The organism is Mucilaginibacter flavus, from assembly GCF_030409315.1.
In the GTDB taxonomy this organism is placed as follows: domain Bacteria; phylum Bacteroidota; class Bacteroidia; order Sphingobacteriales; family Sphingobacteriaceae; genus Mucilaginibacter; species Mucilaginibacter flavus.
In genome coordinates, this window is record NZ_JAUFPS010000097.1 from 1 (window position 1) to 213,112 (window position 213,112).

The 213,112-nt window shown below is 41.7% G+C and carries 186 protein-coding genes, 2 tRNA genes, 1 pseudogene and 1 riboswitch; of the genes and pseudogenes, 121 read left to right on the forward strand and 68 right to left on the reverse strand.

Features of this window, described 5'->3' with window-relative positions:
- Positions 1-683: 683 nt before the first annotated feature.
- Positions 684-3,188: a glycoside hydrolase family 9 protein gene (locus QWZ17_RS28670; RefSeq protein ID WP_290308796.1), complete on the forward strand. Its 2,505-nt coding sequence runs from the start codon at positions 684-686 to the stop codon at positions 3,186-3,188.
- Positions 3,189-3,295: 107 nt separating this feature from the next.
- A complete protein-coding gene (locus QWZ17_RS28675) occupies positions 3,296-4,810 on the forward strand; it encodes an AGE family epimerase/isomerase (RefSeq protein ID WP_290308797.1) in 1,515 nt (504 codons plus the stop codon).
- A 357-nt stretch (positions 4,811-5,167) separates the two neighbouring features.
- Here the strand turns inward: QWZ17_RS28675 and QWZ17_RS28680 are convergent, their stop codons facing one another.
- From QWZ17_RS28680 to QWZ17_RS28690, 3 genes are all read right to left on the reverse strand, one after another.
- Positions 5,168-8,383, reverse strand: a complete 3,216-nt coding sequence (locus QWZ17_RS28680) for an error-prone DNA polymerase (RefSeq protein WP_290308798.1) — start codon at positions 8,381-8,383, stop codon at positions 5,168-5,170.
- Positions 8,384-8,758: 375 nt separating this feature from the next.
- Positions 8,759-10,261, reverse strand: a complete 1,503-nt coding sequence (locus QWZ17_RS28685) for a Y-family DNA polymerase (RefSeq protein ID WP_290308799.1) — start codon at positions 10,259-10,261, stop codon at positions 8,759-8,761.
- A gap of 11 nt (positions 10,262-10,272) precedes the next feature.
- The gene (locus QWZ17_RS28690; protein ID WP_290308800.1) at positions 10,273-11,007 is read right to left on the reverse strand and encodes an ImuA family protein; all 735 of its coding nucleotides are present in this window, start codon (positions 11,005-11,007) and stop codon (positions 10,273-10,275) included.
- Positions 11,008-11,096: 89 nt separating this feature from the next.
- On the opposite strand from QWZ17_RS28690, the gene QWZ17_RS28695 reads away from it, so the two are divergent.
- A complete protein-coding gene (locus QWZ17_RS28695; RefSeq protein ID WP_290308801.1) occupies positions 11,097-11,369 on the forward strand; it encodes a hypothetical protein in 273 nt (90 codons plus the stop codon).
- 167 nt (positions 11,370-11,536) lie between these two features.
- Here QWZ17_RS28695 and QWZ17_RS28700 read toward each other — a convergent pair whose 3' ends face one another.
- Positions 11,537-12,763, reverse strand: coding sequence for a pyridoxal phosphate-dependent aminotransferase (locus QWZ17_RS28700; protein ID WP_290308802.1), 1,227 nt, complete (start codon positions 12,761-12,763; stop codon positions 11,537-11,539).
- 135 nt (positions 12,764-12,898) lie between these two features.
- A complete protein-coding gene (locus tag QWZ17_RS28705) occupies positions 12,899-13,297 on the reverse strand; it encodes a DUF1573 domain-containing protein (protein WP_290308803.1) in 399 nt (132 codons plus the stop codon).
- A gap of 136 nt (positions 13,298-13,433) precedes the next feature.
- On the opposite strand from QWZ17_RS28705, the gene QWZ17_RS28710 reads away from it, so the two are divergent.
- The 3 genes from QWZ17_RS28710 (at position 13,434) to QWZ17_RS28720 (ending at position 17,642) form a co-directional block, all read left to right on the forward strand.
- A complete protein-coding gene (locus QWZ17_RS28710; protein ID WP_290308804.1) occupies positions 13,434-15,866 on the forward strand; it encodes an alpha-ketoacid dehydrogenase subunit alpha/beta in 2,433 nt (810 codons plus the stop codon).
- A 188-nt stretch (positions 15,867-16,054) separates the two neighbouring features.
- Positions 16,055-16,636 carry a nitroreductase family protein gene (locus QWZ17_RS28715; RefSeq protein ID WP_290308805.1) on the forward strand — a complete coding sequence of 194 codons (582 nt, stop codon included), beginning with the start codon at positions 16,055-16,057 and terminating at the stop codon, positions 16,634-16,636.
- A gap of 220 nt (positions 16,637-16,856) precedes the next feature.
- Positions 16,857-17,642, forward strand: a complete 786-nt coding sequence (locus QWZ17_RS28720; protein ID WP_290308806.1) for a murein L,D-transpeptidase catalytic domain family protein — start codon at positions 16,857-16,859, stop codon at positions 17,640-17,642.
- Positions 17,643-17,698: 56 nt separating this feature from the next.
- On the opposite strand, the gene QWZ17_RS28725 is transcribed toward QWZ17_RS28720, so the two are convergent.
- Positions 17,699-19,240 (reverse strand): L,D-transpeptidase scaffold domain-containing protein, encoded by a 1,542-nt coding sequence (locus tag QWZ17_RS28725; protein ID WP_290308807.1) that lies wholly within the window; start codon positions 19,238-19,240, stop codon positions 17,699-17,701.
- Between the two features lie 131 nt (positions 19,241-19,371).
- Between QWZ17_RS28725 and QWZ17_RS28730 the strand changes: the two genes are divergently transcribed.
- Both QWZ17_RS28730 and QWZ17_RS28735 read left to right on the forward strand, forming a co-directional pair.
- Positions 19,372-20,379, forward strand: coding sequence for a glycosyl hydrolase (locus tag QWZ17_RS28730; protein WP_290308808.1), 1,008 nt, complete (start codon positions 19,372-19,374; stop codon positions 20,377-20,379).
- 2 nt (positions 20,380-20,381) lie between these two features.
- Positions 20,382-20,900, forward strand: coding sequence for a DinB family protein (locus tag QWZ17_RS28735; protein WP_290308809.1), 519 nt, complete (start codon positions 20,382-20,384; stop codon positions 20,898-20,900).
- Here the strand turns inward: QWZ17_RS28735 and QWZ17_RS28740 are convergent.
- The 9 genes from QWZ17_RS28740 to QWZ17_RS28780 form a co-directional block, all read right to left on the reverse strand.
- A complete protein-coding gene (locus QWZ17_RS28740; protein WP_290308810.1) occupies positions 20,897-22,135 on the reverse strand; it encodes an MDR family MFS transporter in 1,239 nt (412 codons plus the stop codon). The genes QWZ17_RS28735 and QWZ17_RS28740 overlap by 4 nt on opposite strands.
- 201 nt (positions 22,136-22,336) lie before the next feature.
- Positions 22,337-23,431 carry a chorismate synthase gene (gene aroC / locus QWZ17_RS28745; protein WP_290308811.1) on the reverse strand — a complete coding sequence of 365 codons (1,095 nt, stop codon included), beginning with the start codon at positions 23,429-23,431 and terminating at the stop codon, positions 22,337-22,339.
- A 144-nt stretch (positions 23,432-23,575) separates the two neighbouring features.
- Positions 23,576-24,880 (reverse strand): 3-phosphoshikimate 1-carboxyvinyltransferase, encoded by a 1,305-nt coding sequence (gene aroA, locus QWZ17_RS28750; RefSeq protein ID WP_290308812.1) that lies wholly within the window; start codon positions 24,878-24,880, stop codon positions 23,576-23,578.
- Positions 24,881-24,961: 81 nt separating this feature from the next.
- Positions 24,962-26,092, reverse strand: coding sequence for a chorismate mutase (locus QWZ17_RS28755; protein ID WP_290308813.1), 1,131 nt, complete (start codon positions 26,090-26,092; stop codon positions 24,962-24,964).
- A gap of 88 nt (positions 26,093-26,180) precedes the next feature.
- Positions 26,181-27,086 (reverse strand): prephenate dehydratase, encoded by a 906-nt coding sequence (locus QWZ17_RS28760; protein WP_290308814.1) that lies wholly within the window; start codon positions 27,084-27,086, stop codon positions 26,181-26,183.
- Positions 27,087-27,355: 269 nt separating this feature from the next.
- Positions 27,356-28,201, reverse strand: a complete 846-nt coding sequence (locus QWZ17_RS28765) for a PH domain-containing protein (RefSeq protein ID WP_290308815.1) — start codon at positions 28,199-28,201, stop codon at positions 27,356-27,358.
- A gap of 74 nt (positions 28,202-28,275) precedes the next feature.
- The gene (locus QWZ17_RS28770) at positions 28,276-29,199 is read right to left on the reverse strand and encodes a sterol desaturase family protein (RefSeq protein ID WP_290308816.1); all 924 of its coding nucleotides are present in this window, start codon (positions 29,197-29,199) and stop codon (positions 28,276-28,278) included.
- 1 nt (position 29,200) lies between these two features.
- A complete protein-coding gene (gene aroB / locus QWZ17_RS28775) occupies positions 29,201-30,259 on the reverse strand; it encodes a 3-dehydroquinate synthase (RefSeq protein ID WP_290308817.1) in 1,059 nt (352 codons plus the stop codon).
- A gap of 2 nt (positions 30,260-30,261) precedes the next feature.
- Positions 30,262-30,468 (reverse strand): RNA-binding S4 domain-containing protein, encoded by a 207-nt coding sequence (locus tag QWZ17_RS28780; protein ID WP_290308818.1) that lies wholly within the window; start codon positions 30,466-30,468, stop codon positions 30,262-30,264.
- Between the two features lie 58 nt (positions 30,469-30,526).
- Between QWZ17_RS28780 and QWZ17_RS28785 the strand changes: the two genes are divergently transcribed.
- The 4 genes from QWZ17_RS28785 to QWZ17_RS28800 all read left to right on the forward strand — a co-directional run bounded on the left by QWZ17_RS28785 (position 30,527) and on the right by QWZ17_RS28800 (position 34,686).
- Positions 30,527-31,732: a proline dehydrogenase family protein gene (locus QWZ17_RS28785; protein WP_290308819.1), complete on the forward strand. Its 1,206-nt coding sequence runs from the start codon at positions 30,527-30,529 to the stop codon at positions 31,730-31,732.
- 199 nt (positions 31,733-31,931) lie between these two features.
- The gene (locus QWZ17_RS28790) at positions 31,932-32,288 is read left to right on the forward strand and encodes a YciI family protein (RefSeq protein WP_290308820.1); all 357 of its coding nucleotides are present in this window, start codon (positions 31,932-31,934) and stop codon (positions 32,286-32,288) included.
- A 92-nt stretch (positions 32,289-32,380) separates the two neighbouring features.
- The gene (locus QWZ17_RS28795; protein ID WP_290308821.1) at positions 32,381-33,613 is read left to right on the forward strand and encodes an RNA polymerase sigma factor; all 1,233 of its coding nucleotides are present in this window, start codon (positions 32,381-32,383) and stop codon (positions 33,611-33,613) included.
- 185 nt (positions 33,614-33,798) lie between these two features.
- Positions 33,799-34,686: an OmpA/MotB family protein gene (locus QWZ17_RS28800; protein WP_290308822.1), complete on the forward strand. Its 888-nt coding sequence runs from the start codon at positions 33,799-33,801 to the stop codon at positions 34,684-34,686.
- A gap of 78 nt (positions 34,687-34,764) precedes the next feature.
- Here QWZ17_RS28800 and QWZ17_RS28805 read toward each other — a convergent pair whose 3' ends face one another.
- Together QWZ17_RS28805 and QWZ17_RS28810 are read right to left on the reverse strand one after the other, a co-directional pair.
- Complete coding sequence (locus QWZ17_RS28805) at positions 34,765-37,326, reverse strand: BamA/TamA family outer membrane protein (RefSeq protein ID WP_290308823.1); 2,562 nt, start codon at positions 37,324-37,326, stop codon at positions 34,765-34,767.
- Positions 37,327-37,641: 315 nt separating this feature from the next.
- Positions 37,642-37,905 (reverse strand): CHC2 zinc finger domain-containing protein, encoded by a 264-nt coding sequence (locus tag QWZ17_RS28810; protein ID WP_290308824.1) that lies wholly within the window; start codon positions 37,903-37,905, stop codon positions 37,642-37,644.
- Positions 37,906-38,076: 171 nt separating this feature from the next.
- Between QWZ17_RS28810 and QWZ17_RS28815 the strand changes: the two genes are divergently transcribed.
- A complete protein-coding gene (locus QWZ17_RS28815; RefSeq protein WP_290308825.1) occupies positions 38,077-38,706 on the forward strand; it encodes a C40 family peptidase in 630 nt (209 codons plus the stop codon).
- A 104-nt stretch (positions 38,707-38,810) separates the two neighbouring features.
- Complete coding sequence (locus QWZ17_RS28820; RefSeq protein WP_290308826.1) at positions 38,811-40,919, forward strand: AAA family ATPase; 2,109 nt, start codon at positions 38,811-38,813, stop codon at positions 40,917-40,919.
- Positions 40,920-40,925: 6 nt separating this feature from the next.
- On the opposite strand, the gene QWZ17_RS28825 is transcribed toward QWZ17_RS28820, so the two are convergent.
- The 13 genes from QWZ17_RS28825 to QWZ17_RS28885 form a co-directional block, all read right to left on the reverse strand.
- Positions 40,926-41,147, reverse strand: a complete 222-nt coding sequence (locus QWZ17_RS28825) for a DUF6965 family protein (RefSeq protein WP_290308827.1) — start codon at positions 41,145-41,147, stop codon at positions 40,926-40,928.
- Positions 41,148-41,706: 559 nt separating this feature from the next.
- The gene (locus QWZ17_RS28830) at positions 41,707-42,186 is read right to left on the reverse strand and encodes a MarR family winged helix-turn-helix transcriptional regulator (RefSeq protein ID WP_290308828.1); all 480 of its coding nucleotides are present in this window, start codon (positions 42,184-42,186) and stop codon (positions 41,707-41,709) included.
- 18 nt (positions 42,187-42,204) lie between these two features.
- Positions 42,205-45,483: an efflux RND transporter permease subunit gene (locus QWZ17_RS28835; RefSeq protein WP_290308829.1), complete on the reverse strand. Its 3,279-nt coding sequence runs from the start codon at positions 45,481-45,483 to the stop codon at positions 42,205-42,207.
- A 6-nt stretch (positions 45,484-45,489) separates the two neighbouring features.
- Positions 45,490-48,741 (reverse strand): efflux RND transporter permease subunit, encoded by a 3,252-nt coding sequence (locus tag QWZ17_RS28840; protein ID WP_290308830.1) that lies wholly within the window; start codon positions 48,739-48,741, stop codon positions 45,490-45,492.
- A gap of 45 nt (positions 48,742-48,786) precedes the next feature.
- Positions 48,787-49,968, reverse strand: coding sequence for an efflux RND transporter periplasmic adaptor subunit (locus QWZ17_RS28845; protein WP_290308831.1), 1,182 nt, complete (start codon positions 49,966-49,968; stop codon positions 48,787-48,789).
- Between the two features lie 18 nt (positions 49,969-49,986).
- Positions 49,987-51,450 (reverse strand): TolC family protein, encoded by a 1,464-nt coding sequence (locus QWZ17_RS28850; protein ID WP_290308832.1) that lies wholly within the window; start codon positions 51,448-51,450, stop codon positions 49,987-49,989.
- Positions 51,451-51,642: 192 nt separating this feature from the next.
- Positions 51,643-52,017, reverse strand: a complete 375-nt coding sequence (locus tag QWZ17_RS28855) for a hypothetical protein (protein WP_290308833.1) — start codon at positions 52,015-52,017, stop codon at positions 51,643-51,645.
- Positions 52,018-52,111: 94 nt separating this feature from the next.
- A complete protein-coding gene (locus QWZ17_RS28860) occupies positions 52,112-53,380 on the reverse strand; it encodes a cation:proton antiporter (protein WP_290308834.1) in 1,269 nt (422 codons plus the stop codon).
- A 13-nt stretch (positions 53,381-53,393) separates the two neighbouring features.
- On the reverse strand, positions 53,394-54,212 hold the full coding sequence (locus QWZ17_RS28865; protein ID WP_290308835.1) for a serine acetyltransferase domain-containing protein: 819 nt from the start codon (positions 54,210-54,212) through the stop codon (positions 53,394-53,396).
- A gap of 9 nt (positions 54,213-54,221) precedes the next feature.
- On the reverse strand, positions 54,222-56,150 hold the full coding sequence (locus QWZ17_RS28870) for a family 2A encapsulin nanocompartment cargo protein cysteine desulfurase (protein WP_290308836.1): 1,929 nt from the start codon (positions 56,148-56,150) through the stop codon (positions 54,222-54,224).
- Positions 56,134-57,054, reverse strand: coding sequence for a family 2A encapsulin nanocompartment shell protein (locus tag QWZ17_RS28875; protein WP_290308837.1), 921 nt, complete (start codon positions 57,052-57,054; stop codon positions 56,134-56,136). The genes QWZ17_RS28870 and QWZ17_RS28875 overlap by 17 nt, the downstream gene beginning before the upstream one ends.
- A gap of 312 nt (positions 57,055-57,366) precedes the next feature.
- Positions 57,367-58,173: a phytanoyl-CoA dioxygenase family protein gene (locus QWZ17_RS28880; RefSeq protein WP_290308838.1), complete on the reverse strand. Its 807-nt coding sequence runs from the start codon at positions 58,171-58,173 to the stop codon at positions 57,367-57,369.
- A gap of 260 nt (positions 58,174-58,433) precedes the next feature.
- Positions 58,434-59,225, reverse strand: coding sequence for an SDR family NAD(P)-dependent oxidoreductase (locus QWZ17_RS28885; RefSeq protein ID WP_290308839.1), 792 nt, complete (start codon positions 59,223-59,225; stop codon positions 58,434-58,436).
- 219 nt (positions 59,226-59,444) lie between these two features.
- Here QWZ17_RS28885 and QWZ17_RS28890 point away from each other — a divergent pair, with 219 nt between their 5' ends.
- The 13 genes from QWZ17_RS28890 to QWZ17_RS28950 all read left to right on the forward strand — a co-directional run bounded on the left by QWZ17_RS28890 (position 59,445) and on the right by QWZ17_RS28950 (position 76,160).
- Positions 59,445-60,623 (forward strand): hypothetical protein, encoded by a 1,179-nt coding sequence (locus QWZ17_RS28890; RefSeq protein WP_290308840.1) that lies wholly within the window; start codon positions 59,445-59,447, stop codon positions 60,621-60,623.
- 155 nt (positions 60,624-60,778) lie between these two features.
- Positions 60,779-61,225 carry a protein-disulfide reductase DsbD domain-containing protein gene (locus tag QWZ17_RS28895; protein ID WP_290308841.1) on the forward strand — a complete coding sequence of 149 codons (447 nt, stop codon included), beginning with the start codon at positions 60,779-60,781 and terminating at the stop codon, positions 61,223-61,225.
- A gap of 425 nt (positions 61,226-61,650) precedes the next feature.
- Positions 61,651-61,764, forward strand: a riboswitch (SAM riboswitch).
- A 218-nt stretch (positions 61,765-61,982) separates the two neighbouring features.
- A complete protein-coding gene (locus tag QWZ17_RS28900) occupies positions 61,983-63,296 on the forward strand; it encodes a peroxiredoxin family protein (RefSeq protein ID WP_290308842.1) in 1,314 nt (437 codons plus the stop codon).
- A gap of 31 nt (positions 63,297-63,327) precedes the next feature.
- Positions 63,328-64,656: a peroxiredoxin family protein gene (locus QWZ17_RS28905; protein ID WP_290308843.1), complete on the forward strand. Its 1,329-nt coding sequence runs from the start codon at positions 63,328-63,330 to the stop codon at positions 64,654-64,656.
- Positions 64,657-64,728: 72 nt separating this feature from the next.
- Entirely contained in the window at positions 64,729-65,406 is a 678-nt protein-coding gene (locus QWZ17_RS28910) for a YceI family protein (RefSeq protein WP_290308844.1), read from the forward strand.
- Between the two features lie 190 nt (positions 65,407-65,596).
- Positions 65,597-66,559: a cytochrome-c peroxidase gene (locus tag QWZ17_RS28915; RefSeq protein ID WP_290308845.1), complete on the forward strand. Its 963-nt coding sequence runs from the start codon at positions 65,597-65,599 to the stop codon at positions 66,557-66,559.
- Between the two features lie 104 nt (positions 66,560-66,663).
- Positions 66,664-69,429: a TonB-dependent receptor gene (locus tag QWZ17_RS28920; protein ID WP_290308846.1), complete on the forward strand. Its 2,766-nt coding sequence runs from the start codon at positions 66,664-66,666 to the stop codon at positions 69,427-69,429.
- An 11-nt stretch (positions 69,430-69,440) separates the two neighbouring features.
- On the forward strand, positions 69,441-70,283 hold the full coding sequence (locus tag QWZ17_RS28925; RefSeq protein WP_290308847.1) for a DUF4397 domain-containing protein: 843 nt from the start codon (positions 69,441-69,443) through the stop codon (positions 70,281-70,283).
- A gap of 101 nt (positions 70,284-70,384) precedes the next feature.
- Positions 70,385-71,125, forward strand: coding sequence for a superoxide dismutase (locus tag QWZ17_RS28930; RefSeq protein WP_290308848.1), 741 nt, complete (start codon positions 70,385-70,387; stop codon positions 71,123-71,125).
- Positions 71,125-72,468 carry a hypothetical protein gene (locus QWZ17_RS28935; RefSeq protein WP_290308849.1) on the forward strand — a complete coding sequence of 448 codons (1,344 nt, stop codon included), beginning with the start codon at positions 71,125-71,127 and terminating at the stop codon, positions 72,466-72,468. The genes QWZ17_RS28930 and QWZ17_RS28935 overlap by 1 nt, the downstream gene beginning before the upstream one ends.
- Before the next feature lie 1,038 nt (positions 72,469-73,506).
- On the forward strand, positions 73,507-74,010 hold the full coding sequence (locus QWZ17_RS28940) for an RICIN domain-containing protein (RefSeq protein ID WP_290308850.1): 504 nt from the start codon (positions 73,507-73,509) through the stop codon (positions 74,008-74,010).
- 91 nt (positions 74,011-74,101) lie between these two features.
- Positions 74,102-75,079 (forward strand): GlxA family transcriptional regulator, encoded by a 978-nt coding sequence (locus QWZ17_RS28945; protein WP_290308851.1) that lies wholly within the window; start codon positions 74,102-74,104, stop codon positions 75,077-75,079.
- Between the two features lie 127 nt (positions 75,080-75,206).
- Positions 75,207-76,160 carry a bifunctional helix-turn-helix transcriptional regulator/GNAT family N-acetyltransferase gene (locus tag QWZ17_RS28950; protein WP_290308852.1) on the forward strand — a complete coding sequence of 318 codons (954 nt, stop codon included), beginning with the start codon at positions 75,207-75,209 and terminating at the stop codon, positions 76,158-76,160.
- 56 nt (positions 76,161-76,216) lie between these two features.
- On the opposite strand, the gene QWZ17_RS28955 is transcribed toward QWZ17_RS28950, so the two are convergent.
- A complete protein-coding gene (locus QWZ17_RS28955) occupies positions 76,217-76,846 on the reverse strand; it encodes an HAD family hydrolase (RefSeq protein WP_290308853.1) in 630 nt (209 codons plus the stop codon).
- A gap of 64 nt (positions 76,847-76,910) precedes the next feature.
- Here QWZ17_RS28955 and QWZ17_RS28960 point away from each other — a divergent pair.
- The 4 genes from QWZ17_RS28960 to QWZ17_RS28975 all read left to right on the forward strand — a co-directional run bounded on the left by QWZ17_RS28960 (position 76,911) and on the right by QWZ17_RS28975 (position 80,816).
- Positions 76,911-76,984: transfer RNA gene (locus tag QWZ17_RS28960), tRNA-Ile, on the forward strand.
- 295 nt (positions 76,985-77,279) lie between these two features.
- Complete coding sequence (locus QWZ17_RS28965) at positions 77,280-78,512, forward strand: site-specific integrase (protein WP_290308854.1); 1,233 nt, start codon at positions 77,280-77,282, stop codon at positions 78,510-78,512.
- A gap of 279 nt (positions 78,513-78,791) precedes the next feature.
- On the forward strand, positions 78,792-79,619 hold the full coding sequence (locus QWZ17_RS28970; protein ID WP_290308855.1) for a DUF5677 domain-containing protein: 828 nt from the start codon (positions 78,792-78,794) through the stop codon (positions 79,617-79,619).
- 108 nt (positions 79,620-79,727) lie between these two features.
- Positions 79,728-80,816: a DUF3800 domain-containing protein gene (locus QWZ17_RS28975; protein ID WP_290308856.1), complete on the forward strand. Its 1,089-nt coding sequence runs from the start codon at positions 79,728-79,730 to the stop codon at positions 80,814-80,816.
- 34 nt (positions 80,817-80,850) lie between these two features.
- On the opposite strand, the gene QWZ17_RS28980 is transcribed toward QWZ17_RS28975, so the two are convergent.
- Together QWZ17_RS28980 and QWZ17_RS28985 are read right to left on the reverse strand one after the other, a co-directional pair.
- The gene (locus tag QWZ17_RS28980) at positions 80,851-83,976 is read right to left on the reverse strand and encodes a DEAD/DEAH box helicase (RefSeq protein WP_290308857.1); all 3,126 of its coding nucleotides are present in this window, start codon (positions 83,974-83,976) and stop codon (positions 80,851-80,853) included.
- A gap of 1 nt (position 83,977) precedes the next feature.
- On the reverse strand, positions 83,978-84,811 hold the full coding sequence (locus QWZ17_RS28985; protein ID WP_290308858.1) for a hypothetical protein: 834 nt from the start codon (positions 84,809-84,811) through the stop codon (positions 83,978-83,980).
- Positions 84,812-85,047: 236 nt separating this feature from the next.
- Between QWZ17_RS28985 and QWZ17_RS28990 the strand changes: the two genes are divergently transcribed.
- From QWZ17_RS28990 to QWZ17_RS29100, 23 genes are all read left to right on the forward strand, one after another.
- The gene (locus QWZ17_RS28990; RefSeq protein WP_290308859.1) at positions 85,048-85,377 is read left to right on the forward strand and encodes a helix-turn-helix domain-containing protein; all 330 of its coding nucleotides are present in this window, start codon (positions 85,048-85,050) and stop codon (positions 85,375-85,377) included.
- Positions 85,374-85,694, forward strand: a complete 321-nt coding sequence (locus QWZ17_RS28995; protein WP_290308860.1) for a hypothetical protein — start codon at positions 85,374-85,376, stop codon at positions 85,692-85,694. Before QWZ17_RS28990 ends, QWZ17_RS28995 begins: the two co-directional genes overlap by 4 nt.
- 424 nt (positions 85,695-86,118) lie before the next feature.
- A complete protein-coding gene (locus QWZ17_RS29000; protein WP_290308861.1) occupies positions 86,119-86,724 on the forward strand; it encodes an AAA family ATPase in 606 nt (201 codons plus the stop codon).
- A gap of 69 nt (positions 86,725-86,793) precedes the next feature.
- A complete protein-coding gene (locus QWZ17_RS29005) occupies positions 86,794-87,054 on the forward strand; it encodes a hypothetical protein (RefSeq protein WP_290308862.1) in 261 nt (86 codons plus the stop codon).
- A gap of 178 nt (positions 87,055-87,232) precedes the next feature.
- Entirely contained in the window at positions 87,233-87,655 is a 423-nt protein-coding gene (locus tag QWZ17_RS29010) for a plasmid mobilization protein (RefSeq protein ID WP_290308863.1), read from the forward strand.
- Complete coding sequence (locus tag QWZ17_RS29015; protein ID WP_290308864.1) at positions 87,610-88,866, forward strand: relaxase/mobilization nuclease domain-containing protein; 1,257 nt, start codon at positions 87,610-87,612, stop codon at positions 88,864-88,866. The genes QWZ17_RS29010 and QWZ17_RS29015 overlap by 46 nt, the downstream gene beginning before the upstream one ends.
- 11 nt (positions 88,867-88,877) lie before the next feature.
- The gene (gene mobC / locus QWZ17_RS29020) at positions 88,878-90,815 is read left to right on the forward strand and encodes a conjugal transfer protein MobC (protein ID WP_290308865.1); all 1,938 of its coding nucleotides are present in this window, start codon (positions 88,878-88,880) and stop codon (positions 90,813-90,815) included.
- 98 nt (positions 90,816-90,913) lie between these two features.
- Complete coding sequence (locus tag QWZ17_RS29025) at positions 90,914-91,147, forward strand: helix-turn-helix domain-containing protein (protein WP_022833085.1); 234 nt, start codon at positions 90,914-90,916, stop codon at positions 91,145-91,147.
- A gap of 139 nt (positions 91,148-91,286) precedes the next feature.
- Positions 91,287-92,156 (forward strand): RteC domain-containing protein, encoded by an 870-nt coding sequence (locus QWZ17_RS29030; protein WP_022833086.1) that lies wholly within the window; start codon positions 91,287-91,289, stop codon positions 92,154-92,156.
- A gap of 151 nt (positions 92,157-92,307) precedes the next feature.
- Complete coding sequence (locus tag QWZ17_RS29035; protein ID WP_290308866.1) at positions 92,308-92,838, forward strand: hypothetical protein; 531 nt, start codon at positions 92,308-92,310, stop codon at positions 92,836-92,838.
- 32 nt (positions 92,839-92,870) lie between these two features.
- Positions 92,871-93,209, forward strand: a complete 339-nt coding sequence (locus QWZ17_RS29040) for a DUF4134 domain-containing protein (protein ID WP_290308867.1) — start codon at positions 92,871-92,873, stop codon at positions 93,207-93,209.
- Between the two features lie 10 nt (positions 93,210-93,219).
- The gene (locus tag QWZ17_RS29045) at positions 93,220-93,534 is read left to right on the forward strand and encodes a DUF4133 domain-containing protein (RefSeq protein ID WP_290308868.1); all 315 of its coding nucleotides are present in this window, start codon (positions 93,220-93,222) and stop codon (positions 93,532-93,534) included.
- A 2-nt stretch (positions 93,535-93,536) separates the two neighbouring features.
- Entirely contained in the window at positions 93,537-96,026 is a 2,490-nt protein-coding gene (locus tag QWZ17_RS29050) for a TraG family conjugative transposon ATPase (protein ID WP_290308869.1), read from the forward strand.
- A gap of 16 nt (positions 96,027-96,042) precedes the next feature.
- On the forward strand, positions 96,043-96,417 hold the full coding sequence (locus tag QWZ17_RS29055; RefSeq protein ID WP_290308870.1) for a hypothetical protein: 375 nt from the start codon (positions 96,043-96,045) through the stop codon (positions 96,415-96,417).
- Positions 96,418-96,475: 58 nt separating this feature from the next.
- The gene (locus tag QWZ17_RS29060) at positions 96,476-97,159 is read left to right on the forward strand and encodes a conjugal transfer protein TraI (protein ID WP_290308871.1); all 684 of its coding nucleotides are present in this window, start codon (positions 96,476-96,478) and stop codon (positions 97,157-97,159) included.
- Positions 97,146-97,838 (forward strand): hypothetical protein, encoded by a 693-nt coding sequence (locus QWZ17_RS29065; RefSeq protein ID WP_290308872.1) that lies wholly within the window; start codon positions 97,146-97,148, stop codon positions 97,836-97,838. The genes QWZ17_RS29060 and QWZ17_RS29065 overlap by 14 nt, the downstream gene beginning before the upstream one ends.
- Positions 97,839-97,850: 12 nt before the next feature.
- Complete coding sequence (locus QWZ17_RS29070; RefSeq protein ID WP_290308873.1) at positions 97,851-98,498, forward strand: TerB family tellurite resistance protein; 648 nt, start codon at positions 97,851-97,853, stop codon at positions 98,496-98,498.
- A 10-nt stretch (positions 98,499-98,508) separates the two neighbouring features.
- Entirely contained in the window at positions 98,509-99,726 is a 1,218-nt protein-coding gene (gene traJ, locus QWZ17_RS29075) for a conjugative transposon protein TraJ (RefSeq protein WP_290308874.1), read from the forward strand.
- A 24-nt stretch (positions 99,727-99,750) separates the two neighbouring features.
- A complete protein-coding gene (gene traK / locus QWZ17_RS29080; RefSeq protein WP_290308875.1) occupies positions 99,751-100,365 on the forward strand; it encodes a conjugative transposon protein TraK in 615 nt (204 codons plus the stop codon).
- 5 nt (positions 100,366-100,370) lie between these two features.
- A complete protein-coding gene (locus tag QWZ17_RS29085; protein WP_290308876.1) occupies positions 100,371-100,700 on the forward strand; it encodes a hypothetical protein in 330 nt (109 codons plus the stop codon).
- 3 nt (positions 100,701-100,703) lie between these two features.
- On the forward strand, positions 100,704-101,981 hold the full coding sequence (gene traM, locus QWZ17_RS29090) for a conjugative transposon protein TraM (protein ID WP_290308877.1): 1,278 nt from the start codon (positions 100,704-100,706) through the stop codon (positions 101,979-101,981).
- 12 nt (positions 101,982-101,993) lie between these two features.
- Entirely contained in the window at positions 101,994-102,827 is an 834-nt protein-coding gene (locus tag QWZ17_RS29095) for a DUF4138 domain-containing protein (protein WP_290308878.1), read from the forward strand.
- Positions 102,828-102,860: 33 nt separating this feature from the next.
- Entirely contained in the window at positions 102,861-103,631 is a 771-nt protein-coding gene (locus QWZ17_RS29100) for a hypothetical protein (protein ID WP_290308879.1), read from the forward strand.
- A 39-nt stretch (positions 103,632-103,670) separates the two neighbouring features.
- Here QWZ17_RS29100 and QWZ17_RS29105 read toward each other — a convergent pair whose 3' ends face one another.
- The 3 genes from QWZ17_RS29105 to QWZ17_RS29115 all read right to left on the reverse strand — a co-directional run bounded on the left by QWZ17_RS29105 (position 103,671) and on the right by QWZ17_RS29115 (position 105,272).
- Positions 103,671-104,180 carry a Rieske (2Fe-2S) protein gene (locus tag QWZ17_RS29105; protein WP_290308880.1) on the reverse strand — a complete coding sequence of 170 codons (510 nt, stop codon included), beginning with the start codon at positions 104,178-104,180 and terminating at the stop codon, positions 103,671-103,673.
- Positions 104,180-104,962 carry an SOS response-associated peptidase gene (locus QWZ17_RS29110; RefSeq protein WP_290308881.1) on the reverse strand — a complete coding sequence of 261 codons (783 nt, stop codon included), beginning with the start codon at positions 104,960-104,962 and terminating at the stop codon, positions 104,180-104,182. The genes QWZ17_RS29105 and QWZ17_RS29110 overlap by 1 nt, the downstream gene beginning before the upstream one ends.
- A gap of 61 nt (positions 104,963-105,023) precedes the next feature.
- Positions 105,024-105,272, reverse strand: coding sequence for a hypothetical protein (locus QWZ17_RS29115; RefSeq protein ID WP_290308882.1), 249 nt, complete (start codon positions 105,270-105,272; stop codon positions 105,024-105,026).
- 288 nt (positions 105,273-105,560) lie between these two features.
- Between QWZ17_RS29115 and dinB the strand changes: the two genes are divergently transcribed.
- From dinB to ligD, 5 genes are all read left to right on the forward strand, one after another.
- Positions 105,561-106,718 carry a DNA polymerase IV gene (dinB, locus tag QWZ17_RS29120; RefSeq protein ID WP_290308883.1) on the forward strand — a complete coding sequence of 386 codons (1,158 nt, stop codon included), beginning with the start codon at positions 105,561-105,563 and terminating at the stop codon, positions 106,716-106,718.
- Positions 106,719-106,721: 3 nt separating this feature from the next.
- Entirely contained in the window at positions 106,722-109,664 is a 2,943-nt protein-coding gene (locus tag QWZ17_RS29125; protein WP_290308884.1) for a DNA polymerase III subunit alpha, read from the forward strand.
- Positions 109,665-109,668: 4 nt separating this feature from the next.
- The gene (locus QWZ17_RS29130) at positions 109,669-109,902 is read left to right on the forward strand and encodes a hypothetical protein (RefSeq protein ID WP_290308885.1); all 234 of its coding nucleotides are present in this window, start codon (positions 109,669-109,671) and stop codon (positions 109,900-109,902) included.
- 82 nt (positions 109,903-109,984) lie between these two features.
- Positions 109,985-110,158 (forward strand): hypothetical protein, encoded by a 174-nt coding sequence (locus tag QWZ17_RS29135; protein ID WP_290308886.1) that lies wholly within the window; start codon positions 109,985-109,987, stop codon positions 110,156-110,158.
- A 54-nt stretch (positions 110,159-110,212) separates the two neighbouring features.
- Complete coding sequence (gene ligD / locus QWZ17_RS29140) at positions 110,213-113,134, forward strand: DNA ligase D (protein ID WP_290308887.1); 2,922 nt, start codon at positions 110,213-110,215, stop codon at positions 113,132-113,134.
- 146 nt (positions 113,135-113,280) lie between these two features.
- Here ligD and QWZ17_RS29145 read toward each other — a convergent pair whose 3' ends face one another.
- Positions 113,281-113,892: a hypothetical protein gene (locus QWZ17_RS29145; protein ID WP_290308888.1), complete on the reverse strand. Its 612-nt coding sequence runs from the start codon at positions 113,890-113,892 to the stop codon at positions 113,281-113,283.
- Between the two features lie 80 nt (positions 113,893-113,972).
- Between QWZ17_RS29145 and QWZ17_RS29150 the strand changes: the two are divergent.
- Positions 113,973-114,995, forward strand: a pseudogene (locus QWZ17_RS29150) (IS481 family transposase); the annotation flags it as partial.
- A gap of 181 nt (positions 114,996-115,176) precedes the next feature.
- On the opposite strand, the gene QWZ17_RS29155 reads toward QWZ17_RS29150, so the two are convergent.
- The gene (locus QWZ17_RS29155; protein WP_290308889.1) at positions 115,177-115,299 is read right to left on the reverse strand and encodes a hypothetical protein; all 123 of its coding nucleotides are present in this window, start codon (positions 115,297-115,299) and stop codon (positions 115,177-115,179) included.
- A gap of 632 nt (positions 115,300-115,931) precedes the next feature.
- On the opposite strand from QWZ17_RS29155, the gene QWZ17_RS29160 reads away from it, so the two are divergent.
- From QWZ17_RS29160 to QWZ17_RS29175, 4 genes are all read left to right on the forward strand, one after another.
- Positions 115,932-116,582 (forward strand): hypothetical protein, encoded by a 651-nt coding sequence (locus QWZ17_RS29160; RefSeq protein WP_290308890.1) that lies wholly within the window; start codon positions 115,932-115,934, stop codon positions 116,580-116,582.
- Positions 116,583-116,659: 77 nt separating this feature from the next.
- Complete coding sequence (locus QWZ17_RS29165; protein WP_022833727.1) at positions 116,660-116,788, forward strand: hypothetical protein; 129 nt, start codon at positions 116,660-116,662, stop codon at positions 116,786-116,788.
- A 4-nt stretch (positions 116,789-116,792) separates the two neighbouring features.
- The gene (locus QWZ17_RS29170; RefSeq protein WP_290308891.1) at positions 116,793-116,960 is read left to right on the forward strand and encodes a hypothetical protein; all 168 of its coding nucleotides are present in this window, start codon (positions 116,793-116,795) and stop codon (positions 116,958-116,960) included.
- A 4-nt stretch (positions 116,961-116,964) separates the two neighbouring features.
- A complete protein-coding gene (locus tag QWZ17_RS29175) occupies positions 116,965-118,032 on the forward strand; it encodes a DUF932 domain-containing protein (protein WP_290308892.1) in 1,068 nt (355 codons plus the stop codon).
- Between the two features lie 127 nt (positions 118,033-118,159).
- On the opposite strand, the gene QWZ17_RS29180 is transcribed toward QWZ17_RS29175, so the two are convergent.
- Entirely contained in the window at positions 118,160-118,423 is a 264-nt protein-coding gene (locus tag QWZ17_RS29180) for a hypothetical protein (RefSeq protein WP_290308893.1), read from the reverse strand.
- Positions 118,424-118,904: 481 nt separating this feature from the next.
- Between QWZ17_RS29180 and QWZ17_RS29185 the strand changes: the two genes are divergently transcribed.
- The 8 genes from QWZ17_RS29185 to QWZ17_RS29220 all read left to right on the forward strand — a co-directional run bounded on the left by QWZ17_RS29185 (position 118,905) and on the right by QWZ17_RS29220 (position 129,213).
- Positions 118,905-119,219, forward strand: coding sequence for a DUF6660 family protein (locus tag QWZ17_RS29185; protein ID WP_290308894.1), 315 nt, complete (start codon positions 118,905-118,907; stop codon positions 119,217-119,219).
- A 78-nt stretch (positions 119,220-119,297) separates the two neighbouring features.
- Positions 119,298-123,674 carry a CusA/CzcA family heavy metal efflux RND transporter gene (locus tag QWZ17_RS29190; RefSeq protein ID WP_290308895.1) on the forward strand — a complete coding sequence of 1,459 codons (4,377 nt, stop codon included), beginning with the start codon at positions 119,298-119,300 and terminating at the stop codon, positions 123,672-123,674.
- 3 nt (positions 123,675-123,677) lie between these two features.
- On the forward strand, positions 123,678-124,874 hold the full coding sequence (locus QWZ17_RS29195) for an efflux RND transporter periplasmic adaptor subunit (protein ID WP_290308896.1): 1,197 nt from the start codon (positions 123,678-123,680) through the stop codon (positions 124,872-124,874).
- A gap of 2 nt (positions 124,875-124,876) precedes the next feature.
- Positions 124,877-125,290 (forward strand): Fur family transcriptional regulator, encoded by a 414-nt coding sequence (locus tag QWZ17_RS29200; protein WP_290308897.1) that lies wholly within the window; start codon positions 124,877-124,879, stop codon positions 125,288-125,290.
- A 49-nt stretch (positions 125,291-125,339) separates the two neighbouring features.
- Positions 125,340-125,516, forward strand: coding sequence for a hypothetical protein (locus tag QWZ17_RS29205; protein WP_290308898.1), 177 nt, complete (start codon positions 125,340-125,342; stop codon positions 125,514-125,516).
- A 17-nt stretch (positions 125,517-125,533) separates the two neighbouring features.
- Positions 125,534-127,567: a heavy metal translocating P-type ATPase gene (locus tag QWZ17_RS29210; RefSeq protein WP_290308899.1), complete on the forward strand. Its 2,034-nt coding sequence runs from the start codon at positions 125,534-125,536 to the stop codon at positions 127,565-127,567.
- A gap of 24 nt (positions 127,568-127,591) precedes the next feature.
- Complete coding sequence (locus QWZ17_RS29215; RefSeq protein WP_290308900.1) at positions 127,592-128,023, forward strand: RNA polymerase sigma factor; 432 nt, start codon at positions 127,592-127,594, stop codon at positions 128,021-128,023.
- Positions 128,024-128,163: 140 nt separating this feature from the next.
- The gene (locus QWZ17_RS29220) at positions 128,164-129,213 is read left to right on the forward strand and encodes a hypothetical protein (protein WP_290308901.1); all 1,050 of its coding nucleotides are present in this window, start codon (positions 128,164-128,166) and stop codon (positions 129,211-129,213) included.
- A 4-nt stretch (positions 129,214-129,217) separates the two neighbouring features.
- Here QWZ17_RS29220 and QWZ17_RS29225 read toward each other — a convergent pair whose 3' ends face one another.
- Entirely contained in the window at positions 129,218-129,937 is a 720-nt protein-coding gene (locus QWZ17_RS29225; protein WP_290308902.1) for a TylF/MycF/NovP-related O-methyltransferase, read from the reverse strand.
- A gap of 183 nt (positions 129,938-130,120) precedes the next feature.
- Between QWZ17_RS29225 and QWZ17_RS29230 the strand changes: the two genes are divergently transcribed.
- The 22 genes from QWZ17_RS29230 (at position 130,121) to QWZ17_RS29330 (ending at position 152,660) form a co-directional block, all read left to right on the forward strand.
- Positions 130,121-132,355, forward strand: a complete 2,235-nt coding sequence (locus tag QWZ17_RS29230) for a heavy metal translocating P-type ATPase (protein WP_290308903.1) — start codon at positions 130,121-130,123, stop codon at positions 132,353-132,355.
- Between the two features lie 17 nt (positions 132,356-132,372).
- Positions 132,373-132,585 (forward strand): heavy-metal-associated domain-containing protein, encoded by a 213-nt coding sequence (locus tag QWZ17_RS29235; RefSeq protein ID WP_290308904.1) that lies wholly within the window; start codon positions 132,373-132,375, stop codon positions 132,583-132,585.
- Between the two features lie 24 nt (positions 132,586-132,609).
- Positions 132,610-133,173, forward strand: a complete 564-nt coding sequence (locus tag QWZ17_RS29240) for a helix-turn-helix transcriptional regulator (RefSeq protein ID WP_290308905.1) — start codon at positions 132,610-132,612, stop codon at positions 133,171-133,173.
- A gap of 53 nt (positions 133,174-133,226) precedes the next feature.
- Entirely contained in the window at positions 133,227-133,679 is a 453-nt protein-coding gene (locus QWZ17_RS29245; RefSeq protein WP_290308906.1) for a DUF305 domain-containing protein, read from the forward strand.
- Positions 133,680-133,829: 150 nt separating this feature from the next.
- Positions 133,830-134,225 carry an HYC_CC_PP family protein gene (locus QWZ17_RS29760; protein WP_494337465.1) on the forward strand — a complete coding sequence of 132 codons (396 nt, stop codon included), beginning with the start codon at positions 133,830-133,832 and terminating at the stop codon, positions 134,223-134,225.
- A gap of 283 nt (positions 134,226-134,508) precedes the next feature.
- Positions 134,509-135,225: a class I SAM-dependent methyltransferase gene (locus tag QWZ17_RS29250; RefSeq protein ID WP_290308907.1), complete on the forward strand. Its 717-nt coding sequence runs from the start codon at positions 134,509-134,511 to the stop codon at positions 135,223-135,225.
- A 109-nt stretch (positions 135,226-135,334) separates the two neighbouring features.
- Positions 135,335-135,772, forward strand: a complete 438-nt coding sequence (locus tag QWZ17_RS29255) for a GNAT family N-acetyltransferase (RefSeq protein WP_290308908.1) — start codon at positions 135,335-135,337, stop codon at positions 135,770-135,772.
- A 142-nt stretch (positions 135,773-135,914) separates the two neighbouring features.
- Entirely contained in the window at positions 135,915-137,165 is a 1,251-nt protein-coding gene (locus QWZ17_RS29260; RefSeq protein ID WP_290308909.1) for a type II restriction enzyme NmeDI-related protein, read from the forward strand.
- A gap of 81 nt (positions 137,166-137,246) precedes the next feature.
- Positions 137,247-137,723: a hypothetical protein gene (locus tag QWZ17_RS29265; RefSeq protein ID WP_290308910.1), complete on the forward strand. Its 477-nt coding sequence runs from the start codon at positions 137,247-137,249 to the stop codon at positions 137,721-137,723.
- 73 nt (positions 137,724-137,796) lie between these two features.
- The gene (locus QWZ17_RS29270; protein WP_290308911.1) at positions 137,797-138,297 is read left to right on the forward strand and encodes a DUF3347 domain-containing protein; all 501 of its coding nucleotides are present in this window, start codon (positions 137,797-137,799) and stop codon (positions 138,295-138,297) included.
- Positions 138,298-138,373: 76 nt separating this feature from the next.
- On the forward strand, positions 138,374-138,970 hold the full coding sequence (locus QWZ17_RS29275; RefSeq protein ID WP_290308912.1) for a DUF3347 domain-containing protein: 597 nt from the start codon (positions 138,374-138,376) through the stop codon (positions 138,968-138,970).
- A gap of 5 nt (positions 138,971-138,975) precedes the next feature.
- Positions 138,976-139,443 carry a heme-binding domain-containing protein gene (locus QWZ17_RS29280; RefSeq protein WP_290308913.1) on the forward strand — a complete coding sequence of 156 codons (468 nt, stop codon included), beginning with the start codon at positions 138,976-138,978 and terminating at the stop codon, positions 139,441-139,443.
- A gap of 2 nt (positions 139,444-139,445) precedes the next feature.
- The gene (locus tag QWZ17_RS29285) at positions 139,446-142,100 is read left to right on the forward strand and encodes a multicopper oxidase domain-containing protein (RefSeq protein ID WP_290308914.1); all 2,655 of its coding nucleotides are present in this window, start codon (positions 139,446-139,448) and stop codon (positions 142,098-142,100) included.
- A 98-nt stretch (positions 142,101-142,198) separates the two neighbouring features.
- The gene (locus QWZ17_RS29290) at positions 142,199-144,196 is read left to right on the forward strand and encodes a copper-translocating P-type ATPase (protein ID WP_435404591.1); all 1,998 of its coding nucleotides are present in this window, start codon (positions 142,199-142,201) and stop codon (positions 144,194-144,196) included.
- A 126-nt stretch (positions 144,197-144,322) separates the two neighbouring features.
- Positions 144,323-144,652, forward strand: a complete 330-nt coding sequence (locus QWZ17_RS29295) for a hypothetical protein (RefSeq protein WP_290308916.1) — start codon at positions 144,323-144,325, stop codon at positions 144,650-144,652.
- Positions 144,653-145,000: 348 nt separating this feature from the next.
- Positions 145,001-145,384 carry an HYC_CC_PP family protein gene (locus QWZ17_RS29300; protein WP_290308917.1) on the forward strand — a complete coding sequence of 128 codons (384 nt, stop codon included), beginning with the start codon at positions 145,001-145,003 and terminating at the stop codon, positions 145,382-145,384.
- 124 nt (positions 145,385-145,508) lie between these two features.
- Positions 145,509-145,757 carry a heavy metal-binding domain-containing protein gene (locus QWZ17_RS29305; RefSeq protein ID WP_031267547.1) on the forward strand — a complete coding sequence of 83 codons (249 nt, stop codon included), beginning with the start codon at positions 145,509-145,511 and terminating at the stop codon, positions 145,755-145,757.
- Positions 145,758-145,815: 58 nt separating this feature from the next.
- Positions 145,816-147,090: an efflux RND transporter permease subunit gene (locus QWZ17_RS29310; RefSeq protein WP_290308918.1), complete on the forward strand. Its 1,275-nt coding sequence runs from the start codon at positions 145,816-145,818 to the stop codon at positions 147,088-147,090.
- Positions 147,087-148,979, forward strand: coding sequence for an efflux RND transporter permease subunit (locus QWZ17_RS29315; RefSeq protein WP_290308919.1), 1,893 nt, complete (start codon positions 147,087-147,089; stop codon positions 148,977-148,979). Before QWZ17_RS29310 ends, QWZ17_RS29315 begins: the two co-directional genes overlap by 4 nt.
- Before the next feature lie 4 nt (positions 148,980-148,983).
- Positions 148,984-150,213 (forward strand): TolC family protein, encoded by a 1,230-nt coding sequence (locus tag QWZ17_RS29320; RefSeq protein WP_290308920.1) that lies wholly within the window; start codon positions 148,984-148,986, stop codon positions 150,211-150,213.
- On the forward strand, positions 150,188-151,453 hold the full coding sequence (locus tag QWZ17_RS29325) for a heavy metal-binding domain-containing protein (RefSeq protein WP_290308921.1): 1,266 nt from the start codon (positions 150,188-150,190) through the stop codon (positions 151,451-151,453). Before QWZ17_RS29320 ends, QWZ17_RS29325 begins: the two co-directional genes overlap by 26 nt.
- Positions 151,446-152,660: an efflux RND transporter periplasmic adaptor subunit gene (locus QWZ17_RS29330; RefSeq protein WP_290308922.1), complete on the forward strand. Its 1,215-nt coding sequence runs from the start codon at positions 151,446-151,448 to the stop codon at positions 152,658-152,660. Before QWZ17_RS29325 ends, QWZ17_RS29330 begins: the two co-directional genes overlap by 8 nt.
- 6 nt (positions 152,661-152,666) lie before the next feature.
- On the opposite strand, the gene QWZ17_RS29335 is transcribed toward QWZ17_RS29330, so the two are convergent.
- From QWZ17_RS29335 to QWZ17_RS29370, 8 genes are all read right to left on the reverse strand, one after another.
- Entirely contained in the window at positions 152,667-153,329 is a 663-nt protein-coding gene (locus QWZ17_RS29335; RefSeq protein ID WP_290308923.1) for a metallophosphoesterase family protein, read from the reverse strand.
- A 1-nt stretch (position 153,330) separates the two neighbouring features.
- Positions 153,331-154,089: a metallophosphoesterase family protein gene (locus tag QWZ17_RS29340; protein ID WP_290308924.1), complete on the reverse strand. Its 759-nt coding sequence runs from the start codon at positions 154,087-154,089 to the stop codon at positions 153,331-153,333.
- A complete protein-coding gene (arsB, locus tag QWZ17_RS29345; protein WP_290308925.1) occupies positions 154,089-155,174 on the reverse strand; it encodes an ACR3 family arsenite efflux transporter in 1,086 nt (361 codons plus the stop codon). The genes QWZ17_RS29340 and arsB overlap by 1 nt, the downstream gene beginning before the upstream one ends.
- A 43-nt stretch (positions 155,175-155,217) precedes the next feature.
- Complete coding sequence (locus QWZ17_RS29350) at positions 155,218-155,844, reverse strand: hypothetical protein (RefSeq protein ID WP_290308926.1); 627 nt, start codon at positions 155,842-155,844, stop codon at positions 155,218-155,220.
- A 64-nt stretch (positions 155,845-155,908) separates the two neighbouring features.
- Positions 155,909-156,331 carry an arsenate reductase ArsC gene (locus QWZ17_RS29355; protein ID WP_290308927.1) on the reverse strand — a complete coding sequence of 141 codons (423 nt, stop codon included), beginning with the start codon at positions 156,329-156,331 and terminating at the stop codon, positions 155,909-155,911.
- Complete coding sequence (arsN2, locus tag QWZ17_RS29360; protein ID WP_290308928.1) at positions 156,328-156,756, reverse strand: arsenic resistance N-acetyltransferase ArsN2; 429 nt, start codon at positions 156,754-156,756, stop codon at positions 156,328-156,330. The genes QWZ17_RS29355 and arsN2 overlap by 4 nt, the downstream gene beginning before the upstream one ends.
- An 11-nt stretch (positions 156,757-156,767) precedes the next feature.
- A complete protein-coding gene (locus QWZ17_RS29365; RefSeq protein WP_290308929.1) occupies positions 156,768-157,337 on the reverse strand; it encodes a DUF6428 family protein in 570 nt (189 codons plus the stop codon).
- A gap of 54 nt (positions 157,338-157,391) precedes the next feature.
- Entirely contained in the window at positions 157,392-157,721 is a 330-nt protein-coding gene (locus tag QWZ17_RS29370; RefSeq protein WP_290308930.1) for an ArsR/SmtB family transcription factor, read from the reverse strand.
- A 99-nt stretch (positions 157,722-157,820) separates the two neighbouring features.
- Here QWZ17_RS29370 and QWZ17_RS29375 point away from each other — a divergent pair, with 99 nt between their 5' ends.
- From QWZ17_RS29375 to QWZ17_RS29390, 4 genes are read left to right on the forward strand one after another with little or no spacing between them, the layout of a single operon-like run.
- Positions 157,821-158,618, forward strand: coding sequence for a DUF547 domain-containing protein (locus QWZ17_RS29375; RefSeq protein ID WP_290308931.1), 798 nt, complete (start codon positions 157,821-157,823; stop codon positions 158,616-158,618).
- Positions 158,611-158,946: an arsenosugar biosynthesis-associated peroxidase-like protein gene (locus tag QWZ17_RS29380; protein ID WP_290308932.1), complete on the forward strand. Its 336-nt coding sequence runs from the start codon at positions 158,611-158,613 to the stop codon at positions 158,944-158,946. The genes QWZ17_RS29375 and QWZ17_RS29380 overlap by 8 nt, the downstream gene beginning before the upstream one ends.
- A complete protein-coding gene (gene arsS / locus QWZ17_RS29385; protein WP_290308933.1) occupies positions 158,946-159,995 on the forward strand; it encodes an arsenosugar biosynthesis radical SAM (seleno)protein ArsS in 1,050 nt (349 codons plus the stop codon). Before QWZ17_RS29380 ends, arsS begins: the two co-directional genes overlap by 1 nt.
- 2 nt (positions 159,996-159,997) lie before the next feature.
- The gene (locus tag QWZ17_RS29390; protein ID WP_290308934.1) at positions 159,998-160,609 is read left to right on the forward strand and encodes a TIGR04282 family arsenosugar biosynthesis glycosyltransferase; all 612 of its coding nucleotides are present in this window, start codon (positions 159,998-160,000) and stop codon (positions 160,607-160,609) included.
- On the opposite strand, the gene QWZ17_RS29395 is transcribed toward QWZ17_RS29390, so the two are convergent.
- Positions 160,606-161,298, reverse strand: a complete 693-nt coding sequence (locus tag QWZ17_RS29395) for a TIGR04283 family arsenosugar biosynthesis glycosyltransferase (protein ID WP_290308935.1) — start codon at positions 161,296-161,298, stop codon at positions 160,606-160,608. The genes QWZ17_RS29390 and QWZ17_RS29395 overlap by 4 nt on opposite strands.
- A gap of 56 nt (positions 161,299-161,354) precedes the next feature.
- On the opposite strand from QWZ17_RS29395, the gene QWZ17_RS29400 reads away from it, so the two are divergent.
- Positions 161,355-161,831, forward strand: coding sequence for a TlpA disulfide reductase family protein (locus tag QWZ17_RS29400; protein WP_290308936.1), 477 nt, complete (start codon positions 161,355-161,357; stop codon positions 161,829-161,831).
- Here the strand turns inward: QWZ17_RS29400 and QWZ17_RS29405 are convergent.
- On the reverse strand, positions 161,815-162,804 hold the full coding sequence (locus QWZ17_RS29405) for an NAD-dependent epimerase/dehydratase family protein (RefSeq protein WP_290308937.1): 990 nt from the start codon (positions 162,802-162,804) through the stop codon (positions 161,815-161,817). The genes QWZ17_RS29400 and QWZ17_RS29405 overlap by 17 nt on opposite strands.
- A gap of 12 nt (positions 162,805-162,816) precedes the next feature.
- A complete protein-coding gene (gene arsM / locus QWZ17_RS29410) occupies positions 162,817-163,788 on the reverse strand; it encodes an arsenosugar biosynthesis arsenite methyltransferase ArsM (protein WP_290308938.1) in 972 nt (323 codons plus the stop codon).
- A 206-nt stretch (positions 163,789-163,994) separates the two neighbouring features.
- Between arsM and QWZ17_RS29415 the strand changes: the two genes are divergently transcribed.
- The gene (locus QWZ17_RS29415; protein WP_290308939.1) at positions 163,995-164,696 is read left to right on the forward strand and encodes a sterol desaturase family protein; all 702 of its coding nucleotides are present in this window, start codon (positions 163,995-163,997) and stop codon (positions 164,694-164,696) included.
- A 134-nt stretch (positions 164,697-164,830) separates the two neighbouring features.
- Here the strand turns inward: QWZ17_RS29415 and QWZ17_RS29420 are convergent, their stop codons facing one another.
- The 3 genes from QWZ17_RS29420 to QWZ17_RS29430 all read right to left on the reverse strand — a co-directional run bounded on the left by QWZ17_RS29420 (position 164,831) and on the right by QWZ17_RS29430 (position 167,720).
- A complete protein-coding gene (locus tag QWZ17_RS29420; RefSeq protein ID WP_290308940.1) occupies positions 164,831-166,387 on the reverse strand; it encodes a recombinase family protein in 1,557 nt (518 codons plus the stop codon).
- Positions 166,384-166,545 (reverse strand): hypothetical protein, encoded by a 162-nt coding sequence (locus QWZ17_RS29425; RefSeq protein ID WP_290308941.1) that lies wholly within the window; start codon positions 166,543-166,545, stop codon positions 166,384-166,386. Before QWZ17_RS29425 ends, QWZ17_RS29420 begins: the two co-directional genes overlap by 4 nt.
- 602 nt (positions 166,546-167,147) lie before the next feature.
- Positions 167,148-167,720: a hypothetical protein gene (locus QWZ17_RS29430; RefSeq protein ID WP_290308942.1), complete on the reverse strand. Its 573-nt coding sequence runs from the start codon at positions 167,718-167,720 to the stop codon at positions 167,148-167,150.
- A 184-nt stretch (positions 167,721-167,904) separates the two neighbouring features.
- Here QWZ17_RS29430 and QWZ17_RS29435 point away from each other — a divergent pair, with 184 nt between their 5' ends.
- Positions 167,905-168,306 carry a helix-turn-helix transcriptional regulator gene (locus QWZ17_RS29435; RefSeq protein ID WP_290308943.1) on the forward strand — a complete coding sequence of 134 codons (402 nt, stop codon included), beginning with the start codon at positions 167,905-167,907 and terminating at the stop codon, positions 168,304-168,306.
- A 2-nt stretch (positions 168,307-168,308) separates the two neighbouring features.
- On the opposite strand, the gene QWZ17_RS29440 is transcribed toward QWZ17_RS29435, so the two are convergent.
- From QWZ17_RS29440 to QWZ17_RS29450, 3 genes are read right to left on the reverse strand one after another with little or no spacing between them, the layout of a single operon-like run.
- Positions 168,309-168,548 (reverse strand): hypothetical protein, encoded by a 240-nt coding sequence (locus tag QWZ17_RS29440; protein ID WP_290308944.1) that lies wholly within the window; start codon positions 168,546-168,548, stop codon positions 168,309-168,311.
- Between the two features lie 32 nt (positions 168,549-168,580).
- Positions 168,581-169,786 carry a relaxase/mobilization nuclease domain-containing protein gene (locus QWZ17_RS29445; RefSeq protein WP_290308945.1) on the reverse strand — a complete coding sequence of 402 codons (1,206 nt, stop codon included), beginning with the start codon at positions 169,784-169,786 and terminating at the stop codon, positions 168,581-168,583.
- Positions 169,761-170,120, reverse strand: a complete 360-nt coding sequence (locus tag QWZ17_RS29450) for a MobC family plasmid mobilization relaxosome protein (RefSeq protein WP_290308946.1) — start codon at positions 170,118-170,120, stop codon at positions 169,761-169,763. Before QWZ17_RS29450 ends, QWZ17_RS29445 begins: the two co-directional genes overlap by 26 nt.
- Positions 170,121-170,159: 39 nt before the next feature.
- Between QWZ17_RS29450 and QWZ17_RS29455 the strand changes: the two genes are divergently transcribed.
- The 9 genes from QWZ17_RS29455 to QWZ17_RS29495 all read left to right on the forward strand — a co-directional run bounded on the left by QWZ17_RS29455 (position 170,160) and on the right by QWZ17_RS29495 (position 185,965).
- Complete coding sequence (locus tag QWZ17_RS29455) at positions 170,160-170,303, forward strand: hypothetical protein (protein ID WP_290308947.1); 144 nt, start codon at positions 170,160-170,162, stop codon at positions 170,301-170,303.
- A 257-nt stretch (positions 170,304-170,560) separates the two neighbouring features.
- Complete coding sequence (locus QWZ17_RS29460; protein WP_290308948.1) at positions 170,561-175,015, forward strand: PDDEXK-like endonuclease domain-containing protein; 4,455 nt, start codon at positions 170,561-170,563, stop codon at positions 175,013-175,015.
- Between the two features lie 16 nt (positions 175,016-175,031).
- Positions 175,032-176,489, forward strand: a complete 1,458-nt coding sequence (locus QWZ17_RS29465; RefSeq protein WP_290308949.1) for a DarT ssDNA thymidine ADP-ribosyltransferase family protein — start codon at positions 175,032-175,034, stop codon at positions 176,487-176,489.
- Between the two features lies 1 nt (position 176,490).
- Positions 176,491-177,165: a DUF6939 family protein gene (locus QWZ17_RS29470; RefSeq protein ID WP_290308950.1), complete on the forward strand. Its 675-nt coding sequence runs from the start codon at positions 176,491-176,493 to the stop codon at positions 177,163-177,165.
- Between the two features lie 9 nt (positions 177,166-177,174).
- On the forward strand, positions 177,175-178,680 hold the full coding sequence (locus QWZ17_RS29475) for a hypothetical protein (protein WP_290308951.1): 1,506 nt from the start codon (positions 177,175-177,177) through the stop codon (positions 178,678-178,680).
- Positions 178,667-179,317, forward strand: coding sequence for a hypothetical protein (locus tag QWZ17_RS29480; RefSeq protein ID WP_290308952.1), 651 nt, complete (start codon positions 178,667-178,669; stop codon positions 179,315-179,317). Before QWZ17_RS29475 ends, QWZ17_RS29480 begins: the two co-directional genes overlap by 14 nt.
- 444 nt (positions 179,318-179,761) lie before the next feature.
- Positions 179,762-181,000, forward strand: a complete 1,239-nt coding sequence (locus QWZ17_RS29485) for a DUF6361 family protein (RefSeq protein WP_290308953.1) — start codon at positions 179,762-179,764, stop codon at positions 180,998-181,000.
- Positions 180,984-182,789 (forward strand): phospholipase D family protein, encoded by a 1,806-nt coding sequence (locus tag QWZ17_RS29490; RefSeq protein WP_290308954.1) that lies wholly within the window; start codon positions 180,984-180,986, stop codon positions 182,787-182,789. Before QWZ17_RS29485 ends, QWZ17_RS29490 begins: the two co-directional genes overlap by 17 nt.
- Entirely contained in the window at positions 182,786-185,965 is a 3,180-nt protein-coding gene (locus QWZ17_RS29495) for a DEAD/DEAH box-containing ATP-dependent helicase (RefSeq protein ID WP_290308955.1), read from the forward strand. The genes QWZ17_RS29490 and QWZ17_RS29495 overlap by 4 nt, the downstream gene beginning before the upstream one ends.
- Here QWZ17_RS29495 and QWZ17_RS29500 read toward each other — a convergent pair.
- The 5 genes from QWZ17_RS29500 to hscB all read right to left on the reverse strand — a co-directional run bounded on the left by QWZ17_RS29500 (position 185,937) and on the right by hscB (position 193,940).
- On the reverse strand, positions 185,937-186,173 hold the full coding sequence (locus QWZ17_RS29500; protein ID WP_290308956.1) for a PDDEXK family nuclease: 237 nt from the start codon (positions 186,171-186,173) through the stop codon (positions 185,937-185,939). The two genes, QWZ17_RS29495 and QWZ17_RS29500, sit on opposite strands and share 29 nt — an antisense overlap.
- A 580-nt stretch (positions 186,174-186,753) precedes the next feature.
- Positions 186,754-188,379: a hypothetical protein gene (locus QWZ17_RS29505; RefSeq protein WP_290308957.1), complete on the reverse strand. Its 1,626-nt coding sequence runs from the start codon at positions 188,377-188,379 to the stop codon at positions 186,754-186,756.
- 731 nt (positions 188,380-189,110) lie between these two features.
- Positions 189,111-192,224: an ABC transporter permease gene (locus tag QWZ17_RS29510; RefSeq protein WP_290308958.1), complete on the reverse strand. Its 3,114-nt coding sequence runs from the start codon at positions 192,222-192,224 to the stop codon at positions 189,111-189,113.
- 1,083 nt (positions 192,225-193,307) lie between these two features.
- Positions 193,308-193,387: transfer RNA gene (locus QWZ17_RS29515), tRNA-Leu, on the reverse strand.
- Positions 193,388-193,415: 28 nt separating this feature from the next.
- Complete coding sequence (gene hscB, locus QWZ17_RS29520; RefSeq protein WP_290308959.1) at positions 193,416-193,940, reverse strand: Fe-S protein assembly co-chaperone HscB; 525 nt, start codon at positions 193,938-193,940, stop codon at positions 193,416-193,418.
- A gap of 82 nt (positions 193,941-194,022) precedes the next feature.
- Between hscB and kdsA the strand changes: the two genes are divergently transcribed.
- The 5 genes from kdsA to QWZ17_RS29545 all read left to right on the forward strand — a co-directional run bounded on the left by kdsA (position 194,023) and on the right by QWZ17_RS29545 (position 199,638).
- Positions 194,023-194,799 carry a 3-deoxy-8-phosphooctulonate synthase gene (gene kdsA, locus QWZ17_RS29525; RefSeq protein WP_290308960.1) on the forward strand — a complete coding sequence of 259 codons (777 nt, stop codon included), beginning with the start codon at positions 194,023-194,025 and terminating at the stop codon, positions 194,797-194,799.
- A 105-nt stretch (positions 194,800-194,904) separates the two neighbouring features.
- Entirely contained in the window at positions 194,905-195,837 is a 933-nt protein-coding gene (locus QWZ17_RS29530; RefSeq protein WP_290308961.1) for a KpsF/GutQ family sugar-phosphate isomerase, read from the forward strand.
- Positions 195,838-195,898: 61 nt separating this feature from the next.
- The gene (locus QWZ17_RS29535) at positions 195,899-197,233 is read left to right on the forward strand and encodes a nucleotide sugar dehydrogenase (RefSeq protein ID WP_290308962.1); all 1,335 of its coding nucleotides are present in this window, start codon (positions 195,899-195,901) and stop codon (positions 197,231-197,233) included.
- Between the two features lie 202 nt (positions 197,234-197,435).
- The gene (locus QWZ17_RS29540) at positions 197,436-198,839 is read left to right on the forward strand and encodes an undecaprenyl-phosphate glucose phosphotransferase (protein WP_290308963.1); all 1,404 of its coding nucleotides are present in this window, start codon (positions 197,436-197,438) and stop codon (positions 198,837-198,839) included.
- 1 nt (position 198,840) lies between these two features.
- Entirely contained in the window at positions 198,841-199,638 is a 798-nt protein-coding gene (locus QWZ17_RS29545) for an ABC transporter substrate-binding protein (protein WP_290308964.1), read from the forward strand.
- Between the two features lie 77 nt (positions 199,639-199,715).
- On the opposite strand, the gene QWZ17_RS29550 is transcribed toward QWZ17_RS29545, so the two are convergent.
- A complete protein-coding gene (locus QWZ17_RS29550; protein ID WP_290308965.1) occupies positions 199,716-201,566 on the reverse strand; it encodes a CocE/NonD family hydrolase in 1,851 nt (616 codons plus the stop codon).
- A gap of 229 nt (positions 201,567-201,795) precedes the next feature.
- Here QWZ17_RS29550 and QWZ17_RS29555 point away from each other — a divergent pair, with 229 nt between their 5' ends.
- The 6 genes from QWZ17_RS29555 to QWZ17_RS29580 all read left to right on the forward strand — a co-directional run bounded on the left by QWZ17_RS29555 (position 201,796) and on the right by QWZ17_RS29580 (position 207,578).
- Positions 201,796-202,125, forward strand: a complete 330-nt coding sequence (locus QWZ17_RS29555; RefSeq protein WP_290308966.1) for a hypothetical protein — start codon at positions 201,796-201,798, stop codon at positions 202,123-202,125.
- A gap of 29 nt (positions 202,126-202,154) precedes the next feature.
- Positions 202,155-202,664, forward strand: coding sequence for a hypothetical protein (locus QWZ17_RS29560; RefSeq protein ID WP_290308967.1), 510 nt, complete (start codon positions 202,155-202,157; stop codon positions 202,662-202,664).
- Positions 202,665-202,832: 168 nt separating this feature from the next.
- A complete protein-coding gene (locus tag QWZ17_RS29565) occupies positions 202,833-204,188 on the forward strand; it encodes a Gfo/Idh/MocA family protein (RefSeq protein WP_290308976.1) in 1,356 nt (451 codons plus the stop codon).
- Positions 204,189-204,199: 11 nt separating this feature from the next.
- On the forward strand, positions 204,200-205,237 hold the full coding sequence (locus tag QWZ17_RS29570) for a DUF6807 domain-containing protein (protein WP_290308968.1): 1,038 nt from the start codon (positions 204,200-204,202) through the stop codon (positions 205,235-205,237).
- A gap of 80 nt (positions 205,238-205,317) precedes the next feature.
- Entirely contained in the window at positions 205,318-205,842 is a 525-nt protein-coding gene (locus QWZ17_RS29575; RefSeq protein ID WP_290308969.1) for a hypothetical protein, read from the forward strand.
- A gap of 146 nt (positions 205,843-205,988) precedes the next feature.
- Positions 205,989-207,578, forward strand: a complete 1,590-nt coding sequence (locus tag QWZ17_RS29580; protein ID WP_290308970.1) for an ABC-F family ATP-binding cassette domain-containing protein — start codon at positions 205,989-205,991, stop codon at positions 207,576-207,578.
- Positions 207,579-207,885: 307 nt separating this feature from the next.
- On the opposite strand, the gene QWZ17_RS29585 is transcribed toward QWZ17_RS29580, so the two are convergent.
- From QWZ17_RS29585 to QWZ17_RS29605, 5 genes are all read right to left on the reverse strand, one after another.
- Positions 207,886-208,647 carry a GIN domain-containing protein gene (locus tag QWZ17_RS29585; protein WP_290308971.1) on the reverse strand — a complete coding sequence of 254 codons (762 nt, stop codon included), beginning with the start codon at positions 208,645-208,647 and terminating at the stop codon, positions 207,886-207,888.
- A gap of 12 nt (positions 208,648-208,659) precedes the next feature.
- Entirely contained in the window at positions 208,660-209,028 is a 369-nt protein-coding gene (locus QWZ17_RS29590; RefSeq protein WP_290308972.1) for a GntR family transcriptional regulator, read from the reverse strand.
- A gap of 10 nt (positions 209,029-209,038) precedes the next feature.
- Positions 209,039-209,950: a hypothetical protein gene (locus tag QWZ17_RS29595; RefSeq protein WP_290308973.1), complete on the reverse strand. Its 912-nt coding sequence runs from the start codon at positions 209,948-209,950 to the stop codon at positions 209,039-209,041.
- A 7-nt stretch (positions 209,951-209,957) separates the two neighbouring features.
- Complete coding sequence (locus QWZ17_RS29600) at positions 209,958-210,791, reverse strand: ABC transporter ATP-binding protein (RefSeq protein ID WP_290308974.1); 834 nt, start codon at positions 210,789-210,791, stop codon at positions 209,958-209,960.
- A gap of 194 nt (positions 210,792-210,985) precedes the next feature.
- Entirely contained in the window at positions 210,986-212,860 is a 1,875-nt protein-coding gene (locus QWZ17_RS29605; protein ID WP_290308975.1) for a CocE/NonD family hydrolase, read from the reverse strand.
- Between the last annotated feature and the right edge of the window lie 252 nt (positions 212,861-213,112).

Here is a 213,112-nt window from a genome sequence, read left to right on the forward strand (position 1 = left end):
ACTGCGGTAAAACGTGGGAGAGTAGGTCGGTGCCAAATCTTATCGCAAAAGCCTTCATCTATCGATGAGGGCTTTTCGCGTTTGTATACCTATTCCTTCATCCCCTTGACTGGGTCAATAGTTCATTGGGCAACGTGGGGACATAGCTGGAAACCCTGCCTTGCTAACTGCAAACTGAATGCTGCAAACTACTCAACTCTTCATCTCCCGCAATATAACTACTTAATCATCTTTTTCCTGCCCAAATTCTGGGTTTAATACGCCTAAAATAAAGAAAGGGGGGATAATAAATCATGAACAACATCTTTTCCTTGCCTTGTAGAATAATTGTTAGACGTCTGCCCCGTATAAGCGATTCTCAGGGTGTCAAACTGACTATTTTATTGCTTTTTTTCAGCCTTAAATATGGAGAGGTTTTTTTGTATACTCTTCAAAATCTCCATCTTTTTGAAGTAAATGTGCGATAAATTGTCACAAAAGGAAGTGACGCCCCTTGTAGTGGGTAGTTCAATTTGCAAAACTACATATCCAAAAACTTCACTTTAACAGATCAGTATTGTTACACAATTAGCCAAAATGTATAACAAAATGGTAATATCTCATTATTTCTGCATTGCTATTACTTATATTTTTAGCCATTTAAAGAAGCGATCAATTACGCTGCCAGTTATAAACACTACCTGATGAAACTTAAATTCACTCTTATTCTATTGATAGGGTATTGCCTGTCAAATAGATTGGCCTATGCTCAAGTGTCCGGAAAACAAGATGGGATGGTGCTAAACACACAGGAATATCTTGAATATTATGGCGTAAATGTAATGTTGGCCCATGATTTTTATCCCGAAGGTCATCAGGGTGGTGTAGGTATTATTCAAAACGGGCAACGTGTTGCCACGAACGGTGATATCCGGCTGGAACCTACTCCGGGTCAGTGGTCGCCTATACCTAAAGTTGGCAAACGGATTGTTGATCGTTCAAAAGCTCAGGTCAGCGTAAGAATGGAGTATCCCAATCCCGAAATTGACCGTAAAGGCTTTAATCCGGTCATATATCCAGATCTTAAATTTGCCTATTCTATCAGGGTTCAACCTCAAGGTAAAGCATTTAAAATTATAGTCGACCTGGATAAACCATTGCCCGATGAATGGATAGGGAGAGTTGGTTTTAACATTGAGCTTTACCCGGGCATCCTATTCGGAAAGTCTTATTATATGGATAATAAGTTTGGCACTTTTATGCAGCAGTCAAGTGAACAAACCTATAAAGATAAAGATGGCGAAACCCAGGTAGTTCCTATCGCAAGCGGTAAAAGACTAACAATATCGCCAGAGTCGGACCTTCAGCGAATGACTATTGAAAATCTATCCTCAGGCGATCTTCAGCTATTAGATGGCCGGGCGAAGCACAATAATGGCTGGTTTGTGGTACGATCGTTAATAGCAAAAGGCGCTACGAAGAATGCTATCGAATGGTTGGTTACTCCCCACGCCGTTGAAGGCTGGCAATCATCGCCGGTAGTACAGGTATCGCAGGTAGGGTATCATCCGCTACAGCAAAAAATAGCGGTAATTGAATTAGATAAAAAGGATAAGAGAAGATTACCGGCGCTTCTGCAGCGCATTGACGAAAAAGGTGGTTTTGTTACCGAGCTCAAAACAATACCTACCGATTGGGGCGACTTTTTAAGATATCATTATTTGCAATTTGATTTTACTAAGATTACCCAGCCCGGTATGTATGTGGTACGCTATGGTAATTATCAAACAGAACCTTTTCAAATTAGCAGCGATGTATTTACCAAAGATGTTTGGCAACCTACGTTAGCTTACTTTTTGCCGGTACAAATGTGCCACATGCGCGTAAATGAAAAATATAGGGTATGGCATGGCCTGTGCCATATGGATGATGCGCGGATGGCGCCGACAGATTCAAACCATTTTGATGGATATATACAAGGGCATAGTACACTCAACAAATATCAACCCGGCGATAATGTGCCTTTGCTTAACCGTGGCGCATGGCATGACGCCGGTGATTTTGATCTCCGGGTAGAATCGCAGGCCGAAACTGTACATGGATTAACACTGGCCTACGAAGCGTTTGACGTAAAATATGATAATACCACAATAGATCAGGTTAATCATGTGGTAGAAATACAACAGCCTGATGGAAAGCCTGATATATTGCAGCAGATTGAACACGGGTTGTTGTCCATCACCGGGGGATACCAAGCCATGGGGCGTTTTTATAGAGGGATTATTGAACCTACAAAAAGGCAATATACCATATTGGGCGACGCGGCAAATATTACAGATAATACGCCTTTCATAACCAATAAAATAAATACAAATAGGGTATTAAACGTGCCGGCTCCCGCCGATGATAGGTGGGTATTTACCGAAGATAACCCGAGACGTTCTTTAGAAACAGCAGCTTCCCTGGCGGCAGCGAGCAGGGTAATGAAAGGTTATAACGATACGCTGGCCACGCAATGCCTGCAAATTGCAGAAGAAATCTGGAAAACCACGCCCGATCAAACTTTATCTCACCGTGTGGCTTTAGCTGTGGAATTGTTGATTACCACTAAAGGTAATACTTATGCGCAATACCTGGTAAATAATACCGGAGCTATTACCCGTGATATTGAAAGCACAGGTTGGTTAGTAAGCCGTACAATGGGGTTGATAAATGATAAGCCTTATCAACTGGCAATTACAGAAGCTGTTAAAAAGCTGTATACCAAGATAGAACAGCAGGGAGCTAAAACTCCTTATGGCGTACCTTATGAACCCAGTATTTGGGGAGCAGGATGGGGAATTCAAAACTTTGGCTACAGGCAATATTTTTTGTGCGACAATTTTCCTGCCATTTTTAAAGATACTTATATGCTGCACGCTATCGATTTTATTTTAGGCTGTCACCCGGGTTCAAATACCGCTTCGTTCGTTTCGGGTGTTGGCGCAAAGTCCATGACAACGGCCTATGGTTTTAACAGGGCGGATAGGTCATACATTCCCGGCGGCGTTACATCTGGTACGGCGCTCATTCGTCCCGATTTTCCTGAACTTTTAAACTGGCCCTATTTATGGCAGCAGGGCGAATATGTATTAGGCGGCGGTACGTCCGATTACCTTTTCCTGATATTGGCGGCAGATCATATCTTAAATAAAAAACACACTTTATAGATATGAAATATAGGTATATAATAGGTGTTTTAATACTTGTATTCGGTTTAAGCACGATTTTGTTCGCACAAGATAAACAGCAAGATAAATTAAAAATAGAAGTTGAAATGCGGAAATCTATGGTGAATCAATTGCTTAAGCCTTGGTACCCGCTATCTGTTGATCATGAATATGGTGGTTTTTTAAGCTCATTTTCTTATGATTTTAAACCGGTAGGTAACCAGGATAAAATGATTGTTACGCAAGCCAGACACATTTGGAGCAATAGTAAGGCAGCCGAAATGTTTCCTGGTGTAGATTATTATTTAAAAGATGCCCGCCATGGTTTTGAGTTTTTGAAAAATACAATGTGGGATAAACAGTATGGAGGCTTTTACACCTTTACAGACAGGCAGGGAAATGTGAAGGCCGGCAGCTTTGCACCTAAAGAGGCCTATGGTAATTCGTTTGCGATATACGGGCTTGCAACTTATTATGAGGCGTCTGGCGATACAAGTGCCTTAAACCTGGCAAAGCAATGTTTCTGGTGGTTGGAGAAGCACAGTCATGATAACGTTTATAAGGGCTATTTTCAACATATGCAACGCGATGGTACTCCAATTATGAGGGATGCTACTGTAAGTTCGACCGCCGAACTTGGTTACAAAGACCAAAATTCTTCCATTCATTTGCTGGAGTCGCTCACAGAATTATACAGCGTATGGCCAAATCCTTTGGTAAAAGAACGTTTAAATGAATTATTTTTATTGGTTAGGGATACTATTACTAATGAAAAAGGCAACCTTATACTTTTTTTTAAACCCGATTGGACGCCGGTATCTTATAAAGATTCAACAGAGGCAATTATCAAAAGACATCATGGGCTCGATCATGTTTCATTTGGGCATAATGTAGAAACCGCGTACCTGCTGTTGGAAGCTTCCGCGGTGCTTGGTATTGAAAATGATGCTACTACACTCCAGATTGGCAAAAAAATGGTAGACGATGCATTGGAAAATGGATGGGATAATAAGATTGGTGGTTTTTACGATGAGGGGTATTACTTTAAAGATAAACCGGGCATAACTATTATTGCCGATACCAAAAACTGGTGGGCACAGGCCGAAGGCCTAAACGCGCTACTCATGATGGCAGATCAATATCCGGATGATAGCCACAAATATTTTGATAAGTTTAAAATGTTGTGGCAGTATACCCAAACCTATTTAATTGATAGTGTACATGGCGACTGGTACCAGGGCGGGATAGATAAGCAACCTGGATATAAAATGGCTTTAAAAGGCCAAATATGGAAGGGGACGTACCATAATTTAAGGGCGCTAATGAACTGCATCGGACGTTTAAATCTTGATAAAACCGCACCATCTGTACCGCGGAATGTTAAAGTTGAAAAGACCGGCAAATCATCAAAATTGAGCTGGAAGGCATCAATAGATAACAAAAAAGTACTTGGCTATAACGTTTACAGCGATGGTAAAAAGGTTGGATTTACGCCACTTTGTTATTTTTTTATGGATGATACCCAGGCATTGAAAAATAATAGAATAACTGTTGGAGCTGTGGATTTTTCAGGCAACCTTTCAAAACAAAGTAAAACGGCATCCTTTACATTAACAAAATAAGTAAGGATAGTGGCATATCTTCGTTAATAGAAAAAGCTACCCGGTTAGGATAGCTTTTTGTTTAAATGATTTATTGATATGGATAGTAGTTGTTAAAACAACATCCATTGGTTATATATTACAAGGTATAGTTGCTTAATCGTCCATTCCTTCCCAGGTTCCGGTTTGGATACCTGTTGATATGATTGTTGTAAATATGGTAGTGTTCATGTTGTTGCTTTGTTAACTTTATTGATAAATCAGTTTGTTTAAAACTGCTTGGGATTTCATCGTCCTTAATATTGAAGACGATTGAGGATTGAAAACATTTTAAACTTTTTTCATTTTTTTTAATCGGGCAAAAATTGGTACTCAATCTTATTTGAAATTTCGCCCTTTGTGAAAGACCTCTTTAAGTTTACTTTCCTGTACCTGGCCTTTGTTTGATCCGTTGGGATAAGGTTTGCTCGTTTCGTCGCCACGGGACAAGGTCATAACCGGTTGATCGTCGTTGCCAACAGGGGTAAGGCCATGTAGCAATTTAGAGAGGTTAAAACACCGCCTGATGATCACGTGAATTACCTGTCCTTCAATTTGTAGCTTCCCTTCAACCATCAACAGGCGCGATTGGATAATCTCTTTGCGGTACTGGTCAAATATTTTTTCCCAGGCCACCAGGTTGCTAAAGCCGGTTTCGTCTTCAATAGTGATAAATAAGATGCCCTTAGCGGTACCAGGTCGTTGCCTTACGGTTACCAGGCCTGCTACTTTTACAAGGTCGCCATCTTTAAGATTGGTTAAGTTGGCTGTAGTAGTTACCCCCAGCATATTTAGTTGTTGCCTTACAAAACTTACCGGGTGCGCTTTGAGTGAAAGACCGGTTGCGGCATAATCCTGTATCACATGCTCTGCCGGAGTCATAAGCGGTAAATTCACCTGTGTTTCCATCGCGCTTTCTGATGGCTGGCCGGCAAATAGGCCAATAGGTTTATCATTAAGCGCAGGTACTTCCCATAAAGCTTCACGACGATTAAGGTTCATGGAACGAAAAGCGTCGGCATCGGTAAGTTTTTCAATGGCGGCCTGCGGTATGCCGGCATTGCTTAATTCACTGATGCTCTGGTAACCCTTACCACGCCTTGCAATTAAAGCCTGCATATCATCTTCATTTAATCCCTTTACCTGCCTAAAACCCAGGCGTACAGCGCAGTACTTGCCTACTTTTTCTTCTAAAGTGTTATGCCAAAAAGAATTATTTACATCCACGGGGCGTACTATAACACCATGCCTTTCTGCATCAATAACAATTTGCGCAGGCTGATAAAAACCCATGGGCTGGCTATTGAGCAATGCGGCCGCGAAAACATCGGGGTAATGGCATTTAAGCCAGGATGATATGTATACCAAATGCGCAAATGATGTTGCATGGCTTTCGGGGAAACCATAACTTCCAAAACCTTCTAATTGCTTAAAAATGCGGGCGGCAAAAGCTTCGGTGTACTTTCCATCTTTAGTCATTCCATGAATCAGCTTATCCCTGAAATTGCTTACCAAACCTTTGGCTTTAAAAGTAGCCATGCTGCGGCGTAACTGATCGGCCTCGGCATGTGTAAATCCCGCGGCCACAATAGCTATTTCCATAGCCTGCTCCTGAAATAAGGGAACACCTTTAGTTCGGCCAAGTATCTCCCTTAATTCCTCATGTGGATATTCTTCCTTTTCAATACCATCACGTCTGCGCAAATAGGGATGAACCATATCTCCCTGTATAGGCCCTGGCCTAACAATGGCCACTTCAATCACCAGATCATAAAACTCTCTTGGCTTTAAACGGGGCAGCATTGACATTTGGGCCCGGCTTTCTATCTGAAAAACGCCCAGGGTATCAGCATTACAGATCATATCATACACCACCGGATCTTCTGCGGGTACGGTGGCCAGCGTTAAAGGGTAATTGTGATGCTGTTCCATCAAATCAAATGCTTTGCGGATACAGGTAAGCATGCCTAATGCCAGTACATCTACTTTTAAAATGCCCAAAGCTTCTAAATCATCTTTATTCCATTCCAGTTGGGTGCGGTCTTCCATGCGGGCGTTCATTACCGGGCACAGGTCTGATAGTTTGCATTGCGTAATTACAAAACCACCAGTATGCTGGCCCAGCTGCCTGGGGAAACCAATCATCTGATCTGTTAACACCAACGTTTTATGCAGGTGCGGATCATCCGGGTTAAGGCCCTGGCCTATAATGCGTTCACGATCAAAAGCTTCATCGGTATAATCCCATATAACACCGGCAAGTCGTTTAATGGTGTCTTCCGATAGCCCCATGGCTTTACCTACGTCCCTGATAGCGCCTTTATGCCTTTCCTGGGTTACGGTGGCTACAATCGCCGCGTGTTCGCGCCCGTAAGTTTCATATATCCACTGGATAATTTCTTCCCGGCGCTCATGCTCAAAATCAACATCCACATCGGGCCATTCATCCCGGGCATCTGACATAAAGCGCGAAAACAGTAACCTGGATTGGGTAGGATCAACCGGAGTAATACCCAAACAAAAACAAACCGTGCAATTAGCCGCCGAACCACGCCCCTGGTGTAAAATGCCCAATTCCTCGGCTTTTTGGGTGTATTCGTAAATTCGTAAAAAATAAGGCGCAAGCTTTCTTTTCTTAAAAAAGTTAAGCTCAAATTGTATTTGTGCTCTTTGTTCTTCAGGTATTTCGCCAAATCTTTTTTTAGCGCCATCCCAGGTGTGTTGCGCCAGGTGCTCATCGGCGGTGCGCCCATCTGGGCTTATCCATTCGGGTTCAAGGTATTTGAGGGTATCTAAACAAAAATGGCAGGCATCGGCAATTTCCTGCGTGCGTTCAAGTACGCCGGCATATGGGCTAAATAAGCGCTCTAATTCATCTATTGGTTTTAGGTATCTTTCGGCATTGGCATGCAGGCGAAAACCGGCATTGTAAATGGTGCATTTTTCCCTCACACAGGTTTGTATATCCTGTAATTCCCGCCGGGCAGCCTCATGGTAATACACATCATTGGTGGCTACCATTGGCACATTTAGTTGCTGCAGCCTGTAAAACCTTTTGGTGTCGTCGCCGGCGTATGATCGGCTTGCGGCCAGGTAAAGGTTTGTACCCAACACGGTTTTATATTCTGTTACAGCGTTTTTAAAGTCGTCATCAAAATCAAAACGACTATTTAGTGCAGGCGGCGGAATAAGGATAAACTTAATATCCTGCCGGTGTTCAAATACATCGTGCTTGTATAATTCGCATTTGCCTTTTTCGGTACGGAGGTTTCCTTTAGATAGCAGGGCGCATAAGCGCCCCCACGCGGTTATATCTGTAGGATAAGCCAACAGGCTGGGGCCATCCAACAGATCAAGCCGGCAGGCCGGGATTATCTTTATGTTTTTGCCGCGGGCGGCTATATGCGCGCGTACTACCCCGGCAACACTGTTGCAATCAGTAATGGCTATTTTAGTATATCCTAATTCTTCAGCGCGCAATACCAGCTCCTCGGGATGCGACCCGCCCCGCATAAAGGTAAAATTGCTGGTAACCTGTAATTCCGCGTAGTACATAAATAATAACCTGCTTAAATTTCCTTCAAATTTTTATACCCTTATTGAGCACCTATACACCTGTTATTAAGTATCCATTAGGTATATACTTGTGACATATTGTGTTTCCCCAGGCATTTTCATGAACGCTGGCAACGACTCACCCGGTCTACGCTTCGCTGGACCACCCTCTCTCCGGCAAGCCGCAAAGAGGGTTGAGGAAAAAATAAGACCGAATCTTCCCACCCCCTCTATGCGACGCAGTCGGAGAGAGGGGAAGACGGGCGTAGCCTCGTCGGGGTGAGTCGTCTGCGCTGACCTATACATTGTTTTATTCTATAATGGTATTTATATAAATTCTTGATTTTTTAAATATTATCACTGTTCATTTAAGCGCTAAGCAAAATAACCATGTAAATACCAGGCCGATTCCGCATCGGTATAATGGCCCGACCGGAATAGCCAGTAACGCCGTCCTTCATTATCTTCAACCATATAATAATCCCGGTGCAGTCCATTATCAACCCACCATTCCCGTTCTATCCGTTCCGGGCCATCCGCTTTTTTTATATGGTGAACCATGCCTTTGTAGATAAATAACATTGGCGGGTAGTCGGGCAGCCTAAAAGTAACTTTAATCTTTTCGGGGCGGTTAAGTATTAATGACGGGCGTGGTCTGCCGGTGCGCCAGGTAGTTGCGGGTTTATCTTTTATGGATAATGCCGGTTTAATAGATTGCTCGGGCCAGTAACGCTCCTGGGGCAGATACCGCCGAATATTGCCTGCGCCAAGTTTATTAGCAAGTTTATCTAACAACTCGGTAAGGCCGGCATCTTCAAGACTGCAACCCTCAGGCGACCATAGTACTTCTTGCTCTGGTTCAACTTCTTCTACTTTTGGCGCTTCCATAGTAAAAAGTTCGATGCCTAAGCCGGGGGCAATGGTGGCTATTTTTAATTCAAACAGTTTAAAAAGATGCCCGGTATGATGTGTGGCTTTGTTGGTTCCAATATCTGCCTGTATAACCCGGCCATCTACCCGGTAGCATTTTAAAACAGCCGTACGGATGCCCATGCCCTCGCTTTGTAAACGTGCGCAAAGGTTTGCCAGTAAAGTTTTAATGGCAATTTCAATAGCGGTGGCCGTACGGATAGGCTCCAGGCAGGGAAGCCGTTCTGTATAGGGTTCAATGGGGCACAAAAGCTCAAGTGGCTCAAATTCATTGCCTAATGCCTGGTCAATACGCGTTAATAACTCCTGCCCAAAGCGCCTCCGTAATACAGACCGGGGCATATCTATAAAGTTTTTTATAGTGTAGAAGCCCAGTTTTTGCAGTCGCTCTAAAATAATAGCATCTAAACGTAAAGCGGCAGGAGGAAGGGAGAGCAACGCGTTTGCCTGCATGCCGGGGGCAATAATTGGTTTTATTTTGCCAAAGCGTGCTATGGCCCAGGCTGTTCCGGCGGTATCGGCCATGGCACCGCGTACATCATAACCTTTACTTCTTAAGCGGGTAACAATTTCTTTAAGGTAAGCATGCTCGCCACCCCATAAATGCACGCAGCCCGATACATCAAGTATAAGGCCATCGGGCATATCGGCAGCCACAAGCGGCGAGTAGCGTATGCACCATTCGCCAAGCGCTTTAATCAGCTTTGTTGCCTGGCCGGGAGTTTCTTCAATAATCTTTAATCCCGGCACAATAGCCTTCGCATCTGCCGCGGGCATACCCATTGTTACGCCTTGTATTTCAACCAGTAAATTGGTGGCGGTTACTACTACACGGTTGTGCACTGGGGTAGTCAGAATAAAAGGTAAGTCCTTTAATTCCGGCTGCCGTAGTGTTAACCAATCGGTAAGTAAATGCCTAAACCATAAAGAAACAAAGCGCTTATTCATCTTATATCACATTAGCCTGCCATCCGGTTATTATCCAATAAAGTTTCTGTTTGTTGTTCATCTACAGCTACAAAACCATCATCAAGCCATTGTAATTGCCAGCTGCCCGGGTTGCCATTACGTACCCGTAACAAATCCACTTGCCAGCACGGAAATCCAACTCCGGGCAATTCATCCTCAACCTGGCTTGGCAGGGGCGATACCTGCCAGCGGGCCACGCAGGTAGTAGTACCCAGCTTACGCGGGTCATTGCGCAGTAAAAAGCCGGTAACCTTGCTGCTTTCAACAGCCAACTGTAAACGGCGCGATTGCGCGAAGCTGATTTCTCTTATCTCGGCTATTACTGCCGCTACACCTTCGCATTTTAAGCCTTCTTCCATGGCCCATAGGGCGTCTTTTTCCTGTTGTACATCTATAAATATAACCTGGTGGGGCTGTACATTAAAGCCAATTAATGCCGGCGGAAAAAGCTTTCTTGAGGTGCTTATCCAAAGACATACACTGCCATGTTGCATTAAGCTGGCCAAAATACCAGCCAGCAGCCCCGCGGTTGCTGCCGATTGCTCTGGCGCCGGGCAAAGCATTTCATGGATGGTGCCGGTTGGAAAAACCCCATTAGGAAAAGCGTTTTCTAAGGGGCCAAGGCCGATACCTTTAGCCTTGCCCGCCGCCGGCGCGCTAAAGCCCTGCCATAGCAAAATATCCTTTTGCAGCCGGCTTATAATATCATTCTTGCTTGGGGACATGATCACTGATTTTTGAAGTGTAAAGTTATGCTAATATTTTTAGCATTTTATGTAAAAACTTACAAAATAATTTACACCTTTGTTTTATCATGATTAACAATACCTATCTGATCAAAGAAGCAAAGGCCTGGATTAAACGCAGAAACGGGCCTGATGAAGTAGTGCGGGTAATTCCCGATTTAAAGACTAATGAAGCTGTATTGAGTTATGAGCTGTACATCGCTTATGAAAATGATCCCGATTACCTTGGGCGCATTTTATTTGATGCAAAAGGTTACTGGATTTACGATGGAGAAGTGCTAACCATTGCCGAGCAGGAGCAACTGGCCCGGTTTATTATCAATTATGTTGAAACGTATTGAGTAAATTGAAGCTAAAAGCAGAATGCACAAAGCGTAAAGCTAATGTTTTGTTTATCAGTGTGGTATTTATATGATTTGTGGAATTAATTATTAGATTCTACGTAAATAATCCACAAAAAAAGCCTTCAATATAATTTGAAGGCTTATATAATATAAATTGGAAGTTTTTATTTGCCAATTGCAAGATGCTCACTGCTAACTGTGCGGCCGGGATAAACTTTTAAGGCTTCATCCAAGCAAACCATGGCGGCTTTCAAATCGTCATTGTTAAGTACGTAAGCCATGCGTACCTCATTATAACCTGCACCTGGTGTGCTGTAAAAACCGGTTGCAGGGGCCATCATCACGGTTTGGTTGTTATGGGTAAAGCTTTCCAGCATCCACTGGCAAAACTTATCGGCATTATCAATAGGTAGTTGTGCTACCACATAAAAGGCACCACCCGGGTTAGGGCAATAAACGCCGTCGATATTATTTAAAGCGTTTACCAATGTATCCCTGCGACTGGTGTATTCTTTATTTACAGCTTCAAAATATTTATCCGGTGTATCAACAGCGGCCTCTCCCGCAATTTGTTCAACCATGCCTGCGCTTAAACGGGCCTGGGCAAACTTCAACGCGGCCGAGATCAATTGCTTATTTTTGGTGATCATGCAGCCTAAGCGGGCACCGCAGGCGCTGTAACGTTTACTTACAGTATCCATCACTACTACATTATCATCCAATCCATCCAGGTGCATTGGTGAAATAAAGCTGCGGCCATCATAGCAAAACTCACGATAAGCTTCGTCCGAGAAAATGTACAGGTCGTATTTTAAAGCCAGTACCTTTAACGCGTCTAATTCTTCCTGCGAGTACAGGTAACCTGTTGGGTTATTGGGATTACAAATAATGATAGCCTTGGTTTTATCAGTGATCAGCTTTTCAAATTCACTGATAGGGGGCAAGGCAAACCCGTTATCTATGTACGATAATATAGGTTTTACCACAATATCGCTCTGGCTGGCAAAGCCGTTATAATTGGCATAAAACGGTTCGGGAATAATTACCTCATCGCCGGCATCAAGGGTGGCCATCATGGCTATGTTGATCGCTTCTGAACCGCCTGTAGTTACAATAATATTATCCGGAGTAATATTATAGCCCAGTTTGTTATAGTATTCTGTAAGCTTTTTACGATAGCTTAAAGTACCCTCGGATGGGGTGTAGGCCCAAACTTTAAAATCAATATTTTTAATGGCATTCAGCATGCCTTCGGGCGTTTCAATATCCGGCTGACCGATGTTTAAATGGTAAACTTTTTTGCCATCAAGCTTAGCCTTATCAGCATAAGGCGTTAATTTACGAATAGGAGATGCGGGCATGCGCTGCCCTTTTTGAGATATTTTTGGCATATGCAAAATTAGTAAAAAGATACTATTGATGTGTGCCATATGCCTGTAAACAAAAAAAGACCCGATGAGGGTCTTCCTTTATTTATTTTGTTCACTTTTTTTTCAAAAGTGAATTTTGGCTAATTACAGCTTTTTTTACTTGCTTGATGCGGGTTTAGCTATAACCTCGCCAATAATATTCAAATATTTTTCGGGCGTTACAGCGTTTGATTTAACAACAATAGTTTTGTTAAAAGCCGATGCAACAGCCGCGTTATAGGTAATTTTTATGGTGCCTTTATCGCCGCTTTTTACCGGTGTTTTGGTATAATCGGCAATGGTACAGCCGCATGTTGGCCTTACTTCTGTTAATATAAGTGGCTCTTTACCAATGTTTGTAAATTCAAAAACGGTGGTAACGGGGGTACCTTGTGGTACTTTACCAAAGTCGTGTTTTTCCTCGTTAAATTTAAACTCAGCCTTTTGGTTATCTTGTGCCGATGCAGTAAAGGCAAAGCCTAATATAACTGCGCAAATCATTAGTATCTTTTTCATATGCTATATTTGATTAACACAAATATAAAAGGTTTAATGTAATATCAAAACTATTGTCAAAACTCCATGTTTTAATTGTTACTATTCCAATAACAAAATAGAATTTTATACTTTTACCGTCTAAACAGAATTATATATGCCTGAAACTACAATGCGTGCTACCAGCAAATTTGATACGGCTGAGCTAAGTTTTGATGATTTCAAAAAGATTGTGATTGATGATTACCGTATTGGCTATGAAAGCAGGCAGGCCAGTATTATAGGTAGAAAAGAAGTGTTAACGGGCAAGGCCAAATTTGGCATTTTTGGCGACGGTAAAGAAGTTGCCCAACTGGCTATGGCTAAGGCTTTTCGCGCGGGTGATTGGCGTGCCGGTTACTACCGCGATCAAACCTTTATGTTTGCTACAGGCATGAGCAACCTGAAGGAATTTTTCGCGCAGTTATATGCCAACCCCGATGTGGAAAAAGACCCTTCATCGGCTGGCCGGCAAATGAATTGTCACTATGCTACACGCTTTGTTAATGCCGATGGCAGCTGGGTAAACCAGGCCGAAACGATGAACTGTTCGTCAGATATTTCGACCACGGGTGGTCATATGCCGCGCTTATTGGGCCTGGCTTACGCGTCAAAACTATACCGTCAGAATAAAGAATTAGAATATCTTAAACAATTTTCTGTTAATGGAAATGAGGTTGCCTTTGGTAGCATTGGCAATGGTGCCACATCCGAAGGTTTATTTTTTGAAGTATTTAACGCTGCCGGGGTATTACAGGTGCCAATGGCTATTTCTATATGGGACGATGCTTATGCCATCTCGGTACCGGCTAAGTTGCAAACTACCAAAGAGGATATCTCTGAAATACTGAAAGGCTTTCAGCGCGAAAACGGTTCAAACGGCTTTGAGATTTTTAAAGTTAAAGGCTGGGATTATATCGCTTTATGCGAAACTTACGCAAAAGCTATAGCGGTATGCCGTGAAGAGCATGTGCCTGTACTGATCCACGTTATTGAAATGACGCAGCCACAGGGGCATTCAACCTCCGGTTCGCACGAGCGTTACAAATCAAAAGATCGTTTAACCTGGGAGGATGAGCACGATTGCTTGCTTAAAATGCGCCAGTGGATGATATCATCGGCTATTGCTACCGAAGAGGAACTCACCGAGTTAGAAAATGAGGCCAGGAAATATGTACGTGATTGCCAGCGCGAAGCCGCTGCCGAACTGGTAACTATAGTAAATGCCGAATTGGAAGAAACGGCCACCATGATTGAGCAGTTTGCCGAAACCGTTTCTGTAAAAGATAAACTTATTGAAATAGCGACAGAACTGCGCAAAAGCTATGATGCAGGGCGTAAAGAAATTGTATCTGCAGTGAGGAAAACATTGTGGGCAACGGTAAAAGAGGATTCGACAGAAAGGCAAATGCTTGCCAACCTGCTTAAGGTTGAAAAGGACAAAGCCAACGTAAGGTATAACTCAAAATTATTTTCGGATACGCCACAATCACCTCTTTATGTGCCTGTTGTGCCGGTTAGTTATAGTGATGACGCACGTTCTATCAATGGTAGTGAAGTGCTAAACGCTTGCTTTGATGCCAATTTTGCCCGTGATAAAACCATTGTTGCCTTTGGCGAAGATTTGGGTGCCATAGGCGATGTAAACCAGGGATTTGCCGGCTTACAAGCCAAATATGGCGACATCAGGATTACCGACAGTGGCATCAGGGAAAGCGCCATTATAGGGCAGGGTATGGGCCTTGCAATGCGTGGGTTAAGACCTATAGCCGAGATCCAGTACCTTGATTACCTCATTTATGCCATGACCGTGATCAGCGATGACATTGGCAGTTTAAGCTACCGTACATTTGGCGGTCAAAAAGCACCTGTAATTATCCGTACCCGCGGACATAGGTTAGAAGGCATCTGGCACTCAGGATCACCATTGGGTATGATATTAGGATCGATGCGTGGCTTTCACATTTGCGTACCCCGCAACATGACCCAGGCCGCCGGTTTATATAATACCCTGCTGCGCGGCGATGAACCGGCATTGGTTATTGAAAGCCTTAACGGCTATCGCCTTAAAGAAAAGTTGCCTTCAAACGTAGGGGAGTTTACCATACCATTAGGCAAAGCCGAGATCATGACCGAAGGCTCTGATATTACAGTGGTATCCTATGGTTCAACCTTGCGTATTGTTCTTGAGGCTGCCGAAGAACTTAAAAATATGGGTATCAACGTAGAGGTTATTGACCCTCAAACTTTATATCCTTTTGATAAAGAACATGTTTGCAGTACTTCATTAAAGAAAACTAATAAGTTATTGGTAATTGATGAAGACGTACCAGGCGGTGCATCTGCCTACATTATTCAGCAAATTTTAGAGGAGCAAAAAGGCTACTATTCATTAGACGCCCAGCCACGTACGCTAACCGCAAAAGAGCACCGCCCACCTTACGGATCGGACGGGGATTACTTTAGCAAACCATCTTTTGATGATGTTGTTGAAGCGGTTTACGCTATTATGAGTGAAGCTAATCCTGCTAAGTTTCCTGCAATTTATTAGTATCAAGTAGTAAGTATCAAGTAGTAAGACAGCTACACTGGGCTGAGAAAAAATCTTACTACTTGATACTTCTTTTGAGTTTGCTACAGTAGTTATCTTGATTACAGCATCCTTAAAACTTGATATTTTTTCTTTGATCTGGTTGCAGCTGTCTTACTACTTGATACTTACTACTAAATACTAATTCTATGGATTCTACTACTTTCGCTACCATATCAAACATTATACAAACGCGTCGTACCATTAAACCCAATATGATGAACGGGCAAAAAGCGCCTAACAGTCATATAGCTGCTTTGCTTGAGCTTGCCGATTGGGCGCCTACGCATGGCTTTACAGAACCATGGCGCTTTGTAGTTTATGAAAACCCTGCCGAGTTTTGCCAGCAGCATGCCGATCTGTATAAGCAAAACACCAGCGCCGATGATTTTAACAATACTGTTTACAGTAACTTACAACACCAGGGCGATAAAGCATCGCACGTGGTCATTGCTATTATGCAGCGAGGCGATCTTCCTAAAATACCTGCCTTTGAAGAAATAGCCGCGGTTTCAACAGCTGTACAAAATATATTATTAGGTGCTACCGCCTTAAATATGGCCTCGTTCTGGAGTACAGGTGGCGCTATTTTAAAGCCGGGCATGAAAGAGTTTTTACAACTTCGCGAAGAAGACCAGGTAATGGGTGTACTATACCTTGGTTATGCAGATCAGCATCCCGAAGGGAAAAGAACAATTCCCCTCGAAACAAAAATTAAATGGGTTAAGTAATTTAACCCAAACCTTTTCTTTCCTCATAACGTATACGTCAGTATTAATTACTTTACTTGTAATAAATTATCATTTTAGTAAAAAATTAATTAAAATGATTGTTTTTTTAATAAAGAATTATACTTTTGTAATTGCCCGGTTCCTAATGCCAGGTAATTCCTAAATACCAAGCCTGTTACTGATTTTTATTAATTGATTAAAAATTAACTCAAAACAAAGTATGAGGAAATATTTTTGGTGTGTAACATTGTTGATCTTTTTTTTATCAGCAACTATACTAAGCTGGAGATCACCGGGTGTTAACAAATCAAATGGAGGGGTAAATTCAACCCTATCTGCTAAGGAACTATTTAACCAATACGTTAACAGTTTATACCAGGCTGCCGATTTACAAGGATCGGGTTTAGCTTTTGATGTATTTGAAAAAGCATTTACAGGCTACACCAATTTAAAGCTTAACCATCAACTACCACAAAACAGTGCTATTCTTACTGTTATTGATTATAACAAATCAAGCGCCGAAAAACGCATGTGGATCATCAACTTATTCAGCAAACAATTACTCCTAAACACCTGGGTAGCGCATGGCCAGGGGAGTGGAATGGAAATGGCAGACAAATTTTCTGACCGCAACGATTCGCACCAAAGCAGCCTTGGTTTTTACCTTACCGATGATGTGTACATGGGCAAACACGGCCGTTCATTACGTTTGGATGGTTTAGATGAAGGCTTTAACATCAGCGCCCGTATGCGCAGCATTGTTGTGCATGCTGCAAACTATGTTGGTCAGCGGGCCATAAATCAGCAGGGCCACGTCGGTCGTAGTTTTGGATGCCCGGCAGTGGCTCCCGAGGTTGCCGATTTTGTAATTAACACCATTCAGGGTAAATCGGTTATCTTTATTAATGGTAACGATGAACGCTATAACTCAAAATACCTTGACGAAACCGCACCGTTAAATATGATAGCTGCCGACTCTACCTCATTTGATATCGCTAAATTGTAAGTAAACACTTATCCAATTATAAACCTTGATGCCTGGCTTTTTAAAGCCGGGCATTTTTATTTACTCATATATTTTTGCAGGTGGGAGTAAAGCACAATATCCAATCCATAAACATCCGGGCGGTATTGGATCACTCCGTTTTCATCGGCCCAGCAGGTTACGTAGGTAATGTAGATAGGCGTTTTTTCGGGCAGCGAAATGCTTGTTGGCTCGGGGTTATCCTCACTCATGTCTTTTACTATGGTGTCAAAGTTCTCTCCTTCGCCAAAAAGGTTTTTTGCCAAAGCCTGCGGGTCGCCAAGGCGCACACAGCCGTGGCTTACAGCGCGCATGGCTTTCCTGAACGCGTATTTGGCAGGTGTATCATGCAGGTAAACGCTGCTTTTATTTTTAAACAGGAATTTGATTTTGCCTAAAGAATTGTCTTCACCTGGTCTTTGTTTAAAATCATAATCGTTATTTTCCTTGGTAACGCCCGACCAATCAATGGTTTCAGGGTTATCTATCTTATTACCATCTTTATAAACATCAATGTTTTTATTGGCAAGGTAGTAACGGTCATTAGCGGCCTCAACAATAATTTCTTTATTGGCTATGCTTTGTGGAATGTTCCAAACCGGGTTTACATCAACGCTATGGATAATGCTGTTTAACTGTGGGGTTTCCCGGGGGAAAGGGTTTTCCTCGCGGCAGGTATCATTAAAATTGCCCAGGCTATTTTGGTTTTCCATGTTACGGCCCTGGCCAACGCAAACCTTCATGTTCAATACCGATTTTCCGTCCTGTATTACATCAAGTTTAAAATCGGGGATGTTTACATACACGTACTTGGCTTCGTAGGGTTTATTTCGCCAGCGTAAACGCTCAAGGTTTACCAGCAGGTAACGATGAGTTTCTTCTTTAGACAAGCCCGGCAATGAATCGCCCTGGATAAAAATCTTTTGTAAGGTCAGGTATTGTGGACTTTTTGGCTGTATGCTATCTAAGTAAGTTTTGATATTGCCTACCGCGAATATGGCTTTCATAGATGTACTATCCGGGCGTTTAGTGGCCGTAAAGTACCTTGAGTAAAGCTTTTTGGGATTAACAACGCCAAATTGAAGGGCATTGCTATACCTGATTAAGGTACTGGCGGTAAGCAGCTCCAGCTTTGCTATGGCCAGGTATGACTCTTCGGGAGTTTTAAAAGCTTGTTTATTGTGAAATTGGGCTATCAAAACTTTAAGATCCTCTGGCCTGAATAGTTTAGGGTTTAAGCCATGCTCATCAGCTTTATTATAATAATCTGGTATAGCATCCAAATCGCCATTGGTTAAGTGCTGTAAGGTAAAAGTTGGCTGGTAATCATTTGCTTTGTAGTAAGCTTCAATTACACCCTCATTTAAAAGTGTTGGCCTTTCTGCGGCTAATTCTTTTTTAAAGGCCTGAGTATATAGTTCGGGGTCAAGATCCTTAAAAACTTTGTTCTGGGTTATTTTAAAAAGATCATCGGCAAGTTCGGAGTGCTTTTTTTTACAGCTTGAAAGGCAAATTACGGCAACGATAAATGATAAAAGTATTAGAGATAGCGAAGCTTTGTTTGTCGTGACGGAAGGCATAGTTATAAGGGTTCTGTTAAATATAGCTTAGTAATAGCAATAGCCATACCATAAAGGCTATAAGTTTTTAATTAAATTTGAAATCAGACAATTTATTATCATTATTGATTAAAATACCTGTAATTGCTACCATGAAAAAATGTTTATTCATCAGCGCACTTTTGTTAGTGCCTTTTTTTTCATTTTCACAAGGATTTAAACCTGTAAATAAAGACGCGTCGCCTGAAGCCGCAAAGGTACTATCCTTTTTGTATTCTATAAAAGGTAAACACATCTTATCTGGCCAGCAAAACTATAATAGCGATTTAAATACCTTTTCTGATAGTGCTAAAGCCATTACCGGGAAATACCCGGCCTTGTGGGGCTCTGATTTCATGCTATGGGGAGATAAGGACCTGGGCCAGAAATTAGTTTACGAGGCGCAAAAAAAATGGCGCGAAGGATACCTGGTTACCATTATGTGGCACCAGGGGAGGCCAACAGATAACCCGCCATATGACTGGAAAACAAGTATTCAGGGTAAATTAACCGATGCAGAATGGACCGAACTAACCACACCCAACACACCGCTTAATAAAAAGTGGCTTGCCGATATTGATAAGGAGGCTGTTTACCTGAAGCAACTACGCGACACGCACATCCCGGTATTATGGCGCCCTTACCACGAAATGAATGGTGTATGGTTTTGGTGGGGCGATAAAAAAGGTGAGAACGGAATTATAAAGCTTTGGAAGATGATGTATGACCGTTATACCAATTATCACCATTTAAATAACCTGATATGGGTATGGGGTGCTAATGGTTTAAGGGATATCCCCAAAGATGAAGCTTACGACTATAAACTGTACTACCCCGGTGCCGATTATGTAGACATTTTAGGAGCCGATGTATACCATTTTGACTACGAGCAAAAGGATTATAACGAATTACTACAGCTGGCTAATGGCAAATTAATTTGCCTTGGCGAAACAGGTGAGCTGCCTAAACCTGAAATACTGGCAGTACAACCCGAGTGGGCCTGGTTTATGGTGTGGACAAGCTGGCTGTGGACAGATAATACCCACGATAGGGTAAAAGAGGTTTACAGCCTGCCGCAAACCTTAAATCACGACGAGGTTAAAGCTATGCTTCAAAAATAATAATGGCCAAAGATAAACTACCCGAGGTGTGGCTTCGAGGCCCCTTAACCGGCATGCCGGCATTGTTACAGCCGGTGGCGCATGCCTTATTACAGGCCCGGGAAGAATTGAATGAATTAATGACCAGCTTCCCTGATGTATTGCTTTGGGAAAAGGTTGCAGGTATGGCTTCGGTTGGTTTTCATTTACAGCATTTAACGGGCGTACTTGACAGGCTTTTCACTTACGCCAAAGGCGAACAACTCAATGCTCGGCAGCTCGATTATCTTGCACAGGAAGGAAAAGTTAACGATGCACTAACTTCAAATTACCTTTTAAGCCAATTTAATTTACAGGTTGATGCAGCCTTACAACAACTGGAACAAACCGATAGTAATACACTTATACAGGTAAGGGAAGTAGGCAGGGGCAAGGTTCCATCTACAGTTATCGGGCTTTATGTTCATAGTGCCGAGCATACCATGCGGCATTTGGGGCAGCTATTGGTGACGGTAAAAGTGCTTAGCAGGCTATTGCATTAAAAAGCATCCTCTATGGTAAGTTCCTGTTTAGGCGAGTGCGTTAACTTTTTCATAATGTAATAGCCAATAGATACCAAAAAGCAAATGCTGCCTAAAACCCACCACAAGGTATCAAAGCCACCATATGCAACTATCCGGTTCCCGAAAGCGGGTGCGATAACCTGCGCGGCAGACCAGGACATGCCATAAAGTGCCGCGTATTCGCCCCGGTTGCGGTTATTGGTACGGCTTATCCAAAAAGCATTCATAAACGGCATAGCCACAATTTCGCCCAAGGTGATAAGTACTACTATCAGTATAGCTACCAGGCCACTATGGGGGAGGATGTTTAATAAAACAAAGCTTAATCCCGATAATATGATTCCTGTGCAGATATAGGTTAAGGGATTCCTTTTGCCTTCTAATTTATTGATAAGCACCATTTCTATAACTACAATCAACAGCCCGTTAAGTGCCAACAGGAAACCTATATAGCTTTCGTTTAAATGCCATTGAATTTTGTAAAACACAGGCTGCATAATAAAAAACTCAAAAAAGCAGACAGAGAAAAGCGTGTTTAACACAATGAATACCAGGTAAACTTTGTCTTTATAGGCAGATGATGTTGCAGTTACTACATCCTTTACTTTATTGATGGCGGTTTTTATTTTCGACCGCGGCATTAGCGTTAGTAAAAGCACAGCTGCAAAAATGTTGGTGCAGCCATCAACCCAAAAAAGAGAATGATAACTGTAAGAAGCAAGTAACCCGCCTAATCCACCACCGAAAGCCCAGCCTAAGTTTACAGCAAGGCGGTTTAACGAGTACGACCTGGTTTTATTACTATCATCACTGTAATGTGCTATAGCCGCGGAATTTGCAGGTCGGAAAGAGTCATTGCAAACGCTTAAAATAAAAGTACAGATGCTAAGGCTTAAAAATGTGTGCTGAAATCCTAAAATGATAAACAAGATGCCGCCAACCAATAAAGCACCTACCTGGATATCGTAAAAGCCAATCTTATCCGTAAGTTTGCCACCAATAAAGGCGCCAAAAAAAGAGCCTATCCCAAAGAAAGCCATGATCATACCCGATTGCACGATGGTAAAATGCAATACTTGTATGGCATAGATACTCATAAACGGAATCACCATAGTACCGCTTCGGTTAATGAGCATTACAATGCTCAAATACCAGCTGTTTTTGGATAAACCGCTATAGGCGTTTTGGTATGATTGGATAAGTGAAGATAGCATAGCTAAAACAAATATAGGTATTAGCAACCCATCTGCGGGTTAAAATACTATTAACATTAGCAAAATGTTATGAACAAGGGGAAGAGTGATATCGGTTAAGGTTGCCGAAAACGCGGAGCATCGGCATATGGCAGAGTCCAGATTTACGAAGTTTTTAAAACTTCGTAAATCTTTCGTCGTGTTTTGATTCTGCTAATAAGATTAATACAATCTCGAATTTCTATTCCTCAACCAATGATCGGCTAAAACAAGCGCAGCCATGGCTTCAACAATAGGCACAGCGCGTGGTACCACACAAGGGTCATGACGACCTTTGCCCGAAATTTCGGCGGCGTTACCCTCGCTATCAATGGTGGCTTGGTTTTTCATGATGGTGGCTACCGGTTTAAAGGCTACTTTAAACTCGATAGGCATGCCATTGCTGATGCCGCCTTGTATACCACCAGAAAAATTGGTAATCGTGCTCACATCGCCTAAATGCGATTTTACAAAGATGTCATTATGTTCCGAGCCGCGCATTTCGCTGCCCGAAAAGCCCGAACCAAATTCAAAACCATGTACAGCGTTAATGCTCAGCATGGCTTTGCCCAAATCGGCATGTAGTTTATCAAAAACGGGGTCTCCAAGGCCTACGGGACAGTTTTTTACATAACAGCTTACTTTGCCACCAACAGTATCGCCATCTTTACGTACGCCGTCAATAAATTCAATCATTTCTTCGGCAGTTGCAGGGTCGGCACAGCGAACGATGTTTTTTTCACGTTCGTCAATAAATTCCTGTACGTTTTTGATCTCTACATTAGGGGCATCTATTTTGCCAACACTGCTTACGTGCGCGGCAATTTCAATACCCTGGGTTTTTAGCAATAGTTTAGCTAAAGCACCGGCTGCTACGCGTGCCGCGGTTTCGCGGGCCGACGAACGGCCGCCACCACGGTGATCGCGGATACCGTATTTGGTTTGGTAGGTGTAATCGGCATGCGAGGGACGAAATACGCCCACGTTGTGACTATAGTCTTTTGAACGCTGATCTTCATTAGGGATCAGCATAGCGATAGGAGTGCCCGTTGTTTTACCTTCAAACGTACCCGATAGAATTTTTACCACATCACTTTCTTTACGTTGCGTGGTAATTTTTGATTGGCCAGGCTTACGCTTATCCAATTCGCCCTGGATATAATCCAAATCGACCTCTAACCCGGCGGGACAACCGTCAATTATTACGCCGATAGCCTCGCCATGCGATTCGCCAAAAGTTGTTATCCTGAATACTTGTCCGAATGAATTGCCTGCCATAATGGTAGATGTAAGATGTATTTTAAAACGTCATTGCGAGGTACGAAGCAATCCCCGCTGAGCATGTCCGCTCTGTAAGTAGGGGATTGCTTCGTGCCTCGCAATGACGGTGGTTATTATTTACTTTGCTTTCAGCCTTCGGCTTTAAGCTTTCTGCTCAACGGTAAAGCCTTGTTTTTCCAAATCCGTCCAAAACGCCGGGTATGATTTTTCAACTACGGGGCCATTTTCAAATTCCAGTTGTGGAACAATAAGTGCCAGCGGCGCAAAGGCCATAGCCATACGGTGATCATGATAGGTGTTGATGAACATGCTTTCGGGGATAAACTTTTCGCTGCAATCCAGTTTATAAACCTGGCCTTTTTCAATCAGTTTAACACCCATTTTGGCAAGTTCGGTTTGCAGGGCCAAAATACGATCGGTTTCCTTGATTTTTAGCGTTTCCAAACCTGTAAATGTAGCTTCGTGGCCCAGAGCTGCGCATACCACAATCACTGTTTGCGCCAAATCCGGACATTCCTTCATATCAAAAATCTTGCGGCTCAATGGCTTGGCTTCTTTCAACAAGTGCACACCACCATCTTTAAATTGCGATGTGATGCCAAAGTTGGCCATAATCTCGGTGATCGCGCTATCGCCTTGCAGGCTGTAAGCGGTTAAGCCTGTTAAAAATAATTCGGCCTCATCGGCAAGGGCGGCTATCGCGTACCAGTATGAAGCCGCGCTCCAATCTGGTTCAATGTATAATGATGTTGTAGCAAACTCCTGATTTGCAATCGCGATTACATTATCTGTCCACACATGCTTAATACCTGCCGTTTGTAACATAGCCAAAGTCATTTCCACGTATGGACGTGATGTTAACTCGCCATCAATATGTAATTCTAAACCTTGTGGTAAACGGGCAGCGATAAGCAATAAAGCCGTAATATACTGGCTGCTGATATCGCCCTTAATATTGATTTTACCGGTAAGCTGATCAAAATCACCTTTTAGTTTGATAGGGGGGTAGCCATCATTTTCCTCGTAATCAATATGTGCACCAAGCTGGCGTAAAGCATCAACTAATATACCTATTGGTCGTTCCTTCATCCGTTTGCTGCCGGTTAAAATAACTTCATCATCCTGTATAGCATAATAAGCTGTCAAAAAACGCATAGCCGTACCAGCCGGACCGATATCGATGGTGGTTAGTGGTGAGTGGTGAGTAGTGAGTGGTTTCGCTTCGCCAGCCAATACTTCTTGATTCTTGACTCTTGATTCTTGATTCTTCCTCAATATCCCCGCCAACAACACAGCGTCGGCAGCGTCAGAAACATTATCTACATGCACTTTGCCATCGCTCAGTGCCTCTATAATTAAGGCGCGATTACATTCACTTTTTGAGCCAGTGAGGTTAACCGTACCTTTTATTTGCTTGGTATTTTTACTTAGGATGATGTTTGGCATCGTATGGTTAGTCTTAAGTCAAAAGCCTAAAAAAGGATTGAACCGATTTTTGACTTTTGACTTTTGATTTTTGACTTAAAATTACGCGTGTGTAAGTTTTTCTGCTGATTGACCCTGACTTGCTGCTGCATTCATGATCTCGGTTTGCCTGCGGATTGATTCGCTGTGTAACAGCTCCAATAATTTCTCGGTAAACTCGCCGCCTAATTTTAAAGCTTTTGCATAGTTGGTGCGCTTTTGAAGGATTTCGTCCCAACGGCCAACTTGTAAAATGGTAATGTTGTTATCTTTTTTGTAGGTGCCAATTTTCTCGGCAATTTGCATACGCTCGGCAATTTTTTGGATAACCAGGTCGTCAATTTTATCAATCTGGTTACGTAGCTCAGCCAGTTTATCGTTTACTTCGGCGTTGCGGGTTTCTGGTTTACGTAAAGCCAGGTGATCAATAATGTCTGAAAGAGCGGCAGGAGTAACCTGTTGTTTAGCATCTGTCCAGGCTACGCTTGGATCGATGTGTGATTCGATCATTAAACCTTGCATATCCAGGTCTAATGCTTTTTGTGAAACGTAAGCGATCAAATCGCGGTTACCAGAAATGTGGCTTGGATCATTGATGATAGGTAACTCAGGCGCTAAGGTTTTAAGAGAGATAGCAACATCCCACATCGGTTCGTTACGGAAAGCAGATTTTTCGTAAGATGAGAAACCACGGTGAATAGCGGCTAATTTAGTGATACCTGCATTGTTGATACGCTCTAAAGCGCCAACCCATAAAGAAAGATCGGGGTTAACCGGATTTTTAACCATTACAGGCACGTCAACACCTTTTAAAGCATCAGCAATTTCCTGTACAGTGAACGGGTTAGCGGTTGAACGTGCACCAACCCATAAAATATCAACACCAGCTTTTAAAGCTTCTTCCACGTGTTTAGCGGTTGCAACTTCAACAGCGGTTGGCAAACCGGTTTCGGCTTTAGCGCGTTTTAACCACTCTAAACCAATGCTGCCAATGCCTTCAAATTCACCCGGACGCGTACGTGGTTTCCAGATACCTGCACGCAGGGCAGAAATTTTACCTGTTTGGGCTAATAAATGAGCGGTAGCTACTAATTGATCTTCAGTTTCGGCGCTGCAAGGGCCAGATATTACCAATGGTTCTTTACCGGTTTTAATCCAGGTATGTAGCGGCTGAATGTTTAAATTTAATTTCATTGTTTTATTATTTGTTCCGGCCTTTGTTGTTTTAACCGGGATGTTTTATGTTCTTGTTGATTAATTTTTTTTGTTGGATGTTTAACTTTTAAACGTTACGCCTGATGTTGATGTACCTGCGTACCCGTTCAACTTTGCGTGGTTTGGGAGCTGTTGATAAATCATCGTCGTGTCTTTCATATTCGCCAAGTATATTAAAGTTGTGGGTGTACTTCAGAATTTGCCTTATGGCGGCATCATAATGCTTTTGCTCGTCCCATTCAACATCTACATAAAAATTGTATTCGTTGCGTTTACCCAGGATAGGCATTGATTGAATTTTGCTCATGTTAAGGCCTTCATCGGCAAAAATATTGAGCACTTTGGCCAAGGCACCAACCTTGTTGCTCACCTGGAAACAAAGTGAAGCCTTGTTAACCGTTTTTTTCTCGATGTTATCATGATGCGTAAGAATCAGGAAACGGGTAAAGTTTCTTTTGTTTGATTCAATACGGCGTTCCAATACATCCAACCCATATAAGCTTGCCGCTAATGAATTGGCAATAGCTACGGTATCTGTTAACTGCTCATCCCTGATGCGTTTGGCGCAGGCGGCAGTATCACTGCTTTCCACAATTTTAAGGTGTGGGTATTCGTCAAAAAAATCAACACACTGGCGCAGGGCAATAGGATGCGAGGTTACATATTTAACATCCTCAAACTTTACACCCGGTAAAGCCATCAGGTGTAGTTGGATCGGCAGGTAAATTTCGCCCACTACCGGGAAACCGTAATCAAGCAATAGGGTGTAGTTTGGAAGGATGCTGCCGGCAATGCTGTTTTCAATAGCCATTACCACATAATCTGCTTCGCGGTTTTTTAAGCGTTCAAAAGTTTGCTTAAAAGAGTTGCACTCTATCATTTGCGCGTTTTCGCCAAAGTACCTTAACCCGGCCTCTTCGTGAAACGAAGCGCGGATACCTTGTATAGCAACTCTTGGTTTTTCTATTTTCATAACCCTGTTAAAGCAAAAAATCCCGGCTTTTTGGGCCGGGACTTTTTAGTTTCTTTATGTGTGTTTAGTACATATTAGTCCCGGCTCTTACTGGTAAAGTAAAAGTAGTAACCGTAAAAATATGCGCTGTTAAATTTCATTTGTTTTTTATTACGTTGTAAATGTACGGTAAAAAATGATTCTGTCAATAGAAAATTTTATTTTTTGTTAAATAAGATGGGCGAACCAAATTTAATATCGTTAAAATTGAATTTACTTACTTGAAATGCTTAATTACGGACGTCAATAACAGGTATGCCCAATTTTTTATTTAACTTGCCTAAAAATATATCTCCGGAAAGAAGTGTTCCTGATAAACTAATTACCTCGCCGTTTTTAAATACTATCTTATATTTATCAAACAAGCCACCCCGACTTCGTGAATTTTGATGATATAAAATCTGATAAATCTCCGCTTTTTCATAAATAAGAATGTGTTGGTCATCAATGCCATAGGAAAACTTGTCGCTGCCCTTTGATATTTGAAGGTATTGATGTCGCCCTTTCAAATTATTAATTACAAAGTATAAAATGGCGAGGCCGGATATAATTAAGAATACTATTGGAAAAACCTGGCGCCAGTCGTCAACTGTAATTTTAAAAAAAAGTACACTGAGGAATATCACGTACGCATATAAGGCAAATGAAACGGCCATTATATTCCAGGTTTTTAAGCGATATACAAATGGGTTAGTTATAAAATGTCCTTGGTTACCTATATTAAAAAAATGCTTTTCAAAAATTTTAATATCAAGGCTTTGAGTAAAAAAGTCACTCACTAAATTGTTGGCTGTAGCAATATCCGGGGCATGATATTCATATAAGTGATTACGCCTGTCAAGGTAGTAAACACAAAATTTGCCGCCGAAGTATAAGCCCAGTTTCAAATAGTTTAGGCCGTCATCGATAATAGTCACCGAAGGCCCTGTTAATTGTATATCCGTTAGTGGCCGCTCCAGATCCCAGGGGAAATCTTTGATAAGTTGAATGGTTTCTTCGAGATTGCGGGGCGCTTCGTCAGAAAATTCACCTTTTTCGTAAGTGTTGTGTTGGAGTTTAGATATAAGTTGGGGCATTGAATTGAGATGGTGATGAGTTTGCATTGCTTACCCATCAAATATAGCATCAATGATAATACGATTACAAACAGTTATGCGGTTTGCTTGTGTTCGGATAAAGATGTTGTTTGCTCCATTTCGTACTCCCTTTGCATCACCCTTGCCGTTTGCGTGCTGCCATCATGGCTCCATCCCGGAGGGTTTAACAAATATCCTACTTTGTTTTTGAAACCCGGTGCACGCTTTACATCGTGGATCAGCGCTTTCCATTCGTGGAAAAGGATATTTACAGGACCCATATCCTCCGGCTGTTTGGTGATGCCGTATTTTACAGGCTCGGGCAGATCCTCGTCTCTAAATGTTCCAAAAATTCTGTCCCAGATAATTAGCACCATGCCCATGTTTTTATCAAGATAGGGGATATTTGATGCATGGTGAACCCTGTGGTGTGCTGGAGTAACAAAGAGGAGTCCGTACCATTTTGGCAATGGGATTTTATACTGTGTATGTACCAGGTTGCCGTAAAATTGGGTAACCAGGTAAGCGTATAATATATCTAAGGCGTTAAAGCCCATTAATGCCAATGGCAAATAAAAGAATGTGCGATAAAAAGGCTCAAATACCGTAGACCTGAAACCCGTAGTAAAGTTAAAGTTCTCTGACGAGTGATGTGTTACATGCATAGCCCAAAACAGGCGGCAGTAATGCCCGGTATAGTGCAGCACCCAATACAAAAAATCCTGCGCTACAACCAGCACAAACCAATATAGCCAAACGTTATGGATTTGAAATAGACGGTATTGGTACGTAAAGCTTAAAACCAGGAAAGTACTTCCCTTAACTATCAGGTTGGTTACAATGGCAAGCGATGTTAGGTAGATATTGGTAAATGTATCGCGTGTTTTATAGTAATGCCTGTCTTCCCAATAGCTCAAAGCCATTTCAACAAGCGTTAAAACTACCAGCAGGCAAAGTATAATTACGGCACTTATTTCATTTTTATCTAACCCGTGCATTCTACAAATTAATGTAATACAATAAACTTTCGCAAAGTTCGGCTTCTGTGCAGTTATTATCAATATTGCATTGACCAATATTAGTCAGCAGGGTGCAATTTATGTTGCCGTTTTGGTTTTTCTTATCCTTTTTCATGATTTCAAGCAGGGTATCGAAATCAGATTGTTTGATGGTATAACGTGGATAAAGTTTATTAAGTGTGTCGGTTATTTCTTGCAGTTCCTGGGCAGGTAAGCCTGTTTTTTTATGAGCAAGGTATGATTCACAGATCATGCCGATGGCGATAGCTTCACCATGCGTTAAAGGATCTTTATCGTTGATCAATGAATTGGTTTCAACAGCATGGCCAATGGTGTGCCCAAAGTTAAGCGCCTTACGGATGCCTTTTTCATGCGGGTCTTCGATAGTGATCTTGTTTTTTATTTCAACAGAACGGTGAACCAGTTGGGCAGAAGGTACGCTAAGGTCACTCGCTTTTAACTGGTTCCAGTAAGCGGCATCCTGGATCAGGCCGTGTTTCAGCATTTCTGCCAGGCCAGAAAGGATTTGCCTTGGCGGCAGGGTTTGTAAAAAGCCAAGATCGATAAAAACAGCTTTAGGCTGCGTAAACGTACCGATTATGTTTTTGATGCTATTGATATCGATGCCGGTTTTGCCACCTACCGATGCATCAACCTGCGAAAGCAGGGTAGTGGGTACGTGTACAAAATCAATCCCGCGTTTAAAGGTAGATGCGGCAAAGCCTCCTAAATCGGTAATAACGCCACCACCTAAGTTAACAAGCAGGCTTTTGCGGTCGGCGCCAAAATCTATCAGCATTCGCCATACGCCAATACAAAAGTCAATGTCTTTGCTTTCTTCGCCGGCGTTCACCTCAATGATATCGAAATTATCAAGGTGCTCAACCTTGCTTTTCACAAGGGGCAGGCAATGTTCGGCAGTGTTATCGTCGGTTAAAATAAAAAAGCGGGAGTATTTGCCTTGCTCAATAAATTTTGCAAGTTCATCAATGCTGTTTTCAAAAATTACGGGGTAATTATCGCTCTGAATGGTATTCATAATTAAATAACCATGATTTTATTTCCTCTGAATTCAACCACGTCGCCCTTTTTAACCTTTAATCTTTTGCGGTAATCAACCTGGCCGTTATAAGTTACTTCTCCCTCTGTTACAACTATTTGCGCCTCGCCGCCGGTAGGTACAAGGCCAACCGCTTTTAGCAGTTGAATCATGGGGATATGGTCGCCGTTTAATTTAAATTCAATCATGGAGGGGCAAAAATAAACTATTCATGGAATAATGAGTTATCATTTTATAATTTTGCGCATGCTTTCTAACGAAACCAATAACAATTCCAAACACGCTAAGCCCTCTTTTGAAAATACAGAAATCGCTTTCCGTCATTCGTCCAATACCGATCTTAACCGCGCATACTGGTTATTCCGGATTATTAATGTAAACTTTTTGGTAAGGATTGGTCCGCCGGTAACCAACTTTGCCATCAAAATAGGCTTGCCTATTAAAAGCATCATCAAGGCCACTATATTTAAACACTTTTGCGGCGGTGAAACCATTGCCGAGTGTGATAACACCATAAAAAAACTGTACGGCGGTGGGGTAGGAACCATATTGGACTACTCCATTGAAGGAGAAGACGATGAAGCTGTTTTTGACAGCACTCGCGATGAAATTATCCGTACCGTTGTGCGGGCATCAAAAGATAAAGCGGTGCCACTAACTGTATTTAAAATTACAGGGGTAGGTAGGTTTGCTTTGCTGGAGAAGTTAGACGCCCGTTTGCCGCTTACACCCGAAGAAGAAAGCGAATGGCAACGTGTACAAAACCGTGTGTTGGCTATTTGCACTAAGGCGCATGACAGCAACGTGCCTGTAATGATAGATGCAGAAGAAAGCTGGATACAGGAAACCATTGATTTGTTGGCACTCACCATGATGACCCAGTTTAACACGCAAAAACCTATCGTTTACAACACTTACCAAATGTACAGGCATGATAAATTGGCATCGATATTAAATGACCATGAAATTGCCCAGAGCGAAGGCTTTATTTTAGGGGCAAAAATAGTACGTGGTGCCTACATGGAAAAAGAACGCAAACGCGCTATTGAAATGGGTTATAATTCGCCTATTCAGCCTGATAAAAAATCGACTGACTTAGATTATGACTCGGCATTGGATTATTGCACCAGTCATATTGAGCAGATAGCTTTTATAGCCGGTACGCATAATGAAGAAAGCTGTCGCTTATTAGCTGAACTGCTGGATACTAAAGGGATAGATCATAAACATCCGCATGTGTACTTTTCACAATTGCTGGGCATGAGCGATAACCTGAGTTTTAACCTTGCCGATGCGCAGTACAATGTGGCCAAATACGTGCCTTACGGTCCAATAAAGGCTGTGTTGCCGTACCTGTTCCGCCGTGCTCAGGAAAATACCGCTATTGCCGGCCAAATGAGCCGCGAGTTAAGCTTGATTGTAAAGGAACGGGAAAGAAGAAGCGGCAAATAGAATCAAGAATTAAGAGTCAGGAATCAAGACAGGAAATATGAAGGTCGTTGCTTAGCAATGGCCTTTTTTGTTTTTTGTGGGTTGATGAAAAAAGTTTTATGCTTTTGTCCAACGCCGCGCTTACCATTTGTTATTGGAGTATAATTCAATATATTTATTAACCCTGTTGCTTTTCGCAACTAATTAAAATCAAAACAAAATGAACGAGTACTTAGTAATTATGCGCCTGGATTTGATCACCAAGGATGTACAGCCCTCGCCAGAGCAAATGGAAGGCTACATGAAAATGTACCAGGATTGGGTAGGGGGCATAGCGGCTCAAAACAAATTTGTTGGCGGCACGGGTTTGGCCACTGAAGGCAAGGTTATTAAACCCAATAACGTGATCACCGATGGTCCTTTTGCCGAGGTGAAAGAATCGATAGCGGGTTTTATAACAATTAAAGCTAAGGATTTGGAAGAGGCAGTAAACCTGGCTAAAACCTGCCCTATATTGTACGGCGAAGGGAACAGCGTTGAAGTTAGGCAGATTAGTGGCCATCACATGGATAAATGATATTGTTGTAGCTAAACTGTTTTAGCAAATTAGCAAAATAATAATTGAATTTATTGTAGCTAAATTGGTTTAGCTTAGCTTTTGTAAATTGTATGAACCAGGGAGAGTTGATACCACACCTTTTCAGGACCGAGTACCGCAAAATTGTAGCGGTGCTTTGTAACCGTTTTGGGTTTGATGGGGTAGAAACCGCCGAGGATATCGCCAGCGAAACATTTTTAACAGCTTCACAAACCTGGGGTATTACCGGCGTTCCGCCAAATCCGATAGCCTGGTTGTACAGCGTGGCCAAAAATAAGGCACGCAACCATTTGCAGCGTTTAAATACGTTTAAAGCCAAAGTATCGCCACAGATTATAAACGACACAACTGATAGCTATGAAACAGAGATCGACCTATCGCCCCAAAACATAAATGACAGCCAGTTGCAAATGATGTTCACCATCTGCAATCCGGCTATTCCTGCCGAAGCGCAAATTGGTCTTTCTTTACGTATCCTTTGCGGTTTTGGTATCCAGGAAATTGCCGATGCCTTTTTGAGTAATAAGGAAACAATCAACAAGCGCTTGTTTAGGGCGAAGGAAAAGCTCAGGGAGTTGAAAGTTAAAATAGAATTACCTGGTCCCACAGCAATAGATGAACGCCTGGAACCGGTATTAGCCACTATTTATTTACTATTTAATGAGGGATATTATTCCGTAAGTCAGAACAACACACTCCGAAAAGAACTATGCCTTGAGGCCATGAGGTTGTGTACCATGCTTGTAGAGAACGCGCATACCAACAAGCCCCCGGTAAACGCTTTGCTTGCGCTGATGTGTTTTCACGCCTCACGATTTGATGCCCGGTATAGTGAAAACGGCGTGCAGATTTTATATGAAGAACAAGATGTTAACTTATGGAACGCCGATATGATTAGTAAAGGCGCATACTTTTTAAAGGCTGCAGCAACCGGTAATCAATTGTCAAAATATCATCTTGAGGCTGGCATAGCTTATTGGAATACCCGCAAAGAGGATACAAAGCAGAAATGGGAGGGTATTTTGCAGTTTTACAACAGTCTTTTGCAAATTGAATATTCGCCGGTAGCGGCTTTGAACCGTACTTACGCGCTTGCAAAAGTTAAAGGAAAAGCAGAGGCGATTGTAGAGGCCGAAAAATTGGAACTTAAGGATAATCACTTTTACTTTGCACTGCTTGGCGAATTGTACGCCGGGATCAATAATGAGATGGCCAGGCAACATTTGGAGAGAGCACTTGCCCTGGCCAAAACGCAAAATGATAAGCAGGCTATAAAAAAAAGAATAGACCGCTTATCTGCTTAGCTGTTTACCCGGAATCTTCAATCTTTTTTACTTTCCGTAACTATGTTTTTGTGTTGTTGATAACCTCTTTTTAGTCATATGAATAACATGAACTAAACAATTTAAACTTTTTAGATGCGTTGTTGTTGTAAGTACTATGTTGGTCATAAATTTATTATGATCTTTAATAAAAAATAGTCTATACCATGAAGATACTTCGTTTATTGCCACTGGTTGTAATAATAGCAGTGGTAACCCAGGGTTGCGTTAGCAACAAAAAGTACGCCGAATTACAAGGCAACTACACCCAGTTACAAAACAGCACGCAGGATTTAAGTGTTAAATACCAGCGCAGCGAACAAGCGCTTGCTGTAGCAAACGGCAGGATTGCCAGTCTTGATGAGCAAATTGCTGCCGCCAAAACAAACGCGCTTGGCTTACAGGATGCGTTGAACAAATGTTTGGCAGGTAATAACCAGGGTGGGGCAAACATTTCTAAATTAGTTGACGAGATTAACTCATCAAATAAATACATCCAATACCTGGTAAATACTAAAAACAAAAGCGATTCGCTTAATGTGGTGCTAACCAATAACCTCACCCGCTCGTTAAGTAAAGAAGACGCGCAGGGTGTGGATGTACAGGTACTTAAAGGTGTGGTGTATATTTCCTTATCTGATAATATGTTATATAAATCAGGTAGCTATGAAATTTCTGATAAAGCAGGCTCGGCCTTGTCAAAAATTGCTAAGATCATCACCGATTACTCTACCTATGATGTATTGATTGAAGGTAATACCGATAACGTGCCAATTAAACAAACCAACATCCGCAACAACTGGGATTTGAGTACTTTAAGGGCATCATCTGTAGTACAGGCATTGCAAAATACCTATAATGTTGATCCTAAGCGTTTAACCGCGGGCGGTCGTGGCGAATACAACCCAATTGCCGATAATGCCACACCAGCAGGCAAAAGCCAAAACAGGCGTACACAAATTATCATCACTCCAAAACTCGATCAGTTTATGGATTTAATTGGTAAAGCACCTGCACCGGGCGCAACTACGGCGCCAGCTGCTCCGGCTCAATAACAGTTTAACAGATTTATAATAAAAACGGCCCCGGCATTTTGCCGGGGCCGTTTTTATTAATGTGTGGAATTTGTATTGTTAAAATCTAAAATTTAAAGAGAAATAAGGATACCAACCTTCTTCCGAATGCCCTGCTAATAGCTGCACAACTGTTAAGCCTGCCGGTTCAAAATACAAACCACCGCCAACACCGTTGTGCCACTTGTCTGAGTTTTCTTCCTTAATCCATACCCGGCCGGTATCGTAAAAGCCCATCAGGCCCAGTTCGCCGGGGAGTATATAGCTTGATATATTGGTTAACCTGATGCGGGTTTCGAAGTTATTGTAAGCCATATGCTGGCCGGCAAACCTAAACTGCCTGTAACCTAATAAATTGCCTTCGCCACCTAAAAATAACGATTGGTAAAATGCAGATTTACCTGCGGTTACACCACCGCCAATCCTATCTGCTAAAACCACAGCGCTACCTAAGCTTTGGTAAACACCAAACTCGGGAATAACCTGCAGGTATGATTTTGAATTGTTATTTAAACCTGCATAGCCCTGTACTTTAACGTTTAGGTAAGTACCAGATGTTGGCAGCATTTTATTATTGCGCTTATCATTGATGAATACCGCTACAACACCGGCATGCACTTTGGCTTTATCTACCGTTAGGCTATCGTACGATTTAATGAGCGATGTGTTATTAATAAAGCGTCCCACATTATCTTCGGCATTATAGTGGTAGTATTGCAATGATGGCCCTATGCTAAAGCTGGTGCCTTTAGCACCTTTCCACCTAAAGGCAGGATCAAGCTGATAGGTATTAAAGCGCGTACGATAATAACGTACGTAATCGCCGCTTTTATCAAATTGGGTTTCGTTGCCGCGGCCAAAAAAGTTGATAGTATTATCAGGAGCTTTTATCACGGCGTTTATGGTAAAATCTGCCGGACCAAACGCATGAATCCACTCGCCGGTATAATTTAGGCTGAACGCCTTGGTTGAAAACGAATGGCTGATCAGCAACTGCTGCATATCATTATAAGGCAGCTTTCTGAAGCCATTTTGGTGTGTAAACCTAAAGCCCGCGCCAAATATAAAACCGTCATCTTTGTTAAGGCCCACATCAACCAAAGGCATCCAAACACTGATAGGATTAACGGGTAGATAGGCGGTGTTTGCACTATCCTTTGATAAGTGTACACTTACGTTTTGTTGATCACCGGTAACCTGTATATCATCACCACGATCATAAATAGCAACCTTGTTTTTGGATTTTACAATGTTGTACTCTTTATGGCCAAGGCTATCCACAAAACGTAGTTTGATAGGAGAGGACTGGTTATTTAATATCACCCTGTCGCTTCCTTCACCGGTGTAAATCCTGATCTCTTTGGTAATTGCAGGATCAAAATTGGCGTTGATGATAGTATCCTTAACGTTGCCGCTTTTGGTAATTTTGTTAATGGCTATGTTTAAACCATCGCCGGGAGCATCAGTTATGCTGATCTGCTCATTTTTATTACTGGTATGGATGTCAATTATCCGGTTGATGAAACGGTAATAATAATCCATCGCTGCCGGGATGTTAGCGCGCCTTTCTTTAAGCTGTTTAAAAAGTTCATCATGCCTTAGCTTATAAGCTGATGCCGGTAAACGTTTAAGACCTTGCTCTAACACATCATCTGTTTCAACAGCCACAAAATCATTTACAATTTTCATCCAGTCTTTGTAACTCATTCGTGCCGACGGATAACGGTCAAGGAAAACGGCGGTCCACAAAGAAAATCTCACATCGTTTATTTCGCCGCCATAGCCTTGTAAATAAGGAACAAGCCATTGGCTTGATGCAAGACTTGGCAACACACCCTGGTTAATGTAAAAAGCCTGGTCGCGGTCGCGTGGAACAGCGGTATAAACTTTTTTACCATCCTCTTTATCTTTGGTAAAACGCCAGTTATCATCATGTCTGTCCCAATCGCCAACCAGCAGGTCGAGGCAGCGTGCGGTTAACCAGGCATGGCTATCAAATGAATTATCGTTATCGTCATAAAGGTCCTGCATTACATCCTGCACATTTTTTGATTTGCCGGTTGGTTCCCGCTCCTCAAACAAACACACCTTGCCCGCAAACGTAGCGTTGTATTTACCCAGGTTTTTATCGCCCGATACTACACCTATAATGGGGCTAGCATGCGGCACGCCTGCTGCAATAGCCAACGGCGGCACTATAAGCGCCGAGAAGGGATGTTGCGCGCTCATGGCATCAAGCTCCCAATCGGCAGCGAAGGTTTGTCTTAGTTGCACAGGCAGGGTTTTAGATGGATCTTTCTCTACGCTTCGCAATACCCATTCTTTGCCGGTAGGGTCAATCATTCTTAAGGATGTGGTTTGAAAACCACCGCCCAATTGTTCGGGCGTAAGGCCCCCCTGTAGTTGAGAAATGCGCAGAACAGGAAGTTTGGTAAGGGTGCTCCACTCTTTACGGTAATTTTCACCAAATAACCAGCGGTGAATACCTGTTACTTTATCATACTGAGGATGCACCCGCACTTCAACACTGTCCTGGGGTATATAGCCGGCTATAGGACCGTCCTGTGCTTTGGCAGCTGCAGATAAAAGACCAATTGTTAAAACAAGTAAAGTTTTTTTCATGTGGTATAGGTTGATTATATGTAATATCAAATAGTTTTTTGCTTATACCATAATATAGCATAGGCTTTTCAAAATCAAGGCAATTTCGCAACACCCATTTGTGTATAAAGATAAAGGCTGCCTGCCATATATTTATATACCGTATACTAAACTTATGCCGTTTTGTATTTTGCAGTAAATCAGTTCTTTAAGCATTTGAGACTTTGATGTTATTTCGATATGTCGTTTTTTTTGGCAAAAAGACGATATATCGTCACCATTTTACGGTAGCGGGTAAATAGATTATAGGTAATTACAAGATGTAGAGCTGTAAAACTATGCCCTGGCAATTAACAACATTGCTTCCTCGCGCGATTTATTTTCAATAGCCATCACAAACTCTATTGGGCCGCCGCCCTTGCCGCAGCCAAAGCATTGAAACTGGTTTTTCTCTGGTGACACCATTAATGACGTAGCAAGATCTTTATGAAATGGGCAACGGCCTTTTAAGTTGCGGCGACTTTGCTCTAACAAAATATATTTGGAAACAATTTTAACAAGATCAACTTGCGCGGATAAAATATTCTGATCTGAAGACATGTTATTTTTATACTTTTTAACCCGCCCGGGCAGGAGGGGCGAAAATAATATATAGCTGGAGGCTATAAAATAGGAAATTGAAATTGTGGAAAACTATTAAACCCACACATAAAAGGCGTAATAATTTTACACAATAACTACAGTTAGAAAGTTTTTTTTGTATCATTACAAATGCGATTTTACACCGGGTGCTGCTCCCTGATGCTCATCTTATTTTCAATTGTTAATCCGGATAAAACCGTTGCTGCCCCAATTTTGGCAGCCAAGGTGAAGGCCGTAAACAAATCCAGGAAACATAAAGCTGCCGACAGTATCAGTATCCTAACCGGTGATACTTTACCAGAAGACCTCATCTCTTTTGCGCGTACGCTAACCGGTATTAATTACAGGTACGGCTCAACCAATCCGCTCAGGGGCTTTGATTGTTCGGGCTTTGTAAACTACGTTTTTAATCATTTTGACATTGCCGTTCCGCGCAGTTCCGGAGATTTTTTATCTGCCGGGCATGTGGTTGATTTGAAAGACGCCAAACCAGGCGACTTGATCTTATTTACCGGAACAGGTGGCGGTGGCCGTAAAAGGCATAAAAGACATTCGGGCGCGGTAGGTCATATCGGCATTATGATATCTTCTATTGATGAGGGCTTTAAATTTATTCATTCTACATCGGGCGCGGCAAACGGAGTTACCGAAACCGAATTAAATGATTATTATATGGGCCGGTTTGTGAAAATTATCCGCGTATTCTCCCAAAACGACGAGGCCGCTACTCCGGCAGCTGCCGATCTTTCCAGCTTATAATTTAAGGTTACAGGTTTTCAACAACGTAGGCGATGATGAAATTCATTCGCTAAATTTGGGCTGATTTCTGTTTTGGGCAGAGGTTTTATTAAAAAGGTAAGCGCATGGTGTTGGAGCCTATTCAGGAACTCATTATTAAATTTATTGAAAATACCAACAGGCCTATATTCCTTACGGGAAAGGCCGGTACCGGTAAAACTACTTTTCTTCGCTATATAAGATCAAACACCACTAAAAATCTGGCTGTTGTTGCGCCTACCGCTGTAGCTGCAATTAACGCGGGTGGGGTAACAATTCATTCGTTTTTCCAGGTACCTTTCGGTCCGCAGGCACCTGCCACAACCTCACAAGAACTAAATGACCTTGCCCCACGGCAAATTAGCCAGGAAAAAGATAAGGTTTTAAAATACCTTGATCTGCTCATTATTGATGAGATTAGTATGGTGCGTGCAGATACGCTGGATTATATTGATTCGGTACTGCGGCAGGCCAAAGGATCAAATCGGCCGTTTGGAGGAGTGCAGCTGTTAATGATAGGCGATCTTTTTCAATTGCCGCCCGTTTATGAAAAGGACTGGCCGGTATTAAGGAATTTTTATACTGGTCCGTATTTTTTTGACAGCCTCGCGTTTAAAAAGTTCCCGGTACTCACCTTTGAACTTACACAGGTATACCGCCAAAAAGACCCTGTATTTGTCGAAATTCTGAATAATATCAGGAATGGTTATGCCGCCAATGAACTTTTAAACAAGTTAAATGAGCGTTTTGATACCAACCTAAACGCCAATTGGTTAAAAGATTATGTAACACTATCTACCCACAACAGGTTGGTTAACGATATCAACCAGCAAAGGTTGGAGGAGTTAGCGGGTGATGCTTTTACTTTCAAAGCGGTGATTACCGGCGACTTTCCTAAAGAGGGCTATCCCGCCGAAGAGGAACTGATACTTAAAGTTGGTGCCCAGGTGATGTTTATTAAAAATGATAGCTCGGGCAAAAAACAATATTACAACGGTCGTACCGGCAGGATCACTACTATTGGTCCGGGAAGTATCCGCCTAAGCTTTTTGGATGATGGATCGGAGTTTGAGGTTGTGCCGGAGATTTGGCAAAATGTGAAGTACGCGCTGTCTGAAACGGATCAAAAAGTAAATGAAACTAATAACGGATCTTTCAGTCAATACCCGCTTAGGCTGGCCTGGGCCATTACCATTCACAAAAGCCAGGGTTTAACGTTTGAAAAGGCGGTAATTGATGTTGACGCCGCGTTTGCCTTCGGCCAAGCCTATGTGGCGCTGAGCCGGTGCCGTACATTGGAAGGGATGATCCTGAAATCGCCGGTACGGCCGGAGAATATCCGGACCGACCCCGAAATCATTCGCTTTATGCAAAATGCCGGTAATCAAATGCCTGATGAGCAACTGTTGCAAACAACCATTCATGATATTGAAGCAGAAGAGTTAGCCGATATCTTTGATTTTTCGATGCAGACGGGCGGCTGGAAACAGCTTAAACCCATTTTATTGGAAAAGGAAGCAAAAGATAGCCCGTTAAGCAACCAGGTACAGCAAACGGAAGTAGTTCTATTGCAGGAGATCAAAGCAATAGGAGATAGGTTTATCAGGAAGGAGTTATCTGCTTTACCTAAAGATGAGCCTATATGGAGCAATACCGCCTTTACAGCTAGGTTAAAAAACGCCGCCGCCTATTTTGTAGCAAAATTGAACATCTTCGCTACAGCGATTAACGGATTTTACACGGCCAAAAATCCAAATGATTTGCCGGCCGAATTTTATGACAGCCTTAATTATTTGATGGTTAATTTAAAGGCGAAGACTGCCGCTTTTATTCGTATGCCCATAGCATCGGCAACTGCTGATGTTTTATCGTCGGTTAAGGAAGCAGGCATCAGCTATAAACCAATTTATAAAAACTGGAATGCCAAAGAGTTGCCTAAAGAAAAGGAAATTGTAAATCCCGAGCTTTATAAACAGTTACTTAACTGGCGCAAGGAAACCAGCACGCAACGCAAAATATTGGAACATACGCTGGTATCAGAAAACATGCTCAGGGATATTACCGCGAAATTACCACGCACGTTAAACCAGCTTTCGCAGGTGAAAAGTTTTGGCGATGCAAAGGCAACAGATTTTGGCGATCAGATCCTGAAATTGATCAGAACTTACCTGGGTGAGGGCGATCTGTTTTCTTAAAGTGTTTTAGTAGCGCGGAATCTCGGGGCCGTTATAAGGATTTTCCAAAGCGTTTTTGATACGTAACAACTGGTGTTTGTGACGCCAGTTTTCTGGGTATAAATTCATATTGGTAAGCAATTGTTTAACCCGATCTGCAACGTTGAGTTGTGTTGTGGCACGGTCTAATCGCAGCTCGGCGGGTAATTGGGTGTTACTGAAATAATCGCTTAATTCCTCAAAAGTCATAGAGCAAAGTTAACAAACATTTTATTTTTCTCTTATAAATTCAAACGCCGTGTAGGGAAGATTTTAAAGATTTGCGTGGTAAAAGGTAGCTCCTACGGAGCAAAAAAAATGAAATATTTGTTCTACAAATAGGTAGCCGCCATGCGGCAATGTTGTTAAATTAAAGAATTTGAAATGCGCCGATAGGCGCAAAATATCGTTAGTAACGATAAACCCAAATGAAAAGCTTGCCGTTAGGTACGCAACATCGTCAGTTTCGTACCTAACGGCACGAAGGCTCGGGTACCTGTTCTTTTCTACCGACATTAAACCCCGATGGAGTTCTCTTAACTTAATGACATTGCGTTACCGGGCAATTTTTTGTTTTATCAAATATTCAATGCCGCATAGCGGCTACCCGTTTGTAGAAATAAATGAACCAGACGAGATGCCGCATCGCGGCTACCTGTTGTGTGCTCGTTGAAAGATCTCTCTTTATATGAAAATGATAAGAGTGCTTTTACTGAAACGCCCTGCCATTATTTGGCAAGGCGTTTTTGGCATTTAAACTATATCTTAGTTAACCGTTTTCTGAATCTCTTGCCCCATCGGTTTTTGAAACCTTTTTACCGCTCTTTTGCTTTGTTAAATTTTGCATCATGGCTTCGGCTACTTCTATGAAAACTGATAACTTTTCTTCGCTGATACCGGTGTTTGCCAGTTCGTTTACCTCTTTTACCTTTTTTTCAATGTAAGGAATGGTTTTAAGCGCGGTTGGCGATAACGAGATGAGGTGCTGTCGCCTGTCGTCGGGGTTAGTCCTTACCATCACTACCTGGTTTTCTTCCATCGAAAATATGATATGCGCTACCCGCGATTTATCGATATGCAGTAATGCGGCTAATTGATTTTGGGTGATTGGTTGTTTTTGTTTAGCCAGCATAAGTAACACTTCAAAATGGTGGTCTGCCTTTATAGAAGATAGCTCCCGGCTGATGTTACGGGTATAAAAATAATTGATCAACCTTAAATTTTGCGATAGCAGTTCTGTGTTCTTCATCTTTGTTTTGCTACAGTGTTAATTTGTTTGTCGTGATGCCTTGTATTCATCATGCTGTGCTTTTGCTTCTGCAATATCATATTCCAATTCAGGATCAATGTTTTGTGCTTCCACTTTTTTTGCTTTTTCCATCAGTTCTTCATGATGTTCCTGTAAGTAAGCAAGCTGTTTTTTACCGTACGAAAATCGGGTAAACAACACAAAAAGCACGGGCACAATAAATATGGAAATGGTAGATGAGGCAATCATTCCCCCTAAAACAGTTACGCCTATGGTGTTACGTGATTCGGCGCCTGCACCGGTGGCTAATACCAGCGGTAATACACCAAGGATAAACGCGAGTGATGTCATGATGATTGGCCGTAACCTTAGTCGTACGGCTTCTAAGGTCGATTTCACCAGCTCTTCGCCACGGTCGACCCTTATTTTGGCAAACTCCACAATAAGGATGGCATTTTTTGCCGAGAGACCTATCAGCGTAATTAAACCAATCTGCGCGTAAACATTATTGGTAATGGTTGGCACCACAGTAAGTGCCAGGATAGCACCAAAGGCGCTTATAGGCACCGCCAGCATCACCGAAAAGGGTACCGACCAGCTTTCATACAAAGCCGCCAGGAACAGGAATACGAACATGATAGAGAACATGAAAATGTAAACCGTAGTCGATCCCGCTTTTAACTCCTCGTAACTCAGTCCCGAAAACTCGTAAGTGTATCCGCGTGGTAATGATTTGGCGGCTAATTCCTTCAAAGCCTCAATGGCCTGTCCGCTGCTGTAGCCGGGTGGGATAGAACCGTCAACTTCGGCCGAACGGAAGATGTTAAAGTGAGTGATCAATGGCGCAGCCACAATAGGCTTGTAGCTAATCACCGCGCTTAAAGGCAGCATTTGCCCTGCTGAATTACGCACGTAATATTTATTCATGTTGGAGATCAGTGCCCGATAGGCAGTATCGGCCTGCACAACTACGTGATAGGTACGGTTATATAAGGTAAAGTTGTTTACAAACAAACTCCCCATATAAGCCTGCATGGTAGAGAAAACATCAGATATGTTGATGCCTAACTTCTCGCATTTCTCCCTATCGACATTCAACTGATAGCTTGGTGTATGCGCTGAAAAGTAACTGTAAGCACCTGCCGTAGCGGGATTGGCTTTCGCGGCGGCCACAAACTTTTTCACCACTTTTTCAAAGGTGTAAATATCATCGGTTGAGTTGCCCTGCTCAATTTGCATACTAAAACCGGCAGCCTGACCAATACCTCTGATTGGGGGCGGCTGGGCCACTACCACGTTGGCATTTTTAATACCTGCTTTGGCTATCTTTTGCTTGATAATATTCATTAATCCCGGTACACGTGTATCGGGTGTAGTACGGTCATCCCAGGGAGTGAGCATGCAAAACATGGACCCGTTATTAGAGTTGGCACCACCATTCAGGATATTAAAGCCCGATATAGCCGTATAATGCTGAATGCCCTTTGTGGAAGCCACAATTTTCATCAGCTTGTTCATTACGGTTACAGACTGGATGGTTGATGAAGCCTCCGGTAATTGGTAAGTTACATACAAGCGCCCGCCATCTTCTGCCGGCACAAACCCAGAGGGCTTTATTTTAAACAGCAGCACCGTACCTACACAAATACAAACCAACAAAATAACAATATACCGTGCGCCTTTAATGCTTTTGTGTACGCCGTTGGTATATTTAAAAGTTAGCCGTTCAAAAAAGCGGTTAAAGCCCCTGAAAAATCTATCGAGCCAGTTGGATTTATCGGTAACCGGCTTGGTTGGTTTTAGCAGTAAGGTACACAGCGCCGGCGTTAATGATAGCGCTATGAATGCCGAAAGCATAACCGAAATGGCAATGGTAATAGCAAACTGCTGGTACAAACGCCCAACTATCCCCGGAATAAAACCTACCGGCACAAACACCGATGCCAGGATCAATGCGATAGCGATCACCGGTGCCGAAATCTCCTTCATGGCATGATACGTAGCCTCTTTGGGCGACATGTGCTGCTCATCAATATAATGCTGCACCGCCTCAACAACAATAATAGCGTCATCCACCACAATACCTATCGCCAGTACAAAACCAAACATGGTTAAGGTATTAACAGTAAAGCCCAGCGGTATAAAGAAGATGAAAGTAGCCAATATGGATACCGGGATAGCCAAAATAGGGATAAGCGTTGATCGCCAGTTTTGCAGGAACAAAAACACCACTATAGCCACCAGTATTAAGGCCTTTATCAGTGTACCTATCACTTCCTGCATCGATACTTTGATAATGGTTACCGATTCAAAAGGTACCACATAGTCAACATCCTTAGGGAACGATTTTTTTAATTTGGCCAAAGCCGCATATACGTTCTCGGCAGTTTGCAAAGCATTACTTCCTGGCGATTGATAAATCTGGATGGTGGAGGCCCGGTTGCCATCAACAAAGGCATTGCTTGAGAAGGTAAACTTGCCTAATTCAACGCGGGCTACATCTTTCAGGTGCACCAACTCGCTGGTGCCGGGGATGCTTTTCACCACAATGTTTTCATAATCCTTCACCTTACTGATCATCCCGTTAACCAGTATACCCGTTTCATAGGTTTGATTGGCATCCTGCGGTGGCGCACCTACAGAGCCAGCGGCCACATAAACGTTTTGGGCATTAAGCGCGGCGGTAACATCGGCAGGTGTTAAACCATAGGATGCCATTTTATCGGGATTCATCCATATGCGCATACTGAAATTATCTGTACGCGCGCTTACATCGCCTACACCGGGTACACGCAATATGGCATCCTGTATAAACGTACTGGTGTAGTTATCTAAAAAGGTAATATTATGGCTGTGCTTTGGAGAGTAAATAGCCACCAGCATCAGCTGATCGGGATTACTGGCACGTACCGTTAAGCCCAATTTACTTACTACAGATGGCAGGAGCGGGGCGGCGATTCCCACACGGTTTTGTACGTTAAGCGCTGCTATATGCACATTGGTCCCTATTTTAAAAGTTACCCTGATGCCCATGCTGCCGCTATTGGTACTGGTGCTGGTCATGTATTCCATACCCGGCGTGCCGTTTACCTGTTCTTCAATAGGCGTGGCTATATTTTGCTCCACGGTTTGCGCGTCGGCACCCGTGTATGACCCGTTAACCGATACACTTGGCGGCGATATATTGGGGTATTGATCAACCGCGAGGTTAACCAAACAGATCACCCCGGCAATCATCAACACCAGCGATATTACGATGGCGGTTACGGGCCGCTTTATAAATGTATTTGAAATCATCCTTAATTAGCTTTTATGTAATGCACGGGATTTTTCAATCTCATATTCCAGTTCGGGGTCTATATTCTGGGCTTCTACTTTCTTGGCTTTCTCTGCCAGGTCGTTTTTGTGCGCTTGCAGATATTCCAGTTTTTCTTTACCGTACGAGAAGCGGGTGATAAGCACAAATAGCACAGGCACAATAAATATGGCCAGTGTAGATGCTGCTATCATACCACCCAAAACGGTAAAGCCTATGGTTCTGCGGGCTACAGCGCCGGCACCAGTGGCTAATACCAATGGCAATACGCCCAAAACAAAGGCAAGCGAAGTCATGATAATTGGCCGCAAACGGAGGCTTACCGCTTCTAATGTTGATTTAATGAGTTCCTCGCCCATATCAACCCTTACCTTGGCAAACTCCACAATCAGGATGGCGTTTTTAGCCGCCAGACCTATAAGCGTGATCAACCCTATTTGCGCGTAAACGTTATTGGTTAAGCTTGGTACCAGCACCAGCGCCAGGATAGCCCCCATGGCGCCTATCGGCACTGCCAACAGAACCGAAAATGGTACCGACCAACTTTCGTACAGCGCCGCCAGGAACAGGAACACAAAGGTGATAGAGAACATAAAAATGTAAATGGTTGTCGACCCAGCCTTGATCTCCTCATAACTCAGCCCCGAAAATTCATAATCGTAACCCTCGGGCAAAGTTTTTTTTGCCAGTTCCTGCATAGCGGCTATGGCCTCGCCACTGCTATGTCCTTCGGCTGCCGATCCATCAACTTCGGCCGTGCGGAAAATATTGAAATGAGATATCAGCGGCGGCGCATCAACAGGTTTATAATTCATCAATGTACCCAACGGCACCATATCGCCGGCCGAGTTGCGCACATAATATTTGTCCATATTGGCCACCACTTTACGGAAAGCCGTATCGGCCTGTACCACTACGTGGAAGGTGCGGTTGTAAGTAGTAAAATCATTAATGTATAAGCTACCCATATAAGCCTGGATAGTAGTAAACACATCGGCCACATTAACGCCCAGTTTTTCGCATTTTTCCCTGTCGACAGTTAAGCTATAGTTAGGCGTGTGCGAAGTGTAAAAAGTGAAGGCCTTGGAGATCACCGGATTTTTATTGGCGGCGGCCACAAACTTATCTACCACTTTTTGAAAGTCTTGGAGGTTATCTGTAGTGCTGCGCTGTTCAATTTGCAGGCTAAAGCCCACCGTTGTACCAATACCCGGTAAAGGGGAGGGTTGGATCACTTCCACATTGGCATCCCGGATTCCGGCATCGGCAATCCGTTTTTGCAGTTCGCCTATGATGCCGGGCACCTGTTCTGTTGTTTTGCCGCGCTCATCCCAGGGGGCAAGCTGACAATAAATGGTACCGTTATTGGAGTTACTTGCATTGGTTACCACGTTTAAGCCTGATAGCGCCGCATAATGCGCTACACCTGGTGTTGAGCCGATAACTTTCATTAGTTTCGACATCACCTCAACAGACCTTGCCGTAGAAGAGGCCGGCGGCAATTGAAACGTAACGTATAAATTGCCATCATCCTCTGAAGGGATAAAGCCCGACGGCTTATGCTGAAACAGGAAGAAGGTAGCTACGCAGATGCATAACAGTAGAATTACGATAAAGCGCGATGCCTTGATGCTCTTTTTTACACCCTCGGTATACCTGTCTGTTACCCTTTGAAACCAACTGTTGAATTTGAAAAACAGTTTGTTGATACCTTTAGCATCGGCATCAATGTGCGATGGTTTTAACAGTAGTGTACACAATGCCGGCGTTAACGATAAGGCGATAAATGCCGAAATAATTACCGATATGGCAATGGTGATGGCAAACTGCTGGTATAAACGTCCAACTATCCCCGGGATAAAGCCTACCGGCACAAACACCGCGGCTAAGATCAAAGCGATAGCGATAACCGGTGCTGATATATCTTTCATGGCCTGGTAAGTGGCCTCTTTGGCCGACATACCTTCATGATCGATATAGTGCTGTACCGCCTCTACCACAATAATGGCATCATCAACCACAATACCTATTGCCAGTACAAAACCAAACATGGTTAAGGTATTGATAGTAAAGCCCAATGGGATAAAAAAGCAAAACGTACCAAAGATGGATACCGGGATAGCCAGTACGGGAATTAGTGTAGATCGCCAGTTTTGCAGGAACAGGAACACTACAACAGCAACAAGTCCCAAGGTTTTTAATAAGGTACCTACCACATCTTCCATAGAAACTTTTACCACCGTAACCGATTCAAATGGTACACGGTACTGCACATCAGATGGAAAGTTGGTTTTCAATTTGGCCAAAGCCGCGTATACACCATTGGCAGTTTCTAAAGCGTTACTACCCGGTGCCTGGTAAATTTGCAGGTACGATGCTTTATGCCCGTCAACAAACGAGTTACTGGAAAAGGTAAATTTACCCAACTCAACCCTTGCCACATCTTTCAAATAAACCAATTGCCCGGTAGCCGGGATGGTTTTTACGATCACCTTTTCAAATTCAGACACCTTGCTTAACCTGCCATTCACCAGGATACCCAACTCGTAAGTTTGACTGGAAGCCTGCGGAGGCACACCGGCTGTACCAGCAGCAACCTGTACGTTTTGGGCGTTAAGGGCTGCGATAACATCAGATGGGGTTAGGCTGTAAGCCGCCATTTTATCGGGGTTCATCCAGATACGCATACTAAAATCATCCGTAAAGCGGTTAATGCTGCCTACGCCCGGAACCCGTAGCAAGGCATCCTGGATAAATATATTGGTGTAGTTATCTAAAAAAGTAATGTTATGCGTGCCTTTGGGCGCGTAAATGGCCACCATCATAAGCATACTTGGGTTTACCGCGCGAACAGTAAGGCCCAGCCTGCTTACAACAGCAGGCAATAGGGGGGTAGCAATACTCACCCTGTTTTGAACATCAAGGGCTGCAACATCTATATCCGTACCCATTTTAAAGGTTACGTTCATGCTCATTTGCCCGTTGTTGGTATTGTTGCTTTGCATGTATTCCATGCCCGGCGTTCCGTTCACCTGCTCTTCAATGGGCGTGGCAACAGTTTGTTCAACCGTTTGCGCGTCGGCACCGGTAAACTGGCCATTAACCTGTACAATAGGTGGCGTAATATCGGGGTACTGATCTATCGGCAGCATGAGGATACTCACAGTACCTGTAATAATCAACACAATAGATATCACGATGGCCGTTACAGGTCTTTTTATAAAAGTATTAGCGATCATAGGATGTCTTCGTCTAAATTTTTTGTTTGTGTTTTAACGTTATCACTAACGGGCCTTGCCACCGGCAGATGGACCTACCTTATTGGCAGTGGTTATTTTTGAACCATCGTGCAATAACTGCACGCCATCAACTATCACGCGTTCGCCTTCGTCAATACCACTTTTGATAATCATGTTGGGGCCAATGGTTTCGCCAACCTGAACCTTTTTCTGAAAGGCCACTAATTTTTTGATCTTGTTTTTGGCCGAATCGGCACCCGCTTTAGGGTTATTCATCATGGTATCTTTGGCGGTATACACAAAGTATTCGCCCATTTGCTCCACAACGGCTTTGCCCGGCACTACAATTTGCGGCCCTGGCTCCTGGTTGTGTACACGTACCACGCAGCTCATACCCACCCTTAACATACCTTTAGGATTGGGGAACACCAGCCTGATGGTGATTGCACCGGTTTGCGAATTAACCGCTCTATCAATCACCGCTATTTTACCGTTAACCGGGTAAAGCGAGTTATCGGCTAACAAAATGGTGAAGAGTGAATCGGTTGGTTCATGCTTGTTTTGCTGCAGGCGCTCAAATTTAGGCAGCTGTTTTTCGTTGATCACAAAATCGACAGCCATCGGGTTATCGGTTGATATGGTATTTAATACCGTAGTGCCAGCTGTTACCACATTACCCAATTTTACCTGACTTAAGCCGATGGTACCATCAAAAGGCGCATATACATCGGCATAACCTAAATTGGTTTTAGCTGTTCTTACCGCCTGGTCTGCCGATTTTACCTGGCTTTTGGCATTTTCAAGCGTGATTACGGCATGATCGTACAGTTGTTTAGCAACGGCGTTGTATTTATTGAGGTACTCATAACGGTCGGCATCCTGCTGGGCCTGCGTTAATGTACCTTCGGTAACTTTGCGGTTGGCTACAGCGGCATCATAGCTATCCCGGTAAATCCGCTTGTCAATTTCATACAGCTTTTGCCCTTTTTTCACTTCGGTTCCCTCGGTAAAAAATATGCCGGTGATGGCACCCTGCACCTGTGGTAAAAGGCTCACCTGGCTTAGTGCAGCTGTGGTTGATGGGTACTTATCATAATACAATACCTTTTTGGCCTTTACTTTGAAAAGGTTTACGGGCACTTCGGTATTTTGAGGCGGCTGCTTTTGCTGGCAGGCTGCAAAAAGTAAAATACTTATAACAATGGCATTTAAAAATACGCGCTTCATGGACTTGGTTTTTTAGTATTAATAAGTGATATCTCCCATCGCTTTCTCCAGGTCAATTTTGCTTGATAGCAGCTGGAAAAGCGAGTTAGTGTAATTGATTTCGGCTGTGATCAGGTTTGATTCGGCAGTGATCACGTTAAGATAGGCTACAATGCCTTGTTTGTATTGCAGGTTTACCACAAAGTAAACGCGCTTGGCCATAGCCACATTTTTACGCTGCACATTAAAGCTAAACAGGTTGCTCTTATAATCGGCCAGGCCGGTGGCATACTCCTTATATAATTGCGATTTAAGATCAACCTCATCCCAATGGATCAGTTGCTCCTGCAATTGCGATTTGCGCACATTATGTACCCTTGCAAAACCCGTAAATATTGGAATGCTTAACGATACGCCAACAATTGAGCTTGGATATGATTTTGACAGCAGGTTTGAAAAATTGTTGTTGGCGTATTGCAAACTGTAATTGAAAAAGCCCGATATAGTTGGCAGATAAGCGTACTTGTAGTAATTGGTAAGCTGTGTTTGCAAATCTTTGCGGGTTTCAACCTGGCGGTACTCAATCCGCTTTTCATATTGCAACTGGCGGGTAGTATCAATCTGGATATCGGCCATCATTTGGGTGGTATCGATACTTACATTAAAATCTTTCCCGGGTTCGTAACCCATCAGCTGTTTTAAGGCCGTGTACTGGGGGATGATATTTTCATTAGCCTGTTTTAGCTGGGCTGCCGAATTATTGAGCGTGATGGTAGCTTGCAGGTAATCGGTTTCGTCAACTATTCCCCCTTTATATTGATGGTAGGTATCTCGCAGGTTTTTACCTAGGCGGGTGGTATCTTCCTTCAATACATTAATTTGCTGTAAGGTGAGCAATACATTGTAAAACGATTTGCTTACCGCCGAAACCAGGAATATTTTGGTACTATCGGTAACCTGTTGAGCCTGCTTCACCAATAAAGGCGCGCTTTTAGCCGCATACAAAAGGCTGGGACTTAAAATAGCCTGCGATACCGCTAACTCCGGGATAAAAGTGTTGGTATAGCTACTACGCACTGTACTGGCAGATCCCGTGCCTGTTGTAGTGGTGGTACCCGTATTAGTTGAGATATTAGCATTTGATTGCTGTATATAATGTACCACATTGCCATTGGCATTTACCTGCGGCAACCATGCCGCCAAATTGATGGAGTTGGTGGTACGGGCAATATCCGTACTTATCAAAGCTTTGTTTAAAGCAGGTTGATGTATTAAGGCGTAGTCAATACATTGTTTTAAGGTTAAATACTCGCCGCTATTTTTACCGGCATCGGTAGCATTGGGCATTATCGGGAAACCCACCGTACTGGTATCTGGTACGTTTTCGGGTACAGGAAATTGCTTCTTCTTGTTATTTTGAGCTACAGCGGTTAATGACAAAGAAAGCAAGCCTGCAAATAAAAACGGCCTTAAACCATAAATATTAATTTGTATGCGCATCATGGCAAAACAGGTTGATGTATAGCGAATGACCTTTAGCAGTCATCCTGGTTAAATTTTTAAGAAGGAAACGAAATTTGAGCGCTGCAAAATTTCACTGCCGGTTAAAAAGGCAATGATTTGTTACACAATATTTACAGATGCAAAGCGTAGGTCAACAACGCCACACCGGCAAATTCAAAAAGATAGGAAAACTCAAATCCTGAGCATACGCAGGTTGAGATAAGAAGAGGGCGTATGTGAATATACGGCGGCTAAAGTGCCATTTGGCTTTTTAGCAATAATTAAAAATGTACCACTAACAAGCAGGAAAGCAAAAAACAAAATCAATATCCTGGTAGGTGCCGCCAAGCTTTTGCGACTTTCAAATGAATGGAAACTTCTTTGAAACGGAACCCTGGACTGACTGGTGTTAGTGTTTTTGTGCAGAAAATCTACAGATGATGAATGCGTGTTAAAAGCATCGTTCTGCCTCGGCAGGTAAGCGATATGCACCAAACCAATAACCTGGTATATCACTATAAGTGATAGTACGATATATTGTTGTATGGTTTTTTTAAACGTTTTCACAGCGCGAATTAACTAATGCAAAAATAGTCCATCGTGCTAAAATGTTTTGTAATTATTTGGATACATGATTTTGGAACATATAAAGACCAAATTTTTAATATTCTACAAAAGCTTCGGCTGGCTGCAATTTTTGCTCTTTAAGAAAATAGTACTTCATAATAGGGCCGGATATAATCATAGTTACCACCGTCATCACCACCAATCCTTCAAATACAGGTTCACTGATGATCTTCACCTGTAAGGCCAGTAAGCCCAGCACAATTTCCTGCGATCCGCGGGCATTCATCCCAAAGGCTACCGCTATTGATTCGTTTTTGGTCATGCCGCTTAAAGCACTGCCTATTCCTGCGCCTATTAGTTTTGCAAGGCAGGCGATAACAAGGATGATTAATACTACCTCAAGGTTAAAGTTGGCGATAAAATTGAGCCTTAAACCAACAGAGGCAAAGAATAACGGCGCAAGCACGTTGATGGTGAACTGGTGCAGTACGTGCTTATGTTTTTCAGTAAAATATGCCGAATCATTAATGCCTATGCCTACCAAAAAAGCGCCGAATACTCCGCGTACGCCCAGGCTTTCGGTAATACAGGCGCTGATGAGGCATAAGCACACAGCCATGGTAAGCACACGCCCTTGCTTTTGCGCTTTGCCTGCAAAGGCCAGCAGGCGATGTATAAGCCATTTGCCCCCGGTGAGCATAAAAATGGCATATACTACAACTATGCTTACCGACCAGAATGAGGCCTCTGCCTTACCCACATTCATTAATTGTATGATGATCGAAAATAATATCCATCCTAAAAAATCATCAACCATGGCGGCTGTAAGTACAATGTTGCCAATGCGGGTATTCAAAATATCAAGATCGAGCAAAATTTTGGTAATGACCGAGAGCGCGGTGATGGATAAGGCGGTGCCAAAAAATAATGATGTAACCAACTGGTTATTGGCCGCATTTGCAAAATGACTTTGATACAGGAACCAAACCGACGCAAAGCCGATGGCAAACGGGAATATGATGCCTGTTAAACTAATGCTGATGGCCTGTTTACCATTTTGGCGGATCTGTTTCAGATCTACCTCGAAACCGGCAATAAACATGAGCAGGATAATCCCAATATTAGCAATGCCATCATAAGCTTCAAAGGCGTGCGGGGCTGCCAGGAAAATGCCTTTAAACAGGTTGGGATATATTAACCCTAAAAGGGTAGGGCCAACTATTATACCGGCAAAAATTTCGCCGATGATAGCAGGTAACTTATACCGGCGACAAAGCTCGCCAAGCAGTCGCGCCGGTATAAGGATGATGAGCAGAATGATCAGAAAATGTACAATTTCAGAAGAACTGAGTTTAGAAACCATAATGAATTAAATGTTATTGCAAGTTCTCTTTTACCTCAATTCTTAACTGATGGGTATTAAATACATGCGAGTAGGGTTGAACGCTTTTGGTTAAAAATACACTGCCACCTACCACGCTGTTGTGGCCAATAACAGTGCGGCCACCTAATATGGTGCTTCGCGCGTAAATAACCACATTGTCTTCTACCGTAGGGTGCCGTTTGGTTTCGGAAAGATCCTTGCTTACCTGTGCCGCCCCTAATGTTACGCCCTGGTAAATGGTTACGCGTTTGCCTATAACGCTGGTTGCGCCAATTACAATGCCGGTGCCATGATCAATACAAAAAGGCACGTCTATGGTAGCTTTGGGGTGAATGTCAACACCTGTTTTGCCATGAGCGTGCTCTGATAGTATCCGGGGCAAAATAGGTATGGCCAACCGGGTAAGCTGGTGTGCTATACGATAAACCGCGATGGCATAAAAACCAGGGTACGATACAATTACCTCATGTATACTGGTAGCCGCCGGATCTTTTTCATAGATCATGGAGGCATCTTTCCGCAAATCCTGGTAAATTTCATTCAGTGAGTCGTAAAACGAAACTACAGCTTCCTCAATATTGATATTTGCCGGATCAAGATAGCTTAACAATATATTTTCAAGGTCTATCTGGTTTTTTTTCAAATGACCGCCATATATTGACAACTTATTGGCGTGGTTATTTGGAAACAAAAATTCAAAAAGATCTGATAACCAGCCTACGCACTGCCTTATTTTGGGTGTCGCCTCCCATTCTGCTTTATGGGTTTCATAAAGCAGTTGTATAAAGCTGTCAAATTTATCGTCTTTCATGCCGGCGCGTTATCGTTTAAGGTTATGAAGCGTATTTACCAGTAAATCAATTTCGGCACAGGTATTATAAAATGCCAACGATGGCCTAACAGTAGCTTCTACCCCAAACCTGCGCAATATGGGCTGAGCACAATGATGACCCGAACGTACCGCTATACCTTGATTGTTGAGCGCCGCGCCAACCTCCTCGGTTTTATAACCATCTAACACAAATGATAGTACGCTTGCCTTATCGGGCGCGGTACCTATCAGGCGTATGCCTTTAACTTCTTTTAAAAGCTGGGTAGCGTAAACCAACAGGTAATGTTCATAGTGCGCAATAAGCGGCATGCCTAAACGGGTTACGTAATCTATAGCGGCACCAAGGCCTACGGCATCGGCAATATTGCCTGTACCTGCTTCAAAGCGGCCGGGTGCATCATGGTATTGGGTATGCTCAAAAGTTACATCCTTAATCATGTTGCCGCCTCCCTGCCAGGGCTGCGTTTCATTCAGTAAATCTTCTTTACCATACAAAACGCCTATGCCCGTTGGTCCGAATACTTTATGGCCCGAAAAAACAAACCAATCGGCATCCAAAGCCCTTACATCAACCGGCATGTGTGAAACAGACTGCGCGCCATCAACCAATACCTTTGCACCTGCCAAATGCGCCAGTTGTACAATTTGAGCGGCTGGTGTAACCGTGCCTAAAGCGTTAGATACCTGCGTGAAAGCAACAAGTTTGGTTTTTGGCCCCAGAAGCTTTACATATTCGTCAATCAGGATCTGTCCGTCATCATCTACCGGGATAACTTTTATCTTCAGCCCTTTTTTAGCGGCCAACTGCTGCCACGGAACAATATTGGCATGGTGTTCCAATTGGCTTACAATAATTTCATCGCCGGCATGCAGGTTTTGATCGCCCCAGCTTTTGGCTACCAGGTTAATGGCTTCTGTGGCACCACGCACAAAAATAATTTCGTTAACAGAGCCGGCGTTTAAAAATGCCTGCACTTTTTTACGCGCCGCCTCGTAGGCATCGGTAGCACGGGCAGCAAGTTCATGCGCCGCGCGGTGAATGTTGGAGTTTTCGTGTTCGTAAAAATAGCTGATGCGGTCAATAACCTGTTTTGGCTTCTGGGTAGTAGCCGCGTTATCAAGCCAAACCAATGGTTTGCCATTTACCTGCTCTTGTAAAATAGGGAAGTCACGCCTTACAATATTTACATCAAAGGGAGGAGGTACGATGCCGCTTAACCCAACTTTTGCGGTTTTACTTTGAGCCGGGTTTACCGCCGGTAATCCATAATTGTCGTTTACAAAATAAAAAGGGATAGCGGTAACCGGTGGCGCACCGTTAAATTGAGTTACTCCGCCTGGCTTTGAAGTGTTGATTTGCTCCAATACTTTTTTCAGGTCGGCCTCAAAATGCTGATCTTGCTGATAGGGCAAATGCAGCAAATTTTGTGGTGCCGGTGATAGCTGCTCAACGCCAAAGTTTTGCTTAGGCGATACCTCCGGAATAAGGTCTGTTTTTTTGAGATATGACGCGTAATCGCCGTTTGGCTGAAACGGTAGCTGCCCCCCAAAGGCAGGCTGGCTATAGCCTCCTGTTGCCGGACTTAACGTGGGCGATTGGCTGCTCAAATTAGGATCGGCAAAGCTGGTTTGTGGCTCCTGCAGGTTTACCGCGTTACCCTGGTTTATAGCCGAAGGCGACACGCCCCCGCCACCTATAGTACTTGAGGGAATACCTTCAACCGGTGGGCTTCCCTGGTGGGCATGATTAAAAAGCCCGGTATTTGGCGCGTTTATCGCGTTCAAAAAATCACCATTGGGTTTGCGGGCCTGTAGTTCAGTTAAAAAGCCGCCCGGCCCGGCCTTGAATAATTGGTTGGCCAATGCTTCAAGCTCCTGCGGGCTGGGCAAATTATCGTGATTAATATTTGTACTCATGGTAATTACCTAAATCAACATCTTCTAAAACAGCGATAGCATCATCAACCAAAACGGCCAACGAGCAATACAATGATACCAGGTATGAGGCGATGGCTTTATTGTTGATGCCCATAAAGCGTACAGATAACCCTGGCGACTGTTCGCCCGGCAAACCTGGCTGAAACAGGCCTACAACACCCTGGCGGCTTTCGCCGGTACGCAATAAAATGATCTTTGATTTGTTGTTTACGATAGGCAACTTATCCGAAGGGATCAACGGGATACCCCTCCAGGTAATAAACTGCGAACCAAATAAAGAAACGGTTGGTGGCGGCACGCCCCTGCGGGTACACTCGCGGCCAAAGGCAGCAATGGCTAAAGGGTGTAACAGGAAAAAGCCCGGCTCTTTCCAAACTTTAGTAATCAGTTCGTCCAAATCATCCGGAGTGGGAGGGCCTAAACGGGTTTTAATTTTTTGTGAGGCGGCAACGCTGCTTAGTAAGCCGTATTCGGTATTGTTAATTAGTTCGCTTTCCTGTCTTTCCTTAACAATTTCGATGGTAAGGCGCAACTGCTCGCTAATTTGGTTGTAAGGTTTGCTGTACAGGTCAGATACACGGGTATGCACATCCAATACGGTGTTTACCGCGCTCAGGTTGTATTCCCTCGGGTTTTCTTCATAATCAACAAAGGTAGATGGCAGTTCACGCTCGTCGCGGTTGGAGCAATCCACTTCTACATTGTTGGCATCAATCACTTTATTTAACCGGTAAACCCCAGATTCAACCGGAATCCAGTTTAATAAATGCGTAAGCCAACGCGGGGTAATGGTTGATAATTGCGGAACGGTGCGGGTAGCCACCGCCAGCTGCCTGGCGGCTACATCGCCAAGGGCGGTTTGTTTGGGTTTTTGATCGGGCATTTTAGTGGTTTGTTTGTACTTAAATAATAATTTGAATAAGCATATGTAAAAGAGAATCAGTCGCACAAGTATAGTATATAAATTCTATAGAATTTATATACTATTTAAAAAAGTGAAAAAAAACTTAATGACGCTGTCTCTTATTGATGAAAAGGAAGATTAAAATAGGGCAGTAGACCGCGTAAGATTTAGCCTATGGATTTGCGGATATATACCCTGGCCATCAATTTGTTGCTAAAGAAATTTTTGACAGCTGCTATTTTGCCCGTGCGTACAAGGTAACCGATAAATAAAGCTATTAACATGGTGTTTTTATTTAACGATGCCTGCAAAACGTTGATAAAAAGCGGTTGGGCTATCGGCGTGTTTGGGTTCGTACTTACCTGCTATAATCGGGATATAGATCACTCTTCTGCGGCTTTCTTCGCCAATTACGTTTGATTGCGCAACACGGTGCCATAAACGACCATCATGTATGGTTAAATCGCCGGCGGTTGGAGTTATGGCAACCTCATTTTCATCGGTATCATGATCCAAAAAATACTTTTTGCGGAAAAGCATCTGGTAAAGATTTTGATTGTGTGTACCAGGCAAAATTCTTAATCCGCCATTTTCGGGCTTTAAAGTGCTGAGGTGGATGCCAACGTTCAGCATCGGGTTTAATCTCGATCCATGGAAAATATCGCGCAAGCCATCTGTATGCCAGCCCATTTTGGTAAAGCTGCTTTCGGGGCCGTTTACGTAATGGTTAAATACCATGCCGTCCTTTTCGTCGGTACCCAAACGCGCGCCATCGCCAATAAGGGTAAGTAAGGTTTGAAAACGTGGGTCCTGTGAAAACTCATGGAGCAGCGAATGGTGTTTGTTGATGAAGGCGAACCGCTGTACAATAGGGGAGCCGTCCAAATCCTTACCATACTTAATAGGCACGCCGTTTACTTTTTCGGTTTTTTGATCAATCCATTGCTGCTGCACCTGTTCTGAGGCTTTGATGATATCTGTAACTGTTTCTGGTTTAATGAAGCCGGAGAAATGTATAAAACCATGTTGTGTAAAAAAAGCTTGCTGGTGGGGTGTAATTGTTGAGCCTAAAGTGAATTTTGGATATGAGCCTGCCATAAAACTGAAAATTAAGTACGGTGAAAATGAATGTGTGAAAATGGAATACTACCCAAACAGTATTTAAAAAACGAACAGCGTTCGTGAAGGGAAATTTAGCAACAACAGCTACACATGACCCTTTGTGACAAGGGCATTCGCATGGAGCATGCAAATTGGATGTGTTGTTGATTTTTCAATGTATATTAAGTCTATCTTTTTAGTAGATATTTCAAAAGTAGAGAAATAAACTATCTAAACAAATTTTATTGAAAATAATTTTAATGTTTATATAAGCCGGCGGTTACACTTTCAATTAAGGCCTTAGGACTATGCCTTGCTGCCGCCGCCGAAACTTTATTTAAAAAGCCCGGAACAATCTCTGCCTTTTTCTTAAACATACCTTTAATACCTATAGCGGCAACATCCGCAGGGCTCATATTAAATTTAGCGGCCAGCTCTGCCAGTGCGTCCATACCCGCCCGATGCGCGAAACCGGTATCGGTGGGTCCGGGGCACAGACAGCTTACAGATACCGGGGAATTTTTAAGCTCAAAACGTAAAGCCCTGCTAAAGGATAGCACAAAAGCTTTGGAGGCCGAGTAAACCGCAAGGGTAGGCACAGCCTGGTAGGCAGCCGTACTTGCAACATTGAGTATAAAGGCTTGTTGGCTTTGCTTTAAAAGCGGCAGCAAAAGATAAGATAGTTCGATGAGTGCATCAATATTAACCCTTACCATGCTCAGTTGCTGCTTTATTTCCAGCTCATCAAAATTGCCCCACATTCCATAGCCGGCGTTATTGATGAGTATAGATACCGGCACATCAATATTATTAACCCAGTTAAACACAATATCGGCAGCGCCGGGTTCAGAAAGATCGGCCGATAGCCAGGCTACTTCCACACCATGCTCTTTTTTTACTGAATTACCCAGGTCCTGCAAATCAGCTTCGCTACGGGCTACCAGCAGCAGGTTGTATCCTTTTTTTGCCAACAGCAAAGCTATCGATTTGCCAATGCCCTTGCTGGCGCCTGTTATTAAAGCATATTCTTTCATGGTTGGCTGGTACATTATTGTATGATAGTGCAAGTTTAATAAAATAGTCTACTAAATTTGTAGACTATTTAAAAAGTTATTACGTTTGTGGCGTATGAAAAATATTTCATCCTTTTCCGCAGGTTATTTACACCTTAAACATTACAACAATTATTGTTGTTGTTGCTAAACAATTGCCCATACTGTTTACAATAAGGTTACGTTAATAATATACCAATTTAAAAGATCATACCCATGGTTGCCCATCGCATAGCGCGTTTAATAAAGGCGCTCATTGTTACAACTTGCTTTTTACAAGGTTTTACCGCGCAGGCGCAGCTATCTGCCGCGCTCAGGTATAAAACAAAACATGCGGATACTACGTCCACAGGCAGTTTTGAGGCAGATTATGTTTATCCCACCATAGCGCTGAATAACGCGTCAGTAAACGTAGCCAATCGGGCCACCCTCGATGAGGCGCCGATAGATTTTGCAGAAAATCATTTAACCGATAGGCAGGAACGTAAAAAGCTGATGGGGTATTTGAAGGAGCTTTCGGCAAATAACGCGCAAATAAATTACAACCAGGCCAGGGTTAAGGTTTACTATAAGCTGGCCAATGTTTTTGCCCGGTTACGCTTATATCCGCTGGCTATGAAATGCTTTTTTAAAACGATGCAATACCGGGAAGGGGAACTACCTGTAAAAAATCAGCCCATTCCGGTGGCACTAAATGACACGGCGGCAGATACCAGCGGACAAGGTGTTAGTATCGGCAATAATTACCTGGCCATTAACGCCAAAGACGATTCCCTGTTTGTGAATGATGCTAACTTACCGGTTGCTAATAAGAGCACGGAAAAGAGCAAAGCGATAAACTATCAACGGATAATCAATACGTTTAATGATGGTAAAAAGGCTGCGGCTTACGCGTTGCTGTTTCACGTAAAACAGCCTGTAGCGGGTAAGCCCAAGGTATTTAAGTTAACCAATACAGGGCATACTTTTATAACCTTAATTAAATATAATACCGATTCTACCTCGGTATCCATATCTTTTGGTTTTTATCCGCAAAAGGATAACCTTTTTTCGGCCACGCCGCTCGATCCTTCCTGCTCCGGTACATTTAAAAACGATAATGCCCACCAGTGGGATGAGGTGATGGGCAAGTTTATTTCAAAACGGCGGTTTGAAAAGATCCTGGCACTTACAAAAAGTTACGATGGGGTGGAGTATCACCTGTCGAAAAATAATTGTACCGATTTCGCGCTCAAGGCAGCCGCCTTCGCCGGTTTTGGGGTAACCAACAGCAAGGATTCCTGGCCGCTGGGGCATGGAAATAATCCCGGAACAACAGGCCAAAGCATTATAGATGGCAAAGTACATAATTCAGAAAGTGTTGAAAATCTGTTTGTTGATTATCAAATTAAATAAAATTAAAAATAAATCTATATAGTCTATAGAATTAATATAATATAATTATATTTGCAACACCTCAGTTATCAATATTTGTGCTGATGAGAGGCAGGAGGTGCAAGTTTATCATTTATAATGTAAAGCCTCCGCTCATATTTAAACCTGGTTGCTAAATGAAAAAAGTTATACTTACTACATTATCTATCATAACATCAACGTTTGCCTTTTCGCAAATTCTTACACCGGTAAAATGGTCGTACGCGTCAAAGAAAATTGATAATGAGCAAGTGGTAGTTTTTGTAAAGGCAACCATTGATAAAGGCTGGCACATTTACTCGCAGCACGTGGCCGATGGCGGTCCGGTAAAAACATCAGTAACATTTGCAAAAAATGAAGCTTATGCTTTAACGGGTACCACCACTGAACCTAAAGCGGTAAGTAAATTTGAAAAAGCTTTCGGCATGGATGTGCAATACTTTGAGCATTCGGTAATTTTTCAACAAAAAATAAAGCTTAAAGCAGGCCAGGGCAGTGTTACCGGCACAATTAACTATATGGCCTGTAATGATAAACAATGCCTGCCGCCCGAGGATGTTGAATTTACCATCGTCGTGAAATAATAAATACAAACCGATACCATAAAAATAAACGGCCGATAGCCACCAATCCGGCCCGATATATTACTAACGAATACCATGAAACCAAAATCAGATTTATTCACTATAGCCCGCAAACAGAATGGTGGCTCCCTTTTCTGTTGTTACTGTCATTGCTAAAAAACGCTGCTACATTTTAGGGTTGTATCAAATTTTCTTGTAAACAAGAAAACGATAAACATCCTGGCTGTACTAAGTGCGTTGCTTTGCTATGGTGGTAAATCAGGCGTGTGCTGTACAGTTCAGGATGTTTATCGTTTTACAAGATAAAAAAAATAATAAAAGGAGTCGTTTAAATAAATATTCTACTAAATCTATAGGTTTTATTGTATATATCATATTTATTTGTATCTTTACAGCATTCTAATTAACCCCACCATTAATTAGTTGATTTATAAAGAATAAGGGAGAGGAAGTCTCGATGATCTTATAGCAACTTTTCAGTAGTCTGAAATAAGTGCTAAACTTTTTTCAGCAGCAATAACGCTGCTGAAATATAAATTAACTAAAAGTCATGAACGCATTAATCTATCAAGTGCCACAAGTACATCCTGCAACCATCAAACGATGTTGTTGTATGGCCCAGTACGCTTTCTGGTTTTAACAGTTAGCCGTCCTTAAGTTTTTTTGCTGGTTTTTCAAGGGCTTTTTGAGCCTTAACGGATAATCTATGCCAAAATTTTTCATCTCATCAATTCACAATTACTAAACTAATACTACAATGAAAATTTCAAATTACTTAACCAAAGGAAGCTTGTTATCAGCAGGGTTACTACTTGTCAGCATCACAATTTTATCAGCTAATCCCAAGCCAAAGTTTATTAAAGAAGGTAAATGGCGGGGCGAGTTTACCGTAAGCGAATCAAAGGTACCATTCAATTTTGAGCTTAAAGGCAGGGATGCCGAACACGCGGTTTTTACGCTCATTAATGGTACCCGCCGGGATAATTTCCATGTCAAATCTATCGGCACCGATTCGGTATATATTAAAATGAATACCTACGATGCGGCACTGGTTGCCAAAATCGAGGATAATGGTTCGCTAAGCGGCGAATACCGCAGCCTGGTGCCGGGTTTTAGAGGTAACTCTTTACCTTTTACTGCCGAGTACGGTAAAACCTATCGTTTTGTAGAGCCCGGCAAAGATGTGGCACCCAAGGCCGATTTAACCGGTAAATGGGAAATAAAAACTTACAGCAAAGAAGCTGTTCCGGCATCTATAGCGCTGTTGAAACAAAAAGGCAACAAGCTTACTGGCGTAGTAATGACTGTAGTTGGCGATACTCGCGAACTGGAAGGCACCGTACAAGGTGATGAGTTTGCTTTAAGCGGCTTTACCGGCCCAAGTCCTTTTATTATTAAAGGTAAAATCAATGCCGATGGCTCCATCAGCGGCGAAGAAGGTTTCGGGATTTATAAAAATCTGAAATTTGATGCCGCCAAAAAAGCTGACGTAGAATTACCCGATCCTTATAAACTTACTTTTTTGAAGGAAGGCTATAAAAAACTTGATTTCTCATTCCCGGGCATTGATGGCAAGCAGGTTTCTTTAAGCGATGCCAAGTACAAAGGCAAAGTGGTTATTGTAGAAATAATTGGTACCTGGTGCCCTAACTGTACAGATCAAACGGTATTTCTTTCACCATGGTTCAATAAAAACCATAACCGTGGTGTAGAAGCTATCGCCCTTGGATTTGAGCAGAAAGACAGCCTGGAATATGCCAAATATACTTTAGGCAAGTTAAGGGATAAATATGCCATCAATTACGATATCGCTTTTGGCGGCCTGGCCGATAAAAAACTGGTATCGCAAAAACTGCCTGCACTTAACAAGTTCATTGCTTTCCCCACTACCATTATCATTGATAGAAAAGGCGACGTAAGGGAAATTTATACAGGCTACACCGGCACCATAACCGGCAAATACCACGAAGATTACGAAAAGAAATTCAACAAACTGCTGGATGAGCTAATTGCCGAGCCTGCAACAGAAACAGCCGCGGTTGTTGAACCAGCCGTTCGCCAGGGAAACTAAATTAACTGCTCCTATAAATAATAATTTACACATGAAAACACTCAATTTAATTACATCATTCAAATGCCTGTCTGTAGGCTTGCTGTTTAGCGGTGCCGCGGCGTTGGCTGCAGACAAAAATCCGCCCGTAAAATTTATTAAAGAAGGTGTTTGGCGCGGCGTATTTAACGTGGCCGAAACCAAGGTTCCTTTTAATTTTGAACTGAAGGGCAAGGATGCCGAACATGCGGTATTCACGCTTATTAATGGTAGCCGCCGGGACAACTTTCATGTAAAACAGATAGGTAGGGATTCGGTATTCATTAAAATGAATACTTACGACGCGGCCCTGGTTGCCAAAGTAGAAGAAGATGGTACCCTGAGTGGCGAATACCGCAGCCTGGTACCGGGTTTCCGTGGCAACTCATTGCCTTTCACTGCCGAATATGGTAAAACCTACCGCTTTGTTGAACCGGGTAAAGATGTAGCGCCAACAGCTAATCTTACCGGTAAATGGGAACTTAAAGTTTACTCAAAAGACCAGGTGCCTAATAAAATAGCGGTGTTGAAGCAAACAGGCAACAAACTAACCGGTGTAATTATGCAGGTAACCGGCGATAGCCGCGAACTGGAAGGAACCGTACAGGGCGATGAATTTGAGTTGAGCGGTTTTACCGGCCCAAGCCCTAAAATTTACAAGGGCAAAATTAATGCTGATGGCACCCTGAGCGGCGAAATTGGCTCTGGTATTTATGACAATACCAAGTTTGACGCCGTTAAGGATGATAAAGCCGAACTGCCCGATCCTTATAAATTAACTTACCTTAAAGAGGGTTACAAAAAGCTTGACTTTACCTTTCCAGACCTAACCGGAAAACCTGTCTCCTTAAGCGATGCCAAGTACAAAGGTAAAGTTACCATTATTGAAATTGTTGGTACCTGGTGCCCTAACTGTACAGATCAAACCGTGTTTCTTTCGCCATGGTTCAATAAAAACCATAACCGCGGGGTAGAGGCTATTGCCATAGGTTTTGAGCAAAAGGATAGCTTAAAATACGCGCAGTATACCTTAGGTAAGCTAAAGGAAAAGTATAATATTCAATATGATATTGTATTTGGCGGCCTGGCCGATAAAAAATTGGTATCGCAAAAATTGCCTGCTTTAAACAAGTTTGTGGCATTCCCAACAACTATTATTATTGATAGAAAAGGCGATGTAAGGGAAATTTATACCGGCTACACCGGTACAGTAACCGGCAAATATTACCAGGACTATGAAAAGAAGTTTAACAAACTCCTTGATGAGCTGATAGCCGAGCCTGCTCCAACAAATGAAGCAAACGCCGTAGAAAACACCAGCGAAACCTTAAAAGGTAAATAATACTAAAACAAAAAAACACACTATTCCCGGCAGGGGGCAACCTTTGCCGGGTTATTTAAACTTTAAAATATCATGACCACCATTACTAAATTATCTGGCGCTGTTTTGTTAACGGCATTTGTATCGTTAACGGCATTTACGCCATCGACCATTAAAAACGTTAGGCTAACCACAGGAAAAGGCAAAACTATTAAAACAGTTGAAGTCAACAAAAAACATAAAGTTGCCACTTTTAAAGTTGATAACGAAAGCAGCAAACTTACCTGGGCTGCAAAAAAAGCAACCGGCGATCACAACGGCGAGGTTAAAGTAAGCAATGGCAATTTTGCCATTGAAAATAACGCGCTAAAGGGTGGTAGTTTTGATATCGACCTGAATACCATTACTGATGCCGACCTTACCGACCAGGCTTCAAATGATAAACTGGTAAGTACTTTAAAAAGTGAAACTTTTTTCAATACCGAAAAATTCCCTAAAGCAAATTTTGTACTGGCATCTGCCACAAAAACCAGCGGCAACCAATATGATGTTAAAGGTAAACTAACTATAAAAGGCATCACCAACGATGTAAGTTTCCCGGCTACCGTAACTGTGGCTGGCAAAAAACTAACCGCTACTGCAAAAATCACGGTTGACCGTACTAAATATGATATCAAATTTCGCTCAAAAAACTTTTTTGAAAACCTGGGCGATAAAGTGATTTATGATGATTTTGATATTAACGTAAACCTTAACGCAACCGCGCAGTAACACGGTTTCTTCATAAAATAAATTACACATTATTAAATAATAAACATGGCTGCCAATAAGGCGGAGGGCCATTGTTTTGTCAAAAGCATTTAAAAACGTCGCTTAGTTGGGTTGTGGATCGGTAGCCGGGATGCGTTGTTATCCCGGCGAAGGTCCCTTAATTGATGCAGCAAGCTAAATGCATTATGGTATGAAAAAAGGAAATATACTTTTGGTGATAGCGGCAACTGGCACGCTGATAGGTTTGATGAGTTTTGCAGGCACAAAAGATGATGTGCAAACCAAAGAGCAACTGGGCGAAAAACTGTTTTTCGACCCTATATTATCCGGTGATAACAGCATTAGCTGCTCGTCATGCCATAAGCCAGAGTTTGCTTTTGCCGATACCGCTACCTTTAGCAAAGGTATAAAAGGCAACCTTACCGCAAGAAATTCGCCGGGGTTAACCAATCTCTCCGGTCGGCCACACCTGTTTTGGGATGGTCGTGCAGCTTCATTAGAGGAGCAGGCATTGGGGCCAATTACATCGGCAACAGAAATGGGCTTACCTATTGAGGAAGCCGTAAAAAAATTAAACGATAATAAATACTACGCTGATGCATTCCAAAAGATATTTAAATCAACACCCACCAAAGATAATCTGTTGAAGGCCATAGCCTCATTTGAGCGCACGCTGGAAACATCAAACAGCCCTTATGACCGTTACATTAACGGCGATGATAATGCTTTATCGGCATCAGCGGCGCGCGGCCGCCTGTTGTTTATTGGTAAGGCTAATTGCAACAACTGCCACTCTGGCGAGGATTTTACTGCCGATAGGTTTAAAAGTATTGGCCTGTACAATGGCAAGGATCTGAATGATCCCGGTCGCTCTGCCATCACCAATAACAAAACCGAAGAAGGGGAGTTTAAAATTCCAAGCTTACGCAATGTAGCTGTTACAGCGCCCTATATGCATAACGGCAAATTCAAAACTTTAAAAAGCGTGGTTGAATATTATAACAACCCCTCGGCAGTGGTAAAAGATGGCATCAACCGCGATCTTTCGCTGGATAAGCCTTTAAATTTAAATGATGGCGAGATCAATGACATTGTTGAATTTTTAAAAGCCCTTACCGATGATCGTTTCAAACAAAAGCTTGCCTCAAATTAAAATTCCCCTTTCAAATAATTAATTAAACGCAATACCAAAGCGTGAATAATTGAGCCGGAATGTACCGGCTTAGCCACCGCTTTGATTTTTTTACCCCTTTTTAAATGAAGAAAATTGTACTCCTGCTTTTATTTTTTAGCCTGGCATACGGGCAAAATCTATTTGCACAAAAACGAACGGTAAGCGGTGTAGTGACCGGTGCCGATGATCATAAACCGCTACCCGGTGTATCCATAACTGTAAAAGGCCTCAACCAGGGAGCCGTGACTAAAGCCGATGGCTCGTTTGATATTGTTATCCGGAATGGTAAATACCTGTTGTTTTCCTTTATAGGTTACGAAACCCAGGAAGTTGAAATTGATGGCTTAAAGCAATTTAACATCGCTCTTAAACCGGCTGGTAATAACCTTAACGAGGTGCAAATTATTGGCTCTCGTAATGCTAATCGTACCAAGCTTAATTCGGCATCGGCTGTTGATGTTATTGATGTTAAGCCATTGTTGGAATCGGCACCACAGGTGAGTGTAACGCAGATACTGCAATATATATCGCCATCATTCCACTCGGTAAACGGCAGCAACGCCGGTGATGCCGGATCGGCACTGAGCCTTGCCCAATTGCGTGGTTTAGGTCCCGACCAGGTTTTGGTTTTGATAAACGGAAAACGCAGGCATAAAAGCGCCAACGTAAACTACGGTGGCTTAGGCAACGGTTCAACCGGGTACGATCTGAACTCTATCCCAACGGGATCTATCGATAGGATTGAAATTTTGCGCGATGGCGCAGCTGCTCAATATGGATCAGACGCTATCGCGGGCGTAATCAACATCGTTTTAAAGAAAAAAACGGACGACCTGGTGGTAAGTACCTCCGGAAGTACACGTCGCCGTGGCGATGGAGCCGTTACCCGTACCAATGCCAATTATGGCGTAGGTTTAGGCGATAATGGTGGTTTTATTAATGCCACCGCCGAATACGCCACGCAAGCCATAGCTTTACCCGCGGGTAAAGCAGATGCCGGCTTATACAATGGCCCCATTTATGGTGGCGGGGCAAATACACGCGGATACGATGCTATTTATACCAAAGCTATTGATGATGCTATTTTGGCAAGCCGGGGTATTGACAGGCATTATTTTGATCAGCGTGGTGGCGGTGCTAATGCCGGCCAGGACGCGTTACTATTCTTTAACGCAGGTTTGCCGTTAAACAAAACAACAGACATTTATGCCTTTGGTGGTATCAGCAGTCGTAATTCGCAATTTACGGCGGTTTACCGCTTACCGGGGTGGACATCAAGAAACAATAATTTCATATATCCCGATGGCTTCCTGCCTGCCATGGAAAACAACATTGTAGATGCATCAATCGCTGTGGGTATTAAAGGAAAAATAGGGGAGTGGAACGTAGATCTATCAAATACCTACGGCAAAAACAGCTTTAGCAACCGGGTTGATAATTCATTAAATGCCAGCTTAGGCTTAAAAAGCCCAACCAGTTTTGACGCGGGCAGATACAGTGCCGGGCAAAACACTACAGGCCTTGATTTTAACCGATACTTTGATAAGCTTTTGAAAGGTTTGAACGTGGCCTTCGGTGTGCAAAACAGGGTAGAGAGTTTCCAGATCATAGCCGGCGAAGAAGCTTCTTATTCAAAGGCAGATCAGCGTACTATTGTTGATGTTGATACTACTACAGGTGGCATCCCATATTTATCAAACGCCGGTGTTACATCATTAAACGGACTGGCAGCAGGCTCGCAGATACACCTTGGTTTCAGGCCCGAGAACGCGGTTAATGTAAGCCGTTCGGTAACCGCGGGCTATGCCGATTTGGAATTGAACATAACTAAAGAATGGCTGATTTCGGGCGCTGGCCGCGCCGAATACTTCTCTGATTTTGGCAACGTATTTACCTGGAAAGCCGCCACCCGTTACAGCTTTGCCCGCTGGTTAAACATTCGCGGATCTGCTAATACCGGCTTCAGGGCACCGGATTTAGCACAGTCATACTACACTTCAATTTCCACCACATTTCAGCAGGGCAAAGGTGTTGATATCTTAACAGCATCGAACCAAAGCGCAGCCGCAAGGGCTTTGGGAATCCCTAAATTATCGCCAGAGAAATCAAAAGGATATGCTTTGGGGCTTACCTCGGCACCTGGCAGTAACGTTGAGTTAACGGTTGACGCTTATTTGATAGATATCAATAACCGGGTAGGTAATACGGGCAACTTTACTTCGTCGGATACTAATTTGCCTGCAGACGTTAAAACCCTGTTTCAGCAAACGGGTGCTGCCCAGGCCAACTTTTTTTACAACGAGTTTAGTACCCGTACAAAAGGGATTGAGTTTACCGGCAGCTATAAAGTACTGTTAGATAAAGGTAATATCAATTTCCTGTTTGGCGGTAACTTCGAAAAAAATGAAGTAACTAAAGTAAATACACCTAAGGGGCTGGAAAAGTATACCAACGTAATTCTAAGTCCGGCAGAACGGGCAAGGGTTACCACCAATATCCCGGCTCAAAAGGTTAACCTGCAAGGTATTTACAGTGTGGATAAATTTACCTTCCTGGCCCGTACAGTTTACTTTGGTAAAGTAACCACAGCCTCACAGCTAAGTGCTGCCGATCCACTTAATCCGGTATACTTTTATCAAAACCTGAAACCAATATGGGTTACCGACCTATCTGTTGGCTATAAATTTAACCCAAAACTGCAGGGTACTGTAGGTATAAACAATGTGTTTAATGTATTGGGCGATTATACCGATCCATCCATCGCGGGCCTGCGTAATCCAACAGTGGTTGGCATACAAAACGGTAGTGCCGGCATACAGCCATTTATCAAGTTATCAGCTCATCTATAAGCGCAATTGTCATGAACATTATATATTTCAATCAACATAACAGACTACTGAAAAAAGCATCGCTTTTTGGTGCACAGCAACTATATTTATTACTGGCAGCACTCTTATTACTCGGTACATCGTGCAAAAAAACAGATTATTTAAACGTAAACGCCGCTGATAGATCGGCACTTGTAGCACATGTCAGTTTTGTAAACGCCAGACCTGTGAATGCCAATATCCAGTTTTGGGTGTACACTACACAGGTAACTAAAACCGCATTGGCCATCAATACCAAAAGCGATTACCTGGATACCCAGTTTGGCGATGTGCAGATCAATTTTACCGAAGGCACCAATACATCATACAAAGCATCCCGAGAATTTGGTAACAGCGCCACTTTTACAACAACCGGCGGGCCAAATGGTCCCATTGCTAATTATTACCATACCGTTTTTGCCATTAAAAACACAAAAGCCACAGCCGATTCATTGATCCTTTTTTATGATGATCTATCGGCTCCGGCTGCTGGCAAAGCAAAAATAAGGTTTGTAAACCTGGCCCCCGGCACACCTAATGTTGATTTTGGCATTGTCGGGCAAACAGCCTTGTTTACCGGTACAGCATACGGAAGGGCAGGAGGATCTGTGTTATCGGGCACTGGGTTAAACACCTGGTCAATCGGGCCGTTTGTGTCGGTTGATGCAGGCACCTTTAATTTTTCAGTAACACAAAGTTCAGATCATTCGGTGCTAAGTATCCAAAACAATAAACTAAGCAATGTTACGCTTGCCGCCGGTAAAATATATACCATATACATCAATGGCACACCAGGCAGTACAGCCTTGGGCGCCACAGTATTAGCCCATAATTAATTAAAAATAAGGCACAAATATCAGTGATTTAATAGGTGTGCTACTAAAGCTGTCCCGGTTTAATCCGGGCAGCTTTATTTAACTAAATAAATACAATCAACATGAAAAACAACAGTCGCAGAAAATTTATTGAAAATACCTTAAAAGCAACGGCTGCGGTAGCCTTGGCTGGTCCGGTTATATTTGGCGCAGATAAAACATACGCCCGGGAGGCGGCAAATACGCGGGAATTTATTGCCGCTGAGGCATTGCAATTTACCCAGGTGCCTTTAGGTTTTGAGTACAATGCCCTTGAACCATACATAGACACGCAAACCAACCAGATTCATTACACCAAACATCACACTGCTTACATTAAAAATGTAAATGATGCTATAGTGGCCGAAAAGATAAGCTACACTACTGAAAAGGAGTTTTTTGATCATGCTTCCCAGTTATCGCCAAAGGCGCGTAACAACGGTGGTGGTGCCTGGAACCATAACTTTTTTTGGCAAAGTTTAACGCCAAAACCAACCGCGCCCCAGGGGAAGTTAAAAGATGCCATTAATGTTGCCTTTGGCTCATTGGAGTTATTTAAGGCGCAGTTTGCACAAGCGGCGCTCAGTCGCTTTGGATCGGGCTGGGTATGGTTGGTTAATGTAGATGGCAAGCTTAGCATAGCCTCTACAGCTAACCAGGATAATCCTTTATTTGATAATGCTACAGTAAAAGGTACGCCTTTGCTGGCCCTGGATGTTTGGGAGCACGCTTACTACCTCAAATATCAGAATAAACGCAACGAGTATGTTGCCGGCTGGTGGAACGTGTTAAACTGGAACGAGGTTAGTAAACGGTTGGGATAATGAGCGATAGCACTATTGAGTTTACAGCGCCCAACTGGAAAACACCGCAAAGAATATTGTTGCGAACATTTGTTGTTTACGCGGCTATAACTGTTATTCCGCTTGTTCCGTCATTTTATAAGCAGGATTTTGATGCCGGTTTCTCGGTGGCTAACTATCCATGGCGCTGGCTGGATGTAATCAGTCAGAATAATCCATGGTTTTTTGATAACCATGGTGGCAAAAATTATTTTGGCTGGTTTATAACCATCGTCATTTCCCTGGTGGTTGGAGTAGGCTGGGCGTTTATTGAAAAGCAGATCAATAAAAATAAAAGCGTACTTGATCATACTCCCAATGATGGCCGCTTGTACAACCTGTTTTTTATATTAGTAAGGTACCAGGTAGCGTTAAGAATGTCGTGGTTTGCTATAGCCAAGGTTTTTCCGGTGCAGATGCCGTTTCCAACACTCAGCCAATTAAACACCAACCTTGGCGATTTTACGCCCGGTAAATTATATTGGCTTACCACGGGTGTATCCCCATTTTTTGAGGTATTTGCCGGAATTTTTGAACTTACCGCTACAGTGCTTATCCTTTTCAGGCGCACAACAACTCTTGGGGCACTCATGATGATTGCCATATTGCTGCCGATTTGGTTTGTAAATATTGGTTATGATGCCGGTGTTGAACTGGCCAGCCTGCATTTGCTTTTATTATCGTTGCTGCTGTTAGCCAAGGATGCCGATAAATTCTGGACGCTGTTAATCCGACACCAAAAAGCCGCGATAAGCTATATCGCGCCGCCCGCCTTTTCGGCCGGATGGAAAAAGTGGACCCGTACGGCGTTGAAGTTTTCATTTATTTTTGTATTCCTCATTTACAGAGGATATCATTACGAGCGTTTGTACGCTGCGGGCAAAACCTTTAAGTTGCCCTTGGATAACGGCGTTAAAAGCTTTACGGGATTTTACAAAGTGAGCCAGTTTAAATTGAATGGGAAATTGATCCCATACCATCCTGACGATAGCCTACGCTGGCAAAATGTGGTTTTCGAAAAATTCAATACCATAAGCATCAAAGTTGATAAGGCGTTTAAATTAAACACCCAAAATAAGGTCCGTACTACCGAGTACTACGGGAATATTGGCAGGTTGTTTTATGGTTATAGCGCAGACACCGTAAAGAAAGTGTTAACCCTGAAAAACAGGGCGGATACCACGGAGCGAATAGTGCTGAAGTATGAGATACCATCACCAGGTAAATTTATTTTAAAAGGATTGAAAGGTAGGGACAGCATTGCTGTTGTGCTTGATAAGGCGGATAAACATTATCCCCTGGCGGCGGCCGGTAAAGGTAATTGATTAGGGAAAGTGAAAACCTAAATCTGTATCAAAATAAAAACCTTTTAAAATAAAAAAGATGGGTAGCCTAAACGCTATCCATCTTTTGTTTACAAGTAAATGTAATGCTTAAATTATTTTGCAACCTTTTTTGCCGGGATTAAAGGCAAAACGATAACTGCTAAAAATGCAACTACTTCTAATACGATTAACATGATCTTAATTTTTTTAATGATTTATTGAATTGTGACGACGGCTGTTGATACCTAATTATTTCGCAACTTTTTTAGCTGGAATTAATGGTAATACGATAACTGCTAAAAAGGCTGCAACTTCTAATACGATTAACATAGTTTTAATTTTTTAAGTGATTTATATATTATTAATAGCTCCTGGAAGCACATTGCTAATCGCATAAATCCCTAATATATATGGGCTTAAGTGATAAACATTTACGGTTTCCTGAACGGGAATCGACTAAAAACATGCCATAAAATCAAATGCGTTTTTGGAGGAGAAATAGCAAAAAAATAAAATCGGTTATTTTTTTAATTCGCAAAAAATGACGGGAGAATAGGGGAAATAAAAAGAGCGAAACGCTTTGAAAAAAAAATATAGCGTTGTTTTTTAAATGTAAATTTTCAGAAATAAAAAAAAGCAGAAACTTAGGCGTTAAAAGTATGACATTGTAAAAAATGATTCATTTTTCTACTCAAAAAATGAAAAATAGTCGCCAAAAATCATTTGTAAAGTTAAAATAGATCCCAATTAGTCAGTTTGATTGAAAAATATCGCATTAAGGGTAGTTTTTTACATCGCTTAGATATTTGAAATTTTTTTTGTCAATTTGTCATGTAGTATGACATGTGACATGTTTTCTGACAAAAATTCCTGAAAAAACATTGAAAAACACTGCCAAATGGAACGATCTATTTAAAATAATGGCATAGTTATGGAAAATGGGCCTGTGCCAAACCGCTTTCAGGTTGGTTTGTGAATTGTCAAACTATTTGGCTAAATTGACGTTTTACATTATCGTCAACCTATCTATACCTACTTATGAAAAAACATGTGCTGCTATGGTGTATCCTGATGTGCCTGTCATTTTTTACATCAGCCCAAGTCATCGTTGGAAACTACGCTATCAAAAATGTTGAAACAGGCATGCTGCTGCGCGTGAAGGACGCGGCGTCAAAAAACGGAACTCCGTTAGTTGCCTACTATCCGGAAAACTGGAAATGTATGACCTGGAATTTTAAAAATACCGGAACTAATATCTATCAGCTTCAAAACCTGTTAACCAACAAAACGTTTCAGCCAGTCACAACGGCTAACGAGGGTATACCTTTTGAAGAACAACCATTTGTAAGTAACGACCCTAACCAGCAATATGAGTTTATAAAAGTAAAGCAAGACGCCTACCTCATTAAATTAAAAGGTACTGATTTATATATAACCCCAGCCGATAGCAAAGGCAAAGTAAACACTGCGATTATCCTCGCCCAAAAGAGAAGCACTCCGGAACAATTGTGGACAATATATGAACAGGCGCCCACCATGTAAAACGCCCTGATTCATCAAAACTCTAATGTTAGGCAGTATATGGTTTAAATAAACCCTTGTTAACAATATCCGTTTATTATATTTTTGAGATATGAAGCATATATCCATCTTGGTGCCAAAAGGTGCTATATTAGGCAGTCTTGAAGGGTCAAGGCAATTACTAACCCAGGTTAACCAGTTTTTTTTATCAATGGGAAAAGAGCCCGTTTTTAAGGTTGAGTTGGTAGGCCTGGCTAAAGCTACCCCAGTAAGTGGAGGCGCTTTTACTGCTAATACAGATGTGTTGTTTTCTGATGTAAAGAAAACAGACCTGATCATCATTCCAGCACTTGATGGCGAGATAACTGCCGCTATTGAAACCAATAAGGATTTTATCCCCTGGATAATTGAGCAATATAAAAATGGGGCAGAGGTTGCCAGTTTGTGCATGGGCGCATTCCTGTTAGCTTCAACAGGTTTGCTAAAAGGTAAAAGCTGCGCTACGCATTGGATGGCGGCAAATCAGTTCAGGGCCATGTTTCCTGATGTTAACCTGGTAACTGAAAAGATCATAACCGACGAGCAGGGGTTATATTCATCGGGTGGTGCCTTCTCTTACCTCAACCTTATTTTATATCTCATAGAAAAATTTGCTGGCCGGGATATGGCCATTTTAAGTTCAAAGGTATTTGCTATCGAGATGGAGCGCACCAGTCAATCGTCGTTTATTATTTTTCAGGGACAAAAAGACCATTCCGATGATCCGATTAAAAAAGCCCAGGAGTTTATTGAAAAAAACTACCAGGAAAAAATAAGCGTGGAGCAACTGGCATCAATGTTTGCCCTGGGAAGGCGCAACCTGGAGCGACGCTTCAAAAAAGCAACGGCTAATACCGTGGCCGAGTACATTCAACGTGTAAAAATTGAGGCGGCTAAAGTAAGCCTGGAAACCTCACGCGATAACGTGAACGAAGTGATGTACAACGTTGGCTATACCGATAATAAGGCATTTCGTACTACTTTTAAACGCATTACCGGTTTATCGCCTATTGATTATAGAAATAAATATCAGCGGGAATATCTTAATTAAGGGAACTAAGCGGTATAAAATCAATTCGGCATATAGTATCATATTTTTATCATTTTGTGTCGATTGCAAAAAATAAATCCATGAATTTATATATTTGTGTAATTAGTTACGTAATTGTATTTATAAAATGGATTTTTTCAACAAAACAGGCAAAATGGCTATAGGCAGCCGGTTGCGAATGCTCACCGAAATGATAACCGAAGACGCCGCCAAAATTTATAAACTATATGATATTGACATGCAGCCGAAATGGTTTCCGGTATTTTATGTGTTATCGGCTGGTGAGGCTAAAACCATCACCGATGTAGCCAAAGAGATTGGACATTCGCACCCATCTGTAAGTAAAATAATAAGGGAGATGGCCAAACATGATCTTGTAACAGAGCAAAAGGATAAGACTGATGGCCGGCGCAATATGGTTAGCTTATCAACCAAAGGATTATCGATAACTCAAAAAATTGAAGATCAGTACACCGATGTAAACCAGGCCATTGAACAACTCATAGCCCAAACCCGCAACGATTTATGGAAAGCCATTGAAGAATGGGAGTTTTTGCTTGAGCAAAAATCATTATTTAATCGCGTACGCGACCAAAATAAAGAACGGGAAAGCTTGAAGGTTAAGATAGTTGATTACACAGCTGATTATAAACAAGCCTTTAGAGATTTAAATGAAGAATGGATATCTAAATGGTTTAAAATGGAAGGAGCTGATTACAAAGCGCTTGATAATCCTGAAAGCTATATTTTGAATAGGGGAGGACATATACTGGTAGCGCTATACAATAACAAACCGGCAGGCGTATGCGCGCTGATAAAAATGGATGATCCGGACTATGATTATGAGATGGCAAAAATGGCCGTGTCGCCCACAGTTCAGGGTAAAAATATTGGGTTCTTATTGGGTAACGCCATTGTTGAAAAAGCAAAATCATTAGGTGCTAAAACAATATATTTGGAAAGTAACACCATCTTAAAACCAGCCATAAACCTGTACCATAAATTAGGCTTCAATAAAGTAGCCGCCCGCACATCGCCATATGAACGCAGCAATATTCAAATGGAGCTCATCATTAAATGATGAACATAAGGCTGGAATAAAAGGAACACAAAGCCTCAAACAGCTTTACATTCCATTCATAAGCCCGATCTTTTAAAAAATTGTTGAATGGTATCTGGCTTGGTCATCAAAAGCGTCTGGATACCCAGTTTTTCGGCCCCTGCCAAATGTTGTGGACTATCATCTATAAACAGCGTTTCGGCCGGGTCGAGATTATTTTCATTAAGCACCAACTCAAAAATTCGTGCTTCGGGCTTACGCATGCCTGTATGATGCGAATAGTAGGCTTTTTCAAACAGGTGCGCGTTACCGTCAAAGCCGAAATCCTTTTTCAGGTAATCCATAATGTAATCATAATGGATAGCGTTGATGTTGCTGAGTAAAAAAATGCGGTATCGTGTTTTCAAATCAAGCAATAATTCGTGGTTACCTGGCTCAATTCCGAGCAGCATACTGTTCCATGCAGCGTTAATTTGCTCATCGGTAAGCGTTGGATTACCCGATTTTAGCCTGATATAGTCCCTGAATTCATCCGCAGAGACTTCTCCTCTATCAAATTTGTCAAAAATTTCATCTTGTTGCTTGTGGCCAAAAAAGTCAGCGGCATTACTGATACCCAATTGATTCCAACCCAACTCTGCCTTTTTAAAGTCGATATTGAAGATCACATTGCCATAATCGAAGATGATATTTTTGATATTTTGCATAAAGAGTTTTGTAAAATGAATGCAAATATGTAAAATTGCACCCGTTAAATAAACAAAAATAACCGCGCCTATAGCTCAGTCGGTTAGAGTAGAAGACTCATAATCTTTTGGTCCCTGGTTCGAGCCCAGGTGGGCGCACAAATCCGACTCTGGCGAGGCGGTAGAGCCCCTTAAATCATTGATTTAAGGGGTTTTTTCATTAATTATCCCCTTACCAACCCTTTGTAAAGCCTAAGTTCTCGTTACCTATCCGACTACCTGTTTTTTGTTTTTAAATTAGGTAACACAAACCAATTCAATAAATTGAATTACAGTTTGTTACAGCGATAAAAGTTACTTTTTGCAAGTGGCCTTATGTTGTATTTGTGTTACCTATTGTGTTACCTAAAAACGGGATGAAGTATGAAACATTAAAACTTAAAAATTAGATTTTATGCAAACATCACAGTCGTTCGGTATTCATTTTACCACCCGTCCTGACAAAGCGAAAGACGGAAAAGAACCTATTTATGCCTGCGTTACGGTAAATCGTCAGCGCGCTTACATTGCTTTAAAGCAAAATGTTGATCCCAAAAATTGGGATGGCGGCAAAGGTGCCGCTAAAGGAAATAAAGAAGAGGTTAAGTCTATTAACAACTACCTGGAGGAAGTAAGGCTTGCCATTGGCAACAGCTATAAGGAACTTCAGATCAAAAGGAAAATGTTATCGGCTAAAGCAGTGAAAGATTTATACCTTGGAGAGGAAGCCCAGGTTTATTCCCTAAGCCGCCTTATAACGTACCATAACGAAACTTCTACCGAAGATTTGAAGTGGAGTACCCTGAAACATTATTATGTCACCCAGCGCTATTTAGTGAAGTTTCTGGAAACTCAATTTAATGCTACGGATATTTACTTACATCAGTTAGATTATAAGTTTGTAAAAGATTTTGAGGTATTTCTCCGCAACCATAAACCTAAAGATCACCAGCAACCACTAAACAACAACGGTGTGATGAAACATATCATAAGGTTGAAAAAAATGACTAATCTGGCTTTGAACCTACAGTGGATTAACAATGATCCCTTTGCCACATACAAATTGAAGATTCTAAAAGTTAACCGCGAGCAATTATCTGAAAAGGATTTGGCGGACATGGAAAAGAAAAAGCTGTCAATCGCGAGATTGGATATGGTGCGGGATATGTTTGTCTTCTGTTGCTATACCGGATTGTCTTATGTGGACATGATCAATTTAACTCCGGCACACATCATTGCCGGTAGCGATGGAGAACGTTGGATAAGGACTTGCCGAGAAAAGACACTAATACCAGTTAATGTGCCCCTACTTCCACCAGCTTTAAAGATTTTAGATAAATATGAGGATAATATAAGGTCACTGTCGGATGGCCGTGTATTTCCAACCGTATCAAACCAAAAAGTCAATAGTTATTTGAAGGAGATTGCCGACTTATGTGGTATAACAAAGAAAGTAACCTTTCATATTGCCAGGCATACATTTGCGACCACCGTGACATTATCTAATGGCGTACCCATTGAGACGGTTAGTAAGATTTTGGGACATACGAAGATTACAACTACTCAAATTTATGCAAAGGTGGTTGAGAGGAAACTAAAGGAAGATATGGAGACCTTGAAAAATAGATTATCTTTAAATAATCTGTAGCAAATTGCTCTAATTATACGGTAGGACTTTGAAATATAGAGAGCCCTACTGTAAACAAAAATCCAGTCAAGAGGGCTCATTTAAGTAGATTAATTTCAACAGGACAACAAAAACCCTTCTCATTGATATCGATAATTAGGAGGACGAAAAAAACTGTGGGATCAATCAAGTATTTGAAAGGCAGTCAGTAATCATTTTATAGTAATCATGCTATCTTAGTTTTAACTAATAATTTAGGCGGACAACAATTTAAATATCTCTTACATTAAAGTAATTTCTATGGATCAATCTTTAAAACTTGGCAGTGATGAATATCTTAAAGAGGCTATGATTACTTTAGACAAAGTACTTGCCTCTTTATGGAAGATAAACGAAAAAGTTCCAAATGTAAACGATGACTTGATGATGGCTAAGTGGACATTAGCATGGCCAATCGTGGAAAGTGGTATGTCTTTACTTGATTTGTCGCAAAAGCAAAGGATGCGAGATTGTTATATTATTGCTCGTCCCATATTTGAGCATGTATTGAATATAGGATATTTCGGAGCCAACGGCGAGAAAGCGATAAAACTGGCTTTGCAGCACTCGCATCAAAAGTCTTATAGAGATTTAAATAGGGAAATTAATATTAAAGATATTAAAGTAGCGATTGGTTTAAAGAATTTCAATAACATTCCGGTGTCCGACGAGTTAAAAATTGCACTTGATGAGTTTACCAGTCAAAAAGGCTTTGAAGTTAGGTCGTGGACTGGTGACAATACTTTTAAAAAGATTGAGATAATTGCCGATAAATATGGGAAAGACATTGGAACAATATTAACCCTTAATCTTTTTTATATCTATAGACATTCTTCTGAAATAATTCATGGAACATTATTCGGTACGTTATTCAGTAGAGGAATGACTAAACTAAGTAATGAATGGCCAGTAAATTCGATTGATCTGGAAAAACACCAAAACACATATATTGGATTTATTTTACAAAATACAATTCTAATGACCTACTGTGCAATTAAGATAATTGATTCACACTATCCATTGGGGGGAAATGATTTTGAGGAAATAAAAAAGATTGTGACAGCTTATAGAATTAAAGTTGAAAAATAACATTGCCTTGCAGCTATGTTTATGAGGGCAGGTAATGAAATAATTATTTTATTTTATAATGTCCTATGCATTAGCTGATAAACATGATAAGATCGCTAAAGTAAGCAAATGATATATTTTGATGAAGCCGGCAATTCCGGAGGAAACTTATTAGATAAGAATCAGCCGACATTCGTGCTTGCATCACATAATTTCACTGCTGACGAAACAGCAAAGTTGTTAGCACCTATAAAAGCAATAAGTAACGCTGATGAACTGCATTTCAAGAATCTTAAAAAATTCCAGAAATTTCGCAATGCAATTGTAGAAATCTTTAATCATGAACTAATCAAAAGTGACCGTATTTATCATTATTTTGCACACAAACAATTTATGGTTGCTATCCAGCTGGTAGATCAGCTAATAGAACCAGTATTGTATGGAGAAGGGATAGATATTTATCAGTACGGCAGTAATCTCGCAACTGCAAATATGCTCCATATTCTGGGTACCGTCGCTTGGAAAACCGAATATGACAAGGTTTGTGAATTATTTGTAAAGTGGGTTCGTTCTCGGTCTCATCATGATTGCGTTGAATTTTACGAGTCAGTAATAGGTCTGCAGCAATCAACACAACCAGAATTTAAAGATATTTTAACACCTATAATCTTGAGTACACAACATCTTGGGACAATCACGAGTAACTTTGATAAATACACTTTAGACGCAACCTTAAGTTGTTTTGTGGATCATTGTAACTTTTGGGCAAAGATTTACGGAAAACCTTTTGACATTACATTTGACAATTCTAAACAGATAGATTATTGGCGAGACATGATAGATTTTTTAACCCACTCACTACCAACAGCAGAGGTGGGTTACGGGTCGCGGAAACACAAATATCCATTATTGGTCAACAGTTTAAAGATTGCCGCCAGTCATGACAGTGAATCCATACAACTGGCTGATTTATTTGCATCGTCCCTTAACTACATCTATACAAACTGGGCTAAAGAGAAAGAAGATGACTTTTCAAAACGCTTGCAGGCAACAGAGCTTTTTAAACTCACTAATGAAAATAAAATGTGGCCTACAAAAAAGGTTACTCCTGAAGAATTAGATATGACCGAACCTTCAGGTGTTAATGCTTTGGATTTTATCGCTAATGCTGCTACTATACACCGCGAAAGGTATGACAAAGCCCGCAACAAGAAATAACCCATGAAAATTAATAATCATGTATATTCTGCTATTATTTTACCAGGATCGATGATAGTTTTTTCCACTCCTCACCTGAAAGTGTCGAGCCAGACGGAACCATAGCATTCCATTCGGAATTACTTAAACTGCTAATTTTAGCGCGTATTTGCGTTAATGATAGTGTCTTATCTTTAGGCAATATCTTAGAAAGCGATTTTGCCAATCTACGGGGTACACCAGCCATTCTCATTAAAAGAGCATCCTCGGTATCAACGCCATAATAAACCATTGATGGAATATATGACGTTTCTTTTAATTCATCATTTGAACTATTAACTATGCCCTCTAAAGCGCCTAAGCCCCATGATGCTTTAAATCTTGTACTATTAATGTACTTAACAAAGCTGTTAATTCTGTCAGCTGAATCTGAATTGTTAGCAAAAGTGGGGTGATGTCCTGAAACGTCGAATAATTGATCGCCTTTAACCCAACTGATTATGACCTTTGCTACGGCTTCCTCATTGAATGCGTTGCTTCTGGAATCAGTCCCTAAACCAGTTTCTTTTAGTTTTGCGATAACCTTAATCTTTTCCTCTAAGTAGTTGGTATTATAGTTAAAGATATTTTGTGCTTCCCAACTTTCAGGCGATGCGATTGCAGGATTTGCTCTGTTTTCCGCTTTCATAATTTCTAACACAGAAGGCACCGAAAACCCTGTCTTATCTGCAAATCCCAATGCACCGGGATTAATCCGTTCTTGTAATTGAAGGTAAATCAATCTGCATATTTCAATAAACTTGTTTTTATCAATGGTACCTAATTGATAATAGCCCAAACTGTCCTTAAACAAATCACTAATTTCAATTGCACTTTCCTTACCTGAATGGTTAAGCACATGAATAAGATATTGTACCAGCGGTTCAAGGGAATCGGCGTATCTATTCGCAAGCTTAAATACTTGGTCGTCTGACTCACTAAGCGTCGTTAGGATAGAATCTGCATTGATCATCATTTCGAGAAGCATACTCGCAATCCCTTTAGAACTCTCGCCAATTAAATCTTTTGCGGTTTTAGTATTATCGGCAGAGTTAAATGGAAAAATCAGTTTGCCAAAATTGTCTACCATTGTTCGTCCCGCTCTACCAGCAATATTCCAAAAATCACTTGTAGTGAGTTTATTGTCACCCTTTCTGTATGAATCGAAGTACACTGCAGAAACAGGGAAATTAACGCCTTCAGCTAAAGTACTTGTAGCGAATATATGTCGTATTTCCTTTTCGCGAATTAAATGTTCAATAAGCAATTTTGTTTCATCCGACAAACCAGCATGGTGCAATGCGATTTTCTTCTTCAGTACTTTGGTAAGGACTGTTTCCTGGCCTACTTCATCAATTATAAATTTCCTGACCAACTCAACCATTTCTGATATTGGACAATCATCAAGTGTCTCAAACAAATATTTAGCTCTATTATCGACCATTCCAGACCCTTGGCATAAATAAAGAACTGATTTGTCACCAGATCCATATCTTTTAGCAGCAAATTCAAGATACTTCTCTTTGTCTGTACCGGAAAGGACGAAATCAAGATCTACGTCGGGGAGCTCTCTTTCCTTCGGTATAAGTGAGTAAGCAGATGGCAATAGCGTTTGGGTAAATTTCTTAAAATTGCTTTTCTGCTTAATGCCGACTAACAATTTTTCAGCAGGCTTCCAGTTTATTCTTATTGGAGTTTTTATTTTATTTCCAGCTATCCAATTGGCAATAGTGGATGCAGAGTCCTTTAAAAATGGAGACAGGAACATAAACTTTGAGTTTGGCCGCTCTCTTTTAAGTATAGCCAATAAAAGTTCTAACCGTGTGCCTCTGCTACCGTTTTGAATCATATGAGCCTCGTCAATAACAAAAAGGGCGACATCTTCAACTGATTCATGATTCCGCCTAATTAGTAAATCCAGTTTTTCGGGCGTGGAAATGAGAATGTCGATTTTTTCTTTTAACAATGCTTCCTCAGATGGATCGACTTCTATAGCCCCTGACGTTTTTTCGATTGCGAAGTTTAATCCCTCAAAATCAGCTTTTAGATCATAATAAACCTGATTAACCAAAGCCCGCGTAGGAACTACGTAAATAATTTTCGAATCGGCATTTAAGGCTTTGGTCACTATGATGTTAAACTCCGCCAAAAGTGTTTTACCGGCACTTGTCGGCATTTCAACTACTGTAACACTGGCAGCAATATCCAATAAACTTTGACTAATAGCGTCACGTTGAGAGGGTAACAGGTCAATGATTGATCTCTCTGCAATACTCTTTGCGATACAAAAGTCTTTTAGTTTCTTAATTTGAATAGCATTGGTGGAATACCATATCGAGTTATTTTGTAACAACGTAAGATTTTGCTCCATTATGGTCACAATACTTTGTAACCTGGGGGAACTTTTAAAAAGCTTTTTCGCTAATTCGGAGTGAATGCGAATTTCACTCTCCAATTTCCCTTTGTAATTATACCCTTGTGTCAGGTAATCTGCTGTTTCTGTAACAGTTTTTGAAACATGATACCAGCCAAGTAGCTGTTCAGCTGAATCGAGTTCTTTGGAATAATCATTTATTTGAGACAGATACTTTTCCTCAAAATCTTTTTGCGATGTTTTAAGTTCAGAGATCAATTTTAAGGACGTTCTAATATCAGCGTAACCCGAATCTTTTCTGACCAAAAGAATAAATGCCTCTAAAATCTTATCTGCTACTATTTCTTGCCAATTGCCTAATTCAGCGTAATCTTGAGAGAAATAACTTTTTAAATCAAGTCTTACCTGCACTGTTTTATCAGCTTTCAGACCAAGAGATGCCAAATAAAAATAATAAAGGCTATAATTCCCAACCTGCTCAATTCCAAAATATTTATTGAACATGCCAAGAAAATAATCACTCGAAATATTATAAGACTTTAGTATAGAATAGGCAGTATCAAACAGTGAATCATTGATTTCCTGATCTCTTACCGAAAGCAACTTATTTAATAACAGGTACTCTATTTTGATGATTTTAGTATTTAATTCGTTGTCATAATCATGCATACCGTAGCCAAGCTCACTTTCCAGAAAAGCAAGTTTACGGTCCTGTACAAAGGACTTAATTTCATCATCATGTAAAACAAACTCTAAAATATCTTTCATTCTATGCTTTACAAAGTTCCTGTACTTTATCGTAAAAAAGGTCTATTGTGTCTTTAACGTTTTTGTCCAAACTCATTATACAAAATGTAATATGGTGTGGATCGAAATCTGTTTGTTGTGTATAAAATTTACCATAATCCTCATTGACCTTAACACATGAAACATCTCTTAGCAAGGAACACCCGAAAACAAGGTCAAATTCACTTTCCTTTCCAAAATCCAGCAAAAGTAAAACTAATCCGATTTTTTCGGCAGCTTCATCTGTAAGGTTTCTGCTATAATCAGATAAGCGATTAACCAACAGTTCCTTATTGTTTTTAAATTTTGTTTGTGTATTATAAATGGAATCTTTATTATAGTCAACCACATCAGGTGGATTCTTCATCTGATGTGAAACTTTGCCTTCACCTACCAATAGACTTATCCTGTCATTGTCTATCCGATAACCGACAGCATCCAATCCTCGGCCTGGCTGAGCAGCCAGTTCACGATTTGTTATATTTTTGTGAGGGATTATAAATCTTTCAGATTCTGGCAGTTTATCTTCAAAATAATAAGTTAGCAACAACTCGCCAAGATCACTTCTGTAAATATCAGTAAGAACTGTCTTATGAATTTGGCCAGCTTCCCGTATTAAGTCCTGGGCAACGGAATTTTTTGTTATTACTTTTTTTAATTGTGTGCTGTCAAATCCGTGTTTCTGAAATAACAAACTTTCGTCGATAGTATCATAATTAAATCTTGTTTGGGATCTTTGCTTGATATACATCTCAGAAAATTTAATAATAAATTTATCTGAGACAGAAACATCTTCTTTAGCGAATTTGTGGGCCATTAACAGGTTTGTTGGTTTAGACCTATAAACTTATTCAATCGTTTTCGGATTTCCTATAAATGACAAAATTAAACCGGTTATTAACTTGGTAGTAATAAAATGCCATAATTTGAAAATATCTGCAAAATAAGGTATTTAAATATTATTCCTATTCTAAAAAAAACACCTACCTCGTACATGAGGTGTGAAAAAAATATTTTTCCCTTCCTCACATTTGCTGTGCTAAATTTTAAGCTATGGCAAATTACAATGAAACTCAAAATGACTTTCAGAAAGTTCACCGCGATCAACTGATCACGGTGCAGGACTTGATTGATTTTAAGCAACAATTAATTGTTGATATTAAAAAGCTATTGAAGGAACAGACTGGCCATCCGGGACACCAATGGCTCAAGGCCTTCGAGATCAAAAAGATGCTGCGCCTTTCTGAAAGCAAGCTCCAATACCTCCGTGATAAAGGCCTGATACCTTTCAAAAAGTTAGGCGGTATAACTTATTACAACCTGGAAGAAATTGAGGCGCTCATGAACTCTGGTAAGTTAAACGATCAAATGAAAATGGCATGAAGCGTAAAGCAAAACGGATCGTTCCGAATTTGGATAAAAAGCCGAGAAGCAGGAATGCAATTACTGTACGTAGCCATGATGGTTTAGGTACGTCCATGCCGCCGTCGCTTGCCAGTATTGAAATTTATTTTGATCAAAAAGGCTTAATAGAAATTGCAAATGATTTCTTCAGCGAACATGAATTGCGGGAGTGGAAAAGTATTACCGGATACCCAATAATTAACTGGAAAGTTTGCGCTGCTGATTGGATTTATGATTACCGGCAGGCGGTGAAAATGCGGTTTAAAAAATCGCGTTTTTACACCGAACCATCTTGATCGGCAAATAAAATTTTTATGACAATTTGACGGTTTCTGTTGAATCGGGTTTTGTTGCATCGAATCATGAGGTTGTACGCTGTGGTATTAAAAATTGTAAATAATGCTGGTGTCGATATCACATGATTAACCTGTGAATTTTGAACAACCGATCAAATTTTAAGTGCAAGCAACAAATAAAAATTAATCGAACGTCAGGAAGCAACATGCAAACCCCTTCCTGATACATAATTACAGGTTATTGTATTTACAGCAATATGTAGTTATCGAATTATGCAGATATAGAATGACGTAATTACAGAAATACATACTTACAGCAATCTGTATTTACAGGAATTTGCATTTAAAGAATTATGTATTTAAAGATTTCCAGCATTATGCAATTACAGCATTATGTATTTATAACAATTTAGAATTACATAACATGGGAAAGATCATCACAGTAGCCCACCAAAAAGGGGGCGTTGGAAAAAGCACACTGGCAATGAACTTAGCAGTGTGTTTCCAGGATCAACTTAGCGTTGCTTTGGTTGATACAGATTTGCAAGGAAGTCTACTCCAGATCAAGGACGATCTCCCTGGGCTGGCGGTGGTCGGGAAAGACCAATTACAGGACATTAAAAAATTAGACTATGACCTTATTATAGTTGATACGCCGCCTTACTTGTCGAACAAGCTTCCCGAGCTATTCAGCCTCTCCGATTTTATATTGATTCCAACAAAAGCAGGCTTTTTTGATGTAATGGCTATACGTTCGACTATCGCATTGGTCAACGATGCGCAGGTAAAGAACCCCGACATAAAGGCCGGCATTGTGATGAATATGATCAAACCGCGATCAGGTATTACCAAAGAGGTTAGCGGTCTTTTAGAAGACATGGCAACTCCTGTATTGGAAACTCTGATACATGATCGGGTAAGTATTGCAAGGTCCTCGATAACTGCCGGAGCTTTACAGGGAAGTGATGCAAAAGCGAAATCAGAAATAACATCCCTGGCAGAAGAGATCGTTAACCGTATCAGTGCATAAATTACATAAATACATATTTATGTAGCCGGCAAAACTCTCGTTCAACGAGTTAATTAAATCAGGTTTACAATGACAGATTATAAAGACAAACTGGGTGGCTTAGCGGACAAACTTAAAAAGGACACGCCCAAAACGCCCATTCAGGAAGTTCACCCAATAAAGCAAAGTGCTACAGTTAAAGAGGACGAGGCGCAGCTAAATGTTTGGATTCCAAAGGCGCTTTTGAAGCGCTTGAAATCATACGGAGTAGAATATGATACATCGTTAAAGGACATCAGTATAGATGCTTTAAAATTCTTTTTAGATGCCAAATTGAAGAAGTCAATATGATACAGGTCCTAATGGAATGCTGGCAAATTGAAGAAATCAAAAGGGATGAGATTGCCTCTTAATAGCAATCAGCAAGATAAACGTTTGTCGGACAAACGGATCTTGCCCCTACCTTCCGAGGTCAGTCGGGGGGCAGGGTAAAAATCCTCCAGGGTCGGATTTTTTAAAGATTACAGTAATGGAAAATGAAGAAGAAAACAGGGAACGCAAAGTAACCACACGGTTTAAACCGAACGAATTTAAAGTACTTGATACCCGTTTCAAAAAAACACGGTTTTTAAAAATGAGTGAGTATATCAGGTGCGTTCTGCTTGAAAAACCGATCACGGTAAATTACCGTGACAAGTCGATGGATGAAATGCTGGAAGAATTGGCAATGCTCAGAAAAGAGTTAAATGCCATCGGCAATAATCTTAACCAGGCCGTTCGCCAGATCAATAGTGCGCACGGAAATGCGGATAACCGCCTATGGATAAATTTACTTTCCATTATTGGCAGCAAGGTCGATCCGGCAATCGGTCAGATTAAAGAACGTATGCAAAGTTTTTCAGAATTATGGTCGCAAAAATTAAAACCGGGAGAAGTATCAGCGGTGCAATAAATTATAATGAACATAAAGTAAGGCTGGGCAAAGCGGAGCTGATTTCCGCTCAAGGCTACCTGAAAGACCCGGCTAACTTAACGTTTACGGATAAGCTGCAAAGGTTAACTGATCTAACAAATCGGAACGAGCGGACACTCGTAAACGCGTTGCACGTTTCGTTAAATTTTGCGGTGAGCGAAAATTTGGAGAATGATGTACTACAACAAATTGCCGATGATTATATGGATGGTTTAGGTTTTGGTAAACAGCCTTATTTGGTTTACCAGCATCATGATGCCGGACACCCTCACCTGCATATTGTTACCACTAATATTGAACCGGACGGAAAACGTATCAGTTTTCATTTACTGGCGAACAGGGCCTCCGAAAGTGCCAGAAAACAAGTTGAATTGACGTACAATTTGGTAAAGGCAGAAGACCAGGGTAAGCAACAAAACGTATTATCTAAGCCACTGGAACAAGTTGATTATGGTAAGGCAGAACTCAAAAGATCAATCACCAACGTGGTGAACAAAATAGTAAAAGCCTACAAATTTACCAGTATTCCTGAACTGAACGCCGTACTCAATCAATACAATATTACCGCTGATCGCGGCTCTAAAGATTCAAGAATGTATGAAAAAAACGGCTTGGTTTATTGGGCGCTTGATGTAAAAGGAAACAAACTTGGGGTGCCAATCAAGGCCAGCAGCATCTATGGAAAGCCAACTTTGAAAGCGCTTGAAGACCGATTTAGATTAAATAAAGTATTGCGAAAACCTTTAAAAGAGCAGGTCAAAACTAAAATTGATAAGGTATTATTAGCGCCGGTTTCAAAAAATGCGTTTCAAAAAAAATTAAAAGATGATGGCATTCAGGTCATTTTCCGGCAGAATGACGAAGGCCGTTTATATGGGATAACGTTCGTAGATCATGGGTCAAAGTCGGTATTTAATGGTAGTGATTTAGGCAAAAACTACAGTGCTGCAACACTGATAAATTGGTTTAAAAATGAGGAAATCAACCGCAATCAAATCGTTTCCAAACCGGTAAAGAATATTACCCAGGCTTCAAAATTTCCTGACAATATTTCAGGTTCAGCTCCAAGTTCAGGCGATGGGGATTCATTGTTAAACATACTATTCAAAGAAGAACAACAAGACATGGCGGCCATAGGAAGGCTGCAACAGAATAAGCGAAAGAAGAAAAGAAAAGGTCATTCACTTTAATATTTAACATCATGCAAACAGGTGAAAACGAGCAAGCCCTAAGAAAGATAATTGACTTTACAAGGCTAATAAGCATTGCTATTTTAATCATACATTTTTATCTAAGCTGCTATACGGCTTTCCAAATTTTAGGCTTGACCAAGCCATTCGTAAATCACATTGTATTGCCGTTATCGAAGATGGAAATTTTCGCTAAGGTGCTTTATGCGAAAATGGCAGCGCTAATTCTTTTAATGATTTCGCTGGTTGGCAGTAAAGGAAAAAAGGATGAATCCATTAAGGCCAGCAGGATTTTTATTTATTGCACCATAGGTTCATTAACGTACTTCGTCAGTACGCTCTTTCTTACCATACATTACCCTGCAACCACAATAGCCATATTGTATATAGGTGCAACAGTCATTGGTTATATGCTGATCCTTTCAGGGGTAAGTCTGCTTTTCAGAATGCTAAAGATCAATTTGGGCAAGGATATTTTCAATAAAGAAAATGAATCGTTCCCGCAGGAAGAAAGATTATTAGAAAATGAATACTCGATCAATTTACCTGCAGTTTATAATCTGAAAGGCAAAAGCCGCAATAGCTGGATAAACATCATCAATCCGTTCAGAGGTACACTAATTGGCGGTAGCCCAGGTTCGGGTAAGTCATATTTCGTCATACGCCACATTATTACCCAACATATTCAAAAGGGCTTTACCATGTTGGTCTATGATTTTAAATTTGATGATTTAACCAGGATCGTTTACAATGCGCTTTTAAAGTACGGCCATTTGTACAAAGTTAAGCCCACCCAATATATTATCAACCTCGAAAATATTATGCACCGGGCCAACCCCTTAGAACCGCATACGATGATTGATATTACTGATGCAATAGATTCAAGCCGCACGATCATGCTTGGTCTTAACCGTGAATGGATTAAGAAGCAAGGGGATTTCTTCGTGGAATCTCCTATTAACTTTATTACGGCCATTATGTGGTTTTTGAAGAAATATGAAGACGGGCGATATTGCACATTGCCTCATGTGATCGAATTGGCTCAGGTAGAGTATAAAGACTTATTTGAGGTGTTATTGCAAGAACCTGAAATTGAAGTATTGATCAACCCTTTTGTTTCTGCCTGGCAAAATGAAGCTTACGAGCAATTGGAAGGACAAATTGCAAGTGCCAAAATTAGTTTGGCGCGGTTATCCTCGCCACAATTGTATTATGTATTAAGCGGTAACGATTTCTCACTTGACATTAACAACCCTGATGAACCCAAAATTGTATGTCTCGCCAACAATCCACAAAAATCACAGATTTATGGCGCGGTATTATCGCTTTACATTAATCGCATCAATAAGCTTGTCAACCGTAAAAATCAGCAAAAGTGCAGCATGATCTATGATGAGTTCCCGACAATTTACTTTAACGGAATTGATAATTTGATTGCTACAGCCAGATCTAATAAAGTCGCCGTTACCTTAGCCGTTCAGGACTATAGCCAGCTAAAAAAAGACTATGGCCGTGAGCAGGCAGAAGTTATTTTGAATATAGTAGGGAACATTGTTTTTGGGCAGGTAACCGGCGACACGGCAAAACAACTTTCCGAACGATTTGGTAAAATTAACCAGGAAAAGGAAAGCATATCAATTAATAGTCAGGACACCTCAATAAGCAAATCAACGCAATTGGATTTCGCAATACCAGCATCAAAAATTTCAGGGTTATCCTCGGGTGAGTTTGTTGGCATGGTGGCTGATGACCCTGATAATAAGATAGAATTGAAAACTTTTCATAATTGTATTCAAAACGATCATGCCGCGATTAAGCGGGAAGAAGCGGCTTATCAACCGATCCCTATGATTAGAGATGTAGATCAGGCAGAGGTGCTAATGACTTATCACCAGATCAAAGAAGACGTAAAAAGAATTATTGAAAGCGTTTTAAGCAACATTTCTTAAATAAATTAAATATTTTTCGTAATATTTCATATATAAGAATTAATACAACGTATCCGTTGTGTTAATTTCGTTCGGTTTGCCATTCTTTTATAGTTCCGATGAAAAAGGAACAACTTTTAAAAGACTTAGGTGAACGAATACGAACTGTCCGAAAGGATAAGGGTATTACTCAACTACAGCTTGCCCACTCCATCGGAAAAGACCAGCAATCAATTCAACGTTTAGAAGCAGGAAATATTAACCCCTCATATATTTATCTGCAAGAAATAGCTGAAGGTTTAGACACCACCCTTTTGGATATGCTGAATAAAGAATTGCCTGCAAAAACCTGATTTAAAAACTATTCCTGACTTTTTGAAAATGCTACCATGCTGTGGCTAAGCTTTGCTGTATAGCAGGATTTAAATTTGATGCCTATAAGAAACCATATATATAACCAGTACTAACGAACAAACCTATCTAACCTTATCTATGAGAACTATAACCGAGCGCTTCTACAGCGCTTTAGAAAATCAATTGAACGAAGTTTCAATTAATGGCGATTCATTAGCCGATCAATATAAAACCTCTATTCAGCTATGCAAAAAGGCAATGGCTAAGCTTAAAAATTATATTTCCAGTTACAATTTCGAGAATACCGAAGATGAAATAGAATTTTTCAAGGTTGTTAAACCCCAGTTTTATAGCAAGTACATCTACTTTATCAATGTGTACAATTTTTTGATGCAAAAGCCTTTAGGCAGTGAGGAAATTATAAAGGATTACATCAATTATGAATTAACCGATATCAAACGGTTTTTCGACCATAACCATGCTTTCTATCAATATTACCGGTCAGGGTCTTCCCAAATGGATGAAGTTTACTTTACCCGTGGCGGTTTTGACGTTCACGTAGAACTGGAAGATTTTGAAGAGGATGAATTGTATTCTACCAGTCATGATTATAAGCTGTCTAAGATCATAGCCAATGAAAAATACCAGGATTACCTCAATCTCGAACTACAGAAAATTTTAAACCATGATGAGAAGCCGCAGGAAATTGGCATTGAGTTACCGCTTACCTGGACTTTTAATAAAACAGATCTTGTTGAATTAATATACGCGTTAGTTGCGTTAGGCGTGTTTAACAATGGAAACTCAGAAATCAAATCAGTAGTCAGCTTTTTTCAAACCGTGTTTCATGTTGATTTAGGTGCCTACTATCATAAATACACCGATATAACCCGGCGCAAAAAGGAACGTACCGCTTTTCTGGATAAACTAAAACTCGCTTTGCTACGAAGAATTGATGAAAAATTAGATGAAGACAGCGGCCCGCAACAAAGAATGAAATTTGAATAGTTTTTATTTATCTAATTTTCAGATACTTATGCTTTTTTAGAATAAAAAAAACACCTACCTCATGTATAAGGTGTGAAATAATATTTTTTGCTACTCCAACCTTTGCTTTCACAATCGCCGCATGGTGTGGTGAGGGTTAAAGCAAAGCATTATGTTGTCCTCTATTTCCTGGCAGCACTATCTCGCAGCCGTTATCATCATTACTATTTCTTACTACCTGTATGTTGCTCTTAGATACTACCAGAAAGAGATAAGTAATCTTTTCAATCGCAAACCGCAATCAGCTGATCTATTTACAGTAATTCAATCGCCTGCCATTTCCGTAATGGGTCAGGCTAAACCGGATAATGGTGTAAGCATTGGCGATACACAAAACTTACCCTTTTCAGAAGTTTTGCCTGATGATCCACATGAGTTAGTTAAGGAATCAACTCACACCATAAGCATTCAAGACGACCCTTCATCAGACCTGGTTTCAGAAGCCGGAAACCTGATTGAAGCGTTTAGGGATGTTGACAACAAGCAGGAGTTTTTAACGCTCGTAGGAATATTAGTCAGCTCCTATAAAAGGTTCCAGGAGCAAATCGATCTTCCGGCTGCACTAAGCCGCGTGGTAGAAATTTCCAAAGACAAATTAAAATTCACAGTTGCCTTATCCGATTTTCAAAACACCTGGGCTTAGGCAACCTATCCGTTTACATTAATTCAGAAATTATGAAATCTCAAAAAACAGACTTCCGTTCAAGGGCGGTAATTTTTTTCAGGCATTTATTGGCAACTGTCACCTTATTGATAATTAGCTTTAGCTTATATGCACAGGATGGCAATTCAGGAATAACAGCAGCAACTACACAGGTTAAAAGTTATTTCAGCACTGGCACAAGCTTAATGTATGCTATCGGTGCCATAGTCGGACTTGTGGGAGCCATCAAAGTATTCAAAAAATGGAACGATGGCGAACACGACACCGGCAAAGTTGCTTCAAGCTGGTTCGGCAGTTGTATCTTTTTGGTAGTAGTTGCAACGGTGTTAAAATCATTCTTTGGGGTATAAAAAACATATCATGGCATTATATCAGATCAACAAGGGCATTAATAAACCGATTGAATTTAAAGGACTGAAAGCACAGTACATCGGCTATCTGGCAGCTGGGCTTGTACTGTTGCTTATCGGATTTGCTATCATGTATATCGTAGGAGTGCCGGTAATTACTTGCATAATTATCATCTCTGTTTTAGGCAGCGCCCTGTTTTACCAGGTGTTTAAATTAAGTCATAAATACGGTGAACACGGCTTGATGAAAAAAGCAGCCAAAAGGTACTTACCAGATCATTTGAAGTTCACTACACGAAATATCTTTTTACAACTAAAGAAATAATCATGGCATCACACAGCAAAGCAGAACAGGTATTTCCTGTTTACAAGGTGGAGCATAACTGTATGGTTTCCGCAAATGGCGACCTTACCATTGGTTACAGAGTAAACCTGCCCGAAATCTTCACCCTATCAAATGACGAGTATCTTGCTTTCCATGAGGTAATTATTAAAGCATTGAAGCTTCTACCAAAAAATACTGTATTTCATAAGCAGGATTGGTTTATCAATGATCAATATGAAGCTGTATTTGCTAAAGAAGGCCATCAGCAGGTTAAAACTTTCCTATCTCATTCCAGTGAACGTTATTTTCACGAACGCGAGTTTTTGCATCATCATTGCCATATCTTTTTAACTAAAAAGCCCGATAAGTTTAAACAGTATTCAAGCGCGGTAAGTTCATTAATGCGTAAACGCATTGTTCCTGCACAAACTACCTGCGATGAATTGTTCAGGGATTTTCAGGATAGCGCCGGCCAGTTTGTAAGAGTTTTGGAGGATAGCGGTTTAATAACCCTTTCACGGCTGAACGATGACGAGTTAGCAGGCACGTTAAATAAGGCCGGTGTTTTGGAGCAGTACTGCTTTTTGCTTAATCAAAATGAAGCGCCGGTATTGAAAGATATTCATATTCTGGATGAGATAAGGATCGGTGATAACCATTGCCAACTTTATACGCTAAGCGATGCGGAAGATCTGCCACCATTATGCGGCCCGAGAATTACCTATGATAAATACAGTACAGATAAAACAAAATTCAGTACCGGCTTTGCTACTCCTATAGGCACTTTATTAAAATGTAATCATTTGTACAACCAGTATATATTTATCGGTGACAGCCTGCAAACGATCAAAAATCTGGAAGCAAAAAAATTGCGCCTGCAATCTCTTTCCGCTTATTCCCGCGAAAATGCGATTGGCCGTGATGCTACACACGATTTTTTAAATGAAGCTATTAGTCAGCAAAGACTACCCGTAAAGGCGCATTTCAATGTTTTAGCCTGGACGGATAACGCTGCATTGTTAAAGGATCTTAAAAATAAGGTTAGTTCCTCACTGGCTCAAATGGATGCCCAGCCGAAACAGGAAACCGATGGTGCTGCCCAAATTTGGTGGGCTGGATTGCCAGGCAACGAAGCCGCTTTTCCAATGAATGATACATTTGATACTTTTGTTGAACAGGCTACTTGTTTCTTAAATCTTGAAACAAATTACCAGTCAAGCATCAGCCCTTGCGGCATTCGCTTAGGCGACCGATTATCCGGCAAGCCCGTGCATGTTGACATTAGCGATGACCCGATGACTAAGGGAATCACCACCAATCGAAATAAATTCATTTTAGGTCCGTCAGGCAGCGGCAAATCCTTCTTCACTAATCACCTGCTTCGCAGTTATTTTGAGCAGGGCTCGCATGTGGTTTTAGTAGATGTTGGGCATAGTTACCAGGGGCTTTGTGATTTTGTTGACGGTTATTATTTCACATATACCGAAGATGAGCCGATCAGCTTTAATCCTTTCTACATAGCAGATGGCGACGTTTTAGATACTGAAAAAAGGGAAAGTATAAAAGCCATGATTTTAGCGCTATGGAAGAAAGAGGACGAAGGTGTTCAACGGTCTGAATACGTGGCAATTTCAGATGCTTTATATCATTATTACGAAAAACTAAAAAGTCAACCTGAAATATTTCCTTGCTTTGACAGCTTTTACGAATTTCTTAATGGTGAATTTCATGATACCATGAAACAATCAAAAGTGAAAGATGAACGTTTTGATATAGACAACATGCTTTTTGTATTGAAACCATATTATAAAGGTGGTGAATATGCCTACCTGCTGAATGCAAAAGAAAACCTCGACCTTTTGCAAAAGCGTTTTATTGTCTTTGAGCTGGACAATATCAAAGATCATCCAATTTTATTTCCGGTGGTCACCCTTATCATTATGGAAACCTTCGTTTCTAAAATGCGCAAACTGGCTAAAGACACCAGAAAGATGATCCTAATAGAGGAAGCATGGAAAGCGATCGCGCGGGAAGGTATGGCCGAGTACATCAAATATCTTTTTAAAACAGTCCGCAAATATTTTGGTGAAGCCTTAGTTGTAACCCAGGACATTGAAGATATTATTAGTTCGCCCGTCGTAAAACAGGCCATCATCAATAATAGTGATTGCAAGATCTTGCTTGACCAGCGGAAATACCAGAATGACTTTCCTAAAATACAGCAACTATTAGGGATAACAGATAAGGAAACAGCACTCATCATGAGCATGAACCGGAACAACGACGAAAACCTGAAGTATAAAGAAGTATTCATCAGCTTGAATGGCCAGTTATCAAAAGTCTACCGAACCGAAGTAAGCCGTGAAGAATACTGGACTTATACCACTGAATCATCGGAAAAAGCAAAAGTCCATGCCTACACCAAAAAATTAGGAAGTGTAAAGCTTGCTATAGCAGCTATCGTTAGAGAGGAATTAGAAAAAGCAGCATAAACTAAAACCCATAATTATGAAAGCATTATCGTTTATTATAATCCTTGCAATTGCCGCCTTTACAGGATGCACGAATAATTCTCAAAGCAAATCATTATCTGGCACTTTTACCAATCAATCGAAAAGTGAGTATAGCACGGCATCAGATACATTGATAATAACGCCATCAACTCAATCCACCAATACTTACCAAATTGAGCGAAAGACAGGTTTTCAAAAAATTCGAAATGGTGTAAGCCAGGCCAAAGAATATAAAACCGAAAAATGGCAATCAACATGGAATGAAGAAAAACAGATGTTGTCAGAAACGGAGTATGGCCGTCAGATAACGCCCGGTAAAGACGGCAATTCCGTGACCTTGAAAAACACGGAGTACCAAAAAATCAAATAACATTTCCTACATATCATTAAGTAATTCCTGTAAATGAACAGGGATATGGGAGGCTTTTATGAAAAATTTACCTGTAAAAATAGTGTCTTTGGTGGTGTTCATCGCTATAACACTACCTACGCAAAAGGCAAAAGCACAATTCGTTATTGGCGAAGTAATAAAACTTACAGTAACCAAAGTAATTAAGGCAATAGACCTTAAAGTACAACGAATGCAGAATAAAACGATATGGCTGCAAAACGCACAAAAAGTCATTGAAAATCAAATGTCCAGAACAAGGTTGACTGAAATTTCCGGTTGGACAGAGCAGCAAAGGCAATTATACAGCAGTTACTACACAGAATTAGGAAACATCAAAGCCACTATATCTAAATACCAGCGGATAAAGGATATTACTTTAAAACAAGCTGCCCTGGTTAGTGAATATAAAAAAGCCTGGAGCTTGTTCCGGCAGGATAATCATTTCAATCCGCAGGAATTGAATTATATGCAGCAGGTGTACACCGGCATATTAGACGCCAGCGTAAAAAATCTGGATGAGATCATGCTCGTGGTTAGCCCTGCAAAAACACAAATGACAGATGAACAGCGCCTGGAATTAATCAACAAGGCCAGCGATCATTTGGATGAAAATTACAATGACCTGCATCAGTTCAATAACCAGGGCATTCAATTAAGCCTGCAACGCAGCAAAGATCTGAGTGATACCCAATCAATTAAAAAGCTTTATGGAATCAATTAATCAAATAAAAACACGGGCAGACGAGATCCGGCGTAAAAGCAGGAAATTATTGGCTTTCACAGTTATGACGGTTGCCGCATCTGTGCTGGCTACTACTGTTAGAGCTCAAACTTTCGCTGAGTGGTTCCAACAGAAAAAAACGCAAAAGAAATATCTGTTACAGCAAATTGCTGCACTACAAGTTTACGCCTCATATTACAAGGCGGGTAATAACATTGCCCGTAATGGTTTAGGTTCGATAACCGGATATCTCAAATCAGAAAACGGATTACACACTACCTTTTACAACAATCTCAATAACGTTAGTCCTGTAGTTAAGAATAATAAACAGGTAAATGATATACTGCAATGGCAGAAAGATATTCTTGCCCGCATGAACAGCCTCGACAAAACTGCCAATCTTAACAATGGTGAGCGCAAATATATTATGCAGGTTAAAGCCGCTTTATTTAAAGATTGTGATCAAGAGATTACCGAATTACAAAATGTGCTTACCGACAGCAAACTCAAGATGAGTGACGAAGAACGGTTGAAACACATTGGAGTAATTCATTCTGCTATGCAAAATAATTACCGTTTTGCCTCTGCATTTGCTGACCAGGTAAAAGTTTACGCGGTGCAACGTGTTCAGGAAAATAATAATGTGATTACCGAAAAGAAAATTTACGGGATTCAATAAGCAAAACCAATTATGAAAAAGCAAATCAAGCAGATCGTAATTATACTGGTATTTTTCTTTTGCCTGGGTACGGCAAAGATTGCCAGCGCACAGGTTCAGGAAATGCAGCAATTGATTTTAGATATTGAAAAGCTAACCCAATTGAAAGGCATATTAAGCGACATGAAAATGGGTTACCAGATCTACCAGCAAGGCTATGGCAGCATATCCCAACTTTCCAAAGGTAATTTTGACCTGCATAGCGTTTACCTTAATGGCTTGCTTTCTATAAACCCCACTGTAAAAAATTATGGCAGGGTAGCCGAGATAATTTCCCAGCAGGTCAGTTTGGTTAGTGAGTATAAAAGTGCCTATAAACAATTTCAGCAAAGTGGATCATTTAGTGCAGGTGAGTTAAATTATATGAGCAACGTATATACGCAGCTTGTCAACCAAAGCCTGCAAAACCTGGACGACCTAACTAATGTGCTTACCGCTGGTAAACTACGAATGTCCGATGATGAAAGAATGCGGGCGATTGACCGCATCTATGCCAGCAGTTCAGATAAATTGCAGTTTCTCCGGCACTTCAACCGGCAAGGCGTTTTGTTAAATATGCAGCGCACTAAGGATATAGGCGATACCCGCACGGTGAAACAGCTCTATGGTATAAATAACTAATCCCAATTTTATGAAAAAGAAGATTTATTTAACCGCAATTTTTGCGGTAACGGGGATAGCTTTTCCTTTATTTTCCAAAGCAGACGGCCTTGCTACAGATATTCAAGGTTTGCAGGGAACTTTAAATGGCGTTTATAACGATATGCTTCCCATGTGTAGCCAACTCATCGGTGTTGGTCGTGCAATAGCAGGATTTGGTGCTTTATGGTATATAGGCAGTCGCGTTTGGCGACAAATAGCCAGTGCCGAACCAATAGATTTTTACCCGCTGATGCGGCCATTTGCTTTAGGCTTAGCTATTCTTTTATTCCCTACGGTTATTGCTATTATCAATGGAATAATGTCGCCTACGGTAACTGCCACAGGCGGAATGGTGCAAAATTCAGATGCCGCTATTGCAGCCTTGTTGAAAGCCAAAGAAGCGGCAGTAGAAAAGACAGATACATGGCAAATGTATGTTGGTGCTGATGGTGATGGTGACAGGGATAAATGGTATAAATATACCCATCCCGACGACCCTACAGGCGCGAACGAAGGAATGCTTGCCAGCGTAGGTAATGATATGAAGTTCGCTATGTCCAAAGCTTCCTATAATTTCCGCAATTCGGTTAAGCAGTGGATGTCGGAAGTATTGCAAGTGCTATACGAAGCAGCGGCTTTATGTATTAACACCATAAGGACTTTTTACCTTATCATTCTGGCCATATTGGGGCCTATAGTATTTGGCTTAGCTGTCTTCGACGGTTTTCAGCACACCTTAACAGTGTGGCTGGCTAAATACATTAATGTATTTCTTTGGCTGCCAGTAGCAAACATCTTCGGTGCAATTATCGGCAAGGTTCAGGAAAATATGCTGAAACTGGATATTACCCAGGTTCAAAATGCGGGTGACACCTTCTTTAGCTCAACTGATACCGCTTACCTCATCTTTTTAATTATTGGCATCATTGGTTACTTCACCGTACCAAGCGTAGCTAACTACATTGTTAACGCAGGTGGCGGCAACGGTCTGCTTCAAAAGGTAAACAGTATTGTGAGCAGTACAAGCCAGTCTGTCGTTGGTGCAGCTTCAGGAGGCAGCAGTATGTCCGCAGATACATTCGGTAATCAAAAATCTAATACCAGCCAAAGCATGGCAGACAGCGCAGTATCTAAACCATACTTTCAAGATAAGGGCAGTAACCCAAATAATGGACGGGCAAACAAGATAAATCCACAGCAAGCCTAATTATTCACCTAAAATTTAATAATCATGTTTACACATCTCAAAAACATTGAAACAGCCTTTAAACACATCAAGCTATTCAGCTATTTTTTGATTGCCGCATGTACCATTATATCATGTTTTGCACTTTATAAAAGTTACCAGGCAGCGAATATCGCAGGCAGTCACATTTACATCCTGGCTAACGGCAAGGCGTTAGAGGCATTTGCAGCCGACCGGAAAGACAACATACCAGTAGAAGCCCGCGATCATATCCGAATGTTCCATCATTATTTTTTTACCCTTGACCCTGATGAAAAGGTAATTGATGCCAATATAGGCAAGGCCTTATACCTGGCTGATGAAAGTGCCAAAAATCAATATAACGATTTAAAGGAAAAAAGCTATTACAACAACCTTATTTCCGGCAATATCAGCCAACAGGTTACCGTGGACAGTATTCAACTGGATATAAACCAATATCCTTATTACTTCAAATGCTTTGCCACGCAAAAGCTGATCCGCTCTACATCGACCGCAAACCGCAGCCTGATCACTCAGGGTTACCTGCGTAACGTGGCAAGGTCAGACAATAACCCGCATGGTTTTCTAATCCTGCATTGGGAGACTTTAGCTAACAGGGACACCACTATTCAACACTAAAAGCTATGAATTTATCAAACAGTAAAACGTCAGCGCAATTAAGCGACAAGGTTGCCGCTTCGCTGGCAAAACAGATAATCACTTTTCAAACTCGTTTTTCGACCTGCCTTAACAAGTGGTTCAATGCTTACACTGTTCGCCAAAAGAAACGAATTGCTATTGCAGTTGGCATGCTAACGTCTATCATACTTGTCAGTAGTTCCTTTTGCAGTTTTTACACGATCCCCAAATTATCACAAAATTATACCTCTGCCCATATTGGTCAGGCATCAGAATTTCCCGATCCCCAATTTATTAAACGTCAATTAACAGATTCATTAACTAAAAAAAAGTAAATCATGAATGCAGTATTAAACAGCGGTCAATTGCCGCAGCATACTCCTGAATTTCTGAAGGAGCGCAAATTTTTAGTCATCATGCCACTGCTTATCATTCCATTTTTAACGATGGCATTTTGGGCATTGGGTGGCGGTAAACAATCCGCTTCAGCCTTTGAAAATTCCAATGTACAGGGATTGAATGCCACATTACCGCAGGCACAGTTTAAGGATCAAAAAGCCCAGGATAAAATGGGCGTTTATCAAACCGTTAAAACGGATTCCGCAAGTTCCGCAAACAGTGGGGTTAGTGAAAGCTTTGTAAAATCAATGGGATTGGATGCCGCAAAAGCGGGGCATATTGATTCTGCTACGCAGCGTTCAACCGCTAATCTTACAGGCGGCCCTACTGTAGCAGATGCTAATGAAGCCAAAATTCAGGCCAAGCTTGTTGCTATTAATCAGCAGATCAACCAGCCGGAACCGACAAACTACGGCGGTGGTGCAACAGCCCCGCAATCCACTGCCGATGTAAAAAGACTGGAATTAATGATGAAAGCCATGAATGGCAACGGCGGCGGCAACGACCCTGAAATGAAGCAACTAACCCAAATGCTTCAACAAATAAACGATATACAAAATCCCGGCAATGCTAATAGCAGGCTACGTAATCAGTCGTTAAAAAATCACGGTAGGGTCTACGCCGTTGCCGCAGCTAAAGATGATGACGATGATAATTCCGCACCTGATAAAATTCAGGTTAGCTACGCTTCGTACGATGGCGGTGGCAAGTCAAAAAAACGCCGCTCTGCGAATACAACAGAAACAGCAGGTAATACCATTCAGGCAGTAGTGCATGAAGATCAAACGTTAGTAACCGGCGCGGTTATCAAATTAAGGTTATTGGATGGTATTTATGTAAATGGCAAAATGATACCTAAAGGCAGCTTTGTTTATGGAACTTGCTCGTTGAACAATGAGCGTTTAGAAGTCAAAATTGCCAGTATTCGTTACCTCAATAACATTTTGCCGGTAGCGCTCGCTGTCTATGATCTTGACGGTATGGAAGGCCTATATGTTCCAGGTTCCATCGGAAGGGATGCCGCAAAAAATGGTGTTGGGGATGCCGTTCAGTCTATGCAACTTATGGCTATGGATCAGTCCGTTGGCACACAAGCCGCCAGTGCGGGCGTTGAAGCCGCCAAAGGGTTATTCAACCACAAGGTAAAACAGATCAAAGTTAAAGTTAAGGCCGGTTACGAAGTCCTCCTAAAGGATAGTAACGACCGTGATAATTAAACTAAATATGCCATGAAAAAATCATTCGTTATTTTCATTCTTGGTGCCTGGGGAACAGTTTCCTACGCGCAAGATACCGCCTATGTAAGCCGTGATAAAACCACCGCCTTATTCTTTAAATCAGCTGTCAAAATTATCAGCAAATCAACACCCGATTTTGATGTAAATCAAAAGGAAAATGCGCTGATCACTATCAAAGCACTTGATACGGATTTTAAGCCTACACGTATAAATGTGCAGGAAATTAGTACTGCCAAAGTCTATCATATTCCAGTTGAATATTCTTACGGTCGTGCCGGCAGACGTATTGAAATTGACGGAGCAGCACCTATGACTGTAAGGGTCATTAAAACTGCCGATTATAATTATAGCGCAGTCGTTACCCAATTGGCCGAAGGAAAACGTAAAGATGTGATAGATCATGAAAAAACCGGAGGCGTAAAAGCCTGGGTAGATAAACTATCCCTTGCCGGTAACCGGATTTTCTTTAGGCTGGACATTCGCAACAAATCCAATCTGCCTTATGAAATTGATTTTGTCCGGTTTTATATCAGGGATTTGAAGACAGTTGCGCGGATGGCAACTCATGAACAGGAGATAGTGCCATTAATTACAACACTGCGAAAAAAAACTTCAATTGCCCATAAACAGGAGATTGCAAAAATTTTTGGCTTTCACCGTTTTTCACTTTCTGAAGACCAGGCGCTAAACATTGAATTATACGAACGTAACGGGAACCGCCACCTTTACCTGCAAATCAAACAAAAGGATCTGGACGATTTGAAAACAATCGCCCCTCTAAAGCAGCAACCAGGAAATACTTTAGTAGCTGCCAACACACTTTAATTAACCATTTATTTCATTTTTAATCATTAAGTTATGAATACTCAAAATGCTGAATTTTTGAAAAAAAGCCTGCTAAACCTGGGTTTTGGCGACAAGTTAAATGCTGAATTAGACAAAGAAATGGCCGCTAAAACGCCTGAATTTAAGTTAGGATTGCAACATGAGTTCAATCAAAAAACGATTGACTATACATTGCATTTTAAGGCCGGCGATAACCAGGATATGTACTTCTTTAACAAGTACGATGCAACGATCAACCATAAAGACGATCCTGCCAAGAATATCGACCAGACGTTTTTTATCAATAAAGGCAGCGGCATTACCGCTAAAGAAGCTTTTAACATGATGGAAGGCCGCGCCGTTCATAAACAGCTTTACAATTTAGAAGGGCAAAAATACCAGGCATGGCTAACGTTGGATGATAAGAACCTGACGGAAAACGGCAATAAAAAGATCAAACACTACCATGAAAATTACGGCTACGATATCGATAAGGTAATTGCTGGAAAAGGTATCAAGGAACTGGAAGATCCGAAAGCCAAAGAAGAATTAATGTATTCGTTAAAAAAAGGTAACGCCCAGCAGATTACTATCGGCGGCGAAGATGGCGATAAAAAATATTTTATCGCGGCTAACCCGCAATTCAAAACGGTTGACCTTTACGATCATCAAATGAAGAAAATAAAAAGGGAAGAATTGCTGCAGACCGACCAAAAGCCGGTAAGGAACTTAAAACAACGTGAGCAGCAAAAGGAGGATGCTCCTGCAAAAAAGCAGTCGCGTAAAGCTAAAGTCCACGTTTAATTAAATATCGAAAGGCGGTGCTCAACAGCATCGCCTTTTTTAGGTGTTTATAATTTCTAATGTTTGTAGATCTGCCGTTAAATTATGCATCGGACAAACCAATAGGCCATCCTTTTCTAACATCGCAGTCCCGAAATGAGGGCAAAGTTTACCTTCACACTTTTTACCTATATAGGATTTATACCAATCCCTGTATTTCTCAACTTTAGGTAGTTGCTTTTCAGTAGGGTGTTCTGGAACACGTAATCCGGTATCATACCGCTCACATTTAACTTTTGTTTTTGCAATAGAAAGGAAGCTATAATTTGATGAACTTTCAGGAACAATTACAGCCGCCGTATATCCATCCCAACAATTAAATTGTTGTTTCATTCGCGGCTCCATTTCAAACCTGCCATCTATATGATAATGTTCCTCCGGAAAGTCAAATTGCCTATCTGCGTGAAGATGCTCGAAAACAGGGATGTAATAAATTCGTCCGTCGGGAATAGTCATTATTTCCGCACACGGACGCCAATAATATTCGCCGATTTGAAATTCTTCGGACATTAAGCTTTAACCGTTTGTAAATCTTGCCAATGGTTAAATTGCAGTTCCTCGGTATCAACAAAAGTTGTATCAATCGCGGCTAACTCAGGATATTCTAATGGTGTTGCTTCGAGTGTCGTTCTATAATTACGGTCTACCGTGCAAAATTCCAGTAACTTTGATGGAATTTGCGTTCGGGCTATTTGTGAAAGACGTTCTTCGCTCGGCTTTTCCATTAACCATTCCCAAGCCAAATCCTCTGTTAAGATTGAAGGCATTCTTTTTTTAGAATTATGTATCTGCGACATTACATTATTGGAATCAGTTATTCCAAAGGCAACTGTATTCACAAACTGCCCCGTTTCAGGGTCAAGCCACTCGTTATATAATCCTGGCAAATAAAAATATTCTTGTTCTTTAAGACCTACCTGATATGGGTATTTAATCATCTCTTTTAGTTCCTGGCCCTTTTTGCCAATCTTAGGAATGTGGCGCGATTCGACTATTCCAGTTGACAAAACAAGACACCGACGATTTTTGGCAGCATCGGCCCACATTGACCTTTTGCCATCCTCTTTAGTAAAGAGGTTTTCAGATTTGAAATTGAGCGTAGTGTATTTTGCACGAAATATATTCGCTTCGGATCTTGTCTTCACAAAGCCAGGAACATACCCCCATTCTGCCTGCACAATATCAAAATCTTTACCGTCTTCTGATGGTACCAATATTGCACATGGTGCATAGTTAAAACCATTGTGTACACCGACATTTAAAAAAGGGTAATTTCTTACTGGCTTTGCCAAACCCTTTAATTCAATATACTCTGCCCTTGTAACCCGTTGACCATTATAATAACACATACACTTAATTTTTTTTACCTCTGATAAATGCGGCAATTAGCTTGCCAACTTCTTCTGCCTCTTCCTGACGGCCTTCGGGAATTGAAGTCCAAAACTTTTCATCGCCAAGCCCTTTGCCAACAGTTACAGTTAAAACTTTTCTATTATCGGAAAACTGAATATAAAATATTCGCCTGCTTTTTATTTCGGCCTCCGTCACTTTCAAGGTAACACCATTATGTTGAATCTCAAATGGCGGTTCGACTTCCCTCATTTTGCTTAAAATTAAAAGTTTTTGTGCGAATAAAGAAACTAATACTGAACCCTGAATAAATGTTCACATCATAAATTTCTTCTTATTAACCTATTTACTATCAATCTTTTATTAGTGGCAAAAACTGATAAGCAAAATTAATGGAAAAAAGATTTAAAATACTAATATTTTTAGCATTAGTTTTGTAGAGATTCTCATACCGGTATCGTGGGCGTGATCTATACGCCGTGAACTTGCCGACTGAAATATTAAATTTTATTTAATTAAATGTAATAGCAACAGACTAACATGAACGCCGACCGCCAAATAATTCACATGGATCAGGATGCATTTTTTGTATCTGTCGAGGTTAGAAAAGACCCCCGTTTGGTAGGCAGGCCGGTAATCATTGGCAGTCTTTCAGACCGTGGTGTAGTGGCATCATGCAGTTACGAAGCACGGAAGTTTGGGGTACACTCCGCTATGCCAGCGAGATTAGCGAAACGCCTTTGTCCGCATGGAATTTGGATAAGGGGCAACATGGACGAATATACCAAAGCCTCACACGAAATTACTGACATCATTCAGGAAATGGTTCCGGTACTTGAAAAGGCGAGTATAGACGAGCATTATATCGACATGAGCGGAATGGATAAGCATTATGGAACGCTCAAATGCGCGAAGGAGATCAGGGCTAAAGTCATCAGAGAAACAGGATTGCCTATATCTTTTGGTTTGTCAGTCAACAAAACAGTTTCTAAAATGGCTACTAACGAGTGTAAACCCAATGGAGAACTCAGCGTTGCTCAACCTGGGGTACAGCCGTTCTTAAATCCGTTATCGATTAGAAAAATTCCCGGCTTAGGCGAAAAGACCTTTATCAAATTAAGTGACATGGGTATCAAGCGTATCCATACACTGGCGCAGGTACACCCGGAATATATGACGAGCATTTTAGGGAAAAATGGGATTTGGCTTTTACAAAAAGCTAAGGGCATTGACGATTCACCTGTTATCCCTTACCATGAAGCAAAAACGATAGGTACACAATCCACATTTAATCAGGACAGTATCGACGTTGAAACTATTAATCACCTGCTTACCTCAATGGTAATGGATCTCGCTTTTGAATTAAGACAAAGTAAAAAGCAAACCGCTTGTATCACCGTTACTGTCCGCTATTCCACCTTTGAAACGGTTACCAAGCAGGCAAGAATACCTTACACAGCACTTGACGGCGTTTTAATTGCCAAAACCAAAGAACTGTTTAAGCAACTTTATCAAAAACGCCTCTTAATTCGGTTAGTCGGCGTTCGACTATCTAATCTGGTTAGCGGCTTTGAGCAGATCGATCTTTATTCGGAATCCGAAGAACAATATAGCCTTTGCCAGGCGATGGATAAGATACGCCGCCGCTTTGGGCCGGGTTCAATTAAGTTAGCCTCTGGTATAGATTTAAACTTGTAGGTCATGTATTTGAACGTTCACTCACAATATAGCCTTCGCTATGGTACCATGTCAATTCCCAACTTGGTCGAGGAAGCAGCAGCACGCGGAATTACCCAAATGGTCTTAACGGATATCAATAATTCCACAGGTGTCATGGAGTTTATGCGTGAATGTGATGAATGCGGAATAAAGCCAATTGCAGGGATAGAATTTCGCCGGGATAAACACCTGCTATACATTGGAATTGCTCAAAATAAAGAGGGCATGCGTGAACTTAATGAATTTTTAAGTGAACACAACCTGGAAAAGAAGCCATTACCCGACAACGCCCCTGCTTTCAAAAATGCTTTTGTTATTTATCCTTATAGTTACGCCGAAGACCTGAAGCAAAATGAATACCTGGGCATTCGGTTTGATGAATTAAATAAGCTTTATGGTAAAGATTTGACTGTGCAGAAAGATAAACTTGTTGCTTTACAACCAGTATTTGTTTTGGACAAAATTGAATACCGCCTTCACGAATATTTGCGCAGCATTGATTTGAATCTGGTATTGACGATGGTTAAGCCGGAAGATAAATGCACACCAACTGATATGTTTTTGCCCCCTGGTCAAATGGAAGCAAAATATTCACGCTATGCTTTTATACTCGACAATACCCGTAACCTGATGAACCGTTGCACGATGGATTATCCGAAAGGCAGGATAAACCTGAACCGACGCACATTTACCGGAAATAAGAAGAATGACAAAGAATTGCTGGAAAAATTAGCGATGAGCGGTTTGGAATATCGTTACGGAAAAAGTAATAAAGAAGCACTTAAAAAAGTCAAGCATGAACTGAAGGTAATTTACGAACTGGATTTTTGCGCATATTTTTTAATTACCTACGATATTATCCGTTATTCATCCTCTCGGGGTTACTATCATGTTGGAAGAGGATCGGGCGCTAATAGTATAGTTGCTTATTGCCTTAAAATAACCGATGTTGACCCGATTGAACTTAACCTGTATTTTGAACGCTTTCTGAACGCACAGCGAACCTCGCCGCCGGATTTTGATATAGATTATTCCTGGGATGAACGGGAAGACGTACAGGATTACATTTTCAAACGCTATGGAAGCCATCATACCGCTTTACTTGGCACCATGTCAACCTTCAAAGACCGAAGTATTATCCGGGAGATCGGCAAAGTCATGGGTTTACCAAAATCGGAAATAGACAGTTTTACTGATTCGCGCAGAGCGGCTGAAAACCGAAATAATCCAACGTTCAAAAAGATTACCGCTATTTACGAGCGCATGTCTAATATGCCCAATCAGCGTTCTATTCATGCAGGCGGGGTATTAATCACGGAAGAACCTATTACATACTATACCGCATTGGATATGCCGCCTAAAGGGATGCCCACCGTCCAGTGGGATATGTATGAGGCGGAAAAGATTGGCTTTGATAAATACGATATTCTTAGTCAGCGAGGAATTGGACATATCAAAATGGCGGTTAAACTGATTGAACAAAATCAGCAGCGTAAGATCGATATACACCAGGTCAAGGTGTTTATGAAAGACCCGAAAGTTAACGCGCAGCTTAAAACAGGTGATACAATTGGTTGCTTTTATATTGAATCTCCGGCCATGCGGCAGTTAATACGAAAATTGAATTGTGATAATTATCTCACATTAGTCGCCGCCAGTTCTATCATCCGTCCTGGGGTGGCCAGTTCAGGCATGATGGGCACTTACATAAAATACCATCATGCACCTGATACGGTAAATTACCTCCATCCTGTAATGAAAGAACAATTGGAGGAAACATACGGGGTAATGGTTTATCAGGAAGATGTGATTAAAATATGCATTCACTTTGCCGGGATGGATGGTACAGATGCGGATATTCTTAGACGCGGTATGAGCGGAAAATATCGTTCAAAAAAAGAGTTCGAACGCCTCGTCGAACGTTTTTTTGAAGAAGCAAAAAAACTGGGCCGACCTGATGAAGTAGTAGCCGAAGTTTGGAGGCAGGTATCTTCCTTCGCAGGCTACAGTTTCAGCAAAGCACACTCGGCCAGTTTTGCGGTAGAAAGCTACCAGAGCTTATTTTTAAAAACATATTATCCACGGGAATTTATGGTGGCCGTCCTCAATAATTATGGCGGTTTTTACGCTCGATACCTCTACTTGCATGAACTTAAAAAAGCGGGTGCAACGATACACCTGCCATGCGTTAATAACAGTGACAGCATAGTTAATATCAATGGTATAGATGTTTATTTAGGCTTTGTTGGTGTACATGGACTAAACGAAAAATACATCAATTTAATTCCCGAAGAAAGACGGGAAAACGGAGTGTACCAAAACTTGGAAGATTTAATAAAACGGACAGGTGTTGGCTTGGAGCAGGCTATTATACTAATCAGGGTGGGTGCCCTACGTTTTACAGGTAAAAGTAAAAAGGCATTGCTTTGGGAAGTGCATTTGCTTATGGGGGCTAAAGTTAAAGTAACTAATGATGTAGAGTTATTTGCAATAGAGGCAAAAAACTACAGCCTGCCGGTGTTAGTTAATACGGCTTTGGAAGATACCTATCATGAATTAGAACTTTTAGGATTTCCGGTTACGATGACAAGTTTCGATTTGCTGCAAACTGATTATCGCGGTGAGATTTATGCTAACGATCTGATTAACCATTTAGGGCAATTGGTAAAAATGGTAGGCTGGTATGTCTGTGAAAAAACTGTACAAACTAAAACAGGCAAATTGATGTGGTTCGGTTCATTTCTGGATGTAGAAGGCAACTTTTTTGACACCGTGCATTTCCCAAACACGACAAAAGAATATCCATTTACAGGTGCCGGTTGCTACCTGATTTACGGAAAAGTTGTTGAAGAATATGGCTTTGCCAGTATTGAAGTTTTAAAGTTCGCCAAACTTCCTATTCACGTTAACCCTGTTATCGACTAACCCTATGGAAAGATTTAAAATTAAATGTGAGATATTACAAAAGCCGGTAGAATTGCAGTTCGATATTAAGAAAATGCCCGGCGAGATCGGGCCATGTTACATGGTTACTGTGGACGGTCTTTTCAGAGGTTACATTAAAAAAGAAAAAACCGGAATGTTCGGACAGTTAATGAACTCAGATTTTGATGAAGAAGTAATGTTAGTTATTAATAGCGAACTGAAAAAACTATTAAATTAAGATTTTTACTCTTAGGTAAATCAATCAAACAGATTGGGGTTGATATTGTTAAAGTTAAAATCATCTACTAATAACTAAAACTATGGCAACAAAAGGTACAAAAGTGGAAAGGCATTCCGTATCGGAACAACCACACGAATTAGCTTATGAAGCTAAAAAAGAAGGCACTACCGCAAAAAAAGTAGAAGCTGCTAAAAAATCAGCCGGATCAAATCAGCGCACCGCCGTTGAAAGCAAACTGACCGGAAAGAAATAAGCCGAAACAAAAATTAATAGAAAGCCCCGCAAGGGGCTTTGTTGTCTTTGGCTTATGAAGATTGCTACTTACAATATCAACGGAATCAATGGCCGTTTGGAAATCTTACTGCGCTGGTTGAAAGAAGCGCAGCCCGATATTGTATGCTTGCAGGAGTTGAAATCAGAAACCCATAAGTTCCCCGAAAGTGCAATCAGCGATGCCGGTTATCACGCAATATGGCATGGTCAGAAAAGCTGGAACGGTGTTGCCATACTATCCAAATCAGAAATAAGAGAATTAAGAAATGACTTACCTGGCGAAGATGAAGAGTTTACGCACAGCCGTTATATTGAAGCTTTTATTAACGGAATTGTCATTGGTTGCATATACCTTCCAAATGGCAACCCTTATCCTGGGCCAAAATTTGATTATAAATTACGCTGGTTTGAACGTTTAGCGGATCACGGCCAGGATTTGGTAAATCGCGATCTGCCGGTAATTTTGATTGGTGATTACAATGTAATGCCAACCGAGTTGGATACGTATAAACCTGAAAAATATTTGGAAAATGCGTTATTCCGTCCTGAAAGCCGCAAGGCTTACAAAGACTTGGTGGATCAAGGTTGGACGGATGCGATACGAACACTTTACCCTAATGAGCGAATTTATACTTTTTGGGATTATTTGCGGGATGCTTACGGCAGGAACGCCGGTTTGAGGCTTGACCATTTCCTGTTAAACCCGAAAATTGCCCGACGACTGGCGGCTGCCGAAGTTGACAAAGAAGTTCGTGGCTGGAAAGGTGCAAGTGATCACGCACCTGTATGGATTGAACTGGCCGACGAAGATTTGCCGGAAAGTAAACTTTTAACTAAAAAAGCTGATCCGCTCGAAACGAAAATTAAAGAAGCCGAAACAGGCAGCACAAATAATAGTCGTCCTTCAGCAGATCTCAATACGGTGCTAAAAAACGCACCCAAATCAAAAATTCCTACGGACATAAAACCAATGAAGGCTACTTTGGTAGATGCTCCATTCGATAACCCTGGTTGGATATATGAAATTAAATGGGATGGTTATCGCGCCGTTGCGATTGTGGACAAGGGAAAAGCTAATTTATTTTCCCGAAGTAATATCCCATTTGATCAATTCAGCCCGATTAATGACTTGTTGGAAAAATTAAAGTTGAACGCGGTGTTAGACGGCGAAATTGTCGCGCTGAATGAACAGGGGAATGCCAACTTTGGCGCTTTACAAAATTGGCGTAATTCTAAAAATGCTAAGCTGGCTTATTTCGTTTTTGATATTCTTTGGTATGATGGAAATCTCCTAATAGACTTGCCGCTATATCAACGACGTGAAATATTGAAAGCCGTTTTGCCGCCTGATGATGAATTGATCCGCATAAGCCAGGCATTTGAGGTAAACGGTATAGAGTTTTTTGAGTCTGCCAAAAAAATGAAACTGGAAGGCATCATTGCGAAGCGGTCGGACAGTTTATATACCTCTGATGCCCGTTCTCGTGAATGGCTTAAAATCAAGGCCAAGCGCAGACAGGAAGTAGTTATTGCTGGATTTACTAAAAACGAAGGAACGGGTAAATATTTTAGTGCGCTTGCTATCGGCGTTTATGATGGGAAAGGTGTGCTTCGTTATATAGGCAAAGTTGGCACAGGCTTTAACGATACTAAACAAAAGGAAATGATGGCGCAGTTTAAGCCATTAATCACCAACGAAAGCCCTTTTGATGTTGAACCCGATGTAGATGAGCCGTCGCAATTCCGCCCAAGAAGATTAGGCGCTAAAGCAACCTGGTTAAAACCTGAACTGGTTTGTGAGGTGGAATTTGCAGAAATAACGAGCTATGGTAAGGTTCGCCAGGCATCATTTAAAGGTATGCGCAGTGATAAAAAACCGAAAGATGTGGTGATGGAAATTGAAGCCGACACTGATGAAGTAGTTGACCAGTTTAATTTACAGGCAGATATTAAAGAAGTTGAAGAACAAAAGGCAGTCCCTTTGGTAAGAAAGGCAACAAAACCTCAATCAACCAAAACTCCCGCAAAGCTTTTGATCACTTCCAAAAAGGAAACGGAAGAAGTAAAAGTTGAAGGTCACCTCCTAAAGCTGACGCATCTTAATAAATTCTACTGGCCGGAGGATAAAGTCACAAAAAGGGATATGTTTAATTACTATCATCAGGTAGCGCCTTTCATGGTGCCTTACCTGAAAGACAGGCCAATGTCTCTCAACCGTTTTCCAGGCGGCATACACGGCGAAAGTTTTTATCAAAAAAATGTAAAGGATAAGGCACCGGAATGGGCTGAAACCATGCCGCATACTAATGGTGAAGGAGTTGATAAAGATTATTTGCTCGGCAACAACGAAGCAACCTTGCTATGGATGGCTTCTTTAGGATGTATTGAAATGAACCCGTGGTTTAGCAGAGTTCAATCGCCGGATAATCCTGATTATTGCATTATTGACCTTGATCCCGATAAACAGCATTTTGACCAGGTTATACAGGCAGCATTGGAGGTAAAAAAGGTTTTAGATGCCATTGATGTTCCGAGCTATCCTAAAACATCGGGTTCTACAGGTATGCACATTTACATACCGCTCGGCGCTCAATATACTTACGACCAAAGCCAGCTATTTGCCAATATCATTGTCAAACTTGTACAAAAGCAAATTCCTGATTTCACCACCCTCGAAAGAATGATTTCCAACCGAAAGGGCAAAATGTATCTTGACTTTTTACAGAACCGTCCTGGTGCTACAATAGCAGGCGTTTATAGTCTACGACCTAAACCAGGCGCCACAGTGTCTATGCCTGTGACATGGGATGAGGTCCGGCCAGGATTGACAATGCGTGATTTTACGATCCACAACGCTATTGACCGCCTAAAAGAAACGGGTGACTTGTTTACCGGTGTTTTAGGTAAAGGTATAGATCTCGCGACCACCGTTAAAAGAGCACAGGAAATTTTTTAAAACAAGTTTGAATCTTAACAAAGATCAAATTAAAAAGCCGCTGATAGTTTTACTGTCAGCGGCTCGGTGTATTTATTACAAATGCTTATTTCTTTTTTGATCCTGCGGTTGATACCGTGGAAGTTGCCGGACGATAAACAACAGGATTAACGCCGTCCCTTATTCTTAATGACGGTGGTGGTGTCGGTTTTACTGCTCCTTGTGCCATTGTTTGATGGGTTTATAATTAAACGTTGCGTAGTGTCTTTATATTTTAACGTTAAAGTCACCGGTATGCCAGATTCAACTTTAACTTTCTGTACTTTATCCTTCCCTTTACTGATACCAAAATCAATGCCAAACGGAATGATTAACAAACTTAACGAAATTAAAGAATAAATCATGTATTGATGGCATTGAAAACGATGAAAAGTTTTTTCACGGTTATTGATCTGGTTATTCGCTGTATTCGTGATCAGTTCTGATGTCAAATAGTCTTCAAAATCTTTTTGTGCCGATATAATGATGTTAGCCGGAGTTATGCCTGCCTGGGCGGTATAAAAAGTAATTAGCCCTTGATAATAAGTATTCAGGACATCAGCATCATTCAGGTAAAAATATTCCAGTCCGTTTTGAAGGTCGGAAAATGCCCTGACCAGGCGATAAATGGAAACACTTAATAAACCTACAGATACCAGCCCGATAACCGCGAAAACTATAGATAGCGTTAGATTATCATCAAAATTAAAGTTAGTGGTCGCATAGAACAAGCCGGCCACTAAAGCGGTAAGGTGTAATAGATTAGACTTAATCTGACATTATTGAATAAAATAATGTAACTTTAAAACAGATTAAGACAATGACAACAGAAAAGAAACTAATCCAACCGAAGTTAGGATTACTGAAGTTGGCGGAAAAATTAGGCAGCGTATCGGAAGCCTGTAAGGTGATGGGATATAGCCGGGACAGCTTTTACAGATTCCAAAAGCTGTATGAAGAAGGTGGTGAATTGGCCCTTAAAGAGATCAGCCGGAGTAAGCCTCTATTAAAGAACCGTATTGATCCGGAGATTGAAAAAGCAGTTGTCGCTTACGCAGTGGATCAGCCAGCTCACGGGCAACTGCGGGCATCCAACGAACTGCGGAAAAAGGGCATAACAGTAAGCCCGTCCACCGTAAGATGCGCATGGCTTCGAAATGACCTGGAAACGTTTCAAAAAAGATTAAAGGCGCTTGAGGCGAAAGTAGCACAGGATGGTTTGATCTTAACTGAAGGGCAGGTGGCAGCCTTGGAACGGAAGAAAGCCGATCAGGAAAGTAAAGGGGAAATAGAAACCCATCACCCCGGATACCTCGGCGCCCAAGATACCTACTACGTAGGATACATAAAAGGGGTAGGTAAAATATATCAGCAAACCTTTATTGATACTTATACCCGTGTGGCCTTTGCCAAGCTGTATGACCGTAAAAACGCCCTGGTAGCAGCTGAGATGCTTAATGACAGGGTACTACCTTTTTATCAATCCCAACAAATTGACCTGCTGCGTATTTTGACAGACCGGGGAACGGAGTATTGCGGGGCCAGGGAGCATCACGAATTTGAGCTTTACCTTACCATCGAAGATATTGACCATACCAAAATTAAAGCGAAAAGCCCGCAAACGAACGGTATTTGTGAGCGGTTTCACCGAACTATGCAAGACGAATTCTATGCCATTGCTTTCCGCAAAAAAATGTATGCCACAATTGAAGCCTTACAAACGGACGTAGACGAGTGGATGGCCTATTACAACAATGAAAGGCCGCATTCAGGAAGATATTGCTATGGAAAAACACCGATGGAAACGTTCGCAGACAGTAAAGCCCTGGCAAGAGAAAAAAACACAACAGGACTTTTCGGACAAAGCCTTAACTTAGCTACATCAGGACAAGCGGAAACAGGCTCTGCTGGAGAGCAACCTGCCAGGAATATCCTGACCGATGGAAATGATAAAGCGGTACTGTCCACACAGTCCGCTTTACCCTCATATCATTTTTATCGAAATGCCTAAAAAAACTCATTTGTCAGATAAAGTCTTGATTATTACAGGTAAGGATACCGATAGGCGTAGATAACGAGGAATTGATCTCATTCTTACGCTCCAATGTTTTATCGTACTGGTCTTTATAAAATACGTATTGTTCCAAGCTGTTAGTTGATGAGTTAAGGCCTACACAAAAATACGGATAAAAACCAAAATGAAAAGATGGGCGAAATTACGATCCGTTCAGTTGATGTAAATAGATCATGCTGCCCCTTTCAGGCCGGGCTTTACACTCTATCTTTTTCCAAAAGGATGCCGTTGCAATCCCTGTCAGGAAATAAAAGATCCGCTGCCTGAATGTCCCGCTCCAGCATTTTTGCTGCGCTGCAAAAGCTTCGCCTTAACTGCAACTACAAATAACTCCGATTAAGCGCATTATTCAGGACTTCACTTGTTTACCCGCTTCATTTTATTGCGCCGGGAAAAGCTTCGCTTGCCTTCATGCTGCACTTAATTGACTGCTTAAATATCAGATGCTTTCAAGATGCTATTTTTCAAGAAACGGCCTAAAAGAAACTCAAGCTCGGTCAACTTCCACGTACGAACGCATAATGACCTCCGCTGTGCTGCGGTCACCCTTCGGGACTTATAGTTCTCCCGTGAAAGTTCTACGACCGGCTTTTTGAGCTTTCTTTTTTTCCGTTTTTTCTTTTGAAAAATAGCTTTTCAGGGAAAGTCTTCGGGGAAAGAGGGAAACGAAAAATAAATTTTTAACCCTTTTAAATCATTTAAAAAATGAAAACAGCAGAAAAAAATGCAACCGCAGTACAAGGTACAGCAGCAAAAAACAACCAAACAGCAAACAGAGTTGAAAACCGCCCAAGCTTAACAGGAAAGGAAGCCAAAGAAGATGAAAACGCTAAAGATCAAACACCTGCCAAAACTCCGCAAGTTGAGGCAACCAAAACTGCCGAGGTTAAGACCGATAGCCCCGCTACAGTGGATAACCAACCCGCTAACGTTGCGCCTTACACCACAGGACAGGGATTAGACGAAGCACCGAAAGCCGAGCCAGCAAAAGCGGAGGAAGCTAAAGCAGAACCCGCAAAAGTTGAAGAAGTGAAAGCCGAACCTAAAAAGTTCGCTTTGAACTTAGAGCAAACGTTAAAATCGGTGGAGGGCTTACACCGCCTAAGCATTCAGCGCATTACCCTTTTATCCCGCATTAAGTTATTGGAAGATTTTGAGGTAAAACTGATCGAGGAGAACGACGAACTGGAAAATAACCCTTATCAGGGTTGCAAGCTAATTATCAAAGATGATAAAGGCCGGGAGTTTGTCACTAACACGCCTAACCTTATCCGCATGGTTTCCCAATTCATTTTCGATGCCTGCCACGAAAAACTGGCCGAAATTGAAGCCAACATCATTTTTCCAAATGCTTAAACAAATTATGCTCCCATCCCGAAAGCTATCGGGATGGTGAGCATTTTTTATGGTTTCACAAAAAAACAGCAATTCCTATGTACGAGCAATTTATAGAACTGACCAACCAAATATTTTGGGAGGGTTACGCCGAAACGTTAGCGAAAGAAAACCCTGCAAGGTTTCAGTTAGAACTAAGCGATTTTATGAATACCTATCAATTTTAACGCAATGGAAGATAAAATCTTTTTACTGGTGAAAGTCACCATAAAAACCACGCATGGCAGCATACACGATGCTATAAAGGAACTGCAAACTGAAACGGTTTTACAGGTGAGCAGCACCCCCAATGTGGAAGTATTACAAACAAAAATTATTGAACTGAATACAAAAAATTAAAGTCATGGCACATCAAATAAATTTCAATCAGAAAACAGGCAAAAACAGCTTTATGAGCGTTAAGGAAAAAGCCTGGCACGGGTTAGGGCAAATTATAGACCGTTATCCAACCAGCAGCGAAGCGATACAGCACGCGGGTTTGGATTACATCGTTGAGAAACGTCCTTTGTTTACTTATGATACTGCAAATCATTTAGGCGAGGGAAGCGACGATATCATGATCCCCGAAATAGAAGTGCCCAATTTCTTTGCAACCGTTCGGGCAGATACCGAGCAGGTTTTAGGAGTAGTCGGCAATGATTACGAAGTGGTACAAAACCGTGATGCGTTTTCGTTCTTTGATGCTATCGTTGGCGGTGGTGATGGGATTTTATACGAGACGGCAGGGGCTTTAGGTAACGGTGAACGGGTTTTTATTACTGCTAAGTTGCCCGATTATATTCGGGTGGGCGTTAAGGACTGGATAGAACAGTATTTGTTTTTAACGACTACGCACGATGGTTTAGGAAGCATTACCGCCGCTTTTACGCCAATCAGGATAGTATGCAACAATACGCTAAACGCAGCTATGAACAATCATTCGGGGGCTATAAAAATACGTCATACCGCCTCCGCCACCGAGCGCTTAAAACAGGCGCATACGCTTATGGGTATCAGCAGATCATTAAGCGGTGAAATGGAAGGCTTATTTAACCAGTGGGCGAAAGTGCGCATTACGGATGCGGAGGTTAAAAAATTGATACAGATCGCAATGGCACCTAACAAAGAGGTTTTAGAAAATTTAGCAGAGGGTAAATTAGACCTGCTATCTACACACTATACCAATATCGTTGATAACGTGTATGAGTATGCTTTAGGAAGCCAGACCCAGCAGATGGACACCACCGCAGGAACAGTATTTGGCGCATATAATAGCGTTACAGGCTATTTTCAGAATGTGCGTAGCTTCAAGAGTGAAGAAGCAAAGTTTAAATCTATCATGGACGGGACAGCCAAACAAAGGGCGCAGACCGCCTTTAATCTTTGCCGTGATTTTGCGGTATCGGGAAGCGAAGCCCTGATCTACAATTAATATTTACAAGGGGGAACAATCCCCCTTGTTTTCAAAATTGCCCGGCGGCGGGCTATCGCCCGCCCGAAGAACGCCCCCTGTTTTCGTATTGTTTGATGATCTTTGGTGAAAACAGGGGGCGCTGATCTTAAGAAGATTTAGTTAAACTTGACAATGGTATCTCCACCGCAAATTTCATCGAATCAGAATAGAATTTTTCAGTACGCTGCATAGGCTCGCCCTTGATCAGCTTTTTCCCATCTTTAAGCACAAAATGAAATTTGGCTCCATCAAAAATAAATATCCTGGAAGCTATAAATTCTTCCGCTTGCTCCAATTCGTTGAAGTCAGTCCGGCATACGAAAAAACCATCAGGTGATTGATAAAATACTGAATAAGGCAGGTTTTGCATAGCAGTAATATTTGGTAATTGTTAAATAACGTATATTAGAAAACTATTTCAGTCAAGATAACACTTGACTTTGTGATAAGGTTTAGGTTAAAGATCCCGTGCAGCGAGTGTCCGGGATTTTTATTTTACCTCGTCTTTGCTTAGTTTATCTATCCACTTAAGCATTTTATGAATGGCATCAACGTTGCGCACTTATCAAAAATGCTTAACCGTCTTTTGTCATTGTCCGTCATCCCATTAAATTAAATCATTTTTAAAAGAAAAAGGAAAAAAAGAAAGCATAAATATTTGCCCGCGCCCGGAAAAAGGAAACGGAATAAGTCCCGAAGGGTATGGCCTGCTGAAACGAAGCGGCTATATTATGCCGTAGTCTTTTTCGGATATAAACCTGATCAAATACGCGGGCAAAGCTTTGCGGTGCTTTTTTTGATATTTCGCAGCATTTTGTTATTTAGAATTATTCTAATACATTTGCCGTTGAATGAAATACATCGCGTTCATATTCAGTATCTACTTTACGCTGCTGGCATTACTGCCCTGCCAGGACAGAGAAGATATGATCGCCAGCGTGATGCACGTAACCATTCAAAAAAGTCATGCACCGAGTGACGAAAGGGGTCAGGAAACCTGCCCGCCTTTTTGTACCTGTTCATGCTGCTCGACAGCCAGGCATCTAACAGCAACCGTAGCTATCGGCGTTTTTACAAAAACAATCGCCAGTGTATATCCTGATTACAGCATACCCGCCGTCCAGGAACAACCGATCAATATCTGGCAGCCCCCGCAAATAAGCTAATACGAAATTTCTTGATGTTTTCGCCTGCAATCAACTTTGCACGGCTTTTCCGTATTCGTATTCATTTATTACAAATTTATGTTTGACAAGATTATCGCGTTCTCTATCCGGAACAAGGTAACTATCGGGATCATGACACTGGTTTTAATACTGGTGGGCATTTATTCGGCCTACAACCTGCCGGTTGATGCGCAGCCCGATATTACCAATAACCAGGTACAGATCATTACGCAAGCCCCCAGCCTTGGGGCACAGGAAGTAGAGCAGTTCATTACCGCTCCCATAGAATTATCCATGGCCAATATCGCCGGGATCATAGAAAAACGTTCCATATCCCGTTCCGGCATATCCGTGATCACCATTGTATTTAAGGATGATGTGGATATTTATTGGGCAAGGCAGCAGGTCAATTCCCAATTGAAAGAAGCTGAAAACAGTATTCCGGCAGGCCTGGGTGAACCCTCCCTGGCACCGATCACCACCGGGCTTGGTGAAATTTACCAGTATGTGATCCATGCCAAAAAAGGCTATGAAAATAAATACACCGCTACCGACCTACGAACCATACAGGACTGGCTGGTACGTACCCAATTGGCCGGAACCGTTGGACTGGCCGAAGTCAGCGGCTGGGGCGGTTATGTTAAACAATATGAGATCGCCCTGGATAATGATAAGCTGAACTCTTTGGGTATCACTATACCGCAGGTATATGAAGCACTGCAAAAGAACAATGAAAATACCGGCGGCTCCTACATCGAGCAACAGCGCAACGCTTATTTCATCCGTGGCCTGGGACAGGTGCAAAACCTGGACGATATCCGCCGGATAGTGGTCGCCAACACCAAAGGCTCTCCCATATTGGTACGCGATATTGCCACAGTGCAATTCGGCAGCGCGACCCGTTACGGAGCGGTAACCCGCAACGGCGAAGGCGAAGTGGTCGCCGGTGTCGCCCTGATGCTCAAAGGCGAGAACTTTAGTGAAGTGATCAAAAATGTTAAAGAACGGATGGTGCAGATCCAAAAATCCCTGCCGGAAGGTGTGGTGATCGAACCATTCATTGACCGTACCGAACTGGTTGGCCGGGCCATCAATACGGTTAAACGTAATCTTTTGGAAGGCGCATTGATCGTGATATTCGTGTTGGTCCTGCTGCTGGGGAATTTACGAGCAGGTTTAGTTGTGGCTTCGGTTATCCCTTTTGCCATGCTATTCGCTTTTTCCATGATGCGGCTTTTCGGGGTATCAGGTAACCTGATGAGTTTGGGGGCAATAGATTTTGGTTTGATCGTTGACGGCGCGGTGATCATCGTCGAAAGTGTAGTTCATCACATCACCACAGGCAGCTATAAACAAAAAGGTGTAGAAAAGCTGACCACCGCGCAAATGGATGTGGAGGTTCGGGACAGTGCCAGCAAGCTGATGAAATCAGCTGCATTCGGACAGATCATCATACTGATCGTTTACCTGCCTTTGCTATCCCTGGTCGGGATCGAAGGCAAGATGTTCCGGCCAATGGCGCAGACCGTAGCGTTCGCCATTTTGGGCGCGTTTATCCTGTCGCTGACCTATGTGCCCATGGCAAGCGCCCTGTTCCTTAGTAAAAAAACTTCACACAAACGGAATATCTCAGACCGTATCATCGGGTTTTTACAGCGCATTTACCAGCGTTCTTTGATCGGCGTTTTGAAGATCAAAGTGATCACCGTAACCATTGTATTCATCGTGTTTGGTATCGCGATATGGGCGTTCAGCCGGATGGGCGGCGAATTCATCCCTACGCTGGACGAAGGCGACCTGACCGTAGAGATTTCCATGATGCAGGGCACTTCGCTCACCGAAGTGGTCAAAACGTTCGGCAAGGCAGAGAAGCTGTTAAAAGCCCAATTTCCCGAGATCAAACAGGCGGTTACCCGTATCGGCAGTTCCGAAATACCAACCGACCCTATGCCGATGGAAAAGGGCGATATGATGCTGGCCATGAAACCTAAAGGGGAATGGAAGTCCGCAAAGAACAAAGAGGAAATGATCGATAAAATGGAAGATGCGCTGTCAGCTATTCCCGGTATTAACGTCGAAATTTCGCAGCCGATGCAGATGCGTTTTAACGAACTCATGACCGGTATCCGCCAGGATGTAGCGATCAAGATCTATGGGGATGATCTCGATATCTTAGCGGTGCAAGCCGATAAACTTGCTAAACTGATCGCGCCGGTAAAAGGCGTTAGTGAACCCTATATCGAAAAAGTAAGCGGATTGCCGCAGGTACAGGTAGCTTATAACCGGGATAAAATGGCGCAGTACGGTTTAAATATCAGCGATGTGAACATGATCCTGAAAACCGCCTTTGCCGGAAGTGTGACCGGTGTGGTATTTGAAGGCGAAAAGAGGTTTGATATGGTGGTTCGCCTGAACCGTGACCTGCGGGAAAATATATCGGGTGTTGAAAACCTGCTTATTCCGCTGCCTTCGGGTAATAAAGTGCCGTTGAGCCAGGTAGCGGATATCTCTTTTAAAGATGCGCCTGCGCAGGTTTCCCGTGAAGACGGCAAAAGGCGCATTTACGTCGGTTTTAATGTAAAAGATCGTGACGTGGAATCTACCGTAAAAGAAATTCAAGCAAAACTCAACACCGCGCTTAAGTTACCTACAGGATATTACCTCACCTATGGCGGACAATTCCAGAACCTTCAAGCGGCTAAGGCAAGATTGCTGATCGCTGTCCCTGCGGCTTTGCTGTTTATCCTGGTGCTGTTATATGTAACGTTCCGTTCCATAAAAGAAAGCCTGCTGATCTTCACAGCGGTTCCCTTAGCTTCTATGGGCGGTGTGGCGGCATTACTTATTCGCGGGATGCCGTTCAGCATATCCGCAGGTGTGGGTTTTATCGCCTTGTTTGGTGTGGCCGTACTTAACGGTATCGTACTGATCGGTTACTTCAACCAATTAAAAGAAGAAGGTATGTCCAATATTTATGACCGTGTTTTAGAGGGCACCAAGACCAGGCTTCGCCCGGTACTGATGACTGCCTCCGTAGCTTCTTTAGGTTTCCTGCCGATGGCTTTATCGTCAAGTGCAGGTGCAGAAGTTCAAAGGCCGCTGGCTACTGTTGTTATCGGCGGTTTAATAACCGCGACCTTTTTAACGCTGTTTGTGCTGCCATGCCTTTACCTCTTATTCAACCGCAAAGAAGCCGGGAAGATCAAAGTGCCTAAAGCTCTGGCTACACTACTGATGGTGACCGGTTTTGGTATTTTCCAGCAAAACACCGCACAGGCACAAAGCAAGGTGCCGCTAACCTTAGATAGCGCGATCAACCAGGCCCTTAAAAACAACCTGCAGATCCGTTCGGCGGGTTTATCCATCGAGCAGGCCAGGGCATTGCAAAGATCAGGCACGGATATCCCCAAAACTGAATTAATGGTAACACAAGACCCGACCAGCGGCGGTAACATGGATAATGCGATTGGGATCACCCAAAATATTGCCTGGCCCGGCTTGTACAAAAACCAGCGCAAGTTACTGAACCAGCAAACGCTGTTGGCTGAACGCAGCGGACATTTAACACGAGCCGATATTATCCGTCAGGTACGGAGCGCCTGGTATGCTTATCTGCTGAACAGGGAAACCCTGCGCATCCTGAATTATCAGGACAGCGTTTACAAAGGCTTCGTAAAAAAGGCGGAGATCAGGTTCAAAACCGGCGAAACCTCTAATTTGGAACTGATCAGCGCAAGGAATAAATACCAGGAAATTGTAGCCCTCAAAATTGGTGCGCAGGCAGATCTGCAAAGCAATGAATTGAGTTTGCAACAATTGCTTAATACTTCCGGGCCGTTGGTTATTGCTGAAAGTAATCTGCCCCTGGTATTGAACCTGCCGACGGACACGATCAATGTGGCTAACAACCCGCAGGTGAATGTCGATCTTCAAAACATCGAGGTCGCCAACGCGAGGATCGCCGTTGAAAGATCAAAAGGATTGCCCGATTTGACTTTAGGCTATAACCAGCAATTGGTTATTTCAGGCTTTAATCCTGCGGGCATCAACCGGGACTATTCACCAGGAACGCGAATTGCAGGCATTCAGGTAGGTGTTGCGCTGCCCATATTCAATGGGGCAAACCGTGCGAGGATCAAATCCGAACGGCTTTCCGCCCAGGTAGCGCAGACCAATTACCAGCAGACGCGATCCCAGGTGCGCCTGCAATATGAGCAGGAAGTACAGCAATACCAAAAATTCAAACAGGCGGTTGATTATTACCGTTCAGGCGGTTTAAAACAAGCCGACGAACAGTTACGCATAGCGCAGGTATCGTTCAACCTGGGCGAGATCGGGTATATTGAATATATCCAAAATATGTCCGCAGCAGTACAGGTCAAATTAGCGTACATAGAAGCGGTGAGCCGCTTGAACCAGTCCGCCATTCAAATACAATTTATCAAAGGAGAATAAGCAATGAACATTCAAAAATATAAACTTATCACAGCTGCCTTTTTGATCGGGTTAGCCTTTGCTTCCTGTTCGGGTGATTCCGGTAAAAAGGAAACGGATAGCAAAGAGAACGCAGGCGCGCCGGAAACAGCCAAGAAAAAGGCCGACGGGCTGGAACTGACCGCGGAGCAAATGCAAACGGTTGGCATTGTAACCGGCCCAATCGCGCAAAAAAACCTGGATTCAGTCATTAAAGCTAACGGCCAATTGGCCGTGCCGCCACAAAACAAGGCTGATGTGAGCATCCTTTCAGGCGGTATCATTAACCATATCAGCGTGATCGAAGGCCAGCAGGTCAAGCGCGGGCAGTTACTGGCCACCATTAAGAACCAGGATCTTATTAAGATACAGCAGGATTATCTCGCGGCTAAAAACAATTTTACTTATGTGCAGGCAGAATATAACCGGCAAAAGCAATTGCAGGAAGCCGGTGCAGGCACGGGTAAATCTTTCCAGTCTTCCGAAGCGACCTATCATGCGGAACGCTCCCGGATCACCGCTTATGAAAGCCAGCTAAGCCAGTTGGGCATTTCACCCGGCAAAATAACGGATGGCAATATCGTTTCACAATTCCCTGTTCTTTCACCGATTGGCGGCACCGTTGGCCAGATCACCGCTAATACCGGCGCATTTGTTCAGCCCGGCACTTCTATCATGGAAGTGGTGGACAACTCCAAGATCCACTGTGACCTTACTGTATTTGAGAAAGACCTCATGCACGTTAAAGTCGGTCAAAAAGTGAGTTTCCAGTTGACCAATCAGGAAAATCAACAGATCACCGGAACGATCAATGGTATCAATAAATCGTTTGAAAATGAAAGCAAGGGTGTTACGGTTCATGCGGTCATCAATAACAAGGAGCAAAAGAACCTGATTCCCGGCATGTATGTAACGGCCTTGATCAGTACAGGCAGTAGGCTAACCTCGGCCGTTCCGGTTGATGCCGTTGTGCGTTCGGAAGGCAAGCAGTTTGTTTTTATGGTTTTATCAGAAAAAGCCAATGTTTTCAGGTTCAAAAAAGTGGAGGTATCCACCGGGGTAACAGAATTAGGCTTTATACAGATCAAACCGCTTGAAGAACTGCCATCATCCGTAAAGGTCGCCTTAAAAGGCGCATTCTATTTACAATCAAAAGCAGCCGGTGGCGCAGAGGAAGAATAGCGATGAAAGAACTGGAAAACACATTGCTGGAAAAGCAGATCAACCCAACCGCCATGCGGTTAGTGGTGCTGGATTACCTGCTGAAACAAACCAATGCCGTAAGCCTGACTGATATGGAACTCGGCCTGGAGAAAACCGACCGCGTTACACTGTACCGCAGTGTCAAAACATTTGAAGAACATGGATTGGTACACCGGATAGATGACGGTACCGGCACTACTAAATTTGCGCTCTGCCAGCCGGCTTGTACGGTTGATGGTCACCATGACCTTCACGTACATTTTTACTGTACCAATTGCAGCGAAACCCACTGTTTACCTAAGACGCAAATACCTGAAGTCAAATTGCCGGGCGGTTACGAGCGGCAGGAAACAAGTTTGCTTGTCAAGGGTTTATGCGCTGAATGCAGGAAATAATTTGCACTACGATTGCAGGGCATACCTGCTTAAATTTGAAGTATTGATCATGAATGAAGAAAAATTTGAGGGCTTTGACGATCAGCTGAAAGATCTGCGGCCCGAAGTAAAACAAAAGGCATTGGAACTGGCTGCCGGGTATCATCAGGATGGCCTGCAATCAGGTGTAGCTTTGAAAAAAGCTATTGCAGAAGCTGAACTCTGGTTTTTGGATTCAGAAGGTTAAACCGTTAAATTAAAAAAATGATGCAAAAAGAAAAGAAGAGCGGTATGGCAGAGACAACTCAGCCGGATGCCCCAATAAAAACAGGAGAAGATAAAGCCGAGGTTAACATCATAAAGGATACTGATCGCGAATTAAAATCCGAGGATGATGAGGAAGAAGATGAAACAGTTGACCTGAACAAGCCTGCTGAAGAAGAAAACTGGCTAAGCCATTGGCCGCTGCTTACCGCCTTAGCTATATTGGCCGTCATGCTAACCCTGGAATTTGGGTTTAAATTTCAGCCGGCTTTCCCGATAAATCTCATCATATTTTCCGTGGCATTTCTGCTGGCGGGTTATAATGTATTAGGTATGGCCTGGCGCAAAGCCAGACATTTCGATTTCTTCAACGAATTTTTCCTGATGAGCGTAGCCACTTTGGGGGCATTCAGTATCGGCTCCTATAGTGAAGGCGTAGCGGTTATGGTATTTTATTCTATTGGAGAATGGTTCCAGGATGCAGCAGTAAACAAAGCCAAAAAGAGCATTAAGGCCTTACTGGATATCAGGCCGGATAAAGTAACGGTGATCAGGGACGGCAAAACATTGGTTACTAACCCGAAGGAGATCAAAATTGATGAGATCATCCAGATAAAAGCAGGCGAAAAGGTAGCGCTGGATGGTGAACTTTATTCTGATGAAGCGACTTTCAATACAGCGGCGTTAACCGGCGAAAGCAAACCGGATACCAAGAGAAAAGGTGAAACCGTGCTGGCCGGGATGATCAATTTAGATAAAGTGTCGGAAGTGCAGGTTAAATCACTTTTCAAGGATAGCAAATTGAGTAAGATACTGGAAATGGTGCAGGATGCTACCGCTCGTAAATCCCAAACGCAGTTGTTTATCAGCCGCTTCGCCAAGATCTATACGCCGATTGTTTTTGCGCTTGCCTTGCTGGTTTGTTTTGCACCCTATTTATTTACCGATCCTTATAATTTCCATCAATGGTTTTACCGTGCGCTGGTATTCCTGGTGATCAGCTGCCCTTGCGCCTTGGTGGTATCTATACCGCTTGGTTATTTTGGCGGCATCGGCCTCGCCTCCCGTAACGGTATCCTGTTTAAAGGCTCCAATTTTTTAGATGTGATGACCACCATCAACACGGTTATTATGGATAAAACCGGAACATTGACCAAAGGTGTTTTTAATGTTCAGGAAGTAGTAGCTGAAGGAATTGACCAAAAAGAATTGGTAAGGATCACCGCAGCGCTCGAAAGTAATTCCACCCATCCCATTGCCAAAGCTGTAGTTATTTATGCCGGAGATACTTTGGAAGGGTTGAAAGCAAAAGATGTCGAAGAAGTATCCGGGCATGGCTTAAAGGGCACGGTCGATGGTAAAACGGTTTTAGCGGGAAATACGAAATTGCTTAAGAAATTTAATATCGCCTATCCATCCAAAGTAGATCAACTGGTGGATACGGTTGTTGTCGTCGCTGTTAACGAAAAATATGCCGGGTATCTGACCATCGCTGACGAGATCAAAGAAGATGCTAAACAGGCCATTGAGCAGATGCACAGTTTGAAAATTCAAACCATCATGCTGTCGGGTGATAAACAGGCCGTAGTTGATAAGGTGGCCAAATTATTAGGTATCGATAAAGCCTTCGGTGATCTGCTGCCTGATGGGAAAGTAGAAAAGGTACAGGAGTTTAAAAATGCGGGTAGCCGTATCGCATTTGTGGGGGATGGCGTGAATGATGCCCCGGTGGTAGCGCTGGCTGATGCCGGGATCGCAATGGGTGGTTTAGGCAGCGATGCCACCATCGAAACCGCAGATATTGTTATCCAAAATGATCAGCCCTCCAAGATCACTGCCGCCATTCAAATTGGCAGGATAACTAAGCGGATCGTATGGCAAAACATCACCATCGCGATGGTCGTCAAGGTGATTGTCCTCGTCCTTGGCGCAGGTGGTGTTGCCAATTTATGGGAGGCAGTTATTGCTGATGTCGGCGTTGCGCTTTTAGCGATCCTGAATGCGGTCAGGATACAAAAAATGAAGTTGAAATAGATCATTCATTAAACTGGTTAAGTTATGTTAATCGATACAGATGATGAAGCCTTATTAGGATTGTTGCATAACAATACCACAAGGAACGAAGCTTTTAAACAGGTACTAAACAAGTACCAGAAAAAAATATATTTTTTCCTGCGGAAAGCAGGTTTGGAACATGAGGCTGCGGATGAATTGATACAGGATGTCTTTTTAAAATTCTGGAAATTAACAACGGCAAAACAGGAAAGCGGTACCATACTTATTAAACTTTATCGCCTGTCAGCCGAAAGGCTAAACAAAAGTCATCTGGCGGGTTTGAAGGGCATAACTCAGCAAGAACGTATTATTGTCCTTTTAAAAACGCAGGAAGAGTTTGATTTTCAGGAAACAGCACAAATAACCAATATACCTGTTAAAGAGGTGAGAGACCTTTTTAAAACAGGTATCAGCAAAATAACAGATCAACTTTAAATTAGAAACTCCCCTTTTAAAGAATCTTGCGGGCTCTAAAATAAGGTCACTTTGCGGCTACTTATTTTATTTTTTGTATTTAACACTGCCCTATATCATTTAATACTTTTAAATTCCACGATTCAAAACCGTTTGACTTAATGAAAAAGCTCCTCTTCCTGATTTTACCCATATTGGCATTGTTTAGTTTGTCTTCATCTAACCTCCCTAATACTTCTATCGGAAACGGCCAGCAGCCGCAGGTAAGTGTTGACGGTAAAGGAATTGTAAGGGTTGTATTCGGGGCGGCCGATCAGATGTTTTGCGCCACTTCGACCGATCATGGCACATCTTTTGGCAAACCGCTGTTGGTTGCCAAACTTCCGGAAATGCACCTGGGGATGTCGAGGAGCCCACAGTTCGCCAGCTCTAAGCATTACTCGGTGATCACTGCGATGGACAAAACCGGAAATATTCACTGGTATCAGCTCAATCATGCTACTGCCAAATGGAAATATATGGGTATGATTAATGACCTGAAAGGTTCAGCGCCCGAGGGACTGATGAATATCGCGGCGGACGATAAGGATAATTTCTATGCGGTTTGGCTGGATACCAGGACTGGCAAGCAGAACCAGGTCTATTTTTCATCGTTAAAAGTAAAAGCGCTTCAATGGTCAAAAAACATTATGGCTTACCAGTCCCCTGACCAGCATGTGTGTGAATGTTGCAGGCCGAGCATTGCCGTTAAAGGAACAAGTGTCGCGCTGATGTTCAGGAACTGGCTGAACGGTTCAAGGGACCTTTATGTGACCCGCTCATCCGATCAGGGAAAAACTTTTTCCCCCGCAGTCAAAATGGGAATGGATACCTGGAAGCTGAACGGCTGCCCGATGGATGGCGGCGGCCTGCGTATTAGCCCGTCAAATGCTGTACAGACCGTATGGCAGCGTAAGGGAGATATCTTTTACGCCACTCCTGGTGATCCTGAAACCTATTTAGCAAAAGGGCGGACATGCAGCATCGCCGGTAACGGCACAAATCCGTTGATCACCTACCAAACCGGTGATACGCTTAATGTCGTTAAATTCCCTCAAAAAGTCCCGATGATAATTGGTACAGGTGGTTTTTTAAAAGCGGCGCAACTTAATGCAAACACCAGTTTCTTTGTTTGGGAACAGGACAAGCAAATCAAATATTTGAAAATGTAGCCTTTTAAACTTTACGGAAATAAGCGTGATTATATTGGTTCCCCCAGAGGCATATAATTTGTTCCGGTTTGTCAGCGAAGAACTCATCATAAGCTAATTTGACACCGGGATTAATATCAAGCCCTTCCGCTCCTTTTTCTGCATCAAAATAGTCCATCATGATACAAACAGCGTTTTTAGACATTCTGGGATAAATGCTTTCAAAACAATGCAGCATCACCGCCTTATGCTCCATTTTGTCCCCGCCGAAACCGCAATCAATATGTACAAAAGCAATTTCTGAAGGCAATTCATCTGGTAAGGTCGTTTTAAAATCTCCTTTGTGAACAAAAGGCTGTTTTAATTTTGCTTTGTTAAAATTTGCCTTAAGTTCATCTTCAACGCTTCCCTTCACCGTGAATGTGGCAAAAAAACTATCATAGAGATGTAATTGCTTTTCAGAACCATTAAGTTCTATCACCTTCTCAAAAATAAGCGCGCATTGCCCTGTAAAACAGCCCAATTCAACCACATCCCCTGGAACTCCGTTGAAAATAACTGAATCCAGTAAATGGTAGTAGTTAATGCGCTGCTCGGGGGTATTCATATCTATGTTAGTGTCCAGTTGTTTAACCTGGTACCCTGTACGCATGAATCGCAAGCCTTTATTTACAAACTCAATTAACGCGGAGCGTTTTTTTTCATTTACGGCATAAGGTTTTTTAACAAGGAAATAATTGTCCATAAATTAAAGGTTTAAATAGTGTGTTTAGACATTAGTTTATACTATCAACTAATATTCAATGATAAGGATTTTGTTTTAATAAATCCAGAAACGCAACGCTACGTTATTCTATAAATCTTAGACAGAATCCTGTAATTTTCAAAGCCGGAACCGGAGGTAAATTTGTGCAGTTAAACAAGAGATATGCCAGCACTACATTTACATACCCTTACTTTTCCTGTTACCGGCATGACCTGCGCGGCATGTGCCGCCAGTGTTGAATCGATGATCGGCGCTCAAAAAGGCGTTGAAAAGGCTGAGGTAAATTATGCTACCCAATCGGTGAAGGTTGCCTTTCATCCCGAAATTGTTCAGCCCGCCGCTTTACAGCAATCCGTTCAATCGGTAGGTTATGACCTCATCATTGATACGGTGAACGGTAAAGAAATCCAAAAGGAAGCGCAGCAAAGTCATTACCAGCAGTTAAAGAGAAATATTACCTGGGCCACTATTTTAACGATTCCCGTGGTACTGATCGGAATGGCTTTTATGAATATGCCGTTTGCCAATTATATCATGATGGCACTAACCGCCCCCGTGCTTTTTGTTGCCGGGAAAAGCTTTTTTATCGGCGCTTTTAAGCAAGGCAAACATGGTCGCGCTAATATGGATACGCTGGTGGCCATGAGTACGGGCATTGCTTTTGTATTCAGTGTTTTTAATACGATCTACCCTGAGTTCTGCCACCGTCAGGGATTGCACCCGCATGTTTATTTTGAAGCGGCTTCTGTCGTGATCGTCTTTATCATGCTTGGGAAACTGTTAGAAGAAAAAGCAAAATCAAACACTTCATCTGCGATCAGGAAATTAATAGGACTGCAACCTAAAACGGTATTACTGATCACTGCCAAGGGGGAGATCGAAACCGCCATTACTGATGTGCAGATCGGCGACCAGTTGTTAGTCCGTCCGGGGGACAAGATCCCAGTTGATGGTTTAGTCTATCAAGGTAATTCCTTTGTGGATGAAAGCATGATCAGCGGTGAACCTGTCGCGGTAGAGAAAAAAACAGGCGATCCCGTTTTTGCGGGTACATTGAACCAAAAAGGAAGCTTTCGCTTCAAAGCGGAAAAGGTTGGCAGTGATACTATGCTGGCCCAGATCATCCAATTGGTGCAGGATGCGCAAGGCTCTAAAGCACCTGTACAAAAATTAGTGGACAAGATAGCGGGAATTTTTGTGCCTATTGTGATCCTGATAGCCCTATTAAGCTTAAGTGCCTGGCTGATATTTGGCGGGCAACATGCCTTAACACAAGGCTTACTGGCTATGGTTACGGTTCTGGTTATCGCCTGTCCATGCGCATTAGGGCTTGCTACGCCTACAGCTATTATGGTAGGTATTGGCAAGGGTGCCGAAAACGGTATTTTGATCAAAGATGCGGAAGGGCTGGAATTGGGCCATAAAGTGGATACGGTCGTATTGGATAAAACCGGAACGATCACCCAGGGAAAACCTGTAGTTACGGACCTGCATTGGGCAAAGTCCCTTCCCGCCAGTCAAAGCCAATTACAAGCTTTATTTTTGGCGATAGAGCAACAATCAGAACATCCTTTGGCGGAAGCCATCGTAGCTTACTTGAAACCCAGCAATGAGTGTTTAGTAAAAGTAAGCGCATTTAATAGTTTGACTGGACGCGGCGTTGAGGCAAGCTTTGACGACCAAATTTATTTTGCCGGAAGCCATAAACTGATTGAAGAAAAGAACATACTACTACCGCAAGAGTTAAACGACCCTGTCAACGCCTATTTAAACCAGGCAAAAACGGTCATCTACTTTGCCAGTCAAACACAGGTACTGGCGATTGCGGCTATCACTGACCCGATCAAAACTGGTTCGGCAGCAGCCGTCAATCAGTTGAAAAAACAGGGGATTTCGGTTTATATGCTAACCGGGGACAATGCCCAAACCGCAGCCGCTATCGCCAGGGAAGCCGGTATCGCCCATTTTCAGGCGGATACCATGCCATCAGATAAAGCAAATTTTGTTAAAAAACTACAGGCTGAAGGTAAGATCGTAGCGATGATCGGTGACGGAATTAACGACAGCCAGGCCTTAGCGCAGGCTGATGTCAGTATAGCGATGGGCAAAGGTTCCGATATCGCGATGGATGTAGCTAAGATTACCCTGGTTTCCTCAGACCTGCAGCAGGTACCCAAAGCATTAAGACTTTCCAAACTGACAGTTCGCACCATCCGTCAAAACCTGTTCTGGGCATTTATTTACAACTTGATCGGCATCCCCATCGCCGCCGGTATATTATATCCTATCAATGGCTTTTTATTAAACCCGATGATCGCCGGCGCGGCGATGGCTTTAAGCTCGGTATCGGTAGTCAGCAACAGCCTGAGACTGAAATTTTCAAAACTTAATCTTTAATTTAAAAATCAAAAAACATGGAAACTTTAAAATTCAAAACCAATATCAAATGTGGTGGATGTGTTGCAACGGTTACACCAGCACTTAATACACTGGAGGGTGTTAGCAAATGGGATGTAGATACCACGAACCCGGATAAGATACTTACTGTGCAATCCGGCGACGGACTAACAGCAGGCGAGGTTATCAGCGCTTTAAAAATCAAAGGCTATCATGCTGAAAAAATTTAACCGTATTTTTGCTTATAAAACCTCATGATATTACATATTAAAAATATGGTTTGTGACCGCTGCATTATGGTGGTCAGGCAGCAGTTGCAAAATATCGGGCTGGACGTTGGTGATGTGAACTTAGGCACCGCCACTGTTCAACCCGAGCCGGATAGCGATCAATTGAGCCAGATCTCATCACAGCTTAAATTACTCGGCTTTGAACTACTGGACAATGAAAAAGATCAAATGGTAGAGCGAATCAAAAGCCTTATCATCGAAAAGGTTCATCATAGTGACCTTGCAGACACCCATTTGAATTTTTCTCAATACCTGTCTGAAGGACTGCGCAAGGATTATGCTTACCTCAGCCGGATGTTTTCCGATGCGGAAGATACAACCATCGAAAAATTCATTATTCAGCAGAAGATTGAAAAGGTAAAAGAGTTGCTGGAATATGGACAACTGAATTTAAACGAGATCACCTGGAAGATGGGTTATAGCAGCAGTGCTCATTTATCTGCCCAATTTAAAGCCGTCACCGGGATAACGCCCAGTCAATTTAAAGCTTCTGAAAAAATGGGTAGAAAAGCTATCGATAAAATTTAAGCGATACCGAAACAAAGCCATTATTGAAAGGGTTAGTTTATAAAGACTTAACTATGGAAAAGGGGAATTACAAAACATTTGCTTTGATGCTGATATTGTCATTTGTTATCATGTATGGTGTTATGTTTTTGAATGTCGATCAGGCCGATCATGTTTATTTAAGTATGACGCGCTTTTATATGACACTCATGATGGTAGCCGCTATGGCCTTATTGATGTTAGCGATGATGCGAATGATGTATAAGAACCGTAAACTGAACATGGTTATCATTTTATCCAGTACGGCGGCCTTTGTTCTTTCACTTGTAGGCGTGCGAACCCAAACATTTGTTGGTGATGTTCAATACATGAAAGGGATGATACCCCACCATTCAATCGCAATTATGACCAGTAAAAACGCGAATATTAAAGATCCAGAGGTAAGAAAACTTGCCGATGGTATCATAAAAACGCAGGAAAAAGAGATCGCGCAGATGAAAGCAATTTTGGCAAGAATGAAAAAATAGTTGCCATATACGCAATAACTAAACTCTTTCAATATCCTGACCAATTTTTTTGATATATTGCTATCAACCGTACAGCAAGTTTGGAAAAATATCCATTATCTTTAGGCTTTAAGTAAAAGTGCTTACATGAGAAAAATCTGTGCTTTAATCATGACATCATTTTACCTGTTACTTTCAACGGGTGCTTATGCTTGTCTGCTTCATTGCACCACCGATTACCTGTCTGCTCAGCTTGAAAACAAAAGTGAAAAGCAAGGTAAAAGTGAAGATCACGGGCATGACGAAAAAGATAGTGATGATGACTGCAACACCGGTAATTGTAATTGCTGTTATCATCATGGTACCTATGTAGTAAAAGAGAATTCAACTATAAGTACTCACTTTATTTTTTCGCCAACGGATTTTGCCATCGTGCTTTTTCATACGGACGGATTTTTTTATATCCCATTAAGGAGCACATACAAAGTGAGTTGGCCAAGGTCAACCGGGCCGCCTTTTTTATCCACCCGACCTATTTATATTTCCAACAGAACTCTTCTCATCTGATCAAGCGTTGCTGCCATCCAGGCGGCCAGATATCCTATTATCTGTTAACGCTGATAATCACAAGGGCACATATGTGGCTTGAGCTTAAACGTTCGCCGCATGGTCGACTATTGATTACAAATACGCCAAATAGAACATCGGTCTCTTTTCCTTACATGATAACGGATAAAAATCCGGAGAGAGATACTTTAGCTTAACGACACCAAGCGTATCAAAATACCCGGCGATTAACGATAATCTTTAAAAATTAGTCATTAAAGTTATCATCCTAATCACATTAACAATGAGCAATTATTTTATTACTCAGCCCCCTTTCGGTAAAAGAAAAGGGAAATCATATTTCATTTCATTCATCAACAAGGTTTTAAGATTTTCAAAAATAGGCTACACTGTAAGCCCAGTTGACACGATAGTCGATATGAATACTATCGAACAACGCATCAATTATTATCATTTATTAGACAATGTTTTATCAAATAATGTCGCTGGTGACGTAATTGAACTGGGTTGCTTTACCGGGCAGTGCGCGATGCTGTTTCAAAAAGTTATAGCGCAGCATCAGTCTGAGAAAAAACTGCATCTATACGATACTTTTGAAAATAAATACACCATAAAAGGCGAAGTCATAGATCAACTGACACTGAACTTCAACAGTGCCGGATTAGCCTTACCTGTTTTACACAAAGGACTTTTCAAAGATACCCTCCCAGGACAATTACCTGATCAAATTTGCTTTATACATATTGACTGTGGTTTTGGAGGGGATCAGGCCTCGCATAAAGATGTTGTTTTAAGCTGCCTGAAAAATGTCTATCCACGAATGACAAAAGGCGCAATTTGTGTGCTTATGGATTATTATGATGAGCGAGTTAACGGCGTTGGATTTGATGCTCATCCGGGGGTTAAGTTGGCTTGTGACGAATTTCTGGCAGACAAATCCGAAAAAGTCAATTGCCTGTTTAGCAACCAATATTACCATGGTTTTTTCAGAAAAAATTAAACACCGTCGGTTGGAATAATTCACCTCCGGCCATTAACGTCGCGGAGTACACTACCTACGTTCATGCTGGTTAAAACAGCAGTAGAACTATAAAATTTAAGCAATTATTATGGACATCAAAAAGTTAGAAAGAGAAGATATCGATAAATGCGTTGACCTCTGCATCGCATCAAGTAATCGCCCGCCATGGAACCATCAATGGGGGTATGACAGGGCATTAAAATACCTTAAAGAATTCGCTGATCAACCCCGGTTTGTGGGTTTTGCCATATATGAACAAGGAGCGATCACAGGCATATTATTGGCGCATACTAAAACCTGGTGGGAAAACGATCTCCTATATATTGATGAGTTTTTTATTGTTCCCGAAAAGCAAAGAATAGGTTATGGGAAACGTTTGTTAAATCATGCAGAAGCATATGCCCGCGAGCAGGGATGTGGTATAGTAAGCTTAGTGACCACCAGATATATGTTAACTAACGAATTCAGGAACGATCTTAACTACCATCATGCTGAACATTATATGTTCTTATTTAAACCGGTTTGAAATTAATTCATGATCCAAGTGTGAACTAAATAAATTTTAATGGAAAAGTTGAAAAGGGCGTTAATATGAGTGTTCAAATTTTTGTTTGTAAAAAAATGCTGCCGCTAAGGATTTGCCTTATCTTAGTTATTAATTCCTAAACATGAGCGAGCACCTACAATCTATTATAAGCCAATATAAAAATGACCAGGAATCGGTATATAATACCTGGTTCATCAATAATGAAGAAAGGTTGAAGGCCTTTCGTTCGATCCGCCGGGGAGTGTTACAGGTTATTGATGATATTAAAACGAAGCGCTTTGGAAACGATTTTAAAGGAACCTCACTTGAATTTGTTTTGAGTTGCATTACGGAGCAAAAACAGGTTTTTGAAGGGGCGTCACATCCTTTTTATTGGAAACCCAAATTACGGATTCCTGATATTTACGAAAACCAGGCTAACAAGATAGCATTCGGCCAGTTTTTAGAAAACTGTATCAACGCGAAAAATGAACAGCAGCTCATCAGTGAAATTGAAAAACTGGATGGTTTAAAGATCAAAGGTTTGGGGCCTGCGGTGGCCAGCATTCTTTATTTTTTGCACCCAACATTGATACCGCCGTTTAATACCGCGATCATTAATGGCTTCAACTACCTTTTTAAAGACAAAAAGAAATTAGGCAGCTGGAGCGAATATCTCAAAATTAGAGAAGTCATCATGGATATCAACCGCAGACATTGCAATGAGCTCTCTCTGGACACGGGGGCATTCGCAGGCCTTCTATTCGAGATCGGTACACAAAAGTTACTGTTGGGTAAAGATGAATACCTTTCGGAAATTGAACGCACAAGGCTTGAACGCCTGATCGAAAAGCGTCATAAAGACAGACGAGTGGAAACAGAGGATGAACATTTGCACAATGAAATGCAATATCATTTGTTGAAGATTGGTCACGCGCTTGGATATGATGTGATCGCGGCCTCTAATGACCGATCTAAATCATGGAACGGAAATAAGTTTACTTTTATTTCACTGGCAGACTTTCCAGATCTGGTATTGGATAAAGAAGTCTTGAATACTGTTAAATTAATTGATGTTCTGTGGTTTGTAAAGGGCACGGCTAAAGTTATCGCTGCTTTTGAGGTCGAGAAGAGCACCAGTATCTACTCAGGAATTCTGAGATTGACTGATCTGAGTTGCAGTGTGAACAACAACGAAGAAGTGTTATACCTCGTAGTCCCGGATCACCGGGAAAAGGATGTGATCATGCAGCTATCCCGTCCTTCTATAAAGCAAGGAAATATGCAAATGAAATATATCTGTTTTAGCGATCTGAGGCAACACTGCGACGCTTTATGTAAATTTGGCGACGACCATTCCATTATGCAAAAGATAGCCCGGACTGTGGCTTAGCCGGTTTGGTATAGGGTATAAATTTAAAACGTAATTATGTAAAACAATTTGACAACCTGTTGTTTAACTTTGTAGTTGAAAATGAGAAGTAAAGCACTTTTATTATTATTTATATTCCTGCTAAATACGGTTACCGGATTTGCATGTGCTTTACGTATGTCTACCCATGAGCATGATGAAGCTACAGAACACCACCACGATGGAAACGGAGCTAAGGAACAACATCATGACGAAGCAACTGAACACCACCATGAACATGGTGGGCGAGAAATACAGGCTACTGATACTGATCAGTTACCCCCGTACAACCAAACGTCAATAGCTCAAAATGACCCTTGTTGCCAGGGTGCAGTCAATAGCTTTAACACATTAGCTAAAGTCACTCCCCAATCAGCTCAAATTATTTTAATGGCCCCTATTACTTATATAGGTGCTTATTATCAATTATTTTTAAAGCCGGTTACGCTCAGTCAATCAGTCCGATTGATTTTAGCTGACGGGCGACGACGGCCTCCTCCATATCCTATTCGCGTCGCGCTGCAAAGTTTTCAGATTTGATTAATTAATAGATTTCAGAACTATAAGGCTCCGCCATGTTCCAATTTTTCTATTACATTAATTAATTCAGATCATGAAAAAGATATTTTTATTGGTTGCGTTGATCGCAACTGCTTCTACCCAGCTACTTTTTGCACAGGATGCTAAAACTACAGCGCTTACAAGTTTAATGACATCTTATTATAACATTAAAGATGCTTTGGTCAAATCAAACAGCGCCGATGCGTCTACCCATGCAGGAGAATTTCTAAAGGCTGTTAACGGTGTGGATATGAAATCGCTGCCAGCAGCGGATATGAACGCGTTTATGGCGGCACAGGAAAAACTGGCTTTCGATGCCAGGCATATCTCAGAAAGCAAGGACATTGCACATCAGCGGGAGCATTTTGCTAATTTTTCAGTCAACTTTTTCAAGCTCGCTAAAGTAGTAAAATTAACAGATAAACCTGTTTACTATTCCTATTGCCCGATGAAAAAGAGCTATTGGTTATCGGCTGAGGATGTGATCAAAAACCCTTACTATGGTAGCCAAATGCTTACTTGCGGTAAGGTCACTGAAACCCTGAATAAATAAGCTAACTAAATTCTTAAAGATTTGATTTCCCTGCGCGGCGACTTGCGCAGGGCGATCCGTAATTTATAATCATCCTATGAAAAATCTAATCATTATTTCAGTGACCTGCCTGGCTTCATTTTCAATGGTAGCCTGCAATAACACGAATAAATCAGCATCCAACAGCTCCAAAGATTCGACTGGAACAAATTCAGCCGGTACATCTAACCCGGCAAAAAGTGGTTTGGATTCAAAAACGACCGCTGCTGTAAAGGAAATGGTAGGAAACTACCTTGATTTAAAAAACGCACTGGCCAAAGATAACAGCACCGATGCCGCAACTTCCGGGAAAGCTTTATCCGAAGGCTTTATGAAATTCGACCAGTCCGCATTAACATCAACTCAAAAAAAATCATTTACCGATATAGCTGATGATGCAAAAGAAATGGCAGAGCATATCGGGATGAGCGCCGGGAAGCTACCCCACCAGCGCGAACACTTTGATATGTTGAGCAAGGATATGATTGACTTTGTTAAATTATTTAGTGCCGGACAGGGTTTATATGTTGATCACTGCCCGATGTATAATAATAATAAAGGTGCGGACTGGATAAGCGAAACCAAAGACATCAAAAACCCTTACCTCGGCACCAAAATGCCCACCTGCGGTTCGGTCAAAGAGGAATTAAAATAGGAACTATGAAACGGATCGTAAAAATTACCGGTATGGTATTGGTAACCGTTGTGGTCATTATCCAATTAGTCCCCCGTGATCATAATAATAAAGGAACTAAACCAGTGAACGACATTGCACAGGTAATTTCCGTTCCCGAAAATGTTGGCGTTATACTCAAAAGATCATGTTATGATTGCCACAGCAACCACACGGATTATCCCTGGTATGCGAAGCTTCAGCCATTTCGGTTGATGCTTGACAGGCACATCAGGGGCGGTAAAGCAGAGCTTAATTTCAACGAGTTCGGAACCTATTCTTCCAGGAAACAAAGGAGCAGATTAAGGGCCATTGGTGAAAGCCTGGAAGAAGGCTCGATGCCTTTATCTTCTTACACCTTTATCCATAAGAACGCTATTCTTTCAAAGGATGATAAAGCAACATTAATGAACTGGGTTAAAATTGCAGGCGACAGCCTTTTACAAAAAAATTAAAGATGAAAAAAATACTATTTGTGGCAATGATGCTTTGTTTAAAGCAGTTCGTATTTGCTCAAAACGACATGCAAAATATGGCCGGTATGCAAAAGCAGCCAGCTGTTACTTATACCTGTACGATGCACCCGGAAATCCATGCATCCAAGCCGGGTAATTGCCCTAAGTGCGGCATGAAGCTGGTCAAGGAAAAACCAAAAGCCCTGCCGAAAAAAGCCCCAGCAAAAAAAACAGGCGGCATGGATGGGATGAAGATGGACGGTATGAAAATGGATCAGGATAAGCCCGAGACCAGAAAGCCGAATGATATGCAAATGCCCAAAGATGACGGTAAAAAAGCCGATAATATGGGTGGAATGAAAATGGATGGCATGAGCATGGGTGACGCTAAGGAGGCGGTCAATGACATGAAAAACGCAAAAGCAAAATTAGGCCCGATTAATACACTGGTCAGTATTGCGCCGCCCCGCACCGTTCGTTATGATCTTTACATTGCAGACACCCTTGTCAACTACGGCGGGAAGCCAAAAAGGGCAATAGCCGTTAACGGCAGCATCCCAATGCCGACCCTGACTTTTACCGAAGGCGATACCGCCGAGATCTATGTGCATAATAAATTGAAAGAAGAAACGTCCCTGCACTGGCACGGGCTTTATTTGCCCAACCGCTACGATGGCGTGCCTAATCTGACACAGATGCCGATCAAGCCGGGCGAAACCCATTTATATAAATTCCCGATCAAACAACATGGTACCCATTGGTACCATAGCCACACAGGCTTGCAGGAACAGATCGGGATGTACGGTGCTTTTATTATGAACAAGCGTAAGGAATGGGATATCCCAACCCTGCCTGTGGTGCTTAGCGAATGGACAAACATGAACCCCAAAGAGGTTGATCGTAGTTTACACGCAGCATCCGACTGGTTCGCTATACAAAAAGGTACAACACAAAGTTATGCGGAGGCGATTGCTTCCGGCCATTTCAAAACAAAGGTTACCAATGAATGGAAACGCATGAACGCGATGGATGTCAGCGATGTTTATTACGATAAATTTCTGATCAATGGAAAAAATCAAAACGAGCAGCCGCAATATAAAGCCGGTGATAAAGTAAGGTTGCGAATCGCCAATGGCGGCGCTACCTCTTACTTCTGGCTCAAATATGCAGGAGGTAAAGTTATCGTAGTGGCTACTGACGGCAATGACGTTGAACCTGTTGAAGTTGACCGGCTGATCATCGCCCCATCCGAAACCTATGACGTGGTAGTCACAGTTCCTGAAAATAAAAGCTATGAGTTTTTGGTAACACCTGAAGACCGCACCAAATCAGCCTCCCTTTGGTTAGGCAGCGGCCAAAAAATTTATGCCGGAAAAATGCCGAAACTGAAATATTTCGCCGGGATGAAGATGATGAACGACATGATGGATATGAGCGGCAACATGGTTCAAATGGATGGCATGAAAATGCAAAACCAAACGATGGACATGAACACCGTGATGTATCCGGAAATAACCGGAGCTGACAAACCCCAGGCGGATGATAAAAAACCCGCCATGCCGGGTATGCAGATGCCTAATGACAAAAGCATGGCAGGCATGAATATGGCTGATGACAATTCGGACATTGTGACCCTAAATTACGGGATGCTGCGTGACCCTCATCATACTACCTTACCAAAAGGGCCGATGCGGGAATTGAAGTTTGATCTGACAGGTAATATGAACCGGTATGTATGGACGATGGATAACAAAACGGTATCAGAATCGGACAGGATCTTGATCAAAAAAGGTGAAAATCTGCGCATCATCCTATACAATAACAGCATGATGCGACACCCGATGCACCTGCATGGTCACGATTTTAGGGTAATTAACGGGCAGGGTGAAAACGCGCCGATGAAGAACGTAGTAGATATCATGCCAATGGAACGGGATACGATTGAATTCAATGCTTCAGAACCTGGCGGCGATTGGTTTTTTCATTGCCATATACTCTACCATATGATGAGCGGTATGGGAAGGATATTCAGCTATGAAAACTCTGCGCCAAATCCGGAAATCCCTGATCCAAAGCTGGCACAACGAATGCTGAACCGTGATGATCAAATGCCGCATTTTATGGGCAAACTTGGTTTAGAAAGCAATGGCAGCGATGCACAATTCATGCTCTCCAATACCCGGTGGAAAGCCAGTACCATGTGGCATTTAGGCACTGATGCTACCATGGGTTATGAAAGTGAAACCATGATTGGGCGTTATATTGGCAGAATGCAATGGTTATACCCTTACATAGGTTTTGACTACCACTACAAGAAATTTGACCCTAATGAAAAAAATATATTTGGCAGTGATGCTAAAAACCTTTTCGGACAGGTGAGCAATAAGGATAACAGGCATACGGTAGTCGCGGGTCTGGCTTATACTTTGCCGATGCTTTTTGTGGCCGATGCGCGTATTGATGGAGACGGTAAATTGCGCTTCCAGTTAGGCAGGGATGATATACCTGTTACCAGCCGCCTGCGCTTTAACATCATGGTGAATACAGACAAGGAGTATGCCGCTGGTCTTCGATATATTGTTACCAAATACTTCTCCTTATCAACCCATTACGATAGCGATATGGGCCTGGGTGGCGGATTAACGCTCACTTATTAAACTTTAAAGGTATGAAAAATCAACACGATCATCACGCTATGGTAGCGCATAAAATGCCCGCCGACGAACAATCGGGTAACAAGAATAAAGCTAAAACTATGGATCATAGTAAAATGAACCATGGCAGTGACCCGCATATGGGCATGTCGGAGCATGACCATCATAGCATGATGATCGCTGATTTTAAAAAGCGTTTTTATGTTGTGCTCGTGCTGACTATTCCGGTTATGCTGCTGTCTATGCAAATTCAGCAATGGCTGCACCTGGACATAAGCTTCAGCGGTTCATCTTACGTGCTTTTTGCTTTAGCGTCTGTGGTATTTGTTTATGGCGGCTGGCCATTTCTAAGCGGCTGGATGAGTGAAATGAAGACTAAAACTCCCGGCATGATGACTTTGATCGGTTTTGCTATAACGGTAGCCTATGCCTACAGTACAGCTACGGTGTTTGGACTGAAGGGCATGGATTTCTTTTGGGAACTGGCTACCCTGATCCTGATCATGCTCTTAGGGCATTGGATAGAAATGCGGTCGGTTATGGGTGCCTCAAATGAATTGGAGTTATTGGTTCAGTTAATGCCCGCCGACGCCCATATGGTCATGGGTGACAAAGTACATGATGTAAAAACAGACACATTAAAAGAGAACGATGTCATTTTAGTAAAACCGGGAGAAAAAGTGGCCGCAGACGGTATTATACTGGAGGGGGAAAGCTATCTGAATGAATCCATGTTAACCGGTGAATCCAGGCCCGTTCAAAAAGTGAAAGGCGATAAAGTGATTGCTGGATCAATCAATGGAAATGGTTCATTTAAAGTAACCGTTTCCCACGCAGCCAAAGATTCCTATTTGTCGCAAGTAGTCAAACTGGTAGACGATGCGCAAAAGTCAAAATCTCAAACACAGCTATTGGCCGATACTGCGGCAAAATGGTTAACTGTCATCGCATTAGTAACGGGTATCGGTACATTTTTATACTGGTATTTAACCGGGCAAAGTTTGGCGTTCGCGATGGAAAGAATGGTAACGGTAATTGTTATTTGCTGCCCCCATGCTTTGGGTTTGGCTGTGCCTCTTGTCGTAGCTAAGTCAACGGCCTTATCGGCCAAACATGGCTTGTTGATCAAAAACCGGACGGCATTTGAGAACGCCAGGAAAATTACTACCATTGTCTTCGATAAAACGGGGACACTAACCGTAGGTAAGTTTGAAGTATCTAAAGTGGTTTCTTTAGATAAAGAGATTAAAGAAAATGAGCTGATACGCCTGGCATCAGCCTTGGAGCAAAAATCAGAACATCCTATAGCTACCGGCATCCTGCAAAAAGCAAAAGACTTGAAATTAGCCATTCCGCCAGCCGAAAACTTTAAGGCCATCACAGGCGAGGGTGTTGAAGCAACCGTAGAAGGCAAAAAATTATTGGTCGTTAGCCCTGGTTATTTAAAGGAACATAAATTAGCCCTGCCGGATGGCTTTACTGCCAATGACACGGAAACAGTCGTGTTCGTCTTGATTGATCAACAATTGGCGGGGTATATTTCACTATCAGATGAGATACGCCCGGAATCGGCAGAGGCTATTCAGACCTTAAAAGCTGAGAACATCAAATCTATCCTGCTTACGGGTGACAACAACAAAGTAGCCGCCAGTGTAAGCAAAACTTTGGGTATGGATAGTTTTATAGCCGAAGTATTACCGCATCAAAAATTAGAGAAAATTAAAGAATTGCAAAGCAAAAGCGAATTTGTAGCCATGACCGGCGACGGGGTAAATGATGCTCCTGCACTGGCCCAGGCAGACATCGGTATTGCAGTTGGTTCGGGAAGCGACATAGCAGCAGAAACAGCCGGGATTGTTTTGGTGAACAGCAATCCTAAAGATATCGTCAGCTTGATCTTGTTTGGCAAAGCCACCTACCGCAAAATGATACAAAACCTCATTTGGGCAACCGGCTATAATGTGATCGCCCTGCCATTAGCAGCCGGGGTATTATATAACCAGGGCATTGTTTTAAGCCCGGCCGCTGGCGCGGTCTTAATGACGGTAAGTACGGTCGTGGTAGCCATCAATGCCAGTATGCTTAAAGTAAAGGAGTAATACAATAGGATATAAATTTTAATCGGAATTATATAAAATGCCCAACATTCATTACCCTTACATTTACGACAGAGTATTCAAGCAATAGTTGCCACAATATTTAAACCGTACACGTTTAATAACAACATGAAATATATAGCCGTTTTCCTGATACTGAATATCTTGCTGCTATCCTCCCTTTCAGGGATAGCAAGTATTCAGCATGGAACAGCTTCTTGTTGTCAGCAAAAAACGCACAAGGATTGCAGCAAACAGCAAAAACAAAGTGCTGATAACGATTGCACCAAAGGGAATTGTAACGCTATGGTATCTTGCGGCACTTGTGGATTTATCGTAAACCAGCCACAAGCCATACTACCTGCGGTTATTGATCTTCATCAGCAATCTACACACCCATTCGCAACTGGTGCGCTATCAGATTATCACGACAACGGCTGGAACCCTCCAAAAGCTTAATAATTCAATTCGTGTCGCGGCCAATCAATGGCCGTATTATTCAATTAATTATTAATCTTAAAATTCAAGATCATGAAAAAGTTTCTTTTCATCACCATGGTGATGTTGTTATCTGCTATATCAATTACTTATGCCAATACCCCTTGCTGCAATAACAAAATGAACCACTGTACAACCTGCGCAAAGAGCTGCGGGCCGAACTGCAAAGATTATTGCAGTAAGACTTGTAAGGAATCCGGTGTTTGTAAGACTATATGTAAACTATAGAACTCAGTAAAGCCGCCTCGTATGGGGCGGCTTTAAAACTAAACTGTCCTTTAGAACGTATAATTTTATTATCTTCGATTTGTGAAACGCACCACGCTCATCTTATTAACGGCTATTTATCTTTTATCCTGTGTGGGTATCGGGGTAAACCGTTTTTATTGCTGTGGTAAACTGGCATCCGTAACCCTGACCTATGCCATGCCGGATAATAACCCAAAGGAAAAAGGCGCGAATGATAACTGCTGCAAGCACGAAAAGCAAAGTTTCAAAGTAAAGGATAGCCATTTCAGTGTAGCTGCATCGGCTTTGGATTATCCCGCACCGGTGTTGATCCCGTCATTTGTAATGCCGTATTATGAACCTGCCCTAACGCAAGTACAGACTAAGATCGTGTATAACAGCAATGCTCCCCCCGGACATTCCGATACGCCTGCTTATACCCTTAATTGTACTTACAGGATTTGATCCTGCATTTCCTATAGCCCTGCATTCCTGCACCCGGCTGTAATTCACTCGTAATCCATCTTAATTTATAACTCACGCACAGGCTTTGCCTATGCTATTTATCCATTTTCAATTTTTAAAAAACATGAAAAAAGTAACGCTAATGGCTATAGCCATTCTGTTTTCTGCCGCAACCGTTTTTGCCGCTGACACGCACACCAGTAAAATGGCTTCCGACACGACCAAAAAAGTAAAACCGGCAAAAGTACAGTACACCTGTACCATGCACCCGGAAGTATTGAGCGACAAGCCGGGCAAGTGCCCGAAATGCGGTATGGCATTGGTTAAAAAAACCGGTGCCAAAAAGAAACCTGCAGAAAAAATGAAGATGTAATTCCATTCAGCCCTCCGTTCGCCTACAGGCGGACGGGAGGCTGATTAAAGCAATTAAGATGATTAATCAACTCATTTCCCTGTCCCTAAAAAACAGGTATATCGTTCTGCTGATCGCGGTTGCCCTTTTCGGATGGGGAGCCTATGCGGTGAAGGAGAACCCTATCGATGCGATTCCAGACCTTTCGGATAACCAGGTGATCGTATTTACCGAATGGCAGGGCCGCAGCCCGCAGATCATGGAAGACCAGGTAACTTATCCGCTGGTCAGTAACTTGCAGGGTATCCCCAAAGTAAAAGCCATCCGGGCTACCTCCATGTTCGGAATGAGCTTTGTCTATATCGTTTTTGAAGATAAAGCGGATGTCTATTGGGCGCGAAGTCGGGTACTGGAACGCCTGAACTATGCACAGCGTTTATTACCGCAGGGTATCACACCTACATTGGGGCCTGACGGTACAGGTGTCGGCCATGTACTTTGGTACACTTTGGATGCGAAAGGCATTGACCTCGGTGAACAAAGGGCCTTACAGGACTGGTATGTGAAATTGGGTTTGCAAACCGTTCCGGGGGTAAGCGAGGTCGCCTCTTTCGGTGGCTTTGAAAAACAATACCAGGTCAGCATAGACCCGCATAAACTCAATTATTATAATATCCCGTTATCGCAGGTGCTTAAAGCCGTAAAAAGCAATAATAACGATGTCGGCGGCCGCAAGTTTGAAATGAACGGCACCGGCTATATCGTCCGGGGGCTGGGTTATATCAAAACGTTAGCCGATGTAGAAAATATCAGTGTTGAGGTAATTAAAACCGTCCCCGTCAGGATAAAAGACATTGCCACCGTTCAAATGGGTGGCGATGAACGCCTGGGTATTTTTGACCGAAGCGGCGAAGGCGAAGCCGTTGGCGGTATCGTAGTCATGCGCTATGGTGAAAATGCCGACAAGGTGATCAATGCCGTTAAGGATAAAATGGCGGACATTCAAAAAGGCTTACCGTCCGGTGTAAAATTCAAGATTGCTTATGACAGAAGCGTACTCATTGAAAGCGCGGTTAATTCCGTTAAACATACGCTTATCGAAGAAATGATCACCGTATCGATTATTGTGATCCTGTTTTTGTTTAGCTGGCGCAGCGCTTTAAGCATCATTATCCAGATACCTATCACCATAGCAGCCAGTTTTATCCTGCTCAACGCTTTTGGCATCAGTTCCAATATCATGTCTTTAACCGGTATCGCCCTGGCCATCGGGGTGATAGTTGATAATGGTATTGTCATGGTAGAAAACTCACACCGCAATTTAGCCATTGCACAAGAAAAGGAAAAGTCATGACCACAGCCGAAAGAATCAAGATCATAGAAGCCTCCTGCAAACAGGTTGGCAGGGGCGTGTTTTTTTCCACGCTGATCATCGTCGCTTCATTTCTCCCCGTATTTCTACTGGAGGGACAGGAAGGTAAACTGTTTGGCCCCTTAGCCTGGACAAAAACATTTATACTGGCGATAGATGCCATTTTAGCGGTAACACTTGCCCCGGTGTTGATCTCCTTTTTCCTGAAAGGGAAATTAAGGACAGACGACCATAACCCGCTGAACCGGGGACTGGAAAAGATCTACCGCCCTATACTCAACTGGTGCATAACCTGGCGCAAAACAACTATCGGAATAAATATCATAGCCTTACTCGTTAGTATCCCATTGCTATTAAGTCTCGGCAGCGAATTTATGCCGCCGTTGGATGAAGGTACGATCCTTTTTATGCCGGTCACCCAGCCCGATGTATCTAATGCCCAGGCAAAGCAGTTATTGCAGGTACAGGACAGAATCATCAAAAGCATCCCCGAAGTTGCGAACGTATTGGGTAAAGCAGGCCGCGCGAATACCGCCACCGATAATTCGCCGATCAGCATGACGGAAACCATTATCCTGTTAAAACCTAAAGAACAGTGGCGCAAGGGTATTAAAAAGGAAGATATTATCAATGAACTAAATGCCAAACTGCAAATACCCGGCGTAGTGAACGGCTGGACGCAACCCATCATTAACCGGATCAATATGCTGTCTACCGGCATCCGTACCGATGTCGGGCTTAAAATTTACGGGCAAAACCTGGATACCATTAATGCTTTGTCTAACCGAATGAAACAGGCCTTGCAGGGTGTCAGCGGTGTAAAGGATATGTATGTTGATCCGATAACGGGTGGCAAATACGTAGATATACAGGTCAACAAGGATGCCATAGGCCGGTATGGGTTAAGTGTTGACGATGTGAATGAGGTGGTGGAAAGTGCTTTGGGCGGTATGAATTTAACCACTACTATTGAGGGCAGGCAACGTTTCAGTGTGAATGTCCGGCTGGCACAGGACTACCGGAGCAACCTGGAGGCGATCAAACGTACACTGGTGCAAACACCATCTTACGGGCCTGTGCCGCTATCTTCCGTGGCAGATATCAGGATCAGCGACGGCCCGGCCATGATACAATCTGAAAATGCCCTTTTACGCGGCACGGTATTATTCAATGTGCGTGACCGCGATCTGGGCAGCACCGTACAGGAAGCGCAGGAAAGATTGAATACCATGGTGAAATCGCTTCCTAAAGGTTACTTCATCGAATGGAGCGGGCAGTATGAGAACCTGATCAGGGCGGAACATACGCTAAAGCTGATCTTACCTGTAGTACTGCTGATCATCTTTGCCTGTTTGTACTTTGCTTTTCATTCGGTAAGGGAAGCATTTTTTAGCCTGATCTCTATTCCGTTCGCATTGATCGGCGGGGCATATATGGTCTATTTCTTTGGGGTGCATTTATCTGTTGCCGTGGCGGTAGGGTTTATCGCGCTATTCGGGATTGCCGTAGAAACAGGTATCGTCATGGTGATCTATCTGAACGATGCGATGCAGCAATTGGTCGCATTGAAGGGTAATGCTAAAGAAACCATAACCCGTGAAGATCTGCGGCTTTATGTCATGAATGGCGCGGTAAAACGCCTGCGCCCAAAACTGATGACTGTTTGTGTCGCGCTGTTTGGCCTGGTGCCGGTGCTTTGGGCAACGGGTACTGGCAGCGATGTCATGCTGCCCATCGTGCTGCCGATGATCGGCGGTGTCTTAACATCTTCAACGCATATTTTACTGGTTACCCCGCTCATCTTTTTGATGGTAAAAGAGTATGAACTCAAGAATTACGGCAAACTGGAAGTACTGGAGGTAAAGGAATAAAACCATGAAAACAAGCAATCAAATTATCATAACCCTGCTCACCTGCCTCGCCGGCTTTGCCGCCAAAGCACAAACCCTGCCCTTAGACAGTGTATTAGTTAAGGTAGCAAGCAACCCCGCTTTGCAGGCTTACGATGCAAAGATCAGCGCACAGGATGCCTATGCTACGGGCGCTAAGAGCCTGGATGCGCCGAAGATCAGCGCCGGCCAATACCAAACGCCCTATCAGGTCAATCCTAACGGAGGTTCTTTTATGATCCAGGCCGAGCAAATGTTTACTAACCCTGCTAAACTCCGGGCAAAAGAAGATTACCTGAAAGGAATGTCTAAAGTAACAGCAGAAGATAAAAATTATCAGAAAAATCAGCTCATCGCCCAGGCCAGGCAATATTATTACGAGCGCGTAGTGCTGGAAAAGAAACTCGCGCTACTGCAGGGTACACAAGGCTTACTGGAATATATGCTTAAAGATGCGAATATCCGGCTCACCTACGGGAAAGAAAAACTGCCGAATATCTATAAGACCAAAGCCGAACTGTTTGCACTGGATAATACCAGGGAGCAACTGAATAATGAGATCAGCCAGCGGAACATTATGCTCAATACGCTGATGAACCGGGATAAGCAAACCGTTTTCATGGTGGATACAATTATCATATTAAAAGATTACGAAGGCACTCTGACCGATACGGCAACGCTTTCTAACCAGCGAAGCGACATCAAAGGAGTCAGCCGCAATATCGAATTACAGCAATTGAATGCGCAGATGGAGTATAGTAAACGCAAGCCCGATTTTGGCATACAGGCGGCCCACATGATCAGTTACGGCGGTTTTCCGAATCAGTATATCCTGATGGCTTCGGTCACCATACCCATTGTTCCCTGGGCATCGAAAGAATACAAAGCCAACCTGAAAGGCATCCGTTACGAGGTGCAGGCATTACAGCAGAAAAGATCGGATATGCTTAACCAGGCGCAGGGGCAACTAAGCGGTTTAAGGGCAGAAATGGGCAGCAAGAAAAGATTATTGAAAAACTACCAGCTCAACATTGTCCCCGCCCTGCAAAATGCTTATAAAACGGCCTTACTGGCTTATGATCAAAATACCGGCGACCTGCCATCTGTCCTGGATAGTATCAAAAGTTTGCAGATGGCCCGGATGGAAACATTAGACCGATTGCAGGATCTATTAACCTTACAGGTAGCTTATGAAAGGGAATATGAGAAGTTTTAAGATGTTGGTCTTATCATTAGCTGTAATGCTGGTGGTAAGCGCCTGTGAAAACGAGAAACCCGCGCCTATCGTGGTTACGACCAAAAGCGATGTAAAATACACCTGCCCGATGCACCCGCAGATCATGGAAGACCATCCGGGGAGTTGCCCCATTTGCGGTATGAACCTGGTTAAAAAATCGGGCCAGGCCAGCGAGGGTTCAGGTATCAGCCTGCATACGGTTTTGCAGCCGGTAAACAGCAATGTCATTTCTTCAGTAGGTTATATTATGCCGGTACAGAGAACGGTTGCTACAGAAATTTCGGGCGACGGTTACCTGGACTTTGATACGCGGACATTCAACAACATCGCATCCCGTTATTCCGGCCGTATCGAAAAACTGTATATTAAATACGCCTTCCAGGAGATACATGCCGGGCAGCGCATTTTTGATATTTACAGCCCTGATCTGGTAACCGCCCAGCAGGATCTGTTATTCGTTTCCAAAAACTCTGCACATGAACCCGCATTGCTCCAGGCGGCCAGGCAAAAACTATTGCTGTTAGGCATGACCGCCACGCAGGTAGAACAAGTTGTCAGGACAGGAAAAGCGTTTTACAGCCTGCCTGTATATAGCACTTATTACGGCCATGTACACGATATGCCGCATAGCCAAATGGCAGTTAGCGCGGAAAATAAAACAGCTGCTGATTTTGCCGGCAACCTCCCGTTATCCATCAAAGAAGGCATGTACGTAGAAAAGGGCCAGACCTTGTTCAATGTCGTCAACCCGCATAGGCTTTGGGCCATAATTAAAATAGACCGTTCTCAGGTTTCCGGTTTAAAATTGAACCAAAAGGTACAGCTCAGCTTGCCCGATATGCCGGGCAAAGAACTCAGCGGTAAAGTCAACTTTATTGAGCCGTCATTGCAGGACGGAGATAAAGCTACCAGTATCCGAGTTTATCTCGACAATATGGATCACGAATTAAAAGTGAACAGCCTGGTTAAAGCCACTATACAAACTGGGGAAACAAACGGTTTATGGGTACCGAGGTCTGCAGTGCTGGATTTGGGGCAAACACAAATGGTATGGCTCAAGCAAGGTAGTTTATATAAAGCGCAGCAGGTCTATACCGGTATCAAAAATGATAAAGAGATACAGGTTACAAAAGGATTGTCATTAACGGATAGCCTGGCATCTAATGCGCAATATTTATCCGACAGCGAAAGCTTCATTAAAACACAGGGACATGATTAAGTTCAAAATATTAGTATTACTGCTAATGCTGGCCTTCGCTGCCTGCAAGCAAAAGCCGCAGGCTTCAACAGCGAAAACAACACTTAAAGCCTATTACACCTGTTCCATGCACCCGCAGGTTCACGAAGACCATGATGGTAACTGTCCGATCTGTGGTATGAAACTGATCAAGGTTGAATTGACCGGCACGACGAGTAATATGGCCAGCGATAAGGTCATCCTTACCGCAACCCAAATCCAACTTGCAGCTATACAAACGGATACCGTTAAAGAACAAAATACCGGCAGTGAAAAAACACTTACAGGTACGGTAACCACAGATGAAAACAGTGCGCAGGAATTGAGTGCCAGGTTAGCTGGCCGCATCCAAAAATTATTTGTCAGGGCAATTGGAGAAAAAATATCCGCTGGTCAGCCTGTTTATGCTATTTACAGCGAAGACCTCCAGGAAGCAGAAAAAGAATACCTATTGGCTAAACAGCAGCAAAAACTACTGCCTAATCCGGATATTGATTATCAGCAACTTATCGCGGCGGCAGAAAGCAAGCTGCAATTATGGGGCTTGTCATCATCGCAGATCAAGAATTTAGCCGCATTTGGTAAAGATTCTCCCACAACCGTTATATTGAGCAAGGTGACCGGAACAGTAAGTGATATTGCTGTACACGAGGGAGACTATGTTACAGAAGGGATGACTGTTTTAAAAACGCAATCTTTGAACAGCCTATGGGTAGAGGCTCAGCTTTACGCTAATGAAGTTGGGAATTATAAAGTCAGCGATCAGGTAAATGTATCCTTTCCCGATTTGGGCGGAAAGATCATCAGCGGCAAGGTTGAATTTATGAATCCCGAATTATCTGAAAACTCCAAAGTGGATCTGATCAGGATCAGTGTTCCAAACAATCAGGGATTGATCAGGCCTGGGATGTTGGCATATTTAACTATTGGAAATGGTGGTAACAAAAATTTAGCTGTTCCTGCATCGGCTGTTTTGACCGACAGCAAAGGCAGCAGGGTTTGGGTGAAAACTGCCGACGGCAGTTTTACTGCAAAAATGATTTCGGTTGGCGTTGGCAACCAATTCTTTGTGCCGGTTACTTCCGGTTTAGTGGCAGGTGAGGTCGTGGTTACCAGCGGAGCGTACCTATTGAATAGTGAAGCTATCTTTAAAAACGGCAGCGACCAAATGGTTGGGATGAAAATGTAAAAGGAATCAAAACGCACGCTTTAACCTATCAGCAAGTTCATCCGGTAATTCGCTGTTTTCGATAGCCTGGACTGCTTTCTTGATATCGTATTCAAAGCGGATGAACTCGGGATTAAGATCGCCGTTTTCTGCGATGTTTAATATTACATAACAGCCCTTCGGGTTGCCATCTTTAGGTTTACCAACTGAACCTATATTTATAACGTGTTTATCACCAATGGTACGGTGATACGGCAAGTGTGAATGCCCAACGCAAAGTACATCAGCTTTGGCTTCTACCATCATTTCCAGTACATAGTTTTCGTCAGTATCCACCAGCACATATTCGTTAATGCTGCGGGAACTGCCATGCGCTAATACCATATTCAAACGATCATTATTCAGCTGGTATTCCAGTTTAATATGTGCGGGCAAGGAATTTAGATATGCCCGGTTATCAGCCGATACCAGTTCATAAGCGAAGCCCTTGGTTTTTTGGTCATGGTTACCCGCAAGTGTAGCGATGCCGCGTTTACGTATTTCGGCAATGATCTCGTTGGGCCAGATGTTGTAGCCGATCATATCGCCTAAGCAATAAACCGCATCCAGTTTGCGGCTGTCCAGGTCAATTAAAAAAGCTTCAAATGCCGGTAAGTTGGCGTGTATGTCTGAAAAAAGTGCGATCCTCATGTTATCCGTTTCTTAGCATGTCAGCGTATTCATTCGGCAGCGGGCTTTCCTTAACCGCTTTGGCCGCTTTTTCAATATCATAATCAAAGCGGATGAACTCGACCTTGATACTGTCTTTATCAGTTTTGGAACTGTTTTCATTGATATGCAGCAGTACGTATCCGCCACGGGGGTCTTTATCTTTGGGCTTGCCAACCGAACCTATATTGATGGCATGGTAGAACTGGCCTTTATCGGTAAGAACCCTATGATAAGGCTGATGCGTATGGCCGAAGCACATCACATCGGCATCAGCGGTTTCCATAATGCGTAGCAAACTTTTCTCGTCCCGATCTTCAAACAGGTATTCGTTAACCTTGCGCGGACTGCCATGCACAAAAAGTACATTGAGCTTATCATTATTGAGCTGGAACTCCAAACGGATATGTGCCGGTAATGTGCGCAAATAAGCCCGCTGTTCGTCTTTTACTACCTCGTTGGTATAAGCGATGGATATTTTGCCTAAAGCCTTTTCTTCGTCTGTTTTATAGGCACAACCGCAATCATCACTATGCCTGCCGATACCGAAGTCATAGTTACCTGTAATGCAGGGAATGTTACGTTTGCGGATCTCGTCAATGACTTCGTTCGGCCAGATGTTATAGCCTACCAGGTCACCCAGGCAATAAATTGCATCAGGCTGTTGCTTTTGTACGTCAGCAAAAAATCCCTCCAATGCCGGCAGGTTCGCGTGGATATCTGAAAAAAGAGCGATCTTCATTATTCTACGGTGGTTAAAGATTTAGCGGTATAATATTTCTTACGGAAGTAAAAGGCCAGGTTCACCAAAGCGATCAGGGCCGGTACTTCTACTAATGGGCCGATCACCCCGGCAAAGGCCTCACCGGAGTTGATGCCGAACACGCCGATGGCAACGGCAATCGCCAGTTCAAAGTTGTTGCCGGTGGCTGTAAAGGCTATCGAGGTGCTTCTTGAGTAATCGGCACCAAATGACTTGCCGATAAAAAAGCTCAGCACGAACATGATGGTAAAGTAGATCACCAATGGTATCGCGATACGTAACACATCAAATGGTATCTGAACGATCAGGTTGCCTTTTAGGCTGAACATCACGACGATGGTAAACAGCAAAGCGATCAGCGTAATCGGTGAGATAAACGGTACATATTTGGTTTGAAACCATTCTTCACCTTTGATTTTTATTAGCGTATAACGGCTGATAACACCGGCAGCAAACGGAATGCCCAGGTAGATGCCGACACTTTTGGCGATCTCGCCAATGGTGATGTTGACAGCCAATCCTTTCAGCCCAAACAATGGCGGCAGTACCGTGATAAACAGGTAAGCATAAACACTGTATAATAGCACCTGGAAGATACTGTTCAATGCGATCAGCCCGGCAGCGTACTCCCGGTTGCCTTCCGCCAGTTCATTCCAAACCACCACCATCGCGATACAACGGGCCAGTCCGATCAGTATCAAACCAACCATATAAGCCGGGTGGTCACGCAATAAAGTAATGGCTAAAACAAACATCAATACCGGCCCGATGATCCAGTTCAGGATAAGTGAAGCGCTCAATACTTTGGTATCCTTGAATACCTCGCCCATATTCTCGTATTTCACTTTAGCCAGCGGCGGGTACATCATTAGTATCAAACCAATAGCTAAAGGGATATTGGTCGTACCGCTGGAAAAGGAATTGATAAAGCCGGATGAGGATGGTATGAAGTAACCAATACCCACCCCGATAGCCATCGCCAGGAATATCCATAGCGTGAGGTAGCTATCAAGGAAGCTTAGTTTTTTGCGTTCGGCAACGGGGGCACAGTTGTTTGCTGACATAATTTATTGCGTATATCGTGTTTTAATATGAATTGAGTATTAACTACTTCCAGTTTTCTTTGAATTTAGTGGCGGCAAATAGCATTTCCGCTGTGATCAGCTTGGCTTGCGTGTCGTACTGCTCGTCTGTTGCAGTGGCCGCTAACGGTGCATATTTCAGTTTTACGGCAAACTTATCCGGGCTGGCGAGTAATGACGCTGCGCTTTCCTGTACCACAATATGGATCGCCTGCGGATTCGATGGCGAGGTTTCAAATGTAACCGAACCGCCCTGGTCATTATATTTAGCTTCATCGCCACTTACTTTAAAGCCGAGCTTTACCAGTGCCGGAGCCACTTTAGCCGATGTTGCGGTGCCCACTACAAATATTTTAACGTCATTGATGCCATAAGATGCCAGGGAAGATTTCAGTACCGCTTTAGCAACCTGGGCGCTAAAGCCATCATTGCCGACAAATTCTACGATCACGGGTTGTTTTTTTCCTTTAACAACAATCCCCAATTGCTGGATGCCGCCCAGATCATCCTGCCGGGCATCGGCTATCGGACTGCTTTTTTTAATGGCTTTAAAAGTTTGCGCCAGTTCAGGGTAAACGGGGTCGCCAGCAGGTGCAAAAGCGGAACTTACTACCAGTAAGCCGACTAATAAAAGTAAGGATAATTGTTTCATGACTTTATTTTTTAGGGTTTAATTGGTTTATTGCTATTTAACGATTGATAGGTGCAAAAAAAACTTAGTTCACGTGTTCGCTTACAAAGTCAGCCGCGTAAATTTTGATCATATCCCTTACCCGTCTGAACTCATTCATCACCTCTTCAGACGTACCAGTTGCTTTGGCAGGGTCTGGAAAGTTCTCATGGAAGCGCTCCACTTTGCCCGGAAAAAATGGGCAGGCTTCGTTTGCATTATCACAAACGGTGATCACCTGGTCAAAGGGTATGGCTATATATTCATCTACATGGTTAGAAGTATGCCTGGAGATATCGATATGATCTTCAGCCATCACCTGTATCGCTTTTGGATTTACGCCATGGGTTTCGATACCTGCGCTGTAAACATTGGCCTTGTCACCCGCAAAGTAACGCAGGTAACCTTCAGCCAGTTGGCTGCGGCAACTATTGCCGGTGCAGAGCACTAATATATTTTTCTTATTCATGATATTATCTTTTTCATTACGATGGCTGATACCGGGCAAACATGGCTGAACTCTGATGAGCACTGCACCTCGGCTGGTACTTCGTCCCTGATAATCTTGCTGTAATTTTTCTGTTCAAAGTATGCTGCCGCTGTTTCAGTTAACAGGTATAATTCTGACAGGCCCTTTTGTTTGCTGATATGATCCAAACGTGCCAGCAGTTTAGTAGCTATGCCTGCTTTTCTATGTTCAGGGTGGACAGCCAGTGAGCGAAGTAAGCCATACTTCGCGTAAACTTCAACACCGCCTATGCCAATCACCTCGCCATCTTGGATAGCAACAATAAAGTTATCCAGCGTTTCCGGCAAATCGTCCACCGGCAGCTTTTCAGCCGCCAGAAGCTCGATAATTTTGTCCCGGTAGGTTTTGGCTTGGTCGATGATCATTTCCTTAATATTTAGCAGCAGCCGCCACCCGGTGTGCAACAAGCTTCAGCAGGTGCAGCAGCCAGGTTCACTAATTGTACTTTCGGTTTTTCGGCAACCGGTGCGCAGCACTCTTCGCCTTTATCATTGGTGCCGCAACTGCCGCCACGGGTTTGAGCTTTGCATTGTACGGCATCCGGGCGTAAGTCAACGGTTAAGGCGCTGCCGTCCACGATCATTTCATTGGGGAACATCTGGCGGGTATCAAACTCAGAATTACCGAACTCGATCTTTACCGTACCATTAGGGTTAAGCGGCAGCATTTTTTCAACGATGTTAACAATAGATAATGCTTTACCTACTTTCATAGAACGTTCCTGTTGTTCGCCTTCAGGTACCCATAACTGCACAATGATCTCTGTCCAGGCGTTCATCACACCGCCGCAATCTACCGAGGTAATAGGAGCTTGTTTAATCTCGGTAATATGGTAAGCCGCATCTACCAGTTTGCCTTCGGCATATTGGAATTGCAGGTCAAGGTCGGGATGCTGTAATAAGGTATCTTTAAAGGTTTTCCAGTTGATCGCTTCTACTTTATTCATGGCTTTGTGTTTATTATATTATTGCAATATTGCGATTGATTTATTCAAATTTTTTTAACAGCAGGTCGCTTTCAGATCATAAGCCGCGAAGAACCCGTTCATTTGTTCTTTCAGTTCATTCCATACCGGTGGATTGATGCAATAACAAACGCTTACGCCCTCAATGGTGCCTTGTATCAGTCCGGCATTTTTCAGTTCTTTCAAATGCTGTGAAATGGTCGGCTGCGCTAAACCCAATTCCTCTACCAGATCGCCGCAGATACAGGTATTCGATTTAATGATCTCCTGCAAGATGGCGATCCGGGCAGGGTGCGCGATGGCTTTGAGCATCACAGCTAACCTGTTCTGTTCTTCGGTGAATATTTCTGTTTTAGTTAAGCCCATACTTTATATTGCAATATTACGATGAATGATTTATAATTCCAAATAAATTCTTATTTCAGTTTCATAAAGCCATAAGAAATTTTATTACGTAATTTATATATGCGTTTGAAACTTTCTTTTAAATCAACTTTAATGGTATTCTTCCTGTTGATCACGGTATCAGCCAACGCGCAACCGAAAACCATCAAAGCCCCAAACTACATCAAATTATCAGAAAACTTTCTCTACGCAGCTAAAACAGGCGATAGCACAACTGCATTTATCGATACCTTGAAAAATGCGGATCAAAATGTTTTAGCCGGGCAGTTGAATAATGACCCTAAAAAACTGGCCTTCTGGCTAAACCTGTATAACGGTTTTACCCAGGTTATCTTAAAAAAAGACCCTGATCAATATAAAACGCGCGGTTCTTTCTTTTCCAGTAAGCAGATACACGTTGCCGGACAGGAATTAAGCTTGGACCTGATCGAGCATGGGATATTGCGGCATAGCAAGGTTAAATGGAGCGAAGGTTATTTGAGTAAGCTTTTCCCTTCCGGATTTGAAAAAAAGTTCCGGGTGGAAAACCTGGATTACCGTATCCATTTCGCGTTGAACTGCGGAGCTAAAAGCTGTCCGCCTATCGCTTTCTATGAACCGGAGCAATTAGACAAGCAGTTAAATGTGGCCGTCAAAACTTATTTAAAGGGAGAGGTAACTTACAATAAAGAGCAAAATACAGTGGATGTTCCGGCGCTCATGGGTTGGTTCCGCCATGATTTTGGGGGTAAAAAGGGAATGCTGGACATCTTGATCAAAAATAAGATCATCCCGGAAGGAACAAAGCCAATAATCCACTTTAAAAAGTACGACTGGAGTTTATATTTGAATAATTATAAATCGGAAAACAATGGCTGATCATTATTATAATGCCGAAGACCTCGGCAAGTTTGGGAATATCGGGGAATACCAAAAGGAAATGGCAGATAAGTTCTTCGCCTATTACGGTGAAGTGTTCAAAGATGGTGCGTTAACCGCGAAAGAAAAATCCTTGGTGGCTTTGGCGGTGGCCCATGCCGTCCAATGCCCTTATTGTATCGATGCGTACAGCAGCGATGCTTATGAGAAAGGTTATAGTGAAGCGCAAATGATGGAAGCGGTACACGTGGCTTCGGCCATCAAAGGCGGTGCGGTATTGGTACATGGTGTACAGATGATGAACAAAGTGAAAGCAATCAGCATGTAATGATTAAATCACTTAAAGTCCTGCAAAACCCTTTAGCCAACAGTGCTTATCAACTGGACATTTTAGAACATGATCCGAAGCACCAGCACGCTTCCTTCAAAGATAAAGTCGCTGCTATCGGGCTGTTTCCATTGTTGGCTGGTGGTGTGGAGATCTTCCAGGTGAACATGGGTAAAATGTGTAACCAGGTTTGTAAACATTGCCACGTAGATGCCGGGCCTGACCGCAAAGAGATCATGACCAGGGAAACCATGCAGTTGTGCCTGAATGTGTTAGCAGGTTCCCCCATCAAAATTGTTGACCTAACGGGTGGTGCCCCTGAACTCAACCCTGATTTTAGATGGTTTGTGGAGCAGATCAAAGCATTAGGAAAGCATATTATTGTGCGCTGTAATCTCACGATTATCTTAGCTAATAAACGTTTCCACGATCTCCCTGAATTTTTTAAACTGCACCGGATCGAAGTAGTTTCCTCCTTACCCAGCTTTACACAGGATAGAACGGATAAACAGCGTGGTGACGGCGTATTTGAAGACTCCATTAAAGCCTTACAAATGTTAAATGCCGTGGGCTACGGCCTTGCTGATACCGGCCTAACTCTTAACCTTGTTTATAACCCGGCTGGTGCATTCTTACCGCCATCGCAGGATGCGCTGGAAAAAGAATATAAATTTGAGCTGATGAAAAAATACAACATCAGTTTCAATAACCTTTTTGCCATTACCAATATGCCCATCAGCCGCTATCTGGATTATCTTTTGACAACCAACAACTACGATAAGTATATGGAAAAACTGATCAGCGCGTTCAATCCTGCCGCTGTCAACAATGTGATGTGTCGCAATACCATCTCTGTTGGATGGGACGGCTATTTATACGATTGTGATTTTAACCAAATGCTCGACCTGAAAGTTACGCCAATAACCTCGCAGCACTTATCCGTTTTTGATTTGAGTTTATTGCAAAACAGGGAGATCATTTTGAAACAGCACTGCTACGGCTGTACCGCGGGTGCGGGATCAAGTTGCGGCGGCGCAGTCGCCGAATAAGTATGACCGATATTACTCCCTTAAACACCGCGCTGATCCTATTTGTACGCCACCCGGAACTGGGTAAAGTTAAAACCCGGCTGGCGAGGGTGATCGGTGATGAAAAAGCATTGTCTGTTTACAATTTATTACTTGGCCATACCCGCCAGGTCACGATACCCTTAAACTGCCGCAAATTCGTCTATTACACTAATCAGGTAGTCGAACACGATATTTGGACATTCCCTGGCTTTACTAAAAGGCAGCAATTCGGGGAGGATCTGGGCGCAAGGATGTCCAACGCTTTCAAAGAACTTTTTGAACAGGGTTTTAAAAGGGTGATGATCATTGGTAGTGATTGTTATCAATTACAAACGGCAGTACTTGAACAGGCTATATCCACTTTGGCCGGTAGCGAAGTCGTGATAGGTCCTACGTTCGACGGCGGTTATTACCTCATAGGTTCAAACCGGTACATCCCTGAATTATTTATCGGTAAAGCCTGGAGTACTGACCAGGTAATCGATCAGACCATAGCTACTGTCAACCAATTGCAATTAAGCTACAGTTTGCTGGAAAAGCTGCATGACGTGGATGAAGCGGCGGATTTGGAACTAAACGGAATTTCAGTTTAGCGGTAGTTCAGCAGCTCCTTATACTTCAAAACCATACTTTCCTGGCTTGCCCCTTTTTGATACATCCTGACAATGGTGTAGTTAGCCTTTTGGACTGTAAACCAGCCATTGGTATCATATTTCCTGGCAGAGATCAGTACCGGTTTTGTAATGATCTTATATTTCCCCCTTTTTCTTGCCCTCGCGCAAAATTCAAACTCTTCCATGATCTTCATCGTGCCGTCAAATCCGCCGGCTTGCTCAAACAGGTCTTTTTTGATGAACAGGGTTTGATCCCCGCCCATCCCGCCGAACGTGTCCAGGCGGCTCAATAGGGCATTTAATTTAAGCAGCCAACTTGTGCTGTCATAGGTAGAAAGATACCGGCCCATATCATAACCGTTTTTAACGGCATTGGCAATATCTGTCATATAGGTTTCAGGCGGCAGCGTATCGGCATGAACGAAATAAAGCAGGTCGCCTTTAGCCAGCGATGCGCCAAAATTCATTTGTGCCGCCCTCCCTTTTTGAGGCGATAAAACAGCCATCGCTCCGGAGGCTTTCGCAATGTTGAGGGTTTGATCGGTGCTGCCGCCATCACATACAATGATCTCCTGCAAACTATCATAACCAAAGCGGGTTAAATAACTAAGTAATTGGCCGATGTTTCCGGCTTCGTTATATACAGGAATAATTACGCTAACTTTCATCTCTCAATTGAAATTTACGTATATCATTCCATACCGGATGAATTAATTTGAAAGTCATGAAAAATAAGATCTTATATACTTTAGCTTTTTGCTTGCTTTTATCTTTCCATTTAAAAGCTCAGCAAGTTAAACTAATTACCGTTTCGCAACTGGAAAGCCGTATCAGACAAGGGAAAGATACAACGTATGTGATCAACTTTTGGGCCACCTGGTGCAAACCCTGTGTTAAAGAACTGCCTGAATTTGAAAAATTCAAAACGTCGGTCAAGGGTAAACCTATTAAAGTTATCCTGATCAGTGCCGATCTTAGATCCAAACTGGAAAGCGGGGTGCAGCCTTTTGTAAAGGCGCACCAATTAACCGGCGAGGTTTACTTACTCAACGAAGACCCAAATTCATACAACGAAAAGATCAGTGCTGATTGGTCTGGTGCGCTACCCGGAACGTTGATCGTGAAAAATGGCAAAAGGAAGTTTCACGAAGCCGCTTATTCTTATGATGAGCTGGTCGCGGCTGTCAGGCAGGTTGATTGAGCCAGTCCAGCGTTTTACTTACCCCTTCTTTTAACGGGGTTATCGTGTAACCTATTTCCTGTTCGGCCTTTTTGGAAGTTACAATCCACTGCTTGGTGTATTTCCTCACAAACGGCGGGGTGATCATGGGTTGTTTCCCAAACAGACGAGCCATCATTAATTGTATCCTGGAAAGAAACAGCATAACCGGTAAAGGAACATTGTACATTTTTCTTTTTACTCCTGTAAGTTCATCCACCAGGCTAAAAAACTCATTGTATGTGGCATTCACCCCACCCAACAAATAACGTTCGCCGGGTTTGGCTTTTTCCATTGCGGCTATCAGTCCGTTTATCGTATCATCAATATATACATAGTTGCCGATGCTATTTCCATTGCAAGGTTTAATTTTCCAATGGCCGCTCACATACATTTTCATTAACCTCGTGAATCCATTGCTTTCGGTTAATAATCCGGGACCATACACCCGGCTGGGATTCACAATGATGCCACGGATACCCCTCGGAATATAAGTTTTGATCAGTTGCTCCGCAGCTACTTTACTTTGTTCATAAAGCGTTTCCAATTTAGGATCAGTGTTGGTCAATTCGCACACAGGTTCACCGTCCTTAGAATCCCCGACAACCCCAGCCGTTGAGGTGAACAGCACGTCGGTTATACCTGCTGTCAAACAGGCATCTAAAACATTTTTCAGCCCGTTCACATTGATCTGATGAAAGCTTCGGGGATTTTTATGCCATACCGAAGCTAATGCCGCCAGGTGGTAGACCTGCCCGCAGCCAGTCATGGCAGTTAACAGGGAAACCGGATCTAAAATATCCCCGGTAAATAACAGGATATTGGAATGATCCAGTAAAGATTTTCCTTTCTGCGCATCTCGCACCAGCGCGTGGATTGTATGCCCATCATCGGCTAACTGTATAGCCAGCTTTTGGCCGATATAGCCGGTAACGCCTGTAATAAATATTTTCATCGGCTGTATCGATTAGCAACAGCCTCCGCCGTCATAAAACCAGGTAGAGTTGGAGATAAAAATATCATCCCGCTTCAGTGCTGCCAAATTCCCGGCAGTCTTGTCGCAAACAGCTAAGGGCTGGTTAGGCATCAAAACATGGCCTTTTTCATCATCGAAATACTCCTTTTCACCATAATAGATAGCCGCCTTTCCGGTAAATATACAGGGGCCGTCAGCGGGCATGGGGTCTTTGATGGCGCAGACTTCCACGCTTTCGATATACAACAATTCCTCGGTAGGATACTGGCCCGGAGCCAAAATCCGGTATGGCCTTTTAGCCCTGATCTCTATGGTGCCGAAACCGATATCGGTTATACTTTTGATGTAATCATTTAAAGTTAATGAACCGGTAAGGCATAAGGCCCTTAACCGATCATCATTCCGTAAGGCTTCGCTCATGGGTTGGTCGCAAACCGGATCAGACATGACCAAACGCCCGCCAGGCTTTAACACCCGGTATATTTCATTTAATGCCTGTTTCAAATCGTTCTCCTTGAAAATATTGAATAGACAGTTTTGACCGGCAACGTCTATGGAATTATCCGCTACAGGAAGCGCTAAAGCAGATCCCTTGCGCAGATCAATAAATTCTTTTTTGAACCAGGAATTTAATTTTTCCGCTTCCAGTAAATTGTCGGCACAGCTTTGCAGCATCTCATCCACAATGTCAACCCCTATAACTCCTTGCTTGTTTCGGTTGAAATAGGAAAACTGCAATAGCTCCATACCACCGCCAACACCGACGTAAAGTATGGTTGGATCATTAGCCAGGTCATTGGCGCTTACTATGGAACCACAGCCATAATTCATTTCCTGCATGATCTTCGGTATTTCCAGCCCCGGAAAGGCATTCATGGGAGTCGTGGTACAGCAAAGGCCAACATCAGGCTTTAATGCGGCATCGCGGTATACATTTATCGTTTCATCAAGGTAATTGTCCATAGTTCCTGTAATTCTAAAAGATATACGCTGTTCATCGGCTGACGGCTTTTTAAAAAGACGAAATTCCCAGCATCATAGAAACAAATAAAACCTTTGATGGTGGTTTCATCGTAATTCAAAATTGAAGATATAGGATAAAGTTGGATTTATGAATTATAAACAAGCGTCTTTTACGCTTAACTTTAGCTATCTCGTAAATTGAGGCTATGAATACTATTATACAGTCCCTGGCGGTTGGCTTTGTTTTTATACTGGCCTACATTGCGGAACATTTATTCCCGCAAAGGCAGGAGTTGCTGAAAGATGATCACGATTTAAAAAATATCAAGGTGGGCCTGGTCAATCTGGTATTTTCATTTGTAAGTGGTTATTACCTGCAAAAGCTGATGGGTTATACTTCAATAAGGGGCATTGGCCTGATCCCTTTTGCCAAAATCCCTACATTATTATCCATAGTGCTCCAAATACTTTGTATCGATCTTTTTGTTTACTGGTGGCACCGTATCAATCACAAAATCCCATTATTTTGGAAATTCCATAAATTCCATCACGAGGATGAACGGATGAATAGCACTACGGCTGTCCGGTTTCATACGGTTGAATTGTTTTTTTCAGTAATTGCCAAAGCGGTATTTCTTATATTAATGGGCATAACCGTTACGGGACTGGTCGCTTACGGGATTTTGTTCTTTCCTGTAGTATTGCTGGTCCACTCCAATATCAGGATCAGTCAAAAAGCTGACTTTTTATTAAGGAAAATGATCATTAGTCCACTAATGCACCGGATACATCACTCAAATGTCGTAGTTGAAACTAACTCCAATTATGGATCGGTCTTTCCGTTTTGGGATAGGATGTTTAAAAGTTATAAAAAGGTTACTTCGACCCCAATCAAGTTTGGACTATAGGAATATATTTATAGAGGCTTTTCTCATCAATAATTCTATTGGTGACGAGCAAATTAGTATATTTGTATAGTCAATAGGGCGTGTTACCTATGTAACTACCTTAAACAACGACAACTAAAGCAAATCATTGAAATTCAATGATTTAAGGAAATAGGTTCGAGCCCAGGTGGGCGCACCCAAGTGGGCAAGACTGAATTTTCAGCTCTTGCCCTTATTTTTTTACCACTTAAGCTATTGGAAATCAAGTAAGTAAGTTCGATAACTTCATTGATTCTTGTGGTTCGATGTTGGTGTCCGTCAAAATGCAGTTTTTCGGGGTACATCGAACCAATAATCGCCCTTCTACCTTCATTATCAGCATTTTGATACATACTAGAGATATTGGCAATAACCTTGATTGCCTTGCTAAGGAACATATCAACCTGGACAGGGTTCGCAGCAAAATCCGATAGTCTTGCTTCAAGTTTGTTTAAAGCAACTTCCGTTTCTCTTTTGATCAAGGCGTAATCTTCAGGTTCAATCTTTGAGGTCAACATAAACTCCCGGGCTTTTTTCAATCGCTCATTCTGTTCGTCAATTTGCTTAAGCAAGGTTTTCCTGTCATTTTTGCTTTCGTTGTTTTCATTATTGTAAACGTCAAGCAACACAGCCTCGCACAACTCCTTCATTGACAAGTCAAGCGTATATTTTTTGAGTTCATCTACAAATGCATCATTGACATCTTCAGCTTTGTAACGGCATCCGCATTGCGATGAGCAATGGTAGTAATAGTAATATTGTTTTCGTCCTTTTGATGCACTCCCAGTGAGTATCCTTGAACACCGGGAACATAATAAGAACCCGCGTAACGGGAGTTCATCCATGGACGTAATCTTTATACCGGCCTTCCTTTTACGACCATTCAACGCATCCTGTACGTCATTATAAAGACGTTCGGATATCAATGGCTCATGTTGCCCGTGAACTAAATATGTTTCCTCGTTTTTGTATTTAGGCATCGTTATTTTTCCATAGTAAACGGGATTTCGTATTGCTATCAAGAAATTATTTTTTCCGCACTTCAAACCCCTCTCACGGGCTACTTTCCAGATTTGCTCTGATGAAAATTCGGATGTGGCTAATTGTTGAAAGCACCATTTAAGAATTGCACTTTCAGGTTCCTTCGGGCAAATATATTTCCGCCCATTTTCAGCCGTTTTGTTAATGTAGCCTATAGGAGCGGATGCCATCCAGCGACCTTCCTTTCTTGCTCGTCGCATGCCATGAAATACATTTAATGCCCTTCGATCATTTTCAACTTCCGGTGCGGCTAAATAAATAGCAAGCATCATCTTGTTTTCTGGTATGCTTAAATCAAGGGGTTGTTCTATAGCCTGCGGTTCAATACCTAAGTTGTGAAGGATGTTCATCATCTGATAAGCATCCCCGGCATTTCTGCTGAATCTGTCCCATTTGGTAAATAAAATCAAATCTACATGGCGACCCTTAGTTTTTTTAAGTTCCGCTAACATCGTTTGCCACTGCGGACGTATAAAGGTCTTTGCCGAGTGGTCTTCAAAGATGGTTTTGCGGATACTTATTTTATTAATCTCGCAGTACTTGCGCAATACCTCTTCCTGGCTACGTTGAGAGTATCCCTTATCTGCCTGTTCATCAGTGCTAACCCTGATATATAGATCTGCTATTTTCATATCTTAACATTCTGATTTACAACTAATTTAGCTAAAAAATACATCATTTCCAAGATTTTTTCAGCTTCTTTTTCACTTACTTCGCGTCCATTTTTTTTAAGTATGGCAATGGCTTGCGCGGTAGTAACATTCCTTTTTTCGGAAGATCCGGCCTTCATGTCTGAATAATAAGAAGGTGCGTCTGATCGGTAATCACGGATCGCCTGTAACAATACCAGGCGGTGTCCCGACGAATAAGATGGCATCCAGAATGAGTAGTTATTGCGGTGTGAACAGGGAAGAAAGATCAGCGACCAGCTAATCTAATTTGTATACACCAGATACGACCTTCAAAAAGACAGGTCAATAACGAACAACTTTGGTCGTTGCCTAATTATTCTTTTGACGTTTGATTTCCCTTTTTATTACATAAACGATAAAATAAATGAGTACACAGGCTGGCATTGCACTGCTTAAACAACTGGCAGCAGTAAGCAGGAAAACGGTCAAGGGTGGTGCAACCGCTAAAAAACAAAACAAAAATGCACCATTCATATACCCTTGAGGATTTTCCTGCGGTGCTAATTTTGTGATGGCGGTACACTGCGATTGATCAAAGGCGAACCGTACCGAATATATTTGAGCTTTGGGGAAAGCAGGTGTGTAAAAGGAACGAATACACTCCTGCTAAGGGGGCAGGCAGGCTGGCGGCGCAATGAATATAGCGTGATAACGCGTGATGCAATGAAGCCGCCTGCCGTAGCTGCCGGGGCGTGTCAACCTAAATGCTTTTGTTCTCTACCTCCCGCTGATAGATCAGCCATGCTGCAGCATATAATTTTAATAAGCGCCTAAAAACCGTTTTGATCTCTTTCCGGGTCAATTCATCTGCACCCCCTTTGATATACAACGCGGCATAGAGCCATTCATGCAAATATTCCCGGTATTGGTACAACCCTGTCTTTTTGAAGATAGCTTGTAACGCAAGATAAGGATCGACAATTTCTTTATGAGAGAGATTTGCCAAAACTATTTTTTCGACCTCAATCGGGGCATAAGGATTTGACTTACGATTACTATCCTTATCCCCGACACCGTAACAAAGCAAATAGGCCGCTTCCAATAATTTGATGTTTAGGTCATAAATGAATAGTATGCTTCCAGGCCCGTTATCGCTATCTTCGTATGATTTGTCGTGCTTGACGAAATACCGCCATGCTTCCAGCTTTTCTTCGTGCCCATCTGGCCAATCCACAGAAAAGAAATCCGCAAGCACGGTAAGCGGCTTAACGATCTGCTGATGGTTAAGCTTTTTCGGGTAATTCTCCCAGGGTAAATACTGCTGCTTCAACATATACCGGTTATTAAGCCAGCCCTTATTAACTGGCAAACAAAATAGGTTAAAAGAAAATTTCTAACCTATTCCCTCCAATTCTATTTAAGGCATTAAAAAGGATATTTTATCCCTTTTTAATGTTTTAAGGGCGTTTAATTATCATTGAATCCTTTTTATTATCTTTGTTAAAACAGTATTTACAATGGAAGCCACAACTGAAAAACCAAATAGAATTCACCATGGCCGCAATGTCAAACGTTTTAGGGAAATGCTCGGCTTAAAACAAGATGCGCTTGCTATTGAGTTAGGTGAAGAATGGAATCAGAAACGAATTTCTTTATTAGAAGCAAAGGAAAATATAGAACCTGATGTTTTGGCACAAGTGGCAAAAGCATTGAAAGTGCCGGAGGAAGCTATTAAAAACTTCGACGAGGAAAAGGCTATTTACAATATTCAGAATAATTACGATAACGCAGCAAATAACATTAATTACAATTTTAATCCAATTGAAAAAATTGTTGAATTATATGATGAAAAAGTTGCGTTACTTGAACGGCTGTTAGCCAGCGAAAAAGAAAAAAACGAACTGCTCAAAAATAAATAATCTTATTTAAAAGGATGGGGTGGTGCATCATCCTGTCGAGGGTTTTCCGATTTATTATCAAAAAGCTGGTGCAAGCGCATTTCCAATTTTTCAACCGACATTTCTACAGGGTCACCAAGATCACTATCCTCCAATGACCTGTACCATGTCTCCAACACTAATTTTTCATCAATATCCAATAACCCCATGCGCCATCGCTGCGCAAGGTCGAATATTCTTATTTTATAATTATCGGTTGTCATAAATTCAAGTAAGTTCTAATGTACAAATCAAATTACCTGCCATTACTCCGTTTCTTTCTTCGTTTCAAGGCATCGTCTTCGTCATCTGAAATTTGAATGCCATTACCAGTATCATGCCAATCAGCACCAATGCTATAATCGCTAACAGTATTAGCCGAAGCTGTTTCAGGTAATCCGCTTGTTTTGTTGCCATTGATTCCAGTTTCTCCATCCTTTGCATTATCGTATCCTGCTTTTTCGTTATTTGCTGAATCTGACTGGCTGAGTTCGATGAGTTTTTCTGCATCAGGAACAGGAGTTGTAATATCGTTTCTTCTTCCGTTTCCGGGGTTTCCGTTTCCGGCTGGGGTATGGTCACCGTATCTTGCCTTTGTTCTGCCGTTAGCTTCGCTAACGATCTTGCGATCTCTGTTTTGTTCATAGTCTAATTTTTTTTCGATTTCCATCCATTTAAAGCGTCCGCCTAATGCCTGGCCCTTTGCTTTAAAGTCCTTGTAAAAAAAGGTGATGCCGCTGACATATCCGGTCGTCGCCTGGTTAAAGAGTAAATCAATCCCTTCAGCTTCGCAATGCTGGATGAAATCCTGCATGCTCCGCTTTGGTTGGTTCAGGATAAGCGATAGCTTTTCCTGAACCAACATTTTGTTGGAGGCCTGCCCGGTACGCACCACCATTTCTATTTCATCTTTTTTTGGCGAGCGTCTGAATTTACTTCCGGTCGGAAAGACCTTTACGTTTTGCGTGGATGCCTGCACTGCTACAAACTTGCTTTGCTGTACGGTCTTTAGTTCGTGTACCTTTTCCAATTTGCGCAATAGTGCCTCACTGCGCTTATAATTATTGCTGTCTGAAACGACCTTGCCGTCAAAGGTGATACGGTTAACTAAAAGATGAATATGCGGGTGTTCCGCATCATAGTGCCGGAAGATCATATATTGGTTATCGGTAAACCCCATACGCTGTAAATAGTCACCCGCGATAGAGAGTAGTTTAGTATTGTCCAGCTTGTCGGTTTCCTCATGTAAGAAATTAAGGCTGGTGTGGTAAACGTAGTTACCGAGCGAAGGCCGCTTGCGCCTTATAACTTCAATTTCCTTTTTGATAAGTTCAAAATCCAGCGAAGCAAAATTCGTTTCCAATAATTCGGCTCTTTTGCTGCTGTCTTTGTGGTTTAGCTTTTTAAGATTATAGGCTAATGCTCCCATAAAACTTTTACCTATCTTCTGATCCGCTATCATCTTTTAGTAAAAGCCGTATGATCTTTTCTTCCTGCCGCAACAAAGCGGTAAGCGTTTTATCAATCCCAAAAGGAAATTTGCCAGAATTGGCCTGTCTTGCGAGTTGATTTAAGTTGACACCGATCTTCTTTAATTCGACGTAGGTTTCCTCATCTATCCTGGGCATCCGGGTAGCCGGGAAATGCCCCTTAAACACCTTCGTCCTGACCAGATCGCCCGGCTTGGTGCCGCATGCGTCTGCCAGCGTCAGCAACCGCTGCCGTTGTTTTTCGGTTACCCTGAAAGTGATCTTTAAAGATCGCTTTTCCGATGGTTGAACTTTTGGCCTTGCCATAAAACTCAAAAAATATTTTTGTAGGAATTGCTCAAGGCCTTGAGCAATTTAGAAACCCGTGAGGGCCGCAGGGTCAACCTGCGTTTATCGGCCAGGAAACGGCTTGGCTATTATGCCATATCCAAAGATATTTATTTCCCTATTATCTTCAAAGTTTTTATGCAGAACAAAGTGAAAGCATAAAGGGTCCGGGTGTCCCGGCAAGCGTTTTGGTCCGACCAAAACATGGCTTGCTTTAAGTATCCAAAATAAATCTCGTTAGAGATTAAACAAAATTGATATCGCAAATACTTTTAGATGACAAGCTAAAAGGTATCATTTAGGAGATTTGTATAATGTCTCGTTGCAAAACATAAAGTTGATTATATTAGTGCGGTAGATTTATAAGAACTTAGGATTAGCTTCTTCTAAATTTAGAATAGCTTAATCTTATCTGATTTATGAACGCCGTAAAAAGTTATATAACTTTTCTTAAAGAATACAAAAAACTTCTCGAGCGAGGTATCAAAGATATTCTTGCTAGTAGCAATGCATCAAACTTCATTTGGTTAAATGACATCGAAAAACTTTTAGATGCAGGGATGTGCAATTCAGTTTTACCTAAACTTTTTACTCCGGAATTTATTAAAGTTGAAAAAATATTTACTCTGGATAAACCTTTACTGCCAGAGATTACTATTTCGGATATATTTTCCGAAGATGTTTTTTTTGATTTCGCCAAAAACGTTTTCTCTAGTAAAAACAATGATAATGAATCATTACGCCTTTATTTAAGCTCCGAGGAAGGTGAAATTAGCGCTGAAAAGATAAAAACTTATAAAAGGGGTAAAGAAATTTATTCAAAGCTTTTTCGAGCTTATAATGATATAAAAAATGATTCCAATCTTGAAATAGTCCTTAGTATCGGTTTAATACAGTACGCAAAAAAAAACAGCTCAAATAATTTTTCGAAAACCAATCAACATCTTTTTCATTTTCCTTTAACATTAGAAATTAGTTCCAAAAATTCAATCAGCCTAAGCTTTTCTGAATCCGGGACGCCATACGCTGATTTTTTCTTTTTGAATAGCGCGCCAATTGAGAAAGAAGTACTATTAAATATCATAGAAATATTTGACGCGAAAATTGAGGAACTCGGGTTTGAATACATATACCAGCAAGATTTTAGAAAATTAATTTCGAATAGTCTCCAAAAGATGTCAGATAGTTCCGCTTTCGAAACTTCTCTTAATAAACCCGAAAGTGACATATACAGGGAAGATTTTTTTAGAATCAGTTTTTCGCCAGCAATTAATATTAAATATCAGAAACCTCGTTTTTTTGAAAGATTGACAGACTCTATTATTGCGCATAACGATTTAAACCCAGAAACTGGCACATTGTTCAATTTTTTAGTACGAGATCCATCTACTTTGTATAAGAACAGTCATCCGAAACAAAATTACTTTATTGATGAGCTTTATGAAGAAAATAAAGAGAGCTTCTCTTCTTTAAATGCCGAAGAAGATTTTTCGGTCTTTTTTCCGCTTCCATACAATACGGAACAGAAAAGTATCTATAAAAATTATCTTAAGAATAGATTAACAGTTGTTACCGGTCCACCGGGGACAGGAAAATCGCACACAATTGTTAATATTTTATGTACTTTATTGGCACAAGGAAAACGGGTGCTGGTTACCGCTCAAACTGACAAGGCATTGGAATCCCTTCTTGGGAAAATTCCTGAAAGCTTTGACGATCTCATTTTTACAAAAATAGAACTTGAAAACAAAAAAGACAGATTTTCACTTTCAAATAGCATTGAACGAATCTCAGATTTGTTGACCAAAAGTTACATTGTAAATATTGATAACAAATTGTTGGATTTGGATAAGCTCAAAGCGGCGTACGTAAAATCGAAAGGCGAGATCATCAACTCATTAGAATCTGAATATTCGACAGTCAGCTTAAACGAAAGTTTTTCTAATCTAAGACCATATCAGATAGTCGAAAAATTCCTTAAGAAAGATCCTAAAGAGTTCAATTGGATCAAGGATAACTTAGTTGAATTTAATGTTGTCGACTTTCAAAAATTAAAAATCAGTTTAATAAAATATCAAAAGTTAGGTGATTATGAAATTTCAACTTCCGATTCGCTGGATATTGACCTGGAAAGCATTTACAATAAATTAAAGGATTTTGATTTTAGGCAGCTCTTTCAGTTAAAGGAAAAGAATCAAACGAAAAGTATAACGTTAGGGTTAAATATACAAAATCGGGATAAGCTGCTTAGCATAGATTTAGACCGTATCATTGAGCAAATAAAAGATTTTACAAATTCTGACTTAGTTATGAAGTCAGCTCAGGAAATTGATCGTTTGTCTGCTTCACTACATTCAAATTTTGAAAGTTGTGATCTTACCACCAATAAGGCATATTCTGAAATCATCGAAAATCAAACCAGATATCTTTTAGACATTGAAACCTATCAGTCTCACTTAACTGATCAAACTGTAAGTTTTTTTAAAAGATATACTGCGTCATTTAAGAAAGTGGCGTATTTAGAAGACTTTACCATTGATGGGAAAAAGTGTAACACACGGGATGAAATAGTTAAGCTTAAATCGCTAATAGAAAAAATCTCCGTTCTTGGTAGGAAATTCAAACTTCTAAAAGATACAGGATTTATTTTTGTGCTAGATGAGCGGGCAAACGTTAACGAAAAGTTTAGTCAATTTGAGGACATCCTGGCTCAGATCGAAAGAAATAAACAGTTGTTGAACAAAACGAGATTAGACCCTGGGCTAGTTAACTTTTCTCGATTCATTGATCTTCCAATAGAAGATATTGACGGTATTAGAGAGAAGGCGATTATGTATAGGGAAGATCTTAAAGACTTAGTGCAACTGGACTCCAAAATTCAAGGTCTTATTGAAATCCTAAAAGGAGTCAATATAGTTATAGAAAGATCTAAGCTAAAACACCTGTTTATGGAATTTCTCCCTATATATGACATTGAAGATGAGGATAAATATCAAGGTTTACTAGATAAAATACGAAGTTTCAATGAACGCTTGCTAAAGGAAAATGAATTCCGCAGAATTGTTTCTTATTTGACTGAATATTTGCCAAATACATTTCCAGACCTTAAAAACATTAACCCCGAATACTTTACAATTGAGAATATTGATTATGCCGTGACAAATCAATATCTAGAATATAAGTTATCTATAAATTTACAGGCCAGTACAGAAAAAATTTCAAGATTAAATAATGAAATATCAAAAAAGAAATGTGAAATTTTATTCGATCTTGGAAAAAGCAACTTCAAGAAAAAATTTAATGATGATGAGATTGACGCGTTTATCAATGTTCTAAAAGAATATAAGTATAACTTAAGCCAAAGTAATAGAAAGATACGTGATCAGGTCAGATATCAAATTCTTTGTAGAAAGAATAGCATAGCCATATCGAAGAAACTCTCCTGTTGGGTAATGAAGTTTAACGATGTGCTAAACAGTGTAGGTCATGAGCCCGAGATATTTGATTGCATTATTGTCGATGAAGCAAGTCAGCTAGATTTCAATAGTCTTATTCTCGGTTATTACGGAAAAACCATTATAATCGTTGGAGATGACAAGCAAACTTCTCCATCTAGTCTAACTGCTGCAGATGGCAATGATTTCGACACCATAAAAAATAAATATTTAGAATTTCTGGGGCCGAATGTCATTCACATTAAAAGCGATAACAGTCTATTTAACCTTTCGGAGATGATTGCAGGAACTTCCAATCTCACCCTAAAGGAACATTTCAGATGTGTGCCAGAACTGATCGAATTTTCTAAAAACTATTTTTATAATAATTCACTTAGACCCTTAAAGCAACTAAATTCGAATAGGTTGCCTCCCAAAAAAACAGTATTTGTAGATAATGCAATTTCAGAGGATAATATCGTACATCAGGAAATTCTACAAATAAAGGAATGTTTGAAATTAATGCTAACTGATCCCAGTTACAAAACAAAATCAATAGGTGTTGTAAGTCTTGGCTATACAAAACATACTGAAAAATTAAAAGATGTAAAAGAAGATCTTGTTGCTGAATTTGGAAGCGAACTTATTGATTCTTTTAAGATAATCATTGAAGATTCCCCAAAATTCCAAGGCGACGAGCGGGATGTGATGTTAGTTTCACTTGGGGTAGCATTAGATTATGAAGCTAGCATAAATAATAAAAACGCAAAACCAACAGCAATTATAAATGATGATGACAAAAAGAGAAAAATAAATGTGGCTTTAAGTAGAGCTAAGGAGCAAATGATACTTTTTCATTCGGTTAAAAATGACAATTTAGCTCCACAAGACTTTAGAAGGGAAATAATAAATTTCTTTTACTCAGAGGTCAAATCATTACAGCCTCTTATTCTTGATAACTTTAATATTCAAAGAGACCGCCTCAACGTTCCGACGCCATTCGACAGTTGGTTTGAAGCTGATATAGCAAAAAGTCTTATAGAACATGGTTACAACTACATTCAGCCTCAATATAAGGTCAAAGAAGACGAACAATATTTCAATCAGAAACTTAATAAAAATGTCTACGTTAATTTCAAAATCGACTTAGTAGTTTTTAACAACGGCAAAACAATAGCTATAGAATGCGATGGAGACCCTTTCCATTCACTCCCAGAAGACGTCGCGTACGATATTGAACGACAGGAATTTCTTGAAAGAATTGGATGGCGTGTCTATCGAATTCTTTATTCTGCGTTTAGAAGAAACCCTAGTTACGAAATCGAAAGACTAGTAAGCTTCATTGAAGCAAATACAAAGATTGATACATATTTGATTCCACCTCTGACGAAACTGGGAGAAAACATAAATGGTAATCTGTTGAAGAAGCATCAATTTTAACTTAGCATTCAAGCAAATGAACTTTATTAGGAAATTATGGCTTAGGTTAAAGTTGCTCTTTTCGAAGAAAACCCCACAGCAAAAAGATTTTTTTAGAGAGCAAAAAGCGATTCTTGAAACTTCATTCAATGAGTTTGAACTTTTGCAAAATTATAGTGAAGTTAAAGATGATGCTAGCAAGTTATTAATTATTGATCAACTAGCTGAAAATGCCACATCAAAAGCAATTTTATCATTTTACAACGAAAACAATATTTTTTTATTCAGCAGAAGTAGTCATAATGACCTTGCCAATTTCAGGGCGGAATTATTAGAATTGGAAAAAAGACGACTACTTCTGAATTTCGCAATGAATGAAATTTCCGAACTACAATACGCTGATCTATCATTTATAGACGATAAGATTGGAACAATGATAAGCCTTGGGACAAGAAATGGTGTAGGATTAAGAGACCAAAATAAGATTCGGATTTTCGAAAATCCTCAATCTGCTGAAAAATTAGAGAATTTGTTAAAGGCTCATGGTACACTGAACCTTCATAAGGCAAGACTTGATAAAAAGCAACAACAGATTGAAGTTGAAAAAGGCAAAATAAAACAAAAATTAAATCGCCTTGAAGGAGCAATTGCTCAGAATAGATTAACGGAAGCAAAAGCGTTGATTTCTGAACTTGCTTTAGAAATAAATTCAACATTCTACAAAGAAATTCTAAGACTAAACCAATCTAAACAAAAGATTAGGGATAAAGAGCTTGTGTTAATTGAAAAAGCTCAGAATGAGGTTTTAAGAAAACACCTAGAGGAAGTTAAGCGTCATCAAGAAATTGAAAACCAACGATTAAAAACGATTAAAGTTGAGAAGGATAATGAGGATGCTATTAAAAAACTTCTAGCTGCAGAGAAGGATTCAGAGAAAGAAAAGCTGAAGAATTTACTAACTAAGAAGATTGATTGGATGGACTTTGAAAATGTTTGTAATGAAAATAGTATTACTCAACTTTACCATTTTACAGATAGGGCTAATTTAAAATCAATTAAAGAATGTGGAGGACTATATTCTTGGCATTATTTACAAAGAAATAATATTGACATTCCTTTTCCAGGAGGCGATATACAATCCAGAGAGCTAGATAGAAGATATAATTCAGAGGATTTTGTTAGAGTGTCTTTTACGATCAATCATCCGATGATGTTTGTTGCAAAAAAGCAAGACAGGATAAAAGATCCAGTGATTTTAAAAATAGACCGTGAGGTGTGCTTCTTTCAAGAAACAAGGTTCTCAGACATGAATGCAACTAAAACAGGTCATAAATCTGGATCAAAAATCGAAGATTTCAAAAGAATACGATTTTCATTAGTTAGACATGTGAATCATTTTAATTTAAGCGATGAAGAAGTAAAATATTATCAGGCCGAAGTAATGGTAAAAACTTGGATACCTGCTGAGTCCATTTTAAATATTAACGAGTTTTAGTATGATTTATGTAGATAGTAGAAAGAAAAGTGAGAAAACACTTGCAGCCCGATATCCAAATGCCAAGATATTGGATGTCACTTCAAAGGCAACCACATCATTGGTGAAACTAAGTCCATTTTATCCGCACAGTAAGATTCCAGTTCCGTTTTCAGATGGAATGATGGCAGAATCTGTTGAAGGTATATGGCAGGGACTAAAAGTTTTTGAGGGTGCAGACGTGGATAAGTCAGTATTCGAGAATAAGACAATGAAAAATCTCAAAAGAACAGTAAGGAAGTTTGGAAAACCGTTAGGGCATAGAAAAGGATTTTTAGGAAAGGAGTTGTTGAGTTATATTGACGCCCGGATTGAGATATATCTTCCAACCTATTTATGGGTACTTGAAAATAAAGTTGGATCTATATTGGAAAAGTTAAAAGATGCTGCAATACATCAAGATATTGTCCTTTTGGACTATGAAACAAATTGTGATGTCCTGAATTACAAAAAACCGTTATCCCATGCATTTTTGGTTAAGTCTTTTGTTGATGGTAATTATCCAAAGGCAAGTGAGCTTTACAAACAGTTCAATAACCAAAATGGTGAGAAAAAGGAAAATACGCAAGTAGAACTAAAAAATGATAATAGGACTATCAGAAAAAAGATAGATCCAAATCAAAATACATTATTTTAAATTAAACAAATGACATTCGAAATTATATTTATTATCGCCCTGATTGCCTTGCAAATTTTTGTTTTTGCGCACGTCATGAAAAAGATTCGTGCGTATAAGACGTTTTTTCCAAGCTCGTTTAAAGACATAGAAATTAAATCATTTTTTATAACGAAAGATGTGATGGCTGATCCAGAGCAATTTGAATTATACCTTGACTCATTATCTGACACTCATTTATTAGTAGGAAACGAACCCGATGCTGAACCTGTAGAACTTTTGGTCATTCCAGTAGACACACATAAAACGCACATCGACTTTTCTGAGGTTATAAAATCTACCAATGCTTATTTATGCAAAAACAAAGGTGCTTCAGCCGACTTTGGAATCCTGAAAGATACTTGTGAAAGACATGTGGAAAAAGTTGATAACGAAATAGGAAACCTAATAAATGTGCCATTGTATATCGGATTAGCCGGAACGTTTATTGGGATTATAATTGGCCTCTCTGGAATTGATTTTACTGCTACTACAGCAGGGACGACTACGACAATCTCCTCAGATAGCATAAGTCACCTGCTTAACGGTGTTATTGCAGCAATGGTTGCCAGCTTAGTGGGGCTTGCGTTTACAGTAGTTAATTCAGCATTGATTTACAAACCAGCCGCTTACCGCAACGATACGGACAGAAACCATTATTACGACTTCCTTCAACGAGAACTATTACCATTTCTAAATATTGGAGTATCCAAGTCGCTAGGAAGCTTTAAAGATGTTCTAAATCATTTCATCAAAAAATTTGGTGAAAACATGGGTGACTATAAAGATTCCGGGCAACTACTTAATGAGAACTTAAAGAAGCAACAGACAGTACTTGAAGAAATAAATAAACTAAGTCTGACCAAAACAGCAACCAAAATAGCCGAAGTATTTGTGGACCTTAAAGACTCAGCAGAGCATCTAGATAGATTTCAAGAATATCAGAAAGGATTAAACGGTTACATTGATAAGACCGAAACAGTTGCTGGCGAAATGAATGAAATAATAGGACAATTTAAAGATTTTAACAGCAATCTAAAAATTCTTTCCGGACAATCCGTGGCAAATGTCGAGCTACAAAAGCAATTTAAGGATTCGCTTGAAAAACATTTTCCCACAATAAATGATCATCGTGAAATATGGAGATCGCAAGTTGATGAGCTTAACGAAGATATAAGTGTGATCTATAGGGAGCTCAATAGTTATTTCAAGATTTCAACAGAACAAATACAAGCATTTGTTGGCAGCAACAATAATTTCTTTTCCGGACTTGACGAAATTCAAAACGCCGTCCAGGTTTTTGTCGAAAACTCTAAAATTCAAAAAGAAGAATTTAGTCTTCTAGTAAACCATATCGCAGACATGAGTAACGATTTCCGTAACGCACAGAAACAGTCTATAGAGACCAACGTTGCTCTAATAGACGCAATAAAAGATCTAAAGATCAATATGAATAAGTCAAATAATAGACTGGAGAATCTGAATGAGCAAATCTAACGAAAAGAAAAGGGACTTTTTTTGGCTAAGCTATTCAGACCTGATGACTAGCTTGTTTTTCGTCATGCTTGTACTTTTTGTACTTGTGTATACAATGCAAGCAAAAATGATTGGAGAACTTACAGCTGCCAAGATTGAGCTAGATGAAATTCATAAAATTCAGGAAGCTTTAAAAAATTTAGACAAAAGATATTTTGTCTTCGATACAAGAAATAAAAGATACAAATTAAAGGTTGACGTAAATTTCAAAGGCAATAGTTCAAATATACATGATATTCCTACAGCACTCCAGAATGATCTTCTTTTAGCGGGGAAGAATATCTTTGATTTGATGACAAAACTTACTAAAGAAAACCCAAACGTTAATTATCTTGTCATTGTAGAAGGCAATACGCAGCGTACCCAAGGGAATTTCATAACAATGCCTGACGTTGGGTACGTATTGAGTTATAATAGATCTCTATCCTTAGTGAACCTTTGGCAACAAAACGGATTGAACTTTAAATCATTTAAAAACTGTGAGATTCTAATCACTGGAAGTGGATACTTTGGAAAATCTAGAGAGTTGAATGAAGCTGAAAACAGAAAGTTCACAATTCAGATCACGCCAAAAATTGGTAACATTATAAAAAAATAATTGTTCAATTTTATACGTGGTGTTTAGGATAATTTGGAAAGTCTATTTTGGGCGCATTAGAACAAAGATTTAAAAGGATAAGCTGGTCATTGTTATCGAACTTAGATAGTAAGACAGTGTAAATTATGTATTAATTGGTCAAAACTTTGGCATGTATTTCTTTAAGCTGAGAGAACCCATTTATATGCCCAAGGGTTCACGTCACACCTTGGGCTTTCATGTGCTTAAGCACAAACATGGGCAATCTATTATTACTTCACTATCAACGGTTTCTAATAATACCCGTGACTTTCAGGTTAACGACTTGGCCAGATACCGCCAAAACTCTTTATATTTTTCTGAGAATAATCAAACTACCACGCTGATTGGCACAATCAAACATTTCACCCAAAAAACATCTGCCAATACCAGTAGTCAGCTCGAAACTTTTCTAAATTTAACCGCATGAACCATATCGGCTGGCTTGATTATTCCCCGTTGCACCACGACAAAGTGATGCAAGTAATGGATATGTTCAAAGAAACGGGAGTGATCGATGAGCTGGGTTTGGGCACGATAAGGGATACCCTAAGCGACCTGTTTTTTCCAGGGACATCAACTATCCAGACCAAAGCGAAGTACTTCCTGCTCATTCCCTGGATTATCCGTGACATCGAAAAAAGTGGCACGGCTGCCCGATTCTTCGAGGACTTACAACGCGAAGAAATTCATTTCACAAAAATACTGCGCAACAACTCCGGCAATTCCGGTGTAATTGGCGCTACATTAGTGAACGCAAACCCCAAAAGAAAACCTTCCTCCATCTACTGGACCGGTTTGAAACGCTACAATATACTCAGGTTCAGCGGCTCCATCAGGGAGTATAAAAACTATTCGCTTTATCTGGCAGCTAAAAGAAAGCGATTAAAAAAGGAGCTGATCCTTGATGAAAACAAGAAACCGTTGGACGACCGGGACGCGATCTATATCGAGCACGACAATTTATGGAGCCAGCTGCCAGCCCCTCCGCTGGATTGGCGAACCAACCTAAAGATTGAACTCGAATACGAGGAGGCAAAATACCTGAATGAAAAAATAATCAGCAGCAATGACAAAACTTTATGGGCCTTTGCGCTAAAACATTGCCCCTTGGAAGCAGCAAGCTTTTCAGCGATCGATGATTTCTTAGTTATTGAAGGTTTACCTGACCAATTAAAAACTTTGATAAAACTGGCTTCAGATTTTAACAGCATCATGCAAGGAGCAGTGCTCAGGTACAATTACCTGATACAACTAAAAAGGGAAAGCGAGAAAGCGGATCAACTCGAAACCCAGTGGCAGGTTTACCTACAACAAATGACGGACTTCCCATGGCATACCTGGAATACCAAGCACCTATGGCTGCGCTGTCCGGGCATCCGCCAGTCGACCCGGAAATTTGTCGAAGATTGGATTGCACTTGCCAGTGCGGCAGCATTTTCTGAAGGGTTAGCCGATGACCTGATAAAAAAACGCGAAAATAAACTTAAAGGCCCGAACAGGGCGCGACTTAGCAACCTGGCCGTTGCGCAAAAACAAGATACACTTACCGGTATGCGTCTCAGCGATGGGCAAGTTCAATACCTCAACTATCGCTGGCCAATAGCCAGGACATTTTTAACAGACATCAACACGGGAATGAAGAAATATGCTGCAGCCGGATAAAGACAGGTTAGATCTTGGCCTTTTATTGTCGCCACCCATCGGGTTTCAGGTGGATAAAGCGATAGCCACCTGCTATTCGCTCGATCTTGACGCGCTGATCTCCATACCGATAGCGCTTTGCTTCTCCACCACCCTGGAATTCAACGTAACGGAACATATCGTAGAGATCCTGGAAGCCATCCGGCGAACCAGCGAGTCGATCAAAATATATTGCCAAAAAGGGCAGATTAAAGTGCCGCAAAACCAACACCGGCTTTATCATTTTATTGAGAAATGCCTCGTGCAGGTTCCGCCGAAGCCGGAACGGTCTTTTCATCCAAAAGTATGGATAATACGGTTTAAAGGCGAGAACGCCATCCGTTACAGGATCATTGTCATGAGCCGGAACCTGACCTTTGACCGTAGTTGGGATGTTGTATTTCAAGTGGAAGGCGAGGTTCAGCCGGAGAGGAAAAATAGTTATGGCCGTAATCGCCCACTGGTCGATTTTGCGAAATACCTGGTTAACATGTCGCCAGAGGACTGGTCCGCCCAGTTTTTAGCAGATCTCGGAAAAGTACAGTTTACGCTTGACGGGCAAGGCATCGATGAATTTGATTTTCTACCGATGGGCATACCTAAATACAGCGGGGAGGGCTTTTTGTCGGAACGCTATGACCAGCTTGCAGTTGTCAGTCCATTCGTCAGCAAAACAGGGCTTACCTATCTGCTCGGTCATTGCAAGGGCAAACCCACCCTGTTCACCCGCTTGTTTGAGATCAGGAAATTAAAAGACCATATTAAAGAGCGATTGGATATTTACCACCTTGACCACGCCTTCGTTGAAGCGGAAGAAAACATGGAGTCAGATACCAATGAAAACGAGGATCAGCAACACCAAGACCTTCATGCAAAAATCTATTGCGGAAAGTCCGGCTGGAACGCGACACTTTACCTGGGTTCGGCCAACTGCAGCCACAGAGCGCTCACCAGGAATGTGGAATTCATGGTGCGTCTCAAGGGCAGGGATTCAAGGATCGGGCCGAAAGTCTTTTGCGACGAACTGCTCAATACCGGCTGGTTTTTTAAGTACGCACCAAACGATGAAATTACCATAGAAGAAGAAGAATTATGTAACCGGCAGCAATTGCTTCAGGACCTTCGGGTGGAATTTGCCAATATTCTTATCGAAGCAAACGCTGCCCGGCATGAAGAAGGGACTTACTGCATCAACCTGAGAATGGACCTCTCACAGATCACCTGCGACCAACAGATCAAAGCAAGCTGTTACCTGCTCAATGCAGAAAACCATGAGCGCTCCTTACTTTTTGGCGAAATCAATGAATGGGAAGTAAGACATCTCGCCGAGCTAGACCTCAGCAGTTTCCTGATCATCAGGCTCCAGGACAACAAATCTCATGCGGAAAGTGAATTTGCCATAAAGATTATTATTTCAGGTTTGCCGGAAAGCCGGGGAAACCGGATATTCAGTGACATTATATCAAACTCACACCTGTTTTTTAAATATCTCCGCTTCCTGTTAGCTGAAAACTTATGGGAGGAACAGGATTCGGGCTCAACTAATACGGCAACCCAGTTTGGCTTTGGATCAGGACAATTTAATCTTCAGGAAGAGCCTATTTATGAAAATATGCTCAAAGCCATTTCGAGGGAACCTCAAAAGTTATTGGAGATCCGGCAGGTCATGGAGAAAATCGCTTCCGAGGACACCGATGCCGTATCGATCATACCAGCCAACTTTAAAGTTCTTTGGGATATTTTTGAAAACACCCTGTCAACAGTCAAATGAAAAGCCATCACTACACCGATCAGCTAAAAGACTTTCAGCGGGCCACCGTTGATTATGTGTTTGAACGTTTTATAGATGAATTTTCGCCCTGTAACCGTTTTTTGGTCGCCGATGAAGTTGGCTTGGGAAAAACTTTAGTGGCAAGAGGCATTATTCAGCGGTTTTATGACCACTGGAAAGCGCGAGGCAAACAACACCTGAATGTGATCTACATTTGTTCCAACCAAAGCATCGCCAGCCAAAACCTGGACCGTTTGAATATCGAAAAAAGCAACCAGGAAGATTATGGCCGCTTCAACCGAATTAACGACCTTGCCGTTTTCGACCCCGGAAAGCACCGGAACACTTTCCTGCAGCTCACGGCACTTTCCCCCAATACTTCGTTTAAAGTATCCACAGGCGGTGGAATTGTCAAAGAAAGGGCAATCCTGTACGAAATACTTAGAAAGCACCCGGTCTTTAAACGCCGGTATCAAAAACTTTCGGCGATTTTACAGCTGGATGTCAACGATGATACCTGGGCTAGCTGGGTCAGTGGGGCAAACTACCTCGGCAACCAGGTCCGTAAAGAGATCCTCGAGCATTTCAATGCGGCCCTGACCGATGAAAACAGCCTTTATGGTGATCTGGAACGTATCTTATCCTTACCGGCAAAAAAAGCGGACACCAAGCAATTGCGAAGCCTGATCGGGCGTTTAAGACGGCATTTAGCGGCGATCTGCGTTGGTTATTTAAGGCCTGATTTGATCATTATGGATGAGTTTCAGCGCTTCAAAACGTTGATCAGCCTTGACGAGAACAGCGAAGTCCGCATCATTACCGACCCGCTTTTTAACGATCCCCGAATAAACATCCTGCTGCTTTCTGCGACCCCATATAAAATGTACACGCTGCAAAGCGAAGAAGAAAACAATGAGGATCATTTCGAAGAGTTTAAATTCGTCGTGAATTTTCTGTTGAACGACACGGAAAAAGCCCAGGCTTTTGACAGCGCCTGGACTCGTTATTCCAAAGCCCTGCTGAAAATCGGGGACCGGGACTGGAAATTATTGCGACAAGAAAAGTCAGCTGTCGAAGCCCTATTGCGAAAAGTTATCGCCAGGACCGAACGCGTAACGGTCTCAGACGATCATAATACGTTGTTGAAAGCGATAGTACCCAACACACTGGCTGTGTCAACGGCAGATATAACCAATTTCATCGCGCTGGACAGCCTCGCGAAAACGCTTAAAAATGTAAACAGCCCGGTCGAATATTGTAAGTCCTGCCCCTTTCCTCTTTCATTTATGGAAGGCTATCAACTTCAAAAATTAACGCGGCGCGAAATTGATAACGGTAATATCGGCATCAGCCAGGTACTGGCACATCATGAAACCTGTTTTCTTCCCGCCGAACGCCTCGACCAGTTCGAGCCCATCGGATCGCCTAACGCGAAGCTGGCCTATTTATGCCGGGAAACCCTTTACAACGGCGGTGCTGATTTGTTATGGATACCACCTTCCCTGCCTTATTACAGTTTTGGAGCGCCTTTCGCGCGGCAAAGCACCTATTCAAAATTACTGGTTTTCTCCTCCTGGCTTATGGTGCCTAAAATGATCGCCGCCCTCACCTCTTATGAATGTGAAAGATTGAACGAGGAAAACGAAAGCAAAGAAAAAAGAAGCTATTTCGGGCAAGCGGAAAGGGCCAGGTCCCGACTGCGGGTTGTCAATGATAATAAAGGGTTTCGAACGCTGCCGGCTTACGCGATCATGTATCCGTGCATGACCTTGAGCCATTGCTGGCAACCCAGTGCCGATCTAAGAGACCAGCAGCAGCTTCTGCAGGAAATAGCCGCTGAGATCGCTGAACAAATTTCAGCCGTCGACATTGCACCCTATATTTCGGGGGAAGGCAGGAAAAATGATGAACGCTGGCCCTTGATCTACATGCTATTATTGGACAGAAAAGACCATAAGCGCCAGCTGAAACGGATCGAATCCCAACATTCCCACTATGAGTGGGCTAGTTTTCGCCACGACAAGGATGATAGTAGCGCAGCGACAGAATATTATAAAAAGGTTTTTGAAGACATTTTATTCAGCGACAATCCTGCGGAAGTACTGGTAGAACTTAAGCTGGGTGCACCGTCGTTTGACGTGCATATTCAGCTGGCAAAGCTGGCCCTGGGATCCCCCGCCATTTGCAGCTTCCGGCTAATAAATGCCTATTGCGGCCCGGACGAGTCACTCTCTTATCTGCCGTTTTACGGCGGTTATCAAATCGCTGACGCTTTTCGGAAATTTTATAACTCGCCCGAGCACACCGCTGTGGTAGACCAGCAAGGTTTTGATGGCGCCTATTGGCAAAACTTGGTACAATACAACATCGCTGGTAATTTCCAGGCCATGCTGGATGAATATACCGACGCGCTTAAAGACCACTTTGGTTTATGGGATTATTCGATGGCAGAAAAAGTAGGCAAGCTCATCACGCTGATCAGTGAGAACCTGGGATTACGAACCGTAAACGTTACGGGACATACCTATGAAAGTTTTATGACTAACGAAAGCCCAAAGCATTTCCGCTGTCATTTTGCTGTCGCCCTCAACCAGTCCTTCGACCGTGAGCAGGAAGTTATGCGTGCTGATGCGGTGAGAAACGCCTTTAATTCACCTTTCCGGCCCTTTGTATTGGCCACTACATCCGTAGGGCAGGAAGGTTTGGACTTTCACCTGTATTGCCGGAAGATCATGCATTGGAATCTGCCCGCAAATCCCGTGGATTTTGAACAGCGGGAAGGGCGCATCAACCGGTTCAAAAACCTGGCGATCCGCCAAAATATCGCTGTCAAGTACCGGAATGCGCTCAATACAACCTCCATTGCCGATTTCTGGCCGCAGTTATTCGAATTAGCCGCTGCCTGTGAGAAAGGTAAAAAATCAGATCTCGTGCCCTTCTGGCATGTGGAACCCGAGGGTATTTATATTGAGCGCCATGCGCCCGTGATACCTTACAGCAAGGAGGTCGCCAAGCTACGTAACCTGCTTAAAACGATCTCCCTCTACCGCCTATCGCTTGGGCAGCCTAGACAGGAAGAGCTGATTGAATTTTTGCTAAATGAATTTAATGACGAGGAGATCAACAAAATACAAACTGAACTGCTCATTAACCTATCGCCGTATGATTTTGCCTGAAAATATTTTCCACCTCATCTATTTCGGTAATTGAAGGGCGGTGCGTAAAGACCCCGGTGGTTTCGCCACTCCGCACACCTCTCAAAAATAGATAAATTACACCACCACAATGCCGGTCATAATCAAACCCAGTCAAACGCAAAGCCAGGTATTTTTTTAACGCCACCGCGTACAGCAAATACTGTAAATAATAATGTTGATGATCCATGGCCCTCATTAAGCGTTCAGGCATATAAGCCGCTACATCTTAACCTAAAAAGTTCGACTTCCAGTCCAGTAGGTAATATTTACCGTTCAACTCAAAAAACAGGTGATCTTCCCGTTCATTATTCCCTACAATTCCCGGTCCTCCCCCGAACCCAGCAGGCCAAGCTCCAGGTTATTAAAGGTTTCCTCCGGAAAATCAAACTTCCTTTTGCTTCTTTTCTTTTAAAAGAAAAGAAGTTTCTATACTGCAGTTTTCCAAAACGTTGGCACCCTGATTTTTTAATATTATGTTAAGTAGAGACAAACCTTATTATGTCACTCCAACCAAATCATATTGTTGAAAAAGAGAAACTTACCTCAAATTAAGACGCAGCAAGTAGCCGCAAGTCCTCTAAAAAGGGGCTCGAAAACGTTCCCCTACGGGCTGCCAAGCTGCATTTCAAAAGTAGGGTGCTTTTTGTTTTGCAGCAGATGCGATATACAGTATAGGTAGTTCGAAATTGAAAACCTCGAACTATTGGGAATAATTCAATTCCGATTTTTTTTTTATTAACTATTCATTATAAAAATATGAGAATGCTTTAATTATACCAAACTCCATTAAAAGCTTGTATATCATGTTTGGACTCTGTGTGGATTTCAAAAAAAGTAATTCGGTCAGTGTCTCGTTTTACATGGCCTTTCACTTTTAACTTTTTGCCAATTTTCCAATGTTCGAATCTATCGTCATTTTTATTGTTGGATTGACGTACTATATGCTCAATACGAATGTATCGCAAATGATTTATGTTATGTTTACCATCTAAATTATACACCAAACCGTTCACTGTAACTTTTTCTAATTTTAGATCGAAGCTTACATACCCATCGCCTCCATGACTTGGTTTGTTCACTAAAACTCCAACAACTTCAGCATTGTTAACAGGCCCTGGTTCCCAACCCGAAACATTTTGGTCTTTGAATAATGGAGTGGTAACTCTCGAAATTTCTTCATCATCAGAAGTACTTGAATCTGGCTTGTTTACCCTTAAACCATTAACGAATTTATCTTCATTGCTGATATTATGCACATAACATATCCATGAAGGGTGGCCCTGTTTTAACCTCTTATCTATATGAAAACTCTTAAGTTCAATGCCATTGACAATTATTGTTATCTCTTCTGGCTTCCATTGGTTAATTCTTGGAATTTCATCAAATGGAAGGTGTGGTAAATTATTTTTTATAAAATCGTTTAATTGCGTAAGATTGTTAGACGCGTTTTCTAAGGCAATTCGTGAACTTACATATTCTAAATCTGATTGCTTTTTTTGAATTAAAGTGGCAAATCGAAGGGATTCTGCCAATGTTTTTGCTTGCAATGCAGCCGACCTTTGAATCCCAGCCGCCTGCAAATCAGCTTGTAGATTATTTTCTTGCTTGGTCAAATTAGTCAAGTAGGTTAAAGCCGCACTAGGCTTAGAGTCTATGTGAACTATTCGGTCAATAATCGCGGGGTGAGGAACTCCCCATTTAAAACTTACACCCATGATGTTTTCCACTCGACGAATTAATTGTGGTTTATATTTTTCAGGATTTGCAATTAGATCATTGTTTAAATCGATGATTCGATTTTTTAAAAACTTTATATCTGTAGAAATTTTGGTGATCTGTGATGTCGAGTTTAAAATTATTTTGTCTTCGTCAATAATTTTTTTGGTTTGTTTATCTATTAATTCTTGCTGAACTTGTATTAAATCTTGTTTTTGATTCAACAGATTTTTAGCAGTTTCTACTTTTTTTTGATAATCTGACACCAAATCAATTGGGCCTAAAAGTTGATTTATAATCATTCCAGAAACGTCATCTGGTGCATTTGTAATTCCTCCAATTTCTTTTTTAAAAGGTGCCGAAATTCCCTTTTTTTCTATCCTTAATTGTGTTATGTCTTCTACATATAAAGGAATGTTTTCTTTAACAAGCGAAACATTTTCATCTATATTATTAGGATCGAAAGCAATTGTAACCGTCTCTCCTTTACTAAATCCTTTAGTGTATTTCCATGCTTTAGGCCCAATGTCAAACCAAACGTCATTAGAAGTTCCTGAAAGGATATCATTACTTGTTTTTACCTTAAATTGTAATTTTTTCACTATGTCATGCGGTTGCAATTGACTAAACGCCAAAAAAGGTGTTAGCCCTAAAAGGAGTAATACAAATTTCCTCATTATTTATAATAGTAATTAAAATTAAAAATACTTTAAATATTGAAATTAACCTCGTTAATAAAATATTGGCCTCCATGATAATTAAAAAGCAAGTATCATTATTTTTAATGTCTTAGAGTATGTTTTACGGCTAAAAAAATGTGAAGTAGCATAGTAGTAAACACTGCTCAAAGAAGGCATATTATGCCAACGAGTTATGGACAATTTTTGATTCCCAATGAGACTTATTTATAGATTTAGATATCGTGCCATTTAGCCGGTAGAGGAATCGAATCCCATTTAAGCAACCTTTAAAACATTCAATTGCACTATTAAATGGTTCAAATTACGTGAAGTCTGGGGACAGCCAGGAGTAATCATCTCAATGTGACATATTTCTCCCCCGATTGGGTATAATTCGAACCATTTAACGGAGCAATTAGACCTTTTAAGCAATTTACAAATCGCCTAAATATTTCTTTACAGCTCTTTATGGCAAATATTATACTTACTATTAATCATAAATTAACCATGAACTATATTAACAAAGATTACGAATTTTATCAGGCCGTGTTCAATTAAATTTTTTAAAACCATTAATAATTCTTTTAATGGGTAAAACTGTAAATAACTCGAATTTGAGAAATTTATGGTAAAAATTCGAACCAAGATAAATATCACTTTTTGACCATTGGTGTTACATTCCCAGCGGCTGAAATCTTAAAGTTCTATCTCTATTTATTTACAACAGTTCATTCATTCCTCAAACTCTTAACCGGGTTCATCATTGCGGCCTTAATCGACTGAAAGCTAATGGTCATTAGGGCAATAGCAATTGCCACCATGCCTGATAAGGCAAACATCCACCAGCTTATCGTAATGCGGTAAACAAAATTTTGCAGCCAACGGTCCAGCAAATACCAGGCGAAAGGAGATGCTAATACCAATGCAATCAGCACCAGCACAACGAAATCTTTGGAGAGCATCATGGTAATATTGGTTACGCTTGCCCCAAGCACTTTTCTTATGCCTATCTCTGCCGTTCTTCTTTTGGTGGTGAATATGGTCAGTCCAAATAAGCCAATACAGGAAATAAAGATAACCATCAATGTCGCTGCATTAATCAGTTTTGCCGTCCGGTAATCCTTTTCATACAAAAGTTCTATCGATTCATCAAAAAACCGAAGGTCAAATACTTCTCCCGGATACATAGCTTTCCATGATTTTTCGACCTGTGCCAGGATTACCTTCAGCGCAGCAGAATGTTTTCCACTGACCGCCAGCTTAATGGCAATATCCTGCTGCATACTTGGAATATTCACAATACAGACAGGTTTGATGGTTTCGTGAAAGGACTTTTCATGAAAATCAGCAACTACGCCCACAATAGGATAAGGTTTGTTTTGATAAAGCAGCATTTTTCCGATAGCTTCCCGTGGTTCATGGAGCCCTAGCAGGTGCAAAAAAGTTTCATTAATGACATACTCCTTTAGACTGTCCGCGGGTAAAAGGTTTCGTCCGGCAAGCAGCTTCATGCCGTACAGCGACAAATAATGCGGGTCACTTGATAATTCAGGTATCCGGGTTTCAATTCCGTTTATCCCATCCAATTTAAGTGCAATGTTACCATCTCTGCCGTCCATAGGCGTATACTGCTCACTGGCTACCATGCTGACGCCCGGGATTTGTCTCAACTGCTGGGCCAGTATATTCAATTGTTTTGCCGGAGCCTTACGGCTGGTTGGCAGGATGACGATGGCATCGGTATTGAAGCCCATGGCCTTACCTTGGGTATAACTTAACTGCTGATGGACGACCAAGCTGCCAATGATAAAAACCAGTGACAGTGTGAACTGGAAAACAATTAGTCCCTCTCTCAGCCACGAGTGTCCGCTACCGGGTGTTGCGGTACCTCTCAGGCTCAAAGCCGGGGCGTTCGCTGACAAGGTTCTTGCCGGGTATAGCCCCGCAAACAAGCAAGTGACCAGCGTTATTGACAATATGAAAAGCAGGGTATTGGATTCCAGCAACTTGAAGGCGACCCCCTGGGGAATAAACGCTTTAAATGCGGAAAGTACCGGGTTGACCGATAGCAGGGCAATGATCAGGGCGAAGAAAGTGACCAGGAATGTTTCTATCAGGAATTGCAGCATGATACCTGTCTTGCTGCTGCCCATGATTTTCCTAACCCCCATTTCCCGGGTGCGCTGGATGGATTGGGCGGTAGCCAGGTTGACGAAATTGATCAGGGCCAGCAGTAGGATGAATACGGCGGCACCAATCATTCCATAAACAATAGGGAGGTCAGCGGTACGGATCGGGTTTTCGACAACATTTGCATCAAAGTGCACTTTGTTAATGGCTTCCAGCCACAGGTTTAGTTTGACATCCGGATTTTTCGGGGCATAGGCTTTAACGATAGCTGCAAAACCGGCATTGACCTTGTCCTGGCTTGTACCCGGGGCCAATTTAACAAAGGCCTGTGTAGACATGTGGTTCCAATCATCTGCAAAAACCTTTTTCAGGAAGCTATTTTGAACAGTGCTGTAAGAAATAAAATCAGTAAAGGCAAAATCTGTGTTTTTCTTCCAGTCTTCAACAATTCCCGAGATCTGTACACGAAGCGAATCGTCATAGATGATTTCCCGGCCAAGAAGGGTTGCCGGATCAACATTACCGAAATATTTTTGCGCACGGCTCAGGGCAAGCACGACTTTATAGGGCTGATTCAATGCGTTATGCTCATTTCCGGCAAGCCAGCGGTAACTGAATATTTTGAAATATTGCGGCTCTGCCACTATCGTGCCCGGATAGTACGCTCCATCAATGGAACTGTCAAACTTTTTGACCGGCTTATTGCCATCAGGCACCCCTATTTTGGCGTAGTACATACTCACTGCGGAAATCGCTTCAACGCCGGGAAGTTCGCGGCGGGCGGCGGCGACTGAGGAATAGGGTACTTTACTCATTATATCCTGATCGCCCGCAGCAAAATGGGAGGTGGTCATTACACGGAAGATACGATCCTTGTCTGGATGGAAGGTGTCAAAACTGAGTTCGTAACTGGATATCAGGTAAATGGCTATGCAGGCGCATATCCCCAATGAAAGTCCGAGGATATTAATTGAAGTGTACATCTTATTGCGCCAAAGGATGCGCCAGGCTGTTTTAAAATAATTCCGTATCATCATATTACGTTTTAATGTTTCAGTTGCCCAATGTGATGGGCTTTCTGAACGCAATATTACTGGCTGTATTCGCGGCAGAACTGCCAACTTATCAATTGGCAGTTCTTTCCTCAGGCTATTTTTGTATTCTAGAGGGGTTTTACCCGTCATCTCTTTGAAAACGCGATGGAAAGTCCTTTGAGAATTAAACCCCGACTCGTAGGCAATCCCCAGCAGTGTCAGCCTGTCATAAGATGGGTCCCGCATTTTTTGGGCAATTTCACGAACCCGGAATTCATTTATAAAATCGCTGAAGTTTTTTTCCAGTCCAATGTTCATGATACGGGACAAATCATGCGGATGAATCATCAGTTTCACCGCCAATGTGGCCAATGTCAATTCAGCATCCCCGTAAAGACGGTTTACAGCTACTGCTTCTTTTAGCCTCCGGCCTTTCTCCCTTGCATCCGACCGGTCAGTTATTGGCATTGTCAGCTGATTGCCAATATCCGGTTTAATAATTGCTTCTACGGTAATCCCGATCAGAATGAAGGCAACTGCAAACCAAAAAATATCATTAACCAGCGCAAAAACGCAGCATAAGCCAAGCAGTACAAATGCGTGCTCAAGCCCCCGAAAAGCTAAACGCGGTCTATCCATCAACACCGGGCGTAACCGGCTGTAGAAATCCTGTATCATCAGGTGGGACAGGTACAAATAGATGATGACCGAAATTGAAATGACCCAGGTTGGCATCCAAAATCCGACAAGTAAGGGGCAAAAATGTAGAATATCTTTCCGGTTGAACCGCAGGTAAGGGAATGTTAGTTGCCTCGTATAAATATAGAACAGCGGACCCAGGGCCGGTAAAAAAAGGTATGTAAGCCCACCAGTCTTAAGTACGACCACTGCTAAGGCAAAACTTAAAAACAGGTTACCCTTTTGGCTGGTCCTCTTAGAGATTCCTAAAAGCAACGCAAGTGTCAGCCCAGTGAACAGGGTTCCCAGAGAGGTTATGTCATACGGGCTGATATGGAGTGGAAAGAGTCTCAAGCAACGCAATATTGTCAATCATCGTTCCAAATTTATAAAATACTGACAAATAGTGCATTAATAACTAATCGAAATAGATGGCGTACCAAAAGCGAACGGGGGAACGTCCGTTTTTAAGAAAAATGACCCGCCCGGAAGTGGCTATATTGGATTTTGATAATCTTGGAATAAACTACAAAGGTTATCTTTTTTAAGAAAACACTAAAAGAGTTGTTGCTTGTTCATCGTGTTGAAATGTGTGAATTTCATATTAGCCTTCCCTGTTAAAATATCTCCGACTTAGATAAAAAAACAGTTCTGTTTCGTTTGGTTATTGATCGCCTGTTCTTGACTTCGTTATCCCACTCGGTTAAAGTAATGGGACGTAGTTTATGGCTAAATAATTAGAAAATAAATAAAATGTAATTGGTTAATTTGGGGTCAGAGACTGAGCTCGATTCAAGGCAACCTTAAAACGACAAAGCAGCCAGCCTTTTTAAATCATCTATGAAATGGTTCGAAAACTGCACAGTTGGGTGCACAAAAGCGAATAACGAAAGTTGTTCGCTTTTTTTGTTTATATGCCCCTAAATGCAATCTACAAAACTGGCCGTCCGTTTTTTTATTTCCTCACAAATATTCTGATTGATTCGCTATAAATATCGCGCTGATAAGGTGTAAGAAACGGATGCGAGCAGAAATTCAAATTGAATATAAAACAACAAAGCCTTAGATTTCTCTAAGGCTTTGTACCCAGCGCCGGAGTCGAACCGGCACGGTTTCCCACAGGTGTTTGAGACCAGCGCGTCTACCAATTCCGCCAGCTGGGCATGCTCTGCTGTTTTGATCAATGATCTCTTACAGGCGGGCTGCAAATGTATCTAAACTCTCCTTAATTCGCAACAGATATTTTTGTTTATAGTAAATATCTGCAATTTTTATCCTTCGCTGCTGCTGCGCGATATGATCAAGTTGGGTGTAATCGTGGGTGAGTTTTAGTAGCTGGTCGTTTATATCGCTCTCAAAAGCAAGTACTTCTGTCGATATTTTTCCAAGTTCTCCGGCATCCTCGGCTTCCATCAGGCGTTCGTTAATATCCATCATTTCCATTAAAAAATCTGATGGTAATTGTGGTTTTGCACCCTCAGATACCAGGTCATGGAGCTTTAAGATGTACTCCATTCTGCGCGCGGGGTCGGTTAAAACCTGGTAAGCTTTGTTATTAAGGGTAGATAATTCTAAAATTTCTTGTTGTTTAGCCTCGTCTTCACCGGCGTAAAAATCGGGATGGTAGAGTTTACTTAACTCGTAGAATTTCTTTTTGAGGGTAGCTGCTTCTACATCAAAAGACTCGGTGATGCCGTAAAATTCAAAATAATTCATAATTGATACAATTATCACCAATTTTATCCAATTCGTGAAATTCGTGTCAGCTTCCTTATCTTTGCCCAATAACCTACATACTATGTTATTTGAGCAAATGCGGCAAAAGCCGTTCTTTATATTGGGTCCATGTGTAATGGAAAACCAGGATTTGTTGTATACCGTGGCCGAAAAAGTTGCAGAAGTTGGCCAAAAATACAACGTACCAGTTGTGTTTAAATCATCTTTTGATAAAGCCAACCGTACTTCAATTCACTCGTACCGTGGTCCTGGAATTGGTAAAGGCATGGAAATGCTTCAAAATGTAAAAGAGAAATTCGGCTTGCCGGTTATTACGGATATCCACGGGCCATTCCAGGCTGCTATAGCTGCCGAGGTAGTTGATGTGTTGCAAATCCCGGCTTTTTTATGCCGTCAAACAGATCTGTTGGTTGCTGCCGCGGAAACCGGCAAAATTGTAAATGTTAAAAAAGCGCAGTTCCTATCAGGTGCCGATATGTTTTACCCTGCTCAAAAAGTTTTGGAGGCTGGTAATACACAGGTTATCCTTACCGAACGTGGCAATATGTATGGTTATAATAACCTTGCTGTTGATTTCAGGAACATTTATGATATGAAGGCTTTTGGGCACCCGGTTTGTATGGATTGTACTCACTCTGTACAGCGCCCTGGCGGTGCTGGAGGTAAAACTGGTGGCGACCGTACTTTTGTGCCTATGATGGCCCTTGCGGCGAAAGCCTTTGGTGCCGACGGCTATTTCATTGAAACCCACCCAGACCCCGATAACGCCCTTAGCGACGGACCGAACATGCTTAAATTGCATGACCTGGATGCTTTAGTAGCTTCGCTGGTAGCCTAACAATGTCTGAATCAGAATTTACAGAATTATTAAATTCTCAGAATTTTGATTAGAATATAATTGAACTATAATTCTGTAAATTCTAAAATCCTGCAATTCTGATCTATGAAGGATATTGCCAAAAGAGTTTTTGATATTGAAATTGAATCGTTGCAACATGTGGCAGCTTTAATTGACGACGAATTTACTAATGCGGTTAATGCGATATTGAATGCTACAGGTAAATTAGTTGTTATCGGTATTGGCAAATCCGGACTTATCGGGAAAAAAATAGCGGCTACATTAGCAAGTACTGGTACTCCAAGCTTCTTTCTGCATCCGGGCGAAGCCTTTCATGGTGATTTAGGTATGGTTAGCAGCAATGATGTAGTGATGCTGATTTCTTATTCGGGCGAAACAGACGAAGTGCTCAGGATCATCCCATTTTTGAAGTGGAACAAAAACCTGATCATCGGCGTTACCGGGAACCCTGGTTCTACAGTAGCAAAAAATAGCGGACATCATTTAAACATTAAAATAGCGCGTGAAGCTTGTCCGCTTGAATTAGCGCCTACGTCATCAACCACTGCAGCGTTGGTAATGGGGGATGCATTGGCAATTGCCTTAATGGAGTGTCGTGATTTTAAGCAACACGATTTTGCCCGCTTTCATCCTGGAGGCAGCCTGGGGCGTAAGTTATTGGTAAAGGTAAAGGAGTTGATGCGTACCGATAAGCTGCCATTTATAAACGAGGACGCGTCTTTTACGGAACTATTACTAAGCATGTCGGCAGGCAGGTTAGGAATGGTCATGGTAGGGGATATTAGCGGTATAAAAGGGGTTGTTACTGATGGTGATTTAAGGCGTGCGCTTTTAAAGCATCCGGATACATCTACGTTAACTATAGCGGATATTATGACCGCCGATCCCATTATTATTGATGGTGAAGAGTTTGCAGGCAAGGCCGAGCAACTGATGATCGAAAAAAAAATAACCACATTGTTAGTTGGTTCGGCTCAAAACAAATCGGTTGTTGGTGTGTACCAGATATACAATTAACCAAATTGAATTTATCGACTATTAAATAAGCATCTATTTAAAATATCTACTTCTGCCAAACATGCTTGATCATTTACCAAATCAATCTCCATCAAAGTTTGAAATTCCCGATGCTACCCGGATAGCAATAATAGGCTTGGGCTACGTTGGCCTGCCATTAGCCGTGGAGTTTGCAAAAAAGTATCCTGTTAAAGGGTTTGATATCAAACAAAGTCGTGTTGATGAATTGAACAATGCCTTTGACCGCACGCTTGAAACAGATACTGAGGTTTTAAAGTCGGTTTTAGGCAGTGATGAAGTGGGAAATGGCCTGGTATTTACATCGCAAGCAGAAGCCATTGCCGATTGTAATGTATACATTATTTCTGTACCTACACCAACAGATATCAATAACCGGCCCGATCTTAGTCTTATTAAAAAGGCAAGTGAATCTGTAGCAGGTGTACTTAAGGTTGGCGATGTAGTTATTTATGAATCAACGGTTTATCCTGGCGTTACCGAAGAGGTTTGTGTGCCGGTACTTGAACGGGTATCAAAGTTAAAATTCAATGGTGAGTTCTTTGCAGGATACTCGCCGGAACGGATTAATCCAGGGGATAAAGTACATACGCTTACTAACATTTTAAAAGTTACTTCAGGTTCAACGCCAGAAACGGCAGACTTTATTGACAAACTTTATCAAAGTATTGTAACTGCGGGTACCCATAAAGCACCAAGTATAAAAGTTGCCGAGGCTTGTAAGGTGATCGAAAACTCTCAGCGCGACATTAATATCGCATTTGTAAACGAATTAGCTAAAATATTCCAGATCATGGGGATTGATACCCATGCTGTTTTGGAAGCTGCCGGTACCAAATGGAATTTTTTAAACTTTAAGCCGGGGCTTGTTGGGGGCCATTGTACCGGGGTAGATCCTTACTATCTGGCACAAAAGGCTCAGGAAGTAGGATACCACCCCGAAATTATTTTAGCGGGCCGAAGGCTTAATGATGGGATGGGTACTTATGTAGCACTTGAAGTTATTAAGTTGATGATCAAAAAAGACATCGCCGTCAAAAACTCAAAGATTTTGGTGCTTGGTTTTACTTTTAAAGAAAATTGCCCCGATGTGCGTAATACCCGGGTAATTGATATTGTGAAAGTTTTAGGCGAGTTTGAAACCTGCTATGAAATTTATGACCCATGGGCCGATCCGGTAGAAGTGGAACAAGAATATGGGATTAAAACCTTTAAAGATTTTAATCAATTATCTGGCAGTTATGACGCTATTATAGTCGCGGTATCTCATCGTGAGTTTTTAAACCTTGATTATAATCAATTGAAAAAGAGTATATCTTCCGTTATATACGATATAAAAGGGGTACTTGATAAAACAATGGTAGATGGTAGGTTGTAGGTACATCAAATTACATACTCTATTTAAAAGAAAATAAGTCATAAATTTCAAATTTGGCTTGGTTGAAATTTCTTATTTTCTAATTTTGCAAACCAAACCCGAACCATTTTGTAACGGATTGTACAATCGATTATCACATTGTTAATTATAAATAAATATGCTAATTTTAGCAGGTGTTGTTTACTTCAATAAGCTCTAATACATGATTCACAGATACGCTACTTTTATTAAAGCAGTGAACCTTACCATAGATTATATTATACTTAATATGAGCATGGTAATTTCTTACTTTATTGAAGACAGGTCATACATTTTTTGGATCAATAACAGGAAATATTTACCGGTCGTTTTAGTTTTTAATCTTATCTGGTTGCTATCGGCTAATATCACCGGGCTTTACGAACATGTTTTGAATAAAGACTCCATAAAAACCTATCGTGGCGTCATAAAAACCTATCTGTTATTTGTAAGCTTTATTTGTTTCACCATCATTATTTTAATCGGCACTAAAGCTTATTTCATTACCCGCGAATATTTGTTTTACTCGTTGGCGTTATTTGGCTTTTTGTTGGGCTTGTGGAAGTTAATATTCCTAACCATTCGTAAAAGCGACAGGGCCTCTTTAATTGATACAAGGGCGGTTATCATTATAGGTGGCGGCCGTATTGGCTATGATTTGTATAGCTTTTTCAAACAAAACCCCGAACGTGGTTATAGCCTTGTAGGTTTTTTTGATGACGACCCGGCAACAGTTTCTGATAAGCATCTTTATTTGGGAGATACCAACGATTGTATCAATTACGTGTTGAACAATAAAGTTGATGAAATTTTTTGCACCCTGCCAAACTCCGAGGCGCTCACGATTGAAAAGCTGATGTTGGATGCCGATAAAAATCTTATCAGGTTTAAATTTATCCCCGAATATTACGATTACGCAAAGAAGCCTACATTTATACAAAGCTTTGGCCATATCCCGGTGATATCTGTACGCCCGGAGCCTCTGGAAAACATGCTTAACCGTTCAGTAAAACGGTTTTTCGATGTTACCTTTTCGCTTTTTATTATTTTGTTCGTTTTTAGCTGGCTGTTTCCTATACTGGCAATCATTATAAAGCTGGAATCGCGCGGACCTATCTTTTTTGTACAGGAACGGTCAGGTAGGGATAATAAACCATTTAAGTGCTACAAATTCCGCAGCATGCGGGTAAATAAAGATTCTGATAAAAAGCAGGCTACCCGTGGCGATGCCCGTATTACCAAATCAGGGGCATTTATTCGCAAAACCAGTTTGGATGAACTGCCGCAGTTTTTCAATGTGATTTTGGGCAACATGTCTGTAGTTGGTCCACGTCCACACATGCTTAGCCACACGCAGCAATACTCGCAATTGATAGACACCTTTATGGTTAGGCATTTCCTTAAACCAGGCATCACCGGTTGGGCGCAAATCAAAGGCTTTCGTGGTGAAACTCAAACTACCCAGGCTATGCTTGAGCGTGTTGAGGCCGATGTTTGGTACCTGGAAAACTGGTCGTTCCTGCTCGATCTTAAGATAGTGTTCCTTACCTTCTGGAATGCTTTAAGAGGCGAGAAAAACGCTTTCTAATATGCCAATATTCCGCGATCAACTAAATCGTGACGTAAATATCCCCGAAATTCTTGAAAAAATTGTCTCCATAGTTCCGTCGCAAACGGAACTTTTGTTTTATATGGGTTTGGGCGGGCAAGTGGTTGGTATTACTAAGTTTTGCATCCATCCTCATGAAAAGATTAAATCAGTAGCTAAAATAGGCGGTACCAAGCAGCTGAACCTGGAGCTGATTAAATCCCTAAAGCCAGATCTTGTCATCGCTAATAAAGAGGAAAACGACCGCTTGCAGGTGGAAGCATTGGTGGATATCTGCCCGGTTTGGATTAGTGATGTTAACAATATTCAATCAGCTTTGGAGGCGATCCACGAGATAGGGGATATTACAGGGAAGAAAAAAGAAGCAGGCAGTTTATGTACCCAAATTAGTCATCTGTTTGAAAAGTTTCCCCTGCCAAATTTAAAACTAACTGTGGCATATTTTATATGGCGAAAACCGTATATGGTTGCAGGCACAGGTACGTACATTAATAGCCTGTTAAAATTATGCGGATTGAATAACGTTTTCAATATAGATAGGTATCCCGAAGTAACGCCTGATGATTTGATCAACATAAATCCCGACGTGGTTTTACTATCCTCAGAACCCTATCCATTTAAACAAAAGCATATTGATGAATTTCAAAAGCTGCTACCCAACTCAAAGGTAATTTGGGTAGATGGTGAGATGTTTTCCTGGTATGGCAGCAGGTTATTGTACGTGCCCGAATACTTATCTGATTTAGTTAGTATATTAAACTATGGTTTAGCTCCATAATTTTCCTTATCGATAAAGTGGCAAATCTCAAACTTCCGAAGTTTTTGAAACTCCGGAAGTCTTTTGTCGGCTACCCTTTAATTCAACACAGGTAAAATAATCTTTGAGTTATTATGATAAACCTTGATAGTTTCCTTTACAAAATCCGAATCTTTTGCATGGTAGATGTCGATAAATTGTTGTGGGTTTCTGTCGGCCAGCGGAAACCAGCTGCTTTGTACCTGGATCATTATCTTATGACCTTTTTTGAAGGTGTGGGCTACATCAGGCATGGTAAATTTAACCTGTGTTGGTTTGCCCGGTACAAAAGCCTCGGGTTTTGAAAAACTGTTACGGAATCGGCCACGCATAATTTCGGCACGTACCAACATCTGGTATCCACCCATATGATATTTAGTTGCAGGGTTATCGGCGGTATTGTCCGGTAATACATCAATAAGCTTCACAACAAAATCAGCATCGGTGTTTGATAAGCTTACCATCAAATCGGCAACAACAGGGCCTGCAAGCGTAACATCATTGGCCAATGTATCGGTGTTAAAAACAAGTACGTCGGTACGCTGGCTTGCAAAACGCTGATCGTCGGTCATATATTCGCGGGTGCGGTAGGTATATACACCATCGTTATACGGAACCGGTTTGGCTGGGTCGCTGATGTAAGAATCAAAGCTTTCAACTTTACTTGTTGACGGACCGAAAGCAAGCTTACCATCCTTTTCAAGGTAAACTGGCGTTGGCCTGGTATCGGTTACAGGCCACTCGGCAAATTTACGCCATTTGTTTTCGCCGGTAAAAAATATGGTGGCTTTGCTAATGGTATCAACCGATCCTTTGCCTTTAAGATAGTAGTTAAAAAACGGGATCTCGATATTTTCCTGGTACCACTCGTTGGTTTTACTGCCAAATTGGATATTACCTAAATGACTGCCATCGCGGCTGGCCCATTGCCCATGATACCAGGGGCCAATAACCAGTTTGCTGTTGGTGGCAGGGCTTTGTTTTACCAAAGCCTGGTAAGTATTCCAGGTACCGTAACCATCTTCGGCATCAAACAAACCACCAACTACCAGCATGGCTGGCTTAACGTTTTTAATACCGGTGCGGGCGTCACGCGCTTTCCACCAGGCATCAAGGTTGGGGTGGTTCATCATATCGCTCCAAAACTTAAGGCTGTCGCCGCTTATTTTGGTGAAGTTGGGCAATGCACCCATGTTTAAATAGGCCGAGTAATTATCTTTGTTTGTGAACTCAAATGTTTTGGCTGGCAAAGTGGTAGGATGGGGCCGGGGTTGACTAAAGCCATATCCCACATGAAAATCAAAGGCATCTAACAAAAACAACACACCGTTGTGATGATCGTCGTCGCCAAAAAAACGATCAGTAACCGGTGCCTGCGGACTAACCGCTTTTAATGCTGGGTGACCGCTTAAAGCCGCCATGGTAGCATAAAAACCGGGGAACGAGATACCACTTACGCCCACCTTACCATTGTTATTATCGATGTTTTTAACCAGCCAATCAATTGTATCGTAGGTGTCGCTTGCTTCGTCAATATCTTTGTTAGTTTTTTTATCGGGGTTAAACGGATGAACCACCACAAACTCACCTTCGCTCATCCAGCGGCCACGGATATCCTGGATCACCATAATATATCCCTCTTTACAATATTTGATCATAAAGTTGCGCCAGTACGCCCGGTAGCCTGTGCCATAAGGGGCGCAGGAGTAAGGTGTGCGGGTCATCAAAATAGGATGCTTTTCTGATTGGTCTTTAGGCATATAAACCGAAGTAAACAGCTTGGCGCCATCGCGCATAGGAATGCTCACTTCTTTTTTGATATAATTGTTTACAAACCAGGTTGAGTCGGCATTTTGGGCCAATGCACCAAAAGGACTTATGAGTATAAAAAGAAGTAGAAATTTCTTCATGGTAAAGTATACGTTATACGGTAAAAATATTGTTTTAAGATTGCAATTGTTATAATTTAAGTCATGATAATACTATTTTTACAGTCCAAACGTCTGCTCGGCATTGAAAAACCTATTCCTAAGCAAACCTTATAATTTGTTACTGGTCGCGGCTGTTTTACTCATTGCCTTCTCTTTTGTAGATTTGCCAAGGGATTTGGATCTCAATTTCAAGGATACCTATTTTGTGATGTCTACAAAAGCAGCTACCGGAATATTTGTGTTTTTTTGTTTAAGCTGCTGGTTAGCATATTTTATTATCAGAAAATATAGGTTGATAAGCCTGCTTAGCTGGATGCACATTATTACCCTTGTGTTTATAATCGTATTTTTCAAGGCAATCGTTTCTGAGATAGGTCTTTATGGTATTCCAAAACGTTACTATGCATTTGGCGGGTTTCAAAACTCAACCATTAACGCAGGCTTGTTGCCATTTACAATCATGTCCCTTTTATTCTGTGTAGCGCAGGTGTTTTTTGTTTTTAACGTAGCTTATAATATTATAAAAAGAAATAGATAATTTACACGTCGCTACCCCCACTTAACCTCATGAAGAAAAAATTATCCCTACTGCTTTTGGTATGTGCTACATTGCTTTCATCATGTATTGGTAACAAACAATCGACAAGCTCAACAGCGGGACTTATATGGTCAAAATTGACAATTTTAACCGAACGTTCTACTAAAGTTAACATCACTAATGACCGAGACTCAGCTGTGGTGATTCTTTATAATACAGGATCATTCTTCAATCCGCATTCCAAAGATGCTTACATTGACACCTTATCAACTTTTTTTACCAGCAGCGAAAAAGATTCTCTCGCTTCCCTGGCCAGAGACCTGATTGTAAACCCAGCAAAAATTAAAGGTTTTTGTACCGAGTTTGTTGGCGATTTGCAATTGTCGCTATACTACGGTGAGCAATTTAACCTAAGTTGTCATTACTCGTCAGTATGCAATTGGAGTGAGTTATCTGACAAAACAAAACTGTTTAATAATATTCTTCAAAGACGGCTAAAACCTCTTTATAACATATCAGAACAAAAACATCACAAATAACATTTCACCATTATTTTACATTGCTTTTGGCTATAAGGGTGTAAACTGTAATAAGCTTCTTACAAAAGCCATCTCTGTTTTTATCATATTTTCTTCGATATTTGATTTAGCACGTTACAAAAACTATTGCTAAACCAATTTACCTATATTTTAAATAAACCTATTATGATCGAAAACTCGCGTCGTACCTTTATCAGGCAGGCTGCTTTGGCTGGTGCAGGGGCTATTATTACCAAAAACGCCTGGAGCGCCCGCAGCTATAAACGTATTATTGGCGCTAACGACAGGGTTAGGGTGGGTGTAGTCGGCTTTTCTGACCGGCACAAAGGCTCACATATCCCAAGTTTTATGAATCACTACAAGGAACTAAATTTTGAAGTGGTTGGGGTTTCTGATATCTGGAAAAACCGTCGTGAAGAGGGCGCTGCTACCTGGAAACAGAAAATGCAGCACGATGTAAAGGCCTATCGCAACAATGAGGAATTATATGACAGTAAAACGGTTGATGCCGTATTTATCAGTACCGCCGATTTTCAACACGCGCGCCATGCTATTGAAGCTGTAAAGGCTGGCTGTGATGCCTATGTAGAAAAACCTTTTGCCGAAACCATGGAGGATAACCGGGCTGCGCTTAAAGCTATCAAGGAGTCGGGCAAAATAGTACAGATAGGTTCGCAACGCCGTAGTGGTGATAATTACCACGCTGCAAACGATTTTATCCGTTCGGGCAAATTTGGACCGATAACCATGGTTGAGCTTACCTGGAATGTAAACCAGCCTGGCAGATGGCGTAGGCCCGAACTATTGGCTACGTTAAAAGAAGAAGATACTGATTGGAAGCGCTTTATCATGAATCGGCCGTACGAGGCTTTTGATCCGCGTAAATACCTGGAATACCGTTTGTTTTGGCCATATTCGTCGGGACTGGCGGGCCAATGGATGAGCCACCAGATTGATACCGTGCATTGGTTTACTGGGCTTAAACATCCGCGGAGCGTGGTAGCTAATGGTGGTATTTACATGTGGAAAGATGGACGTAAAAACTGGGATACCATTTTGGCGGCCTTTGATTACGGTCCGCTGGATGATCCGTCTACCGGGTTTCAGGTTACTTTTGGTTCAAGGATGCACAATGGTGACGAACATCCTGCCGAAATTTATTACTCAAACGGCGGCGAGTTAAACCTGATTACCAATAAAGTATCACCCGAAGGTGGCCTTACCGAAAAGATGGCCGCCGCCATGGATATGAAACCCAACTTATTACCCGAGCTTAGCCTGGCCAATACGCAGCAGGTAGTAGCATCGGCCAATACCGGGGGCGATATCCTAACCTCAAATCACGTGCGTAACTGGATGGAATGTGTGCGCAGCCGTAAACAGCCTAATGCGCCTGTTGAAGCGGGCTACAGCCATTCTATAGCTAACATCATGACAAACGCGGCAGTACACACCGGCTACAAGGCTACGTTTGATGAAAGCACGCAAGAGGTAATGGCTAATGGTAAGGTGTTTAAATATTAATGCGGATAAACATGCTTAAAAATATTGGACTTGCTTTAATATTTGCCACCTGCGTTATGAACGTTTACGCCCAAAAAAGCGAACCGGTAAAAATAGATAAGTCGAAAACGGATAATAAAATAGAGATAACTATAGGGGGCAAGCCTTTTACTACGTTTCTGTATCCGGATAGTTTGGAGAAGCCAGTGTTATACCCCATCCGTACCGCTGATGGGATAGTAGTTACGCGTGGTTTTCCGCTTGATCCTAAACCCGGTGACCCCACAGATCACCCGCATCATATAGGGCTGTGGTTTAATTTTGAAAACCTTAACGGGCTCGACTTTTGGAACAACTCCTATGCCATTCCCAAAGAAAAAAAGAGTGCTTACGGCTGGATTCGCACAGATCGTATTCTGGAAACTAAAAGCGGCCAGGTTGGCGTGTTACGCTACCATGCCAACTGGGTAAATCAGCAAAAAGAAGTTATTTTAGAAGAAACCACCCGCTTTGAATTTAGCGGTACAGCCAACCAACGGGTTATAGACCGTGTAACCACTTTAACAGCTAATATAAGAGCAGTATTTAACGATGCCAAAGATGGTATGCTTGGCCTGCGCTTAGCGCATGAATTACAAATGCCCGCTACAGAAGATCAGAAATTTACAGACGATAAAGGAAACGTAACCATGGTAAAAGCCGGTACAGATAAGGTAGCCAATGGTAACTACCTCACCAGTGCCGGCAAAACCGGCAATGATGCCTGGAGCACACGCGGCGTATGGTGCAAAGTGTACGGCAAAATGGGAGCCGACTCTGTAAGCATCGCCATTATTGATCATCCACAAAACCCCAATTATCCAACGTTTTGGCATGCGCGCGGGTATGGCTTATTTGCCGCCAACCCATTGGGCGAAAAGATTTTTACCAATGGTAAATCGGCTAAAAACCTGCGTTTAAATAAAGGGGAATCGGTAACGTTTAGATATAGGATTGTGATTGATAATGGGGAGAAAACAACCGATGTAGCTGCGCTTAATAAGATGGCAGAGGAGTTTGCAGGGAAATGAGGGACTTTACAGGCTCGATAATTGCTGTGTTCTCTGAGATTGAAATGATAAGTCCATTGGTTTTTAAATAGTTTCTGGGCATGTATAAAGATCTCATCTATAGTTTTAAATACTTAGTTGCGATGGTTTTTTCAATTGCATCTTTTACTGGTTTGGCGCAATCTAAACAATATCTTGTTTCTAAAATGTCCATTTTTATTTCCTTAAAAAAGGATTCCGTTTTATCTCCCAAAGAGGTTTTAATCCATTTTGAGATAATTAATAAAAGTAATGTAATTCAAAAAGTATTGCTTGATAACCCTGGGTTGTTGACCTTTGGACCCTGGACTACCTCTGCTCAATTAATTGGATTGAAAAATGGTAAATCACTGCAATATTCGAGCAGATCTTCCATGAACTCTCATTTGTCGTACGAAGATGAATTACAGGGCAAATTCCGTAATTTATTTGTGGGTGGTTCTTTGGCTACTACATATAAACTGAAAGATATAGTGGCCTTTTTTAATGCTGATGAAGATCATCCTTTACCTAAAGGCTGGTATTTACTACAGCTTTTTTACGGGGATGCCGCTTCCAATAAGGTTAAATTTTATGTAACCCGGTAATATCTTGCCCCCAAACTTATTTTTATTATTTTTGCCCCAGCAAACCCAATAAGCAGCTATATGTGATCAGCAATTTCTTTCAGGAAAAATAAAGCAGGTTTATCTTTTTGATCCCTGCCATTTATTCACACTAAAAGGAATGAACTATGCTGATTCTTCAGGATATTACCTATATACACCCCAACCGGGAGCTGTTGTTTTCCGGTATCAACTTTATTGTTAATCAACAACAAAAATTAGCCCTGGTGGGCAATAACGGCGTTGGTAAATCCACACTGTTACAACTCATGGCCGGTAATCTTAAACCGGCTGCCGGGAATGTTAAGCAATCATCCAGGCCATACTATGTTCCGCAGGTTGCCGGGCAGTTTAATGACTGTACCGTGGCTGATGCATTGCTTGTTGGCGATAAGGTAAAAGCCTTAAACGATATACTCAAAGGCCAGGCTACTGAAGATAACTTTGAGATACTCAATGATGATTGGACGATAGAAGAGCGATGCACAGAAGCCTTCGCTTACTGGAACCTGGAAGGGCTAAGCCTTACCCAGGAAATAAACACTTTAAGTGGCGGGCAAAAAATGAAGGTACTGCTGGCCGGCATTCGCATTCACCAACCTGATATTGTATTACTCGACGAACCCAGCAATCACCTGGATGCCGAGAGTCGTGCAATTCTTTACAATTATATTCAAAATACCAACCATACGCTGGTTGTGGTTAGTCATGATCGGGTTTTGTTAAACCTGTTACCCTCGGTTTTTGAACTCAGCGAAAAAGGAGTAACGCTTTATGGCGGCAATTATGATTTTTACGCCGGGCAAAAGCAATTGGAAAATGCGGCCTTGCAACAGGATATTCAAAGCCAGGAAAAAGCGCTGCGAAAAGCCAAAGAGACCGAACGACAGGCGATAGAACGCCAGCAAAAATTGGATTCGCGTGGGAAAAAGAAGCAGGAAAATGCCGGCGTGGCCAGGATTATGATGAATACCTTGAGGAACAACGCCGAACAAACCAACGCCAGGTTAAAAAGCGTGCATGCCGAAAAGATTGGTGCCTTGGCACAGCAGGTAGGGGCTTTGAGGGCAAATTTGCCTGCAGCGGATAAGATGAAGATCAATATAGATCAAACTTCGCTGCATAAAGGAAAGGTTTTGATTACAGTGCAAAATGTTCAGTTTGGTTATGGGAATCAAACTTTATGGAAACAACCCCTCAATTTTCAGATTTTTAGTGGCGAACGCCTTGCAATACAAGGCGGCAATGGCTCCGGGAAAACTACGCTCATTAATTTGATTCTTGGTAAACTGCAAGCCAATGATGGTTTAATCAAAAAAGCCGAATTTAGCGCTATTTACATCGATCAGGATTATTCGTTGATAAATGGCAAGCTAAATATTTACCAACAAGCGCAGGCTTATAACTCCGGCATGTTGCAGGAGCATGATGTAAAAATCCGTCTCAATCGTTTTCTTTTTACGCCTGATGACTGGGATAAACCGTGCATAGCCCTTAGCGGCGGCGAAAAAATGAGATTAGTATTGTGTTTGCTTACCATCAGCAACCAGGCTCCGGACATGATTATTCTTGATGAACCCACCAATAACCTCGATTTACAAAACATCGAGGTACTAACCAATGCCATCAATGATTATCATGGAACGCTGATTGTTATTTCGCACGATCAATACTTTTTGCAAGAGATAGGGATTGACAAAAGCGTTGAACTAATATAATTAAATATCAATGTGATAGTAAATAACGTATTTTAAGTAGCGCCCGCTCTGTTAAGAGCCTGTTTAAAAATAAGAAAAAATAGATTGCTATTGCCTTTGAGATTCCCGGCATCTGAAGTGCAACATGGCCTGAACAAGGCGCAGACGACTCAGCCCGACGAGGCTACACCCTTTAGCCCTCTCTCCAACTTCGTTGCAAAGAGGGCTAAAAAACTTTTAAATACTCTTTGCGGCTTGCCGGGGAGAGGAGGGTGGTTCAGCGATTTTACCATACATAACGGTACTAAACCAATCAACTTTTATTTTGCTATTTATTGAAGTTATTTGCTTTGTCGTTTGATTGAATGACGGCCAGGCTATCTACCTTTATCGCGTTGAATTTTTGTACAGGGTGTTCGAATAAGTTAAGCATGCCGCTTCCCAAAAGCGAGTAGTTAAGATTTTTAATACGGTTGTTTTTCCAGATATTAACCGATGAACTGTCATTAGCGGTAATATTTAATTTATCAATACTTAGATTATTGATATCGTAGTGCCCATGACCGGCAATGGAAAGCGCTAAACTACCACTTGGCGATACATTGTTACTAATAGTCATATAAGTTGATACGGCGTTAATACTTTCTATGTTACCAGCGTTAATTTGTACCAGTTCATCCTGTAAGCCGCTTGTATTAGTGATGTCGACATCGTTCACTATTGCGACAAAAGACATAAAAAGGGTATCATTTTTTACCTTAAAATTAACGTTGTGCCGGTATTGTTCAATAATGTTAATATAGTTGCCGGTGTGTTGAATTGCAACCGGCAAGTTTCCGATATTTCCTACCGATACCCTGGGGCACCAATAAGTTTTAAACCCACGATCTACTGTACCATCAATACCCGCGACTACTACATGTTTAAAAGCGGGTAAATTTTGTTTTACAAAAGTGTTTAAAGCATCCTGCCGGTATTCTCGTATAAAAGTTTTTTTATCAAACTCGTTTTTTAGCAGCAGGTTATAAGCTAATAGCGATAACGGAATACAAGAAAAAAATATGATTAATAATTTGGTACTTGTTTTCATTTGTGGAGTGGTTTAGTTTTTTGTATTTATAAACTGTTCGTAACTGGCTTGCAGTTGGCTAACAGGAATGTTAAGCAACTGCATTTTTTTGAATAACTGTGGCAGCTCTTCGGCCATAAATTGCTCCTGCCGTGTTTTTAGAATCTTTTTCGCAGCGTTGGGTTGGGTAAAATAGCCCATGCCACGTTTGGTATAAATAATTTCATTTTGTTGCAGATATTCGTATGATCGCATTATGGTGTTGGGGTTTACCTCAAGTATAACGGCGAGTTCACGTACAGAGGGGATCTTTTCATCTTCCCTCCATTGCTCAAGTTGTATTTTATCGCACACATAATCTGCTATTTGCAGGTATATGGCTTGTGTGTTGTTGAAATCCATAGTTATTGATTTACAATTGTTTTTCTCTAAGCTTAAGCCAGGTAATTAGCCACAAAAATGGTATTCCAAGATAAAGCAACATTAAAAACGGCATATTATATGGGTGATGTATTTTGGTTTGAGACGCTGAGTAACCAATGCCGTCAAGGTTTTTTTTGTCATTCCAGTAGCCAAAGGCAATGTCGTCATAAGGTGCCGCGTCAACATTCGGCTTAACAAAATGCCCCTTTACAATATCCTTGTGGATAACGGCGCCGGCATTATTAAAATAAATTTCTTGCACATTAGCGTCGAAACCCGATTTAACTTCGGTATCAATCATCGACTTTATCAAAATTGAATTAATTACGCGCGCGCCAAAAAATATAGATATTACTAATACCAATGATTTAATAAATGCGTAGCGCTTAAACAACACTGATCCTAAAAGCGCCATCGTTTGCATCACAAAATAGGTGACAATAAGCTCACCGGTATTGCTATCGTCGCTTAAATTATATAACCGGTTGGGGCGATAATATAATTCGTTATGTTTTACGTGGATATCTAAGTAATGCCCAAATACAATCAGCGGGTAAACAATCAGGAAGTAAGTTATTGGAAAAATTAACAAACTATATATAAAAGCCATAACGAATTTTTCCAATGCCGAGGCCGGTAATGTGAGAGCCTGTATGCCTTTTATCTTTTCATTAAATTGACTTAATATAGTTGAGGCGAAAACTGCACCAGATGCTGTTGATCCTACATATAAAATAAGTTGTTGTGTTGATGTATCTAAGCCTCTTAATGAAAGTATATTAAATAAAATTATCGCGGCCATAATGCCGGCTGTGGCCAATAACCCCAAAATGTACAATTGCTGATTTTCGACCCATTGTTTACGGGTAAGCAGCCATATTCTGTGTATTGAAAATTGCATATTGTTATTAATTAAATTGTGAAAGGATTTGTTGCTTCTCTGTGAGTACTGCATTAAAAAATATTTCCATATCCATGCGTGAAGGTTCCTGTTTATGATTTATGGCTACTACTGCATAGCCTTTTAATGCCCCTTCGCTATAAATAACAGCTGCTATTTCATCAAGACTCATAACCTGTTTAAAGGCCAGTTTATCTGTTATGCGGTCTACAGGTTCATGCAGAATGATTTTGTTATCTTCCAGTATTAATACAAAATCAATCAAGCTATCTAAATCTTTTACCTGGTGTGTGCTGATAATGATCAGTTGATCTTCTTTAATTACACCTGCTATTATTTTTCGGAATTGTTTTTTCGACGGAATATCCAGGCCGTTTGTTGGCTCATCCATTAAGAGCACCTTTGCCTGGGTAGCCAAAGCAAAGCTGATCATCACTTTCTTTTTTTGACCGTAGCTCATGTTTTGTAGTTTGTTTTCTTTGGGGACTTCAAATTCTTTTAAAAATTTAAAAAACATGTCGCGGCTAAATTCGGGGTAGAAAGGGGCGTAGATATCGAGGTAGCTTTTTATTGATACATTGGGCAGGTAAATTTCTTCGGGTAATAAGAAAACGTTTTGTAAAAACTCTGGCGAACGGCGCGCGGGAATTTTACCTGCTACCTGGCAAGTACCTGTGTTAGGAAATAATAGGCCGCATATGTTATGTAGCAGGCTTGATTTGCCAGCACCATTACGGCCAAGTAAACCATAAATGTGCCCAGGCTTAATGTGCAGATTAAGGTTTTCAAGTACCATCTGCTTTTTGTGGTATCCAAAGGTAAGGTTTTCAATATTAATCATGTTGGGTTTGTGTTTTAGTGTACTACTAAAATAGTACACTACAATAGTAGGTAGTTTATTTTGCAAATCCAAATAGTTGAGATAAATTATTTTAGAAAGAAGTGGGGCTGACGACCATTATTGATTTTTATCCATAAAAAAAGGTTACCAGACTATGCTGGTAACCCTTTTCCTACTATAGGAACAATCGTTTTCTATTGTTCCAGAACTGTGATTTTTAGTGACGATTTATTTTGTCCGTCATGATAAATGCGATGGGTAGCTTTTTGGAAATCGGCATCGGTTGCCTGGTATATATCTACAAATTTTTGCGGGTTACGGTCAACCAGCGGGAACCATGAGTTTTGTACCTGAATCATAATACGGTGTCCTTTTCTAAAAGTATGGCCAACGTCGGGCAGGGCGTATTTAATTTCGGTAACCTTGCCTGGCTCAAATGCTTCTGGTTTCTCAAATGAATTACGGAAGCGTCCCCTGAAAACTTCTCCACGAATTAGCATCTGGTAGCCGCTAAGTGTAACGTTTTTAGGATTGGGAATAGGGTTGGGGTAATTATCCGGGAAAACATCAATCAATTTTACCACGTAATCTGCATCCGTACCTGTGGTTGATGCAAATAAATCGGCCATTAGCGGGCCGGTAAGAGTCATGTCTTCAGTTAAAGTATCAGTTTGATAAACCTTTACATCGGGCCTACGGGCGGCAAAACGCTGATCATCTAACATGTACTCTCTTGTACGGCCTTTTTGGATACCGTCCTGGTAAGGCACCGGCGTGTTAGGATCGCTTACATACTCATCAAAGCTATTGGTAACTGTGGCCGGGGTGAAAGAAAGTTTACCATCCGGCTGAAAGTAAAGCGTTTTTTCGGTAGTGTTTTTTGGAGGCCAGGTTTCAAATTTATGCCATTGGTTGCTACCGGTTATAAATATAGATGCTTCGGGCAAATCCATTGCACCTTCATCTTTCAGATAGTAGTTAAAGAAGGGTAACTCAATGTTTTCACGGAACCACGCGCTGGTGTTCGAGCCAAAGTTTTGATCGGCAAATAGGGTAGCATCCTTGCTTTCCCAGCCACCGTGAAACCATGGCCCCATTACCAACATGTTTTTATGAGTTTGTGGGTTCTGTTTTTCTAAAGCGTCGTAAACATGCAATGCACCAAAGCAATCCTCGGCGTCAAAAAAACCACCAACTGTCATGGTAGCCGGTTTGATGTTAACCAAATGCGGGCGAATGTTCATCGCCTTCCAAAATTCGTCATAATTGGGGTGCGACATTAAATCGTTCCAGAATTTGACAGAGTCGCCCATGTACTTCTTTTTGAAGTTGGGCAAGGCACCCATCTCCAGGTAAAATTTGTAATTATCTTTAAATGATACCTTAATGCCGGTTTTGAAGTCCTTTGGCATTAGGGGTTTAGGGCGTGGCACGCCAAAGCTGGTATAAAAATTAAAAGCATCCATCATCATAAAAGCGCCGTTGTGGTGAAAGTCGTCGCCTAAAAACCAATCGGTAACCGGGGCCTGTGGCGAAACCGCTTTTAAAGCCGGATGCGCGTTAGGTAACGATGCTGATGAATAAAAGCCAGGATAGGAGATACCCTCAATACCCACGCGACCATTATTATTAGGCAGGTTTTTTACCAGCCAATCAATGGTATCATAGGTATCAGTGCTTTCATCAATATCGGTTTTACTTTTTTTCTTGTCTATGATAGGGCGAACGTCAACATAATCGCCTTCGCTCATCCATTTTCCGCGTACATCCTGGTAAACAAATATGAAACCCGCCCGCGCAAACAACATGTTTTGGCCAAGTGTGCGCCTATACTCGTTTTCGCCATAAGGAGATACCGTGTAAGGCGTACGGGTCATCATAATAGGATACTTTTTGGATTGATCTTTGGGCAGGTAAATGGAAGTGAACAACTTTTTACCATCGCGCATGGTAATGTACTTTTCCATTTTGGTGTAGTTTTGCCTGATATAGGTGGAGTCTTCAGACGTTTGGGCGCTTGCGAGTGAACACCACATAGCAAGCCCTAAAAAGAGTAGCATTTGTTTCATAAGTAAATCAGTCAATTAATTAGATGGCAATTTAATAAATAAATGCCGCTTGGAGTAATTAATTGGTTGATTGAGTTGGGGGAATTGGATTTAGTTGATTGAGTTGATTAGATATCCTTTTCTTATTTTTTTTTTAATTAATAAAACAAAGTATCTGTCAATTGCCTTCCAACCTAATCAACCTAATCAACCTAATCAACCTAATCAACCTAATCAACCTAATCAACCTAATCAACCTAATCAACCTAATCA

Excerpts from the sequence above, each read along its gene's own strand:
- QWZ17_RS29275 (WP_290308912.1), top strand. The coding sequence starts at position 138,374 with ATGAAAAATCTAATCATTATTTCAGTGACCTGCCTGGCTTCATTTTCA.
- QWZ17_RS29030 (WP_022833086.1), top strand. The coding sequence starts at position 91,287 with ATGAGAACTATAACCGAGCGCTTCTACAGCGCTTTAGAAAATCAATTG.
- QWZ17_RS28980 (WP_290308857.1), bottom strand. The coding sequence starts at position 83,976 with ATGAAAGATATTTTAGAGTTTGTTTTACATGATGATGAAATTAAGTCC.
- mobC (WP_290308865.1), top strand. The coding sequence starts at position 88,878 with ATGCAAACAGGTGAAAACGAGCAAGCCCTAAGAAAGATAATTGACTTT.
- QWZ17_RS29280 (WP_290308913.1), top strand. The coding sequence starts at position 138,976 with ATGAAACGGATCGTAAAAATTACCGGTATGGTATTGGTAACCGTTGTG.
- QWZ17_RS28755 (WP_290308813.1), bottom strand. The coding sequence starts at position 26,092 with ATGAAATTAAATTTAAACATTCAGCCGCTACATACCTGGATTAAAACC.
- QWZ17_RS29235 (WP_290308904.1), top strand. The coding sequence starts at position 132,373 with ATGGAAACTTTAAAATTCAAAACCAATATCAAATGTGGTGGATGTGTT.
- QWZ17_RS28845 (WP_290308831.1), bottom strand. The coding sequence starts at position 49,968 with ATGAAGCGCGTATTTTTAAATGCCATTGTTATAAGTATTTTACTTTTT.
- QWZ17_RS28675 (WP_290308797.1), top strand. The coding sequence starts at position 3,296 with ATGCGGAAATCTATGGTGAATCAATTGCTTAAGCCTTGGTACCCGCTA.
- QWZ17_RS29045 (WP_290308868.1), top strand. The coding sequence starts at position 93,220 with ATGGCATTATATCAGATCAACAAGGGCATTAATAAACCGATTGAATTT.
- QWZ17_RS29480 (WP_290308952.1), top strand. The coding sequence starts at position 178,667 with ATGAGCAAATCTAACGAAAAGAAAAGGGACTTTTTTTGGCTAAGCTAT.
- QWZ17_RS28705 (WP_290308803.1), bottom strand. The coding sequence starts at position 13,297 with ATGAAAAAGATACTAATGATTTGCGCAGTTATATTAGGCTTTGCCTTT.
- QWZ17_RS29260 (WP_290308909.1), top strand. The coding sequence starts at position 135,915 with ATGAGCGAGCACCTACAATCTATTATAAGCCAATATAAAAATGACCAG.
- QWZ17_RS29445 (WP_290308945.1), bottom strand. The coding sequence starts at position 169,786 with ATGATAGCGGATCAGAAGATAGGTAAAAGTTTTATGGGAGCATTAGCC.
- QWZ17_RS29340 (WP_290308924.1), bottom strand. The coding sequence starts at position 154,089 with ATGAAGATCGCTCTTTTTTCAGATATCCACGCGAACCTGCCGGCATTG.
- QWZ17_RS29105 (WP_290308880.1), bottom strand. The coding sequence starts at position 104,180 with ATGTCCGAAGAATTTCAAATCGGCGAATATTATTGGCGTCCGTGTGCG.
- QWZ17_RS29195 (WP_290308896.1), top strand. The coding sequence starts at position 123,678 with ATGAACATTCAAAAATATAAACTTATCACAGCTGCCTTTTTGATCGGG.
- QWZ17_RS29470 (WP_290308950.1), top strand. The coding sequence starts at position 176,491 with ATGATTTATGTAGATAGTAGAAAGAAAAGTGAGAAAACACTTGCAGCC.
- QWZ17_RS28935 (WP_290308849.1), top strand. The coding sequence starts at position 71,125 with ATGAGCGATAGCACTATTGAGTTTACAGCGCCCAACTGGAAAACACCG.
- QWZ17_RS29320 (WP_290308920.1), top strand. The coding sequence starts at position 148,984 with ATGAAAACAAGCAATCAAATTATCATAACCCTGCTCACCTGCCTCGCC.
- QWZ17_RS28885 (WP_290308839.1), bottom strand. The coding sequence starts at position 59,225 with ATGTACCAGCCAACCATGAAAGAATATGCTTTAATAACAGGCGCCAGC.
- QWZ17_RS29485 (WP_290308953.1), top strand. The coding sequence starts at position 179,762 with ATGAACCATATCGGCTGGCTTGATTATTCCCCGTTGCACCACGACAAA.
- QWZ17_RS28730 (WP_290308808.1), top strand. The coding sequence starts at position 19,372 with ATGAAAAAATGTTTATTCATCAGCGCACTTTTGTTAGTGCCTTTTTTT.
- QWZ17_RS29040 (WP_290308867.1), top strand. The coding sequence starts at position 92,871 with ATGAAATCTCAAAAAACAGACTTCCGTTCAAGGGCGGTAATTTTTTTC.
- QWZ17_RS29255 (WP_290308908.1), top strand. The coding sequence starts at position 135,335 with ATGGACATCAAAAAGTTAGAAAGAGAAGATATCGATAAATGCGTTGAC.
- QWZ17_RS29085 (WP_290308876.1), top strand. The coding sequence starts at position 100,371 with ATGAATTTATCAAACAGTAAAACGTCAGCGCAATTAAGCGACAAGGTT.
- QWZ17_RS28955 (WP_290308853.1), bottom strand. The coding sequence starts at position 76,846 with ATGCAAAATATCAAAAATATCATCTTCGATTATGGCAATGTGATCTTC.
- QWZ17_RS28725 (WP_290308807.1), bottom strand. The coding sequence starts at position 19,240 with ATGCCTTCCGTCACGACAAACAAAGCTTCGCTATCTCTAATACTTTTA.
- QWZ17_RS29175 (WP_290308892.1), top strand. The coding sequence starts at position 116,965 with ATGGCACATCAAATAAATTTCAATCAGAAAACAGGCAAAAACAGCTTT.
- QWZ17_RS29590 (WP_290308972.1), bottom strand. The coding sequence starts at position 209,028 with ATGGATTTCAACAACACACAAGCCATATACCTGCAAATAGCAGATTAT.
- QWZ17_RS29535 (WP_290308962.1), top strand. The coding sequence starts at position 195,899 with ATGCTTGATCATTTACCAAATCAATCTCCATCAAAGTTTGAAATTCCC.
- QWZ17_RS29035 (WP_290308866.1), top strand. The coding sequence starts at position 92,308 with ATGTTGTCCTCTATTTCCTGGCAGCACTATCTCGCAGCCGTTATCATC.
- QWZ17_RS29510 (WP_290308958.1), bottom strand. The coding sequence starts at position 192,224 with ATGATACAGGATTTCTACAGCCGGTTACGCCCGGTGTTGATGGATAGA.
- QWZ17_RS29490 (WP_290308954.1), top strand. The coding sequence starts at position 180,984 with ATGCTGCAGCCGGATAAAGACAGGTTAGATCTTGGCCTTTTATTGTCG.
- QWZ17_RS29305 (WP_031267547.1), top strand. The coding sequence starts at position 145,509 with ATGAAAAAAGTAACGCTAATGGCTATAGCCATTCTGTTTTCTGCCGCA.
- QWZ17_RS29425 (WP_290308941.1), bottom strand. The coding sequence starts at position 166,545 with ATGAAGGCCGGATCTTCCGAAAAAAGGAATGTTACTACCGCGCAAGCC.
- QWZ17_RS29240 (WP_290308905.1), top strand. The coding sequence starts at position 132,610 with ATGATATTACATATTAAAAATATGGTTTGTGACCGCTGCATTATGGTG.
- QWZ17_RS29095 (WP_290308878.1), top strand. The coding sequence starts at position 101,994 with ATGAAAAAATCATTCGTTATTTTCATTCTTGGTGCCTGGGGAACAGTT.
- QWZ17_RS29000 (WP_290308861.1), top strand. The coding sequence starts at position 86,119 with ATGGGAAAGATCATCACAGTAGCCCACCAAAAAGGGGGCGTTGGAAAA.
- QWZ17_RS29495 (WP_290308955.1), top strand. The coding sequence starts at position 182,786 with ATGAAAAGCCATCACTACACCGATCAGCTAAAAGACTTTCAGCGGGCC.
- QWZ17_RS29505 (WP_290308957.1), bottom strand. The coding sequence starts at position 188,379 with ATGAGGAAATTTGTATTACTCCTTTTAGGGCTAACACCTTTTTTGGCG.
- QWZ17_RS28780 (WP_290308818.1), bottom strand. The coding sequence starts at position 30,468 with ATGATTGAATTTAAATTAAACGGCGACCATATCCCCATGATTCAACTG.
- QWZ17_RS29370 (WP_290308930.1), bottom strand. The coding sequence starts at position 157,721 with ATGGGCTTAACTAAAACAGAAATATTCACCGAAGAACAGAACAGGTTA.
- QWZ17_RS28920 (WP_290308846.1), top strand. The coding sequence starts at position 66,664 with ATGAAGAAAATTGTACTCCTGCTTTTATTTTTTAGCCTGGCATACGGG.
- QWZ17_RS29585 (WP_290308971.1), bottom strand. The coding sequence starts at position 208,647 with ATGAAAACAAGTACCAAATTATTAATCATATTTTTTTCTTGTATTCCG.
- QWZ17_RS28715 (WP_290308805.1), top strand. The coding sequence starts at position 16,055 with ATGGATTCTACTACTTTCGCTACCATATCAAACATTATACAAACGCGT.
- QWZ17_RS29375 (WP_290308931.1), top strand. The coding sequence starts at position 157,821 with ATGCGTTTGAAACTTTCTTTTAAATCAACTTTAATGGTATTCTTCCTG.
- QWZ17_RS29245 (WP_290308906.1), top strand. The coding sequence starts at position 133,227 with ATGGAAAAGGGGAATTACAAAACATTTGCTTTGATGCTGATATTGTCA.
- QWZ17_RS29100 (WP_290308879.1), top strand. The coding sequence starts at position 102,861 with ATGAATACTCAAAATGCTGAATTTTTGAAAAAAAGCCTGCTAAACCTG.
- hscB (WP_290308959.1), bottom strand. The coding sequence starts at position 193,940 with ATGAATTATTTTGAATTTTACGGCATCACCGAGTCTTTTGATGTAGAA.
- dinB (WP_290308883.1), top strand. The coding sequence starts at position 105,561 with ATGAACGCCGACCGCCAAATAATTCACATGGATCAGGATGCATTTTTT.
- QWZ17_RS29070 (WP_290308873.1), top strand. The coding sequence starts at position 97,851 with ATGAAAAAGCAAATCAAGCAGATCGTAATTATACTGGTATTTTTCTTT.
- QWZ17_RS29350 (WP_290308926.1), bottom strand. The coding sequence starts at position 155,844 with ATGAAACAATTATCCTTACTTTTATTAGTCGGCTTACTGGTAGTAAGT.
- QWZ17_RS28825 (WP_290308827.1), bottom strand. The coding sequence starts at position 41,147 with ATGACTTTTGAGGAATTAAGCGATTATTTCAGTAACACCCAATTACCC.
- QWZ17_RS28870 (WP_290308836.1), bottom strand. The coding sequence starts at position 56,150 with ATGAGTACAAATATTAATCACGATAATTTGCCCAGCCCGCAGGAGCTT.
- QWZ17_RS29330 (WP_290308922.1), top strand. The coding sequence starts at position 151,446 with ATGATTAAGTTCAAAATATTAGTATTACTGCTAATGCTGGCCTTCGCT.
- QWZ17_RS28975 (WP_290308856.1), top strand. The coding sequence starts at position 79,728 with ATGATATATTTTGATGAAGCCGGCAATTCCGGAGGAAACTTATTAGAT.
- arsN2 (WP_290308928.1), bottom strand. The coding sequence starts at position 156,756 with ATGATCATCGACCAAGCCAAAACCTACCGGGACAAAATTATCGAGCTT.
- QWZ17_RS28915 (WP_290308845.1), top strand. The coding sequence starts at position 65,597 with ATGAAAAAAGGAAATATACTTTTGGTGATAGCGGCAACTGGCACGCTG.
- QWZ17_RS29005 (WP_290308862.1), top strand. The coding sequence starts at position 86,794 with ATGACAGATTATAAAGACAAACTGGGTGGCTTAGCGGACAAACTTAAA.
- QWZ17_RS29550 (WP_290308965.1), bottom strand. The coding sequence starts at position 201,566 with ATGAAGAAATTTCTACTTCTTTTTATACTCATAAGTCCTTTTGGTGCA.
- QWZ17_RS29415 (WP_290308939.1), top strand. The coding sequence starts at position 163,995 with ATGAATACTATTATACAGTCCCTGGCGGTTGGCTTTGTTTTTATACTG.
- QWZ17_RS29325 (WP_290308921.1), top strand. The coding sequence starts at position 150,188 with ATGAAAGGGAATATGAGAAGTTTTAAGATGTTGGTCTTATCATTAGCT.
- arsS (WP_290308933.1), top strand. The coding sequence starts at position 158,946 with ATGATTAAATCACTTAAAGTCCTGCAAAACCCTTTAGCCAACAGTGCT.
- QWZ17_RS29600 (WP_290308974.1), bottom strand. The coding sequence starts at position 210,791 with ATGATTAATATTGAAAACCTTACCTTTGGATACCACAAAAAGCAGATG.
- QWZ17_RS28685 (WP_290308799.1), bottom strand. The coding sequence starts at position 10,261 with ATGAATAAGCGCTTTGTTTCTTTATGGTTTAGGCATTTACTTACCGAT.
- QWZ17_RS28795 (WP_290308821.1), top strand. The coding sequence starts at position 32,381 with ATGAACCAGGGAGAGTTGATACCACACCTTTTCAGGACCGAGTACCGC.
- QWZ17_RS29760 (WP_494337465.1), top strand. The coding sequence starts at position 133,830 with ATGACATCATTTTACCTGTTACTTTCAACGGGTGCTTATGCTTGTCTG.
- QWZ17_RS28900 (WP_290308842.1), top strand. The coding sequence starts at position 61,983 with ATGAAAATTTCAAATTACTTAACCAAAGGAAGCTTGTTATCAGCAGGG.
- QWZ17_RS28670 (WP_290308796.1), top strand. The coding sequence starts at position 684 with ATGAAACTTAAATTCACTCTTATTCTATTGATAGGGTATTGCCTGTCA.
- QWZ17_RS29310 (WP_290308918.1), top strand. The coding sequence starts at position 145,816 with ATGATTAATCAACTCATTTCCCTGTCCCTAAAAAACAGGTATATCGTT.
- QWZ17_RS29395 (WP_290308935.1), bottom strand. The coding sequence starts at position 161,298 with ATGAAAGTTAGCGTAATTATTCCTGTATATAACGAAGCCGGAAACATC.
- QWZ17_RS28970 (WP_290308855.1), top strand. The coding sequence starts at position 78,792 with ATGGATCAATCTTTAAAACTTGGCAGTGATGAATATCTTAAAGAGGCT.
- QWZ17_RS29185 (WP_290308894.1), top strand. The coding sequence starts at position 118,905 with ATGAAATACATCGCGTTCATATTCAGTATCTACTTTACGCTGCTGGCA.
- QWZ17_RS29210 (WP_290308899.1), top strand. The coding sequence starts at position 125,534 with ATGATGCAAAAAGAAAAGAAGAGCGGTATGGCAGAGACAACTCAGCCG.
- QWZ17_RS29380 (WP_290308932.1), top strand. The coding sequence starts at position 158,611 with ATGGCTGATCATTATTATAATGCCGAAGACCTCGGCAAGTTTGGGAAT.
- QWZ17_RS28840 (WP_290308830.1), bottom strand. The coding sequence starts at position 48,741 with ATGATCGCTAATACTTTTATAAAAAGACCTGTAACGGCCATCGTGATA.
- QWZ17_RS29160 (WP_290308890.1), top strand. The coding sequence starts at position 115,932 with ATGAAAACAGCAGAAAAAAATGCAACCGCAGTACAAGGTACAGCAGCA.
- QWZ17_RS28765 (WP_290308815.1), bottom strand. The coding sequence starts at position 28,201 with ATGCCCCAACTTATATCTAAACTCCAACACAACACTTACGAAAAAGGT.
- QWZ17_RS29165 (WP_022833727.1), top strand. The coding sequence starts at position 116,660 with ATGTACGAGCAATTTATAGAACTGACCAACCAAATATTTTGGGAGGGT.
- QWZ17_RS29250 (WP_290308907.1), top strand. The coding sequence starts at position 134,509 with ATGAGCAATTATTTTATTACTCAGCCCCCTTTCGGTAAAAGAAAAGGG.
- QWZ17_RS28790 (WP_290308820.1), top strand. The coding sequence starts at position 31,932 with ATGAACGAGTACTTAGTAATTATGCGCCTGGATTTGATCACCAAGGAT.
- QWZ17_RS28925 (WP_290308847.1), top strand. The coding sequence starts at position 69,441 with ATGAACATTATATATTTCAATCAACATAACAGACTACTGAAAAAAGCA.
- QWZ17_RS29170 (WP_290308891.1), top strand. The coding sequence starts at position 116,793 with ATGGAAGATAAAATCTTTTTACTGGTGAAAGTCACCATAAAAACCACG.
- QWZ17_RS29440 (WP_290308944.1), bottom strand. The coding sequence starts at position 168,548 with ATGACAACCGATAATTATAAAATAAGAATATTCGACCTTGCGCAGCGA.
- QWZ17_RS28940 (WP_290308850.1), top strand. The coding sequence starts at position 73,507 with ATGAAAAAACATGTGCTGCTATGGTGTATCCTGATGTGCCTGTCATTT.
- QWZ17_RS29390 (WP_290308934.1), top strand. The coding sequence starts at position 159,998 with ATGACCGATATTACTCCCTTAAACACCGCGCTGATCCTATTTGTACGC.
- QWZ17_RS28890 (WP_290308840.1), top strand. The coding sequence starts at position 59,445 with ATGGTTGCCCATCGCATAGCGCGTTTAATAAAGGCGCTCATTGTTACA.
- QWZ17_RS29025 (WP_022833085.1), top strand. The coding sequence starts at position 90,914 with ATGAAAAAGGAACAACTTTTAAAAGACTTAGGTGAACGAATACGAACT.
- QWZ17_RS29555 (WP_290308966.1), top strand. The coding sequence starts at position 201,796 with ATGTCTACAAAAGCAGCTACCGGAATATTTGTGTTTTTTTGTTTAAGC.
- QWZ17_RS29135 (WP_290308886.1), top strand. The coding sequence starts at position 109,985 with ATGGCAACAAAAGGTACAAAAGTGGAAAGGCATTCCGTATCGGAACAA.
- traM (WP_290308877.1), top strand. The coding sequence starts at position 100,704 with ATGAATGCAGTATTAAACAGCGGTCAATTGCCGCAGCATACTCCTGAA.
- QWZ17_RS29365 (WP_290308929.1), bottom strand. The coding sequence starts at position 157,337 with ATGAATAAAGTAGAAGCGATCAACTGGAAAACCTTTAAAGATACCTTA.
- QWZ17_RS28880 (WP_290308838.1), bottom strand. The coding sequence starts at position 58,173 with ATGGCAGGCTCATATCCAAAATTCACTTTAGGCTCAACAATTACACCC.
- QWZ17_RS29560 (WP_290308967.1), top strand. The coding sequence starts at position 202,155 with ATGAAGAAAAAATTATCCCTACTGCTTTTGGTATGTGCTACATTGCTT.
- QWZ17_RS29130 (WP_290308885.1), top strand. The coding sequence starts at position 109,669 with ATGGAAAGATTTAAAATTAAATGTGAGATATTACAAAAGCCGGTAGAA.
- QWZ17_RS29420 (WP_290308940.1), bottom strand. The coding sequence starts at position 166,387 with ATGAAAATAGCAGATCTATATATCAGGGTTAGCACTGATGAACAGGCA.
- arsM (WP_290308938.1), bottom strand. The coding sequence starts at position 163,788 with ATGGACAATTACCTTGATGAAACGATAAATGTATACCGCGATGCCGCA.
- QWZ17_RS28805 (WP_290308823.1), bottom strand. The coding sequence starts at position 37,326 with ATGAAAAAAACTTTACTTGTTTTAACAATTGGTCTTTTATCTGCAGCT.
- QWZ17_RS29465 (WP_290308949.1), top strand. The coding sequence starts at position 175,032 with ATGAACTTTATTAGGAAATTATGGCTTAGGTTAAAGTTGCTCTTTTCG.
- QWZ17_RS29060 (WP_290308871.1), top strand. The coding sequence starts at position 96,476 with ATGAAAAATTTACCTGTAAAAATAGTGTCTTTGGTGGTGTTCATCGCT.
- traJ (WP_290308874.1), top strand. The coding sequence starts at position 98,509 with ATGAAAAAGAAGATTTATTTAACCGCAATTTTTGCGGTAACGGGGATA.
- QWZ17_RS28965 (WP_290308854.1), top strand. The coding sequence starts at position 77,280 with ATGCAAACATCACAGTCGTTCGGTATTCATTTTACCACCCGTCCTGAC.
- QWZ17_RS29450 (WP_290308946.1), bottom strand. The coding sequence starts at position 170,120 with ATGGCAAGGCCAAAAGTTCAACCATCGGAAAAGCGATCTTTAAAGATC.
- QWZ17_RS29200 (WP_290308897.1), top strand. The coding sequence starts at position 124,877 with ATGAAAGAACTGGAAAACACATTGCTGGAAAAGCAGATCAACCCAACC.
- QWZ17_RS29460 (WP_290308948.1), top strand. The coding sequence starts at position 170,561 with ATGAACGCCGTAAAAAGTTATATAACTTTTCTTAAAGAATACAAAAAA.
- QWZ17_RS28720 (WP_290308806.1), top strand. The coding sequence starts at position 16,857 with ATGAGGAAATATTTTTGGTGTGTAACATTGTTGATCTTTTTTTTATCA.
- QWZ17_RS29215 (WP_290308900.1), top strand. The coding sequence starts at position 127,592 with ATGTTAATCGATACAGATGATGAAGCCTTATTAGGATTGTTGCATAAC.
- QWZ17_RS29530 (WP_290308961.1), top strand. The coding sequence starts at position 194,905 with ATGAAGGATATTGCCAAAAGAGTTTTTGATATTGAAATTGAATCGTTG.
- QWZ17_RS29055 (WP_290308870.1), top strand. The coding sequence starts at position 96,043 with ATGAAAGCATTATCGTTTATTATAATCCTTGCAATTGCCGCCTTTACA.
- QWZ17_RS28990 (WP_290308859.1), top strand. The coding sequence starts at position 85,048 with ATGGCAAATTACAATGAAACTCAAAATGACTTTCAGAAAGTTCACCGC.
- QWZ17_RS28800 (WP_290308822.1), top strand. The coding sequence starts at position 33,799 with ATGAAGATACTTCGTTTATTGCCACTGGTTGTAATAATAGCAGTGGTA.
- QWZ17_RS28850 (WP_290308832.1), bottom strand. The coding sequence starts at position 51,450 with ATGATGCGCATACAAATTAATATTTATGGTTTAAGGCCGTTTTTATTT.
- QWZ17_RS29595 (WP_290308973.1), bottom strand. The coding sequence starts at position 209,950 with ATGCAATTTTCAATACACAGAATATGGCTGCTTACCCGTAAACAATGG.
- QWZ17_RS28680 (WP_290308798.1), bottom strand. The coding sequence starts at position 8,383 with ATGTACTACGCGGAATTACAGGTTACCAGCAATTTTACCTTTATGCGG.
- QWZ17_RS29265 (WP_290308910.1), top strand. The coding sequence starts at position 137,247 with ATGAGAAGTAAAGCACTTTTATTATTATTTATATTCCTGCTAAATACG.
- QWZ17_RS29015 (WP_290308864.1), top strand. The coding sequence starts at position 87,610 with ATGGTCGCAAAAATTAAAACCGGGAGAAGTATCAGCGGTGCAATAAAT.
- aroB (WP_290308817.1), bottom strand. The coding sequence starts at position 30,259 with ATGAATACCATTCAGAGCGATAATTACCCCGTAATTTTTGAAAACAGC.
- QWZ17_RS29575 (WP_290308969.1), top strand. The coding sequence starts at position 205,318 with ATGTATAAAGATCTCATCTATAGTTTTAAATACTTAGTTGCGATGGTT.
- QWZ17_RS28735 (WP_290308809.1), top strand. The coding sequence starts at position 20,382 with ATGGCCAAAGATAAACTACCCGAGGTGTGGCTTCGAGGCCCCTTAACC.
- QWZ17_RS28895 (WP_290308841.1), top strand. The coding sequence starts at position 60,779 with ATGAAAAAAGTTATACTTACTACATTATCTATCATAACATCAACGTTT.
- QWZ17_RS28950 (WP_290308852.1), top strand. The coding sequence starts at position 75,207 with ATGGATTTTTTCAACAAAACAGGCAAAATGGCTATAGGCAGCCGGTTG.
- QWZ17_RS29115 (WP_290308882.1), bottom strand. The coding sequence starts at position 105,272 with ATGAGGGAAGTCGAACCGCCATTTGAGATTCAACATAATGGTGTTACC.
- QWZ17_RS28945 (WP_290308851.1), top strand. The coding sequence starts at position 74,102 with ATGAAGCATATATCCATCTTGGTGCCAAAAGGTGCTATATTAGGCAGT.
- QWZ17_RS28860 (WP_290308834.1), bottom strand. The coding sequence starts at position 53,380 with ATGGTTTCTAAACTCAGTTCTTCTGAAATTGTACATTTTCTGATCATT.
- QWZ17_RS28740 (WP_290308810.1), bottom strand. The coding sequence starts at position 22,135 with ATGCTATCTTCACTTATCCAATCATACCAAAACGCCTATAGCGGTTTA.
- QWZ17_RS29225 (WP_290308902.1), bottom strand. The coding sequence starts at position 129,937 with ATGGACAATTATTTCCTTGTTAAAAAACCTTATGCCGTAAATGAAAAA.
- QWZ17_RS29405 (WP_290308937.1), bottom strand. The coding sequence starts at position 162,804 with ATGAAAATATTTATTACAGGCGTTACCGGCTATATCGGCCAAAAGCTG.
- QWZ17_RS29205 (WP_290308898.1), top strand. The coding sequence starts at position 125,340 with ATGAATGAAGAAAAATTTGAGGGCTTTGACGATCAGCTGAAAGATCTG.
- QWZ17_RS29580 (WP_290308970.1), top strand. The coding sequence starts at position 205,989 with ATGCTGATTCTTCAGGATATTACCTATATACACCCCAACCGGGAGCTG.
- QWZ17_RS29220 (WP_290308901.1), top strand. The coding sequence starts at position 128,164 with ATGAAAAAGCTCCTCTTCCTGATTTTACCCATATTGGCATTGTTTAGT.
- QWZ17_RS28770 (WP_290308816.1), bottom strand. The coding sequence starts at position 29,199 with ATGCACGGGTTAGATAAAAATGAAATAAGTGCCGTAATTATACTTTGC.
- QWZ17_RS29355 (WP_290308927.1), bottom strand. The coding sequence starts at position 156,331 with ATGAATAAGAAAAATATATTAGTGCTCTGCACCGGCAATAGTTGCCGC.
- QWZ17_RS28930 (WP_290308848.1), top strand. The coding sequence starts at position 70,385 with ATGAAAAACAACAGTCGCAGAAAATTTATTGAAAATACCTTAAAAGCA.
- QWZ17_RS28985 (WP_290308858.1), bottom strand. The coding sequence starts at position 84,811 with ATGGCCCACAAATTCGCTAAAGAAGATGTTTCTGTCTCAGATAAATTT.
- QWZ17_RS29295 (WP_290308916.1), top strand. The coding sequence starts at position 144,323 with ATGAAATATATAGCCGTTTTCCTGATACTGAATATCTTGCTGCTATCC.
- arsB (WP_290308925.1), bottom strand. The coding sequence starts at position 155,174 with ATGTCAGCAAACAACTGTGCCCCCGTTGCCGAACGCAAAAAACTAAGC.
- QWZ17_RS29605 (WP_290308975.1), bottom strand. The coding sequence starts at position 212,860 with ATGAAACAAATGCTACTCTTTTTAGGGCTTGCTATGTGGTGTTCACTC.
- QWZ17_RS28905 (WP_290308843.1), top strand. The coding sequence starts at position 63,328 with ATGAAAACACTCAATTTAATTACATCATTCAAATGCCTGTCTGTAGGC.
- QWZ17_RS29065 (WP_290308872.1), top strand. The coding sequence starts at position 97,146 with ATGGAATCAATTAATCAAATAAAAACACGGGCAGACGAGATCCGGCGT.
- QWZ17_RS29570 (WP_290308968.1), top strand. The coding sequence starts at position 204,200 with ATGCTTAAAAATATTGGACTTGCTTTAATATTTGCCACCTGCGTTATG.
- QWZ17_RS29125 (WP_290308884.1), top strand. The coding sequence starts at position 106,722 with ATGTATTTGAACGTTCACTCACAATATAGCCTTCGCTATGGTACCATG.
- QWZ17_RS29335 (WP_290308923.1), bottom strand. The coding sequence starts at position 153,329 with ATGAGGATCGCACTTTTTTCAGACATACACGCCAACTTACCGGCATTT.
- QWZ17_RS29180 (WP_290308893.1), bottom strand. The coding sequence starts at position 118,423 with ATGCAAAACCTGCCTTATTCAGTATTTTATCAATCACCTGATGGTTTT.
- aroA (WP_290308812.1), bottom strand. The coding sequence starts at position 24,880 with ATGCCAAACATCATCCTAAGTAAAAATACCAAGCAAATAAAAGGTACG.
- QWZ17_RS28830 (WP_290308828.1), bottom strand. The coding sequence starts at position 42,186 with ATGAAGAACACAGAACTGCTATCGCAAAATTTAAGGTTGATCAATTAT.
- ligD (WP_290308887.1), top strand. The coding sequence starts at position 110,213 with ATGAAGATTGCTACTTACAATATCAACGGAATCAATGGCCGTTTGGAA.
- QWZ17_RS28700 (WP_290308802.1), bottom strand. The coding sequence starts at position 12,763 with ATGCCAAAAATATCTCAAAAAGGGCAGCGCATGCCCGCATCTCCTATT.
- QWZ17_RS29190 (WP_290308895.1), top strand. The coding sequence starts at position 119,298 with ATGTTTGACAAGATTATCGCGTTCTCTATCCGGAACAAGGTAACTATC.
- QWZ17_RS28865 (WP_290308835.1), bottom strand. The coding sequence starts at position 54,212 with ATGAAAGACGATAAATTTGACAGCTTTATACAACTGCTTTATGAAACC.
- QWZ17_RS29050 (WP_290308869.1), top strand. The coding sequence starts at position 93,537 with ATGGCATCACACAGCAAAGCAGAACAGGTATTTCCTGTTTACAAGGTG.
- QWZ17_RS28810 (WP_290308824.1), bottom strand. The coding sequence starts at position 37,905 with ATGTCTTCAGATCAGAATATTTTATCCGCGCAAGTTGATCTTGTTAAA.
- QWZ17_RS28995 (WP_290308860.1), top strand. The coding sequence starts at position 85,374 with ATGAAGCGTAAAGCAAAACGGATCGTTCCGAATTTGGATAAAAAGCCG.
- QWZ17_RS29545 (WP_290308964.1), top strand. The coding sequence starts at position 198,841 with ATGCCAATATTCCGCGATCAACTAAATCGTGACGTAAATATCCCCGAA.
- QWZ17_RS29435 (WP_290308943.1), top strand. The coding sequence starts at position 167,905 with ATGGAAGCCACAACTGAAAAACCAAATAGAATTCACCATGGCCGCAAT.
- QWZ17_RS28820 (WP_290308826.1), top strand. The coding sequence starts at position 38,811 with ATGGTGTTGGAGCCTATTCAGGAACTCATTATTAAATTTATTGAAAAT.
- QWZ17_RS29400 (WP_290308936.1), top strand. The coding sequence starts at position 161,355 with ATGAAAAATAAGATCTTATATACTTTAGCTTTTTGCTTGCTTTTATCT.
- QWZ17_RS29315 (WP_290308919.1), top strand. The coding sequence starts at position 147,087 with ATGACCACAGCCGAAAGAATCAAGATCATAGAAGCCTCCTGCAAACAG.
- QWZ17_RS29540 (WP_290308963.1), top strand. The coding sequence starts at position 197,436 with ATGATTCACAGATACGCTACTTTTATTAAAGCAGTGAACCTTACCATA.
- QWZ17_RS29430 (WP_290308942.1), bottom strand. The coding sequence starts at position 167,720 with ATGTTGAAGCAGCAGTATTTACCCTGGGAGAATTACCCGAAAAAGCTT.
- QWZ17_RS28690 (WP_290308800.1), bottom strand. The coding sequence starts at position 11,007 with ATGTCCCCAAGCAAGAATGATATTATAAGCCGGCTGCAAAAGGATATT.
- QWZ17_RS28910 (WP_290308844.1), top strand. The coding sequence starts at position 64,729 with ATGACCACCATTACTAAATTATCTGGCGCTGTTTTGTTAACGGCATTT.
- QWZ17_RS29475 (WP_290308951.1), top strand. The coding sequence starts at position 177,175 with ATGACATTCGAAATTATATTTATTATCGCCCTGATTGCCTTGCAAATT.
- QWZ17_RS28835 (WP_290308829.1), bottom strand. The coding sequence starts at position 45,483 with ATGATTTCAAATACATTTATAAAGCGGCCCGTAACCGCCATCGTAATA.
- QWZ17_RS28785 (WP_290308819.1), top strand. The coding sequence starts at position 30,527 with ATGCTTTCTAACGAAACCAATAACAATTCCAAACACGCTAAGCCCTCT.
- QWZ17_RS29500 (WP_290308956.1), bottom strand. The coding sequence starts at position 186,173 with ATGGATCATCAACATTATTATTTACAGTATTTGCTGTACGCGGTGGCG.
- kdsA (WP_290308960.1), top strand. The coding sequence starts at position 194,023 with ATGTTATTTGAGCAAATGCGGCAAAAGCCGTTCTTTATATTGGGTCCA.
- QWZ17_RS28760 (WP_290308814.1), bottom strand. The coding sequence starts at position 27,086 with ATGAAAATAGAAAAACCAAGAGTTGCTATACAAGGTATCCGCGCTTCG.
- QWZ17_RS29290 (WP_435404591.1), top strand. The coding sequence starts at position 142,199 with ATGGATCATAGTAAAATGAACCATGGCAGTGACCCGCATATGGGCATG.
- QWZ17_RS28875 (WP_290308837.1), bottom strand. The coding sequence starts at position 57,054 with ATGCCCGATCAAAAACCCAAACAAACCGCCCTTGGCGATGTAGCCGCC.
- QWZ17_RS29010 (WP_290308863.1), top strand. The coding sequence starts at position 87,233 with ATGGAAAATGAAGAAGAAAACAGGGAACGCAAAGTAACCACACGGTTT.
- QWZ17_RS29270 (WP_290308911.1), top strand. The coding sequence starts at position 137,797 with ATGAAAAAGATATTTTTATTGGTTGCGTTGATCGCAACTGCTTCTACC.
- QWZ17_RS29285 (WP_290308914.1), top strand. The coding sequence starts at position 139,446 with ATGAAAAAAATACTATTTGTGGCAATGATGCTTTGTTTAAAGCAGTTC.
- traK (WP_290308875.1), top strand. The coding sequence starts at position 99,751 with ATGTTTACACATCTCAAAAACATTGAAACAGCCTTTAAACACATCAAG.
- QWZ17_RS28815 (WP_290308825.1), top strand. The coding sequence starts at position 38,077 with ATGCGATTTTACACCGGGTGCTGCTCCCTGATGCTCATCTTATTTTCA.
- QWZ17_RS29230 (WP_290308903.1), top strand. The coding sequence starts at position 130,121 with ATGCCAGCACTACATTTACATACCCTTACTTTTCCTGTTACCGGCATG.
- QWZ17_RS28710 (WP_290308804.1), top strand. The coding sequence starts at position 13,434 with ATGCCTGAAACTACAATGCGTGCTACCAGCAAATTTGATACGGCTGAG.
- QWZ17_RS28695 (WP_290308801.1), top strand. The coding sequence starts at position 11,097 with ATGATTAACAATACCTATCTGATCAAAGAAGCAAAGGCCTGGATTAAA.
- aroC (WP_290308811.1), bottom strand. The coding sequence starts at position 23,431 with ATGGCAGGCAATTCATTCGGACAAGTATTCAGGATAACAACTTTTGGC.